The sequence below is a fragment of the Methylotuvimicrobium sp. KM1 genome, from assembly GCF_044788715.1.
GTDB lineage: Bacteria > Pseudomonadota > Gammaproteobacteria > Methylococcales > Methylomonadaceae > Methylotuvimicrobium.
Map to the genome: position 1 here is coordinate 4,093,949 of NZ_CP173170.1, position 230,686 is coordinate 4,324,634.

The 230,686-nt window shown below is 48.0% G+C and carries 236 protein-coding genes, 6 tRNA genes and 1 other RNA gene (2 of these 243 cut by a window edge); 64 read left to right on the forward strand and 179 right to left on the reverse strand.

Translation table 11 applies throughout. The features are described 5' to 3' along the window. Window positions 1-791: the 5' portion of a ParB family protein gene (locus ACINK7_RS17585; RefSeq protein WP_404357259.1), read on the reverse strand. Its footprint begins 823 nt before the window's first position; 791 of the gene's 1,614 nt are visible here — the first part of the coding sequence; it begins with the start codon at window positions 789-791; its stop codon lies off the left edge, out of view. Next, window positions 788-1,612: a ParA family protein gene (locus tag ACINK7_RS17590; protein ID WP_404357261.1), complete on the reverse strand. Its 825-nt coding sequence runs from the start codon at window positions 1,610-1,612 to the stop codon at window positions 788-790. Before ACINK7_RS17590 ends, ACINK7_RS17585 begins: the two co-directional genes overlap by 4 nt. Window positions 1,613-1,638: 26 nt before the next feature. Here ACINK7_RS17590 and ACINK7_RS17595 point away from each other — a divergent pair, with 26 nt between their 5' ends. The 3 genes from ACINK7_RS17595 to ACINK7_RS17605 are packed head-to-tail and all read left to right on the forward strand — an operon-like array spanning window position 1,639 to window position 4,964. Beyond that, a complete protein-coding gene (locus tag ACINK7_RS17595; protein WP_404357263.1) occupies window positions 1,639-2,580 on the forward strand; it encodes a hypothetical protein in 942 nt (313 codons plus the stop codon). After that, window positions 2,561-3,451: a hypothetical protein gene (locus ACINK7_RS17600; protein WP_404357265.1), complete on the forward strand. Its 891-nt coding sequence runs from the start codon at window positions 2,561-2,563 to the stop codon at window positions 3,449-3,451. Before ACINK7_RS17595 ends, ACINK7_RS17600 begins: the two co-directional genes overlap by 20 nt. Before the next feature lies 1 nt (window position 3,452). Continuing rightward, window positions 3,453-4,964, forward strand: a complete 1,512-nt coding sequence (locus tag ACINK7_RS17605; RefSeq protein WP_404357266.1) for an ATP-binding protein — start codon at window positions 3,453-3,455, stop codon at window positions 4,962-4,964. Here ACINK7_RS17605 and ACINK7_RS17610 read toward each other — a convergent pair. Genes ACINK7_RS17610 through ACINK7_RS17620 form a run of 3 tightly spaced genes read right to left on the reverse strand, consistent with a single transcriptional unit; the run spans window position 4,933 to window position 9,262 of the window. Next, complete coding sequence (locus ACINK7_RS17610; RefSeq protein ID WP_404357268.1) at window positions 4,933-5,856, reverse strand: response regulator; 924 nt, start codon at window positions 5,854-5,856, stop codon at window positions 4,933-4,935. The genes ACINK7_RS17605 and ACINK7_RS17610 overlap by 32 nt on opposite strands. Further along, window positions 5,853-7,205, reverse strand: coding sequence for a cytochrome P450 (locus ACINK7_RS17615; protein WP_404357270.1), 1,353 nt, complete (start codon window positions 7,203-7,205; stop codon window positions 5,853-5,855). The genes ACINK7_RS17610 and ACINK7_RS17615 overlap by 4 nt, the downstream gene beginning before the upstream one ends. Continuing rightward, window positions 7,202-9,262: a TonB-dependent receptor plug domain-containing protein gene (locus ACINK7_RS17620; RefSeq protein WP_404357272.1), complete on the reverse strand. Its 2,061-nt coding sequence runs from the start codon at window positions 9,260-9,262 to the stop codon at window positions 7,202-7,204. The genes ACINK7_RS17615 and ACINK7_RS17620 overlap by 4 nt, the downstream gene beginning before the upstream one ends. Before the next feature lie 1,367 nt (window positions 9,263-10,629). Here ACINK7_RS17620 and ACINK7_RS17625 point away from each other — a divergent pair. Together ACINK7_RS17625 and ACINK7_RS17630 are read left to right on the forward strand one after the other, a co-directional pair. Next, entirely contained in the window at window positions 10,630-10,944 is a 315-nt protein-coding gene (locus ACINK7_RS17625; RefSeq protein ID WP_404357274.1) for a helix-turn-helix domain-containing protein, read from the forward strand. Next, window positions 10,830-11,876, forward strand: coding sequence for a tyrosine-type recombinase/integrase (locus ACINK7_RS17630; RefSeq protein ID WP_404357276.1), 1,047 nt, complete (start codon window positions 10,830-10,832; stop codon window positions 11,874-11,876). Before ACINK7_RS17625 ends, ACINK7_RS17630 begins: the two co-directional genes overlap by 115 nt. 24 nt (window positions 11,877-11,900) lie before the next feature. On the opposite strand, the gene ACINK7_RS17635 is transcribed toward ACINK7_RS17630, so the two are convergent. From ACINK7_RS17635 to serA, 17 genes are all read right to left on the reverse strand, one after another. Next, window positions 11,901-11,976, reverse strand: a tRNA-Lys gene (locus tag ACINK7_RS17635). Window positions 11,977-12,026: 50 nt separating this feature from the next. Continuing rightward, window positions 12,027-12,704, reverse strand: a complete 678-nt coding sequence (gene queC, locus ACINK7_RS17640; RefSeq protein WP_404357278.1) for a 7-cyano-7-deazaguanine synthase QueC — start codon at window positions 12,702-12,704, stop codon at window positions 12,027-12,029. 5 nt (window positions 12,705-12,709) lie between these two features. Continuing rightward, complete coding sequence (gene queE, locus ACINK7_RS17645) at window positions 12,710-13,351, reverse strand: 7-carboxy-7-deazaguanine synthase QueE (RefSeq protein ID WP_404357280.1); 642 nt, start codon at window positions 13,349-13,351, stop codon at window positions 12,710-12,712. A gap of 2 nt (window positions 13,352-13,353) precedes the next feature. Next, window positions 13,354-14,172: a tol-pal system protein YbgF gene (gene ybgF, locus ACINK7_RS17650; protein WP_404357282.1), complete on the reverse strand. Its 819-nt coding sequence runs from the start codon at window positions 14,170-14,172 to the stop codon at window positions 13,354-13,356. Then, window positions 14,172-14,771 carry a peptidoglycan-associated lipoprotein Pal gene (pal, locus tag ACINK7_RS17655; RefSeq protein WP_404357284.1) on the reverse strand — a complete coding sequence of 200 codons (600 nt, stop codon included), beginning with the start codon at window positions 14,769-14,771 and terminating at the stop codon, window positions 14,172-14,174. Before pal ends, ybgF begins: the two co-directional genes overlap by 1 nt. Before the next feature lie 87 nt (window positions 14,772-14,858). Beyond that, window positions 14,859-16,121, reverse strand: a complete 1,263-nt coding sequence (tolB, locus tag ACINK7_RS17660; protein WP_404357285.1) for a Tol-Pal system beta propeller repeat protein TolB — start codon at window positions 16,119-16,121, stop codon at window positions 14,859-14,861. 724 nt (window positions 16,122-16,845) lie between these two features. Then, window positions 16,846-18,411: a cell envelope integrity protein TolA gene (tolA, locus tag ACINK7_RS17665; RefSeq protein ID WP_404357286.1), complete on the reverse strand. Its 1,566-nt coding sequence runs from the start codon at window positions 18,409-18,411 to the stop codon at window positions 16,846-16,848. 5 nt (window positions 18,412-18,416) lie between these two features. Next, window positions 18,417-18,845, reverse strand: coding sequence for a protein TolR (gene tolR, locus ACINK7_RS17670; RefSeq protein WP_404357288.1), 429 nt, complete (start codon window positions 18,843-18,845; stop codon window positions 18,417-18,419). After that, the gene (gene tolQ / locus ACINK7_RS17675) at window positions 18,842-19,519 is read right to left on the reverse strand and encodes a protein TolQ (protein WP_404357290.1); all 678 of its coding nucleotides are present in this window, start codon (window positions 19,517-19,519) and stop codon (window positions 18,842-18,844) included. Before tolQ ends, tolR begins: the two co-directional genes overlap by 4 nt. Next, window positions 19,509-19,913: a tol-pal system-associated acyl-CoA thioesterase gene (gene ybgC, locus ACINK7_RS17680; protein WP_404357292.1), complete on the reverse strand. Its 405-nt coding sequence runs from the start codon at window positions 19,911-19,913 to the stop codon at window positions 19,509-19,511. Before ybgC ends, tolQ begins: the two co-directional genes overlap by 11 nt. Before the next feature lie 168 nt (window positions 19,914-20,081). Further along, window positions 20,082-21,116, reverse strand: coding sequence for a Holliday junction branch migration DNA helicase RuvB (gene ruvB, locus ACINK7_RS17685; protein ID WP_404357294.1), 1,035 nt, complete (start codon window positions 21,114-21,116; stop codon window positions 20,082-20,084). After that, the gene (gene ruvA, locus ACINK7_RS17690; RefSeq protein WP_404357296.1) at window positions 21,113-21,718 is read right to left on the reverse strand and encodes a Holliday junction branch migration protein RuvA; all 606 of its coding nucleotides are present in this window, start codon (window positions 21,716-21,718) and stop codon (window positions 21,113-21,115) included. Before ruvA ends, ruvB begins: the two co-directional genes overlap by 4 nt. Beyond that, on the reverse strand, window positions 21,715-22,215 hold the full coding sequence (gene ruvC / locus ACINK7_RS17695; protein ID WP_404357298.1) for a crossover junction endodeoxyribonuclease RuvC: 501 nt from the start codon (window positions 22,213-22,215) through the stop codon (window positions 21,715-21,717). The genes ruvA and ruvC overlap by 4 nt, the downstream gene beginning before the upstream one ends. A 75-nt stretch (window positions 22,216-22,290) precedes the next feature. Next, entirely contained in the window at window positions 22,291-22,446 is a 156-nt protein-coding gene (locus ACINK7_RS17700) for a hypothetical protein (protein WP_404357300.1), read from the reverse strand. A 228-nt stretch (window positions 22,447-22,674) separates the two neighbouring features. After that, the gene (locus ACINK7_RS17705; protein WP_404357301.1) at window positions 22,675-23,427 is read right to left on the reverse strand and encodes a YebC/PmpR family DNA-binding transcriptional regulator; all 753 of its coding nucleotides are present in this window, start codon (window positions 23,425-23,427) and stop codon (window positions 22,675-22,677) included. A 53-nt stretch (window positions 23,428-23,480) separates the two neighbouring features. Beyond that, window positions 23,481-24,122 carry an HAD-IB family phosphatase gene (locus ACINK7_RS17710; protein WP_404357303.1) on the reverse strand — a complete coding sequence of 214 codons (642 nt, stop codon included), beginning with the start codon at window positions 24,120-24,122 and terminating at the stop codon, window positions 23,481-23,483. Further along, window positions 24,119-25,702, reverse strand: a complete 1,584-nt coding sequence (gene serA, locus ACINK7_RS17715; protein WP_404357305.1) for a phosphoglycerate dehydrogenase — start codon at window positions 25,700-25,702, stop codon at window positions 24,119-24,121. The genes ACINK7_RS17710 and serA overlap by 4 nt, the downstream gene beginning before the upstream one ends. Before the next feature lie 372 nt (window positions 25,703-26,074). On the opposite strand from serA, the gene ACINK7_RS17720 reads away from it, so the two are divergent. From ACINK7_RS17720 to soxX, 5 genes are all read left to right on the forward strand, one after another. Further along, entirely contained in the window at window positions 26,075-26,641 is a 567-nt protein-coding gene (locus ACINK7_RS17720; RefSeq protein ID WP_404357306.1) for a peroxiredoxin family protein, read from the forward strand. Window positions 26,642-26,680: 39 nt separating this feature from the next. Then, window positions 26,681-27,106, forward strand: coding sequence for a protoporphyrinogen oxidase HemJ (gene hemJ, locus ACINK7_RS17725; protein ID WP_404357308.1), 426 nt, complete (start codon window positions 26,681-26,683; stop codon window positions 27,104-27,106). A gap of 304 nt (window positions 27,107-27,410) precedes the next feature. Beyond that, window positions 27,411-28,202 (forward strand): hydroxymethylpyrimidine/phosphomethylpyrimidine kinase, encoded by a 792-nt coding sequence (locus ACINK7_RS17730; protein WP_404357310.1) that lies wholly within the window; start codon window positions 27,411-27,413, stop codon window positions 28,200-28,202. Further along, a complete protein-coding gene (thiE, locus tag ACINK7_RS17735) occupies window positions 28,199-28,825 on the forward strand; it encodes a thiamine phosphate synthase (protein WP_404357312.1) in 627 nt (208 codons plus the stop codon). The genes ACINK7_RS17730 and thiE overlap by 4 nt, the downstream gene beginning before the upstream one ends. Beyond that, window positions 28,822-29,184, forward strand: coding sequence for a sulfur oxidation c-type cytochrome SoxX (gene soxX / locus ACINK7_RS17740; RefSeq protein WP_404357314.1), 363 nt, complete (start codon window positions 28,822-28,824; stop codon window positions 29,182-29,184). Before thiE ends, soxX begins: the two co-directional genes overlap by 4 nt. A gap of 34 nt (window positions 29,185-29,218) precedes the next feature. Here the strand turns inward: soxX and ACINK7_RS17745 are convergent, their stop codons facing one another. The 6 genes from ACINK7_RS17745 to orn all read right to left on the reverse strand — a co-directional run bounded on the left by ACINK7_RS17745 (window position 29,219) and on the right by orn (window position 37,739). Beyond that, window positions 29,219-33,364 (reverse strand): EAL domain-containing protein, encoded by a 4,146-nt coding sequence (locus ACINK7_RS17745; protein ID WP_404357316.1) that lies wholly within the window; start codon window positions 33,362-33,364, stop codon window positions 29,219-29,221. Window positions 33,365-33,722: 358 nt separating this feature from the next. Next, window positions 33,723-34,535 (reverse strand): substrate-binding domain-containing protein, encoded by an 813-nt coding sequence (locus ACINK7_RS17750; protein WP_404357318.1) that lies wholly within the window; start codon window positions 34,533-34,535, stop codon window positions 33,723-33,725. Between the two features lie 186 nt (window positions 34,536-34,721). Beyond that, on the reverse strand, window positions 34,722-35,996 hold the full coding sequence (gene serS, locus ACINK7_RS17755; RefSeq protein ID WP_404357319.1) for a serine--tRNA ligase: 1,275 nt from the start codon (window positions 35,994-35,996) through the stop codon (window positions 34,722-34,724). A 173-nt stretch (window positions 35,997-36,169) separates the two neighbouring features. Then, complete coding sequence (locus ACINK7_RS17760; RefSeq protein ID WP_404357321.1) at window positions 36,170-36,487, reverse strand: DUF190 domain-containing protein; 318 nt, start codon at window positions 36,485-36,487, stop codon at window positions 36,170-36,172. Beyond that, window positions 36,484-37,194 (reverse strand): fluoride efflux transporter CrcB, encoded by a 711-nt coding sequence (crcB, locus tag ACINK7_RS17765; RefSeq protein WP_404357323.1) that lies wholly within the window; start codon window positions 37,192-37,194, stop codon window positions 36,484-36,486. The genes ACINK7_RS17760 and crcB overlap by 4 nt, the downstream gene beginning before the upstream one ends. Next, a complete protein-coding gene (orn, locus tag ACINK7_RS17770) occupies window positions 37,194-37,739 on the reverse strand; it encodes an oligoribonuclease (protein WP_341325763.1) in 546 nt (181 codons plus the stop codon). The genes crcB and orn overlap by 1 nt, the downstream gene beginning before the upstream one ends. A gap of 86 nt (window positions 37,740-37,825) precedes the next feature. Here orn and ACINK7_RS17775 point away from each other — a divergent pair, with 86 nt between their 5' ends. From ACINK7_RS17775 to ACINK7_RS17805, 7 genes are all read left to right on the forward strand, one after another. Beyond that, complete coding sequence (locus ACINK7_RS17775; protein ID WP_404357325.1) at window positions 37,826-39,079, forward strand: M48 family metallopeptidase; 1,254 nt, start codon at window positions 37,826-37,828, stop codon at window positions 39,077-39,079. Then, entirely contained in the window at window positions 39,076-39,960 is an 885-nt protein-coding gene (gene rsgA, locus ACINK7_RS17780) for a ribosome small subunit-dependent GTPase A (protein WP_404357327.1), read from the forward strand. Before ACINK7_RS17775 ends, rsgA begins: the two co-directional genes overlap by 4 nt. 558 nt (window positions 39,961-40,518) lie before the next feature. Further along, complete coding sequence (locus tag ACINK7_RS17785; protein WP_404357329.1) at window positions 40,519-41,118, forward strand: DUF502 domain-containing protein; 600 nt, start codon at window positions 40,519-40,521, stop codon at window positions 41,116-41,118. Between the two features lie 44 nt (window positions 41,119-41,162). After that, window positions 41,163-42,791, forward strand: a complete 1,629-nt coding sequence (locus ACINK7_RS17790) for a multicopper oxidase domain-containing protein (protein WP_404357331.1) — start codon at window positions 41,163-41,165, stop codon at window positions 42,789-42,791. After that, window positions 42,788-43,507: a multicopper oxidase domain-containing protein gene (locus ACINK7_RS17795; RefSeq protein WP_404357333.1), complete on the forward strand. Its 720-nt coding sequence runs from the start codon at window positions 42,788-42,790 to the stop codon at window positions 43,505-43,507. Before ACINK7_RS17790 ends, ACINK7_RS17795 begins: the two co-directional genes overlap by 4 nt. 520 nt (window positions 43,508-44,027) lie before the next feature. Next, window positions 44,028-44,336 carry a hypothetical protein gene (locus tag ACINK7_RS17800; protein WP_404357335.1) on the forward strand — a complete coding sequence of 103 codons (309 nt, stop codon included), beginning with the start codon at window positions 44,028-44,030 and terminating at the stop codon, window positions 44,334-44,336. 240 nt (window positions 44,337-44,576) lie between these two features. Continuing rightward, entirely contained in the window at window positions 44,577-45,548 is a 972-nt protein-coding gene (locus tag ACINK7_RS17805; protein ID WP_404357336.1) for a 2-hydroxyacid dehydrogenase, read from the forward strand. A 199-nt stretch (window positions 45,549-45,747) separates the two neighbouring features. Here the strand turns inward: ACINK7_RS17805 and ACINK7_RS17810 are convergent, their stop codons facing one another. Continuing rightward, window positions 45,748-46,731 carry a malate dehydrogenase gene (locus ACINK7_RS17810; protein ID WP_404357338.1) on the reverse strand — a complete coding sequence of 328 codons (984 nt, stop codon included), beginning with the start codon at window positions 46,729-46,731 and terminating at the stop codon, window positions 45,748-45,750. Between the two features lie 264 nt (window positions 46,732-46,995). Between ACINK7_RS17810 and ACINK7_RS17815 the strand changes: the two genes are divergently transcribed. The 4 genes from ACINK7_RS17815 to ACINK7_RS17830 all read left to right on the forward strand — a co-directional run bounded on the left by ACINK7_RS17815 (window position 46,996) and on the right by ACINK7_RS17830 (window position 52,344). Beyond that, the gene (locus tag ACINK7_RS17815) at window positions 46,996-47,853 is read left to right on the forward strand and encodes an NADP-dependent methylenetetrahydromethanopterin/methylenetetrahydrofolate dehydrogenase (protein WP_404357339.1); all 858 of its coding nucleotides are present in this window, start codon (window positions 46,996-46,998) and stop codon (window positions 47,851-47,853) included. Between the two features lie 24 nt (window positions 47,854-47,877). Further along, entirely contained in the window at window positions 47,878-49,260 is a 1,383-nt protein-coding gene (locus tag ACINK7_RS17820) for a glycerate kinase (protein WP_404357341.1), read from the forward strand. Between the two features lie 125 nt (window positions 49,261-49,385). Continuing rightward, entirely contained in the window at window positions 49,386-50,639 is a 1,254-nt protein-coding gene (gene glyA / locus ACINK7_RS17825; RefSeq protein ID WP_404357343.1) for a serine hydroxymethyltransferase, read from the forward strand. A gap of 31 nt (window positions 50,640-50,670) precedes the next feature. Next, complete coding sequence (locus ACINK7_RS17830; RefSeq protein ID WP_404357344.1) at window positions 50,671-52,344, forward strand: formate--tetrahydrofolate ligase; 1,674 nt, start codon at window positions 50,671-50,673, stop codon at window positions 52,342-52,344. An 808-nt stretch (window positions 52,345-53,152) separates the two neighbouring features. Here the strand turns inward: ACINK7_RS17830 and ACINK7_RS17835 are convergent. The 4 genes from ACINK7_RS17835 to ACINK7_RS17850 all read right to left on the reverse strand — a co-directional run bounded on the left by ACINK7_RS17835 (window position 53,153) and on the right by ACINK7_RS17850 (window position 56,263). Next, window positions 53,153-53,743, reverse strand: a complete 591-nt coding sequence (locus tag ACINK7_RS17835) for a Uma2 family endonuclease (protein ID WP_404357346.1) — start codon at window positions 53,741-53,743, stop codon at window positions 53,153-53,155. A gap of 12 nt (window positions 53,744-53,755) precedes the next feature. Further along, the gene (cpsG, locus tag ACINK7_RS17840; protein ID WP_404357348.1) at window positions 53,756-55,123 is read right to left on the reverse strand and encodes a phosphomannomutase CpsG; all 1,368 of its coding nucleotides are present in this window, start codon (window positions 55,121-55,123) and stop codon (window positions 53,756-53,758) included. Window positions 55,124-55,184: 61 nt separating this feature from the next. Further along, window positions 55,185-55,676, reverse strand: coding sequence for a hypothetical protein (locus ACINK7_RS17845; protein WP_404357350.1), 492 nt, complete (start codon window positions 55,674-55,676; stop codon window positions 55,185-55,187). After that, window positions 55,673-56,263, reverse strand: coding sequence for a hypothetical protein (locus ACINK7_RS17850; protein ID WP_404357352.1), 591 nt, complete (start codon window positions 56,261-56,263; stop codon window positions 55,673-55,675). The genes ACINK7_RS17845 and ACINK7_RS17850 overlap by 4 nt, the downstream gene beginning before the upstream one ends. Before the next feature lie 111 nt (window positions 56,264-56,374). Between ACINK7_RS17850 and ACINK7_RS17855 the strand changes: the two genes are divergently transcribed. Further along, entirely contained in the window at window positions 56,375-57,430 is a 1,056-nt protein-coding gene (locus ACINK7_RS17855) for a hypothetical protein (protein WP_404357354.1), read from the forward strand. Between the two features lie 17 nt (window positions 57,431-57,447). Here ACINK7_RS17855 and tpx read toward each other — a convergent pair whose 3' ends face one another. The 10 genes from tpx to ACINK7_RS17905 form a co-directional block, all read right to left on the reverse strand. Beyond that, window positions 57,448-57,954, reverse strand: a complete 507-nt coding sequence (gene tpx / locus ACINK7_RS17860) for a thiol peroxidase (RefSeq protein WP_404357355.1) — start codon at window positions 57,952-57,954, stop codon at window positions 57,448-57,450. Window positions 57,955-58,297: 343 nt separating this feature from the next. Then, the gene (gene hemE, locus ACINK7_RS17865; RefSeq protein ID WP_404357357.1) at window positions 58,298-59,365 is read right to left on the reverse strand and encodes a uroporphyrinogen decarboxylase; all 1,068 of its coding nucleotides are present in this window, start codon (window positions 59,363-59,365) and stop codon (window positions 58,298-58,300) included. A gap of 324 nt (window positions 59,366-59,689) precedes the next feature. Continuing rightward, window positions 59,690-61,162, reverse strand: coding sequence for an SPOR domain-containing protein (locus ACINK7_RS17870; RefSeq protein WP_404357359.1), 1,473 nt, complete (start codon window positions 61,160-61,162; stop codon window positions 59,690-59,692). Continuing rightward, on the reverse strand, window positions 61,146-62,231 hold the full coding sequence (aroB, locus tag ACINK7_RS17875; protein WP_404357361.1) for a 3-dehydroquinate synthase: 1,086 nt from the start codon (window positions 62,229-62,231) through the stop codon (window positions 61,146-61,148). The genes ACINK7_RS17870 and aroB overlap by 17 nt, the downstream gene beginning before the upstream one ends. Before the next feature lie 293 nt (window positions 62,232-62,524). Then, window positions 62,525-63,043, reverse strand: a complete 519-nt coding sequence (gene aroK, locus ACINK7_RS17880) for a shikimate kinase AroK (RefSeq protein WP_404357363.1) — start codon at window positions 63,041-63,043, stop codon at window positions 62,525-62,527. A gap of 78 nt (window positions 63,044-63,121) precedes the next feature. After that, window positions 63,122-65,395 (reverse strand): type IV pilus secretin PilQ, encoded by a 2,274-nt coding sequence (gene pilQ, locus ACINK7_RS17885; RefSeq protein ID WP_404357364.1) that lies wholly within the window; start codon window positions 65,393-65,395, stop codon window positions 63,122-63,124. Between the two features lie 40 nt (window positions 65,396-65,435). Further along, complete coding sequence (locus ACINK7_RS17890; protein ID WP_404357366.1) at window positions 65,436-66,032, reverse strand: pilus assembly protein PilP; 597 nt, start codon at window positions 66,030-66,032, stop codon at window positions 65,436-65,438. After that, window positions 66,029-66,664 carry a type 4a pilus biogenesis protein PilO gene (locus ACINK7_RS17895; RefSeq protein ID WP_404357368.1) on the reverse strand — a complete coding sequence of 212 codons (636 nt, stop codon included), beginning with the start codon at window positions 66,662-66,664 and terminating at the stop codon, window positions 66,029-66,031. Before ACINK7_RS17895 ends, ACINK7_RS17890 begins: the two co-directional genes overlap by 4 nt. Further along, window positions 66,664-67,227, reverse strand: a complete 564-nt coding sequence (locus ACINK7_RS17900; RefSeq protein ID WP_404357370.1) for a PilN domain-containing protein — start codon at window positions 67,225-67,227, stop codon at window positions 66,664-66,666. Before ACINK7_RS17900 ends, ACINK7_RS17895 begins: the two co-directional genes overlap by 1 nt. After that, on the reverse strand, window positions 67,227-68,288 hold the full coding sequence (locus tag ACINK7_RS17905) for a pilus assembly protein PilM (protein ID WP_404357372.1): 1,062 nt from the start codon (window positions 68,286-68,288) through the stop codon (window positions 67,227-67,229). The genes ACINK7_RS17900 and ACINK7_RS17905 overlap by 1 nt, the downstream gene beginning before the upstream one ends. 879 nt (window positions 68,289-69,167) lie before the next feature. Here ACINK7_RS17905 and ACINK7_RS17910 point away from each other — a divergent pair. Next, window positions 69,168-71,534 (forward strand): penicillin-binding protein 1A, encoded by a 2,367-nt coding sequence (locus tag ACINK7_RS17910; RefSeq protein ID WP_404357374.1) that lies wholly within the window; start codon window positions 69,168-69,170, stop codon window positions 71,532-71,534. Between the two features lie 428 nt (window positions 71,535-71,962). Here the strand turns inward: ACINK7_RS17910 and ACINK7_RS17915 are convergent, their stop codons facing one another. Next, window positions 71,963-72,268, reverse strand: coding sequence for a hypothetical protein (locus tag ACINK7_RS17915; RefSeq protein WP_404357376.1), 306 nt, complete (start codon window positions 72,266-72,268; stop codon window positions 71,963-71,965). A gap of 164 nt (window positions 72,269-72,432) precedes the next feature. Here ACINK7_RS17915 and ACINK7_RS17920 point away from each other — a divergent pair, with 164 nt between their 5' ends. Together ACINK7_RS17920 and ACINK7_RS17925 are read left to right on the forward strand one after the other, a co-directional pair. Continuing rightward, complete coding sequence (locus tag ACINK7_RS17920) at window positions 72,433-73,029, forward strand: Uma2 family endonuclease (RefSeq protein ID WP_404357377.1); 597 nt, start codon at window positions 72,433-72,435, stop codon at window positions 73,027-73,029. Window positions 73,030-73,456: 427 nt separating this feature from the next. Continuing rightward, window positions 73,457-74,485 (forward strand): glycosyltransferase family 4 protein, encoded by a 1,029-nt coding sequence (locus tag ACINK7_RS17925; protein ID WP_404357379.1) that lies wholly within the window; start codon window positions 73,457-73,459, stop codon window positions 74,483-74,485. Between the two features lie 491 nt (window positions 74,486-74,976). Here ACINK7_RS17925 and ACINK7_RS17930 read toward each other — a convergent pair whose 3' ends face one another. From ACINK7_RS17930 to nhaD, 43 genes are all read right to left on the reverse strand, one after another. After that, window positions 74,977-75,975: an Rpn family recombination-promoting nuclease/putative transposase gene (locus ACINK7_RS17930; RefSeq protein ID WP_404357381.1), complete on the reverse strand. Its 999-nt coding sequence runs from the start codon at window positions 75,973-75,975 to the stop codon at window positions 74,977-74,979. 193 nt (window positions 75,976-76,168) lie between these two features. After that, the gene (locus ACINK7_RS17935; protein WP_404357383.1) at window positions 76,169-77,236 is read right to left on the reverse strand and encodes a CDP-glycerol glycerophosphotransferase family protein; all 1,068 of its coding nucleotides are present in this window, start codon (window positions 77,234-77,236) and stop codon (window positions 76,169-76,171) included. A 381-nt stretch (window positions 77,237-77,617) separates the two neighbouring features. Next, on the reverse strand, window positions 77,618-77,848 hold the full coding sequence (locus ACINK7_RS17940; RefSeq protein WP_404357385.1) for an adenylyltransferase/cytidyltransferase family protein: 231 nt from the start codon (window positions 77,846-77,848) through the stop codon (window positions 77,618-77,620). 3 nt (window positions 77,849-77,851) lie between these two features. Next, entirely contained in the window at window positions 77,852-78,193 is a 342-nt protein-coding gene (locus ACINK7_RS17945) for a hypothetical protein (RefSeq protein WP_404357387.1), read from the reverse strand. A gap of 155 nt (window positions 78,194-78,348) precedes the next feature. Continuing rightward, entirely contained in the window at window positions 78,349-78,693 is a 345-nt protein-coding gene (locus ACINK7_RS17950) for a hypothetical protein (RefSeq protein ID WP_404357389.1), read from the reverse strand. Beyond that, window positions 78,686-78,976 (reverse strand): DUF6516 family protein, encoded by a 291-nt coding sequence (locus tag ACINK7_RS17955; RefSeq protein ID WP_404357391.1) that lies wholly within the window; start codon window positions 78,974-78,976, stop codon window positions 78,686-78,688. Before ACINK7_RS17955 ends, ACINK7_RS17950 begins: the two co-directional genes overlap by 8 nt. A gap of 235 nt (window positions 78,977-79,211) precedes the next feature. Continuing rightward, a complete protein-coding gene (locus tag ACINK7_RS17960) occupies window positions 79,212-81,227 on the reverse strand; it encodes an HAD family hydrolase (RefSeq protein ID WP_404357393.1) in 2,016 nt (671 codons plus the stop codon). Window positions 81,228-81,233: 6 nt separating this feature from the next. Then, entirely contained in the window at window positions 81,234-82,199 is a 966-nt protein-coding gene (locus tag ACINK7_RS17965; protein ID WP_404357394.1) for a glycosyltransferase family 2 protein, read from the reverse strand. Between the two features lie 372 nt (window positions 82,200-82,571). Continuing rightward, the gene (locus tag ACINK7_RS17970; RefSeq protein ID WP_404357396.1) at window positions 82,572-83,825 is read right to left on the reverse strand and encodes a glycosyltransferase family 4 protein; all 1,254 of its coding nucleotides are present in this window, start codon (window positions 83,823-83,825) and stop codon (window positions 82,572-82,574) included. A 10-nt stretch (window positions 83,826-83,835) separates the two neighbouring features. Continuing rightward, window positions 83,836-84,672, reverse strand: coding sequence for a class I SAM-dependent methyltransferase (locus ACINK7_RS17975; protein WP_404357398.1), 837 nt, complete (start codon window positions 84,670-84,672; stop codon window positions 83,836-83,838). 93 nt (window positions 84,673-84,765) lie between these two features. Beyond that, a complete protein-coding gene (locus ACINK7_RS17980) occupies window positions 84,766-85,788 on the reverse strand; it encodes a nucleotide-diphospho-sugar transferase (protein WP_404357400.1) in 1,023 nt (340 codons plus the stop codon). After that, a complete protein-coding gene (locus ACINK7_RS17985; protein WP_404357402.1) occupies window positions 85,785-86,129 on the reverse strand; it encodes a GDP-mannose 4,6-dehydratase in 345 nt (114 codons plus the stop codon). The genes ACINK7_RS17980 and ACINK7_RS17985 overlap by 4 nt, the downstream gene beginning before the upstream one ends. After that, window positions 86,130-86,864 carry an FkbM family methyltransferase gene (locus ACINK7_RS17990; protein WP_404357404.1) on the reverse strand — a complete coding sequence of 245 codons (735 nt, stop codon included), beginning with the start codon at window positions 86,862-86,864 and terminating at the stop codon, window positions 86,130-86,132. A gap of 70 nt (window positions 86,865-86,934) precedes the next feature. Beyond that, on the reverse strand, window positions 86,935-88,269 hold the full coding sequence (locus tag ACINK7_RS17995) for a flippase (RefSeq protein ID WP_404357406.1): 1,335 nt from the start codon (window positions 88,267-88,269) through the stop codon (window positions 86,935-86,937). A gap of 93 nt (window positions 88,270-88,362) precedes the next feature. After that, on the reverse strand, window positions 88,363-88,515 hold the full coding sequence (locus tag ACINK7_RS18000; RefSeq protein ID WP_404357408.1) for a hypothetical protein: 153 nt from the start codon (window positions 88,513-88,515) through the stop codon (window positions 88,363-88,365). 329 nt (window positions 88,516-88,844) lie between these two features. Further along, window positions 88,845-89,081, reverse strand: a complete 237-nt coding sequence (locus ACINK7_RS18005; RefSeq protein ID WP_404357410.1) for a hypothetical protein — start codon at window positions 89,079-89,081, stop codon at window positions 88,845-88,847. 55 nt (window positions 89,082-89,136) lie between these two features. Further along, window positions 89,137-89,364, reverse strand: a complete 228-nt coding sequence (locus ACINK7_RS18010) for a hypothetical protein (RefSeq protein ID WP_404357412.1) — start codon at window positions 89,362-89,364, stop codon at window positions 89,137-89,139. Then, window positions 89,354-89,572 (reverse strand): hypothetical protein, encoded by a 219-nt coding sequence (locus tag ACINK7_RS18015; protein WP_404357414.1) that lies wholly within the window; start codon window positions 89,570-89,572, stop codon window positions 89,354-89,356. Before ACINK7_RS18015 ends, ACINK7_RS18010 begins: the two co-directional genes overlap by 11 nt. A 93-nt stretch (window positions 89,573-89,665) precedes the next feature. Further along, window positions 89,666-89,803 carry a hypothetical protein gene (locus ACINK7_RS18020; protein WP_404357416.1) on the reverse strand — a complete coding sequence of 46 codons (138 nt, stop codon included), beginning with the start codon at window positions 89,801-89,803 and terminating at the stop codon, window positions 89,666-89,668. Beyond that, window positions 89,800-90,111: a hypothetical protein gene (locus ACINK7_RS18025; RefSeq protein WP_404357418.1), complete on the reverse strand. Its 312-nt coding sequence runs from the start codon at window positions 90,109-90,111 to the stop codon at window positions 89,800-89,802. Before ACINK7_RS18025 ends, ACINK7_RS18020 begins: the two co-directional genes overlap by 4 nt. 44 nt (window positions 90,112-90,155) lie before the next feature. Continuing rightward, window positions 90,156-90,773 (reverse strand): zeta toxin family protein, encoded by a 618-nt coding sequence (locus ACINK7_RS18030; RefSeq protein WP_404357420.1) that lies wholly within the window; start codon window positions 90,771-90,773, stop codon window positions 90,156-90,158. Further along, window positions 90,770-90,964, reverse strand: coding sequence for a hypothetical protein (locus tag ACINK7_RS18035; protein ID WP_404357422.1), 195 nt, complete (start codon window positions 90,962-90,964; stop codon window positions 90,770-90,772). The genes ACINK7_RS18030 and ACINK7_RS18035 overlap by 4 nt, the downstream gene beginning before the upstream one ends. 170 nt (window positions 90,965-91,134) lie before the next feature. Continuing rightward, the gene (locus ACINK7_RS18040; protein ID WP_404357424.1) at window positions 91,135-91,383 is read right to left on the reverse strand and encodes a UPF0175 family protein; all 249 of its coding nucleotides are present in this window, start codon (window positions 91,381-91,383) and stop codon (window positions 91,135-91,137) included. A 131-nt stretch (window positions 91,384-91,514) separates the two neighbouring features. Continuing rightward, window positions 91,515-91,799, reverse strand: coding sequence for a hypothetical protein (locus ACINK7_RS18045; RefSeq protein ID WP_404357426.1), 285 nt, complete (start codon window positions 91,797-91,799; stop codon window positions 91,515-91,517). Continuing rightward, window positions 91,796-92,101: a DUF4160 domain-containing protein gene (locus ACINK7_RS18050; protein ID WP_404357428.1), complete on the reverse strand. Its 306-nt coding sequence runs from the start codon at window positions 92,099-92,101 to the stop codon at window positions 91,796-91,798. The genes ACINK7_RS18045 and ACINK7_RS18050 overlap by 4 nt, the downstream gene beginning before the upstream one ends. Beyond that, entirely contained in the window at window positions 92,071-92,601 is a 531-nt protein-coding gene (locus tag ACINK7_RS18055; protein ID WP_404357430.1) for an ATP-binding cassette domain-containing protein, read from the reverse strand. The genes ACINK7_RS18050 and ACINK7_RS18055 overlap by 31 nt, the downstream gene beginning before the upstream one ends. A gap of 56 nt (window positions 92,602-92,657) precedes the next feature. After that, a complete protein-coding gene (locus ACINK7_RS18060) occupies window positions 92,658-93,068 on the reverse strand; it encodes a type II toxin-antitoxin system VapC family toxin (RefSeq protein ID WP_404357432.1) in 411 nt (136 codons plus the stop codon). Beyond that, window positions 93,068-93,337 carry a hypothetical protein gene (locus tag ACINK7_RS18065; protein WP_404357434.1) on the reverse strand — a complete coding sequence of 90 codons (270 nt, stop codon included), beginning with the start codon at window positions 93,335-93,337 and terminating at the stop codon, window positions 93,068-93,070. Before ACINK7_RS18065 ends, ACINK7_RS18060 begins: the two co-directional genes overlap by 1 nt. 153 nt (window positions 93,338-93,490) lie before the next feature. Beyond that, on the reverse strand, window positions 93,491-93,700 hold the full coding sequence (locus tag ACINK7_RS18070; protein ID WP_404357436.1) for a hypothetical protein: 210 nt from the start codon (window positions 93,698-93,700) through the stop codon (window positions 93,491-93,493). 14 nt (window positions 93,701-93,714) lie between these two features. Then, window positions 93,715-93,939 carry a hypothetical protein gene (locus ACINK7_RS18075; protein WP_404357438.1) on the reverse strand — a complete coding sequence of 75 codons (225 nt, stop codon included), beginning with the start codon at window positions 93,937-93,939 and terminating at the stop codon, window positions 93,715-93,717. Next, on the reverse strand, window positions 93,936-94,130 hold the full coding sequence (locus ACINK7_RS18080) for a hypothetical protein (RefSeq protein ID WP_404357440.1): 195 nt from the start codon (window positions 94,128-94,130) through the stop codon (window positions 93,936-93,938). Before ACINK7_RS18080 ends, ACINK7_RS18075 begins: the two co-directional genes overlap by 4 nt. A gap of 394 nt (window positions 94,131-94,524) precedes the next feature. Then, on the reverse strand, window positions 94,525-95,373 hold the full coding sequence (locus ACINK7_RS18085; protein WP_404357441.1) for an ABC transporter permease: 849 nt from the start codon (window positions 95,371-95,373) through the stop codon (window positions 94,525-94,527). Between the two features lie 512 nt (window positions 95,374-95,885). Further along, window positions 95,886-96,590 (reverse strand): class I SAM-dependent methyltransferase, encoded by a 705-nt coding sequence (locus ACINK7_RS18090; RefSeq protein ID WP_404357443.1) that lies wholly within the window; start codon window positions 96,588-96,590, stop codon window positions 95,886-95,888. Continuing rightward, on the reverse strand, window positions 96,587-97,687 hold the full coding sequence (locus ACINK7_RS18095) for a glycosyltransferase family 4 protein (RefSeq protein WP_404357445.1): 1,101 nt from the start codon (window positions 97,685-97,687) through the stop codon (window positions 96,587-96,589). Before ACINK7_RS18095 ends, ACINK7_RS18090 begins: the two co-directional genes overlap by 4 nt. Window positions 97,688-97,853: 166 nt before the next feature. Next, the gene (locus ACINK7_RS18100) at window positions 97,854-98,759 is read right to left on the reverse strand and encodes a glycosyltransferase family 2 protein (RefSeq protein ID WP_404357447.1); all 906 of its coding nucleotides are present in this window, start codon (window positions 98,757-98,759) and stop codon (window positions 97,854-97,856) included. A gap of 489 nt (window positions 98,760-99,248) precedes the next feature. Then, the gene (locus ACINK7_RS18105; RefSeq protein ID WP_404357449.1) at window positions 99,249-99,734 is read right to left on the reverse strand and encodes a hypothetical protein; all 486 of its coding nucleotides are present in this window, start codon (window positions 99,732-99,734) and stop codon (window positions 99,249-99,251) included. Beyond that, the gene (locus ACINK7_RS18110) at window positions 99,731-100,033 is read right to left on the reverse strand and encodes a nucleotidyltransferase domain-containing protein (RefSeq protein WP_404357451.1); all 303 of its coding nucleotides are present in this window, start codon (window positions 100,031-100,033) and stop codon (window positions 99,731-99,733) included. The genes ACINK7_RS18105 and ACINK7_RS18110 overlap by 4 nt, the downstream gene beginning before the upstream one ends. Before the next feature lie 373 nt (window positions 100,034-100,406). Continuing rightward, window positions 100,407-100,961 carry a Uma2 family endonuclease gene (locus ACINK7_RS18115; protein WP_404357453.1) on the reverse strand — a complete coding sequence of 185 codons (555 nt, stop codon included), beginning with the start codon at window positions 100,959-100,961 and terminating at the stop codon, window positions 100,407-100,409. Window positions 100,962-101,238: 277 nt separating this feature from the next. Then, the gene (locus ACINK7_RS18120) at window positions 101,239-103,170 is read right to left on the reverse strand and encodes a hypothetical protein (protein ID WP_404357455.1); all 1,932 of its coding nucleotides are present in this window, start codon (window positions 103,168-103,170) and stop codon (window positions 101,239-101,241) included. Between the two features lie 225 nt (window positions 103,171-103,395). After that, window positions 103,396-103,845 carry a pilin gene (locus ACINK7_RS18125; protein WP_404357457.1) on the reverse strand — a complete coding sequence of 150 codons (450 nt, stop codon included), beginning with the start codon at window positions 103,843-103,845 and terminating at the stop codon, window positions 103,396-103,398. Between the two features lie 1,091 nt (window positions 103,846-104,936). Then, window positions 104,937-105,137 carry a 50S ribosomal protein L31 gene (rpmE, locus tag ACINK7_RS18130; protein ID WP_084685514.1) on the reverse strand — a complete coding sequence of 67 codons (201 nt, stop codon included), beginning with the start codon at window positions 105,135-105,137 and terminating at the stop codon, window positions 104,937-104,939. A gap of 613 nt (window positions 105,138-105,750) precedes the next feature. Continuing rightward, the gene (locus ACINK7_RS18135; RefSeq protein WP_404357459.1) at window positions 105,751-107,085 is read right to left on the reverse strand and encodes an AmpG family muropeptide MFS transporter; all 1,335 of its coding nucleotides are present in this window, start codon (window positions 107,083-107,085) and stop codon (window positions 105,751-105,753) included. Between the two features lie 55 nt (window positions 107,086-107,140). Further along, on the reverse strand, window positions 107,141-108,478 hold the full coding sequence (nhaD, locus tag ACINK7_RS18140) for a sodium:proton antiporter NhaD (protein WP_404361474.1): 1,338 nt from the start codon (window positions 108,476-108,478) through the stop codon (window positions 107,141-107,143). A 186-nt stretch (window positions 108,479-108,664) separates the two neighbouring features. Here nhaD and ACINK7_RS18145 point away from each other — a divergent pair, with 186 nt between their 5' ends. Both ACINK7_RS18145 and ACINK7_RS18150 read left to right on the forward strand, forming a co-directional pair. After that, complete coding sequence (locus ACINK7_RS18145) at window positions 108,665-110,317, forward strand: nitrite/sulfite reductase (protein WP_404357461.1); 1,653 nt, start codon at window positions 108,665-108,667, stop codon at window positions 110,315-110,317. Continuing rightward, complete coding sequence (locus ACINK7_RS18150; RefSeq protein WP_404357463.1) at window positions 110,304-110,759, forward strand: DUF934 domain-containing protein; 456 nt, start codon at window positions 110,304-110,306, stop codon at window positions 110,757-110,759. Before ACINK7_RS18145 ends, ACINK7_RS18150 begins: the two co-directional genes overlap by 14 nt. A 571-nt stretch (window positions 110,760-111,330) precedes the next feature. Here ACINK7_RS18150 and sucD read toward each other — a convergent pair. Next, window positions 111,331-112,200, reverse strand: coding sequence for a succinate--CoA ligase subunit alpha (gene sucD / locus ACINK7_RS18155; RefSeq protein WP_404357465.1), 870 nt, complete (start codon window positions 112,198-112,200; stop codon window positions 111,331-111,333). Then, the gene (gene sucC, locus ACINK7_RS18160; protein WP_404357466.1) at window positions 112,197-113,363 is read right to left on the reverse strand and encodes an ADP-forming succinate--CoA ligase subunit beta; all 1,167 of its coding nucleotides are present in this window, start codon (window positions 113,361-113,363) and stop codon (window positions 112,197-112,199) included. The genes sucD and sucC overlap by 4 nt, the downstream gene beginning before the upstream one ends. Window positions 113,364-113,528: 165 nt before the next feature. On the opposite strand from sucC, the gene ACINK7_RS18165 reads away from it, so the two are divergent. Next, a complete protein-coding gene (locus tag ACINK7_RS18165) occupies window positions 113,529-115,160 on the forward strand; it encodes a sensor histidine kinase (RefSeq protein ID WP_404357468.1) in 1,632 nt (543 codons plus the stop codon). Next, complete coding sequence (locus ACINK7_RS18170; RefSeq protein ID WP_404357470.1) at window positions 115,157-116,494, forward strand: sigma-54-dependent transcriptional regulator; 1,338 nt, start codon at window positions 115,157-115,159, stop codon at window positions 116,492-116,494. Before ACINK7_RS18165 ends, ACINK7_RS18170 begins: the two co-directional genes overlap by 4 nt. 414 nt (window positions 116,495-116,908) lie before the next feature. Here ACINK7_RS18170 and ACINK7_RS18175 read toward each other — a convergent pair whose 3' ends face one another. The 5 genes from ACINK7_RS18175 to ACINK7_RS18195 form a co-directional block, all read right to left on the reverse strand. Further along, window positions 116,909-117,358, reverse strand: a complete 450-nt coding sequence (locus ACINK7_RS18175) for a hypothetical protein (protein ID WP_404357472.1) — start codon at window positions 117,356-117,358, stop codon at window positions 116,909-116,911. Between the two features lie 328 nt (window positions 117,359-117,686). Beyond that, window positions 117,687-118,907, reverse strand: coding sequence for a UbiH/UbiF/VisC/COQ6 family ubiquinone biosynthesis hydroxylase (locus ACINK7_RS18180; protein ID WP_404357474.1), 1,221 nt, complete (start codon window positions 118,905-118,907; stop codon window positions 117,687-117,689). Between the two features lie 5 nt (window positions 118,908-118,912). Next, window positions 118,913-120,124, reverse strand: a complete 1,212-nt coding sequence (gene ubiH, locus ACINK7_RS18185) for a 2-octaprenyl-6-methoxyphenyl hydroxylase (protein ID WP_404357476.1) — start codon at window positions 120,122-120,124, stop codon at window positions 118,913-118,915. After that, the gene (gene pepP / locus ACINK7_RS18190; protein ID WP_404357478.1) at window positions 120,124-121,434 is read right to left on the reverse strand and encodes a Xaa-Pro aminopeptidase; all 1,311 of its coding nucleotides are present in this window, start codon (window positions 121,432-121,434) and stop codon (window positions 120,124-120,126) included. The genes ubiH and pepP overlap by 1 nt, the downstream gene beginning before the upstream one ends. 21 nt (window positions 121,435-121,455) lie before the next feature. Further along, a complete protein-coding gene (locus ACINK7_RS18195) occupies window positions 121,456-121,986 on the reverse strand; it encodes a UPF0149 family protein (RefSeq protein WP_404357480.1) in 531 nt (176 codons plus the stop codon). Window positions 121,987-122,241: 255 nt separating this feature from the next. Between ACINK7_RS18195 and ACINK7_RS18200 the strand changes: the two genes are divergently transcribed. From ACINK7_RS18200 to ACINK7_RS18215, 4 genes are all read left to right on the forward strand, one after another. Further along, a complete protein-coding gene (locus ACINK7_RS18200) occupies window positions 122,242-122,469 on the forward strand; it encodes a TIGR02449 family protein (protein WP_404357482.1) in 228 nt (75 codons plus the stop codon). Beyond that, on the forward strand, window positions 122,466-122,774 hold the full coding sequence (locus tag ACINK7_RS18205) for a cell division protein ZapA (RefSeq protein WP_014149722.1): 309 nt from the start codon (window positions 122,466-122,468) through the stop codon (window positions 122,772-122,774). The genes ACINK7_RS18200 and ACINK7_RS18205 overlap by 4 nt, the downstream gene beginning before the upstream one ends. Window positions 122,775-122,786: 12 nt before the next feature. Then, window positions 122,787-122,967, forward strand: a non-coding RNA gene (gene ssrS, locus ACINK7_RS18210) — 6S RNA. 187 nt (window positions 122,968-123,154) lie between these two features. Continuing rightward, on the forward strand, window positions 123,155-123,616 hold the full coding sequence (locus tag ACINK7_RS18215) for an EVE domain-containing protein (RefSeq protein WP_404357484.1): 462 nt from the start codon (window positions 123,155-123,157) through the stop codon (window positions 123,614-123,616). A gap of 227 nt (window positions 123,617-123,843) precedes the next feature. On the opposite strand, the gene ACINK7_RS18220 is transcribed toward ACINK7_RS18215, so the two are convergent. Continuing rightward, window positions 123,844-125,073: a pyrophosphate--fructose-6-phosphate 1-phosphotransferase gene (locus ACINK7_RS18220; protein WP_404357486.1), complete on the reverse strand. Its 1,230-nt coding sequence runs from the start codon at window positions 125,071-125,073 to the stop codon at window positions 123,844-123,846. Window positions 125,074-125,412: 339 nt separating this feature from the next. On the opposite strand from ACINK7_RS18220, the gene ACINK7_RS18225 reads away from it, so the two are divergent. Beyond that, window positions 125,413-126,216, forward strand: coding sequence for a spermine synthase (locus tag ACINK7_RS18225; RefSeq protein ID WP_404357488.1), 804 nt, complete (start codon window positions 125,413-125,415; stop codon window positions 126,214-126,216). After that, window positions 126,213-128,348: a YgiQ family radical SAM protein gene (locus ACINK7_RS18230; protein ID WP_404357490.1), complete on the forward strand. Its 2,136-nt coding sequence runs from the start codon at window positions 126,213-126,215 to the stop codon at window positions 128,346-128,348. Before ACINK7_RS18225 ends, ACINK7_RS18230 begins: the two co-directional genes overlap by 4 nt. A 536-nt stretch (window positions 128,349-128,884) precedes the next feature. Here ACINK7_RS18230 and rimI read toward each other — a convergent pair. From rimI to ACINK7_RS18265, 7 genes are all read right to left on the reverse strand, one after another. After that, complete coding sequence (rimI, locus tag ACINK7_RS18235) at window positions 128,885-129,430, reverse strand: ribosomal protein S18-alanine N-acetyltransferase (RefSeq protein WP_404357492.1); 546 nt, start codon at window positions 129,428-129,430, stop codon at window positions 128,885-128,887. A gap of 2 nt (window positions 129,431-129,432) precedes the next feature. Further along, on the reverse strand, window positions 129,433-130,221 hold the full coding sequence (locus ACINK7_RS18240; RefSeq protein ID WP_404357494.1) for a uracil-DNA glycosylase family protein: 789 nt from the start codon (window positions 130,219-130,221) through the stop codon (window positions 129,433-129,435). 56 nt (window positions 130,222-130,277) lie between these two features. Further along, window positions 130,278-131,822 carry a 2-isopropylmalate synthase gene (locus ACINK7_RS18245; protein ID WP_404357496.1) on the reverse strand — a complete coding sequence of 515 codons (1,545 nt, stop codon included), beginning with the start codon at window positions 131,820-131,822 and terminating at the stop codon, window positions 130,278-130,280. Between the two features lie 419 nt (window positions 131,823-132,241). Then, window positions 132,242-132,982, reverse strand: coding sequence for a CDP-diacylglycerol--serine O-phosphatidyltransferase (gene pssA / locus ACINK7_RS18250; protein ID WP_404357497.1), 741 nt, complete (start codon window positions 132,980-132,982; stop codon window positions 132,242-132,244). A gap of 313 nt (window positions 132,983-133,295) precedes the next feature. Beyond that, window positions 133,296-134,312 carry a ketol-acid reductoisomerase gene (gene ilvC, locus ACINK7_RS18255; protein WP_341326260.1) on the reverse strand — a complete coding sequence of 339 codons (1,017 nt, stop codon included), beginning with the start codon at window positions 134,310-134,312 and terminating at the stop codon, window positions 133,296-133,298. 43 nt (window positions 134,313-134,355) lie between these two features. After that, window positions 134,356-134,847, reverse strand: coding sequence for an acetolactate synthase small subunit (ilvN, locus tag ACINK7_RS18260; RefSeq protein ID WP_404357499.1), 492 nt, complete (start codon window positions 134,845-134,847; stop codon window positions 134,356-134,358). Then, the gene (locus ACINK7_RS18265; RefSeq protein ID WP_404361475.1) at window positions 134,847-136,583 is read right to left on the reverse strand and encodes an acetolactate synthase 3 large subunit; all 1,737 of its coding nucleotides are present in this window, start codon (window positions 136,581-136,583) and stop codon (window positions 134,847-134,849) included. Before ACINK7_RS18265 ends, ilvN begins: the two co-directional genes overlap by 1 nt. A gap of 636 nt (window positions 136,584-137,219) precedes the next feature. Here ACINK7_RS18265 and ACINK7_RS18270 point away from each other — a divergent pair. Beyond that, entirely contained in the window at window positions 137,220-138,074 is an 855-nt protein-coding gene (locus ACINK7_RS18270; RefSeq protein WP_404357501.1) for an oxaloacetate decarboxylase, read from the forward strand. On the opposite strand, the gene ACINK7_RS18275 is transcribed toward ACINK7_RS18270, so the two are convergent. The 3 genes from ACINK7_RS18275 to moaD form a co-directional block, all read right to left on the reverse strand. Then, a complete protein-coding gene (locus ACINK7_RS18275) occupies window positions 138,071-138,868 on the reverse strand; it encodes a DUF2797 domain-containing protein (protein WP_404357503.1) in 798 nt (265 codons plus the stop codon). The genes ACINK7_RS18270 and ACINK7_RS18275 overlap by 4 nt on opposite strands. A 367-nt stretch (window positions 138,869-139,235) precedes the next feature. Beyond that, complete coding sequence (locus ACINK7_RS18280) at window positions 139,236-139,715, reverse strand: molybdenum cofactor biosynthesis protein MoaE (protein ID WP_404357505.1); 480 nt, start codon at window positions 139,713-139,715, stop codon at window positions 139,236-139,238. Window positions 139,716-139,721: 6 nt separating this feature from the next. After that, window positions 139,722-139,955, reverse strand: coding sequence for a molybdopterin converting factor subunit 1 (gene moaD / locus ACINK7_RS18285; RefSeq protein ID WP_404357507.1), 234 nt, complete (start codon window positions 139,953-139,955; stop codon window positions 139,722-139,724). 72 nt (window positions 139,956-140,027) lie between these two features. Here moaD and moaC point away from each other — a divergent pair, with 72 nt between their 5' ends. Together moaC and ACINK7_RS18295 are read left to right on the forward strand one after the other, a co-directional pair. Continuing rightward, window positions 140,028-140,504 (forward strand): cyclic pyranopterin monophosphate synthase MoaC, encoded by a 477-nt coding sequence (moaC, locus tag ACINK7_RS18290; RefSeq protein WP_404357508.1) that lies wholly within the window; start codon window positions 140,028-140,030, stop codon window positions 140,502-140,504. 200 nt (window positions 140,505-140,704) lie between these two features. After that, a complete protein-coding gene (locus tag ACINK7_RS18295; protein ID WP_404357510.1) occupies window positions 140,705-141,400 on the forward strand; it encodes an ABC transporter permease in 696 nt (231 codons plus the stop codon). A gap of 322 nt (window positions 141,401-141,722) precedes the next feature. Here the strand turns inward: ACINK7_RS18295 and sodB are convergent, their stop codons facing one another. Beyond that, window positions 141,723-142,304 (reverse strand): superoxide dismutase [Fe], encoded by a 582-nt coding sequence (gene sodB, locus ACINK7_RS18300; protein ID WP_404357512.1) that lies wholly within the window; start codon window positions 142,302-142,304, stop codon window positions 141,723-141,725. Between the two features lie 475 nt (window positions 142,305-142,779). Here sodB and ACINK7_RS18305 point away from each other — a divergent pair, with 475 nt between their 5' ends. The 3 genes from ACINK7_RS18305 to fdxA all read left to right on the forward strand — a co-directional run bounded on the left by ACINK7_RS18305 (window position 142,780) and on the right by fdxA (window position 144,890). After that, the gene (locus tag ACINK7_RS18305) at window positions 142,780-143,250 is read left to right on the forward strand and encodes a CYTH domain-containing protein (RefSeq protein ID WP_404357514.1); all 471 of its coding nucleotides are present in this window, start codon (window positions 142,780-142,782) and stop codon (window positions 143,248-143,250) included. Between the two features lie 60 nt (window positions 143,251-143,310). Beyond that, window positions 143,311-143,976 carry a tetratricopeptide repeat protein gene (locus ACINK7_RS18310; RefSeq protein ID WP_404357516.1) on the forward strand — a complete coding sequence of 222 codons (666 nt, stop codon included), beginning with the start codon at window positions 143,311-143,313 and terminating at the stop codon, window positions 143,974-143,976. A gap of 590 nt (window positions 143,977-144,566) precedes the next feature. Next, window positions 144,567-144,890 carry a ferredoxin FdxA gene (gene fdxA / locus ACINK7_RS18315; RefSeq protein ID WP_404357518.1) on the forward strand — a complete coding sequence of 108 codons (324 nt, stop codon included), beginning with the start codon at window positions 144,567-144,569 and terminating at the stop codon, window positions 144,888-144,890. Window positions 144,891-145,376: 486 nt separating this feature from the next. On the opposite strand, the gene rplQ is transcribed toward fdxA, so the two are convergent. From rplQ to ACINK7_RS18570, 51 genes are all read right to left on the reverse strand, one after another. After that, complete coding sequence (gene rplQ, locus ACINK7_RS18320; RefSeq protein WP_404357519.1) at window positions 145,377-145,757, reverse strand: 50S ribosomal protein L17; 381 nt, start codon at window positions 145,755-145,757, stop codon at window positions 145,377-145,379. A gap of 26 nt (window positions 145,758-145,783) precedes the next feature. Further along, window positions 145,784-146,794 (reverse strand): DNA-directed RNA polymerase subunit alpha, encoded by a 1,011-nt coding sequence (locus ACINK7_RS18325; RefSeq protein WP_014149749.1) that lies wholly within the window; start codon window positions 146,792-146,794, stop codon window positions 145,784-145,786. Between the two features lie 24 nt (window positions 146,795-146,818). Then, a complete protein-coding gene (gene rpsD, locus ACINK7_RS18330) occupies window positions 146,819-147,439 on the reverse strand; it encodes a 30S ribosomal protein S4 (RefSeq protein WP_404357521.1) in 621 nt (206 codons plus the stop codon). An 18-nt stretch (window positions 147,440-147,457) separates the two neighbouring features. Further along, a complete protein-coding gene (rpsK, locus tag ACINK7_RS18335; protein WP_014149751.1) occupies window positions 147,458-147,844 on the reverse strand; it encodes a 30S ribosomal protein S11 in 387 nt (128 codons plus the stop codon). A gap of 25 nt (window positions 147,845-147,869) precedes the next feature. After that, complete coding sequence (rpsM, locus tag ACINK7_RS18340; RefSeq protein ID WP_404357523.1) at window positions 147,870-148,226, reverse strand: 30S ribosomal protein S13; 357 nt, start codon at window positions 148,224-148,226, stop codon at window positions 147,870-147,872. 78 nt (window positions 148,227-148,304) lie between these two features. Beyond that, window positions 148,305-148,418 carry a 50S ribosomal protein L36 gene (rpmJ, locus tag ACINK7_RS18345; protein ID WP_083877706.1) on the reverse strand — a complete coding sequence of 38 codons (114 nt, stop codon included), beginning with the start codon at window positions 148,416-148,418 and terminating at the stop codon, window positions 148,305-148,307. A 30-nt stretch (window positions 148,419-148,448) separates the two neighbouring features. After that, entirely contained in the window at window positions 148,449-149,750 is a 1,302-nt protein-coding gene (secY, locus tag ACINK7_RS18350; protein ID WP_404357526.1) for a preprotein translocase subunit SecY, read from the reverse strand. Between the two features lie 21 nt (window positions 149,751-149,771). Continuing rightward, entirely contained in the window at window positions 149,772-150,206 is a 435-nt protein-coding gene (rplO, locus tag ACINK7_RS18355; protein WP_404357528.1) for a 50S ribosomal protein L15, read from the reverse strand. Continuing rightward, window positions 150,206-150,391: a 50S ribosomal protein L30 gene (gene rpmD / locus ACINK7_RS18360; protein ID WP_014149755.1), complete on the reverse strand. Its 186-nt coding sequence runs from the start codon at window positions 150,389-150,391 to the stop codon at window positions 150,206-150,208. The genes rplO and rpmD overlap by 1 nt, the downstream gene beginning before the upstream one ends. Before the next feature lie 5 nt (window positions 150,392-150,396). Next, a complete protein-coding gene (gene rpsE / locus ACINK7_RS18365) occupies window positions 150,397-150,903 on the reverse strand; it encodes a 30S ribosomal protein S5 (protein ID WP_014149756.1) in 507 nt (168 codons plus the stop codon). Window positions 150,904-150,913: 10 nt separating this feature from the next. After that, window positions 150,914-151,267: a 50S ribosomal protein L18 gene (rplR, locus tag ACINK7_RS18370; RefSeq protein WP_404357530.1), complete on the reverse strand. Its 354-nt coding sequence runs from the start codon at window positions 151,265-151,267 to the stop codon at window positions 150,914-150,916. A 9-nt stretch (window positions 151,268-151,276) separates the two neighbouring features. Further along, window positions 151,277-151,810 carry a 50S ribosomal protein L6 gene (gene rplF, locus ACINK7_RS18375; RefSeq protein ID WP_404357532.1) on the reverse strand — a complete coding sequence of 178 codons (534 nt, stop codon included), beginning with the start codon at window positions 151,808-151,810 and terminating at the stop codon, window positions 151,277-151,279. A 15-nt stretch (window positions 151,811-151,825) separates the two neighbouring features. Beyond that, window positions 151,826-152,221 (reverse strand): 30S ribosomal protein S8, encoded by a 396-nt coding sequence (gene rpsH / locus ACINK7_RS18380; RefSeq protein WP_014149759.1) that lies wholly within the window; start codon window positions 152,219-152,221, stop codon window positions 151,826-151,828. 20 nt (window positions 152,222-152,241) lie between these two features. After that, a complete protein-coding gene (rpsN, locus tag ACINK7_RS18385) occupies window positions 152,242-152,547 on the reverse strand; it encodes a 30S ribosomal protein S14 (protein ID WP_014149760.1) in 306 nt (101 codons plus the stop codon). A 14-nt stretch (window positions 152,548-152,561) separates the two neighbouring features. Beyond that, a complete protein-coding gene (gene rplE, locus ACINK7_RS18390) occupies window positions 152,562-153,101 on the reverse strand; it encodes a 50S ribosomal protein L5 (RefSeq protein ID WP_125216974.1) in 540 nt (179 codons plus the stop codon). A gap of 17 nt (window positions 153,102-153,118) precedes the next feature. After that, complete coding sequence (gene rplX, locus ACINK7_RS18395) at window positions 153,119-153,436, reverse strand: 50S ribosomal protein L24 (RefSeq protein ID WP_341326278.1); 318 nt, start codon at window positions 153,434-153,436, stop codon at window positions 153,119-153,121. 14 nt (window positions 153,437-153,450) lie between these two features. Beyond that, window positions 153,451-153,819, reverse strand: coding sequence for a 50S ribosomal protein L14 (rplN, locus tag ACINK7_RS18400; RefSeq protein ID WP_014149763.1), 369 nt, complete (start codon window positions 153,817-153,819; stop codon window positions 153,451-153,453). 39 nt (window positions 153,820-153,858) lie between these two features. Continuing rightward, window positions 153,859-154,122: a 30S ribosomal protein S17 gene (gene rpsQ, locus ACINK7_RS18405; protein WP_341326279.1), complete on the reverse strand. Its 264-nt coding sequence runs from the start codon at window positions 154,120-154,122 to the stop codon at window positions 153,859-153,861. Between the two features lie 3 nt (window positions 154,123-154,125). Further along, on the reverse strand, window positions 154,126-154,317 hold the full coding sequence (gene rpmC / locus ACINK7_RS18410; RefSeq protein ID WP_014149765.1) for a 50S ribosomal protein L29: 192 nt from the start codon (window positions 154,315-154,317) through the stop codon (window positions 154,126-154,128). Continuing rightward, window positions 154,317-154,730, reverse strand: coding sequence for a 50S ribosomal protein L16 (gene rplP / locus ACINK7_RS18415; protein ID WP_014149766.1), 414 nt, complete (start codon window positions 154,728-154,730; stop codon window positions 154,317-154,319). The genes rpmC and rplP overlap by 1 nt, the downstream gene beginning before the upstream one ends. A 16-nt stretch (window positions 154,731-154,746) precedes the next feature. Beyond that, entirely contained in the window at window positions 154,747-155,418 is a 672-nt protein-coding gene (gene rpsC / locus ACINK7_RS18420; protein WP_341326280.1) for a 30S ribosomal protein S3, read from the reverse strand. 8 nt (window positions 155,419-155,426) lie between these two features. Then, on the reverse strand, window positions 155,427-155,762 hold the full coding sequence (gene rplV, locus ACINK7_RS18425) for a 50S ribosomal protein L22 (RefSeq protein WP_404357538.1): 336 nt from the start codon (window positions 155,760-155,762) through the stop codon (window positions 155,427-155,429). 8 nt (window positions 155,763-155,770) lie between these two features. After that, the gene (rpsS, locus tag ACINK7_RS18430; RefSeq protein WP_014149769.1) at window positions 155,771-156,043 is read right to left on the reverse strand and encodes a 30S ribosomal protein S19; all 273 of its coding nucleotides are present in this window, start codon (window positions 156,041-156,043) and stop codon (window positions 155,771-155,773) included. A 12-nt stretch (window positions 156,044-156,055) separates the two neighbouring features. Beyond that, a complete protein-coding gene (gene rplB / locus ACINK7_RS18435) occupies window positions 156,056-156,883 on the reverse strand; it encodes a 50S ribosomal protein L2 (RefSeq protein ID WP_404357540.1) in 828 nt (275 codons plus the stop codon). Between the two features lie 41 nt (window positions 156,884-156,924). After that, the gene (rplW, locus tag ACINK7_RS18440; RefSeq protein ID WP_341326283.1) at window positions 156,925-157,227 is read right to left on the reverse strand and encodes a 50S ribosomal protein L23; all 303 of its coding nucleotides are present in this window, start codon (window positions 157,225-157,227) and stop codon (window positions 156,925-156,927) included. After that, complete coding sequence (gene rplD, locus ACINK7_RS18445) at window positions 157,224-157,844, reverse strand: 50S ribosomal protein L4 (protein ID WP_404357542.1); 621 nt, start codon at window positions 157,842-157,844, stop codon at window positions 157,224-157,226. Before rplD ends, rplW begins: the two co-directional genes overlap by 4 nt. Further along, window positions 157,841-158,500, reverse strand: a complete 660-nt coding sequence (gene rplC / locus ACINK7_RS18450; RefSeq protein ID WP_404357544.1) for a 50S ribosomal protein L3 — start codon at window positions 158,498-158,500, stop codon at window positions 157,841-157,843. Before rplC ends, rplD begins: the two co-directional genes overlap by 4 nt. Before the next feature lie 18 nt (window positions 158,501-158,518). Then, window positions 158,519-158,830, reverse strand: coding sequence for a 30S ribosomal protein S10 (rpsJ, locus tag ACINK7_RS18455; RefSeq protein ID WP_014149774.1), 312 nt, complete (start codon window positions 158,828-158,830; stop codon window positions 158,519-158,521). A gap of 5 nt (window positions 158,831-158,835) precedes the next feature. After that, window positions 158,836-160,026 carry an elongation factor Tu gene (gene tuf, locus ACINK7_RS18460; protein WP_404357547.1) on the reverse strand — a complete coding sequence of 397 codons (1,191 nt, stop codon included), beginning with the start codon at window positions 160,024-160,026 and terminating at the stop codon, window positions 158,836-158,838. 28 nt (window positions 160,027-160,054) lie between these two features. Further along, window positions 160,055-162,151 (reverse strand): elongation factor G, encoded by a 2,097-nt coding sequence (fusA, locus tag ACINK7_RS18465; protein WP_404357549.1) that lies wholly within the window; start codon window positions 162,149-162,151, stop codon window positions 160,055-160,057. Between the two features lie 24 nt (window positions 162,152-162,175). After that, window positions 162,176-162,646, reverse strand: coding sequence for a 30S ribosomal protein S7 (rpsG, locus tag ACINK7_RS18470; protein ID WP_014149777.1), 471 nt, complete (start codon window positions 162,644-162,646; stop codon window positions 162,176-162,178). Window positions 162,647-162,664: 18 nt separating this feature from the next. Continuing rightward, window positions 162,665-163,039: a 30S ribosomal protein S12 gene (rpsL, locus tag ACINK7_RS18475; protein WP_014149778.1), complete on the reverse strand. Its 375-nt coding sequence runs from the start codon at window positions 163,037-163,039 to the stop codon at window positions 162,665-162,667. A gap of 164 nt (window positions 163,040-163,203) precedes the next feature. Next, complete coding sequence (rpoC, locus tag ACINK7_RS18480) at window positions 163,204-167,418, reverse strand: DNA-directed RNA polymerase subunit beta' (RefSeq protein WP_404357551.1); 4,215 nt, start codon at window positions 167,416-167,418, stop codon at window positions 163,204-163,206. A 72-nt stretch (window positions 167,419-167,490) separates the two neighbouring features. Then, complete coding sequence (rpoB, locus tag ACINK7_RS18485) at window positions 167,491-171,567, reverse strand: DNA-directed RNA polymerase subunit beta (protein WP_404357553.1); 4,077 nt, start codon at window positions 171,565-171,567, stop codon at window positions 167,491-167,493. A 127-nt stretch (window positions 171,568-171,694) separates the two neighbouring features. Beyond that, entirely contained in the window at window positions 171,695-172,063 is a 369-nt protein-coding gene (rplL, locus tag ACINK7_RS18490) for a 50S ribosomal protein L7/L12 (protein ID WP_404357555.1), read from the reverse strand. A gap of 43 nt (window positions 172,064-172,106) precedes the next feature. Continuing rightward, window positions 172,107-172,601 carry a 50S ribosomal protein L10 gene (gene rplJ, locus ACINK7_RS18495; RefSeq protein WP_404357557.1) on the reverse strand — a complete coding sequence of 165 codons (495 nt, stop codon included), beginning with the start codon at window positions 172,599-172,601 and terminating at the stop codon, window positions 172,107-172,109. 189 nt (window positions 172,602-172,790) lie between these two features. Further along, the gene (gene rplA / locus ACINK7_RS18500; RefSeq protein ID WP_404357559.1) at window positions 172,791-173,486 is read right to left on the reverse strand and encodes a 50S ribosomal protein L1; all 696 of its coding nucleotides are present in this window, start codon (window positions 173,484-173,486) and stop codon (window positions 172,791-172,793) included. After that, window positions 173,486-173,917, reverse strand: a complete 432-nt coding sequence (gene rplK, locus ACINK7_RS18505) for a 50S ribosomal protein L11 (protein WP_014149784.1) — start codon at window positions 173,915-173,917, stop codon at window positions 173,486-173,488. Before rplK ends, rplA begins: the two co-directional genes overlap by 1 nt. Before the next feature lie 101 nt (window positions 173,918-174,018). After that, a complete protein-coding gene (gene nusG, locus ACINK7_RS18510) occupies window positions 174,019-174,552 on the reverse strand; it encodes a transcription termination/antitermination protein NusG (protein ID WP_341326293.1) in 534 nt (177 codons plus the stop codon). A 3-nt stretch (window positions 174,553-174,555) separates the two neighbouring features. After that, the gene (gene secE / locus ACINK7_RS18515) at window positions 174,556-174,933 is read right to left on the reverse strand and encodes a preprotein translocase subunit SecE (RefSeq protein WP_404357562.1); all 378 of its coding nucleotides are present in this window, start codon (window positions 174,931-174,933) and stop codon (window positions 174,556-174,558) included. Between the two features lie 38 nt (window positions 174,934-174,971). Continuing rightward, a tRNA-Trp gene (locus ACINK7_RS18520) sits at window positions 174,972-175,047 on the reverse strand. 38 nt (window positions 175,048-175,085) lie between these two features. After that, window positions 175,086-176,276, reverse strand: a complete 1,191-nt coding sequence (gene tuf, locus ACINK7_RS18525) for an elongation factor Tu (RefSeq protein ID WP_404357564.1) — start codon at window positions 176,274-176,276, stop codon at window positions 175,086-175,088. Between the two features lie 38 nt (window positions 176,277-176,314). Continuing rightward, a tRNA-Thr gene (locus tag ACINK7_RS18530) sits at window positions 176,315-176,390 on the reverse strand. Between the two features lie 17 nt (window positions 176,391-176,407). Next, window positions 176,408-176,481 (reverse strand) — tRNA-Gly (locus ACINK7_RS18535). A gap of 20 nt (window positions 176,482-176,501) precedes the next feature. Then, window positions 176,502-176,586, reverse strand: a tRNA-Tyr gene (locus ACINK7_RS18540). 165 nt (window positions 176,587-176,751) lie between these two features. Next, window positions 176,752-177,372 carry a 50S ribosomal protein L25/general stress protein Ctc gene (locus ACINK7_RS18545; RefSeq protein WP_404357566.1) on the reverse strand — a complete coding sequence of 207 codons (621 nt, stop codon included), beginning with the start codon at window positions 177,370-177,372 and terminating at the stop codon, window positions 176,752-176,754. Window positions 177,373-177,414: 42 nt separating this feature from the next. After that, complete coding sequence (locus tag ACINK7_RS18550) at window positions 177,415-178,368, reverse strand: ribose-phosphate diphosphokinase (protein ID WP_404357568.1); 954 nt, start codon at window positions 178,366-178,368, stop codon at window positions 177,415-177,417. Between the two features lie 40 nt (window positions 178,369-178,408). Continuing rightward, window positions 178,409-178,483 (reverse strand) — tRNA-Gln (locus ACINK7_RS18555). A 24-nt stretch (window positions 178,484-178,507) separates the two neighbouring features. Further along, on the reverse strand, window positions 178,508-179,356 hold the full coding sequence (gene ispE, locus ACINK7_RS18560) for a 4-(cytidine 5'-diphospho)-2-C-methyl-D-erythritol kinase (RefSeq protein WP_404357571.1): 849 nt from the start codon (window positions 179,354-179,356) through the stop codon (window positions 178,508-178,510). Next, the gene (gene lolB / locus ACINK7_RS18565) at window positions 179,349-179,936 is read right to left on the reverse strand and encodes a lipoprotein insertase outer membrane protein LolB (RefSeq protein ID WP_404357573.1); all 588 of its coding nucleotides are present in this window, start codon (window positions 179,934-179,936) and stop codon (window positions 179,349-179,351) included. The genes ispE and lolB overlap by 8 nt, the downstream gene beginning before the upstream one ends. Then, on the reverse strand, window positions 179,933-181,594 hold the full coding sequence (locus ACINK7_RS18570; RefSeq protein WP_404357575.1) for a tetratricopeptide repeat protein: 1,662 nt from the start codon (window positions 181,592-181,594) through the stop codon (window positions 179,933-179,935). Before ACINK7_RS18570 ends, lolB begins: the two co-directional genes overlap by 4 nt. A 630-nt stretch (window positions 181,595-182,224) precedes the next feature. On the opposite strand from ACINK7_RS18570, the gene hemA reads away from it, so the two are divergent. From hemA to ACINK7_RS18590, 4 genes are read left to right on the forward strand one after another with little or no spacing between them, the layout of a single operon-like run. Beyond that, entirely contained in the window at window positions 182,225-183,484 is a 1,260-nt protein-coding gene (hemA, locus tag ACINK7_RS18575; protein ID WP_404357576.1) for a glutamyl-tRNA reductase, read from the forward strand. Beyond that, entirely contained in the window at window positions 183,481-184,566 is a 1,086-nt protein-coding gene (gene prfA / locus ACINK7_RS18580; RefSeq protein WP_404357578.1) for a peptide chain release factor 1, read from the forward strand. The genes hemA and prfA overlap by 4 nt, the downstream gene beginning before the upstream one ends. 4 nt (window positions 184,567-184,570) lie before the next feature. Further along, window positions 184,571-185,416 carry a peptide chain release factor N(5)-glutamine methyltransferase gene (gene prmC, locus ACINK7_RS18585; RefSeq protein ID WP_404357580.1) on the forward strand — a complete coding sequence of 282 codons (846 nt, stop codon included), beginning with the start codon at window positions 184,571-184,573 and terminating at the stop codon, window positions 185,414-185,416. A gap of 41 nt (window positions 185,417-185,457) precedes the next feature. Next, window positions 185,458-185,871, forward strand: coding sequence for a M67 family metallopeptidase (locus ACINK7_RS18590; RefSeq protein ID WP_404357581.1), 414 nt, complete (start codon window positions 185,458-185,460; stop codon window positions 185,869-185,871). 116 nt (window positions 185,872-185,987) lie between these two features. Here ACINK7_RS18590 and ACINK7_RS18595 read toward each other — a convergent pair whose 3' ends face one another. The 5 genes from ACINK7_RS18595 to gatC all read right to left on the reverse strand — a co-directional run bounded on the left by ACINK7_RS18595 (window position 185,988) and on the right by gatC (window position 190,345). Further along, entirely contained in the window at window positions 185,988-186,428 is a 441-nt protein-coding gene (locus ACINK7_RS18595) for a Uma2 family endonuclease (protein WP_404357583.1), read from the reverse strand. Between the two features lie 85 nt (window positions 186,429-186,513). Further along, window positions 186,514-187,953, reverse strand: a complete 1,440-nt coding sequence (gene gatB / locus ACINK7_RS18600) for an Asp-tRNA(Asn)/Glu-tRNA(Gln) amidotransferase subunit GatB (RefSeq protein ID WP_404357585.1) — start codon at window positions 187,951-187,953, stop codon at window positions 186,514-186,516. An 18-nt stretch (window positions 187,954-187,971) separates the two neighbouring features. Then, complete coding sequence (locus tag ACINK7_RS18605) at window positions 187,972-188,577, reverse strand: Uma2 family endonuclease (protein WP_404357587.1); 606 nt, start codon at window positions 188,575-188,577, stop codon at window positions 187,972-187,974. 12 nt (window positions 188,578-188,589) lie between these two features. Beyond that, a complete protein-coding gene (gatA, locus tag ACINK7_RS18610; protein WP_404357589.1) occupies window positions 188,590-190,041 on the reverse strand; it encodes an Asp-tRNA(Asn)/Glu-tRNA(Gln) amidotransferase subunit GatA in 1,452 nt (483 codons plus the stop codon). A 16-nt stretch (window positions 190,042-190,057) separates the two neighbouring features. After that, window positions 190,058-190,345, reverse strand: a complete 288-nt coding sequence (gene gatC, locus ACINK7_RS18615) for an Asp-tRNA(Asn)/Glu-tRNA(Gln) amidotransferase subunit GatC (protein ID WP_404357591.1) — start codon at window positions 190,343-190,345, stop codon at window positions 190,058-190,060. Between the two features lie 387 nt (window positions 190,346-190,732). Between gatC and ACINK7_RS18620 the strand changes: the two genes are divergently transcribed. The 13 genes from ACINK7_RS18620 to ACINK7_RS18680 all read left to right on the forward strand — a co-directional run bounded on the left by ACINK7_RS18620 (window position 190,733) and on the right by ACINK7_RS18680 (window position 205,084). Next, window positions 190,733-191,776, forward strand: a complete 1,044-nt coding sequence (locus tag ACINK7_RS18620) for a rod shape-determining protein (protein WP_014149802.1) — start codon at window positions 190,733-190,735, stop codon at window positions 191,774-191,776. Between the two features lie 396 nt (window positions 191,777-192,172). Beyond that, a complete protein-coding gene (gene mreC, locus ACINK7_RS18625; RefSeq protein WP_404361476.1) occupies window positions 192,173-193,060 on the forward strand; it encodes a rod shape-determining protein MreC in 888 nt (295 codons plus the stop codon). Beyond that, window positions 193,047-193,535, forward strand: coding sequence for a rod shape-determining protein MreD (gene mreD, locus ACINK7_RS18630; protein ID WP_404357593.1), 489 nt, complete (start codon window positions 193,047-193,049; stop codon window positions 193,533-193,535). The genes mreC and mreD overlap by 14 nt, the downstream gene beginning before the upstream one ends. 12 nt (window positions 193,536-193,547) lie before the next feature. Beyond that, on the forward strand, window positions 193,548-195,407 hold the full coding sequence (gene mrdA / locus ACINK7_RS18635) for a penicillin-binding protein 2 (RefSeq protein ID WP_404357595.1): 1,860 nt from the start codon (window positions 193,548-193,550) through the stop codon (window positions 195,405-195,407). Further along, complete coding sequence (gene rodA / locus ACINK7_RS18640; RefSeq protein ID WP_404357596.1) at window positions 195,385-196,515, forward strand: rod shape-determining protein RodA; 1,131 nt, start codon at window positions 195,385-195,387, stop codon at window positions 196,513-196,515. The genes mrdA and rodA overlap by 23 nt, the downstream gene beginning before the upstream one ends. A 2-nt stretch (window positions 196,516-196,517) precedes the next feature. Next, window positions 196,518-197,846: a lytic murein transglycosylase B gene (gene mltB / locus ACINK7_RS18645; protein WP_404357598.1), complete on the forward strand. Its 1,329-nt coding sequence runs from the start codon at window positions 196,518-196,520 to the stop codon at window positions 197,844-197,846. Window positions 197,847-198,073: 227 nt separating this feature from the next. Further along, the gene (locus ACINK7_RS18650; protein WP_404357600.1) at window positions 198,074-199,237 is read left to right on the forward strand and encodes a D-alanyl-D-alanine carboxypeptidase family protein; all 1,164 of its coding nucleotides are present in this window, start codon (window positions 198,074-198,076) and stop codon (window positions 199,235-199,237) included. Between the two features lie 3 nt (window positions 199,238-199,240). Then, on the forward strand, window positions 199,241-200,086 hold the full coding sequence (locus ACINK7_RS18655; RefSeq protein WP_404357602.1) for a D-amino acid aminotransferase: 846 nt from the start codon (window positions 199,241-199,243) through the stop codon (window positions 200,084-200,086). Then, window positions 200,083-200,349 carry a YbeD family protein gene (locus tag ACINK7_RS18660; protein ID WP_404357604.1) on the forward strand — a complete coding sequence of 89 codons (267 nt, stop codon included), beginning with the start codon at window positions 200,083-200,085 and terminating at the stop codon, window positions 200,347-200,349. Before ACINK7_RS18655 ends, ACINK7_RS18660 begins: the two co-directional genes overlap by 4 nt. 129 nt (window positions 200,350-200,478) lie before the next feature. Continuing rightward, a complete protein-coding gene (lipB, locus tag ACINK7_RS18665; protein WP_404361477.1) occupies window positions 200,479-201,087 on the forward strand; it encodes a lipoyl(octanoyl) transferase LipB in 609 nt (202 codons plus the stop codon). Further along, window positions 201,084-202,049 carry a lipoyl synthase gene (lipA, locus tag ACINK7_RS18670; protein ID WP_404357606.1) on the forward strand — a complete coding sequence of 322 codons (966 nt, stop codon included), beginning with the start codon at window positions 201,084-201,086 and terminating at the stop codon, window positions 202,047-202,049. The genes lipB and lipA overlap by 4 nt, the downstream gene beginning before the upstream one ends. A 143-nt stretch (window positions 202,050-202,192) precedes the next feature. Then, window positions 202,193-204,469 (forward strand): Tex family protein, encoded by a 2,277-nt coding sequence (locus ACINK7_RS18675; protein WP_404357608.1) that lies wholly within the window; start codon window positions 202,193-202,195, stop codon window positions 204,467-204,469. Between the two features lie 57 nt (window positions 204,470-204,526). Next, the gene (locus ACINK7_RS18680; RefSeq protein WP_404357610.1) at window positions 204,527-205,084 is read left to right on the forward strand and encodes an exosortase system-associated protein, TIGR04073 family; all 558 of its coding nucleotides are present in this window, start codon (window positions 204,527-204,529) and stop codon (window positions 205,082-205,084) included. Between the two features lie 347 nt (window positions 205,085-205,431). On the opposite strand, the gene ACINK7_RS18685 is transcribed toward ACINK7_RS18680, so the two are convergent. The 8 genes from ACINK7_RS18685 to ectA all read right to left on the reverse strand — a co-directional run bounded on the left by ACINK7_RS18685 (window position 205,432) and on the right by ectA (window position 215,568). Beyond that, window positions 205,432-206,697 carry a hypothetical protein gene (locus tag ACINK7_RS18685; protein ID WP_404357612.1) on the reverse strand — a complete coding sequence of 422 codons (1,266 nt, stop codon included), beginning with the start codon at window positions 206,695-206,697 and terminating at the stop codon, window positions 205,432-205,434. Between the two features lie 500 nt (window positions 206,698-207,197). Continuing rightward, on the reverse strand, window positions 207,198-208,622 hold the full coding sequence (locus ACINK7_RS18690) for a sodium/proline symporter (protein ID WP_404357614.1): 1,425 nt from the start codon (window positions 208,620-208,622) through the stop codon (window positions 207,198-207,200). Window positions 208,623-209,221: 599 nt separating this feature from the next. Beyond that, entirely contained in the window at window positions 209,222-210,106 is an 885-nt protein-coding gene (locus tag ACINK7_RS18695) for a TPR end-of-group domain-containing protein (protein ID WP_404357616.1), read from the reverse strand. After that, on the reverse strand, window positions 210,099-211,058 hold the full coding sequence (gene thpD / locus ACINK7_RS18700) for an ectoine hydroxylase (RefSeq protein ID WP_404357618.1): 960 nt from the start codon (window positions 211,056-211,058) through the stop codon (window positions 210,099-210,101). The genes ACINK7_RS18695 and thpD overlap by 8 nt, the downstream gene beginning before the upstream one ends. 398 nt (window positions 211,059-211,456) lie before the next feature. After that, on the reverse strand, window positions 211,457-212,899 hold the full coding sequence (locus ACINK7_RS18705) for an aspartate kinase (RefSeq protein WP_404357620.1): 1,443 nt from the start codon (window positions 212,897-212,899) through the stop codon (window positions 211,457-211,459). A 59-nt stretch (window positions 212,900-212,958) separates the two neighbouring features. Then, the gene (locus ACINK7_RS18710; RefSeq protein ID WP_404357622.1) at window positions 212,959-213,363 is read right to left on the reverse strand and encodes an ectoine synthase; all 405 of its coding nucleotides are present in this window, start codon (window positions 213,361-213,363) and stop codon (window positions 212,959-212,961) included. 312 nt (window positions 213,364-213,675) lie between these two features. Beyond that, window positions 213,676-215,007, reverse strand: a complete 1,332-nt coding sequence (ectB, locus tag ACINK7_RS18715) for a diaminobutyrate--2-oxoglutarate transaminase (protein ID WP_404357624.1) — start codon at window positions 215,005-215,007, stop codon at window positions 213,676-213,678. Window positions 215,008-215,049: 42 nt separating this feature from the next. After that, window positions 215,050-215,568 carry a diaminobutyrate acetyltransferase gene (gene ectA, locus ACINK7_RS18720; protein ID WP_404357626.1) on the reverse strand — a complete coding sequence of 173 codons (519 nt, stop codon included), beginning with the start codon at window positions 215,566-215,568 and terminating at the stop codon, window positions 215,050-215,052. Window positions 215,569-215,818: 250 nt separating this feature from the next. Between ectA and ACINK7_RS18725 the strand changes: the two genes are divergently transcribed. Beyond that, window positions 215,819-216,361 carry a MarR family winged helix-turn-helix transcriptional regulator gene (locus ACINK7_RS18725; protein ID WP_404357628.1) on the forward strand — a complete coding sequence of 181 codons (543 nt, stop codon included), beginning with the start codon at window positions 215,819-215,821 and terminating at the stop codon, window positions 216,359-216,361. Window positions 216,362-216,690: 329 nt separating this feature from the next. Here the strand turns inward: ACINK7_RS18725 and ACINK7_RS18730 are convergent, their stop codons facing one another. The 3 genes from ACINK7_RS18730 to ACINK7_RS18740 all read right to left on the reverse strand — a co-directional run bounded on the left by ACINK7_RS18730 (window position 216,691) and on the right by ACINK7_RS18740 (window position 219,273). Further along, window positions 216,691-216,939, reverse strand: coding sequence for a hypothetical protein (locus ACINK7_RS18730; protein ID WP_404357630.1), 249 nt, complete (start codon window positions 216,937-216,939; stop codon window positions 216,691-216,693). A 184-nt stretch (window positions 216,940-217,123) separates the two neighbouring features. Next, entirely contained in the window at window positions 217,124-218,014 is an 891-nt protein-coding gene (locus ACINK7_RS18735; protein ID WP_404357632.1) for a lysylphosphatidylglycerol synthase transmembrane domain-containing protein, read from the reverse strand. 233 nt (window positions 218,015-218,247) lie between these two features. After that, on the reverse strand, window positions 218,248-219,273 hold the full coding sequence (locus ACINK7_RS18740) for a glycosyltransferase family 4 protein (RefSeq protein ID WP_404357634.1): 1,026 nt from the start codon (window positions 219,271-219,273) through the stop codon (window positions 218,248-218,250). Between ACINK7_RS18740 and ACINK7_RS18745 the strand changes: the two genes are divergently transcribed. Both ACINK7_RS18745 and ACINK7_RS18750 read left to right on the forward strand, forming a co-directional pair. Then, complete coding sequence (locus tag ACINK7_RS18745) at window positions 219,253-219,993, forward strand: CDP-alcohol phosphatidyltransferase family protein (protein ID WP_404357636.1); 741 nt, start codon at window positions 219,253-219,255, stop codon at window positions 219,991-219,993. The genes ACINK7_RS18740 and ACINK7_RS18745 overlap by 21 nt on opposite strands. After that, a complete protein-coding gene (locus ACINK7_RS18750) occupies window positions 219,983-220,765 on the forward strand; it encodes a class I SAM-dependent methyltransferase (protein WP_404357638.1) in 783 nt (260 codons plus the stop codon). The genes ACINK7_RS18745 and ACINK7_RS18750 overlap by 11 nt, the downstream gene beginning before the upstream one ends. 701 nt (window positions 220,766-221,466) lie before the next feature. Here ACINK7_RS18750 and ACINK7_RS18755 read toward each other — a convergent pair. Next, the gene (locus ACINK7_RS18755) at window positions 221,467-223,065 is read right to left on the reverse strand and encodes a SulP family inorganic anion transporter (protein WP_404357640.1); all 1,599 of its coding nucleotides are present in this window, start codon (window positions 223,063-223,065) and stop codon (window positions 221,467-221,469) included. A 159-nt stretch (window positions 223,066-223,224) separates the two neighbouring features. Between ACINK7_RS18755 and ACINK7_RS18760 the strand changes: the two genes are divergently transcribed. The 3 genes from ACINK7_RS18760 to ACINK7_RS18770 all read left to right on the forward strand — a co-directional run bounded on the left by ACINK7_RS18760 (window position 223,225) and on the right by ACINK7_RS18770 (window position 226,431). Further along, a complete protein-coding gene (locus ACINK7_RS18760; RefSeq protein ID WP_404357642.1) occupies window positions 223,225-224,145 on the forward strand; it encodes a LysR family transcriptional regulator in 921 nt (306 codons plus the stop codon). Between the two features lie 225 nt (window positions 224,146-224,370). Continuing rightward, window positions 224,371-225,171 (forward strand): class I SAM-dependent methyltransferase, encoded by an 801-nt coding sequence (locus ACINK7_RS18765; protein ID WP_404357644.1) that lies wholly within the window; start codon window positions 224,371-224,373, stop codon window positions 225,169-225,171. A gap of 195 nt (window positions 225,172-225,366) precedes the next feature. Then, window positions 225,367-226,431 (forward strand): TolB family protein, encoded by a 1,065-nt coding sequence (locus tag ACINK7_RS18770; protein WP_404357646.1) that lies wholly within the window; start codon window positions 225,367-225,369, stop codon window positions 226,429-226,431. A gap of 770 nt (window positions 226,432-227,201) precedes the next feature. Here ACINK7_RS18770 and ACINK7_RS18775 read toward each other — a convergent pair. The 5 genes from ACINK7_RS18775 to ACINK7_RS18795 all read right to left on the reverse strand — a co-directional run. After that, window positions 227,202-227,606 (reverse strand): hypothetical protein, encoded by a 405-nt coding sequence (locus ACINK7_RS18775; protein WP_404357648.1) that lies wholly within the window; start codon window positions 227,604-227,606, stop codon window positions 227,202-227,204. Window positions 227,607-228,068: 462 nt separating this feature from the next. Continuing rightward, window positions 228,069-228,407: a DUF6572 domain-containing protein gene (locus tag ACINK7_RS18780; protein WP_404357650.1), complete on the reverse strand. Its 339-nt coding sequence runs from the start codon at window positions 228,405-228,407 to the stop codon at window positions 228,069-228,071. Window positions 228,408-228,470: 63 nt separating this feature from the next. Beyond that, window positions 228,471-229,109, reverse strand: a complete 639-nt coding sequence (ycaC, locus tag ACINK7_RS18785) for an isochorismate family cysteine hydrolase YcaC (RefSeq protein ID WP_404357652.1) — start codon at window positions 229,107-229,109, stop codon at window positions 228,471-228,473. Between the two features lie 130 nt (window positions 229,110-229,239). Next, on the reverse strand, window positions 229,240-229,986 hold the full coding sequence (locus ACINK7_RS18790) for an enhanced serine sensitivity protein SseB C-terminal domain-containing protein (protein WP_404357654.1): 747 nt from the start codon (window positions 229,984-229,986) through the stop codon (window positions 229,240-229,242). A 92-nt stretch (window positions 229,987-230,078) separates the two neighbouring features. Continuing rightward, a protein-coding gene (locus ACINK7_RS18795) for a hypothetical protein (RefSeq protein ID WP_404357656.1) crosses the window boundary here: on the reverse strand, window positions 230,079-230,686 show its 3' portion. Its footprint extends 121 nt past the window's final position; 608 of the gene's 729 nt are visible here — the last part of the coding sequence; its start codon lies beyond the right edge, outside the window — the gene reads right to left on this strand; its stop codon occupies window positions 230,079-230,081.

Sequence of the window (230,686 nt, forward strand, 5' to 3'; positions counted from 1 at the left end):
AATGCCCGGCGTACCGCATCAAAATCCCAATGTTCGCCGTCATGAGCCGACATGACATCGGCAAACAACGGTGCAAAGTGATCGGTCTTGTCCTGACAGTATTGTCGATATGCCTTTTCGGTATTCTTGATTGCGTCGATGCGATTGGCGCCGAGTCCGCTGCGTAACGCAACGGGAATCGATTGATCCAACTCCAGCGCATAATCGAAACGGATCAGATGCCGCCGCGATAAGCTATAGCCTTTTTCTTTGACGCGTTTACAAAATTCACTGCGCGAAAAGGTCGTTTCGGCTTCCGCTTCCATCTGCATCTGCAACTCCCTGATCGCATAGGCCTTGTCGATCAAAGCCATGTCTCCACGTATTTCATTTTCGATGAGATGGGAACACAAGACCGAGGATTCCGATTGCCAGGGGACAAACAGGCAATGCACACGATTGAAGATTTCATCGCCCGTCTCTCGGTACAGTTCATTGAGAATAGCCAAACGGGTATTACCGCCCGACTGCACCATGTAACGGGTTTCGCCCGGACGGCGAGTCACATTGAAAGGATTGTTTAACCCGCGCTGTTCGCGGATGGATGTTTTGATTTCCTCATAGGCGGGATTACGCTCGCGCCTGGGGTTATGATCGTAGGCTTTGATTTCGTTCAATGCCAATACCAGTTGCACCGGTGTGATCGGGTCGGAAGCCGGCAGCGCTTCCTCAGAGTTGTTCGAACCGAAATGACCCTCCAGCAGCAAGCCTTGGACTTCATCTTGCGAAAGACGTTTCGGCCGTGAAGTCATGACTCTTCCTCCACGCTGACGTCCAAGTTGGGCAGATTGGGTATCAGTTCACGGGCCAACGCTTGCATCGTGTCGAAAGCGCTGGCAGTTGGGCCTTTGCGCGCTCGTTCAAACCGATGCACGGGAATTTTATGGGTCGCGGCTTCCCTATAGGCGACCGCATTCGGAACGACTGTATCGAGAATCGTGATCGCTCCTTTGCTGGGCAAAAATGAGGCCTTACGCAATTCATCGGTGATCGTGCGCGCATCGATGGTTCGGTCTTGACGGTAGATGACGCCGCGTAAAGGGCCGATCGGAGCGCCCAATCGAGCCATCGGCTCCAGACGCCGAATCATCGCAACGGTGCCTCGAACGAATTCCCGCGCCGATAAAATTTCCGGCGGAATCGGCGAGAGCATGAAATCGGCGGCAGCTACGGCCGCATCTTGTAAAGGGCCGACAGCGCCTTGCGTATCGATCAGCACGAAATCATAATGAGTATCGCATTTACTCAAGATATATTTGAGTCGCACCCGACCATCGACCGTATCCCGAATCCAATCGCGCAACTTCCCTTGCGGATCATCGGACAGTACGATGTCGAGCTGTTCGACATCGGTTTGACTGATCACCGAATCGATCGACGAGTTAACCAGCAGTTCGGTTAGCCCGTGATTTGCCCGATATTTTAGCTTATAGTAACTGGACAAAGTCGGCTGAGGGTCCGCATCGATCAGCAGCACGCGATAACCGGAATCGGCCAGGATGCCGCCTAAATTGGCGGTCAGTGTCGTCTTACCGACGCCGCCCTTGGTACTGACAATAGTGATTTTGATCATAGTTTATATTTTATAAAAAAACAATAATGAATCACACGAAGGACTCAATTTCTTTTAATGTCGAGCGCATCACCCTTCCGTTCGAGCAATGGTTGGCGATCGAAGAGCCTCTGTTTTTTTCACAAGCAGACGCTGCCATTGCGAGGCATTGGGAGATCATCGAAAGCATTGCGCCGCTATCGCCTTTTCTCCAATCGGTCGCCTTGATTCGGGTAGAGGGCGATCGGCTGTGTAAATTAAACGGCAGGCAACGCTTGCAGCTATGGAAATCGGGCGCAATCCAAAAACCCGAGACGGTCACGGCGGACATCTACGACGTCTCCCAAGCAGAATTCGACAAACTGCGCCAGCGCCTATACAACGAACGGCTAGAGTTATTACCGCCACATGAGCTGGTGATTGCGACCTATAAGGAATTAGGCCTGAACTTTAGCTCGGAACGCCTCAATCAAGGCTTCATCACGGAAGCGTTGAATATCGCGTTGCGCGGCAAGCCGCGTGCACAACAAGACAAACGGTCGGTTCGGGAAAAACAGGAAATTGACATCAAAAAGGCGATCGCCGCCTTGAAAGAGGAATTGACGGCCTTAGACAGCTTAAATTTAAAACCGGAATTGTTTTTGACCGGCGTATTGGCAGCCGCGCTAATCATGGTCGCGAACGATCCCAACACCCTTGAATTTTTTCGGCGACTGAATACACTGGAAGGTAAGGTCTCCGCCGATGGATCATTCGATCCGGTAGAAGCCTTACTGACTGTCATCGATAGCTATAAAAACAAGCGCATACCCCAGGCACGCATGCAAGTCGAGCTCTGCGGCAAAACCGTCAAGGCGGTCATGCTTTGGAACCATGGCGCCGACTCTCCCAAGTATTGGACCAAGAATACCTTGCGCGTCGCGGACTATCAGCCTCTCATCAGAGAATTGAAAAGGATCAAAGCGATTCATGAGGCCAGAGATCTATAGGCGTGTAATCGCTGCCGCCTTGATGATTTTATCGATCATCGCTTCCGTTTGCCATGCGGAATCCACCCGCACGATCATTATCTTTCCCCAAGTCAAAGCACCGACTCAACGGATTTTCGACGCCATTATCGAAGGCATCGAGCAGACGCTACCGGACAGTACACCCTTAACCGTCGATCAGCGTATGCAACCGGAGCAGCTCGATAGCGTGCTGAATTCATTCAATCCCGAACGAATCATCGTCCTGGGTCGAGCGACTGCCGACAGAATCGCCTCGAGCCCCCATCGCGACAAAATGATCGTGGCCGGCGCCTTATTCGAACCCGATGAATTCGCGGGCGTCACTCTTGCCATCGATAGCCGTAGACTGCTCCAAGAAATCAAAACCATCCTCCCTTCCCTACGACGGGTATTTGTCGTTGGCTCACCTCGGCAATTGCATATCAGGATTTACCCCGCGAGCCTACGAGGCCAACCGGCTATCGTACCTGAGCTTCATGAAGATCCATTGATCAATTCCCGCCAATTATGGCAGTTACTGGAACAAGCCGATCCGAAAACCGATGCCATCATTCTCCCCAGCCAGCTGGACCGGGATATTCTGTACGAATTGGCGCAATTGGCCTGGCAAAAAAAAATTATTCTATTGTCCACCAACCTGGCTCATTTGAATCAAGGCGTGTTGATGGTTTTTTATCCTGACAACATCGGGATGGGCCGGCAAATCGGTGATTTCACGATCCAACACCCAGGACCGGGCTTTGAAAGCCTGACCCACATCCACATCGCCTTGAATCCCACCGTCGCCAAGCACTTAGGACTCTCTTTTGCACCCCAAGTCTTGAGCCGCACCCCATTACAGGTCAAATGACGTGATCCGCTCACTCAATCTTCGCCAACGCTTCAGTCTCACGGTCCTGCTTGCGATTGCATTGGCTTCGACGGTCATGCTGCTCACTATTTACTGGGCTGTCTCGAACTATACTCGCCAATACACTATTCATTATTGGCAGGAATACACCGAGACTTTCGCCCATTCGTCGAAATTCAGCGTCACGCTCGCCTCCTCCGTCAAGGCAAACGAAATCGTCGATCATTTCAAAAAAGATCCGGTGATCGAAAAAACCGGCATTTATTTGAGCTCCGGCGAGCGCTTGGCTTCGACCGAAGGAATCACCGAATGCCCGATCACTTCGACTAAAGACCGCTTCGACGCCGATCACATCGATCATCCCTTCGTCTTAGAACTGCCCCGGACCTGGTGCTTTTATGCGCCGATTCATTATTTACCCGAGACTCATGATTTTCTCGATCCCGAGCCCAGCGAAAATACCAACAAAACCCTGATCGGTTTCGTTGAACTGGCGGTTTCGAAACGAGGAATGGAAAACGTCATCCACAAGATACTTTGGCTCAGCATCGCCAGTGTGATCGTATTCGAGCTGTTGATATTCGTCTCCGTTCAACATTTTTCGGACGTCTGGACCCGAGCCTTATTGGCACTAGCCGACATCATGAAAAAAACCGGCGAAGGGAGTCGCGGCGTCCGCACATCGCTCGAAGGTCCCACGGAGATCGTTGAACTGAAGCAGCGTCTGAATCGGATGCTGGATCAGATCGAAGCGCAGGAAGAGGAACTCGAAGACACAGTGACTACTCGCACCGCCGAATTACAAACGGCGCTGGAAAGCGCATTGTCGGCTTCGCGCTACAAATCCAAGATCATCTCGACGGTGTCGCACGAGATGAAGTCGCCGCTGCACGCTTTCATGGGCTATTCGCAGCTTGCGCTCGAAGCACTGAACGGACCGAACGGGCAAGAGGCTGAAGGATTTTTGCACAAGGGTTTAGACTGCGCCCGGAATCTCGAACATCAGATCAATCAAATCCTCGATTACGCCCGACTCGAGTCGGGTAAAGCCCAACTCGACATCGCGAAATTCAATATTCGAAACCTGGTACTGCGATGCGTCGAAAAAATTGAACCGCTTACGAAAAACAGCGGCAATCGCATCCAGATGATCGGCGAGGCGACTGAGATCGAAACCGATCAAGACAAGGTAGCGCATATCGTGATGAATCTGTTGAGCAATGCCAATAAATTCACCCAACAAGGACGCATTGAGATCGCCTGGTCGATTCACCGAGCGCAGTTGAACATCCGGGTCAACGATACCGGCTGCGGTATCGCCGAAGCCGACCGCGATAAAATCTTCGAACCTTTCTGGCAGGCGGACATGAGCCTCAGCCGCCCGGCCGGCGGCACCGGACTGGGACTGGCCATCACCAAACTGTATTGCGAATTGCTGTCGGGTGAAATCGACGTTACAAGCAACAATCCAGGAAGCATCTTTACCGTGACGCTACCGATTGCAAAAGCTTGAATTGTTCGTCGTCGCTCGGCGATAGGGCGGGAATGATCGCTTGCATGCGTTGTATGACGCGATGACTATTGACTTGATCATTTTTGGCTAGACAATGATCCAACAGCCAAAGCTGATGGCCGATCAGTTTGAATTGGTCTTCCCGGTAATGAATTTCTGTGACCAAGCGCGCCCGATGATGGACCGTTCGGCACATTTGACGCAGTTCGATCAACGAATACGGCTTGCCGAGAAACTCGCTGGCACCATTGATCAGTAGGTTCTTGTGATTTTCCAGGCCGGAAAAGGCGGTCACGATGATGACCGACTGCTCGCCGTCGACCGCCAGTATTTCGGTCAGCAAGCGGTCGCCGGAAAGCCCCGGTAACATCAAATCCAACAGAATCAGATCATGCCGTTGCTGTAGCCACAGATCAAAACCCTGTCGTCCCTCTTTCGCCATATCGATCCGATAATCATCCGCCAATGCATGAAAAGCAATATTGGCGGCATCCGGTTCGTCTTCGATGATCAACAGGGTCGGCTTGAACGCATCGAGGTCCGGCGGGGTTATGAGCATCCGTGCCAATTGGTCCAAAGGAGCGACCTTGAATCGGTATTCATTGGCCAAGATACGGGGAATTTCAGTCTCGCAGCTTTCTTGAATCAGATAGATCGGCACCGCTGGATCGGCGAATCGGCCGGAACGAACCAGGGTCGACAGCTTCCAGATATCGATGTCATGGAACGTATAATCGGCTATCAAGCCGTCGTAACGATGTTCCAACAAGGCCTCTACCAGCTCATCGGTCGATTGGCCCGGCGTCAGATCGGCGGCAATCCCGTCAATGCGGAGCTGTCTTTCGACTTGCGCCGTGAGATCACCGAAACTGGAGGCCACCAGGAGTTTCATGTTCTTTTCGCGCATTGGATCGTGATACCCTTGCGGGCCTTCAGTGTCATGTGTGGAACGAACTTCACTTGGAAATCTTGCGGCAAGGTCCATTGAAAATGCTGCAGCAATAAAGCCACCACGGTTAGGATTTCCACGCGTGCCAGGTTCAAGCCCAGACAGGTACGCATGCCGCCGCCGTAGGGCATAAAGGCGAATCGTTCCTGCGCGGAACCGCTCATGAAGCGTTCCGGGTCGAAGCGCTCGGGATCCGGCCAAAAGTCGGGATGACGATGGGTCAGATACGGCGAAAACACGAGCAGTGACCGATCATGAATGCGGACATCCCTCAGTTGCCGGTCGCCGATGACATCGCGGTAGGCGGCATAGGCCGGCGGCGCCAATCGCATCGATTCATTGATGACGCTGTCGGTATAAGGAAGCCGTTTCAAGTCTTGATAGGTCAGTTGCCCTGTGCATCCCAGAACGGACTTGACTTCGGCCGCGGCCCGTTGCTGTATCATCGGATGCTTGCCCAAATAATAGAGCGTAAAGGCGATAGCGTTGACGGTGGTATCCTGCCCGCCGAAAAACAACGTGAACAAATGATCACGCAGTTCCTGCGCATCGAAATGCGGCGCCAATTGGGCGATCAAACTGCTGTCATCGCCGGCTTGCTCGGCCTTGAGCCGTAAGTTAGTCAGGGTCCGATCGATGTCATCGAGCGCTTGATGAAATTTTCGGTTACCGGGCGTGGGCAGGCGGTTAAATACGCCGTTCAAAATGAATGCCGATATCGAGCGAGTCACGTTGTAGCGACTGACCGTATTGATCGCTTCCACGGCGCGCTGAGAATCTTCGTCGTCCAACGGTCTGCCGAACAGTATCCGGCACATGATCGATTGCACCAGCGGCAAGATCTCCCGTTCCACATGAATGTGCGGTTGTTGCCGCGTTGTCAAACGCTGTATCGTTAGCTCTGTTTCCTCGCGCAGGATCGGAAACCAGGCTTCGATTGCCCGCTTCTGAAAATAGGGCTGAAGAATCCGGCGCTGTTTTTGCCAGGTTTCACCGTAACTGTTAAAAATACCGTTGCCGAACGACGGCTTGTAGGCCTCATGAAAAAATTGCCGACTGTAGCCCCCTTTTCTTTCACCGGCGAACAGCGTCGCCAAGTCTTTCGGGTGACTGATCAGATAGACCTTCTTTCGGCCTAATGTGAATAAAGCGATGTCTCCATAGTTGGCCGTCACGCGTTCAAAAAACCGCAAGATATTCCAGGCCAGCATCGGTAACGAACCGGTCACCGGACAGCCTTTCGGTCCCGTTGCCTCACGCAGGCGGTTTTGCGGGTCGCTTGTGCGGTTCAAAAGCTTAACTCCGCTTGCCCGAGAAAGGCGATCCCTGCGATCGGGTAATCGTACGGGACCGCCTGGCTGTTGATGCTCGGATGCCGGGCTTTGACATCGAATAGGTTATCGACCTTGAAGCTGAGCGCCAGGCCGTCCATGATCTGCTCGCGGCGCAGATTGAATCCGACCAGGACATAATCGCCGACTGCATCACGATCATCACCCGCCGCCCGCTGCCGGCCGATGATCCAATCGGAACGCACATTGACATGCCAATCGTTCAAGAATCGCCAGTTGATCTGCGCAAAGATATCGTGCTGCGGTGCTCCGATGATGAAATTGTCATGGGCGCTGTTCTTCGGTTCGAGTCGCAGATAGGTGTAATTGAGATCGAACGTCAGACTTTCATTGTATCGGTATTGACCGAGCCACTCGAAGCCATAACCGACCGCTCCGGCGGAATTTTCGAAGGTGCGTAGCGCGCTACTCGTCTCGGCAATCAGATCGGCGCTGGAATACCCGAAGAGATTGATACCGGTCGAGAGGCCGTATTTCCATTTTTTGGCGAACGACAACTCCACGGTATCGATGGTTTCAGGCTTTAGGTTCGGATTACCCCGTAATTGCAGACCCTCATTGCTATAGAGTTCGATGAAAGACGGCGCCCTGAAGGCGCGCCCAACCATCAGTTTGGCCGATAATGAGGGATCGACCTGCCAAACCAGACTGGCCCGGGGATTGGCCGTCAAACCGAAATCGGAATAATGATCGAGCCTGAGCCCGGTGGTCAAGGTCCAGTCATTGGCAATGTTCCATTCATCCTGGACGAAGCCGAATACGATGTGTCGGTCCGCATCGTCGGATAACGCTTCGACCCCGAGACTGTCGGTGCTTTGCAACGGCCCGGCAGGTACGATCAGGTTATTCGGCAGGATCAAGAAATTGCGGTTTTCGGTGAGATCGTGTGCCACCGCATATTTATAGCCCGCCCCGACAGTGACTCGGTGATTCTTGAACCCGTCATAGAGTGTCTTGAAGGTCGCATCGACGGTATGAGAAAAATATTGATATGTCGAGGTCACCGGATCGAAAAAGGTTCCGCCGAAGGCTCCGGCAGGAAAATGATGATTGAGACCGGTGGCTTTGTAGAAAAAATAGTTCAGATTGAACTGCGGTTCGAAATCGCCAAACCGTTGTTTTAAATCGAGTCCCGAAGTCCAGGATTGATAGCGGATTGAACCGTCAGGATCCAACGCCAAGGTCGTGCCCACGCCATTGGCGGATTCGAAATCCTGATAACGCAGATGCAATTTGACCGTGTCCCGATAGCGCAGCGACGCACCCACATCGAGGTCATCACGCGCAACATTGATCGGCCCCGGCGCCAATGAGGCCTGCGTATTGAACAGCCGATCCATACGGGTTTGCGCATCGGCTTTAACGGTTTCTTGTTGACCCAGGGCGGTTCTGCCTTGGGCTGAAAAAGCCAGATCAAAATCACCGAACCGCTTACCCAACAATGCCCAGCCGCCATAGTTATCGAAACTGCCGGCCAACGCGCCGATTTCACCGCCACCGATTTCCCGACCGGTTTTGGTGATGATATTGATGACGCCGGCAAAGGCATCCGCGCCGTAGAGCGCCGATCCCGGGCCTCGGATGATTTCGATTCTTGAGATATTTTTGGTCAGATGCGTGTAACTGAACAGCTTACCCGAATTGACCGGATCGTTGACGGGCACGCCATCCTGCATCACTAAAACATGAGAACTCAGTGGCGAAAAAATCCCTCGAACGACATAGGCCGGGACAAAACCGTTGGCCGAAGACACATGGAATCCCGGCACGGTTTCCAGTAACTCTTCGATCGAGACCGCGCCCCTCTTTCTGATGTCGTCTGCCGTGATGACCGTGACGACCGACGGGGATTCGGCCAAGGGACGGGAATAGCCGGTCGCGATACCTACCGTTTGTTCATCGCCATAGAAATGACGAAAATCATCGAGCTCATCGGAATAAACGATATGCGGCAAGGCCAGTGAAAATGATAAGGCTGCCTTAAGCGTTGTCGTCATGATAGTAAGCTCCTAATGAAAGTTCGGAACTGATACGACTCACATAGGCCTATTCAACAGACAAACCATTCACACAAACGGCAATGACCGAGTCAACTTAGCAGTAGGCCATGGATTTGCAAAGCAATAACTGCTCAAAAACAATTGCTTTTTTTGGATTATAGCCAGTCATTTTAAAAAAGCAACTTAGTTTAGATGAAAGCGTTGGATTTTTCAGATGCCAAACCACAATATTTTTAAGACATGCGTTAACATAATTTAATGAAAACTCAACTTCTCAAAAAGTATCAACATTAACTATATCAATAAGTTAGAATGCAATAATTGCGATCTCAAATCGATTTTTTCAAGCCAATAGTTTACGAAAGATTTACTCCTTAACTATAAAAAATTAATCTTATAAATCTTATCGGGATCTTATCTGTTATTAAGTCATTGTTTTTGAATTATCCCTGGCTTATTGAGAAGTTACATCAAACCAACATAGCCAGCCACAATCATTACTGAAAATGGAAAGTCTATTTTTTGGCCTTTCTAAAATAACGTCATTTACTGTCGGTCGTATTGACATGTTGAGAAGAGCCATAAAACTTATACGCCGTCACATCCGAAACAACTTGTATTGACAATATACCTGGAATTTATGGACTTAATTGAACCCAGGTTTAAGAACTGACGAAGATGTTCTACGCTGAGCACTTGAAATATGAAGTCTCAATATTATTCGTACACCAACTCATGCCAAGTTTCTGCCTCATACACAAAAAAACCCTTGACCTAATAGTCAGGGTTTTATATGGCTTTCCATAAAAAATTAACGAATGATACGTCTCAACACTTCATGATGATTTTTGATATCCCAACATTACCATCACAGGAGAAGACGAGACTGCCGCCGAAGGAAACAAAAACATCAGCCATATTATGTGGGGATGAGAAATGTTCATGCGTTTTCTTTGCTATAAAAAGATCAAGCAACAAAAGAAATGTCAATGTCGAAGATCGACTGAGCTTACCTTCTTAAAATTAATTGATCCTTACCTCAGTGACTTTATTTTAGGTTTAGCTGCGTGTTACACAAAACGATACCTTGACCAGCAGCTTATTCGCTCTAATTGCCCTCAACAAATTCAACTCATAGAAACTCTGTTAGGGTTTTCGGTAGTTTTCTAGTGGAGAATCGTCATGATATTCCCTAAAGCCATCTCAAGTACTGCGTCGACACTCCCAATTTGTCCGGTAGGCTCGCTTGCAAAATCATCGAACCAGCTTCGGCGAACCTTCATCGTTCGAAAAATAGGTAAATCCGGGGCAAATTTGGTAGTGAAATCTAGGCCTAGTACGAAATCTCGACCAAAGTGAATGTTATGCGAACATTGGATTTAGTTGAAGCCGCTCAATTGCTCAAGATGCACCCGCAAACCGTACTTCAACGTACGCGTACTGGTGATATTCCGGGTGCCAAACCGGGAAAATGCTGGGTATTTATTGAAGAAGATTTGCTCGAATGGCTTCGTTCGCTTTACCATAGCCCGCAGCAGGATGTAGGGCAAGGAGGCAGCAAGCTATGCTCTTTAAAAGAAAGAATAGTCAGTACTGGTGGTACAAATTCACTGACCCCAACGGCAACCCAATACGCCAATCTGCTAAAACTGCCGACAGAAGAAAGGCTCAAGAATTAGCAGACAAACATAAAGCTCAGCTTTGGGACCAAATCAAATTAGGTCATAAACCCGAGTATTGCTGGGAAGATGCAGTCGTCAAATGGATCGATGAATCGCAGAAAAAATCGATTGCTGATGATATCTGCATTTTTCGAAATTTGGATCCGTTTTTACGGGGCATGCCATTGAATCAAATCACTCGGGATGAAGTGGAGAAAGTTATTTCTGGGAAGAGCAAAGATGTTTCTTCCGGGCGAGTCAATCGAATTACGGCGCTCATCAGAGCCGTTCTCAGAAAAGCTGAAAGAGAATGGGGCTGGATCGATAAAGCGCCAGCAATACGCCGCTTAAAGGTCGACGATAAACGTATCCGCTGGATTACAAAAGCGGAAGCGGAGCGTCTCTATCAAGAATTACCCCCTCACCTGGAAGCAATGGCGCGGCTCAGCTTGGCGACCGGCATGCGGGAGGCAAATGTGACCGGCTTGGAATGGAGTCAAATCGATATGCAACGGAAAGTTGCTTGGATTCACCCTGACCAAGCCAAAGCCAAAAAAGCCATTGGCGTTCCTCTTAACGTTGAGGCAATCACCGTCATTCGGCAACAAATTGGCAAACATTCAACTCACGTTTTCAGTTTTAAAGGGATCCCCGTTAAAAAAGCTGGCGGGGCTGCCTGGAAAAAAGCGTTAAAACGTGCAGGAATTGACAATTTTCGTTGGCATGATTTGCGCCACACATGGGCAAGCTGGCATGTCCAAAATGGAACCCCACTCAATATTTTGCAAGAATTGGGCGGGTGGAACACATACGAGATGGTCTTGCGCTATGCTCATTTAGCTCCTGAACATCTTGCGGGTTATGCGGCCAACATTTCGGACAATGCTGGGCACATTTTTGGGCACACAAAAATGGAAGACACAAAAAAAGCAGTTTCGAGTACTCGATAACTGCTTGATATACTTATTAAATAGTGGTGGGTCGTGTGCGATTCGAACGCACGACCATCGCATTAAAAGTGCGGTGCTCTACCAGCTGAGCTAACGACCCAACAAAGATTGACTATTATAATGATATTTCGGGTTTATGCAACTCTTTTTTTATTTATTTTGATATCGAGTCGGATCTTCAATTCCGGCCAACTCGAAACCCGCTTTGCGAAGCCTGCATGCATCGCAAACGCCGCAAGCATTACCGAATTTATCCGCGGAATAGCACGATACTGTCTGGCTGTAATCGACGCTTAATTCCGAACCGGTGCGTATGATATCCGCTTTACTCATTTCGATCAATGGGGCATGTACCAAAAAATGCCCACCTTCTACGCCAGCCTTGGTTGCCAATTCGGCAAGCGATTGAAAAGCTTTGATGAACTCGGGCCGACAATCGGGATAACCGGAATAATCGATTGCATTCACGCCGATAAAAATATCTCTTGAATTCAGGACTTCCGCCCACCCCAACGCAAACGATAAAAAAATCGTATTTCTGGCCGGCACATAAGTAACCGGTATACCTGGCTGCAACGAACTGGGTACGGCGATGTGCTCATCGGTCAAGGCAGAACCGCCAATATCATTTAACCCGATATGAATAATTTTATGATCGATAACGCCGTATTCCGCCGCTATGCGTTTGGCTGCTTGCAATTCGGCATTATGTCTTTGGCCGTAATCGAAACTCAGCGCATAACAGGCGTAACCTTGTTTTTGGGCAAGCGCTAATACAGTAATCGAGTCCAATCCGCCGGATAATAAAACGACCGCTTTTTTTTGCATGATTCTTAACGCCCTTGCGCGTCATTCCACAACAGTTTATGTAACTGAATCTGGAATCTGACCGGTAAATTATCGTTCAGTATTTTTTCGGCTAGTTCTTTTGGGTCCTGCTGCCCCATCGTTGGTGAAAATAATAATTCACAGCGCCGGTCCAAACCATATTGATCGATGATGGCCTTCGACCATTGGTAATCATGGTCATCGCCGATCACAAACTTCACCTGATCGTTGGCTTTCAGATACTCAATGTTATCGAATAGATTTCTGTGAAGCTCGCCTGAACTTGGCGTTTTCAAGTCCATCACTTTAACTATGCGATCGTCGATACTCGACACATCGAGCGCTCCGCTAGTTTCAATCGAGACCTGATAACCCAAATCGGCCAAACGACTCATTAACTCAAGACAAGCGGATTGAGCCAAAGGCTCGCCGCCGGTCACAGTAACGTATTTCGCGCGATATTGGCCGACGCGGCCGATGACTTCATCGATCGACATCCTTTCGCCGCCGCTAAAGGCATAGGCGGTATCGCAATAGACGCACCTCAACGGACATCCGGTCAAGCGAATAAAAACCGTCGGCAAGCCGACAGTATTGGACTCGCCTTGTAACGAATAAAATATCTCAGTGATTTTTAACGAGGACACGGTTACTGATTATTATTTAGCTGCTGTAATTTTTTGGCCGCTAAATGAGCGGCTGTCGTGCCGGGATAGGTTGCGGTAATACGAGTAAAATATTCACGCGCCTTGGCAATGTTATTTTGCTCTAATTCGATATAGCCGAGCTTCAGCAAGCCGTCTCTCACCTTCGGACTATTCGGATAATTCGAAATGAGCTTATTGAATGCTTCGCGCGACAAACTGACTTCGCGGCTCACCTTATAAGCCTCGCCTAACCAATATTGCGCATTATCCGAATACTCTCCCGCCGGATAATCAGTCAAAAATTGTTTAAACTCGGAAATGGCGTTACTGTAATGGCCATTTTTCAAAGTTTCATAAGCCTGCTGATAACGCTGCTTTTCGGACTCGACACTTGCCTGCCTTACCGGTTCCGGTTTTGACGGGACTAATTGCGGTTGTTGTATCACTGGCGCAACTGCAGGTGCAGATTGTGGTGTAGCAGCCGGCTCAGTCGCTGTTTCCGGAATGGATTGAGCGCCAACTCCCGCACTCTCAACAGCTTGAAGTCGCTGATCCAAATCGGAATAAATCGTATTTTGACGCTTTTTCAACTCGGTGATCGTATACGCCTGCTCTTCCACTTGCCCACGCAATTGCTGAACCTCGACTTGCAATTGTTCGACGCGGCCCAGTATTTCATAGAGCGTACTAGCGGCCGAAGGTTTGGGGGCGTTGGCAACAGCGGCTGGATAAGCGGCGTTATCGACCACCGGCGGTAACGGCATTCTTTGCGCGAATACGCTACCGCTAATTGATAACAATAATAGCAGGCGTAATTTCATTATTGACCCTGGTAAAGCAATTCGACGCGGCGATTCAGTTGATGAGCCGATTCATCATGTCCGTCAACGGACGGCTTTTCTTCGCCGTAACTAACGACTTGCAATTGGCTTTCCGATACACCTTGAACTTTCATCATTCTAGCGACCGACTTGGCTCGTTGTTCGCCCAATGCGATATTGTATTCGGATGAACCACGCTCATCGGCATGTCCCTCCAAAGTCAATCGTCTAGTTGGATGCGACAGCAAATATTGTGCGTGCGCTGCGATCACCGGAATAAAATCTTGCTGTACCTGACTGCTGTCGTACATGAAATAAATCGTGCTTTTCGACAATGGATTCGACGGGTCGTTGAATTCGGATCCTAAAAACGCGTTAGGATACTCGGCACTGCCGCTACCGTACCCACTGCCACTGCCACTGCCATAGGTCTCCGAGCCGGATATTCCCGACCCATCGCCATAACCGGATAGACTCGCATCGGCAGTACCGCCCTGCGTTCCGTCCATGAAATCGGTAGCCGTTTCGTCATCCGAACTACAGCCCGTTAATAATGCAGCCGCAATTGCCAACGCCAAGACTGATTGATTCAATTTCATTTAAGTGCTTCTCCAAAAATATAAGCCACTAATATTACAATAATTTGTTAATTTCCAACAGATTGTCCGTTGGCAACATTTGCCGGGCTAAGGCGACCAGGCCGGTTCACGCACCTCACCGCTGTTAAGTACTAATTTTTGTTGCATTCTACCATCGATGGATACGACCGATAAAACCGTTCTCCCACCCTGTTTCGTGGCATAGAGTATTTTGGTGCCGTTCGGCGAAAAACTGGGAGCATCGTCCAAAGGTCCTCCAGTCAACACGTTGATTGTTCTCGACCTCATATCCATCAACGCTATGCGATAATCGCCTTTGTTGCCATGAACCATTGCCAAACTACTACCGTCGCTTGAGAACGACGCTCCCGCATTATATGCGCCATCGAAAGTCAATCGTTTTACCTGACCGCCGCGCGCCGGCATCATATACAGTTGTGGCTTACCTCCGCGGTCGGACGTAAATACGATATGGTTGCCGTCAGGCGACCATACAGGCTCAGTATCGATCGAATAACCGGTAGACAACTTAGTCAGCGAGCGCGAGGATAAATCCAATGTAAAGATATCGGGACTACCATCCTTCGATAGCGTCAACGCCAACTTAGAACCATCCGGCGACCAGGCCGGCGCGCCGTTGATGCCGCGGAAATCGGCCACTCGGGTCCGTTTACCGGTCGCCAGCTCTTGCACATAAATCGCTGACGACTTGCTTTCAAACGATACATAAGCAAGCATCCTTCCATCGGGAGACCACGTCGGAGACATAATCGGTTCATAGGAAGCCGCTACCGCCCTAGGTCCATAACCATCGGCATCAGCCACTTCCAGATTATATTTTCTCCTTCCGTTCGGCTCTTTATTGACCGTAACATAGGCAATACGTCCGCTAAAATCGCCTTTCTTACCGATTAGCTTTTCAAAAATCAGATCGCTAATATGATGAGCCGACTTACGCAGTTCGTTACTCGGAACCGTCATCCGATAACCCAGCATTTGTTCGTTTTTATAAACATCGAACAATTGAAAATTAATATTATACCTTCCGCCTTCCGGTATGACTTGACCGACCACCAAATAGTCTTGACCCAATACCTGCCAATTACGGAAGCGCACTTCCTCCGGCCTTGTCGGCTTCGTCAACATATCCTTGCGCGGCAAAGTATTGAAATAACCGCTACGATTTAAATCGTTATCCACGACCTCGGCGATATCGACCGGAATAGCTGCCTGCCCCGCTTGTCCGCCAAACGGCACGATCGCGATCGGCATCGCTTTTTCCGAACCTTTAGTAATTTGAATGGTTAATTCAGCATGGCTAAGCGATGCATACAACGCGATGAAACTCAAAAGCGTAAAATTTCTTATCGAATAAAGCACGTTTACCTCTTAATACCTGTAATCATTTGGATGGTTGCACCCATCGCTGTTTTCAATTGTTTCAACCGTATACCTTTCGCACTTCAAATTTCGGCAGTGCCGGAGGAGTTCCCCGGGGTGCTAGGTCGATTTTTGCTCCTGCAAAATCGACATTCACGCCATCCATAGAGCTGGCATAGAGCCTATATGGACGTATTTACGGCGTCCTTTGACGGGCACCCCGGGGCCAAATTCTCATCTACGATGGGCATAGAGTTTCCTGATTAGCAAGTTTCTTCAGCTAAAGCCCAAAGATCAGCATATCCTTAGCAGGACGGGGTTCGCAAGCCATGCGCGTCAAGCTAAAACGGCCACCCCACATCACGCTCTTTCCCAAGCTCCAGCTTGGGAAAGACACCCCGGAAGCTCCCCCTTCGACAAGCTCAGGGCAAGCCTTCGACAAGGCTCTCCTGAGCTCAGCCGAAGGGCTCTGGGCAAGAGCTTCCTGAGACCGACACAACCTCCGCACATTCTCAATCAACCCCGACTCGCTCGTTCAATCTTTCTTGATTGTCGGGAAGCTAGAGCTTCCTGAACAGGTTACCCAAGCTGGAGCTTGGGTAACAGCATATTTTAGTTTTTGCGACTACGACTAGCCCCTGCTCGGACACTTGGCTTCGGCAAGCTGAAGCATCTTGCTAATCAGGTAGAGTTTTCAACATCCCGGACAAAATATGAACGTAAAGCTTCTGAACGACGCATAGAGCTCTTTGGGAAATGTTAATGGCGATGCCTTTTTAACCGCATTTTCAGCAGATCGGTCAAACGCCGGATCACCACTGCTTGACACAACCGATGCATCCATTACCGTGCCATCTGAAAGTAAATTGACCCGAATTGTACATTTTAATTGTCCTTGCGACGAAACCGGTCGAATCCAGCTTCTTTCGACTTTAGTTCTAATTTCCGCTATCGCTTTATTTTTAGCATCGCTTAATTCTTGCTGACGTTTAGCTTCGGCTTGTTTTCTAGCTTCTTCGGCTGCCGCTGCAGCCAGCTTTCTAGCCTCTTCTTCCTGTCGCAATTTTTCTGCTTGCTGTCTAGCCAATTCCGATAACCGCTCGGCCTCTCGCTTTTCTGCTTCGGCTTTTTGCCTCGCCAATTCTTCTTGTCGGCGCTTTTCGGCCGCCGCCTCTTCTGCCTTACGCTTTTCTGCTGCTACACGCTCGGCTTCGGCTTTTTGTTTAGCGGCTTCCTCAGCCTTGCGCTTCTCTGCGGCTAATTGTTCGGCCTTTAGTTTTTCCGCTGCTGCCTTTTGTTTCGCCGCTTCATCGGCCTTGCGTTTTTCGGCCGCGACACGTTCGGCTTCGGCTTTTTGCTTGGCCGCTTCTTCCGCTTTACGCTTCTCTGCGGCCACTTGTTCAGCCTTTGCCTTCTCCGCTGCCACTTTTTGTTTCGCCGCTTCATCGGCCTTGCGTTTCTCGGCCGCGACACGTTCGGCTTCGGCTTTTTGCTTGGCCGCTTCTTTCGCTTTACGCTTCTCTGCGGCCACTTGTTCAGCCTTTGCCTTCTCCGCTGCCACTTTTTGCTTGACCGCTTCCTCGGCTTTACGTTTCTCGGCCGCTACACGTTCGGCTTCGGCTTTTTGTTTGGCGGCTTCTTCTGCTTTACGCTTCTCTGCGGCCACTTGTTCGGCCTTTAGTTTGTCCGCAGCCGCTTTTTGTTTCGCCGCTTCCTCGGCTTTACGCTTCTCGGCCGCGACTCGCTCGGCTTCAGTTTTTTGCTTGGCCACTTCCTCGGCTTTGCGTTTCTCGGACGCGACACGTTCGGCTTCGGCTTTTTGTTTGGTGGCTTCTTCCGCTTTACGCTTCTCTGCGGCCACTTGTTCGGCCTTTAGTTTTTCCGCGGCCGCTTTTTGTTTGGCCGCTTCCTCGGCTTTACGTTTCTCCGCAGCTACTTGTTCGGACTTTAGTTTTTCGGCAGCCATTTTTTTTTGCTGCTCGACCAATTGCTGTTGCTTAAGCTTTTCGTCCTCTTGCCGCTGGGCTTCTTCTATTTGGCGTTGCGACTCGAGCAGTTTATTTTGTTGTGTCTTCAGTCGCTCCGCCTCAGCCTGAATCAACGATTCATCGATCACCATCGCTTCAATAATCTCGGGCGCAGGACCGGTCTCAAACACCGGAGATGTCGAATCGAAGCTCAGCATGAATACGCCAAGAAGCAGAACGTGCAGAGTCAGGGCTAGGATAAAAGGCCCGGTTAATTTACGTTTCCTAATCATACGTATTAATGCTGATATGGCTGTGTCATTAATCCTACTTTAGGGACTCCCGCATTTTTTAAGGCCGCCATTGCACTGATGACTTTGCCATAATCGACAAACTGATCACCTCGAATAAATACTTGTATTGCCGGTTTATCCCTAAGCACATCGGCAACCGTGGCCGTCATTTCATCGGCGCCCATCTCCTGGCTTTCCTGTCCAGCCATATCTACATAGAAACGCCCTTCGCGATCGATAGACACGATTACCGGCGGATCGCTCTGCTGCTCAGCAGTCTCGGTGTCTGCTTGCGGCAAATCGACTTCGACCCCGGTCTGAAGCATCGGCGCAGTCACCATGAAAATAATCAACAACACCAAAGTCACGTCGATGTAAGGAACGACATTGATCTCGGCTTTAGGCTTTCTGCGGCCTGATTGTCTGCTGCTCATTGACTGTGTGCCTGCCTTTGCAATAAAACGACAAATTCATCGATAAAGAGTTCATACCGCCCGATCAAACGATCCAAACGACTGGCAAAACGGTTGTAGGCAATTACAGCAGGAATAGCGGCAAACAAACCCATCGCAGTGGCTATCAATGCCTCGGCGATGCCCGGAGCGACTTGAGCCAAGGTTGCTTGTTGCACATTACCCAATGAACGAAATGAATTCATGATTCCCCAAACCGTACCGAACAAACCGACATACGGGCTAATCGATCCGACCGTCGCCAAAAAAGGCAAATGTTCGTCGAGTCTTTCCAGTTCGCGGTTTAACTCGATCTTCATCGCGCGCTGCGCATTCTCGACTTGAATTTCGGGATCAATACCGGCTTTTTTCCGCATCCTCGAATACTCTCGGTAACCCGCTAGAAAAATTTTTTCGATACCTTCCGGTTCGAAATCGGCATCGGTCAGTCTTTTATATAAATCGCTAAGCTCGACACCCGACCAAAACTCCTCTTCAAATTCATCCACGATATCGGTCGCTTTAGCAAGCTCCCTAGTTTTCGAAAAAATATAAGTCCAAGAAACAACTGACGCGACAACTAAGATCAACATCACCAGTTGAACAATAAAACTGGCTTCTTTAATTAAATGAAACAAGGATAAATCAGCATTCATTATGTAATGGCTCTAATAAAATGTCAGGTATGGCTTTGGGCCTCATGTTTTTGGAATCCAAGCAAGCGATACGTACCGTTCCGGTACATAACACATCACTTCCTCGGGTAATGGTTTGCTCGAATATTAGACTGGCTTTTTTAGCTAAAGTCACTATGGCGCTGACATTTATTTGCTCGTTGAAGCGCGCGGGCATTAAATAATCGATCTGAACCGAGCGTACAACAAAAATAATGCCTTGCTCGTCGATCAAGCGATCTTGCTCAAACCCCATTGATCGCAGCATTTCGGTTCGCGCCCGCTCGAAAAATTTTAAATAATTCGCATAGAAAACGACGCCTCCGGCATCGGTATCCTCGTAATAAACCCGAACGGGCCAATTGAATGTGTGCATAGAGATGGTTGTTTAGAGTCTATTTGAGGTGTAAAAGCATGAACGTGAATAGTGAATAGTGAATAGTGAATAGTGAATAGTGAATAGTGAATAGTGAATAGTGAATAGTGAAATGATGCGGCATTTCGACTACTTGTCAAGCGCCGATTTCACCTTTCACCTTTCCTCTCAAGTAAACAACTCGTCGGTCGCACCCATTTGTACCGGCGGCTGCAAGCCGAAATGCAGATAAGCGTTCTGCGTTACGACCCGCCCTCTGGGCGTACGCATGATAAAGCCTTGCTGTAATAAATACGGCTCCAGCACATCTTCGATCGTGCCTCGCTCTTCGCTGATCGCGGCCGCCAATGTATCCAGCCCTACCGGGCCGCCGGCAAAATTGTCGATCATCGTTCTAAGCAATTTTCTATCCAACGCATCAAAGCCGTTGTTATCGACTTTGAGCATCGCCAGCGCTTCACCGGCAATTTGCTCGGAAACCTTACCGTCGCCCTTGACTTCGGCAAAATCGCGCACGCGCCGCAATAATCGATTGGCAATGCGCGGAGTTCCCCTCGAGCGGCGAGCGATTTCATGAGCACCTGCCGATTCGATTACAATTTTCAGTAAATTTGCCGAACGCGTCACAATGGCTGCCAATTCCTCGACCGTGTAAAACTCGAGCCGCTGCACGATGCCGAAACGATCACGCAACGGCGATGTCAAAAGACCCGCGCGAGTCGTCGCGCCGACCAGCGTGAACGGCGGCAAATCAAGTTTGATCGACCGAGCCGCCGGACCCTCGCCGATCATGATGTCGATTTGATAATCCTCCATCGCCGGATACAGCACTTCTTCGACCATTGGACTCAAACGGTGAATTTCGTCGATGAACAAGACATCATGCGCCTCGAGGTTGGTCAATAATGCCGCAAGATCTCCGGCTTTATCGAGCACCGGCCCCGAAGTCTGACGAATATGCACATTCATTTCGGCGGCGATGATGTTGGCCAAGGTGGTTTTACCAAGTCCCGGCGGCCCGAAAATCAGAACATGATCCAATGCTTCCTGACGTCCGAGCGCGGCCCGGATAAAGATATCCATCTGCGTCCGCAGTTCTTGCTGACCGACATAATCCTGTAAACGCTTAGGCCGAATCGCTCGATCCTGGCGTTCTTCATCATTGTTACCTTCGGCACTGATCAAGCGGTCGTTTTGAATCATTTCGCTGCCCCTTGCAGAGCTAATCTGATGATGTCCTCACAACTTTTGCCCTCGGCCGGAATCGCGCGAACCATTCGCCCCGCATCTTGCGGTTTGTAACCCAACGCGCATAACGCGCTAATCGCCTCCTGAATCGGCTGCGCGGCAATCGTCGGTAATATCGTCTCGCCACTTTCGGCCGAAGCCGACGAACCGCCCAATTCGGGTAAGCGGTCGCGCATTTCGATGATCAAGCGCTCGGCGGTCTTTTTGCCGACACCGGGCATACGCACCAAAGACTGAGTATCGTTATTGTGAATACAACGATGAAATTCTTCGGCGCTTTGACCCGACAAAATCGTCAAGGCCAATTTCGGCCCGACACCGTTGACTTTGATCAAGGTTCTGAACATCAAACGATCGGATTCGGACGCAAAACCAAATAGGATATGCGCATCCTCTCTTACAACCAGATGGGTGAACAACTTGACCTCTTCACCGAGTTTGGGCAAGTTATAAAACGTCGTCATCGGCGCTTCGACTTCATAGCCGACGCCATTGACATCGATCACTAGTAACGGCGGCGCCTTACTCGCCAGTTTCCCCCTCAAATAACCGATCATCCGGGCACTCCGAGCCGAAGACGTTGCGCGGTTTGCTGGTAATGGGCATGACACAGGCAAATCCCAAGCGCATCGCCGGCATCGATCTGCATATCACCTTGAAGATTCAACAAAATTTTAACCATGTGCTGGACCTGTGCTTTTTCGGCATTACCCTTGCCAACCAGGGCCTGCTTGACCTGCCTCGCCGCATACTCATAAACCGGCAAACCAGCCGCCTGTACCGCGCAAATAGCAGCCCCCCGGGCCTGACCCAATTTAAGCGCCGAATCGGCGTTTTTATGCATGAAGACTTGTTCTATCGCCATTTGGTCGGGCCGGTAAAGCTCGACCACCTGTACCAGACCTTCGAAAATGCGTTTCAGCCGGTCCGGAAAATAATCCGAACCGACCCTGATACTGCCGCTGGCAATATATTTCGCGCCACGGGGTGAATCTTCGATCACGCCATAACCGGTGATGCGGGACCCCGGGTCTATGCCTAAAATTTTGGTCACTAAGTAATGATATCGGTTGCGTATGAACAGCAAAATAATTTTTTCATTCGAAAAATACTAAAGAGAAAACCCCTATTAGGAACGAGCATGAAATAACTTAGACAACTGTTGGAAGGGGGTTCGGTGGCTCGATTGACAGGTGTCGGCGGCAGGGCAGATTTTTGCTCCTGCAAAATCTGCATTCACGCCATCCATGGCGTTTGCAGATTTTTGCTCCTGCAAAATCTGCATTCATCCCGTCCATGGCAATCAGATTCCGCCGTCAAGCCTACAGGGACGTATTCACCCAGCACCTAAATTCCATAGCCCTTTGGCTATGATAACTATCTCGCATAATTTAGGTGCTAGGTTCACGGAGTCCTGTCAAGCGAGTCACTGAACCTCCGCAAAGCCTACTACTTGTAAAAGTTATTTTATGCATATTCCTTAGGAAAATAGACTTTATGAATCGGAAAGCGATCAATCAGCGGACATTTGCTCCATGATTTCATCGCTGATATCGGCATTCGAATAGACGTTTTGCACATCGTCCAAATCTTCGAGCCGGTCGATCAGCCGCATTAATTTTTCGGCTTCCTCGGCGTTCAACTCGGCACTGGTCGAAGGCTGCATCGTTATCTCGGAATTTTCCGGCGCAAACTCTTTTGCAATCAACGCTTCCTTGACGTCCATATAATTCTCGGGCGCCGTGATCACTTCGATAGAACCGTCGTCATTGGTCACGACATCATCGGCTCCGGCTTCGAGCGCCGCTTCAATTACCGCATCCTCATCGACCGAATCCGGAAAACTGATAATGCCGACTTTGTTGAACAAATAAGCCACCGAGCCGTCGGTACCGAGATTGCCGCCCGCCTTGCTGAAGGCATGACGCACCTCGCCGACCGTACGATTACGATTATCAGTCAAACAATCGACCATGATCGCGACACCGGCCGGTCCATAGCCTTCATAACGTACTTCCTCGTAGTTTTCAGCCTCCAGCGCTCCGGTTGCTTTTTTGATCGTATTGTCGATCGTATCGCGCTTCATATTGGCGTTCAACGCCTTGTCGATCGCGGTGCGCAAGGTCGGGTTCGAAGCCGGATCGCCACCGCCCGCCTTTGCCGCAACTGAAATTTCACGAATCATTTTGGTAAAAATTTTGCCGCGCTTGGCATCCTGCCCGGCCTTCCTATGCTTGATATTTGCCCATTTACTGTGTCCAGCCATTGTGTCTCTCTAAAACTTTTAAAAAACGGCGGATTTTAACATTTCGCCAACGGTTAAGAAATAAATCTAAGCACACCGAGCAACGACGCATCGTCAACGTAGTAATCAGCGTGCTCCCGAACTTTAGGCCTGTCGACTACACCGCCGAAACCGATAAAACACGCGCCGGCCTGCTTCGCTTCCAAGTCGGTATTGCCGTCGCCGACCATTGCCAGCGACAAGCCATTCTGTTTCAAACGGATACAGATTTCGGCTTTACCGCCGGCTCTCGCCAGAACCGAATCGCGGTCGAAATCAATATAAGCCCCGTCTTCATTAAAAAAAACGTCGACCGCATGCACATGATTCTCCGGCACATTCAAAAAAGCCGCCATCGGTAAAATAGATTGTCGAATGCCGCCGCTAACGATATAGACTTCGCGGCAGTCGGCACGCAATCTGGCAAATAACTCGGTAACGCCGTCGACGATTTCGCTCAAATATCGCTCGGCCAGCCAGTCGATCGCCGCTCGATTCGGTTTGATCAAATCCAAACGTTGTCCGTACACGGCCTCCAGCGGCACTTCTCCATTCATCGCGGCATCGGTCAATTTTGCGATAGCCTCGCCTTGCCCTAGGCGCTCGGCCAACTCGTCAATGCCTTCAATCCGACTCAAGGTGCTGTCGAAATCGAAACAAATTCGATCGAATCTCATAAAATAATCTGTGTCGCTTGGAAAACCGCCGGCACATCGCATAACTGGCCGAGTATTTCATCGGTCAAAGGCTCGGAAATGCTAATCACCGCCATGGCTCGCTCTTCTTCGTCAGCCGCACTGACCTCCATGCGCGTAATATTGATATTGGAATTGCCGAGCACAGCACTGATAGCAGAAATCACGCCCGGCTTATCCTCATGACGAGTCACAATCAGGGTGCCTTCAGGAGCGACTTCTATTTCGAAGCGATCGATTTGAACCAGGCGCGGATGCGATTCGCCAAGTAGCGTTCCAGACAAGGCAATCGATTGATCTCCGCAAAAACCGGTAACTTTGACCAACGACAAATAATCGTGTGTTTCCTCGGTTTTCGACTCGACTAAGGCGATACCTTGCCGTTTGGCGATTTTCTCGGCATTGACCCGATTAACAGGGGTCGACAACTTACCAGCCAATAAGCCGACCAAGGCCTCGACCGATACCGGACGAGCCTCGACTTCGGACGCCTTGCCCAATAAGGCAACCTCGACCCGTTCGATCGGCTTCGTCGCCAAGTTGGCCAAGACCTTGCCGAGGATATTGGCCAATCTCATAAACTGGCTGGCTTTTTTTAACTGCTCGGCAGACATTCTCGGCAAATTGAGCGCATTGACCGCCTCGCCGGTCGTTAAGTAGGTCACGGCCTGCCTCGCGATTTCGACACTGACCGCGACTTGCGCTTCACTGGTCGACGCGCCCAGATGCGGCGTAAAAACAATATTATCCAACGCCAACAACGGCGAATTGACCGGTGGTTCATGTTCGTAAACATCCAACGCCGCTCCGGTGATATCATTATTATTGAGCGCATCGTAAAGAGCGGCTTCGTCGATCAAACCGCCTCGGGCGCAGTTAATCAGCATTGCACTCTTTTTCATTCGAGCCAATTGGTTGCGCCCGATAATGTTTTTGGTTTTTTCGATCAACGGACAATGCAAGGTCAAATAATCGGCCTTTTCAATCAACTCGTCGAGATCGACCGGTTTAACGCCATAACTTTCGAAGATTTCCGGGGTAACGAACGGATCGTATGCGATGACCTGCATTCCCAATCCTAAAGCCCGTTGAGAAACGATGCGCCCAATCGTGCCGAAGCCGAGTATCGATAGCGTCTTATGCGCCACTTCGGAGCCCATTAATTTGGAACGCTCCCATTTCCCTGCGCGAATCGAACGGTCGGCAAACGGCAAATGACGACTCAGCGACAACAAATGCGCGATCGCCAGCTCGGCGGTAGTCGTCGCATTGGCATCGGGCGTATTCATAACGATGACGCCTTGTTCGGTTGCGGCGGCCAAATCGACATTATCGACGCCGATACCGGCGCGACCGACAACTTTCAAACGTGAAGCCGCTTTGAGAACTTTCTCGGTCACTTTAGTATCGCTACGAATCAACAAGGCATCGAAATCGCCGATTATTTCGCAAAGACCGTCTTCGTTAAGTCCGGTTTCGATATGAATATGAATATCGTCTCGATCATTCAAATAGTTAATGCCGGCTTCAGCCAACTTGTCGGAGATGAGTATTTTGTACATGGATGTCAATATCTTGAAATGGAGCTCAGAAAGTGCCAACAATTCCCAGTCTAAAAAATTTCGCCGTGTTTAGGGTGCGGGGTATGCCTGTCGAGGAACGCCGTAGACCCATCCATGGGGGCTTGACGGCGGCTAAACGCCAAGGATGGCGTGAATGCAGATTTTGCAGGAGCAAAAATCTGCCCCTGCCGCCGACATCCTCGCCAAGCACACCCCACACCCCTTTTTATCCTCAAATTGGGAATTGCTGAGAAAGTGCATAGCTTAACAGCTTTGCTATAATCGGTTAATCGTAATCAAGCAAAAAAAACAGTTCGAGATCGATTTCGATCGCAAGTCCTGTCAAAATCCCAACAAAACATTAAAAACCCCATGAAAACCAAAGAGTGGTTCATCGGATTGATCGTCGCCGGTTTAATCGCATCAGCCGCCTGGATCGCGCTCAACCCGGCATCGATAGCGGCCCCCGACATTACGTTCATGAGTATTACCGGAGAAAAAATCAACCTGAAGGATTGGCATGGTAAACCGGTCATCGTCACCTTCTGGGCTACCGACTGCCCTGGCTGCATCAAGGAAATTCCGCATTTGATTGAATTGTACAGGGACTATCATGAGCGCGGCTTAGAAATAATAGCGGTAGCAATGTACTATGACCCACCGAACCATGTCCTCGAAATGACCCGCGCCAAGCAACTACCTTACACGGTCGCACTCGATCTTAAGGCCGAGCACGCCAAGGCCTTCGGCGACGTGCGCCTAACCCCAACAACCTTTTTAATCAAGCCGGACGGCACGATTGCTTTGCATAAAATAGGCGCATTCGACCTAAAGGATATGAAAAATCGCATTGATTCTTTTATCCTAGATTCAGCAGTTTCCTACCTCGTTCCCAAGCTGGAGCTTGGGAACGAGAAACTTCCTGTTCTTCATGGTTAAATGCTCTCCTAATCGCACACACAACTAAAAGGTTGATTTATGCTCTGGTTAAAAGCCTTACATCTGATTTTCATGGTTACCTGGTTCGCTGGTCTGTTTTATTTACCGCGACTTTTCGTCTATCACGCGATGAGCAACGACGACATCAGCAACGAACGTTTCAAAATTATGGAACGAAAACTCTTTTTCGGCATCATGACGCCGGGCATGATGGTCACGTTTATCTTCGGCATCTGGATGCTGATCGATTATGCCTGGGCGCTTTACGGACAAAACGGCTGGCTGCATGCCAAATTGGCGTTGTTACTGCTACTGGTGATCTATCATATTTTCTGCGGCATTTGGCTATTCGACTTCAAACACGACCGTAACCGCCGCTCCCATGTTTATTACCGTTGGATGAACGAAGTGCCGGTGCTGTTTTTAGTCGGCATCGTAATACTGGCCGTCGTCAAACCGTTTTGATTCCTTCTCCGCGAAAAATGAAACTCGACATTTGCTCTGATCGCACAGCGAAAGTCAGGCTGAACCACGCGAAGTTTATTTCTATTTGCGGCAAATTTTTTTAAGCCACCCAATTAACCTAAATTCGGTAGTTTAACAATGAAGCAATTGAAGTTTATACAACATTTCAAGAGATTATTCATAGATTTTGAACAATCTTTCCGGAGAGTAGAATTGTTTTGCGAAGCCACAGCAACCCATTGAATTAACTTCTTATTCTTCATGATCTTCATGGTGAAATGCTTTTTCTAGGATTAACCCTAATATGACCACTACACGCCCTACCGTTCTTTGCTTTTCCGGCCACGACCCCAGCGGCGGGGCCGGCATACAAGCCGATATCGAAACCTTGATCAGCCACCGCTGCCATGCCGCCAGCGTCATAACGGCTTTGACCGAACAAGATACGGGTAATGTCAAAAAACTCATTCCGCAAAAACCCGGCGACATCGTTGACCAAGCCAATACTCTATTGGCTGACTTATCGATACAAGCAATCAAAATCGGCCTAATCGGGCATCATGAAACCGCCAAGGCCATTCACACGATCCTTGAGCAACATCCCAACATTCCGGTCGTTCTCGATCCGGTTCTGGCGGCCGGCGGCGGAACCGAACTAGCCGGCGAGCAATTGATAGACACTATCAACGACCTGTTATTGCCCTGCACAACCGTACTAACGCCCAATAGCGTCGAAGCGCGCAAACTGAGCGGCCGGCAAGATCTCAATGACGCCGCGTTGAGTTTATTAGATAAAGGTTGCCAATATGTATTGGTCACCGGCACGCACGAACAAAGCGACACCGTGTGCAACCGGCTGTATCATGATGGCGCGCTACTCGAGTCGTTTCATTGGGAGCGTCTCCCACACAGTTATCACGGTTCCGGCTGCACACTGGCGTCCGCGATTGCCGCAATGATCGCTCATGGACTCGCGCCATTTTCAGCGGTCAACGAAGCTCAAGACTATACCTGGAACGCTCTCGAAAATGCTTATCGGCCCGGAAAAGGCCAGCACAACCCGAATCGACTTTTTTGGATGGAAAACGACGCATGAACATGCCTAAACGCGGGCTTTACGCGATTACTCAAACCGATAACAAAACAGTTGAAACCATCATTGAAGAAGTTACCGCCGCGATACGCGGCGGCGCGGTGATGGTGCAATACCGAGACAAAAACCCTTCCGACACCTTGAAACTCGCCAAGGCGCTACTCGAAACCTGTCATGCGGCCAATGTACCCTTGATCGTCAATGACGATATCGAGCTGGCTGCAACGATCGGCGCGGACGGCGTCCATCTCGGCAAGGATGATGAAGATATTGTCTTGGCCAGACATCGGCTTGGAGTCAATGCCATCGTCGGCATTTCTTGTTACGACAGTATCGAGCGAGCCCTGGAAGCCGAAAAATTAGGCGCCAGTTACGCGGCATTCGGACGCTTTTATGCTTCCGGCACCAAACCGCTTGCCTCACCGGCAAAACTGGAAACACTGCAACTTGCCAAGCAAAAATTGACAATTCCTATCGTCGCGATCGGCGGCATCCTACCTGAGAACGGCCAATTATTGATCGATGCCGGCGCCGATTTGCTGGCCGTAGTCGGTGGCCTGTATGGCCGGGACACTGAGCAATCGGCAAAAATGTTTAACTCATTATTCGAGCGCTCAAACCCATGAACAAATCGCAGCCTTTGCTTGGTTTCGGACAATACGCTGTGCTTGTCCCCTTACTAATAACGGCCTGCGCCGCGAATACCGGCCCAATACGACAACAAGGCAAACAATTGGCTTTCGACCGAGACAAAGGCAATTGCCTTGCCTGCCATGCCATCGAAGACGGCGAATCGCCCGGCAATATCGGTCCGCCGCTAAACAACCTGAGCGCCCGCTTCAAAACTCGGCAACAATTGAAACAACAAATCCGGGATGCGAGCGTTTTCAATCCGGAAACCAGCATGCCGCCATACGGACGCAATAAAATACTGACCGACGAAGAGCTCGATCAAGTGGTCGACTATTTATGGTCGCTCGAATAACTATACTTCGCGCGATGGGCTGAGGATAAAATTCTTACTTGATCTTGTCACAAAATCTTTTGCCGACCGCGAACCGTTTAAACTCGTCTTCGGGCAACGGCTTACTGTAGTAATACCCTTGCGCATAAGCACATGGACGAGTCTTGAGAAATTCAGCCTGCCCTTCGTCCTCAACGCCTTCGGCGATGACTTCGAGCCGAAAGTTATTAGCGATATCGAGAATCGACTCGACGAGCGAAGCGTCACTCGGATCGACCAGTATATCCCTTATAAAAGTCCGGTCGATTTTGATAATATCAACGGGCAGTTTCTTCAAATAACTGAGCGATGAAAAACCGGTACCGAAATCATCCAATGCGATTTTAATGCCCTCAGACCTCAGTTTTTGCAATTGCCGAATATAATGCTCCTTGTGGCTCATCATCAAGCTTTCGGTTATTTCAACAACGAAATGATTCGCACCGACGCCACTATGGTTGATTATATCCAGCCATTTATCGACACAACTGCCGTTCACAAATTGTAACGATGAGAAATTGACCGCGATCGATAACTCAGTCTCCAATTCGCTATTCAAACCGGCAATAAAATGACAAGCCTTGGCTAATACGAACTCGCCAATCTGCCCGATAAGATTCAAGCTTTCGGCAACCGGAATAAACTCATCCGGCGAAATAAACCCTCTCACCGGATGTTGCCAACGAATTAAAGCCTCTGCGCCGCATAAACGCTGGCTTTGCAGATCAACAACTGGTTGATAATAGACAATAAAACGTTCGAATTTAACGGCGTTTTTAATATCGTTGACGATACGGTGCTGACGCTGCGCCTTCTCATGCATTTCTTGGGTAAAAAAGCGATAGGCGTTGCGGCCCTCCGCCTTGGCCGAATACATCGCATTATCGGCATTTTTAAGCAATGTTTCGGCTTCTCGTCCGTCATTCGGATAAATCGTGATGCCGACACTGGCCGTAATATTCAGCTCATGGTCATCCGCATGAATCGGCATTTGAATAGCTTCGAGTATTTTTTCGGTCGGCGCGATCATATCGGTCTCGGACTCCAAATTAGGGACCAGCACCGTAAATTCATCCCCGCCGAATCTGGCAAAGGTATCCGACTCCCTGAAAACATGCGCCATGCGTGCGGCAACTTCTTGCAGCACGCGGTCGCCTAGCGAATGCCCAAGCGCATCGTTAATATCCTTAAACCCATCAAGATCGATAAACATTAACCCGAATAGCTTTCGTTCGCGCTGCGCTTTAGTAATAGCCTGCTGCAATCGATCATAAAACAAATTACGATTAGGCAATTGGGTCAACGCATCGAAATTAGCCTGCTGATGAATCAATTGCTGAGCCCGAAGCGAGTCGCCGATATCCGAAAAAATACCGACATATTTCGAAACCCCTCCTTCCGCTTCTTTCAATGCGCTAATCGACAGCCATTCCGGGTAAATCTCGCCGCACTTGCGTTTGTTCCAAATTTCACCTTGCCAACTTCCCGATTCCTCAAGGGTATGCCAAAGATTCCGGTAAAACGACTTCGTTTGCTTACCGGAATTGAGTATTTTCGGGTCTTTTCCCAACACTTCGTTCTTACTGTAGCCTGTAATTTCAGTGAATGCCGGATTGACTGAAATAATCCGGTTATTTTCGTCGGTAATCACGATGGCCTCATTAGCGGCATCGAACACACTGGCCGATAGACGAATTTGCTGTTCGGCCAAGTATTGCGAAGTAATATCCTCGATGGTCAACACGGCCCCTGTCACTTCATTACGGGCTAATCTCCGGTAGGGATAAAGCGTGAGATCATAATGTCGCCCCTGTTTTTCTTTCTTTATCAGGACACTCTGTTGTGTCTGTATCACTTGTTGCACAGGACCGACTAGATTTTCACAACCGAATAATATTTCCAACGATTCGATTGTGAGATTACCGTTTGCCATCGAATTCAGTTGAAGAAAACGCTGACCGACCCCATTATAACGGGTGATTCGCATCCGACTATCGATCACGATCACGGCCATTTCGATGCTTTCCAGTATATTTCTCAAATCGTCGTTTAACTCTCCTAACTCCTTCGTTTTAACGGTCAATTCATCGTTCACCAAGGTTAATTCCTCGTTGATCGATTGCAACTCCTCGTTAGACGTTTCTAACTCTTCATTGGTCGACTGGAGTTCTTCGTTAGTTGCCTGCGCTTCTTCGTGCATGATTTGCCATTCGCCGACCGAGTTATCCAACGCTTCGGTCACGGTTCGCAAAGTCTCGCGAGTCGTTTGCAACTCATGCTCCAATTCGGTAATACATAGCGCCGCCTCACGATCCGGGGGGCTAATATCGGAATGCTCGGCAACGGGCTCGAATGAAATCAGCAATAAGTTATCGTTAGCCAATTGGTGATAAACCGGCACAACCGAAATCCGGTAATGATAGCTCTTGCCTTCGAAAACCAAGGTCAAAGGCGGACTCTTGACAGGCTGATTATTGGATAACGCCTGATGGCAAAATGCTCTTAGTTCGGTTTTGAAAACCGGATCGATGATCGAGAATAGATTAAAATCCGCCTTGCCTTGCCGAATTTTAATAAAATCTTCGCAGTGATTATAAAACTCGAGAACGCGACCCTCTCGCGTCGAAAGAATACTGGGCGGCACATATTTTTCAAATAGCTTATCCTGACCCACTATTCTATGGGCCGGGAAAACCGGATTGCTGCCACGGTCATTTTCCGTCACTGCGAAATCGATCGTTTTTTTGGCATTTAAATCGGGACGAATGACGAGGGTACTGTTTTTGACGAATAACTTATTGTTACGATCGAGCCGTGTAAAGGCATCGTTCAGTTTCCATAACGACTCGGCCTGCCCGAGAAACAAAATTCCGTTATTCAACAATGAATAATGAAAATTCTTGAGCACCTGCTCCTGCATCGTCTGATTTAAATAAATCAAAAGATTGCGACAGCTGATTAAATCCAGGCGAATAAACGGCGGATTCTTGATTAAATCCTGACGCGAAAAAATAACCAAATCCCGCAGGCTCCGATTAATACTAAAGCCTTGTTCCAGCGGCAAAAAATACTTTTCTCGGAATTCTCGACTTAAACCCTGTAAGGCAATTTCGTTATACTCGCCTCTCCGGGCGATTCGTATCGCATTGGCGTTAATATCGGTACCGTAAATTTGCACCCGATAGCGGGAAATTGCGGCACCGAGCTCTTCCATTAACAACATCGCAATCGAATAAGCCTCCTCGCCGGTCGCGCAACCGGGCACCCAAATACGGATTTCATCGCCCGGAGACTTAGCGTTGACAATCGTTTTGAGCGCATCTCTCAATGCCTCGAATGACTGTTCGTCTCGAAAAAAAGACGTTACGCAAACCAAGAAGCTGAAAGCCAAGCGTGACAGCTCTTCTGTGTTATCCAAACAAAACCGGACATATTCATCGAAGTCTTCGATTTGCAAAATAGCCATTCGACGATGGATTTGCCGGTTGATCGTACTGCTTTTGTAATTCACGAAATCCATTCCGGTCGTACTCAAGATGCGGTCGATCAACAAGTTGACCGCATCCGGCGCGCCTTGCGCCGGATTGTTTCCAAGATTCTTTTCGAAATTACGCGCTATCGCGGCCAACTTTCCGGCGGCCTCCGCCGGCTCAACCACCAAATCGACATCGGAACAATTGATCGAGGCCTTCGGCATACTACTGAATTTAGCCGATTCCGGGAGCTGAGCCATCGTAATGCCGCCCGCCGCTTTTACGGCTTTCAAGCCATTCGCGCCGTCGCTACCGGCTCCTGAGAAAACAAGGGCTATTGCCTTATCTTGGCATGACTCGGCAAGACTCTTAAAAAAATAATCGATTGAAGCCTTAGGAACTTGGTTAGAAGGCGGCCGGCTTAATTTGAAATGATTGTTGTCGATTGCAATATCGAAATCGTGAGGAGCGACATAAATAGTATTGGTCTGTAAACGGGCACCGTTTTTAGCTTCGTTAACCGGCAGAGTCGTTTCTTTGCGTAATAATTCGGCCAACAAGCTAGGCTGATCGGCCGAACTGTGCTGCACCACAATAAAACTCATCCCGGTATCCGGCGATAAATGCGACACGAACGGAAGCAAAGCCTCCAATCCACCCGCAGACGCGCCAATGCCAACAACAATCATGCTTGAATAATCATAGTGATAGTAATAAACCTACAAAGATTAGCATATTTAACGATTCTTTATGAGTAATCGCATAAAATGCAATCAACTACTCAAACAGTAACTATTCAGCCCCCGAAAAGTCTCCTTCCCGCGCTCTGCGCTCATCGTTACACATAAATTGTAGGGTACGCTGCGCGTACCTAAGGTCCGAAACCCTACCCAAGTCAAACCATAAGGGCTTAGGTTAAAATTGAAGGGGGCGCCATGGTACGCACAGCGTACCCTACAGAGCTCCGGCGATTGCGTGATTTGACCATCGCGCTGGAGATTGGGAACGATAGGAGGGGAATAATTACCTCAAAAAAGCTTATCCGACTCATCGCCGCACATTAACGGCATCCGGATAAAACAATTGCTGCCCCGACAGTTTGAAGCCAGCTATCAATGCTTGACCTTGCTCGCCGGTAAGGAATTCAATGTATTGCCTAGCCAGTATGTATTGAGCGGTGGAATAGCGTTTGGGATTGACGGCAATAAGATGATACGGATTGAATAACGTCGGATCATTATCGAAAACAATACCGATTTCGACTTTATCTTGGTAGGAAATGAATGTACCCCGGTCGGTCAAGGCGTAGGCTCGTTTTTGATCGGCCATTTGCAATACGGCGCCCATGCCTTGTCCGGTCGATATATACCAAGATCCTTGAGGCTCGATTTTTAACTCGCGCCAAATTTCCTTCTCTTTCAGATGCGTACCAGACTCATCGCCACGAGAAATAAATACCGACCGGTTCCGTGCTATTCTTGCAAAAGCTTCATTGACCGATCCGGAAGCGCTGACTCGAGCCGGATCGGCATTGGAACCTACGATGACAAAATCATTATGCATCACAGGCACACGATCGACTCCATAGCCTGCATTAACAAAAGCTATTTCCGCTTCGGGCGCATGCACCAACATCAAATCGACATCGCCGTTTTCACCGAGCTTCAAGGCTTTGCCGGTTCCGACCGCAATCACATGCACCTTGACGCCATACCGTTTTTCGAAAACAGGATTCAAGACCGACAACAAACCCGAATGTTCGGTGCTGGTAGTTGTAGACATCCGAAGAATCGGTTCGGCATGAAGATGGCCAGCTATCAGTAAACAACTGAGTATGAATAATAGTTTGATCATTTTCATGGCTTTTACTGAGTCAATCCAAAGAAAAAGGGGCGAATCATTCAACCCACCCCGCTTGAGGGATAAACGCCTTAGGCTTCATCAGTCGCGACGAAGGCATCGCTCCCACAAAGGATTCCGAGAGCCGCCCATTCACCATTCACTGCTAACTGCTAACTGCTAACTGCTAACTATTATTCACTAGCATTACTCAATGACATCAATGCCACCGATATAAGGCCGCAGAACTTCCGGCACATGAATTCTCCCTTGCTCGTCCTGATAATTTTCGATCACCGCAATCAATGTCCTTCCTGCAGCCAACCCGGAACCGTTCAGCGTATGAACCAATTCCGGTTTGCCGGTTTCGGGATTGCGCCAACGTGCCTGCAAGCGCCTTGCCTGAAAATCTTTGAAATTGCTGCATGAAGAAATCTCCCGATAGACGCCCTGCCCTGGCAACCATACTTCCAAGTCATAGGTTTTCGCCGATGAAAAACCGGTATCGCCGGCACACAACAACACTTTACGATACGGCAGTTTAAGTTTTTTCAGAATCGTTTCGGCATGCCCGGTCAATTCTTCATGAGCAGCCTCGGAGTCTTCAGGCTTAACGATCTGCACCAGCTCGACCTTTTCGAATTGATGCTGACGAATCATGCCTTTGACGTCTTTACCGTAAGCACCTGCTTCACTTCGAAAACACGGCGTATGACAAACGAATTTCAAGGGCATATTCTTAGCGTCAACGATTTCGTCGCGCACAATATTGGTGACCGGCACTTCGGCGGTCGGGATCAAATAATACGGCGGCTCGCTTCCGACTTTGAATAAATCCTGCTCGAATTTCGGTAACTGTCCGGTACCGCGCAAACTCTGCGCATTGACCAGAAACGGTACATAGGTTTCGGTATAGCCATGTTCGCTGACATGCGTATCGAGCATGAATTGAATAAGCGCCCGCTGCAAGCGCGCCAGCGGTCCTTGCAATACGACAAAACGCGCACTGGCAATCTTCGCGCCCAATTCGAAGTCCATGCCGCCGACTTTCGCTCCCAATTCGACATGATCCTTCGCTTCGAAATCGAATTGCGTCGGCTCGCCCCATTGGCTAATTTCGACGTTACTTTCCTCGTCGCGGCCATCCGGCACCGAATCGTCTAAGATATTCGGAATCCCTTCCATCAATTCGGTCATTTTGGACTGGATGTCGCTGAGCTCGGTTTCCGCCGCTTTCAACTGGTCGCCTAAATGTTGGACCTGATCGAGCAAGGGCTGAATATCTTCGCCATTGGCTTTGGCCTTGCCGATCGACTTCGACCGGCTGTTACGGTCGTTTTGCAGGTCCTGCGTTTTGACTTGTATCGCCTTACGCTTGGCCTCCAATTCGGAATAAAAGGCCGCATTGAATTCGAACGCACGGCGCATCAGTTGCTGTTGAACAAAATCGAGATCGGATCTAAATAAACGAGGGTCTAACATTTGGACTTTTTTTTACCTTGTAATAAAAAAAGTATTCCTAAGAGTACTAAGAACGCTTTTATAGAATAATTATACCCATCGTAGATCAAAATTCGGCACAGGAGTGCCTCCTTTGACAATGCCGAAATTTGAAGTACGAAAGGTATATCCTAGATTTCTAAAATCATGGAACATCAAGAATCTACGCTGATAGGCGCGACCGCCGGCCAGGTGACAATGTGCGGCAAATCGAACCGGGACCGCAATGCGATGATCGCATTTTCGGCTTTTTCAGGCTCGTCATAAAATTCGACGACCACCGGCAAATCCACTGACAGCGCCAACAGAGATGTCGTATGCATTTCCCGGTTCTCTCCATAACCTTCGATCGCTCGAAATACACTGACGCCTGAAATCGCTTGTTCATTGTGCAACATGTCGACGATTTCGCCCGAGCTTGCCTTGCCTTCCAATGCGTAAATACGAACGACTGTTACCGGTTTCGACTTCATAGCTTTTTCCCTATCCAATAACCCGACCAAAGCGCCAATCCGCAAAAAATCGCATTACTCAAAAAAACGCTTAGCATCCAATTCACATTGAGGTCGAGCGGATGCTCGTCTTCAATTAAATATAGAATCAAATACAAACCCGAAAAAGTCACGAACGCGCCGGCACCGATGATCATTACCGCAGCGCGGTATTCAGGCGATAGTGCAATTTTTTCGACGATTAACGAAGCCACCAAACCGATCAATAAGGCGCCAAGCGCATTGATCGTTGCCATCGCATACGGAAACGCCCAACCCATCGACCGAATCACGCCGCCCGAATAAAGCATCAATAAGCGTCCGCCGAGCAGACCGACCCAGACTGCAATCAGGCACGCAGCGATGCTAACGCCGACATTCAACGCGGCCTTGCCGAAACTACCTTGCTCGATTAAATAGACGGTTTCTAAAGAAAACGTCGAAAAGGTCGTAAACGACCCGAATAATCCGACCAGAATCGCGGCACGGTATTCGACGGTCATCGCGACGCGCTGCAGTATCAATACTTCGACTAACAGCCCCATCAAAAAGGAACCCATTACATTGACCGCCAATGTACCGTACGGAAAGCCTCGCCCCAACCATTGATAGACGCCGGTCGACACCAAAAATCGAAGCACGGAACCGCAAGCCCCGCCTACGGCGACCGCAATAACTTGATTTAACATTAATACCTGATGAAATGTTTCCGATAGTAACGGAGCTCTTCGATCGATTCGACAATGTCGTCTAAGGCGCGGTGCGCTTCTTTCTTGACGAAACCATCCTTGACCGTAGGCGCCCATCTGGCTGCAAGTTCTTTCAGGGTCGACACATCCAGATTACGATAATGAAAATAAGCTTCGAGTTTTTTCATCGAACGATACATAAAGCGCCGATCCTGGCCGATACTATTACCGCACATCGGCGATACGCCTTCGGGAACCCATAGCTTTAAAAACTCCAAGGTTTGATGTTCGGCTTCGGCTTCATCGACAGTCGATGTTTGTACACGCTCGAGCAAACCGGATTGACCATGATGCGTTTGATTCCATTCGTCCATCTTGGCCAGCACTTTTTCATCTTGATAAATCGCCAACACCGGACCTTTAGCTAGAATTTCAAGGTCTTTGTCGGTAACGATTGTGGCAATCTCGATAATCGCATCGTTATCCGGATCGAGACCGGTCATTTCGAGATCGATCCAAATCAGACGAGATGACACTTGCTCCATTTTAATTCCCTGTATGATTAAAGTTGCGCGAAATTATAGCATTGGCTACTCTGTATGCCTACTTCTCAACCTTAACGCTTTATATAATGAATACTTTTACCGTTATCTTCCTTTTTGCGCTGATTGTTTCCTATTCGATTCAATTTTGGCTGTCCATGCGGCAATCGGATTATGTTATGAAACACCGCGAGGCGGTACCCGATGCCTTCAAGGATAAAGTCTCGCTCGAAGCCCATCAGAAAGCCGCCGACTATACGATAGATAAAGGCAAGCTCGGCAAGATTGACAGCCTGATAGGCTTGGTATTTCTCTTGTTGATTACGCTGGGCGGCGGCATCGAATACGCTTTCAATCTATGGTCCGGATTCGAACTGTCGCCGATGCTTACCGGTTTGGGCGCGGTCGCAACAATCATATTATTCATGACCTTGGTGGAAGTCCCGACGCATATTTATCAAACCTTCGTAATCGAAGAAAAATACGGCTTCAATAAAAGCACACCGCAACAATTCATTAAGGATCAGTTACTGCAACTGGGTTTGATGTTGGCGATCGGACTACCGATTTTGGCCTTGATCCTTTGGGTCATGGACAGCATCGGCTCGTTATGGTGGCTTTGGGCCTGGGCCATTCTCATCAGTTTTTCACTATTGATGAGCTGGCTATTTCCGACCGTTATCGCCCCGCTGTTCAATAAATTCACACCGATGGAAGACGGATCGCTGAAACGGCGCATACAAGGCTTGCTAGCCCGTTGCGGCTTCAACAGCCAAGGTATTTTCATCATGGACGGTTCGAAACGCTCCGGACACGGTAATGCTTATTTTACAGGCCTTGGCAACAACAAACGCATTGTGTTCTTCGATACCTTAGTTAATTCTCTCGAGGAAGAAGAACTTGAAGCGGTACTGGCGCACGAACTGGGGCATTTCAAATGTAAGCATGTCATTAAAATGTTGGTCGCCAGTTCGATCATGAGTCTAATTAGCCTGGCCATTCTCGGATGGTTGATCGACAAGCCTTGGTTTTTCAGTGGCTTGGGCGTTTCAGAAGCGTCGAACGCCGCTGCCTTGCTACTTTTCACGTTGGTTTCGCCGGTTTTCACGCCATTTATGCAGCCGATCAGTGCATATTTTCAGCGTAAATTCGAATTCGAAGCCGACGACTTTGCCGCCGCGAATGCTCGCGCCGATAAGATGATCAGCGGTCTAGTTAAGCTCTACGAAGAAAATGCCAGCACGTTGACACCGGACCCGTTATATTCGGCCTTCCATTATAGTCATCCACCGGCTGCCATTCGCATCGCGCATCTGGAAACCAAGCTTGCGGCAAACGGATGAGCCCGCTTCAGGAAGGGCTCGTCATCGCGCATTTAGGTCAAGGTATTGCCGTCGAGAGCGACGGTAAAACCGTGCTTTGCCAACCGAAACGGAAGCTCGAAACCGTGACGGTCGGCGATAAAGTTTTATGGCAACTTTCGGCGCCCGATCAAGGCAGTATCGAAGAGATTCTGCCACGACGCTCCCTCCTGACGCGCCCCTCCAGGAACGACAAAGTCAGGCCGGTAGCCGCGAATATCGATACCGTTTTCGTGGTCTTCGCTCCCGAACCTTATTGCGATTTTTTGCTGATCGATCAATACTTGGCCATTTGCGAAAATCGCAATATCGATGCAGCCTTGGTCTATAACAAAACCGACCTGAATCCTCAGACCGCCTTACTCGACGAACTGGCTATCTATGAGAATCTAGGCTATTCGATTTTCCGTGTCAGTGCCACACACCGACACGGATTAGATCAGCTTAAACTCGCACTGACAGACCAAACCAGCATTCTGACCGGCCAGTCCGGCGTCGGCAAATCGTCATTGACCAATGCGCTGATTCCCGACAAGGATCTAAAAACCAATACCATCAGCGCCACCACGAAACACGGTCGGCACACAACGACCGCCGCGACGCTTTATCATCTTCCGTCCGGCGGCAATCTGATCGACAGCCCCGGCGTCGCCATTTTCGGACTCGACGGACTCTCCGAAGCGCAACTGGCTTACGGTTACCGCGAATTTCAACCATTAATCGACCACTGCCGTTTCAATAATTGCCGCCATGTCAATGACAAGGATTGCGCGGTCAGAGCAGCGGCCGAACAAGGAACCATTCCGATGTCACGCTACCAACGTTTTTTAAAGCTCCGGGATAAAATGCCTCGAGCTTCTTGACGTTTCAATCAAAACGGAAACCTCTCGGCGTTGTCCTGAATTAATTCAATATCAGTATAATATACCCCGAAGGGTTAAGACGGCCTCAGGTAGCGCTACCTAATACTGACCGGTTTCTCAAACCGAACTCAGATTACGTGGAGTCTATATCATTGATTATACCTTTCGCACTTCAAATTTCGGCAGTGCCGGAGGAGGCCTCGGGGTGCTCGGTAAAGGCTTTGCCAGCATGGAGCTGGCATAGAGCCTACACGGACGTATTTACGGCGTCCTTTGACGGGCACCTCGAGGCCGAATTTTCATCTACGATGAGTATATTAATCGGTGAACCCAAGCTCTACAGTTTAACCATAAAGCACATAAAGTATCGCATCGACTTGCCCTAAAATGTCAACCACTTTTTAGGGGAGCAAAATGATTTGCATAGGCAGAACAAGCCATTGAATTAACCTCTTATTCTTCATGACCTTCATGGTGAAATGCTTTTTCTAGAGTGAATCCATTTCTTACAAGACACACTCTACCTGCCACTATAAAAATAACGAGGAGACCATTATCATGAAAAACCTACGAACCTTTGCGGATTATGTACTGATTGGCATCATCGGCTTCGTTCCTATCGCCATTATTCTGCAAATTGTATTTTACGTTCAAAGTCTACTGATCAATTTCATATTGCTTATCCATGGCCGTTATGAAAACCCATTCGTGACCTTCACATTATTCGCTTCGGCGCTTGCGATACTCGGTTATTTCGGCTACTTACTCAAGCAGGAAAAAGCGCATTTACTGTATTACTTGGAAAAAATGATTTTACGCATTCCTTTCATCGGCACCGTTTACCGCGTCACGCAAAAACTCTTTAAATTATTTCTAACCAAGGAAGATGCACAGGTCCGCGCGGTTGTTTATGTCGAGTATCCCAAGGAAGGCATGTGGGTGCCGGCCTATGTTACAAACCGTATAGGCGACAATTATGTTTTATATGTCCCGACTTCGCCAAACCCGACCTCGGGCTTTACCGTGATCGTCCATAAATCGAAGGTAGTCAATTCGCAAATGGATATCGAGGCCGTATCGAGTTTCATCATCAGCGTCGGTGTCGACTACGCCAAGCCCGAAGAAGTTACGGCACTCACCCAAATCAGCGCGCCATAAGCCCTATCACTATGCATCGACACTTTTTTGTTTTATTTAGCCTTTTGATCGGCGCTCAACCGGCATTAGCCTGGCTGACGCCACCTGCAATGCATGAGCCTGCAGGGATAGAGCCGCCCGCGACCCTTCCGTATCGCCTCGATGAAACCGGCGGCATCGAAAAACCCTGTTCGAACGAACAGCCCGAATGGCGCGATGCGCAAAAGATCGACGGTTTAGAAATCGCCGCATCGCCCTTGTGCGAACCGGACAACCCCTACGATATCGCCGTTTCGGTCAAAGGCGCCAATAACGTCTCGATGCACACCTTGATGCAGACCCATTTCGCCCAAGATGCGTTGATCAAGGCCGACGATCTCGACGGCGACGGCGACCCGGACGTCATCCGCATCAAACTGGAAGTAACCGAACTGAACGGCCAGAGCCCCGACGGCGAATTCTTGATCAACACCTTCCCTATCGCACCGGGCATCGAACCGGGGCTTTGGGTTTACTCACCCAAGATGGTCGGCATGGGCGTCAAACATTTCAATTCGCTCGTGGCAAACCCGATTCTGCGCGCACCCTCCCCGGTGATTCGGGTCGAGCAAGGCGATAAAGTTTACATCACCTTAGAAAATACCCATTATCTGCCGCATACGATCCATCTGCACGGCGTCGATCATCCCTGGCTGAATTCCGAAGGCAAGGATAACGACGGCGTCGAGGAACACCCGGTCTTTCCGGGGCAAAACCATACTTACGAAATTCAAACCCGTCATGCCGGCACGATGATTTATCACTGCCATGTACAAACCGCGCAACATATGATGATGGGCTTGACCGGCATGATCATCGTCGAGGAAAACCGGCCTAACAATTGGCTGCAAACCTTCAATATCGGTGCCGGCCATGTGCGACACCCCTCGGTTGCGATCAAAGAAAAATTCAACCGGGAATACGACCTGGTCTATCAATCGATCGACAAGCGGCTCGCTAGCATCGTGCAGGGCGCGAACGACCCCAGACTGATCGCACAACGCATGAACCGCGAATACAACATGACCGAGTCGTTCGAAAATTATTTCTTGCTGAACGGCCGCTCGTTTCCATACACGCTTCGAGACGGCATCATCGTCGCCGAGGAAAACGAACATATCAAGCTCAATCTAGTCAATGCGCAGCGCTCGGCCGCCGCGATTCATTTCCATGGCCATAAAGCGACCATCATGGCTTATGACGGCGTCAAGGCGCCGGAAGGCTCGCAAATCACCCGCGACGTTTTCGACATTGCTCCGGCACAACGCCTCGACCTCGATCTGTACACCAAAAACGACGGGCTGCATAGTTACGGCCCGGGCTTGTGGATGTTTCACGACCATGTCGTGACCGGCACGACCACCGACGGCCTGGAACCTGGCGGCAATATGTCTATTCTAGCTTACCGGCATTTGCTCGACGCCCAAGGCATGCCGCACATGCATGACGAAATGTTCGACCAGGTTTTCACTAAAAATTATTACGAGAAGAAACTGCCGGTCTGGGGCAGCGGAAAATATGGCGACGCACTTGGCGAAGCCGGCATGCTCGCGCCGGATTATGTTCGCATCGCCGGCTTCGGTCTCGCAGTAGGTTTATTGCTCGGACTGATTATTTTTATTGTCGTTGCGCTTAACAGGAAACTCTCACAATGACCCGACAAAATTTCATTCCCCGGATTCAAAAGCTATCAAGCGCGTCGTTATGCTTGCTTTTGTTGGCGGCGGCCAGCCCTCCCAGCACGGCAATGATGAAACACGGCAATATGATGATGGATGAAACCGGCATGATCATGAATGCCAATGCCGACAATCTTCCGCGCGACTGTAAGGAAATTTCCGAGGATATCGATATCGTGATCCGCGCAGGCCATGAGCATGCGCAAAAATTTCCCGGCAAGATGTTTGCGTTCGACGGGCAAGAATGGGATGTTAAACCGTGCAGCCGAATCAACATCACCTTCATCAACGACGACCAAATCCGACATCAAATGATGATTCACGGCCTGCCCGGTTATCTATACCCGGACGGCATGGTGCATTTGGAACTGTACGGCCAAGGAGAATTACAAGCCTCGCTGATCGTTCCGTCGAGGCCTAAAACCTATCTGGTGCACTGCGAAATACCGCAGCACATGGAAAAAGGCATGAAGGCGCAATTGAAAGTGGATGGTGGAGACGGCGACCTGCCGAGCATTCCCGGCATCAGCGAACCAATCACACCGGATGTGTATCCGGTAGCATGGAGCCAAACGACCTGGATTGCCTTGATCGTTTCGCTAACCATAGGATTGGCCGCACCGATTATTGGCGGCGTTTGGTTAAACAAACGCTTACAAGCAAAAAAGCTATCTACTAAGGATAACGCTTGAATCTAGCCAATTTGAAAAGCTATGTATGCGGTAATACTCCCTTTTGATTGAAAAACCGTCTAAGAATAAAAGGCATGGGATGCATCTATCGAGAACCGCCGTGCACCCATCCATGGGGGCTTGACGGCAGCAAGCCCTGCTGCCAACATCCTCGCTAGCTACACCCCATACCTCCCTTGCGTTTCGCTAAGGTTGTCGTTACCACTTCCGGTTATCTCCTTTCAGATAACAAGTTTCAGCCCATGCCGAGCACACTAGAAACGTGGCATTTAACCCGTCTCCAACGTTTTAGCTTGTCCCAAACATATCGGCTTACTTTGTGGCCACATTCGAAACATTTATCATTCCTTTGCTGGAGCGGCGGGAACGAAGAAAAAAACCCTCTCGCACAACGTACCCATACTTTTCTCTTCAATGCTTAAACCAATTTTTTCGGTTAACGCCTAATCCGAACCAACGCCTTTGTATAAGACTCTCTTTTGTTATAATCAAACCATCGTGATGTTTTAGGTACCAAAAAATGGCTTTAGCGGAAAGTGATATTGAATTTATCAAAAGCCATCTTAGCGAATGGTTAGCTGAACAAAGCCTCGGCAAACCGCCGATGGTTTATGAAATAGAGCTGCGCGAACGGATCGTGCGGGTGGAAGAAGAGCTAAAGCATCAACGCGAACTGATGATGCATGGCTTTGAGCAAATGGATAAACGCTTTGAAGCCATGCAACAGCAGTTGGATAAGCGCTTTGAACAAGTCGATAAACGTTCGAGCAAATCGATAAACGTTTCGACGAGATGCTCAAGCGCCATGACCGCCACTTTTTATGGCTGATCGGTTTTATCGTTAGCTGCACAGGGCTTATGGTCGCTGCGATACGCTTTACTTTAGGATAACGTTGCGCTGTTTCCCCATTGTGGCTAGGATTAATTGTCTTGGATAATTTAAATGGCGTTCCTCGACAGGCATACCCCACGCCCCAAGATCGTCGAAACTGCTCAAACTGCGAAGTTATTTTATAACTAAATGCTTAATGGCTGTCAGCACTACACCAACCCTAATAGAAACAAACCGATGAACAAACCCAAAGTTTTGATTACCCGTAAATGGCCCGCCTCGGTCGAAACCAAACTCAAACAATTATACGACGTCTCGCTCAACGAAGACGATCGCCCCTTGACACCCGACGAATTGAAATCGGCCTTGCAAAACTACGACGCCGTCTGCCCCACGGTTTGCGACTCGCTACCCGCCGAGGTATTAAATGCGTCTAACAAACGCTGCAAAATTCTTGGCAATTTCGGAGTCGGCTACAACCATATCGATATCGTCGCCGCGAAAGATAATGGTCTCGTCGTTACCAATACACCGGGCGTATTGACACAGAGTACCGCCGATATCGCAATGACTTTATTGCTGATGTCTGCACGGCGCGGCGCGGAGGGCGACCGCCTCGTCCGAGCCGGCAAATGGCAAGGATGGTGTCCTACACACATGCTGAGCAGCGACGTGACCGGCGCAACGCTAGGATTGATCGGCTTCGGCCGCATCGCAATCGCAACCGCACGCAAAGCCCATCATGGCTTCGGCATGAGGATCGTCTTTTTCAATCCGAGCGCGCCAGATCCATCCGTGATCGAAGAACTCCAAGCGACCCGATGCGACACGGTCGAGGATGTCATGAGAAGCGCCGATTATATCTCGCTGCATTGCCCGGGCGGGCCCGGCACCCGACATCTGATCGACGACAAGATGATTCGCTTGATGAAACCGAGCGCTCATTTGATCAACACTGCGCGCGGCGATGTGGTCGATAGCAAGGCTTTAATCGAGGCATTACGAGATAAGAGAATTGCCGGCGCCGGTCTGGATGTCTATGAAGGCGAGCCGAATATCGACCCCGAATTTTTGACGCTTGAAAACGCCACGCTGTTGCCGCACCTAGGTAGCGCAACACTTAGTACGCGCACCGCGATGGGAGAAAAAGTGCTGGCTAATTTGGCCGCGTTTTTCGAAGGACGGGGACCTGAAGACAGGGTGGCTTAACCCGGCTGCGGCTAAAGACTGCCGATATTCAGCCCCCTCGCGGGACGGATTATTCAATCTGTTCCCAACATTTCGGTTTGCCCCGATTATCTCGGCGTCCTTATTCCCACCGCTTCAGCGTGGGAATGCATACCGGTCTTGCCTCGGCAGCCAAAGTATGGGCCCCACGGAGGACCGTGGGAATCAGAAAGCCACCGCATTAGAGCAAATGCTTAACCGCTTCGCGTTCTTCTTTCAACTCGGCTTCGGACTTGCGCATTTTTTCTCGGCTGAAATCACTAATTTCCAATCCTTGGACAATACTGATTTCTCCGTTTTTAACCTCAACCGGAAATGAATAAACCAAACCCTTTTCAATGCCGTAACTGCCGTCAGACGGAACTGCCATGCTGATCCAATTACCTTCATCGGTCCCAAACACCCAGGTGCGCATCAAATTTAACGCGGCATTGGCCGCAGAAGCCGCACTGGATCGACCAACAGCTTGAATGACCACCGCTCCGCGCTGTTGCACGGTTGGAATAAATTTGTCGACAAACCAATCCCAGTCTACCAGCGATAAAGCATCCTGCCCTTTGACTTTGGCATGATGAAGATCCGGATACTGCCCTGCCGAATGATTACCCCAAATGATAATATTTTTGATGTCGTTGGACAGTACGCCGCACTTATCGGCAAGTTGAAAAGTCGCACGCTTATGATCGAGCATCATCATCGCCGAAAAATTCTCCGGACTTAAATCAGGGGCATTACTGATTGTTATCAACGCATTGGTATTTGCCGGATTACCTGTTACTAGCACTTTAACATCACGACTGGCAACCTTACTAAGGGCTTGACCCTGCACAGAAAAAATCTGGGCATTGATTGCCAACAAGTCCTTGCGCTCCATCCCAGGCTTACGCGGACTCGCACCGATCAGAAATGCGTAATCGACATCTTTGAAAGCGACTTCAGGATCATCGGTCGTGACAATTTTATGCAGTAACGGATAGGCGCAATCGTTAAGCTCCATTACCACGCCATTCAATGCACCTAATGCTAATGCCTGAGGCGTTTCCAACAAATGAAAAATCATTGGCTGATCGGGGCCTAATAGTTCTCCGCTAGCCAAGCGAAACAATAAGGAATAACTAATCTGTCCCGCGGCACCTGTAACGGCAATTTTAACTGGCGTTTTCATTTGTTTTCCTAATTATTTATTATTGTCTGAATGCGGAGTTCAAATGGCAAGCCTTTGAAACACAGCGAAAATAGCACTCACATGATGCAATTATGCCGGCCCTACTGGCAACGTCAAACTGAATGATAACGAATAACCGCCCCCCCCTGCAAGCCTGTAGAAATCGCCCCGGAGCAATGGAGAGACAGCGTATAGTTAAATAAGGTATACTGCCTCGTTTTGTATACGCTAATCGCTATCGCCATTATCGATCTTACGTGACCCATGAAAAAACTGTTATTCCAATTCGACACTGATCCGCGCCCTTCAGCTTTCGATACGATTGTCGCTTATGACGGTGGCGCCGACCATGTCATCGGGCATGGCGGATTAACACCCGACACTATCGCACCCTTGGTCGAAGGCACGATCTTTACCCGAGCACCGAAAGACAAAAAAAATACCGCCATTTTTGTCGGCGGTAGCGATATGCTGGCTGGTCAACAATTGTTTTCGGCCGTACAAAAACATTTTTTTCCCGGTTTTCAAGTCTCGATCATGCTCGATAGCAACGGCAGCAATACTACCGCCGCGGCAGGCGTCGCGAAACTGGCGTCAAGCAGCGAACTAAAAGGCAAAAAAGCGGTTGTTTTGGCAGGCACCGGCCCGGTCGGCCAACGCGTCGCAGTCATGCTGGCTCAAGAAGGCTGCAAAGTCTCGTTAACTTCTAGGGAAATGATACGAGCGGAACACGCCTGCCAAACAATGCGTGAACGTTTCGGTGTCGAACTGACGCCTATCGAAGCCGTCGATCAAGACGCACGCGGCAGTGCAATTGAAAACGCCCAAATCGTATTTGCGGCTGGCGCGGCAGGCGTCGAATTACTCAAAGCCGAACATTGGCAAAATAATGATCGACTCGAATTATTGGCCGATGCGAATGCCACGCCCCCGATCGGCATCGGCGGCATCGATATGATGGATAAAGGCAACGAACGCCACGGCAAAATCGTATGGGGAGCCATCGGTTTCGGCGCATTCAAACTCGCTTTGCACCGTGCCTGCATCGCCAAACTGTTCGAAACTAATACGCAAGTACTGGATGCCGAACAAATTTTCGCATTCGCCAAGGAAATGGCTTAAAAGCCTCTTGCACCGCTGAAACACATGAGCCAACCCGCCACTCAACAAGCGCTCAGAAAAGAGGCCGCAGAACTATTCCAAGCCGGCATTGATGCCGCCGATCCGTACCTTGCGGTTCAACGCAGCCTATCCACAGACGGGCTTCGACTTGAAATCGCACTATCAACAAAGAACAAAACGCCGAACGACAACGCGCCGAAACGCACCGGACATTGGCCGAAGATCCATGTGATCGCGTTCGGCAAAGCCGCATGCAACATGGCAAAAGCCGCCCGAGACATTATTCCGGAATCGCTATTGGCCGGCGATGGCACCATCGTTACCAATTACGAGAATGCCGCCCAGATTCCCGGCTTTAAAGTTATCGGCGCCGGCCACCCGATTCCCGACGAAGCAGGACTGCAAGGCTCCCGACTAATTACCGACAGAATCACCAACGCTCAATCGGGCGAGTTGGCGCTAGTATTAATTAGCGGCGGCGGATCTGCTCTCCTACCTTATCCGCGCCCTCCGATAACGCTCGAAGAAAAAGCGCAAACGACTGCATCACTGCTTGCTTGCGGCGCGACAATCAACCAAGTCAATTGTGTGCGCAAGCATCTTTCCATGATCAAAGGCGGCGGACTAGCGCGCTTCGCGGCTCCGGCCGACCTGCACGCATTGATTCTTTCCGATGTACTGGGCGACGATCTAAGCGCTATCGCAAGCGGGCCGACCGTGCCGGACGAGACACGTTTCGACGACGCTGTCGCTATTTTGCGCGAGAAGGGTATTTGGGAAAGCATTCCGGATTCGGTCAAATACGTTTTACAACAAGGCACCGCCGGCAATATCCCGGAAACGCCGAAAACCGACGACGAGCTTTTCAATAACGCCGGCCACACGCTGATTGGCAGCAATACGATCAGCTTGAAAGCCGTCGTTAAAGCCGCATCACAATTGGATTACGACGTTCGAGTCTATTCGGAACATCTTAACGGCGAAGCGAAAGACGAAGCCTTCAAGCTGGCCTCTTATGCGAAATCTCTGCTCGATAGCGGCTTAAACAGACCCATCGCACTTCTGGCAGGCGGCGAAACCACGGTAACTTTAACGGGGCAAGGCCTCGGCGGCCGCAATCAAGAGATGGGACTAGCCTTTTCGTTGGCCGCCGAACGATTAGCATTGCAAGGTAATTGGGTATTTTTAAGTGGCGGCACCGACGGCCGCGACGGCCCGACCGATGCGGCCGGTGCTCTGATCGATCCGCAATCGCTTGCGCGTATGCGCGCCGCCGGAATCGACCCTGGCGCAAGACTACAAGACAATGACTCTTACCGCGCGCTTCAGGCTTCAAACGATTTACTGATAACCGGTGCGACCGGCACCAATGTCGCCGATTTACAAGTATTACTGCTCCGGCCTTAACTTCGATTATTCATTACTCTATACTCACCGAAAATCACTGACGGCATTTTGACCTTCTCCTCTCGGGATCGCCGATAAAACCGTTGTTGAAATGCAAAAAAACTATAAATTTTTAGGAGATATTAATGTTTACTAAATCGCAAACGATTGCAGGTTACGATAATGAATTGTTTCAGGCACTGGAAGAAGAGCGCCGCCGTCAGGAAGACCATATAGAACTGATCGCCTCGGAAAACTACACCAGTCCGCGCGTCATGGAGGCCCAAGGCACGCTGCTGACCAATAAATACGCGGAAGGCTATCCCGGCAAACGCTATTACGGCGGTTGCGAATATGTCGATAAGGTCGAGCAACTCGCAATCGATCGCGCCAAAGAACTATTCGGCGCCGATTATGCGAATGTACAAGCCCATTCCGGGTCGCAGGCCAACATGGCGGTATTCATGGCATTGATACAGCCGGGCGATACGATACTGGGCCTAAGCCTCGCCGACGGCGGCCATTTAACGCACGGCGCCAAACCGAATTTCTCCGGCAAAATCTACAATGCGGTGCAATACGGGCTACACCCGGATACGGGCTTGATCGATTATGATCAGGTCGAAGCCTTGGCGATCGAGCATAAACCGAAAATCATCGTCGCCGGCTTCTCGGCCTATTCGCGAATCTGGGATTGGCAGCGCTTCCGCGAGATCGCCGATAAAGTCGGCGCCTATTTACTGGTCGATATGGCTCATGTCGCCGGATTAGTCGCGGCCGGTTTATACCCGAATCCGGTGCCAATCGCTGACGTCGTCACCAGCACGACGCACAAGTCCTTGCGCGGCCCACGCGGCGGGTTGATTCTGTGTAAAAGCAACCCGGAAATCGAGAAAAAATTCGACTCTAGCATCTTTCCCGGCATTCAAGGTGGCCCGGCTATGCATATCATCGCTGCAAAAGCGGTCGCGTTCAAAGAAGCGATGGAAACCGAATTCAAGACCTACCAGCAACAAGTCATCAACAATGCCAAGGCGATGGCCGAAGTCTTCATCGATCGTGGATTCGACGTCGTTTCCGGCGGTACCGACAATCATTTGATGTTGGTTTCATTAATCCCGAAAGGCATCACCGGCAAAGCCGCCGATGCGGCGCTGGGACGTGCACATATCACGGTAAATAAAAACGCCGTGCCTAACGATCCCGAGTCGCCGTTCGTGACCAGCGGCATCCGTGTCGGCACCCCGGCCCCTACCACGCGCGGATTCAAAGAAGCGCAAATGACCGAAATCGCGCATTTGATGTGCGACGTGATGGAAAACATCGATAACGAATCGGTTATTTCAGCGGTGCGCGACAAAGTCTCCATCTTGTGCTCGCGCTTTCCGGTTTATGGCTAATAGAGGACACATTAAAAACAGGAAAACATTCATGTCAGACATAGCAATCGCCCAACAAGCCCAAATGCGGCCGATTATCGACCTGGCCGGCGAAAAATTCGGCATTCCGGCCGAGCATTTAGATCCATACGGTCACTATAAGGCCAAATTATCGCTCGAATACGTCAATAACTTGACCGACCGCGAAGACGGCAAATTGATTCTCGTCACCGCGATCAGCCCGACTCCGGCCGGCGAAGGCAAGACTACGACCACGGTAGGCTTAGGCGATGCGATCAACCGGCTCGGCAATTCGGCGATCATGTGTCTGCGCGAACCATCGCTCGGGCCTTGTTTCGGCGTCAAAGGCGGCGCGGCCGGCGGCGGCTACTCGCAAGTCGTGCCGATGGAAGACATTAATCTACATTTTACCGGCGATTTTCATGCAATCGGCGTCGCACACAATCTTTTATCGGCATTGATCGATAACCATATCAATCACGGTAACGCGCTAGACATCGATTCGCGCCGGATTCAATGGAAACGCGTCGTCGACATGAACGACCGAGCGTTGCGCAAGATCACGGTCGGCATGGGCGGCCCGGCTAACGGCTATCTGCGCGAAGACGGATACGACATCGTCGTCGCCTCCGAAATCATGGCGATTTTGTGCCTGGCGACAAGCCGCGTCGACTTAAAAGAACGCCTCGGCCGAATCGTCATCGGTTACAAGTCCGACCGAGTCACGCCGGTTTATGCGAGCGATCTCAATGCGCAAGGTGCAATGGCCGCATTATTGAAAGAAGCCATCAAGCCAAATCTTGTGCAAACGCTTGAAAACAATATCGCGATCATTCACGGCGGCCCATTCGCAAATATCGCACATGGTTGCAACACCGTCACCGCAACCAAGACCGCGTTGAAACTGGCCGATTATGTCGTGACCGAAGCCGGTTTCGGTGCCGACCTAGGCGCCGAGAAGTTTCTCGACATCAAATGCCGCATGTCCGGCCTGAAACCGTCGGCAGTCGTGTTAGTCGCGACGGTACGCGCGTTGAAATTCCACGGCGGCGTCGCGAAAGAAGAGTTAAACCAAGAAAACATCGACGCTCTGCAAAAAGGTTTCACCAACCTGGAGCGCCATCTCGACAATATCCAACGCCATTACGGCTTGCCTTGCGTAATCTGCATCAATCATTTCACCTTCGACACCGACGCCGAAATCGCGTTGCTCAAAGACAAATGCGAGGCGCTCGGCGCGAAATGCGTGGTCTCGAAACATTGGGCGCAAGGCGGCGCCGGTGCGGAAGAATTGGCACAAGAAGTGCTTGCCGTCGTCGACAACCGCGAGCCCGGCTTCACTTATGTCTATGACGAAGAGCTACCGCTGTGGGATAAGATCGAAACGATAGCGACCAAACTTTATGGCGCAATCGGCATCACCGCAAGCCCGAAAGTTAAAGCCGAAATCAAAACGCTGCAACAAAACTACGGCAAATTTCCGGTTTGCATGGCCAAAACGCAAATGTCGTTCTCGACCAACCCGAACGAGAGAGGCGCGCCTTCCGGACACACGGTCGAAATCAGCGAAGTCAGGCTTGCCAACGGTGCGGGCTTCATCGTCGCAATCGCCGGCGACATGATGACAATGCCCGGTTTGCCGAAAGTTCCGGCCGCCGAACGCATCGACATCACCGACGAAGGCGTGATTACCGGATTGTTTTAATTTGAATCGTCAGGTGTATGACGTGCCCCTCATACGCCTGCGTTCACATTCTCAAGCAAGCTTTTACCTTAGAAAAAACATTTCACCATGAAGAATAAGAAGTTAATTCAATAACTTCTTATACGTTTGTATAGAACTTGCGCTCACCCAAGAGGTTAACCCAGAAAAATATGCTGTTACCCAAGCTCCAGCTTGGGTAACCTGTTCAGGAAGCTCTAGCTTCCCGATAATCAAGAAAGATTAAGCGAGCAAGCCGGGGGTGATTGAGAATGTGCGGCGGTTGTTTCGGTCTCAGGAAGCTGGAGCTTCCGGGATGTGTTTCCCAAGCTGGAGCTTGGGAAAGAGCGGCTTAACGATATATTGACACAGCAGCGTAGCCCGGATGGAGCGCAGCGCAATCCGGGGAGTTCGGAGCCACGCCATTCCCGTATTCCGCTTCGCTGCATACGGGCTACATGCTTGTGCTATTACCCAAGCTCCAGCTCTCATCGTTATACATAAGTCAAAAATGACCCTTTTGCAACCTTAACCAATGAGACCTCGATACCATTTATTGTTACTTAACACTCTCGGCCTCGAGATCGCGATCAGGGGATCGCTCCCACAGAGCGTCCGCCGCTCTTTGTGGGAGCGACGCCTTCGTCGCGACTATCGAAGCCAATAACGCTCAAACACCAATAGCCTTTCCGGACAACACAACAATTTAGGGCTCGGTCGCTACTTTTGCACAATAGGTATTTATACTTGTGTATAAAGACGAGAGCTCCAGCTTGGGAAAGAGAGTAATACGGGGCCTCGGGAGAGCCACCTACTCGGATTTAGCCGCCAAAAATGCCAGCATCTCCTCGTTATGAACCCGCTGATAAATGACTTCGACCGGGAGCGTCAAATCGATCGCCTCGAAAGTCACATCGTCTCCCAGATAATAATGTTTCGAAACCCATCCTTCGGACCGTCTCAGCACCTCGACGTCGACATAATCCTGCTCGATCATCACATATTCTTGCAGAGTCGGTATCGAAAGATAATTAGCTAGTTTGACGGTCTTGTCGTTTCGGCGCGTCGTCTTCGACAACACTTCGACAATGATAATCGGCGTTTCGGTATAATAAGGCTCCGACTCGTCGAAATGGCAGTCGACGATCACATCGGGATAGAAAAAATTCGAATCGACCCGAACCTTCATATCCGAACCGAACGGTTCGCAGGGAAGATTTTTTAAATGACTCCTCAGCTCTGAATAAACATTGCCGGCAATGCGATCATGATTCCCGCTCGTACCAACCATCGCATAGACAGCGCCGTCGATTAGCTCATGCTTGGTTTCGGCGATTAACTCGCCTTCCAAATAATCCTCGACACTGATTACATAATCCGGCTTCTTTGCGATCATACTCATAAACATTCCTCATTATTCACGCCTTAATAGCCTCAAAATCTCCTCGGTTTTTTGCCGCATCAACGCAATATCCCCGCGCGATTCGACATTGAGCCGGACGACCGGCTCGGTGTTCGAGGATCGCAAATTGAAACGCCACTTGTCAAACTCCAGACTGATCCCATCGGTTTCATCGACGGCAAGCGCGTCGGCTTCATAAGCCGCCCTGACCCGCGCGATCGAACCGGCCGGGTCGGTTAGTTTCGAGTTGATCTCACCGGACGACGGATACGCTTCGATACGCTGCGCGACCGCTTCGGAAAGGCGGATTTTTTTGACGCACAACAACTCCGCGACCAACAGCCACGGAATCATGCCGCTATCGCAATAAGCGAAATCGCGAAAGTAATGATGCGCGCTCATCTCTCCCCCGTAAACGGCATCTTCGAGCCGCATGCGTTCCTTGATGAAGGCATGGCCGGTCTTCGACAGCACCGGAACGCCGCCCGCCGTGGTCACGACATCGACCGTATTCCAAGTCAATCGCGGGTCGTGAATGATCTTCGCGCCGGGGTTTTTCTGTAGAAAAGCCTCGGCCAACAGCCCGACAATGTAATAGCCCTCGATGAACTGCCCCTTTTCATCGAACAGAAAACAGCGATCGAAATCGCCGTCCCAAGCGATACCGATATCGGCCCCGTGTTCGATGACGGCATTCGCGGTATCGGCGCGGCACTCAGGCAAGAGCGGATTCGGAATGCCGTTCGGAAAACGACCATCCGGTTCGTGATGAATCTTGACGAACTCGATCGGCGCGCCGGCGGCTTTGAAGCGCTCTTCCAACGCATCGACCACATGCCCGGCCGCACCGTTGCCGGCATTGACGACCAACTTGATCGGCGTCAAATTCTGCAAATCGATGTATGTCATCAAATGATCGACATAGCCCGACAGTATCGAACGATGAGTCATTGAGCCTTTCTTGACGACCGACCCGAAATCATTTTGCTCGGCGAGGCCTTGGATTTCCTTCAGTCCGGTATCGCCGCTGATCGGTTTGGCATGCTCGCGCACCAATTTCATGCCGTTATAATCCATCGGATTATGGCTCGCTGTTACCTCTATCGCGCCTTGTATGTCCAGCGCCTGAGCCGCGTAATAGATCTCCTCGGTGCCGGCCATACCGATGTCGATCACATCGACTCCGGCGTCCATCAAGCCTGCGGCCAATGCGGCCTTGAGCGATTCGGAAGTCAGCCGCACGTCGCCGCCGACCGCAATCGTCTTGGCCCTCAGATATTCGCCGCAGGCGCGGCCGATTCGATAGGCGATATCTTCGTTGAGCTCGGTACCCAGTTGACCGCGTATGTCGTAAGCTTTAAAACAAGTGAGTTTTTCCATGATGATTTGATTGGCTAATTTAAAACTAAAGTGAATATTGCTAAAACGACTTACGCTATTGTTATCGACCTAGCGCGAAGTCTTCAAAAACCGAAGAAGGCGGACTATCGATAAAAATTGTTTCTTTCAATGCTTCGGTCAAGGCGACATTCAAAATGACTTCTTCATAAAGCCAGTAAAACCAACCGTCGCGATGCACGCGATAACGCCAATTGTATCGGCATTGCAGCCAATTACCGTCCGCCGGTTTTCCGAGCCGCTGCAGCGGACGATTTTGATTCGGCGTACCCAAATAAAAGGCATTGCCATCATTCGGATTCAACAATAAGCGGTCGCAAATCAAAGACTCATCAAAGAGCGAACAATCGATTTTTCTATATTCATCGCCGCCATGAAGGTCCAATAACAAACGCTGCCGCCCCATATCAATAGCTTTCGGCGAAACGACAGGATAGCGGTCCGGCATCGCGGCCCGTTCCAGAAAATCCGTCTCGCTTAGCCGGCTCTTATCCCACTGCTTGATGATGGCCTGTACAATATATGACGATTTCATTCCCCGGTTTCATCATGACCTAATTCGCAGCCTTCACTGTAGAAATATAATGACGGAAGAAAAGGCAAAATATCGATCGTCAGCGTGGTTTTTTGTTGAAAATCATCGATCGCGCTCTCGATCGTATCCACGAATTGCAATTCGAACTCATTAAGCATGTTTTGCTGACTGGTCGGGCTATCGGGAAATATCGAATCGCCGCCAAGATAGATGCCTTTGAGCGTCTCTTGTAAGGCCATCGCAGCGATCGCTTCTATTTCACGTTCAAAATCGCCGAAAATTTGCGCCCCTTCCGTTATTTTGATGCGCTCCACATCGTCTGTATCGGCATAAAGCAAAAACAGCCCTTCCACGCCTTCCCGCTCGTTTTTGCAGACACCGCCTTCCATGACTCTAACCAAACTCAACTCCCGGCCTCCTTTAACATGCGTCGGCGAAGGAACCTCTTCGGACACGTCTATCGGATCAGCTTGATAAACAGTAAACGCATCAATTTCTTCATCCACCGCATCTCGGACCGGTTCGGCCGTACATGCCGCCAAACTAGCGAACACGATCATCATGACAGCAAGTACTTTAGGATTCATCGATCACTCCGAATTAACTTATTAAATAACCATAGCTTACCCTTATGCTCAAGCTTCGCCAATTCCCGCCGATAAAATAAATTAACATTCCCGATCTTTAAGGATAGAGCGATGAAAATCGAACAATCCAATATCCAGCTAAACGCGCAACAGACATCGATTAAACAGTACTCGGTGCAAGAATCCCTGAACTTTTGGGTCGGCAATCGGCGTCCGGATAGCCTAGATTCACAAACTCAAACGGCAATCAATCCCATGCCGGCCGACCGGGTAACGCTCAGCTCTGAAGGCAAAGCTGCCGCCGAAACTCAACAAGCCGAAATAGATCCGGACAAGGCACTCGAACACGAACCGCGCTATCAAATCATTAAACGCATGATAGAGGCACTGACCGGCAAAGAAATCCGGCTTAGCCGCCTGGAAGCCTTCGAAGCGAGCCCGCCCATGGATTCTGAGACCACAAATCCCGCCAACGCGCCTAATGCCAATCGCCCAGCCGGATTCGGCTTGGAATATGAGCGCCGAGAAACTTATTACGAAGCCGAGCACAGCGCATTTTCGGCCAAGGGACTCATCAAAACGACAGACGGCAAAGAAATCGCTTTCGATCTTAATCTGGTCATGAGCCGCGAATATTACGAAGAAAATTCGCTCAGCCTACGAATGGGCGACGCCGTTATGAAAGATCCTTTGGTGATCAATTTCGACGCGGAAGCCGCAAAGTTGACCGACATGAAATTCAGTTTCGACTTGACATCGAAAGGCAGCGCCGAACAAATTTCATTCGTCGGTCACGGTAGTGGCTTTTTAGCGCTCGACCGAAATAGCGACGGCATCATCAACAACGGCAGTGAATTGTTCGGGCCCGCAACCGGTAACGGTTTCGCCGAACTGGCCACGCACGACCTGGACGGCAACCAATGGATAGATGAAAACGACGCGGTTTATGAGCGTTTGCGCATCTGGACCAAGGATACCAAAGGCAATGACAAGCTCTACACCTTAGCCGAAAAAAATATCGGCGCGATTTATCTGGGCAATACCGAAACCTCCTTCGAACTTAAAAATGCTCAAAACCGCCTCGACGGGCGGGTTTTGACATCGAGCATTTACCTTAGCGAAACCGGCCGTATCGGCACCGTTCAACAAATAGACCTAGCGGTGTAAAGGATGCGGGATTATTTTTAGTCTATTTCATGCATCGCTGCTAGCGCCGACTCATAATCGGGCTCGTCGGCCAATTCCGGCACCAGCTCGGTATAAACGACCCGATCCTGCTCGTCAATGACCACGATCGCTCTGGCTGTCAAACCGGCCAACACGCTGCCGACCAATTCCACGCCATAATCGCGCGCGAAACTCGAACGAAACGTCGATAACGGCACAATATCCCTGGCGCCTTCCGTCTGACAAAAACGCGCTTGAGCAAACGGCAAATCGGCCGAAACGACCAACACGACGCCGTTTTCCAAACTCGCCGCTTTTTGATTGAATTTTCTTGCGGACGCGGCACAAGTCGGCGTATCCAAACTGGGCACGATATTCAGGCATTTCTTCTTGCCTGAATAGCTAGCTAAAGACACTTCCGCGAGTTTTCCATTGACCAGCGTAAAATCGGGCGCCTTGGATCCGACCGCCGGAAGCTCGCCACAAGTGTTGACCGGTTTACCTTGAAATTTAATCGTAGCCATTGTTTAAGTCCTGACTTTAAAATTTACTGTGAAAGTACGCGAACCGAAGCGGGTGCGGTTGCTCGACCGGCAGGCGTCGGCGGCAGGGCAGATTTTTGCTCCTGCAAAATCTGCATTCATGCCATCCATGGCAATCAGTCGCCGCCGTCGAGCCTACATGGACGTATTCACCCAGCACCTAAATAAGCCATGATTTTGAATCATTGCCAAAGACCTATGGAATTTAGGTGCTGGGTTCACGGCGTCCTGTCGGGCGAGTGACCGTACCCAGCCATCCCTCGCACTTTCATTTGCCGGGGCGATGGCAGCTTCTTCATGATCGTTACTTGATTATAACTTCGGCTCAAAGAGCATGATAAGCCGGGCTGAACTCATGCACCGCGTCGACCATCGCTTTGACATGCTCCGGATTAATATCCGGCAAAATACCGTGACCGAGATTGAAGACATGTCCGGAACCGCGACCGTAACGCTCCAGTACGTTTTGTACTTTCGCGCGAATAACATCCGGGTTGGCATACAGGCTTACAGGATCCATATTACCCTGCAATGCCACCTTATCGCCGACCCGCGCTCTGGCTAACCCAATATCGGTTTGCCAATCCAAACCCAGGGCATCGTAACCGCTATCGACCATTGCTTCGAGCCAAAGCCCGCCGCCTTTCGTAAATAATATCGTCGGAACCCTGCGGCCGTCCGCTTCGGTTTGCAATTGCTCGCGCACCAACTTGGCATAGTGCAACGAGAATTCCAGATAATCCTCGGAAGTCAACATCCCACCCCAAGTATCGAACAGCATCACCGCCTGAGCGCCGGCCGCGATTTGCGCGTTTAAATACAAGGCCACCGATTTTGCCAGTTTCTCCAGCATACGATGAACAACACCGGGCTGTTCATACATCATCGACTTAATCTTTTGAAAGCTTTTACTGCTGCCGCCCTCAACCATGTAAGTCGCCAAGGTCCAAGGGCTACCGGAAAAACCGATCAACGGCACACGGCCTTGCAGCGAAGTTCTAATCAAACGAACCGCATCGATCACATAACGTAATTCCTGCTCGGGGTCGGGTATCGGTAATTTATCGACATCGGCAGCCGAGCGAATCGGATTACTGAATCTAGGGCCTTCGCCTTCGGCAAAACTTAGGCCTAAACCCATTGCATCGGGTATCGTCAGAATATCGGAAAACAAAATAGCCGCATCGAAAGCATATCGATCCAACGGCTGCAGCGTGACTTCGCAAGCCAGTTCTGGGTTCGTGCATAAATTCATGAAACTGCCGGCTTGCTCGCGGATTTTACGATACTCCGGCAAATAGCGCCCTGCCTGACGCATCATCCAGACCGGCGTTCTGTCGATCGGTTGTTTTAATATGGCTCTGAGGAAAGTATCGTTTTGTAATATCGTCATTATGTTTAATTTTCTTGTTTAAGGAATAAGCGCGAATCGACTTGAAACTTACTGAGGCCCCCATCCAAAGCCTAAGGATATCTCCAAAAATAACTGTAGGCATTCACACGCAGGAGAGTCTGTAGTATTTAATATGTCGAAACGCTTCCCAAGCAGGAGATTGGGAAACAGCAGAACAGCAGAATACTTATTTTTTTTCGGGTTCCCACGGTCCTCCGTGGGAACCCGTACCATGGCTACCGAGGCAAGACCGGCATGCATTCCCGCGCTGGAGCGGTGAAAACGATAGGGTCGCTGTTGATCAATTTATTTCATGCGCGTTACTTAGTTTGCGTTTTTGATATCGCTCTGTAAAACCGCGAAACGCCTGACCCAAGCCCCATTGAATTCCGATGGCAATTTTCCGGCCGCCCGTGTAGCTTCGGCATGACTGTTAAACGAGCCGTACAGCAAAATAAATTTCTCTTTACCGCCGATGCGAGTTTCAAGATACTTCAAGTCTTGCTGAAGGTGCCGATATTTGTTCAGCACATTGACAATCGACTGCCGGCTCGATAATACCATTAATTGCAAAGTGAAATGATCCGAGGATTGCTTGAATAACCAGGACCGGTCATCTTCCGAGCGATGGGAATCTATCGTCTCCTGCCGCTTTGTTTCAATCTTTTCATTTGCGACCGTCGGCACTAAAGGCTCGGCTTTCATTATACTCGGACCGGCGACCGGATTCTCAAGCTTGTTGCTTTCGGCAGAGTCAGAAACTACCTCGAGATCATTAATCTCCCTATTTTTCAAAGTGGTCTCGATTTTCCGGTCTGGTACAGCCGCTACCGGGGCCGTAACGACGTTTGTCATCTTAGGCTTTTGCTCCGCGAAATCGGTAACGATGCGGTCATTTACCGCCTGTTTGCCGGCAATTTTTTCAACCGGCAACGGAACCGACAAGGCCTGTTGCTGCGACCTCGGTAAAGATTCCGTTAAATGATGATCGGATTCAGGAATAAAGGCCTTCCAGCCGACAAAGGCGATACCTGCGATCGCAAGAAGCGCAAACAGCCCAATCGAAAACCGGACGGGTGCCCCCAACCGCTCGAAATCGGACAAACGCGGTAATTGAGCAACAATTTTACCCGGAATACCATGCGTTTCGCGGTAAACATACTCCACCATGATATCACTGACCGCATTGAACGAAATCGGCGCGTCTGGTTTCCCGGAAAGATTTTGCAAAAAATCTCGGCATTGTTTTTCCGACAGCGGCAATAGCTCGATAAAATGACAATCCTCGACAGACCGGTCCGAACGACTTTTGATATACAGTTCGTCCTGCGTTAGCGAAAAAATAACTCTTAATGCCGGGTTAGCCAAAGCATATTCCGATAAAGCATCGATCAAGCCAGGTATCAATTTGCCGGCATTATCGATCATCAAGATTAACTTGAGTTTTTTCTGCTCAAGCAATGCGATCGCATCATCCAGGGAAAAGCCTTTGCAAGCCGGTTGTTCCGTCTCCAAAAAACTGCGCAAGCGTTCTTGAATCTCCGCAAAATTCAACTGATGATCGCCGGTCATGAAACAATAATGCCCTTCGACCGGTCGTTGCTCGCGCAAGACTGCCAACAATGTTGACTTACCGATACCGGTTGGGCCGTTAACGATCAACGGACGATTAAAATTGATTATCAGATGAATCAATAACTCGAACTTTTGAGCGCGCTCGGCAGTAATTAACGATTTAATCGCCGGTTTTGCCAAGCCATACGGCCTATTCGCAGCCTGATTAGCCTTTTCGACCATATCCGTTTAGCGTCGCTACCAATAATGCTTTTTCCACACCGACCGGCAAGGTTGCCTCGCCGATGCTTTTCAACAAAATCAACCGAATATTGCCGTCGACATTTTTTTTATCCACGGACATCAATTCGATAAAACGGTTGGCATCGAGCGCTGCCGGAGGCTCGACCGGTAACCTAGCCCGCTTAAACAATCCAATAATGCGTTCAACGTCGGCATCGGTCAGCCAGCCTTTGCGTCTTGATAAATCGGCCGCCTGGCAAGTACCGATCGCAACCGCCTCGCCGTGCAAATAGCTTCCGTAGCCCATGCCGGTTTCAATTGCATGACCGAAGGTGTGGCCTAAATTCAAGGTTGCCCTGACATCGGCTTCTTTTTCATCGGCGGCAACGACTTCGGCTTTATTGCGGCACGAACGTTCGACCGCATACGCGAGCGCGTCGGCATCCCTATTGAGCAAGGATTCGATATTGTTTTCGAGCCATGCAAAAAAATCGGGATCGCGTATCAAGCCGTATTTGATCACTTCGGCGATACCGGCCGACAATTGCCTGTCGTCCAATGTCGACAAGACCGACATGTCGGCAATCACGCATTGCGGTTGATAAAACGCGCCGATCATGTTTTTGCCGAGCGGATGATTGACGCCGGTCTTACCGCCGACCGAAGAATCGACTTGCGCCAACAACGTGGTCGGGATTTGTATAAATGGAATTCCGCGTTGGTAACAAGCGGCGGCAAAACCGCCCATATCGCCGATGACGCCGCCGCCCAAGGCAATTAAACTGGCATTTCGACTGAATTTATGAGCTAACAATGAATCGAAAATCCGATTCAAATAGTCGAGCGTTTTATAGTGTTCGCCATCCGGCAAGATAACGGTTTCGACGACAAAATCCGACAAGTTATCTAGCGCCTGTTGCAAATACAAAGGCGCCACCGTTTCGTTTGTCACAATCAATACTTGTTTTGAACGAATATGCCGAGTCAATAAATCGGCTTGTTCCAGCAAACGAGAGCCTATATAAATCGGATAACTACGCTGCCCTAAATCGACTTGTAATATTTTCATTTCTTTTTGTTATACATCTAATGTTCTGTGTCGCAAAAGTGCTTTTCAATCCATAGGGTGCGCATCGTGCACCTGGATCGGGACATGCATTTGGTTCGGTACCTTGGAAAGGTGCGCGATGCGCACCCTACAGCGCTTTCACTTCAGCTTCGGTAGCATTCCCACGCTGGAGCGTTGGGAACGAGGAAAGCCAACCATTGCCATCCCTGGCCCTGGATTCCGCCCATCCCTGGCGGAATGACGCGTTATGTCCCTAAGTTGACGCCTTCACCTTTCACCTTTCCTCTTTAACCTCATAAATCCTTATAACGTTGCAATATATTTTTAACCGCAGCCTTACTCTGTAATGTGCCGCTATCGACGACATAGTCCGCACATGACAAATATAACGGCTCGCGTTCGATTAGCAACTGTTCCAATTTGGCTCTGGGGTTGTCGGTTTGCAGTAACGGGCGCTGAGTATCCCGCTTGGTTCTTTCCAAAATCCTGTCCACCGAACATTGCAAATAAACCACAAAACCGTTTTCCTTGAGACATTCCCGATTTTCTTCGCGGATAACCGCACCGCCGCCGGTTGCCAACACGATGTGAGTCAATTTCGTCAAACCTTCTAACGCTTTTTGTTCACGATCCCGGAATCCTGCCTCACCCTCGAATTCGAAGATCGTCGGTATATCGACGCCGGTCAAGTCTTCGATAATCTTGTCGCTATCGTAAAACGGCATTTTTAACGATTTGGCCAACAGCCTACCGATTGTCGTTTTGCCGGCCCCCATTAGACCGATGAGATAAATGTTCTCCGATTTAGCCATGCGGTTTCTAGTAATGTTTTCGCGCGCATAAAAAAGGGGGCATTATGCCCCCTTTTTGGCTGAAGTAGAAGCAGGGAATTAGTTGGCTCCCGACAAATTCTCGTGAACGATTTTTGGAGTAACGAAAATTAATAGCTCTGTTTTATTATCGAGAACCTCGGTGCGCGTGAATAAAAAGCCTATGCCCGGCAAATCACCGAAAAATGGAATCTTACCGATGTCTTCTCTCTGATCCCCTTCAAATACGCCGCCTAAAACGACTGTTTCGCCGTCCATAACCTGCACATTTGTTTGAATCTCACGCGTATCAATCCCAATTTGATCGCCGACTGCTCTACCTGGTGCATCTTTGGTAACTCTTAAATCCATAATGACACTACCACTTGGTGTGATTTGCGGCAATACGTTCAGCTCTAATACCGCATCAATCAATTGTGTTACCGGTCCAGTATTCGCACTACTTGTTTGATAAGGAATTTGCTCACCCAGTTTAATTGAAGCCTGACAACGATCCGTTGTCATGACTCTTGGATTAGAGAGCAATTCTGCTTTGCCTTCATCTTGTAACGCCGATATTTCGAGATTTAAAACATAGTCAGCCGTTCTAGCTAGTGTCATAGCCAATGCCCCATAAGGATTTGTTGCACTGAGGTCAACTAATAAGTCGTTAACTGCCGTCACTCCATTAATGTTACTTTCCGTTCCAGCTCCACCAACAGCAAAAGTCTTACCACTACCAACTTGGGCTGCTTTAGCTACACCAAATCGAACACCCAAGTCTCTTGCAAAATTATTCGATGCAATCACAACTCTCGATTCAATCATTACCTGTCTCACAGGGATATCGAGCTTCGCGATTAATTTTCTGATTTCCTCCAACCGACTGGCAGTCTCTCTGACAATTAGTGTATTAGTACGCCCATCAACCACCACAGTACCCCTCGGCGACATCATCGTAAACCTATCTTCGTCACTCCCTCCTGTACGACCTTGCACACCACCGGCACCTTGCATTCCTCCCATACCTTGCATACCTTGCATACCGCCGGCACCTTGCATACCGCCCATTAGGCTACCTTGAATACCCCCGCTTCCTTGACCGACACCCATACCGCATTGCCCGAAAGATCCTGCATCCATGCCGTACAACAAATTCCGAAAATTTTCCGCACGGGCATAATTGATTTTGATGTACTCTGTGCGTAGCGGCTCCAATTGCTCGACCACTTTCTCGGTTTCGCGTTGTTTCTCTTTATATTCCTTGATCTTTCCAACCGGTGCGATCAATGTGACATTGCCGGTTTGGTATTTTTCCAAACCTTTGGTCATCATAATAAAATCCAGCGCTTCGTCCCAAGGGACGTCGTCGAGTTTCAAGGTTATCCGCCCGGTTACTTCGTCGCCGGCGACAACGTTCTGTCCGGTAAACTCGGACAATAGCGTGATTACGCTACGAATTTCGATATCTTGAAAATTAAGCGACAAGCGATCGCCGGTATAACGATCCTTCTGGCTGTCTTTCAAGTCTTTTTCCGCTTGCGTCAACGGCCGAAATTCGACAGTCAACGTGCCTTCCGACTGGAACTGAGAATATTCGTAAAGCGGACTCTGTAAATCGACGGTAATTTTGGTTTCTTGACGGCTACTGACCGCATCGAAAGATCTAACCGGCGTCGCAAACTCGGATACGTCGTAACGTTTCGAAAGGCGCTCCGGTAGACGGGTATTAACAAAATAAATCTCAACCTTACCGCCGATTTCACGGGTATTCACCATTGTATTCGGCTCGCTCAACGAGACCAGGATACGCCCTTCGCCACGCGGCCCGCGCCTGAAATCCAAACCCTTAATACCTTGCTCGGGTAAAAACTGCGCCATCACTTCGCTTCTCGCTTGTTGTGCAGCCGTAGCCACGATCGATGTTTCCGAGCGAACGACCGGTGCCTCAGCCTGCGCCGCCCCAGCTAACGTGACGAATACTTTATTACCCTCTGTGCTTGTTTCATAAGGCACCGAAGAAATCAAATTAATGACGACTCGTAACCTGCCGCCGGATTCGGCGACATACACGCTATCGGCAGCATCTAAATTGATCGGGAATTTTTTCTTGGACAAACCGCTTTTAACACCGCTAAAGTCCAACGCAATTCTGGCGGGGTTGTCAGTATGAAAAACCCGAGGAGCCGGCGCCGGCCCGTCCAGTTCCAATTGCAACTGCAACCGGCCTCCCGATAATCGGGTAAAATCTAGATTTTGAATTTGTACTTCACTCGCTTGAACGGCAAACTGAAAAACGCACAGGAATATTCCCGCGAAGATTGTTTTCCAAAGAGGCTCGGTCACTCTGCTCATGTTATTGCTGCCTTGAATACTCATTGTTTAATCCCCAACATCATTCGGACAATGCCAATGAAGTTTGCTGTTCTCGCCATGTTCCCGGCTTATCGGGAACGATTTCCATCAATTCGATTTTATCCTCGTTGATACGAATAATTTTACCGTGATTCTTGCCCATGTAGTTACCTTCTCTTACCCGGTGGATAGTCCCGTCACCGGCCTTGATCAATCCCCATAGCACCATATCTTTGGTGATGGTTCCAGCCATTCTCAAGCTGTCCAGAGAATAGTTCTCCAATTGCTCCTTGCGTCGGGTAGGGTCGGGCCTTATCCCTCTTCCTGTTCCGATATCGACAAGCTCGGCTTCCGCAGCTTTTTCTATGGGCCGGAACGGATCACGTAAACCGCTCGGCTTAAAGATGAACGGTTCAATCACTTTGATCTCAGGCAACGGCTCGATCTGCGTTTTCGGCCGCGCCTTGACTTGATTGATATATTGAACCAAATCGGACTTATCATCGCTCGAGCAAGCACTCAGTAAGAATAGGCTCAACAAACTTAAGGCCGCAAATGCACCATGTTTCAAAATTCCATCGACAAGCCGACTTTGCCGTGACCCTGAATCGGTTAGCGATAAAATACTCGACTTCATCTTCTACCTCTTCTGTGCTGAGGCTTTGCCGGCGCGGGACCTTGCTCCCCCTCGTTATAGGTCTTGATCGTGGCATCCATAACCATCTTATCGGACGTCTCGCCTTTAGCTTGTTGCGAAACCGGGCTTATCTTAACGTTATGCACTGTCACGATCCTCGGCAATGAAGCCAAACCGCTAACAAATAAAGCCAATTCTTCGTAACGCCCAATAACTTGTATATTGATCGGAAGCTCCCAATAAAAGTCGCGGCGCACCGGGTCTGTAGGCTTAAACAGTCTGAATTCCAAACCGCTCGCCAAGCCGGTCTGTGAAATATCGACCAATAAATTCGCCACTTCGGAGCGGGTCGGCATTTGTTTGATAATTTCAATCAGCGAATCTTCGATCTGCTCTAACTGCGCCTTGTAGTCGGGCAGATTGATCGCTTTTTTTTGTTTCGCCTCGAAGCTGCTCTTCAAATCCCGCTCTGTCTGTTCCAATCGCTCCAACGCTTCCAATTGGTCAGCGGTATCGTAATAATAACCGCCGACCGCAACGAGCATGCAAACCATCACGATGATTACGGCTTTTACCGGTGTCGGCCAAGTCCCGGCCTCATTAAAATCCCAATTAATTTCAGACAGATTCATCAGTTTTTCTCATCTTCGGAAGCCGCGCCCAGTTGCGCGATAAGAATAAAATCGCTGAGCTGATCGACCTTGGTTTTTTGTTGAGACTGAATGATGTTCAACTTAGGACTGTGCAACCACTCGGAAGCCTCTATCGCTCGCATAAACGCCGATACACGGGCATTCGATTCGGTCTTGCCCTTAAACGTCAATTCCATATTAGACTGCGCAAAGCTTAATAGAAAAACGCCGTCAGGCGTTCTTCTTGCGACCTCATCGAAAAGACGAACAATCAAAGGTCTACTTTCCTGCAACTTTTGAATAACATCGATCTTAGTCAGTAATTCGTTTTTCTTTTCTTCAATGTTTTTTATTTCGGCAATCTTCTTATCGACCGCAGCGATTTCATTCCTTAGCATTTGGTTCCGGCTTTCCTGATACGACATTACACCGTCATAATGCATGTGAACCGCAAAAATCAACACCAGGGTCAAGACAATCGACAATAGTGCAACAGTTAAAAACTGCTGTTGCTGTTGTTTTTTAAGCTCGGCTCGCCAAGGGAGCAGGTTAATTCGGGCCATTAATCGAAACTCCTTAGCGCAAGTCCGCAGGCGATCATCATCGCTGGCGCATCGCTACTTAAACTTTGCGGTTTCACTCGATTCGATAAAGCCATATTAATAAACGGATTGGCAATAAAACAGGGAATACTCAAGTTTTGCTCGACCAGCTTATCGACACCGGGTATCGACGAGCAGCCGCCCGCCAAAATAATCGAATCGATCGTTCTGTTGGCGCTCGATGAAACAAAAAATTGGAGTGATCGCGCAATTTGCTGAACCATCGCCTTCTTAAACGGCTCCAATACGTCATTGATATAATTATCGGGAAGACCGCCGTGCCGCTTGGCAAGACCGGCTTCTTCGTAGGACAAACCGTAGCGACGTTGAATTTCATCGGTCAACTGCCTTCCGCCGAAACCTTGTTCACGCGTATAAATAGTTCTACCGTCCGCAATGACGTTCAATGTCGCCATCGTCGAACCGATATCCGAGATAGCAATAGTCTGCCCTTCGATGGAGCCGGGCAATTGATCGGCAATCAGCGCAAAGGCGTTTTCCATCGCAAACGCTTCGACATCGATGATTTTGGCTTTTAAACCCGCCTTATCCAAGGCTTCGATGCGGTCCTCGACATTTTCACGACGGGAGGCGACCAAGAGCACATCAACCATTTCGGAGTTTTTAGCGTTTTTTCCCTGAACTTCAAAATCCAGGTTGACCTCATCTAGTGCATAAGGCACATATTGATCTGCCTCGACCATGATTTGTTCGTAAACTTCTTCGTCCGAAAAATTAGCGGGCATCGTTATGATTTTGGTCATAACCGCCGAACCCGCAACCGCGACGCAGGCATGCTTAACTTTCGTTCCGGATTGTTTGATGGCTTGTTTGATAGCGTCAGAGATGACATCGACATTCGCGAAATTTTTATCGATAACGGCATCCTGCGGTAATGGAGCAACGGCATAACTTTCGACTCGATAACGAGGACCGCTTTTCGATAATTCCAATAATTTAACGGCTGCCGTGCTAATGTCGATACCGACTACAGGCACATTTTTGCGACTAAACCAGTTCATCGTAGAACCCTTGTAAAACATTGAATTGTTGTTGCATCGAATACACTGTTGCCTATCTAGTTATCGATGATGCATCATTATTAAGAGGCACATAAGTCATTAAAACGAGAGCACATCCCTGTGCCAGATTAGATCACCAATCACGCAGGCACTAATATCAATACGCCCGACCAAACTGCACAGAGATCAGTATAGTAGTGTTTTTAAATTACATAAAAAAATATTCATTCTGCTTTGATTTCGATCGCTTTTTCAAACCGAATCACATTTATCGCATAACCTACGACAAAGAATTTTCAGTATCGAAAATCAAAGATTTAGTCTCCATCCATGGTAAATATTCGGCTAACCCCTTCTTGACATGGCGTAAGCGATTGAATTATACCCACCGTAGATCAAATTTCGGCACCGGAGACCCGTCAAAGGACGCCGCGGAACATCCATGTAGGGATCAGCACCCCGAGGCCTCCTCCGGCACTGCCGAAATTTGAAGTGAGATAAGGTATACGGCATCCTGTCAAGCGAGTTACCGAACCCGCTTCAAAACTCATAGCACAAGGAAGTTATTTTTACGAAATCCTTACGCAACAGAGCGTCAACTCTTTTCGAAGGCGACAAAATAACATGATTTTCGAGCATTCATTAAAGTTTGTGTTGCTCAAAAGTCAAATCAAGTATATTTTTAGCAACAGTCAACGTCAGATTTCTTTTTATTCAACCCGTTAAGAATCAATCGAACTTGACGATATAATCAAAACCAAGGTAAATGTTCAGCCCCTTTTTGAAAAAAAGAAAACACATCGGAAACTTTTTTAAAATACAAGGAGCCAGGCAATTACATCGGTACAATTACAGTAGTGGTACAAACCGGAATACTTCGTGATAATTAAATTAGTGATCACCTTTTTTAAATGGCTCAGTGTGCTTTTTCTAATCGGCCTCATATCAGCGGCGATTTACGGCTACCTGTTATTGGAGCGCCTCTCCGAAGAGCTGCCCGATGTTAACCAATTAAAGGATGTTCATTATCAAACGCCGCTGCAAATTTATAGCAAAGACAACCTTTTAATCGCTGAATTCGGCGAAAAAAAGCGCAGCCCCATCACGATCGACCAGGCTCCAAAAGAGCTGATTCATGCATTTTTAGCGGCCGAAGACAAACATTTTTACGAACATCAAGGCGTCGATTTTGTAGGCTTATTACGTGCGGCGTTGAAACTCGCCACCACCGGTAAAAAGGAACAAGGGGGCAGCACGATCACAATGCAAGTCACACGAAATTTTTTACTGAGTCGTGAAAAAACCTACACTCGTAAACTAAAAGAAATACTTCTATCGCTCAAGATAGAAGAGACTTTCTCAAAAGACACAATTCTCGAACTGTATCTTAATAAAATCTATCTAGGCCAACGCTCCTACGGCGTTGCCGCCGCCGCCCAAACCTACTACGGTAAATCCTTAAACGAACTCACGCTGGCGGAATCCGCAATGATAGCCGGCCTACCGAAAGCGCCTTCGGCCTATAACCCTATCGTCAACCCTGCGCGAGCCATGGAAAGGCGCGACTATGTATTATACCGAATGCAACAAATCGGCTATATCGACCAACAAACGTACCAAGCCGCTCTCGTCGAAGCCAATACGGCAAGAGTGATTCATCGCGGCATCGAACTATCGGCACCTTTTATCGCCGAAATGGCCCGGCAAAAAATTCTTGAACTTTATGGACCGCAAGCATACGGGTCGGGAATGAAGGTCTACACGACGATTACTCGCCCCCTGCAAAATGCAGCCACCCGGGCTTTAAGAAACGCCTTGCATAGCTATGACGAACGCCACGGCTACCGTTTTAAATTGCCCAATGCCCCCGATCAAAAAACCGACATCAACAAACTGCCGATAATCGGCGACAGCTATCCAGCGTTGATCAAACGAATCGATAACGACAAGGCTACCGTCCAATTACGCGGAGGAAAAACCGTTGAAGTGCCATGGAACAACATGAAATGGGCGCGCAAGTTTATTTCACGAAACGCACGAGGGGCGGCACCGCAATCAATCCTTGATCTATTCAAAACCGGTGACGCCATTTTTGTTAGACAACTCAACGATAAAACCTGGGCTTTAGCGCAAATACCGGAAGCCGAGGGCGCCTTTGTCGCCATCGACACGATCGACGGAGCGATATTGGCACTGGCCGGCGGTTACGACTTCAATCACAACAAATTCAATCGAGTGACTCAGTCGAACCGGCAACCGGGATCGGGCTTTAAACCGATTATCTATACAACAGCCTTGGAAAACGGTTATACGACCGCATCGCTAATCAACGATGCACCGATCGTATTGGAAGGTTCAAGACCCGGTCATGAATGGCGTCCGGAGAATTACAATCGAAGATTTTCCGGCCCGACCAGCCTAAGAGTCGCTCTTCGAAAATCCAAAAACCTGATTTCGGTACGCTTGCTGCTTAATTTAGGTATCAAGCCTGTCGTTAAGACCGCCATGCGTTTCGGATTTCAAAAGGATCAATTGCCCAATAGCTATACGCTTGCGCTGGGCAGCGGCCAAGCCACTCCACTGCAAATGGCGCGAGCTTATGCAGTCTTCGCGAACGGCGGTTTTTTGATCGAGCCTTATTTGATCGACCGGATTGAATCCGGCGACGGCAAATTACTGTACCAGGCCAACCCTCAAGTCGCCTGTCTGGACTGCACCAGCGAATCGCCGGCATTCATCAATCAAGCACCGCGCATCATCACGCCACAAATTAGTTTTTTAATGAATTCCCTGCTACGCGATGTCGTGCAAAGAGGCACCGCCGTCAAAGCGAAGCGACTCGGACGCGCCGATCTTGCCGGAAAAACCGGCACGACCAATGATCACCGCGACGCATGGTTCAACGGCTATAGCGCTACCGTATCCGCTACGGCATGGGTGGGATTCGACAATTTCAACAGCCTGGGCTACAAAGAAACCGGAGGTGCCGCCGCCTTGCCGATGTGGATGGAATTCATGCAAACCGCTTTACGCGACAAGCCGGAAATTCCTTTGACGCCGCCGGAAGGTATTGTAAAAATGTATGTCGACACCGAAAGCGGCATGATGATGTCGGCAGAAATACCAGGCGGTATTTGGGAGTTTTTTGACACCACGCAGCAAGCACACATGCATACGAATTTCGAATTCACGGACCCCGGCGAAGCCCATTTCAGCGAAAGACATCCTATAGAAACGCTCTTCTAATCTAGAAGAACATACAAATAATCATGTGCATACCCTGCACCCTTTTTTACCCTCAAATTTGGCGAAGACTTTTCTTGCTACAACCAATCAGTTCACTGATATTCAAACGGTTCGTTGCACGGTTTCCTTGTGTCGTTTTATTTATTTTAGTCATTAACTCATGATACAGGACTGTGCGGCGAACGCTTGATTTTGTCCCGGCTTAAGCAGCAATTCCCAATTTGAAAATAAACAAGGGTGTGGAGTGTGCTTGGCGAGGATGTCGGCAACCGCTTCGGGTAGGGGATATATCGGAATTAAATCAGCAAGCTGCTGAATCGTTGTTAGAGCCCGTTCTCAGGCTTGGCTTTTTTCCGCGCCAAACCTTAATTCACCTAATGTAATACCCGACATAGCCAGGTCATTTTTCAAAGAGGGGGACTGAATACTTACGGTCGGTTTGCGCCAATTCGGCTAAATCCAGACAATATGCGCCAAGCGATAAATCGAAAAGCGCCGGGCTTCGGTTTCTTCCAGTAGAACAAAATCACTTCGCGCCGGCCATCGAGCCATTCGACGAGCTGTGGCGTGTCCAGTTCATGAAAGCGGTCGCCAAGCCGTTCTTTCAATTGCTCCTGGCGAAACGAAATAATAAGCGCTTGCGCCAAATCGTTGGGCGTTTCCTCGGCGGCAAAAAACTGCAAGGTTTGCACGGGGTAGTCGAGAATCAAGTTTCTAAAGTTTTGATCGTGCATAAGTCCAATAGCTTGAGTCAACGCTTCATTTATCGTTAACCATAGATATTAAGCGAAATGATTTCAACCGCAATCATAGCCGCTATTCAACACCCTTGCATCCGCATTCTATTCTTGATTACACTGGAGCGATCTAAAACGATCTTAAAGTATAATTCCGCTCTATGTTAGCAAAACAAAACGACATTACGATAAGTGTTGAAGAGTACTTGGCTGGCGAATTGATCGCCGAGACCAAACATGAACTTATCGACGGTCATGTCTATGCCATGGTGGGTACGAGTGACAATCACGACCGTATTGCCGGAAATATTTATACAGAATTCAGAAACCATCTAAAAAACAAACCCTGTGAACCATTCGGTTCGGACATGAAGGTCAAAGTTTCCGATAATTATTGTTATCCCGACGTCATAGTCGATTGCAGTTTTGACGAAAACCAACCCTACTTCACTGAAACTCCGACCATCATCGTCGAAGTGCTGTCAAAAATCACCCGGCGCAGAGATCGGACAATCAAACTGACCAACTATCTCGCGCTTCCCAGCCTGCAAGAATATGTCATGATCGAGCAAGACTATGTCGACATTGAAGTTCTTAGACGCAACGAACACTGGTTTGCCCGACATTACTTTCTAGGAGATGAAGTAACTTTAGAATCGATTGGCTTAACCTTGAGCGTAGAAGCGTTTTATGATCGGGTTCATAATGAAGATATGCTGGAGTTCTTGATAGCGAAACAAGCCGAACGACGTGACTGACTATTTTTCTGCTGTAGTCGCGACGAAGGCGTCGCTCCCACATAGGGCGGAGGATGCTCTGTGGGAGCGATCCCCTGATCATCCCTCACCTAGCGTTAGGTAAGGGAAGGCCGAGAGTGTTAAGTGACAATAAAGGGTATCGAGGCCTCATTGGCTAAAATTGCAAAAGAATAATTTATGACCTATGTATAACAATGAATGCTCCAGCGCGTGAATGCATACCGCCTCTCTGTTGAAGCTAAGGCATGGGCGTCCTCGGGAGGACCATGGGGACCCGAAAAAGACTTCTGTATAACGGCATGTCTTTTAAAAGCTATGTTTGCGTTGGTAGCAAAGAATGCCGGGGTAGACGAAGTCGTAACCCAACCTACCCGGTTACAAAGCAGCAGATGCATTAGAAGATGAACTAAATGAAGGGAAAAGAAAAATGCCTAAAAGCTGCAAACAACCCGCTGTCTGGTTTCTTGCCATTCAGGCTGATACGGGGACTGATCGCTTTACCGAACGATTGGCACAGGCCCTCGAAAACCAAGGCATTAGAACAGAGATCACATGGCTTCCTCATCGGGCAGAATATGCCCCTTGGACGGTTCCAGTGCCTAAACCACCGGGCTGGGCTACCATCGTGCATATCAATTCCTGGCTGCATGACAGATTCATACCTAAGCATTTACCCTTAGTCGCCACATTACATAGCTGTGTGCACGATCCGGCATTCGAACCGTATAAAAGTTTTCTGCAAAAACAGTATCATCGCTTTTGGATCAAAAGACTGGAAGCCAATGCGATCAAAAAAGCCGTTGCCGTCACCGCAGTTAGCCACTATACCGCACAACAAGCCGCTAAAGTATTCGACCGGCAAGACATTATTCCGCTATACAACTGGATCGACCTAAATAACTTTCAACCCGACCATAGAGAAACACCCAACACACCGTTTCGGCTATTGTTTGTCGGAAATCTCAGCCGCCGTAAAGGAGCCGATTTATTGCCGGCCATCATGCAGCGGCTGGGCCCGGATTTTGAGCTACATTACACAGGAACAGCACAAGAACTCGGCGCACAAGGTCAATCGTCGAACAATCTAATCCCCTTGGGGCGTCTGACGTCACAAGCGGAATTAATTTCAACCTATCAACAGTGCGATGCCTTGCTGTTTCCGACACGACTGGAGGGACTCAGTCTAAGCGCGTTAGAAGCGCAAGCCTGCGGTTTGCCAATCAACAGCAGTAACGCAACCTCGATGCCTGAAATCGTAAAAGACCGGCTAACCGGTAGACTCTGCCCGATAGATGATATCGAAGCATTTGCCGAAGCGGCCGGAGAGATGCGGAACAATCCAAAACTTTGGCGAAATATGAAAGAAGCTTCTCGCAATAACGCGGAGCTTTTCAGTGAAAATGCGGCGGTAAACCGCTATATTGAAATCTATAAAACACTATCGTTACCCACATAGCATTCAAAACACCGAATAGTTTCGTGCATGATCGTTATAATCACTTTTATTTCTAATAGCACATAGTAAAAAATTTCGCTCGCTCCCAAGCTCTTTGCTTGAGAACGCAGTTCGAAAAGCTCCAGCTTCTCGAAACCGAAAAGCAAGATCTGACGTGAAAGGTCTCCCAACGGAGTTTGGGAAACTCTGAACATAGGCGCCAAACTAAGAAAATACCACCTTATTCCGCCAGAAATTAGCGGTAACCTTCGAGTAGGTCGGATTGTGCAACATTAACCGCATCGCTCGCGATCAATACAGCTCGTTTCCCACCTAATCCTACAAGCTACGGTTTGAATAACTGCTCCAACGTATCGACAAACAAGATACGCTCCACCCATTGATCCAACTGAGCCTTATCGGCCTGATTGCTTTTCCTCGTTCCCACCGCTCCAGCGTGGGAACGAGGAAAAGCCGACTATCTTGACACCCGTTAAAAAACAAAATCGGCATTATTGCAGCAATGCATCCAAAGTATCGGCGGCAAAAATGCGCCCGGCCCACTTTTCGAGTTGTCGAGTGTCGGCTTGTTGTATGCGCTGTTCGGCCCACGCAGGCAAATCACCGTATTTCAAACGAATTTGCATGCTCAACAAGTGAGCGGCTTCTTTTCGAACGCCGCGTTTCTCGCCGCGTTTCTCGCCTATTTTTTCACCTTCCTTCATGCCTTCATTTTTCCATTGCAGGGTCCAATCGGTCATTTGTTCAGCTAACATGGCGTCTACCTCATTCAGTTCTTGATACTCAGGGATGCTGTCTTGTTTTAATTTTACGCGCAATAGGCGACTTAACCAAATGGCAAAGCTTCGACGAATGTCTTGATATTGCGGCGTTTTCAGTTGTTGGTGCAAGCGCTGAATACAGGCCCGCATGTCATCCGGCGTGCGGCAATGTTCCATGGCAATCAGATGCCCGACCAGATTGTTAGGATGCTTTTGGCTGAAGTCTTTCGGGGTGTCTTTCTCTTGCAATAAAAAATAACTCAGGCGCGGCGTGTAAGCACTTAACGCGGGTTGCACCGAATCAATCAAGCCGTCTATGGCTACCGGGCCTGTCCAGTCCGGTGAACCATTATAAATGACGATGGGCATCACCGGCGGCAGTTTGTCGCCTTTTTTCAGGGACTGGGAGCGGATGATGTCTTGATAGAGCAGGCCCATATAGGTCATCACGCGATTGGCCATAAAATAGTCGTCGCTGGATTGAAACTCCAGCAGCAAATAGAGATATAGCCAGGTGTCTTTAAATTTCAGCCGCCAGATGCTGTCATCGTGACGCTGGCGTAAGTCATCGGTAACAAAACTGGCTTTATACAGTTCCAGAGTTTTAAAGTCGATAGCGTCCAGCCAGTCGGGATGAACGAAGCCGGTGATTAAGTCTTCGACCAGGCGCGGGTGACTGAATAGCAATTTATAGCCGGTGTCGTGCTTCATTGATTTTTTAGTGTTCATGGTTTTCGCATAGGACTTCACCTGTAACATATATTGCTGATAACCCAAAAACATAAATGAGAACTGAGGAAACTAGCACCGCCAATCAGGCTTGCACGGGGTAATCGAAAATCAGGTTTTTAAAGTTTTGATCGTGCATGGTTTAGGCCTCGTTTCCACACTCCAGCGCTCGCTGTTATTCATAAACTGTAGGCTAATTTTTTTTTGAGACGAGCGCATGATACAAACGCCAACCCGCCCTATTATCGACAAAATCATGCGTAAACGCTCTCACTTCAGCACGTCTTCGCGCAAAACCGTCTTCGCCGGCATGATCAACAATGAGTCTTAATTGTTGCTCAAGCTCCTCATAGCAAAAACATTTAGCGCCCGGAGTCATTTCGTCATAATCGAAATACATCTTCCGGTCTTGCGCTAAATCCGGCGCGAAAAATACAATAGGCTTATCCAGCAACAAAAAGTCGAAAAAAATCGACGAATAATCGGTGATTAAAAAATCGCAAAGGGGCATTAATGGATAAACATCACCCAAAGGCGCGTATTCCAGTAGATTCGGATAACGATCGACAGCATATCGCCCCTGCATAAAAGGATGCAGCTTCAACACGAAAAGACAATTATGGCGGACAGCAAACGCCGACAAACGCGCCAAATCCATATCACCGGCAAAAGGATTGGCTAAATCCCGGCGAAAAGTCGGCACATATAAACCGATTCGGAAGCCTTGTGATTTAGCCTTGCGTACCGTAGCCAAAGTAGATAAATCGACATTGACATCCAATAAGGCTGCCGTGACTTTGTCCGGCTCCGGCCAACCTAATAACACATCGTTCCGGGGATAACCGCAAGCAATAAACTCCATTGTCTTGAAACACCGGCTAAAAGCGCGATCGGTAAAACCTTGCGACGTTGAAACAACAACATCGTATATCGGATAGCGACCCAGCAGTTTTTTTTGCATTTGCAACAAAAAACCGGCCCAAGCCGGCATAATCGCTAAACGCTCACGATAAAGATCCAACTCGATCCGTTTTAACGGTGCTCCATGCCAGACTTGCACCCGTCTTGCACCGCACGACAAAGGAAAAACGCCATAATCGAACCAGTCCGACATATCGACTGCCAACTTACCACAGCGCAAAACCAGGAATAAAAACCGCCAAGACGGATACATGACGGCTTTCCCGCCGCCCCCGACAATCGCATGTTGAATCGTGCGATTACCGGTCAAAAAAAACGATACGCTCGTTTGATTGAGCAAACTGCGTCGCGGCAATAAAAAAATACTTGGAATTATCAGAAAATACAGGCCCTTGGCGACCGATGACAAGAGTCAAGTTCGGGTCGCGTTTGAATAAACACGTCAATGGATAAGCGAATAGCCATGCCGATATAGCCGTTAACAATTGTCGTAAAGCAAGAAATACTTCCCGAATCACTCGCTTGTTTGGCAATAAACGTATCACGGGAACAACCCTCAGGATTTGGGAATTCGAATCTTTTCGATAATCGCCGTCGTCGATACCGAAGGTGTTCTAGGCAAATAAATGACCCGGCAAATGTCGGAAAACTCATCGAACTTAACGGCCCAATCATCACCCATCACCAAAATATCGGCTTGGTGAATTTCAATATAATGCCGCTAGAGTTCCATCGATTCCTCCAAAAACACTTCATCGACACAACGCAAAGCACGAATGATTTGCACGCGTTCATGTTGATCGTAAACCGGATAACGATTTTTTTTGGCAAAATTCATCGCATCAGTCGAAACGCCAACCGATAAACAATCGCCCAATTCACGGGCGCGCTCCAAAATGCGCAGATGGCCGACATGAAAAACGTCGAAAGTACCAAAGGTAATCACGCGCATAAACTAATCGATAATGGGTACCGACTTTACCCGCAGTTCGGCTAGTATATTCGATAACAAGTGCCAATGCTGAATGATCGCATTAAGAATTTCACAGGCTTGTTGATGATGGGATTCATATTCATGGGCAATAGTGTTGTTGACTTCGCGTAATAAAAACCACTGATCCACATCCATGATATTCAGCTTTTCTAGTTGATTAAGCAGATCTAAAAAAGGCTTATCAACATTTTCACCCTGAAAAAGAAAAAAGGCCTTGAACCCCCTGGCTCCGATCGTATCCTGCGCTTTGGAAAAGCGGTAAATCATTTGATCGGCAAAAGCCAGATGCCCCCTGCTGTTCAACTAAGCGGGTCTCGTCTTCGTTAACGCGATATCTTGCAATCCGTAAGGCGTCAATAGGCGATAGCCATATTGCGCCGTATGTTGGTCTTTAACCATTCGGCGCATTACGCTAGCGCGAATACGCCCTACGCGTGTTACGTGCGCTTGATGTGAAGTCAAGCCGCTCGCAGCATAAAATCCACATGCACTGCATCGTAAGGAAAAATCACTTTTCCGCTGTTGGCCTTGTCCAGCAGGCCGCAATGCAGCAAGGTGGTAATATCGCCGTGTACCGCCTTGACATCCCGGTCGACGCGGCGGGCCACTTCGCGAATGCTCAATTCACCAGCGCCGGTCATGGCTTTTAAGAGTTGCCAGCGTTTCAAGGTCAGTGTTTTCCAAAGCATCTCTTCGGATTCAAACCCAATGAACTGACTTTGTTTTTGGCCTGTGTCGAACACGGCCATAAACCGCGAGTTAATGGATTCTCGATTGGTGATGCCTATCGTAACTTCATTCATGATGAACTCTCCATTGGTCTACGTCTTGCCAAAAGTCCGCTAGTAGTTGTTGGGGTGTGGTGAACGTGTAGTCATATTCCTCGCCCTCGATATGTTTATGGTCGCCTTTGCCAAATTCGTTGTCGTAACGCAAGACGCACACGCCGCTGACCACGTAAGCCAGCCTGTATTTAAAAGCATGTGCGCTGCCGGCCAATGGGCTAGGTACGCGCCAAACGACCAACTCTACAAAGCTGTTGTCAGTTTGAATCAAGCGCTCTTTCAATAACAGTTCGGCTTTCATATTGGAGAGTTTGGCAATACATTGGATTGTTGTCAAATACTCCAACATTCAACGCGGTAACTTGCAAGGGCACCAAGAGGCGTAGCCATATATCGCGCCCGCAATGTTAGCCTTTAACCATTCGGCGCATTACGCTAGCGCTAATACGCCCTACGCGGGCTAATCGTTCTTGTAGAAGTATCGCAACAATGTGCTTCGTTCCTCACCAAACCCTATGGAGTTACATCTTAAGGGCTCAATATGACTTTATAGAAATAAAGAATTTATGACTATAATAAAAAAAATTGAACGCATATCTTGTTAATTTACCGGATATAGCAGCAGAACCTAAATACCAAGCGTGATTGACATCGACAAAGGCATATTTATTTGGCATTAAAGCATAACGTATCAACCTTAATATATGCTTTGTAGTCAATGGACTTGCAAGCTTTCTTGCATTTTCTAAGGAATGGTTTTGATCTATATCAACAAGAACCCAATCGATTGCTCTTATACAATCAGGCGAAGGTTTCGTAAAAAAATGTTTTGCATTAACTAATGCATAATCAGTAAGGCTATCAGTTAAATCTTCATTTTTTAACAATTGAATATATCTATAAGACGCATTTTCAATTTTTATTCTTAAATACTCAAGTTCTGAATTCGTGCGGTCATTAAAAATAGGTTCTACTTTTTCACTCTCTTGATGATAGCCTATTACTGAAGGATGATCTGCTATTGTAAAAATATTTTCAATAACACAAGCCACTCCTTGATCAAAGAGCCAATCCTGATTTTTTAGGCCGGATAAAGCCGAACGGCTATGTGAAATAAAAGGGAATACTTTACCTATTTCATGAATATCAATATGATCTGCTCTTACACCTAAATAATACCCTTTAACCTCATATTGATGTCCAAATTTCGTTAAAATTTTCCGCAACGACCTTTGACAAGTAAGACGCCATCCCGTATCAACAAGCGCCCAATCGTTGGTAAACAAAAGATCTTCTTGTACAAAATATTTTTTGGTAGCACCAATAACTTTATTTATATTCTCAAGAATAAGTTTTGAAACCTCTTCGGATTCCAAACATAACCAAAAGAAAGGGATTTTTTCAAGTTCTAACTTTTTGTCAAATTCAAAAATATTGTAATAATTTAAATGCTCTTCTATTTGCTCAGGTTGAACACTTAAGCAAGCCAATAACTCTCTAATGGTTTGATGTGGAATTAAATGCTCCAACCAATCCAGTTCATTTTTGTTAATATTTTTAAGCGAAGGTAAATGCCACGCTTGTCGAGAACCAAATAAGTAATGACAATGTGGAAAGTCATTACTTCGTAAGTTTTTAGCAATTCGATAAAGAATTTGACCATCTCTTGATACAAAAAAAAGCCGTTTAATTCCCTTTGATTTTGCATCTAGTAAAACCCAACTAACATAAGACGTTAACAATGGCGTGATAATATCACTTGACACTATATCGAACAGCTTATCTTGTTGACTATCCGAATTCATGGTAAGTCGTAACAGACGACTTGTTCCAACGAGCTTAGAATAAGAATATATGTCTTGCTTTTTTAATACCTTTAATGCGAGTTTTTCATAACCTGAAAGATGCGCATCTGTAAAATGTTCAGTCTCAATACCAAGGGAATTAGCAATTTTTACATCTGAATGGAAGTTATCACCGCAATGAATTAGCTGCCGATAAGAAATGTTTTCTAATCGGCAAACTTCTTTGAATAAGTTTCCACTATGTTTTGTTAAGCCACATTCGCCAGATACATAAACTTTATCATCATGGCGCGCAATATTAAAATCAATAAGACATTGTTTTATAAAGAAAGTAGGCAGATACATATCAGAAATAAAAATAACCCGGTAACCTTGCTGTCGAAGCTGGTCAATCTTATTTTTTATATAACAAATTGGTTTCAATGCTTTGTATTCAAAATCCATTTCCATCTGCATTGCCTCATTAATATCAAAACTCCAAGGCAAAAGAGATTTCATATACTGATATATATCATGCAATCCTATATCTTCTTTATCCGATCTGTTTATATTTCTAACTTCTCTCTCCGCTCGCTTTCTTATGCTAACAAAGTATTTAACGGTGCATTCGTCAAAACCGTAAATACTATATTTTTTTAAAAAAACATGGGCTAAATCGAAAAATAAGTCAGTAGGACATGCGTAGATTCGAGTCAAACAAGTGTCAAACACATCAAATGAATATATTTTATTTTGTTGAATATTCATTATCACTCATCGAATTGGAAAGTTTTTATTAATCAAAATCCTCCACCATTTAAATATATATTTAAAAAAGGCATGATTTTTGATTCTGCTAAATTTACTTAAATCGCTCTGGATACTTATAATACCATCTATAATTTCAGTTTTTCCTATGTGCTCAGGCTGAAAAAAAATATTCTCAGAAACCCAAATTGAAAACTCTTTGATAAACTTATCCGCTTGATCAATTCCTGAAGTTTTGCTTTGCTCATGACATCTAGCTGAGGACAAAAAAACATTAGTCATTTTTGGTTTTGAAATATTAAAAAACTTAAACCATAGGTCAACATCCATGCAATAATGAAGATTATTATTTATTCTATTAAAATTACTAAAAATATGTCTGTTCCAAAATGTTGATGGTTGATAAAAATAATTAGAACTCCATTTTAGAAAAGTAGTTATTGTAATCGGCTCTAATGGAACATTCTTATTTAGAATATATCCTTTCTTATTGATAACAAATGCCGCCCCTATCAGCCAACATGGCTGTTTGCAATCTATTAAATGAGCAACATTCTTTAGCGCATCTTTCAATAAAATATCATCAGAGCATAACCAGTTGTATATGTCGCCAGAACACTTTTCAAATCCTTTATTTATTGCATGGCTTTGACCTTTATCGCTCTCGCTTACCCAATAGGTCAGCCATGGTTCGTATTTTCTGATGATTTCAATTGATTCATCCGTACTGCCACCGTCGATGATGACATATTCCAGATTTGGATAGTTTTGTAACAATACCGAGCGTATCGTTTCTTCGATAAATTGCCCTTGATTAAACGAAGGTGTGACAATGCTGATTTTGGGCCAGGACTCTCCATTCGGCATTGTCGCGGGTAAAAGCGGATGTTCTTCAGTCCATGGCCAACCTTTTTTACCCTTAGGGGCCGACGGAAGTTGACTCAACAGGGTACCGGATGATGTTTTGCTCAAAGCTTATTAACCTTTATTTAAACTTTACCGTCCATAGACAGATATATTTTTGGTGCTTCCGAAATTTCCCGTGGCAGAAGCTACGCCACTACTTCGACATGACAAACACAATGAATAATAACAACTTTATCAACAATTTAAATCCATTCTAATGTTGCGAATAATTATCATTATCTATTACTACTAAAAGTCTTTTATAAAATCATATTTTGGAATCACGGGCATAAGAATCATTTACGCGTATTTCTAATCAACGCACATTAGGATTGAAATCCAGTTTTTCTATACGGCTGGCTACATAGATAAACTAGCAACATCAGGTAAAGCATATGACGGAGTATAAAAACCAAAATGCAGAATACATAGTTCGGTTCATCGAGATTTACTAAGACTTAACACTTGTTCGTAGACTGCTAGATATGCCTTAGCAACCACTGGATAAGAAAATTTAGCAACCGCATCGGCACAGGCCTGCTTTGACAGTGCATCTTTCCGATGCTCATCCGCCAATACCCACTGAATGCCATCAGCCAAGTCCTCGGTATCAAAAGCCTTAGCCAACCAGCCGTTTTGTTTATGCGTGACGATATCGGGCAAGCCGCAGGTGTCGAAAGCAATTACGGGCGTACTGCAAGCCAGCGACTCTACCGCCGTTGTTGGTAAATTATCTTGCCTTGAAGGCACAACCATCGCATCGGCTGCACTATAAACCACTCTAAGACTGAGATCGTCATGCAAATGCCCTAGATAATGCATCGGAAACCCAATGTCAGGCAAATTTTCAGGACGCCTCTCGCCAAAAATCAGTACTTGCAAACCCGGTATCTGCCCTTGTAAATGCTTTAAAGCTCTGAATAAGAGATCGGCGCCCTTACGCGGATCGCGCCCCCCACCCATCGCACCAAACATGATGATAGGCTCCTCTTCGGACAATCCCAAAAGCCTTCTGGCAAGCGCCCGCTCAATCGGTTGCCAAACGGCTGTATCCAAAGCATTTGGTATAACGGTAACAGGCCAGTTATGCATCAATACGCTTTGTTTCACGCACTCAGCCAGCCAACGGCTCGGCGTAACTATGTGCATAGGCCGCTTCCAAGATTTTAGTTTACGGTTCCAAACCCAACGATTGAGATCGAAGCCGGATTCGTGAAGCGGTCTGTTTTTTACAGAATAACCATCCCGATAGCGCTGATCATCGGTGTAATGCTCGGCACCGCTAAATGACCACATGTCGTGAAGCGTCCAGACGATGGGCTTCTTGATTCGACCAATGTCAGCAATTGAGAGCATTTCATTTTGAACCCAATGTAGATGCACGATGTCCGCATCGCTGGCATTGATCCGATCGACCCAGCGCGACGGCAATATTTGGGGTGAATGAATGATGGGATTGCCGGTTTTCAGGACTCGCGTCAGTTGCGCGCCCAATTGAGCGCGAACGACAGCCATCACTTTTTCCAGCTTACTGACTGGTCCATCCACCGTCCAGTCACCGGCCGATGCTTTATTCACCCACATCCGTGAGTCAATACCTGCATCCCTTAAGCAGTGATGAGTACGGTACGCTGCGCGGGCTGCACCGCCTTGGATGTCTGAGTGGTTTAGTTGGAAAACTTTCAAGATCAAAAGACCATTTTTAAAAAAACGAGAGTAGGATCTTCGTCAACGGACGAGCTACTTGCCCAGGTAGATGCCGAGTTATGTGCCAGAGAGTACGTGAACGCTTTTCCACGGCACGGGCTGCATCGAGATTCAACTGACCTGTACGAACAAATACTCGCCCATAGGCCACTGAATCTCTGGGTTCCAACCCCATGACCCGAAGGGCAAAATCCCATGAATAGCGAAAATGGAATGTCTGGGGCAGATGACAGAGAATCACTGCTGCAAAGCAGTTCGCAATCAAATATTGTCCTCCCATACGCAGGTGCTTTGCCGTGTCGGCAACCATTTGCAAAGGGTCTGGTACATGTTCAAAGACATCGGTTGCGATCATCACGTCAAATTCTCCACTCAATGCTGGCCGGTAACGAACATTTTCTGTTTTCTCTGCACGAGCAATCGCAATCGGATGTGGATGAGGCTCGATTACTTCCACTTCGGCTGTGGGCAATGCCTGTCCAATCATACGCGCCAGCCCGCCGAAACCACCTCCAAATTCAGCCACAAGCCGTGGTGATTGTCTAATAACCCAATCGACAAATCTTTGTCGGTGATAGAGACTCTGTGCATGCTGCTCGATGAACAAGCCATTCAATACCCAAACGGGATGGGAGTAATAAGCAGCTATCCGCCCATTTGTTACGAAAGGATCACAGATCAGCTCGGCCCATGACTCGTCCATTAAATTCCAAACCTGTTCTAAATCTGGATAGCCGCCGAAGCGCTCAAATACCGTTGCGAGCCATCGTTGGTCATCTTCCTTAATTAGCTTACACTCATCTGTGGCGATCCAGTGGGTTAGGTCAACCATCTGACTTTCCAAGAATAGTTAATGATAGTGCCATAATTGCCGACACGGAATTTCATGAAACTCAGCCATCGCCGAAGTTGATATTTTTTAACGTCATTCACATACCCCACGCTTTAACTTGCGATACGCGAAACTCGCTAATCGGCGCGGAAGTTTCAAGAGCGACCATGGCAAGCGAATATTCCGGCCACCAAAGGCATTATCGAAAACATAACGATCTGCTTCAATGTTTTGTAACACATCATTTGGGTGGATCAAATCGCCCAACTCGGCCGTTGACATGTTCGCTAACGGGCTGTCTACCGATGAGGTATGCGTGGATTCCGCACCAAAACCGATGTTGCTAACCAGGTTCACATTCGGTGTGGCTGTCAAACCACCGCGATACCAAACACTCGCTGTCCAAGGATAAGCCCATGAATCAATCTGACCGGCACGTACTCGCTCAAAAATTGCGCGCCAATAACGTTGCTCCACTGGATCTGGCATTTTATGCTGCCAATCCTCAGACCTTTTCCAATCAATCCAGAAGGGGAGTTCTCCCTGGTAGTGCTGCCAAGCGCGCCGCCATGTAGCCCAACCCCAGCAGTGGTTATATTTGGAGAAATAATAAGATGCTTCGCCCCGCTTGCGCCCGTTCTGGAAATTGTTGCCGGTAATCACCCAGACACGTTCGTCGTCGGTATAGCGATTGAGCAAATTGTCGCAGAAGTTAAAAAAGTCAGAGTGTGGCAAACAATCATCTTCAAGAATGATCCCCTGGTCCTCATGTTCGAAAAACCAGGTAATCGCACTACTCACTGCAGATTTGCAGCCCAGATTGTCATCCCGAAACAGGGTCATAACCTCGCATGGCCAATCGACAGCGGTGGCGATTTCGCGCACCTTTGCAACTTTTTCTGCTTCACCTTTTCGCTTTTCTCTGGCTCCATCCGCTGCAATATATAACCGAGGTGGCTTTGCTTTGCGAATGGCTTCGAATACCTGGCGCGTGGTGTCCGGTCGATTGAAAACGAGAAACAGTACAGCAGTGTTGAGGATAGCGGGTGAAACCGTTTCCTGTTCCTTTGAAGTTTCAACCGCGCTCTGCTCACTTTTTGTTTTAAACCATCTCATTGGTGATCCCACCGTCCCCAATAGTTTTCCTGTTGCGGATGCACCTCCGGGTCGCCATACACTTCACGGGGCAATGCCTGAAAAATACGTGCATTGGTACGCTTGGCCAAGCCAAGCATATTGATGGCGCCATGAACACGGGTCTTGATCTTCCGAATAGGATCATGCTGATAGTGAATTGGACTGGCGGGGCATGCGAGGTTGTAAATCTGATCCACCTCGACATATAACGGGAATGTCACATCGTGACCATAGGCGAGTAAGCGTTCACAAAGATGGCTACCAAGAAAGCCAGCACCGCCGGTGACAAGAGTGCGAGAGCAGGGGTTGTAGTTTTTCATTTATATCAACGATACCCTATTATTCTTGAAAAACACTGTATTCATACATTTTGCATATAGAGAGTAATCCTGCGCTTGCATATAGTTAGCAATAGGGCTTTCAATGATTTCATGCAAACTGCTTCCTAACACTTCTACCAAAACAATCTTTGGTCTGTATTTACCCCAGTTATTTGACTTCAACACACCCAAATCAAGGCCTTCTACATCAATAGTCAAAAAATCAATAATCTGCCCGTCGGATAGATATTCATCTAGCAAACATGTCAGCGTTTTAACAGTTACTTGTTTTGTTTTGATTATCCGATAAGGATTTGATTGAAAGTTTCTTTGCTCCGACAATTGTTTTGAAAAGCCATTTAGCGCAGGCTCGTTGAATATGTAGTAATCAAGTGTACCCATGGCTTCTGCAATACCTGTTTCAACATTAATATCGCGTGGACGTTCACGATGGAACGCATCCATACTACCGGGCATTGCATCAACATTAATACCGAACCATCCTCGTCGGTAAAACAAGTAGGTATTCGAAAATCGGTTCGGATGGTGAGCGCCAATATCGACATAGAACCCTGATTTTTGCTGCTCAAAAATTCGCTGAAGTATTTGATCCTCCCCTTCCTGTGACCAAGTTCTTTGTTGCCACGGATCCCATTGAATAAAAAAATAGATGCGACGTATCAAGAGCATTAACGAATTAGGCAACAATGATTTTAATCGTTCTATATTGGACATTTTTTAGCATTATATTTACTGATTAATAATCAGAGTATTTTGTGATAGTCGTCAACGACCTAAACAATCTTTATTGCTGGATTCTACAGATAACTTTTAAGATATTGAGCGTTTGCATTTTCATCAAAAACATTTTTCTAGTCTCAAGTTGCACTAAGTCAGCGAGCAAAGCAGCGGTTGCATAAGAAATCACAGTTGCCCAAGCCGCACCTCTCACCCCATACAACGGAATGAGAGCTGAATTAACTGCGATATTAACAACAGCACCCAATGCCGTTCTTTGCAAGCTCAGAATCTGCCTGTTTTCTGCAAGAAACCATTTACCACTAGCTACACCCAGAAAGACAAATACGGCAGCCCAAATATGAATGGAAAGTACGGTGCCAGCCTGTTCGTAAGCGCTGCCAAAAAGCAAAGTGACAATCGGTGTCGCTAGAAACGTCAATGGAATTGCTATCGCGATGGCGAGCCAAACCATCAGGTCATAGAGCTGTTGCAATTGGCGATAGTATTGCTCCTCGCTTCGTTTTTTGGCTTCCAAAATCGCAGGAAACACCGACGCCACAATCGACATCGGCACAAAATACCACACCTCGCTGATTCGCACGGCGGCACTATAAATGCCGACGGCTTCATCGCCAATCATCTGCCCCAGCATGATCTGATCGATCTTCATATAAATCATCACAGCGATGCTGGACAAAAACAGCGGCCAGCTATCGGCAAGCAACGATTTGGCCCGACTCATCCTGGCTTGTAGCAGCCTTAGACCCGGGCCTCGCAACCCCAGCACAATCAGCAGAGACAAAGCCACGATCAGCGCTTGAGCCGTCATCACCCAAGCAAACGCAATCAACGGCGCGTTATTCATGATCAGCGCCACATTGATGCCGGTAAAAATCAGGAATACGCCATTTTGTACCCAAACCGTGTATTTGGACTGAACCTGAGATTCGAACCAGTACATAGCCACATCAGACGCCTTAAATAGCATCGTGGCGCCGAGGATGGCTACAAGGGTTTTAGAAAGTTGATCATCGGCGCGCATCCAGAAGATCGCCGCAATAATAAATCCATAGGCCAACAATCCGCCAACGAACTGCAAGACCGCTGCGGTGCCCAGCGTTTCATCCCTGCATTGCGGATCACGCACCAGATTTCTGACCACGATACTTTGCAGCCCTAGCACGGAAATGGCACTGAATAGCCCCACAAAAGCCGTGGCAAAGTTCAGCAGGCCAAATTGCTCCGGGCCGAGATAACGCGCAATCCAAACGCCAACGAAGAGCCCGACACCCATGCGCAGGATTTTGTCGAAAAACAACCAGCCGATGTTTTCGACAATCTTGATTAAGTTCGGCCGATGTGCGATGCGGCGATGAATGAAATTGGGAATCAATTTCAAAATGGAATCGGGGACCGGTTTTTTCTGTTTTTCAAGCTCAACATGTACTTCAAATCAGCTTCGGTATTTTTTAGCTCAGTTGCTTTTGTCTTATTATTCAAGTAGAACTCCCACACTTTCGGCTATAAAGATCCGCTCGGCCCAGTGCTCCAGTTGTTCGGTGTCGGCTTGCTCGATTTTGAGCTGCGCCGAGGCAGGTAAATCGCCGTATTTTAAACGAATTTGTTTACTTATTCTGGTTCCCACTGCCCGCCGTGGGAACCTATACCTTGGCATCGGCGCAAAAGTCGGCATGTACTCCTAATTTATGCCCTTTCGGGTATGCAGGAGAGTGGGAACGAGGTAACTTTTCGTCAAAACGCGGCAAATAAATCGTATTTCCATACCCCGTTGCTTCAGCGCTTTAGCCGAAGTTAAACAGCGATGAATTGATCTGTGCCAATGCGTATTTCAGTTTAAGTTTTCATACCATTTCTACATTTAAGCCAAGGCATTTTCGGTAACAGCACCAATGTATCATCAACCTTTTAGAATCGATCATCCGTTGTCACAAAGATGTCGTATAGTGTGAAGCATCATGCCGCAGCCGTTGTGGTTGGAGGATAGTGCTCGATCGTATTCCGATAAAGATCGATAACTGGAAAACACAGCTCATAATCTCCCCAAATTAATTCACCGTATTCCACTCTAAAATCTGCAAACAGGTCGCGGCTAATGTCTTCGATGCCGTCCAGCATTGAGCGCTTCAGCGAACGGCAGAATTTCTTGCTGACGTTTTTGACTTTGATTAATACGTCGTCGGAGTTTGTCACGGGTCTATCGGGTTATTGGCTAACCGTTTGAAATAAATAGATGGCGAAACATTCATCACAGGCTATTTTCACCAACTTGCTCGTTGTGCTTTTTTTCTGCTTCGAGGTTTGCTAATCGGGCGAGTTCTTCTATGGGTAAATCCGGTAATCCGTTGCGCCGCCATTCAGTGTAATTAAATCGTTCTCGGGATATTGCCATTAAAAAACGTTCAGCTTCGACTAAGCCTAATGCCTGTATCAATGCATTCATCCCGTCCATACGTATTTCGGTTTCAGTTTTCATACCATTTCTCCATATATGCCAAGGCATTTTGCGGTAACAGTGCCAATGTATCATCGGCCACAGGCAAATATTTTAGTAATCGATCATCTGTTGTTACGAAGAGTTCTGCGCCGCCTGCAATGGAACAAGCCACATGCAAAGCATCGTATTTGCCTACGCCCAATGTCATTAGGTTTGTTGCTCGTGCAATGATGCTGTCATCGATCATTATCACGGTAGATGCTAGAGTTCGCCAATGGAGTATGGCGATTCGATGTTCTTGGAACGGGTTTTTTGAGCATTCAAAATCGAGAATTGAAGACTACAGAAGTTCATGTTCGTTATCCTTGATCTTTTGTTGAATCACAATTTTAGATTCCGTTTCGATTCGAATACGCGACTGAGTTTGGTCGTCATAAGGTCGATTAAAGCAACACATATCAAGATAGATTTTCATCATGTTACCTCGTGATATTGGATGCTAAGGATAGCGCCGTTCATGTAGACATTCTCTCGACTGGTTAACATCGGGTGAAAGCCGGCGCCGTTGCGGCCGATAATCCTTAAGCATTCGCCGCGTTTGACTTCAAACGATACGTCGTCCACAGCCCAGAACTCGTCTTTTCTTAGTTTGTTGGATCGATCAGGCAAGTGTAGCGAATCGCGGGCAATGTCTTCGATGCCGTAAAGCATAGACCGTTTTAGCGAACGACAGAATCTTTTGCTGATGTTTTCGACTTTGATTAATACGTCGTCGGGGTTTGGCATGAGGTTATCGTGTTATTGGCTCGGCGTTTAAAATAGACTGATCGTTACGGTGTTGTTTCCAAAACTTCGAGAATAGGTGCTATCCATTCGGGTGCCGGTTGATAAAGCTTGGTGATTTTACCTTCAGTAGCGCGTAATATCAGCGCGGCTTCCGCACCGTCGATGGAGTTATCGTACAGATACAAACGATCTACCCACGGCGCAATCACGACGCATTGGGCAATAGAGCGAAAGTAGCGATTGATGATTTTGGGGATGGGCACATCATGTCCTCCCTGCATGACCCGTCGAGCTACACGCGAGGCATTGATGGATGGGTCGGCGGTTGCGACGAAAAACACCCGGATGAAATAACCTTGTTGGTGTGCACGATATAGGAATTCGACTTTATCCGGTGCGGAAAACACTGTTTCAAAGGCCATGCTTTGGCCATTAGCTAAACAGTCTTCCCGAAGTTGGGATGCCAACTGGGCAGCTTTAAGTATCGCGTCTGGTGAATTCCAATCGCCAAATTCATCACGAGCGATAAAGTCTGGGTTAATGTATCGACATCCCGCAAACCATTCGTGGGCAAGTCCTCGTTCCGTTACCGTGGTTTTGCCTGCGCCATTGGGGCCGGCGATGGCTAATAATCGTGGCTTTTGTTCGTTTGCTGGGTTCATGGGTGCGCCGCTTGACAGGCGCTACGAACCTGATCGACGGTTTCCAACAATTGCCGACGCATCCAGATATCGGATTGTTGTTTTCTGGCCATGGCTAGATCCAGTGCTTCTTTCATCACGATCTGTAATTCCGCATCGGTGGGCTCTGTTTCCGGTGCCATTAAGTCGCGGTTTTTTGTCATGTTTGCCATAGTTTTCGGTCCTAATGTTTATTAATAGGGTAAAAATCGACTTACCTAATATATCCGGAGGGTCGTTTTCAACATGTATGATTTTTAGCATTTCACCGATTGAGATGCAGCAGGTCGCGGCTGTCAAAGCAATCAGCGGTGTCGTATTGGTGACGATTGTTTTGGCAATTTCATGCATTGTTGGTATCGCTTTCTAGTTCGTCGGTATCGAGATCGATCATGGCGATATTGTAGCTGTGCAGTTCCGCCAAAAAAGCCACGCGATCCATGTCCGCAAGTACAGCCGCCATGCCTGATGAGAGTCGTTTCATTTCGAATAATTTTACGGCCATGGCAATTTTGGCTTCACGAGCAAATTGTTCAGGTGAACATTGGATTGCATCGGGCAGATTGGGCGGCACATTAACTTGGATTTGCATGAATATTTCTCCGTAATTTGGGATTTTACGTTCTGTCATCCGTAATTTGGATTGCGCCGTTACGCCCGATAATATCTAAGCGCGTTTGACTTCGTACAATCCGGGCAAGACAAATATTATATAATGAAACATCATGCCGCAGCCGTTGTGGTTGAAGGATAGTGTTCGATCATATTCCGATAAAGATCGATAACTGGAAAACACAGCTCATAATCTCCCCAAATTAATTCACCGTATTCCACTCTAAAATCGGAAAAATGGCTCGGTTCCAAATAGGCGCGAATATCGGGGTGATGCGAGCGGACAAGAAATGATGTGAAGTCGATTTCTTGACTGGTGTTATCGTCAAAAATGAGCCGGATACGATATTCTCCAGTTTGCGTTGCGGAGATTATATTAATGGGGGTGTCTTTCATTTGAGTCTCCGAGTGATACGTTCAGAGGTAATAGACTTATGCAGCACAAAGAAGTCTATCCATTTTTGGACTATTTCTTCTGCTTTGGCGGTAACAATCTCCTGAAAAAATCGCATTTCATTAGGTTCGAGTGGTGCGCGTCCAGTAACAGCGGTATAGCTGATTTCGTGAACAACGCCATTGATCAATACGATTTCCGCTCTTGATTCGCGTCCCTGACATTTGCCGTGAACATGGATAGGTTCATGCTCGTTTGCATAAAACATCACGATTAATCCGAAATACTCGTATAGTTTTGGCATGGTTTAGTTGAAATGTTTATATTAGCCATATTGCTCATTTCAAGAATAGCTCCGTTGTCGTAGACATTCTCTCGACCGGTTAACATCTGGTAAAATCCTGCGCCGACTTCGATCAATGCGCCAACCTTGCCTTTGATCGTGATTTTGCCTTTGTCGGGCATGAAGATGCTGTTGAGCATTTTCAGCAGCGTCGATTTACCGGCACCGTTGCGACCTATTATCCCAAAGCATTCGCCGCGTTTGACTTCAAACGATATATTGTCCACCGCCCAGAATTCGTCTTTGCTTAACTTTTCGGAGGTGTTGGGCAAGTGCAGCAAATCGCGGACGATATCTTCGATACCGTATAGCATAGACCGTTTCAGCGAGCGGCAAAATTTTTTGCTGACGTTTTCGGCCTTGCCCTCGTCGCGACGAAGGCGTCGCTCCCACCATGACTTGCACAACGCGGTAAGTTGCAATCTGTAGGACGTCAATAGGCCATAGCCGTATTGCGCCACATGTTAGCCTTTAATAATTCGGCGCATTACGCTAATGCTAATGCGCCCTACGCGGGCTAATGGCTTATTGTTTGAAATATATTGACTGCCAAGTGTTTTGCCGCTTCGTTGAGGCGATTGTCATTGGTCCAAAATTCCGTGCAACCATTTTCGATAGCAGTGGCTAAGTGAAGCGCATCGGGTGTTTTTATTTTATGTTTGATTCTTAAGTTTAATGCGCTGGAAAAAACGTTGTCATCAATGGGTAACCATCGCTGGTCGGCCAGAAAAATTTCGTAATCTTCAATAAGTGTTTGATTGCCGCCAATCGAGGGCTTTACCAGGGATTCGAGACGAACCAAAGCGGATACGCATAAAGTGGCATCGGGGTTATTGGCAAGATGTTGTCGGATAAGCGCGCTGAATGGTTGAACTTCTTCCAGCAAATAAATGACACAACATGTGTCAAGATAAACTAGTCGATTCATCAGTCGTTGTTCCATTCGTCTCGAATCGCGGAAATGCGTCGTTGTATTTCTTCCGAATTGTTTTTTGGACGATGCTGAAAACGGGGAGATGCCAAAAGTCTCAAAGCGCGTGAAGCATTGCCTTTTATTTCGGCTGGTGTTATATCGCGTTCGTTTGTATCACTTTCCAGTAATGTGAGCAGAGCTCTGCCTTCTAACTTGAATGGGATCGGTTCCAAGGGGTGTATCTGTCCGGTTCGGTCGATTTCAACGTGTATGGTTTTTAGCATGGTTCTATTCCTAAATGGCAATCAACGATAGCGCCGACAACAATATTCATGTGCCCGGGCAACATCGGGTGAAATCCGGCACCGTTGCGGCCTATTATGCCTGCATGGAGTGCACAAGCTTCAGGTTTTGCATAAGCTTTTTACTCGGGTAATTTATCGCGGATAGAGCGTCAAAGATACATCATACACCACCCAGAATTTGTCTTTGCGTAACTTTTCGGAGGTGTTGGGCAGCACGTAGGATGCGTTGATGGACGGGTCGGTGGTTGCGACGAAAAACACCCGGATAAAATAACCTTGTTGGTGTGCACGATATAGGAATTCGACTTTATCCGGTGCGGAAAACACTGTTTCAAAGGCCATGCTCTGGCCATTAGCTAAACAGTCTTCCCGAAGTTGGGATGCCAACTGGGCAGCTTTAAGTATCGCGTCTGGCGAATTCCAATCGCCAAATTCATCACGGGCGATAAAGTCTGGATGATGTATTGACATCCCGTAAACCATTCGTGGGCAAGTCCTCGTTCCGTTACCGTGGTTTTGCCCGCGCCGTTGGGGCCGGCGATGACTAATAATCGCGGCTTTTGTTCGTTTGCTGAATTCATGGATGCGCCGCTTCATAGGCGCTACGAACCTGATCGACGGTTTCCAGCAATTGCCGACGCATCCAGATATCGGATTGTTGTTTTCTAGCCAGGGCTAGATCCAGTGCTTCTTTCATCACGATCTGTAATTCTGCATCGGTGGGCTCTGTTTCCGGTGCCATTAAGTCGCGGTTTTTTGTCGTGATTACCATGGTTTTCGATCCTAATGTTCATTAATTGCGTAAAAAATCGATTTGCCCAATATGTCCAGTTGGGTCGATTTCAACATTTATGGTTTTTAACCCGGATGCGGTTTGTTCCTCACTGCATCTTTGCTATCAAGATTGCCGGTCGCGGCTGTCAATGCAATCAGTGGCGCCGTCTTCGTGACTATGGTTCTGGCAGTTTCATGCATTGTTGATATCGTTTTTTAGTGCCTAGGATGCGCTGAGCGATAGCGATGCGCATAAATCGCGAAAGATGCGATGCGGTTCGTACCTCACTGCATCCTATAACTCGATGCCATAAAGCATAGACCGTTTCAGCGAGCGGCAGAATTTTTTGCTGACGTTTTCGACTTGGATTAAAACGTCATCCGACATGATTTCAAGCCCGTTCCGCAATTCTCGGCATGGTGATATGAAAAGTTCTCCAGCCTAGAAAAAATACGCCAATACTGAAAGCTATCATGTAAACCAGCAGTTCCGGTTGCATCAAGGGCTGCCCCGATAACAGGTTTTGCGCCGCGATTAAAAGCGGGCTGAAGGGGTTGGCGACATTAACGATGGTGAAAGGCTCTCTGACTGGCGGCGGATACAGAATGGGGGCCAAAAACATGCCAAAGGTCAGTACCATGCTCAGCATATTGCCCATGTCGCGTAAAACCAGGTTGATGATTGCCATGATAAAGCCCGTCCCCAAGGCCATCAGCAACACTGCAATCAATATCAAGGGAATAAAGACGCTGTGCCAGGAAGGTACAAAACCATACCAAATGAAAACTACCGTTACCGGAATCAAACGTATCATGAAATCCAGCGACGCTTGACCAATGGCCGAAAAGACCAGCGCTTCCTTGGGAAAATTGATTTTTGTGACTAAAGACCCGGCATTCACCAAACTGTTGGTGCATCCGATCAGGCAACCGGCAAATAGTTGCCAGACGGATATGCTCCATAAAGCATGAACGACATAAGGCAAGTCGGTTGGCCCCATGTCGAATACCCGGTGTTTTGATAAAAAAGTGAAAATGGCGACTGTGACGATTTGCGGTAGAACCGCCCAAACATAACCCAGCATCGATTGACGATAGCGGACCGAAAAGTCCCTAATGATCAATCGCCAGATCAATTCTCGACTAGCCATCAAGTCTGAAAACATCTCCTTCCAAATTCGGGTTTTATGCCCGTTTCGGCGAGCCCTATAGATTTTGGTGTTATTGCTTTGTATTTTCATGCTCAATGATTTAAAGGATGTATAGCTCGTAGGGTACGATTTATTTCTGACCGCATCCTAAGTGCTATTGCCGGCGCCGTTGCGGCCGATGATGCCGCCAGCGGAACGGGTTATGTAACCCATACGCATAAAGCTACTCCCTTTATACTCCAAAAATAGTCACGCTCTTTCCCAAGTTCCCGCTTGGGAAACACACCCCGGAAGCTCCAGCTTCCTGAACAGGTTACCCAAGCTGGAGCTGGAGCTGGAGCTTGGGTAACAGCCTAATTGGCGCTATTTAGGACAAACGCAAGGGCGTGGTAAACTCGGCCCCGCCGGCAAACAGAGATTTCCCATCAAAGACTTATGTGCTCCCCCTTAGAAAGACACTTCCGGGGCTGCGTTTGGTTTGATGAGCGGTTGGCCGAATATTTACGTTTTTCTTCATTTGGCTTATTGACTACGACAAGCTACTGAGTGGCTCCGATTTTTTTTGAGATAAAAGTTTCTGAAGCTTGGAAACAAGGAATAATCTAGCGAATACGACACAAGTGATAGACTTGGTATTGCCATGATAAAGGCCAGATAGTTAGAGCCAAGGCCTGAAATAAGCGCAGTGGTACCATGTAAAAAGGAGGCCGTACTATCCAGCTTCGAGACAGCACATGCAAGTCTTTCCATCGATCTGTAATCTCCAGGCCAGCCTCTTCGAGCATTTTTCGCCACTCATCAAGAGACCTAATTGTTTCCCGTACTGTTTGTTGTTGAGTACCGCGATAAATACCAAAGCGATACGTAGGAAAACCTGCGTTGGGTACCAGAATCACTAGTTTAGCATTGGGTTTTGCAACCCTCGCCATCTCCCGCAATGCCGCTGGTTGGTCTAGAAAATGCTCAAGCGACCCGAGACAGGTAACGATATCAAATGAGTGACTATCAAAAGGAAGTTGCTCAGCAATACCCAAGAAAAAAACACCCTCAGGTAAGCGACGCTGGCACGCATCTATAGCTCTTTCGGATATGTCGATACCACTTATATCCGCACCATGTTGTGCTACCGCTGCAAGCCAACTCCCAGCACCACAAGCAACATCCAGCAATCTGTCCCCTGGAGCCAAATGTAACCGCTTTATCAGTTGCAAGGCATGGCAGGAAGGGTGAGATACAGTTGATTTGATTTCGTGATAATAAATTTCGTCATAAAACTTTGCGATTTGTCGGTGTTCATCTTGGCTCATAATGAATTAGTCTTGTTGTTATGCTTTGGTGCAGCTAAATTAGCAATAGATGCAAAATATTGATTAGCTATTTGTTCCCAAGAAAAATGCTGATGGCAAAATCGTTTTGCTTTATTGCCCACCCGCTGTAACTCGGAGGGATCTTTCAAAAGTTCGCTTATCTTTTGGATATAAGCAGCGGCATTTTCCGGCTCCAACAACCAACCGTTTTGATTTTCGGTAATTGAGTCTTGCAGTCCTTCCAGATTTGAACCGAGAACGGCCAGGCCATGAGCGTTGGCTTCCAAGACTGCAATACCGAAGCCTTCCATATCGCCAGTAACTTTAATGTTTGGCTGAATAAACAAATCCGCGTTGGCAAACAACAAGCCTTTTAGTTCCTCTGTTGTAAATCCACAGCAGAAAACACTTTTTTCAAGGCCATATTCTTGAATACTTTTATCGATGATAGCCTTTTCTGGCCCATCCCCAGCAACAATGTAAATGCATTGATCCTGTATTTTGGTCATTACGTTCCGAATAAACCAACTAACGCCCTTACGCTTTACTAGCCGGCCGAGAGTAAACAAAATGGCTTTGTTTTCCGTATCTACGCCCAACAATTGGTCGAGTTTTTGTCTATCCCTGAATGGCTGCATTTCCACTTGGTGAACACCGTTTGGAATCACAGTTAATTTAGATGCCGGCAAACCTTTTAGAATAGCCGCCTCGGAAGTTGCTTGACTGACAGCAATGAGCCGATCCATATTAGGCAGGAAAAACCTAATCCAAAAAAACTGGTACACAGGATTACCATAGGTAATATCCAAACCGTGAATAATACAAATTACCGGTGTGTTCGGTCGGAACAATTTGATGAACCAACCCAAGACACCGAGAAGACCGTCTCCAAGTAAAATTACATCGCTTTCTTGAAAGCAAAATAGTACCTTGAACATGGCTAAAGGCAAAAAAAAGGGTAAGGCTTTTTTACCCTTACGATTTAAAATCGACTGTACAGGAATTATAGCGCGTAATGCCGCAAACAATGCTTGGTTATGTTTTTCCAACCCCCCCACGACAGGGGGGTAAGCTCTAGATATAAAAAGAAGTTTCACTCTGGGCAATTAAATGGTGGTTATTCAAAGCTCTTTTCCGCTATTTTCCAAACCCCGATTGGAAAATTCTGACTGCATACTCTTGCTTTCCGGCTTCGTGAAACTGGAGCTTTTCTAACTGTATTCCAAGGCAATGAGCGTAGGAACGAAAAGGTACTGGCGTGCTTCAATCTTTTTCCGCATGGCGATAATGCAACGAAGAAACCTGCTCGGACAGAATTCCAATCAAAAAAATGAACAACGAGGCCAAAAACAATACCGCACTCATATTGGTAAACCGACCGCTGGTTATGAATGTGTAAGCGTAATAAGACGCACCCGTGATAAAAACTAAGAAACTTAACGGCAGAAACAAACGCATCGGCGAAAACAGCGCACCGATTTTCATGATAATGACAAAAAACCGAATGCCGTCCCGCAATAATTTGATATGACTTCTGCCCTCGCGTTTACCGGCATGAATCGGCACATAGGCCACCGGAAAACCGGATCGGAAAAAAGCCATGGTACTGGTGGTCGGATAGGAAAAGCCGTTCGGAAGCAAATAGAGAAACCGGCGAAACTTATCGGCTTTGACCGCACGAAAGCCGGAGGTCAAATCTTCAATCCGATACCCGGTCATGACCGACGCCAACTTGTTATAAAACCCGTTCGCGAAACGCCGCAACCAAGACGCATGCGTTCTTGCATGTCTCGCACCGACTGCCATGTCGTAACCGGCATCAAGCTTAGCCAGTAAAGCGGGGATATCTTCCGGATCATGCTGACCGTCCGCATCCATGAATACCAAGATATCGCCGCCGGCGTTTCTGGCTCCGGTTTTAATCGATGCGCCATTGCCTTGGCTGTAAGGATGACTGATGACCTTGGCGCCGGCTTTGGCCGCTAATTTAGCAGTCTTATCGGTAGACCCGTCGTTGACAACGATAATCTCGGCATCGGGCAATAAGTGCTTCAATCGCCGTAATACCACTGCAATATTTTGCGCTTCGTTCTTGGCCGGTAAAACGACGCTGATAGAATTGTCCCGTTCCACCCTTCCAGCATAGGCATGCATGCTCAACTTATCCATATCAAATCACCGTTAGTATTAATCGTTTCCACGCTCCAGCGTTCATCGTTATATAGTGTTCGCACATGAAATTTCGTTTTTTTAAAACCCTCACCCCAGCCCTCTCCCAATGTGGGCGAGGGAGTATAATGCCGAAATTTGATGTGCGATAGGTATATTTAGCGCACCTTGCTCCGATATCGCGATCTGGGGATCGCTCCCACAGAGCACCCGACGCTTTGTGGGAGCGACGCCTTCGACGCGATTTCGAGGCCGAGAGCGTCAAACGACAATAATAGATGTCGAGGACTCATTGGCTAAGTAACTGTTTAAAACCTGCCTCCCGATTTTATCGGGCGAGTTACTTTAAGCAGCGTAGCCCCAAGATCATATTGGCAAAAAGCTGATTCCCCACTTTGCCGCATTATTGAGCGAACAGCCAAAACGGATCGTGAAAACAAGGGAAAATCTCAAATGTAAGGGCTGACCACGATTATTATGATCATATTTTTAAGATTCCTCACTCAATAATTCCGCAACTTGTTTATTTAAATAACCTGCAAAGTCTTTTATGAGACTTAAATTGTTATGTGCAGCGACCAATGCGGAATAAAAAATATCCGGATCGTCAATGTATTCGTGAATCATTCTGTTTCTTAGCTGGCGTAATGCGATCCATTGCTCCGCAGACGTTAACCAGCCATATTTTTCAGCTTTGTCCAGGTTAACCAGTAAAGCCTTGGGGAATTCACCCAGTGCTGTGAGCAGTGCGGGTAACAACTTATCACCTAGTGTGTCCTGAAGACGACCAAAACGACTCGAAAATGCTTCTATTTTGAGCGCATATTCAGGTGTATGCGCCAGGTTTTCTATGCTGGCCCTATTAAATGAAGAAGAAAAAACTTGTTGATCGGCATAATCCAGATGCTCAATTTCTTTTTCAATCACGCGCACTAAAAAAGCTAATCTCGCTTGTATTTCGGCTGCAATTTTCATAATAAAACGCCTTGCTCGCGGGCTATGCGGTGAATCTGTTGTTGATTCAAATTTGGCGCGTCTAATAGCAGATCGATTTTTCTTTCGTTACCTAATCGGTAGATTATTTTAGCTTCTGCTTTGATCATCTTTTCTACCGGCTGGTTTGTCGGGGACGAAAGGGTCACAAGCAAATCAATATCACCGCCTTTGGCGGCATCATCCACTCTGGAACCAAATAATCGAACCACTGCTTCAGTGCCGAAAACTTCAGTGATCGTTTCTTTGATAACCTTAATTTCGTTTTTTGTTAAACGCATAGGCTTTTGTGCTCAGTTAACGTTCATCCTAAAAAGAGCAGTTGGCGTATGTTGTGGGCCGTTCGTGCTGAGCAATGTCGAAGCATGGACGGCCCACAACATACTCACCCTTTGGGTGAATGAAAAATCCCGCTCGCCCTTCGACAGGGCTCTCCTGAGCGTAGCTGAAGGGCTCAGGACGAACGGGATTTTTCATAGCCCAACTGCTCTTTTTATGTTCATTGTTCGCATCTATGGGGAACTCCTGCGGAACGGGTTTGTAACCCGCCCCCAACGTTTCGGTTTTCCCTAAACATTTCGGCTTACTTCGGCCAAAGTCAAAATGTTTAGGACGGGGTTGCAAACCCCGTCCTGCGTCATTACCGGCTTTTCCTTATTCCCACAAATGACTCAAACTAAATGAATGCTCGGCAAACGGATCGGCGCTGACTTGATCGTCATCCTTTAAACTATGCTGCAACAGCCAATGGCCTTCTTGTAAGCGATACGTTTCGAGCGTATGCAACACCGGATCAATCAACCAACAATAAAACACACCTAGACTGGCATAAATCGGCATTTTCTCGCTGCGATCGATTTTGGCGGTTGCAGGCGATAAAACCTCGCAGACCCAATCGGGCACGATTTCAAACCAAGCCGTCTCAGGCAGTTGCGGCATGCGTTGTTTACGCCATCCTGCAAGATCCGATACCAAAACATGACCGCCGATGTGCAATTCCGGCTCGTCAAGTATCCACCAACCACCCGGACTACCCCCTCTTTGAAAAGGTCTAAACAATTCACCACCCAACGCCGAACAAGTCAAAGCATGCGTCGTCGCGGGCCTCGGCCGCACTTCCAAGCGTCCATTGATGATCTCACCGATCATATTTTCGGGCAAAGCCAGAATATCGTCATAACTGGGTAATTTAAGCGCGGGATTAGCCATGTCTGCCTAACTTTTCCAAATCACACATCAATTAGCGTCTAACTGATCGACCATCGGGAGTATAGCATAACGGCATAATTCGGCATTGGGTTGCCGCAACTCCTGGCGGGACGGGTTATTTAAACCGCCCCAATATTTCGGTTTACCTTAAACATCTCGGATTGCTTAGTCCACGGTCGAAACATTTAGAATTGGGTTGCCCTCTATCCTGCCAAAGCTGAAGCTTGGAAAAAAGATATAATACTTTCACAGTCTCAGAAGAGTGGAAACAAGTGAATTACTCGGTTTTTACTGAATCTAACTCTTCAAGCAAAATTTGCTTAATACGTTCGACTTCATAACGATAATCCGGCTTAATATCCAGAGGTAGAATGTTTGTGCCGGGTTGTGTTTGTATCAACGATTCTACTTTCTGTAAATGTTCTAAAGCTTCCTGAAAGTGCCTGTGGGAACCCAAAATTCCGACCTGCACCAAACCATGCTCTATGTTTTTTTCCATATCCAAAACCCGGTTGAATGCATCGACGGCTAGCTTCGGCTTTTTGAACTCCGCATAAACTCTGCCCTTGAGATGATACATTTGAAATCGCAGACGCGAGTTACGTTGAACGGATGGGTTGTCATTAATTAAAGTATCCAACAACTGTAATGCTTGCAATGCGCTTACACCCTTACACTCAGGACTGGACATAATTTGAATGGTAGATTGCAGCATATTAAATAATTGCGGGACGTAATCTAATTTACCGGTCTGATTCCGTATCTCGGAAAACTCACTCTCGGTCACTTCGTCGAAACGACACTTTAAGATCAACCAATGCCACTGCAAATCCAGATTATGGGGAATTTCATGTCTGGCTTGGGTCAGTAATGTCAAAGCGGCTAAGGGTTGATCCGCCTGCTCCATTTGCAATGCCGCAGTGCGTTGCGCACGGGAAGAATGCGGATTACGCTCAGCCCAAAATAACGTCAACTCCAGCGGGTTACCCCATAATTGACTGCGTTGATAAGTAAATGCGGCACAAATGGCTAAAAACAAATAACTACCGATTCGGAGCATACGCCTATCCACCCGAATCAATAAACTACCGAGCGGTAAAAACAAAAAAATAGCCGGTAAATAATTACGGTGCTCGAAGTAAAGCTCCAATCCGATTGTAGTGGACTCCAAAACATGCCCGGCCAAAAAAAACAACCAAGATAAGCTCAGTAACGGCCAACGCTTACGCATGGCAATCGCACCGAATAACATCAGCGACAATGCAACAACGCTGTACAGAGTCTTTGGAGGTGCCAACAACCCGGTGGATAACTCGATATTCTCGTTCAAAAGCCCCGGATAAAACATACGCGGTATATATATATGATATAAATACCCAATTACAATCCGGCTTTCGGTAAGCAACCTTTGCGGTAAAGTAAACGTGCGGTTATAAAAAGGATGATCAAGCGTATAGGGATTAAAAACGTAAATCAGATAAGCGAAAATAGCGAGGCTAGGTAATAAAATAAATGTAATTTGCCAGAGCTTGTTCAGCGGCGCCACTCCGCTATAGGGATGACGAAAAACGCATAACTCGACCATCGCGATCAACAACGGCAACAATATACCGTTTTCCTTGCTCAACAGCGCCAGCAAAGTACCCAAGACCACCGCGCTGGTCATATATGCATAGGCGCGACGGGATTCCTCCGCCAACAAACGCCGGCCCTTGACATAAAGCCATAAACCTAATATCGAAAAAAAAGCCGACAGCATTGCCATGCGCTGAACGACATATAGAACGGTCGAGACCATGTAGGGATGCAGCAACCATAATGCGGCGACCAGCAAAGCCGCATTATTTAGGCGGCTAGAGGGAAGATAGAAGCACAGTAATAATTGCCGGCATAACAAGTACAAAAAAATGCCGGAAAGTCCGTGCAACAATACATTAGTCCGTTTAAACGGAAAAGGATCGGTTGGCCAATCGGTTCCGTCCAACAAAAAGCTAAGAAGGCTTATCGGTCGCCCGGTCGGGCCCGCAATGCCCGAAGAAATATACTTGAGAAAGGTGTCTAGATTTCTGACGCCGTTGTATTCACCGAGCTTGTTGAGATTGGCATAGTCGTCAAATAAAAATCCACCCTTTAAGCCAGGCCAATAAACGATAGCAACTAAAATCGATAGCCCAAATAACAATAAGAAGTGGGGACTTCGGTTAGACATTGTATTTGTTTGTAATGGCCAATTTTTATAAAACCTTTCTAGACTATGTTAACTATTAGAAAACCGTGATAGATAGATATTTCTTCTATAAACTGAACTTCATAACAGCTAACATATTAATTAATGTTAAAAATCGTCGTTTATTTCATTTGTTAACCGTCCACATTCTCCAAATAAAAAAGTCCACCTTATAGGCGGACTTTTTCTTTATCTCGAAAGTGCTAATTAACGACAACTTGAAGGCAGATATTTTGCCGGTAAATTAGAACCAGTCTTACATGTCCAGATTAGACTTCCTACAGTAGTTGTAGGCGATAGCAATAATGTAGAACCATCAATTTGTGAGCTAGCTTTTCTTGGATCAGTACTACTATACGTGATAGTCACTAGTCCGTTCGCAACCGCTACTTGACTGACATAATTACCCGTAATGTCTGCGGCTGCAGGGATACCAAACGCACCACTATCAGCACCAGTTAAAGTACCACGATCGCTCCAAAACTCAGAAACTGTAGTTTTCACCCCCCCTGCTAAAACAGGACCTTCAGAAACTTGGGCTCGAATTGTGTAATCCTGATAAGCCGGCAGCGCGACCGCCGCCAAAATACCGATGATCGCGACCACGATCATCAGTTCGATCAAGGTAAAACCTTGTTGTGTTTTAAATTTTTGCATGGTAACCACCTCTGTGTTGGTAGAAAAGTTCGAATTGAATTCAGTTAAGATAATGCATGCGCCATGCCAACTTTGCAAACAAGAACCAGGGTGTTTGTATATCAATGCGTTAGGCGTGTCTCTTTTCGGTGAGCGGCGCGATTCAGTTGCTCAGATCGGAAATTCTACTCGGTACGACTTTCTAAAAACGGCGGTTTATGACAATTTTGGTCAGTCCTTTCGTTCTATCGCCGATCGGGTCGCACAAACCCGACCGTAACATTTATACCATTTTCGGAACGGGGTTTATAGCCCATACGCATCAAGCTAAGCACAGAACTCCGCCGCTAAATCGCTACAGGCCTCTTCCGGCGAATCTAAAAAGCGTAGCCCGGATGGAGCATGGCGCAATCCGGGAAGCCCGGAGCCACGCTATTCCCGTATTCCGCTACGCTGCATACGGGCTACATGCCATCTTAGCCAATGTGACTTCGATACCGTTTATCCTAAAAAGAGCAGTTGATAAGTGTTGTAGACCGTTCGTGCTGAGCCAAGTCAAAGCATGAACGGTCTACAACACTTACACCGGATTGGTGAAGCCTCAAACTACCGTTCACCCTTCGACAGGGCCCTCCTGAGCGTAGCCGAAGGGGCCCTCCTGAGCGCAGCCGAAGGGGCTCAGGGCGAACGGTAGTTTGAAGCTTCCAACTGCTCTTTTTAGGTTTATTGTCAGCCAACGCTCCCGTCTCCGACATCGCGATCAGGGGATAGCTCCCACAGCCGAGTAGGTCGGGTTAGGCGATAGCCGTAACCCGACGTGCCACCGCCCCCCTGTCGGGTTACGCTAACCCGACCTACGCCACTACCTTTGCGGCAGGGGTTTATAAGGCTATGTTTGTGTTCCGTCAAAATTGAGGCACGGAGCAGGTTATTCAACCCACCCCAAACGCTTTATGCTTACTTTGGGCATGGCTGAAACGCCGATGACGAGTTTATAAAACCCGCCCAGGGGATTATTAGCGAGCGCTACGAGAGAACGCCCGCTAAGGAATCGGAAAGGGTTGCGCTTTTTGCAATCCGGCGCCGAAGGAGTTTCGGCATCGGTTATTGGATTATTTGCCGTATTTTCTACGGAATTTGTCGACTCTTCCTGCGGTATCGACGACACGTTGTTTACCGGTATAAAAAGGGTGGCATGCTGAGCATACCTCAACTTGAAGATCCTTACCCAATACGGACCCGGTTTCGAAGGTATTGCCGCAACCACAAGTGACTGTGATTTGTTTGTATTCTGGATGAATGTCTGGTTTCATGTTTGCTTCCAAATTACCCGTTAGTGGGCCACGTACTTATTAATGAACTGCGTATGATACTGTTTATATAAGTGAATCGCAATATCAATTTTTGGTCGATTCCTTATGGTGCTTGTTTCTTTCTCCACGCCGGGCGGGGTATTTAACACATACCGAATGTTTCGATTTACGTTAAATATTTCGGTTGTAATTATTCATACTCCCCTATCGTTCTCTCGCTCCAGCGTCACCGCCATTAAGTTAAACACCACAGAAATAAATAATGCTTGCATTCAGGCTCTACTGTGCATCAAAAGCTTGCCATCCATGGCACTGGATTCCGCCAATCCCTGGCGGAATGACGCGTTATTTGCTTAAGTTGGCGCATATGGGTTGTGCCGGTCTCAGGAAGCTGGAGAGATTTTGAAAGTATTCAATATTACGAAATAACCATGAAGAATACGAAGCCACACGAAGAATTAAATTTTTGATTTTATAGTCTTTTTCTTCATTATCTTCATGCTCTTCATGGTAAATAAATTGTTTTATGATGTATTCACCGATACTTTCACAGTCTCTGGAGCGTTGGAAATCCCGTATTCCTCGTCCTGCTTAGAAAACCATCGCCAAACGGCTAACTTCGCGCGTAGCGCCTCATTAACACCAGCACCAAAACGATTGCCGGCAATCCTACCGATGCGGAATAAACGAAAAATAATTCGTAACCGTAATGTTCAACCACTATTCCGGAAAAGCCGCCTAAAAGTTTCGCGGGCAGAGTCATCAGCGAACTGAATAAGGCGTATTGAGTCGCGGTATAGGCCTTACTGGTCATACTCGATAAGTAGGCTATGAACACCGAGGTCGCAATACCTCCGCTGAGATTATCGGCACTGACGGCGCTGGCAAGCAAAACTAAGCTGGGCTCCGAGACGGCGAGCAGCACGAACAGTAAATTGGTCGCGGCAGCCATCACTGCGCCGAGCAACAAAGGCTTCATGATGCCATAGCGGGCCACCAATACGCCGCCGAGCGAGGCGCCGGCGATGGTCATGAAAAACCCGAAAATCTTGCTGATGTCGGCAATTTCTTTTTTACTGAATCCGATATCCAAATAAAACGGGTTCGCCATCACGCCCATCGTGATGTCGCTCATTTTATAAGTCGCGATCAGCACCAGTATCATCAAGCCGAATTTGCCGTTTCGCGTGAAAAACTCGACGAACGGGCTTAGCACCGCATCGGAAAACCAAGCACCCAATCGATCCGGCCAATTTCGGCGCTCCGCAACACCTAGAGCGGATTCCACTCTTCGCGCCAATTTCCGCGCCTCTTGATCTTCGTTAGGGAGCGGCTCGTCAATGATCAGCGTGGCCGCGACACCGACCAGCATGCAGGCAGCCATCATTTGATAGGCAATCGCCCAATCGAAATAATCAGCCAGATAAAACGCACCGGCCCCGGCTACCAGCAATGCAATCCGATAGCCGAGCACATACATCGCCGCCATCGCGCCTTGATATTCGACGACGACCGCTTCGATTCGATAAGCATCGATGACGATATCTTGGGTTGAGGAACAAAACGCCACCCAAACGGCGAATATCGCAATCCATTGCAATTGCGATTCGACATCGGCGCTCGCCATGCCGATCAGGCCAGCCGCAATACCCAATTGAGCCAACAACATCCAACTACGCCGCTTGCCGAACCACTTGGTCAACCACGGCAGCGGAAGCGTGTCGACCACCGGCGCCCAAAATACCTTGATGGAATATGTCACGCCGACCCAACTGAAAAAACCGATGACGGACAATTCGACGCCGACATCGCGAAGCCATGCCGACAGCGTCGAAAAAACCAATAGAAAGGGAAGACCGGCCGAAAAACCGAGAAAAACCATACCCAGCACGCGAGGCCGGGTATAGACAAGAAAGGCTTCGCGCCATCCGCTCTTGACAGCCGTCATGCCACCGACCGGCAATCAAACCACGAAGCGTCAACGCGAAGCCGAAGCGCCATGATTAGCCGTTCACTAAATAGTGAGCGAAAATACTGGCCGCATAACCGGCGGCGATCGCCGGCGTCCATTTTAGATGACTGAAGAAAGTGTACTTATGATTAGACTGCCCCATCAACGCTACACCCGCCGCCGAACCGATCGACAGCATCGACCCGCCCACACCGGCGGTCAACGTAACCAGCAACCATTGGTATAAATCCATCTCCAAGCCCATGTTCAATACCGCGAACATCACCGGAATGTTATCGACGATCGCCGACATCACACCGACCAGTATGTTGGCCGAGGTAAATCCGAGTCCATCGTACATCGCCGCCGACATCAGTTCGAGATAGCCGATATAACCTAAACCGCCTACCGCAAAAACCACGCCGAAGAAAAAGAACAGAGTATCCCATTCGGCATCGCGCACTTTATTGAAGATATCGAATTCATAATCTTCGTTGCTACGATAGAGCGTAGTGATATGAAAACCGTACAACATCAAGATCGAAAGACCGAACATCATGCCCATGAACGGCGGCAAATGCAGGAATTGTTTGAAACTAACCGCAGATACAATGGTCAACGCAAACAGCACGCAAACCGTTACCGCGCCCGGTTTCAATTCGATCGCCGCTTCGTGAACCGCTTCTGGCTGCTCGTCGGGCACCGCGAAATGCATGAAGGCGGCCGGCACTAAATAATTGACGGTTGATGGAATAAACAGCGCGAAAAAGTCGAAAAACTCGGCATAACCCGCCTGCCATACCATTAGCGTGGTGATATCGCCGAACGGACAAAACGCGCCGCCGGCATTCGCAGCAATCACCAGGTTAATTAAACCGATCGTAATGAATTTGTCGTTTTTCTTGCCGACCGCCAATACGACTGCACCGACCAACAATGCCGAAGTCAGGTTATCGGCAACCGACGACAAGAAGAATGTGATGATGCCGGTAATCCAAAACAGCTTACGATAACTGAATTGCTTTCTGACCAACCAGGAACGCAAGGCTTCGAAAACATTACGCTCGGCCATCGCGTTGATATACGTCATAGCAACCAGCAAGAACAGCATCAAGGCCGCGTATTCTTTTAGGTTATGCTCGAAGGCTTCGTGCAATTCTTCAGTTGAAACGCCTTTCGAGGACGCCAAAACCGCCGCATGCGCCCAAATAATCCCCGCCGCAAAGATGACCGGCTTGGATTTTTTCAATCCGGTAAACTCTTCGGCCATCACGAAACCGTAAGCGATGACGAAAATTAATACAGTATAGATACCTCGCTCGGTACCGGTTAGATCCAGGTTTTCAAACCCGCCTGCCAGCGCCAGCTCCGGCAAACACAAAGCCAGCATCACAAATATAAGCCGCAACAAAAGAACCCCCTGATTAGTAAATTATTGGAAAAACGAACGTTAAAATTTTTAAAGCGGGATATTATAACCGCATAATAAACTTTGTCATTTTATCCGTGTCGGTATAATATTGCCGGTTCATTTATTCGCCCCCTTACGGCGCTTTTCCAACAGCTCATCCTCACTATGTACCAATACACTCAAGACGATCAAACGCTCATTGATGAACGTGTCGCCCAATTCAGAGGCCAAACCGAACGCTTCCTGAAAGGAGAACTCGACGGCGATCAATTCCGCGCGCTTCGCTTAATGAATGGCTTGTACATTCAAACTCACGCGCCGATGCTGCGCGTAGCCGGCCCTTACGGCCTGCTGTCGTCCAGGCAATTGCGCAAATTGGCCGAAATCGCACGTAAATACGACAAGGGCTATTGTCATTTTACGACGCGCCAAAATATTCAATACAATTGGCCCAAGCTCGAGGAAGTCCCGGACATTCTCGCGGAACTGGCTGAGGTTCAAATGCATGCGATTCAAACCAGCGGCAACTGCATGCGCAATACGACGACCGACCCTTTGTCCGGCGTGTGTAAGGATGAGATCGAAGACCCGCGCCCCTATTGCGAAATCATTCGCCAATGGACTACGCTGCACCCCGAATTCGCGTTTTTGCCTCGCAAGTTCAAGATCGCTGTCAGCGGCGCCCTGCACGACCGGGCTGCGACGCAATTTCATGATATCGGCCTGCATTTGGTTAAAAACGATGCCGGCGAAGTCGGCTTTAAAGTTTTCGTCGGAGGCGGCCTAGGCCGCACGCCGGTCATCGGACAAGTCATTCGTCCGTTTCTGGAAAAAAAGTACCTATTGTCTTATCTGGAAGCCATCGTCCGTATCTATAATCTATTCGGGCGCCGCGACAATAAGTACAAAGCCAGAATCAAAATTTTGGTCAAGGAAGAAGGCCTCGAAAAGATCGCTGAATTGGTCGAGCAAGAATGGCGGTTGAACAAAGACAGTCTCGAGCTGAGCGACGAACGTATTGAATCCATTAAAGCCCAATTCGCACCGCCGGCTTACGAAACCGATGCCGGCCTTGACGGCAGTTTCAATGATCGGCTCCATGACAATCCGGCTTTTGCAACTTGGGTCCAACAGAATACGGCCGATCACCGCGTGCCCGGTTATTGTGCGGCCTTCATTTCTCTGAAAGCACCCGACGCCCCTCCCGGCGACATTACCGATACGCAATTGGACTTGGTCGCCGATTTGGCCGACCGCTTCAGTTTCGGCGAAGTCCGCAGCACTCATAGGCAAAATTTGGTTTTGACCGATGTCAAGCAGGCGGATTTGTTCACCTTATGGCAGGAGCTCGACGCCGCCAAGTTGGCCACGCCGAATATCGGCTCCGCGACCGACATCATCTGCTGCCCGGGCCTCGATTTTTGCTCTCTGGCCAACGCAGGCTCCATCGGCATTACCCGCGAAATCAATCAGGCCCTGGACGATCTTGATTACTTGCACGATCTCGGCGATATCAAGATCAACATCTCAGGCTGCATGAACGGCTGCGCGCATCAAAGCGTCGGCCATATCGGGATTCTCGGCGTCGATAAAAAAGGCGAGGAATGGTATCAGATTACGCTGGGCGGTTCGTCCGAAAACGAAGCCGCAATCGGCGATAGATTGGGCCCCTCGGTTGCCAAGGATCAAATCACGCGGGCCGTGCAAGACATTCTCGATGTTTACATCAAGCAAAGACAAGAAGACGAGTCTTTCTTACATACCGTTAAACGCGTCGGCATTACGCCATTCAAAGAGCAAGTTTATGCAAATCATTAAAGATAAAAAAATCACCGAAGACAATTGTCAATTTGTCGCCGATAATCAAGACATCCCTCAATCAGGCGATATTACCGTTTCCGTATCTCGTTGGCTGAACGATAAAGACTCTCTGACTCGGCGCGGCGGACAAACCGGTCTCAGAATTCGATCGACCGATACGCTTGAAGACATTGCCGGCGATTTAGCCGGAATGCCTTTGGTCGAATTGGACATCGCGATGTTCGGCGACGGGCGCTCGTTCAGCCAAGCTTGGTTGCTGCGCAACCGCTATCATTACCGCGGCGAAATTCGTGCTGTCGGCAATTACTTGATCGATCAGATATTTTATCTGCACAGAACCGGCGTCGACGCCTTTCAATTGGATGAAAGCAGAAAGCCGGAAGACGCGCTGGCCGCATTGAACGATTTTTCGGTGGCTTATCAGCCGTCGGTCAATTAGCCGCTTCTCAGCTCTTACCCCGTAATTATTCCCCCCTATCGTTCCCACGCTCCAGCGCTCATCGTTATACACATCTTACGCTGTTTCCCAAACTCTGTTTGGGAAACCCGTCTCGCAAGCTCTGCTTGCCGGCTTCGGGAAGCTGGAGCTTCCAAGACTTCATGCCCAAGCAGAGCTCTCATCGTTATACACATCTTTATGTGAACCACGTCATTCCGGTATGGATTGCCGGAATCCAGGCTACAGGGATGTATTGGCCTTGCCATCCCTAGCACTGGATACCCGCTTTCCGGCGGGTATGACGGGACTTGTGTATAACGATGAGCGCTCCAGCGTGGGAATGAAGACCGAGACGCTCTAGCGTCTCGTAAAGCTGGATCGACACTCAGGCATTTCCACGCAGAGCGGTTCGCTCTTTTCCAAGCTGGAGCTTGGGTAACAGCATAACAATCTCGGATCTCCCTCACCTAACGTTCGGCTTCTCCGCTTCCCGCCCGGTGATCAGCCGGGGATTTTACCCTTGGATTTGGATAAAATCGAAACATAAGGGTGCGCATCGCGCACCTTTATTCTAACCGCAGACTTTTTTCATGACTTCGCCGATCTCGGTGGGCGAACTGACCATTTCGACGCCGGCCGCTTTCATCGCGGCGATTTTGCTTGCCGCCGTACCTTTGCCGCCAGTCACGATCGCGCCGGCATGTCCCATGCGTTTGCCGGGCGGTGCGGTTTGTCCGGCGATATAACCAACCACCGGCTTTGTGACATGCGCCTTGATATATTCGGCCGCTTCCTCTTCCTCGCTACCGCCGATTTCGCCAACCATGACGATGCCGTGCGTTTGCTCATCGGCCTGAAAACGGCTGATCACGTCGATGAAATTCATTCCGTGAATCGGATCGCCGCCGATGCCGACGCAAGTGCTTTGCCCCAAGCCTTCGCGCGTCGTTTGATGCACCGCCTCGTAAGTCAATGTCCCTGATCGCGACACGATACCGATTTTGCCAGGCTGATGAATGAAACCCGGCATGATGCCGATTTTGCATTCGCCCGGCGTGATGATGCCGGGACAATTCGGGCCGATCAATACCGTATCGGAACCGGCCATCGCGGCCTTGACGCGCAGCATGTGCAATACCGGAATACCTTCGGTTATACAGACGATCACTTTGATGCCGGCATCGAAGGCTTCCAATATCGCATCGGCCGCATAGAACGGCGGCACATAAATCACCGTAGCTTCAGCCTGCGTTCTTTGCACGGCCTGTTCGACCGTATCGAACACAGGCAAATCGCAATGAGTCTCGCCGCCGCGCCCGGGCGTTACGCCGCCGACCAACTGTGTGCCGTATTCGAGCGTTTGCAACGAATGGAAAGTGCCTTGTTTACCGGTAAAGCCCTGACAAATGACTTTCGTTGCTTTGTTTACCAAAATGCTCATACACCCTCCGCCAATGCAACCACTTGTTCGGCAGCCTTTGCTAGGTCATCCGCCGCCACTAAATTCAATCCCGACTCCCGCAATAATGTACGCCCCGCTTCGGCATTCGTGCCTTCGAGCCGAACCACGACCGGAACCTTAACACTAACCTCCTTGACTGCGGCTAAAATACCTTCGGCAATCACGTCGCACTTGACGATGCCGCCGAAAATGTTGACCAGCACGGCCTTGACGTTCGGGTCGGCCAGAATCAATTTAAACGCTTCGGCGACTTTTTCGGTATTCGTGCCGCCGCCGACATCAAGGAAATTAGCCGGACTTCCGCCTTTCAATTTCACCAAGTCCATCGTCGCCATCGCAAGGCCCGCGCCGTTGACCATGCAGCCGATGCTGCCGTCCAAGGTAATGTAATTGAGCCCGAACTGCTGCGCCTTATGTTCCTTTTCGTCCTCTTGCCCCGGATCGCGCATCGCGGTAATGTCCGGATGCACAGCGACCGCGTTGTCGTCGAAATTGATCTTTGCATCGACCGCGATCAATTCGCCCGAGTCCGTCGTCACAAGCGGGTTGATTTCGATCTGACCGGCGTCTTTTTCGAGCAACAGCTTATAAATACCGGCCATGATTTTTTCGAGACTCTTGAATTGCGTAGACTCAAGTCCGAACGCAAATGCGACTTTGCGGCATTGATAAGGCTGAAGCCCGGCAGCCGGGTCGACTTGAAACGAAATGATGCGGTCCGGCGTTTTTTCCGCAACTTCTTCGATATCCATGCCGCCGGCCGCCGATGCGATAAAAATCACGCGTTCGCTGCCCCTGTCAACCAATGCGCTCAAATAAAACTCGCGATCGATTTGTCCCGCCTTTTCGACATAGAGTGTCTCGACAGGCAAGCCTTCGGCACCGGTTTGCTGCGTCACTAAGCGCGTGCCCAACAATTTACGGCTGAATTCGGTAATCTCGTCTAAACTTTTGGCGATATGGACGCCGCCTGCCTTGCCCCGCCCGCCCGCATGAACTTGCGCCTTGACGACCCAAGCCTTTCCGCCGAGTTCGCGCGCAACTTGTTCGGCATGCCCCGCCGTTTCAGCCGGACTGCCTTCCGGCACTGGAATGCCATAGAGTTTGAACAACTGTTTGGCCTGGTATTCATGGATGTTCATCGTTATTTTCCGGTGGTTATAAAATTACCTGATATCTTGCTTACATTTCGGTCTAATTCGAAAATATAGCTTTCACATTAGACCGGCAAGCAGACTCCCGTATTTATCCTGCTTTTGACTCGAAATTACTGTAGGTTTATTTTAACCAAGCCGCAATAAAACACCATGCTTAATGAACCCAAACCGGAAAACAAATCCGATATTATCTATCCTTGTCCATTTTCGATGGGATACGGCATCCCGCGCCAACAAGCCTGGCTGCTATTAAAAGTTTTCCTGACTTACCGGCTGATTCTGGCTTGCTTATTCGTGATGTTATTCTTTAGCCGACTCGGTCCCGGCACGGGAGTCCGTCACGACGAATACTTGTTTATCGCCAGTGGCAGCAGTCATTTGGCGCTGACGATCATTTCCGGCTTTTTTTTGTTGCGGCGATGGATTAGCTATACCGTTCAGGCTCAAACGCTCATTTTCACCGACATTATCATCATTACGCTGATCATGCACGCTTGCGGCGGCATTAACAGCGGCGTCGGCATCTTACTCGCCGCATCGATCGCCGCAAGCGGACTCTTAATCGGCGGGCGATGCGCGCTGCTATTCGCCGCCATTGCCAGTTTGGCCATTCTTACCGAGCAGATTTACGCGTTCCAAACCCATAGCTTCAGAGATACCGCCTATACCTATGCCGCTATGCTCGGCGCCTCATTCTTTACGATCGCAATGCTAGCCTATGCGCTCGCGCAACGAACCGAACAATCCACCGCGCAGCAAAAAACCATCAATCAGCTCGAGGAGCTCAGCAAATACATCATTCAACATTTACAATCGGGCATTATCATTTCCGATCGCAACCATCAAATACGGATGAGTAACGAAGCCGCCGCAAGGCTTACCCAATGCTCAACAATGCCCGATCGTCTACATGCTATTTCTCCATATTTAGCGGAAGCTTTCTCGTACTGGCTGAACGACCCCAGCCAGGATTTCGCCGTAATTCCCTTAACGGACGGCAGCGAGATGCAAACCCGGTTTACAGCGCTTCCGACCCGGCACGAAGCGCTCAACATGATAATTTTAGAAGATATCGCGTTTTACAATCAGCGTTTACAACAAAGTAAACTCGCCTCTCTAGGGCAATTAACCGCCAGCATCGCTCATGAAATTCGCAACCCGCTTGGTGCAATCAGCCATGCAGGACAACTGCTTGCGGAAAACATCGAATTATCGAACGAAGACCGGCGCCTAACCGAAATTATTAGAAATCATTCGACTCGCGTGAACAAAATCATCGAGGATATTTTACAATTGTCCCGGCGTAGCGCTTCGTTACGTAAAAAAATCGACTTGATTAAATGGTTAGACGACTACATTGAGCAGTTCTGTGCTGAAAACGGTTACGCACGCGATCTTTTCACCATGACGACCGAATCGGAGCAAGCGCAAGCATTGGTGGACAAAGGCCATTTAAAACAAATTCTCGACAATCTGTGCCAAAATGCCTTGAAATACGGCAGCCCCGAAAAAAAACTAATCTCCTTGGCAATCCGCCAACATGAACAAATGCTCTGTATCGAAGTAATAGACTCCGGCTCCGGCATCGACCCAAGCCACCGCAAGCATCTGTTCGAACCTTTTTTTACGACCTCGGCACAAGGAACCGGTCTGGGGCTTTATATTTCGAAGGAATTAGCCGAATTGAATCAAGCCAGGCTAAGCTATCATATTACCGACCGGAACCAAAGTTGCTTCCGGCTCTGTTTACCGAACGCCGAACAAACTTTGATTGAAATATGAAACACCCCTTGACTTTAGTCGTCGACGACGAGCCGGACATCAGAGAGCTTTTAAGCATTACGCTCAAGCGCATGAACATCAATACCTTGTGCGCGGAAAATGTCGCCTCGGCTCGCCAGTTGTTGCAACAACATCCGTTCGATCTTTGCCTGACCGATATGAAATTACCTGACGGCAACGGGCTCGAATTGGTCGAATACCTCCAAAGCACGGGCAACACGATTCCGATTGCCGTGATTACCGCACACGGGAACATGGACACTGCGATCAAGGCAATGAAAGCCGGCGCCTTCGACTTTATCTCGAAACCGGTCGATTTACCGGTGCTTCGGCAAATCGTCACGAAGGCCTTACAATTAGGCCCCGATGCCGACACCAAGGAAAGACGCACACGACATATTTTATTGGGAGAATCGGAGCCGATGCGCCAAGTCCGGTCTAAAATCGACAAATTGGCACGTAGCCAGGCGCCGGTCTATATCAGCGGCGAATCGGGGTCGGGTAAGGAATTGGTGGCGCGCTTGATTCATCAGCAAAGCCCGCGTAGCGATAAACCTTTTGTTGCCGTAAACTGCGGCGCAATTCCGCCCGAACTCATGGAAAGCGAGTTTTTCGGACATAAAAAAGGCAGCTTCAGCGGAGCAATTGCCGATAAAAAAGGTTTATTTCAAGCGGCCGAGGGCGGTACGCTGTTTCTCGATGAAGTGGCCGATTTGCCTCCCTCGCTGCAAGTCAAATTGCTCCGCGCGATTCAGGAAAAAAAAGTTCGCTCGGTCGGCGAGCAACACGAAACGCCGGTCGATGTTCGCATCCTGAGCGCCACGCATAAAGATTTGAATCAATTGGTTCAGGAAGGGGTTTTTCGGCAAGATTTATACTACCGGATCAATGTCATCGATCTCAATATTCCGCCGCTTCGCGAACGAGGCGATGATATCGCGCAACTGGCCGAACATATTCTAGCCTCGTTAAATAGTAACAACGCTTATCAAGTCCAGCTCTCGCAATCGGCGCTGACTGCATTGAAACACTATCATTTTCCGGGCAATGTTAGGGAACTCGAGAATATTCTGGAGCGCGCCGTTGCGCTCAGCGACGGCAAAACGATCGATGCGGACGATTTAAATCTACCGATTAATCCGGACACCGTCCCTGATGCGCCCATGTTCGATCCATCTAAAGCGTCGTTGGAAGATTATTTGGAAGATATCGAGCGAACCGCCATTACTATCGCACTCGAAAATAACCGATGGAATAAAACCGCAGCGGCAAAAGAGCTGGGGTTATCGTTCCGATCATTGCGTTACCGATTAAAAAAACTGGGCTTGGACTAGGCCTGTCGAAAAAATGCCCTTTTAGCCAATTCCAGAGTTCTCGCTTTTTAATCTCAATATGTCTTGGAAATTGTTGGCGATCTTAGGTTATAAAGCACCAGGCGTAGGGTGCGCATCGTGCACCTATGTCGGGACCCATACGCATCAAGCTAACACAGCTTGCCGTTGATAAATCGCTACCGACCGCTTTCGGCGAGTCTAAAAAGCGTAGTGCAATCCGGGCTACGTGCTTTAATAGCAACTTGGAAAAGAGCGGATATGGATTGGCCGTTTTTAGCTTGATGCGTATGGTTCGAAACCTCTCGTCGGTTAGGCACCATGAAAAGGTGCGCGATGCGCACCCTACGATGCCATCCATTGATGGCTAGCAAACCTCAACCGTAAAACGCCTGATCGAGGTGATGCAGCAGCCTATTAGGCCCGGTATTTATCCATTTGCAGCAAACTGTCCAAAGCCGTTTTGATTTTGGCATTGGCTTCATCGTCCAATTCACTGTTTTTATAGACTTTATCGAGCAAACCTTCTTTGACCATCGCCTCTTTTATCCAACGCTTGGCAAAGCGGTAATTGGTCGGAATGCTGGCCGTTTCGCCGGTCGCCGGATCGCGCAAACCGCTCTTGCTTGCGGGCGATTCATTTTTTTCAGGCGCTTTTGCAACAGGCTCGGGCGCTTTTTTAGCAGTTCGCGGCGCCGGTTTATTTTCGACAACTTTCACTTCAGCGGGTTTAGCGGTTTCGGCTTTCGCCGGATGCAAATCCGCTTTTGACTTAATGGCTTTCATATCGGCCATTTGATCGCCAACCACCGCATAAACTACATAAGCCACAAAAATCGTCGTTAAAATAAACAATATTTCCGCCATATCCCCTTCCTCCAGTTAATTAATTGAGTTGCCTGTTTAATTCGCCATTCGGCATGATTATTAGGCTGTTTGTTATTATCTTTTTCATCGTTTAAAAAAGCCGTGGACTTATTCGTTATTTTTCTTAACCTTGTCACCGACCACCATATAGACGACATACGCGACGAATATCGTCGTTAAAATATAAAACCCCGTTGCCATCGATTACTCCATTTTAATTTGTTATTCTATTTTCGCCGAAAAAAAGGCCTTTTTTAATAAAAAACCAAGCTTTTGACCATAACAGCGAATATACCAGAAGCTGCGCGACCGGGTAAACCGTAAATCCTTACCAACAGACCTGCCCTTTGGCCAAGCTCGGCAAGTCATCCCTTAATCCCATGGCATGACGGTTCAAATAATCTTTCAACGCCGCAGTATGATTGATACGGTTCATGCCGAACGAACGTAGTTTGGCGAACATTGGATTGCCGACCGCATAGGTTTTATTGATTAAATCCATACTCGCCATCATCATTAAGTTATCGCCTTTACGCCAGCGTTCATAATGCCTTAAATATTGAACACCGGATAACGGCCGACCCGACCGTTTAGTGCCTATGACGGCTTCGGCCAAGGCTGCGGCATCCAACAAACCGGCATTGGCGCCTTGTCCGGCCAAAGGATGCATCGCATGCGCCGCATCGCCCACTAATGCAAAATGACTGTCGGTATAGCGGTCGGCAAATTGAAATTTCAGCGGAAAGGCCGCGCGCGGGCCGATCTTGAGCATGTTACCAAAGATACCGCCCGATGCTTGCTGTAATAGCCTTAAAAACTCGTCATCGGGCAATGCTAAGTACTGTTGCGCAGTCTCGGTCGATAAGGTCCAGACAATTGAACACTGCCCATCGAAAAGGGGTAAAAAAGCCAACGGTCCTTCTTCGAGAAACCGTTGCCATGCTGTCGCTTGATGCTCGAGCTCGGTTTGCACGGTCGCGACCAAACCGTCTTGTCGATAGGGCCAACCCGTCACGCCGATACCGGCCATAGACCGCAAGGCCGATTCGCGCCCATCGGCGGCAACCACCAAAGGCGCTTCAAAACATCGTCCATCCGTCAATCTTAAGCGTCTGCCGTTTTCGATCGATTCCATGCGCTCGATTTCGGCAGGCGTGATGCATTGAACGGTCGGCAAAGCGTCCAAGACGTCCCAAAGCGCCGCGACCGTAATTCGGTTTTCGACGATATGTCCCAATTCGGAGAACACCGTATCGGCGCAATCGAAATGCAAATAGCCATCGGAGCGGCCATCCCAGACACGCATGTCCTTGTAAGGCGCGGCGCCTTTTTGAATGATGCCGCACCAAGCACCGATACCGTCCAGAATGGCCTGAGAGGCTTTGGTCAACGCCGATACGCGGTTATCCCGCAGGCTTTCGTCCCATTGCCGCTCCGGACTGCGCCTGTCCAATAACAAGGTTTCGACCCCGCCATGGCCTAGCGCACAAGCCAAGGCCGCCCCGACCATGCCGCCGCCGACCACTATCACTTCCGCTTGTATCGTCATCCGCCTTATCTCCTGTTGCCGACGCGCGGCAATCTGCCGGCCAAGCCCATCGCATGGCGAGTCAATAACGATTTACCTCCAGGCAGCGTATCGAGCAATGCCAAACCGAGATTTCTTGCCGCCGCCAATGCGATCCAATCATTCGAAAAAATCCTGACTACGTTATCGGTAAAGCTGATTATTTTATTCAGATCCTTTCGCCTGGACTGAGCATAGCTCCTTAAGAACATTGGATCGCCGATATCGCGTTTGCGTTTGGCTTGTTCGATCAGCATCTCAGCTAACTGCACGACATCGCGAAGCCCCAGATTAAAGCCTTGTCCTGCAACCGGGTGCAATTGATGCACCGCATTACCGATGATCACCGAACGCCCTTTCACCATCGTTTCGGCCTGTACCAAGGTCAGCGGGAAGGCCCGGCGCGGAGCCGCCAAACTCAATTCTCCCAGGCGATAGCCGAAACACACTTGCAATCGTTCGATGAATTCTTCGCCGGAAACCGACATCAAGCTTTCGGCGTCCCGGTGCGTATTGGTCCACACCACGGCGCATTGGCTTCCTTCGATGGGCAATAAGGCCAAGGGCCCGGAAACGGTAAAGCGTTCGAAAGCGGTATTGCGATGCGGCAATGAGCAATTTACGGTCGTCACCAACGCCGTTTGTCCGTATTCGGTCGTTTGCTGCCCAATATCGAGCAATTTCCGCACCGAGGAATTACCGCCGTCGGCGCCGATCAGTAGCTTGGCAGTCAAGGTTATTGATTCGTCACGGTATTTGAGACTCGCGCCGACATCGATATCGGTACTAGCCAAACCCGCCAATCGAGCAGGACTGAGTTTGGTAACCCCGGTCCGTTCGACCAAGTCCGCGACATGGCTTTCGATATCGCGGGCCTTGATCACATAACCCAGTGCCTTGACGCCTTCTTTTTTCGCCGACAAGCGGGTTTTTCCGAAATGCCCGCGATCGGACACATGAATATCCTCGATCGGCGCGGCCTTATCGGAAACTCCCTGCCACGCGCCGAGCGCATCAAGCATCGTCACGGTGCCGGCCGCCAATGCCAAGGCGCGATCGCCGGCCCATGAGTTTTGTAATTGCTCGCGGCTCTGCGCTTCGACCATGGCGATTTCGAGTCCCGAACCTTCAAGGGCCAAAGCCAGACAATTACCGGCCAATCCGCCGCCGATAATCAATGCATCGTATTGAGTCCTCATCAGGCCGCCTGCATCAAAGCTTCAATGGCTTCAATGCTTTTCGGCACATTTACCGTTAAAATATCGTAGCCGTCTTGCGTTACTAGCACATCGTCTTCTATTCTGATCCCGATACCCCGCCATTGTTCGTCGACTTGCTCGCAATCCTTAGGAATATAAAGACCGGGTTCTATCGTCAACACCATGCCCGGCTCCAATATCCGCCATTCGTCCTTGACCTTGTAATCGCCGACATCGTGTACGTCCATGCCGAGCCAATGCCCGATTCGGTGCATATAGAATTTTTTATAGGCTTCGTCCTTGATCAATTTCGCTACGCGTCCTTTCAGTAAACCCAATTTAACCAAGCCTTTGGTCAAGGTTTTTACCGATGCCTCATGAGCCTGATTCCAAGGATTGCCGGGCTTGATCTCGGCCAAGGCGGCCGCTTGGGCATCGAGCACCAGTTGATAAAGCAGCTTTTGGGGCTCTGAAAAACGCCCGGAAACGGGAAAGGTGCGCGTGATATCGGCCGCATAGTGATCGCATTCGGCACCCGCATCGATCAATAATAAATCGCCGTCGGCCAATTTCGACGTATTTTCGGTGTAATGCAGTACGCAAGCATTCTTACCGGCCGCGACGATCGACGGATAGGCGACCGCCCTTAGACCTTGCTGTAAAAAATGATAGATGATTTCGGATTCGATTTGATATTCGTATAAACCGGCGCGGCATTTTTGCATTGCTTTGACATGCGCATCGGCGGAAATTTCGGCCGCCTTACGCATCAATTTGATTTCGGCCTCGCTTTTGAACAAGCGCATCTCATGCAAGATATGTTCGAGCGATACCAACTCCAACGGCGCATTGACGCCGGCCCGCGATTGATTGCGCAAATGGTGCACCCATTCGAGCAGGCGGTGATCCAAATCGCTATCCCGCCCCATCGGATAATAAACCTTTTCTTTATTTTCAATGAGTCCGGGCAGTATTTCATCGATATCGTCGATCGGAAATGCATCGTCGGCGCCGTAATCGGTCGTTGCTCCGATCAAGCCGGCATGCGCACCTTCCCAAAGCGCTTTTTTCTCATCGTATTCGCGGCAAAAAAGTAAATATTGTCCTTGCTGCCGACCCGGTATGAATACCGCAAGCGCATCCGGTTCGTTAAATCCGGTCAGATAATAAAAATCGCTATCTTGACGAAACGGGTAATGCACATCCCGATTACGGGTTTGCGCCGAGGCGCTAGGTATCAATCCGATATTACCCTTGCCGATCTGTTGCATTAATCGCTTACGGCGTTTTTTAAATTCTGCTTGTTTCATTTTTCCTCAAGTACCGCTTCTTTAATGAGAGCTACCGCCAACGGAACCGGACAATTCATTACGAATTAACTGTACCGCAACTCGTAAGTATTCTTGAATTTCAGCAAAGGCTTCTTGGCCCTCTTCACTATCTTCATCGTCAGAGATGACATCCAGCTTAGTAATTTCGACAATATCCTTCACTATTTCGCCGACATCCCCAGTCCAATTTGAAGACGATTGACTAAATCCGATACCGAATAAAAAGCCTTGACACCAATCGCGCATCGCTTCAACAGCTTCGCTTAAGTTATCCTCTTCGACATCCGGCAATAGTAAATCGAAAGTATAATCGTCATCCGTCAATAACGCTCTTGTTTGTTCGAACAAATCCCCTAACAAGATATTTCCGCCAGAAGCGTAAGCCCCTTCCCCGAATAGCTCATCCAACCAGTTTGATTGACTCGCTCTTACGTCAACACACAGCATACCGGTTGCAATGCCATGCGCTTCTGCTGCCGACACCTCGGCCCCCTGTTGACGTAGCGTCTGATCGATTGTCTGATAAATCATTTTCTTGTTAAAAAGTACGGATTCCAAAAAATTAACCGGCTTATGCTAACATTGATTGACTTAATGGATAATACTGAGAGAAAGTTATTTTTAGCAAACCGTCATTTTCAGTACAATTAGCCAAGTTGCTTAATCTATTTCTTGAGTTTATTCGCACGGTAAATTCGGCTCCTTCGCCGCTACCCCATTGAAAAAGGCCGGAACATAAAACCGAAATTAACCAGGCGATGACTACACTTTATCTACTTAAATATTATGCCAAAAGCTGAAAACGACCATTCACTCGAATTAAAAGACTTGGAAGAAAAGCTTGATCTTTTGATCGAACAATACAATGCGATCAAAAATGAAAACCATTCGCTCAAAGTCAAGCAAGCGGAACTTGTCAAGCAAAAAGCCAAGTTGCTTGAAAAAACCACATTAGCCAAAACCCGAGTCGAAGCGATGATCTCCCGTTTAAAATCCATGGAGCATGGCGCATGAGCAGAACACCTTCCGCTGTCACACTTGAAATTCTCGGCAAGGAATACAAAATCGCTTGCGAACCCGAGGAACAAGACGGACTGATAGAATCCGCTCGGCAACTCGACAGAAAAATGCGCCAAATCAGAGATTCCGGCAAGGTTAGCGGTGCCGATCGCATAGCTGTCATGGCTGCCCTGAACATGGCTCACGAGCTCCATCTAGCTGAGTCCCGGAACCGCGAATTGGAATTACATTTGGCGGATAGCCTGATAAAAATGAGCAATAAAATAGAAAACGTTTTGGAAATTACAGAAACGCGTTAAAATGAAGTCCTGTATCTCCTGCAGCGTTCGAGGGTGGGCTGGGTGTTTCCTGAACCTATATTTACCCCGGGAACAAATGTTCGACCTTGGTGTGCATACCCGCTTTACGCGGGAAGCCTGATAGGTCGCCTGCGTTCCCACTTGAACCATTGGTTCAAGGACGATAGCTCATTACGGCGCAGGTGGGAGATACTGCCTCTATTGCCTTTCCTACTTCCTTTTGATTGAAAAACCGTCTAAGAATAAAAAGGCATGGGATATCCGCCGTGAACCCGTCCATGGAGCTTGACGGCAGCGTTCCCTGCTGCCGACATCCTCGCTAGCCACACCCCATACCTTCATAAAGTTAACCATTTTTTGAGTATAAAGGGAGTATATCCATGAACTACTGGTTAATGAAATCCGAACCTAACGAGTTCGGTATCGACGATTTATTCAATAGACCCCATCAAACCGAACCCTGGGACGGCGTCAGAAATTACCAAGCCAGAAACATGATGCGCGATCAAATGAAGATCGGCGATTTGGCTTTTTTCTATCATTCCAACTGCGATATCCCCGGCATCGTCGGCATCATGAAAATTAGCCGCGAAGGCTACCCCGACCATTTCGCTTTCGACCCCGACGACAAACACTTCGACCCGAAAAGCTCGCCAGAAAACCCACGCTGGTTCATGGTCGATGTTCAATTCGTAAAAAAACTATCCCGCACGATCCCGTTACAAGAACTGAAACAATACCCCGCCGAATTGGAAGACCTCGCCCTAATCAGACGCGGTAACCGCCTATCAATCATGCCGGTTTCGAAAGCGCAATGGGATTTTATATTGGGGCTTGAATGAAACGATAGTGTTTGATCTATGCTGGTATAAAAGATAGGGACTCACGCGAAGGCGCAAAGACGCGAAGAGAAAAAGAATAATGAATACGCCGCTATCACACACTGATTTATCAGCAAGGTTAATCGTGTTAATTGCAAACTCTTTTTTATTCTTTCCTTAGCGTCTTCGCGTGAGGAAGAAGATCACATAATAACCGGGCAACAACGGCCGCCCGGCCAATACAGCTTTTAATGGCTAACTTCGACTCTCGCGCCTTTGCTTTGCCCGATTCCGCCAAGCATTTGCACGAACCAAGGCGTGTCGATATCGAACGGCTTGCCGCCTTTGATGCGCGGAAATTCGATCGCGCGCAAGACGTTACCGTTATCTTCATCGTGACCGATGACGCCGGACTCGCGGCGGAATGCGCATTCAACCGCTAAATCGGCGCAGGATTTGATCAGGCGAATGTCGTCGACGTTCGAGGCCGATGCCCGTGCGAAATATCCCGATTTTTGAATCAAGGTTTTTTCGGCGCCGATCATTTCGGCGAATTGCTCACCGAACCATTTGCCCGGATTGACCGCATCGAGCTTGATGTGACCGAATGCATCGCGCGGAACTTCTTGGCCCTTGGCTTGCATTTCGGCGACGATCGCATCGACACCCGCGCCTTCCGAAACGAATATATTGACGCAATCGACTTTATCCATCACTTCGCGCAAGCGCTTGGCTTCCGCGGCCAGGTCGATTTCCATTTCCGGAACAAAAACGCCGTGAACTTCGTATGCCGCACGATCGAGACCGATTTCCGGCAGCCATTCGGAGCGATCCAACAATTTGCGGTATTCCATTGCGGTCGCGGCAGTCAACCAACCGCAATTGCGGCCCATGACTTCATGAACAATCAGCATGCGCGGATTAGCGTTATACTCGGCCACGACATTTTGGAAGTAATGCGCGCCTTGCTCCGCTGCAGTCCATGCGCCTAAAGATTGTTTAATCGGGAAAACATCGTTGTCGATCGTTTTCGGCAAGCCGATGACCGTCAATCCATAATCGTTTTTCGCGAGGAAGGCCGCCAAGTCAGCTGCCGCGGTATTGGTGTCGTCGCCGCCGATCGTATGCAGTACATCGACGCCGTCTTTGACTAATTGGTCGGCCGCTACTTTTTGAGGATCCTGACCTTCTTGAACCAAACCGCGCTTGATGCAGTCTTTGACGTTGGTCAGTTTGACCCGGCTGTTGCCGATCGGCGAACCGCCGAACTTATGCAGCAGCGCGGCATTTTCGCGGATTTTTGGTGTAACTTTATAAGAATCGCCAAGCAGCAGGCCTTTATAGCCGCTACGATAACAAATGATTTCAATCGAAGGGTCGATTTCGGTGTAACGCTCGATGAGACTGCCGATGGCTGAACTGAGGCAAGGCGCTAAACCGCCTGCGGTGAGAATTGCGACTTTTTTTGGTTTGTTCATGAGATTTAAGCTTTGTGGTTATAAAGTTTGTGATTATAAAAACATTATGCAGTGTAAACACGGAAAACACTTCTTCCGCTTTTTTAAACCCGGCTCATGCCGTTTGGGAATTTAAACGACGCAACGCTTAAGATAGAGCCTGAATCGGTTGACGATGAATTTTAGCATAATCGGATCAAATCGCTGCCGTCGATTTAAACCTCTAGTACCCGAAAATTACCACGATAAATGTGCCTAAGCGCCGATTTTTAAGACAGGCCGCTCAATTTCGGCGAAAATAGAAACCAATTCTTAACTCTATTCATTAACCAGCCTCCATCTTTCGGATTATCCGACCCAATGCGTAAATACCAGGGACAATTAGTTCACCAAAGCTTCGATGAAGAAGGCATCATCGAAATCGTCGAATCGGAAGGCGTCCGCGCCTTACATTTCGGCTCGTCTTCACGGCAAAGCAGTATGTTGCTGACCGATCCGGACCAATTGCATTCGCTGTATGCCCGCGCGATGATGGCCTGGCTGTTGTTTAAAGACCCCCCCGGCGATGTATTGATGATAGGCTTAGGCGGCGGATCTTTGGCAAAGTTTTTACTGCAACACTTCGAAGACTGTAAAATAAAGGTCGTAGAATACCGGCGCGGCGTCGTCAAGATCGCGCGTAGCCATTTCGATTTACCGCTCGATTCGCGTCTGAAAATAAAAATCGGCGACGGCGGGCACTATATTCGCCAAAAGAGTCTAACGGCATCGGAAAGCTACGATTTATTGATGATCGATGCGTTCGATCATGAAGGCATGTCCGACTCGATCGGCGGCGAAGCGTTTTTCGACGGCTGCAAGAATTTGCTGAATCCGGACGGCATGCTAGCCATCAATTTATGGGGCACCGACAAAGCGCTGTTTCAGGATGTCGCCTGGCACTTAGGCAGGGTTTTCGACTGGCGCCTATTGTTTCTGCCGGTACGCGGGAGGGGCAATGTCATCGGCTTTGCTTTTAACAACCCCATGCCCTTGCCGACTCAAAAAGAACTTCGAGGCCGCATGCAACTTCTGGAAAACAAATACCACCTGGAATTCCCCGTTTTTTTGCAAGATTTAAAGCGTAACAACCGTACTTTATTCAACCGGATTATCAAACCATGATTGCTCCCGCCATGCCTAGCGCGCCGAATCTTTTCGGCTACCGCAAATACTGGGCGCACCGTTTCGGAACGGCGCCCGAATTACCGATGACTCGCGCCGAAATGGACGAACTCGGCTGGGATTCGTGCGACGTTATTCTAGTCACCGGCGACGCCTATATCGATCATCCGAGCTTCGGCATGGCGCTGATCGGCAGACTCCTCGAAGCACACGGTTTTCGGGTCGGTATTATTTCGCAGCCGGACTGGACTAGCGCGGAAGATTTCAAACGCCTGGGCGCACCTAATCTTTTTTTCGGCGTGACCGGCGGCAACATGGATTCGATGGTCAACCGCTACACGTCGGACAAAAAAATCCGCTCTAACGATGCTTATACCGCGGGCGGCGAAGCCGGCAAACGCCCGGACCGCGCAGTCAACGTGTATTCGCACCGCTGCCGCGAAGCTTTTAAGAATGTACCGATCGTCATCGGCGGCATCGAGGCGAGCCTACGCCGAATTTCGCATTACGATTATTGGTCGGACAAGGTCAAAAAATCGGTCTTACTCGACTCGAAAGCCGACCTATTAGTCTACGGCAATGCCGAACGACAAGTCGTCGAAATTGCGCACCGGCTAGCTAACGGCGAAGCTATTGCCGATTTGCAATTCATTCGCGGCACCGCGCATTTCGTCAAACAAATTCCCGAAGGCTGGCTCGAAAAAGATTCGACCGATGTCGATATTCCGGGCCATGTCGCGCCACCCGCAAACCCTTATCAAGAAGAACCCGCCTGCGACAGCAAGCCGGCCGGCAATGTGATCCGTTTCGAGCGACGCATCGGCAACGACAAACGCGCGCAAACCGTCATTCGTCTGCCGGCCTATGAGGCCGTCAAGGATGATACGATTCTTTACGCCCATGCATCCCGAGTGATGCACGGCGAAACCAACCCGGGCAACGCACGCGCGTTGATTCAACAGCACGGCAATCGATTACTCTGGGTCAATCCGCCGCCGATCCCGCTCAGCACACAGGAAATGGATGGTGTCTTCGACCTCCCCTATTCGCGCCTGCCGCATAAACGTTACGGTGACGCGAACATTCCGGCGTTCGAGATGATTCAACACTCGGTCAATATCATGCGCGGCTGCTTCGGCGGCTGCACATTCTGTTCGATCACCGAACACGAGGGGCGCATCATACAAAGCCGCTCCGAAGATTCGATCATCCGTGAGATCGAGGCGATCCGCGACACCTCGCCGAATTTCACCGGACACATTTCCGACCTGGGCGGGCCGACCGCAAACATGTACCGACTGGCCTGCAAGGATCCGAAGATCGAAGCGGCCTGCCGCAAGCCTTCGTGCGTCTTTCCCGGCATTTGCGACAATCTGAATACCGACCATTCCCATTTAATTAAATTGTACCGGCGTGCCCGAGCGCTGCCCGGCATCAAGAAAATCTTCATCGCATCGGGATTGCGCTACGATTTGGCCGTCGAATCGCCGGAATACGTCAAGGAATTGGTCACGCACCATGTCGGAGGCTATCTTAAAATCGCACCGGAACACACCGAGCAAGGTCCGTTGTCGCTTATGATGAAGCCGGGCATCGGCACTTACGACCGATTCAAACAAATGTTCGATAAGTATTCGAAGGAAGCCGGCAAGGAGCAGTATCTGATTCCCTACTTCATCGCCGCGCATCCGGGCACGACCGATGAAGACATGCTGAATCTCGCGCTCTGGCTCAAACACAACGGCTTCAGGGCCGACCAGGTTCAGGCGTTTCTGCCGTCGCCGATGGCGATCGCGACCGCGATGTATCACTCCGGCAAGGACACGCTGCACAAGATCGGCCGCAAGGCGCCGGATATTTCGATTCCGAAAAGCGTCAAGCAACGCCGTTTGCATAAGGCTTTTTTACGCTATCACGATCCGAAAAACTGGCCGCTGCTGCGCGAGGCTTTGAAAAACATGGGCCGCGCCGATTTGATCGGCAACGGTAAAAAGCATCTGGTACCGACGTTTCAGCCGAAAGGCACCGTCGACACCGCACCCGCTAAGACGCTGCGATTTAAAACCAAGCATACCGGCTTCGGAAATAAACAACGCAAGCAACCGGGCCGGCGAGCCGCAAAGTCTCGTTAGGACTGGGACATCAAAAGTCCCCCTATTTTATGGAGGGATCGGTTACTAGATTGGCAGGTGTAAGGCGGCAGGGCAGATTTTTGCTCCTCGGCAATTGCTGAGTTACAAGGATGTAACGAATGCAGAAAATGCAGGAACATTTTTCTGCCCTCCATTGCCCCAATACATGCCATCCATGGCAATCTGATAGCCGCCGCAAAGCTTACTACTTGTAGAAGTTTTTGCGCATATTCCTAAACGTTGAACATAAAAAGAGCAGTTACCATGTGTTGTAGACCGTTCGTGCTGAGTAAAGTCGAAGCATGAAGGGTCTACAACACTTTCACCCGCCTGGTGAAGCCTCAAACTATCGTTCACCCTTCGACAAGGCTCTCCTGAGCCTAGCCGAAGGGCTCAGGGCGAACGGTAGTTTGAGGCTCTCAACTGCTCTTTTTAGGTTGAAATCTATTTCGTTCGATGCCCATCGCAGCCTCGTCTCCGAAGCAGAACTCGGTTATTCATTCAGCGAACACACGGGAACCGGCAATGAAATCCCTTCAATAAAACAACTCCAAAGCTAGCATCAATGCGTCTTCCCGCCCTTCTTGGGCGGGGTAATAATCCTTGCGGATACCGATTTCGTTAAAGCCCATTTTTTCGTATAACGCAACGGCGCCAAGATTGGAAGGACGAACTTCCAAAAAGACGGTTTCGGTTTTGTACCATCTGGCAACGTCGATCAGATGCGTCAACATTTTACGGCCGATACCTTGTCCCTGTTCTTCCGGCGCGACTGAAATATTCAAAATATGCGCTTCGCCAACCGCGACAGAAACAATGCTATAGCCCAATATTCTATCGACATCTTCACAGACCCAACAGCTGTAACCGGCTTTGAAGCAGTCTTTAAAAACGCCTTCGCTCCATGGAAAATCGTAGTTAGTATTTTCTATCGTCAAGACGGCGCTTAAGTCCTTGCCGGTCATACGCCGCATCCTTAACAAATCGTCTCTAGTGACCGAGTCCGGAAAGATTTTTGCATAGAACTCACGATCGGCATCGTAGACGACAATATCTTTAAATCGTTGTAATAACTCCCGCATGTTCAACCTTTAATCTCGTCAAATGTAGCTATGGCCAATTGTAGATCCTGCCAGGCTTTGCGCTTTTCTAGCGGCGACCTTAACAAATAAGCGGGATGATATACCACAATTAGCGGAATGCCGTCCAATGAATGTACCGTACCTCTGAGCTGGCCGATGGTCTTGTCGGTTTTCAACAACTTTTGCGCGGAAACGCGCCCGACCGCCAGAATAATTTTCGGCTTGAGCCAAGCGATTTGCCGATGCAAATAGTCGCTACATGCTTCGACTTCGGTCGTTAAAGGATCACGGTTATTCGGCGGCCTGCATTTTAGAACATTGGTAATAAAAACGTCATCGCGTTTTAAGCCGATGGCTCTTAGCATTTCGGTTAGCAATTGACCGGCCCTGCCGACAAACGGCTCGCCTTGACGATCCTCGCTTTCTCCCGGCGCTTCGCCGATGACCATCCACCCCGAACTTGCCGAACCGCTACCGAACACGGTTTGTGTCCGGCTTTCGCATAATGCGCATTGTCGGCATGCCGCCACTTCGTTTTGTAAATCCGCCCACGTTGGTTTAGCATCGGATAATATCGGCTGCGCTTCGACTTCAGGAACAAGCGGCTGTTCAGGCATAACCGGTGCGGCTGTCTTTTGAACATCACCGAGTAGAACGGATACGGTCGTTTGCGGCGCTGCTAAATCACTGGCCTCGGATTTTATTCGATAACTAGCCGGTACTTGCCGGGAAACCCAAACATCGATCCCGATCGCTTTTAGGTAATGAAGTCGAGTCTCAGTATCCAACATTGTTAGGCGTATGCTCGCGCACTTTGGAAGTGCGCGAGCGGATAGGAAAAGGAAGCTTAAACATCGCCTTTTTGCGGATGCCGACGCTGGTTAGGCGCATGCAATTTATTGACCGCATTGATATAGGCTTTTGCGGAGGCAATCACAATGTCGGTATCGGCGCCCAAGCCATTGACGATGCGCCCTGCCTTGTCGAGGCGAATCGTGACTTCGCCTTGCGAATCGGTACCATTGGTAATATTGTTGACCGAATACAATTCCAAAATGGCGTGCGTATTAACCAGGCTTTCAATCGCCTTGAGACTAGCATCGACCGCACCGCTCCCGGAGGAGCTGCCGGTCATTTCTTGATTATCGATGCGTAAAGTAACCCGCGCCGTCGGCACTTCTCCGGTTTCGGAGCAAACGCTCAATGCGATCAATTTGATGTATTCATCCTCGGCGCTGACACTGACTTCGGAAATCAGCGCCTGCAAATCCTCGTCGAAAATTTCGTGCTTTTTATCGGCCAGTTGCTTGAAACGAAAAAATGCTTCGTTCAATTCTGCTTCCGAGGTGAACTCAAAGCCGAGCTCGGTCATGCGCGTCTTGAAGGCATTGCGTCCCGAATGCTTTCCCAGCACCATGCGGTTAGCGGCCCAACCGACATCTTCGGCACGCATGATTTCATAAGTTTCACGGCTTTTCAGCACGCCGTCCTGATGAATACCAGATTCATGCGCGAAGGCATTAGCACCGACGATCGCTTTGTTCGGTTGCACCGGAAAACCGGTAATCGTCGAGATTAAGCGCGAACAAGTCATGATTTCTGTCGTATCGAGTGTCGTGTCGCACGGAAAAACATCTTGGCGCGTTCGTACCGCCATCACGACCTCTTCCAACGCAGCATTGCCGGCACGTTCACCGAGCCCGTTGATCGTACATTCGACCTGGCGTGCGCCGTTCATCACCGCCGCTAAAGAATTGGCAACCGCCAAGCCCAAATCGTTGTGACAATGCACCGAGAAAATCGCCTTATCGGAATTCGGTATTCGTTGAATCAAGTTACCGATTGTCGCGCCGAATTGATGCGGAACACTGTAACCGACCGTATCGGGTATGTTCAGTGTAGTCGCGCCGGCATCAATGACCGCCTCCAATATCCGGCACAAAAAATCTTCTTCGGAGCGCCCCGCATCCTCGGGCGAAAATTCGACGTTATCGGTATATTGCAGTGCGCGTTTCACAGCTTTAACGGCCAATTCGATCACTTGTTCCGGTTGCATCTGCAATTTCATTTGCATATGAATTGGCGAGGTTGCGATAAAGGTATGAATGCGCGAGCTTTCGGCGGCTTTCAGAGCCATACCCGCTTTATCAATGTCTTTTTCCAATGCCCGCGCCAAACCGCAAACAGTGCTGGTTTTGACCGCTTTCGCAACCGCTTCGACCGCTTCGAAATCGCCCGGACTCGCGGCAGGAAACCCCGCTTCGATCACATCGACTTTCATTCTTTCCAGCGCTTTTGCAATTCGGACTTTTTCATCACGCGTCATCGACGCCCCCGGACTCTGCTCGCCATCGCGCAAAGTCGTATCAAAAATAATTAATTTGTCTTTCATGAGAACTCCGTTCATCAAGAAATTTGATGTTAAGAAAACTGATTAGTAAGGATTGTGTATAACGGGGGAGAAATAAAGTATGTGCCCGCTAGGGCAGCAGGAAAAGAAGAGTTGGTTTGAACGGCGCCGGAAAAACAGCGCCGAAAACGGTGCTTGTTGAATTGCTGGCGGTAATATAGAAGTGGGATTTCATGAGTTGGACTATACGCGATTGTGTTTTTTGCCTCAAGAAATTTGTTAAGGATTTGGTCATAAATAACTTCCCTATTTTTGGAGGGTTCGGTTGCTCGATTGGCAGGTGTCGGCGGCAGGGAAAGCCGCCGTCAAGCCTACAAGGACGTATTCACGGCGTCCTGCCAGGCGAGTTACCGAACCCTCGATAAAGCTCATAACTCCAAGAAGTTATTTTTCGCGAAATCCTAAGCCTTTCTATGAAGTCTGCGGCGACGCATGACCAAGGTAAAAACCGGTCCGGAAATCGCATACCCTAAAGACAACAAAAACAACATGATTTGCGGCTGCGCCATCACAAATGCAACGCCCAACATCACGGCAATCGCGACGACAAACGGCACCTTACCCTTCCAATCTATCCCTTTGAAACTGAAATAACGAAAATTACTAACCATTAGTAAGCCGGTTGCGATCGTCAAAATTAAGGCCGCATATTTTAGCGTATCGATATCATAATCGTATTCGATCGAAATCCAGATAAAGCCGGCCAATATCGCGGCGGCGGCGGGACTCGGCAGGCCTTGGAAATAGCGTTTGTCGTCGGTTTCGACTTGCGCATTGAAACGTGCCAATCTCAATGCGCCGCCGGCCATGTGCACGAATGCCGCAAACAGGCCTAGCTTACCCAAGCTGGAAAACGCCCAGAGGTACATGACCAAGGCCGGAGCCGCGCCAAACGAGATCATATCGGATAAGCTATCGTATTCAACACCGAATTTGCTTTGGGTATTTGTCAAACGCGCTACGCGCCCATCGAGCCCATCCAAAATCATGGCGGCAAAAATCGCCACGGCTGCGGTTTCGTATCGCCCGCCCATTGCCGATGTAATCGCGTAAAAACCGGCAAACAACGCACCTGTCGTAAACAAATTGGGTAATAAATAAATACCGCGGCGGCGGGGCGTGGAAGATTTTTCAGGCGTCATAATTTTTCATCTACTGTTGCAACATTTGCAATAAAACAATGCCGCAGATTATACAATGAGCCGAAAAAGTACTCATGAATTAATAGCGACTTGGAAATCGGATTCGGAGACGAATCATCTGTGCCACGCAATGGCTAAACTCATACGTGGGTGCTCATCTCATTTAGAGCCAAAGTCATTAAGGGATGGACATGAATTAAATACGCTACCAGACAAAAGAGCGCGTCAGTTACTTGAAAACGCGACCCCGCGAATTCTAAAATGCGAGAGCGGCAAAAAAGCCGCTCTCGCATGACCCGGAGAAGTTATCCGATTAGTTTTTCGACTTATCGACGATTTTGTTGGCACTAATCCATGGCATCATGCTGCGAAGTTTTTCACCGACGATTTCGATCGGATGCTCGGCATTTAGGCGACGTCTTGCCGTCATTTCCGGATAACCGGTCATGCCTTCCATGATGAATCTTTTCGCGTATTCGCCTTTTTGAATGTTCTCCAACGCCTCGCGCATGGCGTAACGGCTTTCTTCGTTGATGACTTTAGGACCGGTCACGTACTCGCCGTATTCGGCGTTGTTAGAAATCGAATAGTTCATGTTCGCAATACCGCCTTCGTACATCAGATCGACGATCAATTTCAATTCGTGCAAACACTCGAAGTATGCCATTTCCGGTTCGTACCCGGCTTCAACCAGTGTCTCGAACCCGGCTTTGACTAACTCAACTGCACCACCGCACAATACGGCTTGCTCGCCGAACAAATCGGTTTCGGTTTCATCACGGAAGGTGGTTTCGATGATGCCGGAACGACCGCCGCCGATCGCCGAAGCGTAAGACAAACAAATACTCTTTGCGGTACCAGAGGCATCCTGCTGAATCGCGATTAAATCGGGAATACCGCCACCGCGGACGAATTCGGAACGCACCGTATGACCTGGAGCTTTCGGAGCAATCATAATCACATCGAGGTCGGCACGCGGTACGATTTGATTATATAAAATCGAAAAGCCGTGCGCGAATGCCAAGGCTGCCCCTTGTTTCAGATTCGGTTCGATTTCCGCTTTGTATAATTGCGCTTGGAATTCATCCGGCGTCAGGATCATCACGACATCGGCGCTCGACACTGCTTCAGGAACCGATTTAACCGTCAAGCCTGAAGCTTCGGCCTTGGCTACCGAGGGAGAACCCGCGCGCAGACCTACGACGACATCGACACCCGAGTCTTTTAAATTGTTGGCATGCGCATGACCTTGAGAACCATAGCCGATGATCGCTACTTTTTTACTTTTAATGATCGAAAGATCGGCGTCTTTATCGTAATAAACTTGCATGTGTTTTCTCGTTTTGTTTTATGAATAATGTTTGCTTTGAATTCTAGAGATGCAGCCCTTTTTCGCCCCGGCATATTCCGGTAGCGCCCGACCGGACCACTTCGATGATAGTCGTTTCATCGATTGACTTGACGAAGGCGTCCAATTTATCCGATGTTCCGGTCATTTCGATCACGAAAGTCGTCGGTGTTACATCGATTATTCGACCGCGAAATATATCGGCGATACGTTTAATTTCGGCGCGCGTAGCTTCGCTGGTTTTGACCTTAACCATCATCAATTCGCGTTCGATATGCGCCGATTCCGCCAAATCGATTAGTTTCACGACATCGACCAACTTATTGAGCTGCTTTGTGATTTGCTCGATGATATCATCATTGCCTCGCGTTACCAGAGTCATGCGCGACAGACTCGAGTCTTCGGTCGGCGCGACGGTCAACGATTCGATGTTGTAGCCGCGCGCCGAAAAAAGCCCGGCGACTCTCGATAATGCGCCGGCTTCATTTTCAATTAAAATTGAGATTATATGCCTCATTATGCCAACTCCCTGTCCGTCGGTGTACCTGGGGCAACCCGCAATTTCATATCGTGATGCCCCTTACCGGACTCTATCATTGGGTAAACGTTTTCTGTGCGGTCGGTAATGATGTCCATAAATACGGTTCTATCTTTCATCGCGAACGCCTCTTCCAGAGCGGAGCGCAAATCGGCTTTGTTTTCGACCAGCATGCCGACATGACCATAAGCCTCGGCTAGTTTAACGAAGTCGGGCAAGGTATCCATGTAAGAATGCGAATAACGGCTTTGATAAGAAAACTCCTGCCATTGCCGCACCATACCCATGTAGCGATTATTCAAATTAATGATCTTGACCGGCGTTTTATACTGCAGCGCAGTCGACAGCTCTTGTATGCACATTTGAATACTGGCTTCACCGGTCACGCAAGCGACATCCGCTTCCGGAAACGCCAATTTAACGCCGATCGCAGCCGGCAAACCGAAGCCCATCGTACCCAATCCGCCCGAATTGATCCAGCGACGAGGCTTATCGAAATGGTAGTACTGGGCTGCATACATTTGATGCTGACCGACATCCGAAGTAATGTAAGCATCGCCTTTCGTTACTTCGTAAAGCTGCTCGATAACATACTGCGGCTTGATCAACGAACTTTCGCGATCATATTCCAAACATTGCACTGAGCGCCATTTGTCGATTTGCTCCCACCATGCAGCCAAGGCTTTTTTGGATGGCTGCTTTTTGCTCTCTTTGACCTGCTCGATTATTTGCGTCAAAACGGGTTTGACTTGCCCAACGATCGGTATATCGACTTTGACGGTTTTCGATATTGATGCCGGGTCGACGTCGATATGAATAATTTTGGCGTAAGGACAAAATTCGGCTAATTTGCCGGTAACCCGGTCATCGAAACGTGCGCCGACGGCAAGAATCACATCGCTCTCATGCATGCCCATATTCGCCTCGTAGGTGCCATGCATACCCAACATTCCGATGAATTGCTTATCGGTGGCAGGATAGGCACCTAAACCCATTAGCGTATTGGTAATCGGGTAACCCAGTGTTCGAGTCAACTCGATCAATTCCCGACTTGCTTCGCCGAGGATCACTCCACCACCCGAATAAATCATCGGACGCTGAGCAGACAAGAGCAACTCGACTGCTTTCTTGATTTGGCCTTTATGCCCTTCGACGGCGGGATTGTAAGAACGCATAATGACTTTACGCGGATACTTATAAGGCACTTTGATACTAGGGTCGGTAATATCTTTCGGCACGTCGACAACCACAGGACCGGGGCGCCCGGTCGATGCGACATAAAAAGCTTTTTTAATGGTTTCAGCCAACTTGGTAACGTCTTTGACCAAAAAGTTGTGCTTGACGCACGGGCGACTAATTCCCACCATGTCGACTTCTTGAAATGCATCGCTACCGATGACCGGCGACGGCACCTGCCCTGAGATCACCACCATTGGAATTGAGTCCATATAAGCGGTCGCAATACCGGTTACCGCGTTTGTAGCTCCCGGACCGGAAGTCACTAAAACGACTCCCGTTTTTCCGGTCGCGCGCGCATAGGCATCCGCGGCATGAGTGGCGCCTTGTTCATGGCGCACCAGAATATGCTTAACGTCGTCTTGTTGAAAAATAGCGTCGTAGATATGCAGCACTGCTCCGCCAGGATAGCCGAATATATACTCCACTCCTTCGTCTTTGAGACTTTGAACCAAAATTTGTGCGCCGTTTAGCTCCACACTATTACCCTCTGCATTAACTATCAGGTGATCAATAAAACCCATTCATGACTGAATCGCTTGGTTTTATTTTAAAAAAAGGTTAGATAAACTACTGGTTTTGCACTTGTTCGTCAAGACAAATCAAGACTTTGATGACATGAGCTGCACCGCTAAACATGACACAATCAATAGGTTATAAAGCGCGTAATTCATGCATCGAATTCAACAACCCACAGCCCATCATATCGGATATCCGCCGGAAAAGCTTGGAGACCATTCCAGCAACAGCAATTCCCAATTTGGGGAGCAAACAGGGTGTGGGGTATGCTTGGCGAGGATGTGCGAGGATGTCGGCAGCAGGGGCAGATTTTTGCTCCTCGGCAATTGCTGAGTTACAAGGATGTAAGGAACGCAGAAAATGCAGGAGCATTTTTCTGCCCTGCATTGCCTAAAGAGCCTACTGTTGGTGCCTAATACACGCCATCCTTGGCGCTTAGCTGCCGTCAAGCCCCCATGGATGGGCTCACGGCGTTCCTCGACAGGGATACCCCACACCCTAAATCCAGCGAGAACGCTCAAACTGGGAATTGCTGATTCCAGCAGTACTACTGAAACCGACTTACTAAAACCTCTGTCCAAATTTGAACAACGCCAATGAACGCCGCCGAAAAATTACGCCTGTTACTCGCCCGCCCCGGAATTATCGTGATGCCGGGCTGTCATGATGCATTATCTGCGAAGCTATGTGAAAAAGCCGGTTTTAGCACGGCCTTTATGAGCGGTTTTGCGGTTTCGGCCGACCGCCTCGGCCTGCCGGATACAGGCCTGATATCTTATGCCGAATTGCTTGACCAGGGACGTAATATTTGCAATGCCGTGTCGATCCCGATCTGGGGCGATGGCGATACCGGTTTCGGAAACGCGCTCAACATCAAGAGAACCGTACAAGGTTATGCTCAAGCCGGTTTTGCCTGCATTATGCTGGAAGATCAAATCGCTCCCAAACGCTGCGGACATACCCGAGGCAAATCGGTTGTCGGACGCGACGAAGCTGCAATGCGGATACAAGCAGCCGTAGACGCCCGCAATGAAGGTGCCGACATATTGATCATGGCTCGAACCGACGCCCGAGCCACCCACGACCTAGACGAAGCGATCCGGCGCGCAAATCTATTTCACGAAATCGGTGCCGATATCAATTTTCTGGAAGCTCCGGAAAGCGAACAAGAAATGCGCCGCTATTGCGCCGAAGTACCGGGACACAAAGTTGCTAATTTGATCGAAAACGGAAAAACACCGCTATTGCCCCACGAGCAACTCGAAGCGATGGGTTATAAAATTGCCGTTTATCCATTGACACTACTCAATGCCTCGATTGTCGCGATGCAAAACGCGCTGCATGGACTCAAAACCGGCCAAAACACACCGAAAACACTGAGTTTCAAGGAATTGACCGAAACCGTCGGATTCGAAGACTACTACCGGGAAGAAAAGCGTTATCGCTTTTAGTCCGCCCAAAATTCGACCTGATAACCTGAAAATTTTCGAACATTGATGACGCCGGTATCAAATAACAAATATTGACCTTTTATCCCTTCCAAAACCCCTCCGACCTCGGCTTGCTTATCAAAATTAAAAGATTTGACCTTAACCGGATAACGTTGGACCGGATAAGCGATATCGACCGGCTCGGCATTCGGTAGATATTCGATCGCACTATCACCGAAGCGCGCGGTAATATCACTCAACTCTCCCCGACACAATGCCAAAAGCTCATCGCGCTTAGCGCATAAATCAGCCGGCGTTGTATTGTTTTTGAGCATTTGCTGCCAACTGGTTTTATCGCTGACATATCGACCAATTGCGACTTCGACCAACCCTGACACATAGCGCGAGGCCACTTTCATTATAGGCAATGCCTGTATAGCGCCTTGATCGATCCACCGTGTCGGAATTTGGGTTTGCCGTGTTATACCGACTTTGATACCGGAAGCATTGGCCAAATAAACATAATGCGGCTGAAAACAGAATGTTTCACCCCACTGCGGTTCGCGGCAGGTACCTTGATGATAGTGACATTTTTCCGGCTTTAAAATACACATATCGCATTGCGCGAGCGAAACGAAACAAGGATAACAATAACCTTGGCTAAAACTTTTTTTGGTGTCCCTTCCGCAATGAACGCAAGCAATCTTACCGGTAAAGCGCAAGGTTACCGGGCGACCAATAAACTGATTCAGATCTATGCCATCCTCGCCTAAAGCCAACCGATAACTAACCGACTCGCCTAATTCTGCTTGCATTTTCGTTAAAAAACCTAACACTAATTATTCCCCCGACCTACTCCCTTTTGATTGAAAAAACCGTCTAAGAATAAAAAGACATGGGATATGTCTATCGAGGACCGCCGTTCACCCAGCACCTAAATTATCCCAGATAGTTAACCATAGCCAATGGACTATGGAATTTAGGTGCTGGGTAAACCCGTCCATGGGTGTTTGACGGCAGCGTTCCCTGCTGCCGACATCCTCGCTAGCCACACCCCATACCTTCATAAAGTTAACCATTTTTTGAGTATAAAGGGAGTAGTATTTTCCAATAAACTAATAAGTTGCTTAAAATAGAGCTGATATGCTTCGTACGGAGCGGGTAAGTTAAACCGCGTCCTACTCAATCCGAAAACGCCGACATATCGTTTGTCGAAGAGCGCAAATAACCATCGGTGTTGTGTTCAACCCATCGTTCGCCGCCATTTTGCAGTCGCTCTTTTTTCCAGAACGGCGCTTTATTTTTCAGCGCCTCCATGATCTGACGACCCGCGTCGAAAGCATCACCTCGATGCGAAGCCCAAACCGCGACCACCACAATCGGTTCATTCGGTTTAATCTCGCCAACTCGATGCACGACCAAGGCATCCAGCAAATGCCAATCGCGTATCGCTTGCTTTACGATATCATCCAATTGCTTTTCGGTCATACCCGGATAGTGCTCTAGAACCATACCGGTTACCGAATCACCATCATTAAAATCGCGCATCGTCCCGACGAACACATTGGTCGCTCCAAACTTACCGGCCCAATGCTTCGCCGAATCTTGGTACACTACGACCTCATGCCACGGATCGAATAAATCGGCACTAATTTTGATCATATCGTCTCAGCCTCCCGTAACCGGCGGAAAAAAAGCCACTTCATCGCCGTTTTGAACCGTATGCTCAATATCGACATATTCCATGTTTACCGCGGCCAATATATTGTCCGACATCGGCCGGTTAGCATTGGCCATCGCCCAAATTTCCGCCACCGTCACTATACCGTTCACATCAACCAGATCTTCGGAGCGACCGATACTATCCTTTAAACTGGCAAAATAACGAACTTTAACTGACATAATCATTCACGCTACACTGAAAAGATAAGATAATAAAGACACATAACCATTTAATCATCTCATTTAAACTCTATGACCCAACTGACCCATTTTAACCAATCCGGCGAAGCCCACATGGTAGATGTCGGCAATAAGGATATAACCGAAAGAGTCGCTATCGCCGAGGGCTATATTGAAATGAACCCGACGACACTAGCACTCATCGAGCAAGGGACGCATAAAAAAGGCGATGTACTGGGTATTGCCAGGATCGCGGGCATCATGGCCAGCAAAAAGACTGCCGACCTTGTTCCATTATGCCATCCGTTGCCTATTTCGCACGTCGAAGTCAACCTTGAAATCGAAAATGACACAAGTCGAGTGTATTGCCGAACCACCGTCAAAACCCGAGGACAAACCGGGGTCGAAATGGAAGCTTTGACCGCTATACAAGTCTCGTTACTGACTGTTTACGACATGTGCAAAGCTGTGGACCGGGGCATGACCATTCAAGGCGTACGCCTACTCAAAAAATCCGGCGGCAAGTCAGGCGATTGGCTTCGCCCTTGATATACCCATCGTGGATCAAAATTCGGCGCCTAGGACCCGTCAAAGGACGCCGTGGATACATCCATGTAGGCTCTATTCCAGCCCCTCACCTAGCATTAGGTGAGGGACCGAGCGCCCCGGCGCTTCCTTAGGCACTGCCGAAATTTAAGGCGTGAAAGGTATAATACAACCCACTCCCGCAGTCGCCACCTCATTTTTAAATGACTTATTTTAGTGAAGCATTAGCCGCCGCATTCCGGCTCATTATACAATTCGATCACGACATATTTTTCATCGTTTGGACTTCGCTTAAAATTGCCTTTATCGCCACCGTCTCCGCAGGGATTGGCGCGATCATACTGGGAATATTGGCGACAGTTAGCGACTTTCACGGAAAACGTATTCTACAACATCTGCTAAACACCTTATCAGCAATGCCTACCGTTATGATAGGTTTGATATTGTACGGACTACTGAATCGCCGCGGACCATTAGGCGAACTCGACCTGCTCTATACACAAACAGCCGTAATAATTGGCGAAGCTTGCTTGATTTTTCCGATCATCATGAACATGGCCATGGTTGGCGTTCAATCGGCCGACCGGCGTTTAGTGAATACATTAAAAATGCTGGGCGCCGGCCCCTTCGATCAAATACTCCCGATTATCAGCGAGCTTCGTTTTATTTTATTGACCGCCATCATCACCGGCTTTGGCCGAGCCATTGGCGAGGTTGGCGCCGCGATGATGCTCGGAGGGAATATTCAAGGCGCTACCCGCACAATCACGACTGCAATTGCATTAGAAACCGGCAAAGGTGACTTCGAAATGGGATTGGCTCTTGGAATACTGCTGCTGTCGATTGCTTTTTTCATTAACCTTGCCTTGCAAATACTGCCTGCCAAACCCGGCGCATAAAAAAGCCCCAACCACTGTAACTGCAATTGGGGCCCTTTACCGTTAATAAACTTTTCTAGTCAAATTTCGGCGCCGGGGCGCTCATCCTCATCAAAGGACGACGTGAACCCCAGCACCACAACACAACTAGCAGATGTCGAATCTAATGATATACCTTTCGCACTTCAAATTTCGGTAGTGTCTAAGGAGGCACTGGGGTGTGCGGCAAAGGCTTTGCCAGCAGGGATGCTGGCATAGAGCCTACATGGACGTATTCACGGCGTCCTTTGACGGACCCCCAGCGCCGAATTTTGATCTACGAAGGGTATAGATACTGCCGCTATTACGCAGTGTAATTTGCCGACGCAAAATCCCAATTGACTAGCGCCCAAAACGCCTCCAAGTATGCTGGACGTGCATTGCGGTAATCGATGTAGTAAGCATGCTCCCATACATCGCAAGTCAATAAAGGTGTCTGACCTTCGGTCAATGGGCAGCCAGCATTACTGGTACTAATCAAGGCCAAAGAACCATCTTTATTTTTTACCAGCCATGCCCATCCCGATCCGAAGGTGGTAACCGCACACTTGGTAAAAGCCGCTTTAAATTCGTCAAACGAACCAAAAGCTCTGTTAATCGCATTTGCCAGATCGCCGGTCGGTTCGCCTCCGCCATTAGGGCTCAAGCTATTCCAATAAAAAGTGTGATTCCAGATTTGCGCCGCATTATTGAAAATACCGCCAGACGATTTAACCACAATTTCCTCGAGAGGCAATCCGTCAAATTCGGTACCGGGAACCAAATTATTGAGGTTTGTTACATAGGTTTGATGATGCTTTCCATAATGAAACTCTAAGGTCTCCTCCGAAATATGAGGCGCCAGTGCATCTTTTGCATAAGGTAATGCAGGAAGTTCGTAAGCCATGTATTTCTCCTAAATTTGAATAAAAAAAACAACCGACAATATGCCGGGCAGAAAAAGAAACCAAGTAATTTAATAAAGATTTATACTTTATCATTCACAGCTAATTAAATAAAGCACGCATGAACCGACATGCATATTTAAAGAGCATGCATTTCTAAACATTCGGCATCGACTAATGAAAACATCGGCGCCCGCGAAATCTTGTGCGGCCACCATCCCAGCGCAGAAATCTGACTAACAAAAGGTATGGTACCAAAATAGATTTTTTATTGCATAAGGGATTCGGTCATAACAGCAATGCCCAATTTGAAGATCAAAAAGGGTGTGGGGCGAGCTTGGTGAAGCAGTGCGTCCTTTGACGAACACCCCGGCGCCGAATTTTGATGTACGATGGGTATATTTTGCCATTACCGGCCAACCACAATAGACGCAACACGCTACAATAAACGTATTTTCTTATAACATTCTTCCTATTATGGCAATCGAAATAGAACACAAATTTTTATTACTTAATGACAACTGGCGAAAATTGGTCACCAAGTCCACAAAGTACAAACAAGGTTATTTAGCTTCGGAAAAGAACACTTCAATTCGCGTAAGAATCAGTGATAATGAAGCGTGGCTCAACATTAAAAGCGCCACAATAGGCAATTTTCGCCATGAATACGAATACGAAATTCCTTATCAAGATGCAGAGGAAATAATCAACAATCTATGCAGAAAACCACTAATTGAGAAAACCCGCCACTTGATACCGATAAGCCCGCATATCTGGGAAATCGATGAATTCGAAGGGGAAAACCAAGGGCTCATTGTCGCCGAGATTGAGTTACAAAATACCGATCAATCCTTCAATAAACCGGAATGGATAGGGCAAGAAGTCACTCATGATTTGCGCTATTACAACAACAATTTATCATTAAACCCATTTTCAAAATGGACTTAAATTAACTTTAAATCATAAATATCATTGTAATAGAGATTTTTTTGCCCTATTATTTGCGGCATGAAAAAGTTTATTTTTGTTGTTTTTTTACTACTCCCATGCACAGGCTTCGCTAACGAGCTTGACCGTATCGTTCACGCAATAGAAGCAGAATGGGCCACAATTTACTTTTCCGCAGAAATTCGCGATAAAGAAAACGCCTACACCCGCCTACTGAATAAAACCACAGAATTCGCCAAGCAAACCCACGACAGCCCCGAATTAATGTTTTGGCAAGCTACCATCATTGCCTCTAGAGCTGAACATCAAAACCCTATCGATGCGTTGGCCGCCATTCATAAGGCACAGGATCTACTGATAAAAACCATAAACATTAAACCCGACACACTGGACGGATCCGCACTCATTACATTAGGCTCACTTTATTATCAAGCACCCGGCTGGCCAATTGCATTCGGAGACGATAAAAAAGCCGAGCAATACCTCAAAAAAGGGCTACAAATCAACCCCCAGGGAATAGAAAGCAACTTTTACTATGGGCAATATCTCTTGAATAAAGATCAACCGGAAGAAGCAATTGAGTATTTCAAAACAGCACTAAACGGGCCGATACGCAAAGAACAAGAATTTGCCGATTCATCTCTTAAAGAAAAAATAAAACAAATAATGATCAAGACAGCCACCACCGAATCGAAATCGCGAAAAAAACAGATTGCATCTTTATAGACTACTTCGAAACGGGGCCCCAAACTCCATTGCTGCAAATTCGTATTTTACGTTTCGCAATTCAAATTTCGGCAGTGCTTAAAGGGGTGCCAGGACCTTCGCTCCTTCAACTAGCATTAAGGAAGAGCGCATCAAGCCTACATGCATATACCTTTCGCACTTCAAATTTCGGCAGTGTCTTAGGAGGCGCCGGGGTGCTCGGCAAAGGCTTTGCCAGCATGGAGCTGGCATAGAGCCTACATGGACGTATTCACGGCGTCCTTTGACGGGCACCCCGGTGCCGAATTTTGATCTCCGATAGGTATATGTTCACCTATTACCTAAATTCCATAGCCCATTAGCCATGATTAATTATCTTGGCAATTAAGATGCAACAAGGCTTATGACGCCCTCGACAGGCATATCACACACCCTTCTCCCTTAGGTCGGCGAAACCACTCAAACTGGGAAATTGCCTTTTTTAAGCACAGGATCCGCGATATTTTGTAGAATATATTTATCATCTCCAGAGATTCATTCAGAACTTGCTTTCTGATATGATTAGCCCATTTTAAATACGCAATTTTAATTAACATCAATTGGTAACCAATATGACCTTTGTAGTCACCGAGAACTGTATTAAATGTAAATATACCGACTGCGTTGACGTTTGCCCCGTCGACTGCTTCCATGAAGGCCCTAACTTTCTAGTTATCGACCCCGACGAATGTATTGATTGCACGCTCTGTGAACCCGAATGCCCAGCCGAAGCGATTTTTGCCGAAGACGAACTACCGGATGGGCAAGAAATGTTTATCGAAATCAATGCCGATCTCGCAAAGAAATGGCCCGTAATTAGTGAAGTCAAGGACCCCCTGCCTGAAGCCGACGAGTGGAACGGTAAACCGGATAAAACAAAACTATTGGAAAAATGACCCGCTAGCAAAGGACCACTACTCAGGATTTGGACATAAATAATGCCCCTATTCGTTATGTAAAGTTAGCAACGCTCGGTAAACGGATAAAACCCAAAAGGAGCAGTCGGCATGCGCTGCAGACCGCTCGCGCCGAGCTAGGTCGAAGCATGAAGCGGTTACAACTTTTTCACCGGCTTGGTAAAGCATCGAACTACCGTTCACCCTTCGACAAAGCTCTCCTGAGCGCAGCCGAAGGACTCAGGGCGAACGGAAGCTTGATACTCTCAACTGCTCATTAACCGATTTTTCGATCGAAAGGAGTTAGATAGCTAGCCATTGCCAGTCGGTTATGGAAATTAGGCGCTGGAGAGGAACCGCTCACCCCGGCGCCTTTTACAACCGAAAATTGAACTGCGAAAGACATATAACGCTCATAAAACTCAGAGCATAAAAAAAGCCGGTAGTATAACCGGCTTTTTTTATGCTCTGATATGTCAGGTAAATTTATTCAGAAGTTTCGCCAGCTATCGGACGATCAACTAACTCTACATAAGCCATAGGAGCGGAGTCGCCGGGTCTAAAGCCACATTTCATAATGCGTAAATACCCACCTTGACGATTTTTATAGCGAGGACCCAATTCATTAAACAATTTAGTTACTATAGAGCGGTCACGCAATTTAGCGAACGCCAATCTTCTCTTTGCAACGGAATCTTCTTTGGACAAAGTGATTAACGGCTCAGCATAACTTCTTAACTCTTTAGCCTTAGGCAAAGTAGTTTTAATAAGCTCATGCTTAATTAACGAACCAACCATATTGCTGAATAGCGCCTTACGGTGGCTGCTATTCATATTAAACTTTCTTCCAGACTTACGATGTCTCATTGTAATTACGACCTAAAGTTATAATTTTAAAAACTGCTTTGATTTTGATCAATCAGATTATCAGGAGGCCAATTTTCTAAGCGCATCCCTAGAGATAATCCTTTTAAAGCCAGCACATCTTTGATTTCAGTGAGAGACTTTTTACCTAAATTCGGGGTTTTAAGCAACTCAACTTCAGTTCTTTGAATCAAGTCACCTATGTAAAAAATGTTTTCCGCCTTTAAACAGTTTGCCGATCTAACAGTTAATTCTAAATCATCAACAGGTCTCAACAAAACAGGATCAATATCCGGACCTTCTTGAGGCGCTTCTTTTTCATCGACTGGAGGAGCAACCTTTTCAAAATCCACGAAAACGGATAATTGATCATGCAATATGGTTGCCGCTAGCTTTATAGTCTCTTCCGGATCAACAGTACCATTTGTCTCCAATTCAACGATTAACTTATCGAGATTAGTTCTCTGCTCTACGCGAGTACTCTCAACTTGATAAGCAACTTTTATAATCGGACTATATGAAGCATCGACCTGCAGACTACCGATGATAGGATTATCGGTTTGCTGTTTTCGCGCACTTACCGGCTCATACCCTCGCCCCCTTCTGACGCGAATCTTCATATTGAACTGCTTATCCTGGGTCAAATTTGCAATAACCAAGTCAGGATTAACAATTTCTACATCGTGAGGCAACTGAATATCTGCAGCTGTAACAACACCGACACCGCTCTTGGAAAGAGTCAATACAACATCATCTTTCGAGTGCAAAAGGACTGCTAACTTTTTTAAGTTTAAGATGATATCGATAACATCTTCTTGAACGCCCTCAATAGCGGTATATTCGTGCAGTACACCTTCAATTTCAATGTCTGTAACTGCGCAACCGGGAATAGAAGACAATAACACCCGTCTCAAAGCGTTACCAAGCGAATGTCCGAATCCACGCTCAAGAGGCTCTATTACAATCCTTGAATGATTAGCGGATTTGCTTACCACCTCAACAAGACGAGGTCTTAATAAGCCGGAAATACTATTCTGCATTTATATCCCTTAGTTTAAGGTTTATTATTTCGAGTACAACTCAACAACAAGCTGCTCATTAATATCAGAACCTAATTCGACGCGATCAGGTAAAGACTTAAAGGTACCAGCCATGTCCTTGCTATTAACATCAACCCAATTTGGGAATCCGTATTGCTCAGTGACAGTTAACGCATCGATAATTCTTTGTTGTTTTTTTGCTTTTTCCCTGATGCCGATCACATCACCAGGTTGAACCTGATAGGAAGGGATATTAACTAACGAGTCGTTGACAAGAATCGATTTGTGACTAACTAACTGACGAGCCTCAGCTCTGGTAGCAGCAAAACCCATTCGATAAACTACGTTATCAAGTCTCGATTCGAGAAGGTTTAGTAGATTTTCGCCCGTTGCACCTTTCTTTAAATCGGCAACTTTATAATAATTTCTAAATTGCTTTTCCAGTACGCCGTATATTCTTCTAATTCTTTGTTTTGCACGCAACTGCAATGCATAATCAGAACTTCTTGTACGCTTAGTACCGTGCTGTCCAGGCCGCTGGTCAAGCTTACACTTGCCATCTAACGACTTGCCTCTACTTTTTAAAAAAAGATCGGTCCCTTCTCTACGGCTTAATTTACACGTAGGGCCAAGATATCTTGCCATAACAAACTACTCCAGAACTTAAACGCGGCGTTTTTTAGGTGGACGGCAACCGTTATGAGGGATTGGCGTCACATCAATGATATTGCTGATTTTGAAACCCAAGTTACTCAATGAACGAACGGCGGATTCTCTACCAGGACCAGGACCCTTAACCATCACATCTAGGTTCTTCATTCCATATTCTAATGCGACCGAACCAGCTCTTTCGGCAGCTACTTGAGCAGCAAAAGGAGTACTTTTTCTTGAACCCCTAAAACCTGAACCACCGGACGTTGCCCAAGAGAGCGCATTACCTTTTCTATCGGTAATTGTAACGATGGTATTATTAAAGGAGGCATGCACATGCGCAATGCCATCCGCTATTTCTTTTTTTATGCGTTTACGCGCACGATTTGGACTTGCCATTTATGAACCTCTTATCGAAATATCTTTACTTTCTAATAGGCTTGCGAGGGCCCTTACGGGTTCTTGCATTCGTCCGTGTTCTCTGCCCTCTTAAAGGCAGGCCTCGACGATGTCGGATACCACGATAACAACCTAGATCCATCAATCGCTTGATGTTCATTGAAACTTCACGTCGTAAGTCGCCTTCGACGGTCATTTTTGAAATAACCTCACGAACAGAATCTAGCTGTTCTTCCGTTAATTCTTTAATTTTTCTTGACGGTGCTATACCCACTTTATCGCAAATCTGATTTGCTGTTTTGCGTCCAACACCATAAATCGCTGTCAATGCAATTTCTGCATGCTTATGATCTGGTACGTTAATCCCGGCAATACGTGCCATTTAGATACTCCCCTGAGCAATGACTCTAAAGTTAAGCGCCGAATAATAACATTTAATGATTTATGGCGCAATAGAAAATTATCCTTGGCGTTGTTTATGGCGCCCATCTTCACAGATCACCCTAACAACCCCATTTCTTTTTATGACTTTGCATTTTCTGCATATTTTTTTAACTGACGCACGAACTTTCACAATGCACTCCGTAATACTTAAACTACTTAATTATTTTTTAAGATGCGCTTTCTTCATCAAGCCTTCGTATTGCTGTGACATCATGTGAGTCTGCATCTGAGAAATAAAATCCATCACGACAACAACAATAATCAACAACGAGGTCCCGCCAAAATAAAATGGCACATTCCAGTAAACGATCAGAAACTCAGGCAACAAACATACGCCTGTGATGTAAAAAGCACCAATCAATGTAAGACGCGTCATCACTTTATCAATATAGGCACTAGTCTGCTGACCAGGTCTAATGCCAGGCAAGAACGCACCCGATTTTTTTAAATTATCCGCAGTCTCTTTCGAATTAAAAACTAAAGCGGTATAGAAAAAACAGAAAAAGATGATGGCCGCCGCATAAAACATGACATATACCGGCTGACCAGGCGACAACATAGTCGCAATATCCTTAAGCCAACTAAAGCCTTCGGCATTTCCGAACCAACCAGCTACCGTAGCCGGAAACAGAATAATACTTGAGGCAAAAATGGGAGGAATAACACCCGCCATGTTAAGCTTCAACGGAAGAAAACTACTTTGCCCGGCATACATCCTTCTACCTTGCTGTCTTTTAGGATAATTGATAATAATCCTTCGTTGACCTCTTTCAACAAAGACAACCAGCGCGGTAACAGCGATTGTTAACAAGAAAAGCAAAATAATGAACGCACTGTTCATTTCACCGGTTCTTGCAAGCTCCAAAGTGCCACCGACAGCCGAGGGCAGCCCCGAAACGATACCAGCGAAAATAATCAACGAAATACCGTTGCCTATTCCTCTTTCAGTCACTTGTTCGCCCAACCACATCAAAAATATGGTCCCCGTTACTAGCGTTATCGTAGTTATGAGAACAAAACTCATGCCGGGAGCAATAACAACAGATAAACCTCCAGCCGTTTGATTTTGAAGCGCTATTGAAATACCAACCGCTTGAAAAGTCGCCAAAACAACGGTTCCGTAACGGGTATACTGTGATATCTTACGCCTACCGGACTCACCCTCTTTTTTCATCTGCTCCATCGTTGGAACAACCACAGTCATCAATTGCATGATGATCGAAGCAGAAATGTAAGGCATGATACCAAGAGCAAATAAACTTAAACGCATTAATGCTCCACCCGAAAACATGTTAAACATATCGAGAATGGAACCGCTTTGCTGTTCAAACATAAGGGCTAACGCTTTTGGGTCGATACCAGGAACAGGGATGTGAGCCCCTACTCGATAGACGAAAAACGCCCCCAGCACGAATAGCAATCTAGACCTTAATTCTGAATAGCCACCTGCTTTTTCAGCCATTTGTGCTCTTGTTGTATTCACTTAGACCTCTACTTTGCCGCCAGCTGCTTCAATAGATGCTTTTGCGCCTGCAGTCACTTTTATACCTTTCAACGTAACAGCTTTTGAAATTTCACCCGATTGGATTACTTTAGCGGTTTTAGTGAAAACAGGAACAACACCCGTTTCGATCAGTACTTGTAAATCGATGGTTTCGGTCGGCAAATTAGCCAACTCACTCAAACGAACCTCCGCTGTCAAACGCTTGCATCTTGACGTAAAACCGACTTTCGGCAATCGTCTCTGAAGGGGCATTTGTCCACCTTCAAACCCAACCTTGTGAAATCCACCACTTCTTGCTTTTTGGCCTTTATGACCTCTTCCGCAGGTTTTTCCAAGAGTAGATCCGATACCGCGACCGACGCGCTTAGCTTTTTTTCTTGATCCTTCTGCAGGACTTATTGAATTCAAGTACATTACAATTCCTCTACCCTTAGCATGTAGGAAACTTTATTAATCATCCCACGATTTTCAGGGGTATCGGAAACCGATACCGTATGATTAATACGACGCAAACCTAAACCTTTTAAGCACGCTTGATGGCTTGCTAAACGGCCGTGTTTACTTTTTGTCATTGTTAATTGTAATTTTTTATCTGACATAACAACTATCCAATTATCTGCTCAACCGACAGGCCGCGCTTGGCTGCGATGTCTTTTGGCTCATGCATTTCAGTTAACCCGGCAATAGTCGCTCTAACAACGTTAATTGGGTTGTTAGTTCCAATGCATTTGGCCAATACGTTATGAACGCCGACCACTTCGAATACCGCGCGCATTGCTCCGCCAGCAATAATACCGGTACCATCTGACGCTGGTTGCATATAGACTTTTGCCGCCCCGGTGGACGCCGTAACAGCGTATTGCAAAGTGTCGCCTTTTAAAGCAACTTTACGCATGTTTTTTCTAGCCTGCTCTAAAGACTTTTGGATTGCAACGGGAACTTCTCTGGCTTTACTCACGCCATAACCCACACGACCTTCACCGTCGCCGACGACCGTTAAAGCAGCAAAGCCGAAAACACGACCGCCTTTCACAACTTTTGCAACACGTCGTACCGATACTAATTTTTCTTGCAAACCGTCTGTACTTGCTTGAGATGGTGCTGTAGCCATAATCAATCTCCTAAAATTTTAAACCGGCTTCACGCGCGGCATCAGCAAGCGCTTTAACACGCCCATGATATTTAAAACCTGAGCGGTCGAAAGCCACTTCAGTGATTCCAGCCGCAATGGCTTTTTGGGCTACAAACTTTCCAACTTCGGCAGCCGCCTCAACATTTCCTGTATTTTTTACAGCTGATTTGACCTCAGCCTGAACAGTCGAAGCACTTGCAAGCGTATGCGTCCCATCGGAACTAATAACCTGCGCATAAATGTGTTGCGCGGTTTTATGTATGGTTAAACGGTTCGCTCCGGAATTCTTTATTTTACTGCGCAGCTTCAGAGCGCGCTTTAAGCGTGATGCTTTCTTATCCATTACTTTACCTTACTTCTTCTTGGCTTCTTTTCTGACCACATTCTCATCAGCATATCTGACACCCTTGCCTTTATAAGGCTCTGGTGGACGATACCCTCTAATTTCTGCAGCGACCTGACCGACTTTTTGCTTATCAAAACCTTTGACAATAATTTCGGTTTGACTGGGGGTTTCGATCGTTATACCCGCCGGCACTTCATAATCAACCGGATGGGAAAAGCCAAGAGATAAGCCTAAAGTATTACCTTTAGCTTGCGCTCTATAACCAACACCGACTAAAGCCAGTTTCTTTTCAAAACCTTGGGTTACGCCAATTATCATGTTATTAATAACGGCGCGAGTGGTTCCGGCTTGTGAATTGGCAATTTTATCTGCCTTATCCCACTTAATTTCAATTTGACTATTATCGATAGCCAGACTTACTTTTTCGTGTAACGAGGCAGACAACTGACCCTTACTACCTTTTACAGTAACTTCGTTGCCTTCGAGTTTGATATCAATTCCGCTTGGAAGAGCGATAGGTACTTTTGCAATTCTTGACATGACTTGACTCCCTAATTAACAAACAGTACAAACAACTTCACCGCCATGCCCTATCGCACGTGCCGCTCTGTCAGTCATGACACCTTTCGATGTCGAAACGATAGCTATGCCCAGGCCTCCCAAAACCTTTGGAAGCTCTTCTTTCGACTTATAAATTCTAAGTCCCGGCCTGCTGATTCTTTTTACTTTTTCGATGACAGGTCGGCCTTGATAGTATTTTAATACTATGGTCATTTCACTATGACTACCTTTCGTCTCAACACTATAGTCTGTGATGTAACCTTCATCTTTTAAAACTTTTACAATGGCTACCTTCAATTTAGAAGAAGGCAGTTTTACGCTAATTTTTCCCGCAGATTGACCATTTCTAATTCTGGTCAACATATCTGCTATTGGGTCTGTCATACTCATTTCAATTCTCCAAACAGATCTTACCAACTCGCCTTAACTAAACCAGGCACATCACCACGCATGGTCGATTCTCTTAATTTATTTCGAGACAAACCGAATTTGCGATAATAGCCATGGGGACGCCCAGTGATATTACACCGGTTGCGCAAACGAGATGCGCTGGAATCCCTTGGTAGCTTTTGTAATTGAAAATGAGCCGCTTCTTTTTCTTCAAAAGTAGCGCCGGGATTGCGAATGATTTCTTTTAACTCTTTTCGCTTGGTTTCATATTTCTTTACTAATTTGTTGCGCTTTACTTCACGCGCAATCATTGATTTTTTAGCCATTAGTCGATCGCCTTTTAGTTTTTGAATGGAAAGTTAAATAGCTTCAACAAAGCTAAACCTTCTTCGTTGGTTTTTGCTGTTGTCGTAATGGTAATATCCATTCCGCGAATAGCATCAATTTTGTCATAATCAATTTCAGGAAAAATGATTTGCTCTTTGACGCCCATCGAATAATTACCACGCCCATCAAAACTCTTAGGACTCATTCCTCTAAAATCTCTAATACGAGGAATGGAAATATTAATCAAGCGATCCAAAAATTCGTACATTCTATCACTACGCAGGGTGACTTTACAGCCAATTGGCATGTCATCGCGTATTTTGAAACCGGCTATCGATTTTCTTGCCAAGGTAACAATCGCTTTTTGCCCGGCGATTTTTTCCATATCGCCGAGAGCGGATTGTAATATTTTCTTATCCGCAACCGCACCGCCCACACCCATATTTAGAGTGATTTTGGTAATCCGGGGCGCCTGCATAATGGATTTATAGCCGAATTTTTTCATTAATTCCGGCAGGATCTTCTCTTTGTATTCAGTTTCTAGTCTAGCCATGTCTAAATAATCCTCTATTAGATATCAACAACTTCATTAGTTGATTTAAAAAACCTGACTTTTCTTCCATCTTCTAGAAACTTAAAGCCGATTCGATCCGCTTTTAGGGTTTGTGGATTGTAAATCCCGATATTTGAAAGGTGGATAGGCATATCTTTATCAACGATACCGCCAGATACTCCGGCACGAGGGTTACCTTTTTGGTGTTTTTTAACACGGTTAATTCCCTCTACGATTACTTTGTTATCCTTAAACACTTTAGTTACTTTACCGCGCTTACCTTTATCTCTACCGGTCAATACAATGACTTCGTCGCCTTGTTTTATTTTTTGCATAATTTAATCCTTTTTTATAAAACTTCAGGAGCCAGAGAAATAATTTTCATGAATTTATCTCCCCTTAGTTCGCGAGTTACAGGACCAAATATGCGTGTACCGAGAGGCTGCAATTGGTTATTAAGAATGACAGCGGCATTTCCGTCGAAACGAATTACCGAACCATCAGGACGACGAACTCCTTTACGAGTTCTTACAACCAAGGCGTTGTAAACTTCGCCTTTTTTTACTCTACCACGCGGTATTGCGTCTTTAACACTGACTTTGATAATGTCGCCAATGCCAGCATAACGCCTGTGTGAACCGCCTAGCACTTTGATACACATGACCTTTTTTGCACCGCTATTATCGGCAACGTCAAGGTTAGTTTGCATCTGAATCATGATTAATTCCCAATTGTCTCGATATTAAATTCTTTGTGCTTATTTATTGTTGCTTTCAACAACTTCAACTAGCCTGAAGGTTTTGTTTTTAGACATTGGTCTACAAGATGTAATGGACACAATATCACCTTCATTGCATTGATTTTGCTCATCATGAGCCATTAATTTTGTCGAACGCTTGATATATTTGCCATACACAGGGTGCTTGACAAAGCGCTCAACCAAGACGGTAATGCTTTTGTCCATTTTATTACTAATGACACGACCGCTTAAGGTTCTTAATTTTTCAGTTTTTTCGCTCATGACTTAAGCTCTCCCTAATTCATTCAATACAGTATGTATACGAGCAATATCACGTCTGACTTGTTTGACTTGAGCGGTCTTAGTCAACTGACCTGTGCCTTTTTGCATCCTGAGATTGAATTGCTCTCTTGAGAGCTCAAGTAGCATATCGGCTAACTCTTGTTTTGATTTTTGTCGTAATTCGGTGGCTTTCATCACATTATCGTCCGAGCTATGAATGTTGTCTTAATCGGCAGTTTGGCAGATGCTAATGCAAACGCTTCTCTTGCAAGCTCTTCGGGCACACCTTGGATTTCATAAAGCATGGTGCCCGGTTTAATCTGAGCAACCCAGTATTCTACACTACCTTTACCTTTTCCCATCCTAACTTCTAAAGGTTTTTTGGTAATAGGCTTGTCTGGAAATACTCTGATCCATATTTTACCACCACGCTTTACATGACGAGTAATCGCTCTACGTGCAGCTTCGATCTGACGGGCTGTAATCCTTCCTCTTGTTGTGGCTTTTAATCCGAATTCACCGAAACTTACCGATGAGCCACGTACAGCAATACCGTTATTTCTATTCTTATGCTGCTTACGAAATTTTGTTCTTTTGGGTTGAAGCATGACTTTATCCGTTCAACTATTTTTTAGATTCTGTAACATCGGATACACCTTGTGTATCCACATCAAATACTTCGCCTTTGAAAATCCAGACTTTAATGCCAATGATTCCATAAGTGGTATTTGCCTCGGCCGTACCATAATCGATGTCGGCTCTTAGTGTGTGCAAAGGTACACGGCCTTCTCTATACCATTCGGTACGGGCAATTTCAGCACCGTTTAAACGGCCGGCAACATTAATTTTGATGCCTTCCGCGCCCAAACGCATAGTGTTGGTAACCGCACGCTTCATAGCCCTACGGTACATGATTCTTTTTTCAAGTTGCTGGGCAATGCTTTCTGCTACCAGATAAGCATCTAATTCCGGCTTTCTGATTTCTTCGACATTCATCTGCACCGGAATGCCCATCATCGCCGAAACTTCTTGTCTTAATTTATCGATGTCTTCGCCTTTTTTGCCAATCACAATCCCTGGTCTTGCAGTATGAACGGTGATATGGGCATTACTTGCTGGACGATTAATCTGAATGCGACTAACCGAAGCGTGAGCAAGCTTTTTTTTGATAAAGTCTCTAACTTTAAGATCTTGATGCAGAAAAACCGGGTAATCCTGAGAGTTTGCGTACCATCTAGAAGTCCAGTCTTTAACAATTCCAAGGCGAATACCCGTTGGATGTACTTTTTGTCCCATTTTTACCTCTACTCGTATTCTGCTACTTTAATTGTTATGTGACAGGTTCTTTTCAATATTTTATTGGCTCGACCTTTCGCTCGCGGTTTAAAACGTTTCATGGTCGGCCCTTCATTGACATAAACCGTCGTAACCTTCAATTCGTCAACATCGGCGCTTTCGTTATGCTCCGCATTGGCAATCGCCGACTCTAAAAGCTTTTTGATGACCGCTGCCGCACTTTTTGTACTAAATGACAAAATTGCTAGCGCTTTCTCTACCGGCAGACCGCGGATTTGATCACCTACCAACCTGGCTTTTTGTGCCGACATAGGTGCATTGCTTAATTTTGCTGATATTTCCATGCTACACCTTACCTTGACTTCTTATCGGCCACATGCCCTTTATAGGTGCGTGTCGGCGCAAATTCACCGAGTTTATGCCCTATCATATTCTCAGAAACAAGAACAGGGACGTGTTGACGCCCATTGTGGACAGCAATAGTTAAACCCAACATATCGGGAATAATCATTGATCTTCTTGACCATGTTTTAATCGGTTTCCTATTATTGGCTTTTACCGCATCCTCTACTTTTTTCAGAAGATGATGATCTATAAAAGGACCTTTTTTAATTGATCGTGGCACGCTATTTCCTCTCTATTTCTGCTTACGGCGTCTGACAATCATGTTGTCTGTGCGTTTATTTTTACGTGTTTTATAACCTTTGGTCGGCATACCCCATGGCGAAACAGGATGTCTGCCACCGGATGTACGCCCTTCACCACCACCATGCGGATGATCTACAGGATTCATTGCCACACCGCGAACGGTTGGCCTTACCCCGCGCCAGCGCTTTGCTCCGGCCTTGCCCAATGAAGTTAAGTTGTGCTCGGAGTTGGACACTTCTCCAACTACAGCCTTACAATCCGACATGATTTTGCGCATTTCCCCCGATCTTAGCCGGATGGTTACGTAAGCGCCTTCTCTAGCGACTAACTGGCAAGATGCACCTGCGCTTCTTGCTAATTGAGCTCCTTTACCGGGCTTTAATTCAACGCAATGTATAGTAGTACCCAATGGGATATTTCTAAGCGGCATGCAATTACCCGGCTTAACCGCAGTCGTTTCAGCGGATAAAATCTCTTGCCCTTGGGTTATGCCTTTTGGGGCGATAATATATCGACGCTCACCGTCTTTAAAGAGAATCAAAGCAATATTGGCGGTTCTGTTGGGATCGTATTCGATACGCTCAACTACAGCCGGAATATCTATTTTATTTCTTTTAAAATCAATGATCCGGTAGTGATGCTTATGACCCCCACCGACATGACGTGTGGTTATGCGCCCTTGATTATTACGTCCGCCATTTTTGCTGTTTTTATCAAGCAACTGTGCGAATGGCTTGCCTTTATGTAACTCATCGTTTTTGACACGTACAACAAACCTCGATCCAGCCGATGTAGGTTTTGATTTTACAATAGCCATGCTTTCTACCGTTTCCTATTGATCTTTTAAACTTTTAACTATTAAGCTGCCGAGAAATCTATATCGTGGCCTTCTTTTAGCTTGACATAGGCTTTTTTCCAATCGGAACGTTTGCCAAGGGTTTGACCAAACCTTTTTTTCTTGCCTTTGACATTCAGTACACGGACCGAATCGACTTTTACTTCGAACATAAGCTCGACGGCTTGCTTTATTTGATTCTTGGTTGCCTGTTTCTGAACGTTAAACACAAACTGTTTATTCGCCTCAGCTGCAACTGTGCTTTTTTCTGAAACAACAGGAGCTCTCAAGACACTTGCCAACTTACTTTTGATCAGCTCGTTCATGCCAACCTCTCCTCTATCATTTTTACCGCCGCAGGCGTCATAATGACTTTTTCCGCTGCTACCAGCGATACCGGACTCAAATTATCCGCAGAACACACTTCTAAATACGGAATATTTCTTGAAGCCAAAGCCAGATTAAAGTCGACTTCGTCGGATATGATTAAAACGCGCTTACAATCCAAACCGCTCAGCTTTGCAACCATTTCTTTCGTTTTTGGAGTCGAAGGAAGGATTTCACTACTGACAACCAAACGGTCTTGTCTTAGCAACTCGGACAAAATTGAACGCAAACCCGAACGAAACATTTTTTTATTTAGTTTTTGCTCGAATGAACGCGGTCTTGCAGCAAAGGTCACGCCACCTGTTCTCCAAAGTGGACTGCGCATTGTACCAGATCTTGCTCGCCCCGTCCCTTTTTGACGCCAAGGTTTAATCCCACCGCCACTTACATCGGAACGGGTCTTCTGTGCTTTTGTCCCGGAACGAGCGCCGGCCAAGTGCCGAGTCACCAATTGATGAACTAACGTCTCATTAAAAGCTTGCCCAAAAACTTCTTCGCCTACCGCGACTGCTGCGGCAGATTCGCTCTCGTTAATTGCAGGAATTTGTATACTCATGATTTATCCTTCTTATTCCGCATTTTTGCAGCCGGGGTAATCACAACATCGCTACCTTTTGCTCCAGGCACAGCCCCTTTGACTAAAATCAAGTTTCTCTCACTATCGACCGCATGAATAGTTAGATTATCGATTGTCGTTTTAGCGGCGCCCATATGACCGGACATTTTTTTCCCTTTAAAAACGCGACCCGGTGTTTGACACATACCATTAGAACCGGGTGCTCTATGGGACAGTGAATTACCGTGAGTCGCATCCTGCGTTCTAAAATTATGCCGTTTGACTGCACCTTGATAACCTTTACCGATGCTTGTTCCGCGAACATCAACCACCTGTCCTTGAGCAAAAATACTTGCTTGCAATTCGGAACCGGCAGAGAGATCGTCGCCTTCACCGTCATCCAGCCTGAATTCCCACAGACCTGTTCCTGCGGTTACATTCGCAGCAGCAAAATGACCAGCCATCGCTTTATTCACTCTGGATGATTTTTTTTCACCCGCGGTGACTTGTATCGCGCGATAGCCATCTTTTTCGATGCTTTTAACTTGAGTGACTCGGTTAGACTCTATCTGAAGAACTGTCACGGGCACTGACGACCCATCCTCGCAAAATACTCTGGTCATACCACATTTACGACCTATTAGACCTATTGACATCTGCCAATTCCCCTACATTTAATTCAACTTTATTTGAACGTCTACACCGGCTGCCAGATCCAATTTCATCAAGGCATCGACAGTTTTTTCGGTTGGCTCGACGATGTCGAGCAATCGTTTGTACGTTCTTAATTCATATTGATCGCGCGCGTCTTTATTGACATGCGGAGAGATCAAAATCGTAAACCGCTCTTTCTTAGTAGGCAGCGGGATAGGGCCTTTGACTTGAGCGCCCGTTCTTTTCGCTGTTTCTACGATTTCACCTGCCGATTGATCAATTAATTTATGATCAAATGATTTCAGGCGTATTCTAATTGTTTGACTCGTCATATTGTTTACTCGATGATTGATGCAACAACGCCCGCGCCAACGGTACGGCCACCTTCACGAACCGCGAAACGCAAACCTTCTTCCATCGCAATCGGAGCAATTAATTTTACTTCAACGTTGACGTTATCGCCCGGCATCACCATTTCCACGCCTTCCGGCAGATCGACCGCTCCGGTTACATCCGTTGTTCTGAAATAAAATTGTGGACGATAGCCATTAAAGAATGGTGTATGACGCCCGCCTTCGTCTTTCGATAATACGTAGATTTCCGCTTTGAAATGAGTATGCGGCTTAATGGTGCCTTTGTGCGCCAAGACTTGTCCGCGTTCGACGTCGTCTCTTTTGGTGCCTCTTAACAAAACCCCAACGTTATCGCCCGCTTGGCCTTGATCCAATAATTTACGGAACATTTCTACGCCGGTGCAGGTTGTCGTCGTAGTCGGTCTAATTCCGACAATTTCAATCTCTTGCCCGACCTTAATGATTCCACGCTCGACACGTCCGGTAACCACGGTGCCGCGCCCAGAAATCGAGAACACGTCTTCAATCGGCATCAGGAACGGCTGATCGATCGCACGCTCAGGCTCCGGAATATAGGTATCTAAGGCTTCGACCAGTTTAAGGATCGACGGCACGCCAATTTCACTAGTGTCGCCTTCCAGCGCTTTTAACGCCGAGCCGATAACTAACGGGGTGTCGTCGCCCGGAAATTCGTACATGTCCAATAATTCTCTGACTTCCATTTCCACCAATTCGATCAATTCAGCATCATCCACCATATCGGCTTTATTCAAATAAACTACGATATATGGAACACCCACTTGACGCGCTAATAAGATATGCTCACGAGTTTGCGGCATCGGACCGTCGGCCGCCGAACATACCAGGATCGCTCCATCCATTTGCGCCGCACCGGTAATCATGTTTTTGACGTAGTCAGCATGACCCGGGCAGTCTACGTGCGCATAGTGGCGCGCTTCTGATTCGTACTCCACATGAGCCGTTGCGATTGTAATGCCACGCTCGCGCTCTTCGGGGGCGTTATCAATTTGATCGTAGGCTTTGTAGACGCCGCCACGCGCATCCGCCATCACTTTTGTCAATGCCGCGGTTAATGTGGTTTTACCATGATCGACGTGACCGATGGTTCCTACGTTTACGTGTGGTTTTTTACGTTCGAATTTTTCTTTGGACATGATTCAATACCTTTATTTTCTATTCAATTTATGAAACTTTTTTTATGATTGCTTCTGCAATATTTGCAGGTGCTTCAGCGTATTTTTCAAATTGCATACTGTATGTTGCTCGCCCCTGTGTTGCAGATCGCAAATCAGTCGCATAACCGAACATCTCCGCCAACGGAACTTCACAACTGATAGTTTTACCTGCAGGAGTGTCGTCCATACCCTGAATGATTCCACGGCGCCTGTTTATATCACCTACAACATCACCCATGTAATCTTCCGGAGTCACGACTTCTACCTTCATTATTGGCTCCAGAAGGACCGGGTCGGCTTTTTTTGCACCCTCTTTAAAGCACATTGATCCAGCGATTTTAAATGCCATCTCGCTCGAATCAACATCGTGGTACGATCCATCAAACAATGATACCTTTACATCCACCACTGGAAACCCTGCCAAAACTCCATTTTCCAGTTGCTCCTGCACTCCTTTGTCAACTGCCGGTATGTATTCCCTTGGAACCACGCCACCAACAATTTCATTCACAAATTCATATCCGGAACCGGGTTCTTTCGGCTCGATTCGCAACCATACATGTCCATATTGACCTCGCCCGCCGGATTGACGAATAAATTTTCCCTCTTGCTCCACTTGCTTGCGAATAGTTTCTCTATAGGCAACTTGAGGAGCGCCGACGTTAGCATCGACGCTGAATTCCCTTTTCATTCTGTCTACAATTATCTCCAGATGTAATTCACCCATTCCGGAAATAATGGTTTGACCTGACTCCTGGTCGGTATGCACACGAAACGATGGATCTTCTTGGGCAAGCTTGCTAAGAGCAACACCCATTTTTTCTTGATCGGCTTTAGTTTTCGGCTCTACGGCAACCGATATTACCGGCTCAGGAAAATCCATTCTCTCAAGCACAATGATCGATTTCATGTCACATAAAGTATCGCCGGTAGTGACATCTTTCAGACCTATTGCCGCAGCTATATCGCCGGCATGCACTTCCTTAATTTCTTCACGGGAATTAGCATGCATTTGCACTAATCGCCCTATACGCTCTTTCTTCTTTTTTACCGAGTTATAAACAGCATCGCCGGAGTTAAGTACGCCCGAATAAACCCGGATAAAGGTTAAAGCCCCTACAAATGGATCGGTTGCAATTTTAAAAGCTAGCGCCGCAAAAGGCGCATCATTGTCCGCAGGTCGCTCTTCTTCGGTCACATCATCCGCAAGAACACCTTTAATCGGCTTAACTTCTGTAGGCGAAGGCAAATACTCGATTACAGCATCCAACATCGCCTGAACGCCTTTGTTTTTAAAGGCCGATCCGCAAAATGTAGGAACCGCAAGATTATTTAATGTGAGCTGTCGTATCCCTTTTTTAATCTCCTCTTCAGAGAGATCAACACCGTCTAGGTATTTTTCCATTAGCTCATCAGAACCTTCCACTGCCGACTCAATCATGTGATCACGCCATTCTTGACAGAGTGAAAACATATCGACCGGTATTTCACGTTCCTCGAAATTCATTCCCTTGGTTGCTTCATCCCAATAAATGGCTTTCATTTTTATCAGGTCTACAACGCCTTCGAACGAATCATCAGCACCTATCGGCAATTGCATCGGAATAGGATTACTTCCTAAACGCGCTTTAATTTGCTGAACCACCCTTAAAAAATTGGCTCCTTGCCTATCCATCTTATTGATAAACGCCAACCTCGGCACATGGTATTTATTAGCCTGTCTCCACACTGTTTCCGATTGCGGCTCAACACCCCCCACCGCGCAAAATACGGCACAAGCTCCGTCTAAAACCCTAAGGGATCGTTCAACTTCGATCGTAAAATCAACATGCCCCGGCGTATCAATAATATTTATTTGGTGCTCCGGAAACTGTTTGCTCATACCGCTCCAAAAACAGGTGGTAGCGGCCGAGGTAATGGTAATACCTCTTTCTTGCTCTTGAGCCATCCAATCCATGGTTGCCGCGCCATCATGCACCTCGCCAATTTTGTGCGAAACGCCTGTATAAAACAGTACGCGCTCGGTAGTCGTCGTCTTACCGGCATCAATATGAGCCATGATGCCTATGTTTCGATAACGACTAAGGGGAGTTTTCCGTGCCACTGTGCAAGCCTTCAGTAACTTAAATTACCAGCGGTAATGAGAAAACGCCTTGTTCGCCTCGGCCATACGATGAGTTTCCTCACGCTTTTTAGCTGCCGCGCCCCGACTTTCGAAGGCATCCAACAACTCGCCGGCCAGCTTTGAAGGCATGTTTTTTTCGTTTCTTTTACGAGCCGCATCAATCAGCCAGCGCATCGCCAAAGCCGCACGACGCGAAGGTCTAACTTCGACAGGAACCTGATAAGTTGCCCCGCCGACACGTCTTGACTTAACTTCAACACGCGGCTGCACATTCTCCAGAGCTCGAGTCAATACCTCCAACGGCTCGGCATGACCTTTACTTTCGATAACGTCCAGCGCACCGTATACAATCTTTTCGGCAACTGATTTCTTTCCGCTAGTCATGATCATATTCATGAACTTGGTTAGCATGGTGCTACCAAATCTAGGATCCGGAATGACGTCTCTTTTCGCCGCTACTCTTCTTCTTGACATTTAATTCACCAAACTTCGTTAGGCTTTAGGTCTTTTCGTTCCATACTTCGAACGACCGCACTTTCTGTTTTTGACACCCGAAGTATCAAGACTTCCGCGAACGACGTGATATCGCACACCCGGCAAATCCTTTACCCTACCGCCACGAATCAACACAACGGAATGCTCTTGCAGGTTGTGACCCTCACCACCAATATAGCTACTTACCTCCGCACCGTTAGTCAACCGTACCCGCGCGACCTTTCTTAATGCCGAGTTCGGCTTCTTGGGAGTCGTGGTATAGACTCTAGTACATACTCCGCGGCGCTGAGGACATGCCTCCAGCGCCGGAACATTGCTTTTTTCTATTCTTTTAGCACGCGGCTTACGAACCAATTGGTTGATCGTGGCCATAAATTTGTTACTCCAAAAATTCAGTTTACCCGCCAGTCAATAAAAATAACCGCCGTACATTTTTATGCACAGCGGCCATATAATGCTTATCCTGACAAATAGCGTTAGCTCATTTGAGCAGAGCATCTTAACGCTATTTTTTTACCAGGTCAAGCCGATTTAAATTATTCAGTGTTTAAGGCTTGCTTTAACGCTTCTTCTACATCACCCGCATCGACTGATGAAATATTATCACCCTCGGATGGAACCTCCATGTCTTTGGAGCGTCGCTTCCTTCTTTGTTCATGATAGGCTAACCCAGTACCTGCAGGTATTAATCGCCCGACGATCACATTTTCCTTCAACCCATGCAAACCGTCGCTCAGTCCGCGAACCGCTGCATCCGTCAACACCCGAGTCGTCTCCTGGAAGGAAGCAGCCGAGATAAATGACTCAGTTGCCAATGAAGCTTTAGTGATACCTAACAAAACAGACTCAAAACTTGCCGGTATCTTTCCTTCCGCCTCCATTTTTTCATTGACCTCACGGACATAGGCCCGCTCGACCTGATCGCCTTTCAAGAATTCCGTGTCACCGCCCGCTGTGATTTCAACTTTACGAAGCATTTGTCTAATGATTGCCTCAATATGTTTATCATTGATTTTTACACCTTGTAATCGATAAACATCTTGAATCTCTTTCACTAAATAATTCGCTAGATCTTCAATGCCACGCAATCTTAAGATATCGTGCGGCGTCAATTCACCTTCAGCGATGGTTTCACCTTTATCTACATGCTCGCCCTCGAACACTGTGATGTGTCGCCATTTCGGCACCAATGTTTCATATTGTTCACCGCTTGCATCCGTTATGATGACACGCTGCTTACCTTTGGTCTCCTTACCGAAGGATATCGTGCCGGTTGTTTCCGCTAAAATCGCCGGATCCTTGGTTTTTCTTGCTTCAAACAAGTCGGCTACACGAGGTAAACCCCCTGTGATATCGCGCGTTTTACTCGACTCCTGAGGAATCCTCGCCAATACGTCACCAACTTTAACTTCATGGCCATCCTTGATGCTAACAATTGCTCCGGTCGGCAAGAAATACTGCGCGGGAATTTCTGTTCCCGGTAAATAAATAGTTTCTCCGGCGGCATCCATTAGCTTAACCATTGGGCGCAAGTCTTTACCGGCACTACCCCTTTGCTTAGGGTCGGTAACTACCAAGGAACTTAAGCCCGTAACCTCATCTGCCTGCTTTTGAACCGTTACACCATCCATGAAGTCGAATAAGCTGACCACGCCATCGACTTCGGTAATTACCGGATGCGTATGCGGATCCCAGTTGACGATAATTTCTCCACCGTTAATTTTACTGCCGTCCTGTACTAACAACACCGCTCCATAAGGAATTTTATAGCGCTCGCGTTCACGGCCATATTCGTCGATGATGCCAATTTCACCGGACCGGGAAACCGCTACCAGATTTCCCTCCCGGTTTGTAACAGTCTTAAGGTTACTTAACTTAACTGTTCCAGCCGCTTTAACTTGAACATTACTAATTGCAGCCGATCTCGAAGCTGCACCGCCAATATGGAAAGTACGCATTGTCAACTGCGTCCCCGGCTCACCGATGGATTGCGCAGCAATGACACCGACCGCTTCTCCACTATTGACTAAATGCCCTCTAGCCAAGTCTCTGCCGTAACATGCAGCACAAACACCATGGCGATTTTCACAAGTGATAACCGAACGCACATAAACGTGATCGACGCTGTTTTCTTCAAGCACCGACACCCAGTATTCATCGAGCAAAGTTCCGTTTTTAACGATAACTTTTTCGCCAGCCGCATCCATCACGTCGCTGATGACTACACGACCCAATACACGCTCGGCCAATGGCTCGACCACATCACCGCCTTCGATAATGGGCATCATCGAGATACCTTGCGTCGTGCCGCAATCGTCGCCTGTAATAACCAAATCCTGAGCCACATCGACCAAACGCCGTGTCAAATAACCCGAGTTGGCGGTTTTCAACGCCGTGTCGGCTAGTCCTTTACGAGCGCCGTGAGTCGAAATAAAGTACTGCAGTACGTCCAGACCTTCCCTAAAGTTCGCAGTAATCGGCGTTTCGATAATCGAACCATCCGGCTTCGCCATCAAACCTCGCATACCGGCCAATTGTCTAATCTGTGCAGCCGAACCCCGAGCACCCGACTCGGCCATCATAAATATTGAGTTGAACGATTTCTGAGTAACCTTATTGCCATCGGCATCTTCGATTTCCTCAACACCCAAACCATCCATCATGACTTTCGCAACCTGATCGTTTGCATGAGACCAGATGTCAACTACCTTGTTGTATCGCTCACCGTCAGTCACCAGACCTGATGAGTATTGACTTTGTATTTCGTTAACTTCTGCATTAGCCGTATTGATGATTTCTTCTTTCTTAGCCGGTATCTCCATATCTTCGATACCGAAAGACACACCCGAGCGGGTTGCATAACGGAAACCAAGATACATCAATTGGTCGGCCATAATGACCGTTTCCTTGATACCTAAATGCCGATAGCAATAATTGATCAGCCGCGATATATTTTTCTTCGTCATATCACAATTGACTATCTCGTACGGCATACCTTCGGGAACAATTTCCCAAATCAATGCTCGACCAACCGTCGTTTCGACACGATAGGTTTTTTGTTCGGCAACCCCTCTATCAGTTTTTATTCTTTCAGTAATTCTTAATTGAATCTTGGCTTGTAAGTCGACACTTTTAAATGCCAAGGCTTTATGAACCTCATCTATTGAAACAAAGATCGAGCCATTACCTTTTGCATTGACTTTTTCTCGGCTTATAAAATAAAGCCCTAAAACCACGTCCTGAGACGGGTTGATAATCGGCTCACCGCTTGCCGGCGACAAAATATTATTGGTCGCCATCATCAACGTTCTAGCTTCAAGCTGTGCCTCTATCGACAATGGCACATGTACCGCCATTTGGTCGCCGTCAAAATCGGCATTGAAAGCGCTACAAACCAAAGGATGCAACTGTATCGCTTTACCTTCGATCAAGGTTGGCTCAAACGCTTGTATCCCCAGGCGATGCAGGGTCGGCGCCCTATTTAACAATACCGGATGTTCGCGAATGACCTCCTCGAGAATATCCCAAACTTCGGCACCTTCTCGCTCAACCATTTTTTTCGCAGCTTTAATCGTTGTCGCGAGTCCTCTTAACTGCAGTTTGCTAAAGATAAACGGTTTGAATAATTCCAAAGCCATTTTTTTAGGTAAACCGCATTGATGTAAACGTAGCGTTGGCCCAACCACAATAACCGAACGTCCAGAATAGTCGACACGCTTACCTAGCAAATTTTGTCTGAACCGGCCTTGCTTCCCTTTGATCATATCTGCTAGGGATTTAAGCGGTCTTCTATTTGTACCAGTGATAGCTCTGCCTCTACGGCCATTATCGAGCAATGCGTCGACTGACTCTTGCAGCATTCGCTTTTCGTTACGAACGATAATATCCGGCGCGTTCAAATCCAACAAACGATTTAGCCGGTTATTCCTATTGATAACGCGACGATAAAGATCGTTTAAATCCGACGTGGCAAACCGTCCGCCATCCAAAGGCACCAAAGGTCTCAACTCCGGAGGCAAAACCGGCAATACTTGCATAATCATCCATTCAGGACGATTTTTAGAGCTCAACAGTGATTCGATCACTTTTAAGCGCTTTGAAAACTTTTTAATTTTGGTTTCTGAATTAGTGCCGTTAATCTCTTCCCGTAAACGATTGATTTCGCCATTAAGATCAATTGCTTTGAGCAAGTCAAAAACGGCTTCGGCACCCATTTTCGCAACGAAATCATCGCCAAATTCCTCGACGGCATCGAGATATTCGTCATCGGTTAACAATTGCCCTTTATTAAGCGGAGTTACACCCGGATCAAGCACCACGAATGACTCGAAATACAAGACGCGCTCAATTTCACGAAGCGTCATGTCTAGCAGCAGTGCAATCCGCGATGGCAAGGACTTCAAAAACCAAATATGAGCAACCGGACTGGCTAACTCAATATGCCCCATTCTTTCTCGGCGCACTTTTGAAAGCGTGACTTCAACGCCGCATTTTTCACAGATTACGCCTCTGTGTTTCAGTCTTTTATATTTTCCGCATAAACATTCATAATCGCTCACAGGGCCAAAAATTTTGGCGCAAAACAATCCATCTCGTTCCGGCTTAAAAGTTCGATAATTAATCGTTTCGGGCTTTTTAACTTCTCCATAAGACCAAGAACGGATCATGTCAGGAGACGCCAAGCCTATGCGAATTGAATCGAAATCATCGGCGCGGCCTTGGCGCTTTAAAAAGTTCATTAAATCTTTCAAGAGCTTATCCTCTCTAAATGGTTTCCGGCACGAGGCCGGAACGGGCAATCAAATTAAGGTAAATTATCGAACTCAATCGCTTTCTAACTCAATATTGACACCGAGTGAACGTATTTCTTTGATCAAGACGTTGAACGATTCCGGCATACCAGCTTCCATCTTATGGTCGCCATCAACGATATTTTTATACATTTTGGTTCGGCCGGTTACATCATCGGATTTCACTGTCAACATTTCTTGCAAGGTATAAGCCGCCCCATAAGCCTCCAAAGCCCAGACCTCCATTTCACCGAATCGTTGTCCGCCGAATTGAGCCTTTCCACCCAGCGGCTGTTGAGTTACCAGACTATAAGGACCGGTAGAGCGCGCATGCATTTTATCATCTACCAGGTGGTTCAATTTCAACATGTACATGTAACCAACGGTAACTTCGCGTTCGAACGGTTCGCCGGTCAAACCGTCATAAAGTACAGTTTGACCATGTTCAGGATAATCTGCCAGTCTCAACATGGTTTTAATTTCGTCTTCGGTAGCGCCATCGAAAACCGGAGTCGCCATCGGCACCCCTTCTATCAAATTATGGGCTAGCTCGAGGATCTCCTTATCGGTCAAGGCATTCAAGTCTTCTTTACGACCGCTGCTATTATAGATTTTTTCTAAAAACCCTCTAATTTCAACAATTTTTGCTTGAGCCTCAAGCATTTTACCAATCTTGATACCTAAACCCTTAGATGCCCAACCCAAATGCGTCTCCAACACCTGACCTACATTCATACGGGACGGAACCCCAAGAGGATTTAACACGATATCGACCGGATTACCATCGGCTGTATAAGGCATGTCTTCGATAGGTCTAATCATAGAAATAACCCCTTTATTTCCATGTCGTCCAGCCATTTTATCGCCCGACTGTATTCTTCTCTTAACCGCGAGGTAGACCTTAACCATTTTTAGAACACCGGGAGGCAAATCATCGCCCATAGTGATCTTTTTGCGCTTGATATCAAACTTAACATCGAAATCCTTTCTCTGCTGTTCGATTTGCTCGATGACTCCTTCCAGTTGGACATTGATGTTTTCATCTTCCATTTTGATTTGCAGCCATTGAGAAGGCCTTAATTTATCCAGATATTCTTGATTTACGACAGTGCCTGAAGATAAACCATCCGGCCCGGATAAAGACTTCTTGCCGACGATTAATCTAGCGACTCGCGCATATATGTCCTTTTCAACAATTTTTAGCTGATCGTCAAGATCTTTTCTATAACGCTTGATTTGCTCTTCTTCTATTTCGAGCGCGCGCTTATCCTTCTTAACACCATCTCGCGTGAAGACTTGGACATCGATAACCGTCCCTTCAACACCGTTCGGTACTCTTAATGACGTGTCTTTTACATCGGCCGCTTTCTCACCGAAAATCGCACGTAATAGTTTTTCTTCAGGTGTTAATTGCGTTTCACCTTTCGGAGTCACTTTACCGACTAGAATATCACCGCCCTTAACCTCGGCACCGACATAAACGATCCCGGACTCATCCAATTTCGATAAGGCTTCTTCGCTTACGTTTGGAATGTCCGCGGTAATCTCTTCCGGATTATATTTAGTATCCCTCGCAACGCACGTTTTTTCTTCAATATGAATGGTCGTAAAACGATCTTCTTTAACAACCCGTTCGGAAACTAAAATTGAATCCTCAAAGTTGTATCCATTCCAAGGCATGAAAGCCACCAACATATTTTGACCCAAAGCCAATTCACCGATATCGGTCGAAGGCCCATCAGCCAATATATCGCCAGCATTGACGATGTCGCCAAGCTTAACCAATGGCTTTTGGTTAATACAGGTATTTTGGTTGGATCTCGTATACTTGGTTAGGTTATAAATATCGACTCCCGGCTCACCTGACTCGGTTTCGGCATCGTTCACCCTGACCACAATCCTAGCGGCATCGACGGCCTCAATGGTTCCGCCTCGCGTAGCTACGACAGCCACCCCAGAATCCTTTGCTACGGTTCGCTCCATACCCGTTCCTACTAGCGGCTTCTCGGCTCTTAGAGTCGGAACCGCTTGACGCTGCATATTCGAACCCATTAACGCTCGATTCGCGTCGTCGTGCTCCAGGAAAGGGATGATAGACGCTGCAACCGATACGATTTGTTTAGACGATACGTCCATATATTGCACGGTATCGGACATGGACAATGTAAATTCGTCTTTATAACGGCATGATACCAGCCCTTCTTTTAGACGACCGTCCGCATCGACCGGCACAGCAGCCTGAGCGATGACAAACTCCCCTTCTTCGATCGCCGATAGATACTCAACCTGATCGGTCAGTTTTCCATCAACCACTTTTCTATAGGGCGTTTCAAGAAAGCCATATTCGTTGGTGCGCGCATAAACGGCCAATGAGTTGATCAAACCGATATTCGGCCCCTCCGGAGTTTCGATCGGGCAAACGCGTCCGTAATGCGTGGTATGAACATCACGCACCTCGAAGCCGGCACGCTCGCGCGCCAATCCACCCGGGCCCAAAGCCGATACCCGGCGCTTATGCGTAACCTGAGAAAGCGGATTATTTTGATCCATGAACTGTGACAGCTGGCTTGAGCCGAAAAACTCTTTAACCGCCGCAGATACCGGTTTCGCGTTGATAATTTCCTGCGGCATCAGGCCTTCGGAATCGGCTAATGTCAGCCGCTCTTTAACCGCACGCTCAACCCTGACCAAGCCAACTCGGAATTGGTTTTCGATCATCTCGCCAACCGAACGGACTCTTCGGTTACCCAAATGATCGATATCATCGACATTACCGTTTCCGTTTCGGATATTGATCAATTCCTTTAATACATCAATGATATCTTCCTTGCTGAGCGTGCCCTCTCCAGTTGTTTCTTGACGACCCAGGCGGCGATTGAATTTCATACGTCCGACGGTCGACAAATCGTAACGGTCTTCGGTAAAAAACAGGTTTTGAAACAGATTCTCCGCTGATTCTTTTGTCGGCGGCTCTCCCGGTCTCATCATGCGATAAATTTCAACTAACGCTTCCAGCTGCGTGCTACTCGTGTCCAAACGCATCGCGTTCGAGATATAGGGCCCTCTATCCAGGTCGTTGACATAAATCGTGTTTAGCTCTTGTATACCGCTATCTATGATTTTATTGAGCAATTCCTCGGTAAGCTCATCATTGACATTGGCAATCAGCTCACCTGTCGATTCATCGATCAGGTTACGGCTTAGCACTTTTCCATGCAGATAGGCTTTAGGGACTTCGATTTGAGTGACGCCCGCTTCTTTTAATTGGCGTATATGTTTTGCCGTTATCCGACGCCCCTCTTCGATAAGAACCTTTCCGTCATGTTTAAAATCGAAGGCGGCAATTTCGCCTCTCAGTCGCTCCGGCACTAAATCAAACAAACAACTATCATCATTCAAGACAAAGCGATTGGTTTCAAAGAAAATATCCATCATTTCTTCGTTATTATAACCCAGCGCTCTTAATAAGATCGTTGCCGGAATTTTTCTACGTCTATCTATTCTGACATAGACACAGTCCTTGTGATCGAACTCGAAGTCAAGCCAAGAGCCGCGATAAGGGATAACTCTTGCGTTGAATAATAACTTTCCTGATGAATGCGTTTTACCTTTATCGTGATCAAAAAACACGCCCGGAGAACGGTGTAACTGAGAAACGATTACCCGCTCGGTTCCATTAATGACGAAAGTTCCGTTATCAGTCATTAACGGCAACTCCCCCATGTAGACTTCCTGCTCCCGGATATCCTTAACAACTTTCGTGCTTCCAGGTGCGTCTTTATCGTAAATGACTAAGCGCACCAACACCCTCAGTGGCGCTGCAAAAGTTGCACCCCTTTGTTGACATTCCCTGACGTCGAATGTCGGCTCTCCTAACCGGTACTTTACATATTCCAGAACCGCATACCCGGAATGACTTTCTATTGGAAAAACACTGGAAAAAGCGGCGTGCAAACCTACGTTCGACCGTTTTTCCGGTAACATACCGGATTGCAGAAAACTTGCGTAGGAATTGATTTGCGTCGCTAAAAGATAAGGCACGTCGAGTACTTCTGTACCTTTGCCAAAGTTGTTACGAATGCGTTTTTTTTCGGTAAAAGAGTAGGCCATATTGCTTCCATACCTATTTCATCAGGAATTATTTTTTGCCGCCTATAAATAAGCAGCAAAAGGCCGATGACAAAATGTCACCAGCCGTACTAAGAGGCTTAATGCCTTAAATTTTGCGTCAAAATCGTTACTTAATTTCGACTGAGGCGCCTGCGTCTTCAAGATCCTTTTTGACCGCTTCTGCTTCATCTTTGCTAACGCCTTCTTTCAAAGTAGTTGGCGCTCCTTCAACGGCGTCTTTCGCTTCTTTCAAGCCCAGACCCGTGATTCCGCGAACCGCTTTAATCGCGGCAACTTTGTTGGCTCCGGCCGCAGTCAAAATAACATCGAATTCAGTTTGTTCTTCAGCCGCTGCCGCCGTCGCTGCCGCTGGAGCAGCAGCCATGACAGCCGCCGATACGCCGAATTTTTCTTCCATCGCTGAAATCAAATCAACGATTTCCATAACCGTCATGTTAGAGACCGCTTCCAAGATATCTTCTTGTGAAATTGCCATTATGTATTCCTCTAAAATAGATGTAAAACTGGTTAAAAAAAGGTTATGCCGCTTCTTTAAGATCTTTAAGTGCAGCCAATGTCCGTGCAAGCTTACCAACCGGTGCTTTCATCACCGACATCAACATGCTAATTCCTTGATCGCGCGTCGGCAGTTTTGCCAGTCTTTCAAGTTCATTAGCATCATATGCCTGTCCACCGATAGCCACTATTTTAGTGACGAGCTTGTTATGACTTTTTGCAAACTCATGGATTAATCTTGCCGCACAACCTGGGTCTTCCATCGAAAACGCTAGCAATAACGGACCGACTAAGCCCTCTTGCATACATTCGAATTCTGTCCCGGCTATGGCTCTTTTTGCCAATGAGTTTTTCACAACCCGCAGATAAACACCCGTTTCTCTTGCATTTTTCCGTAATTCGGTCATTTCCGACACGGTCAAACCGCGATATTCCGCCGCGACGGCGGAATGGGCTTTAGCGGCGAATTCGGCAACCTCTTCGACGACAGCTTTCTTGCTATCTAAATTTAGTGCCATAATTTACCTCCGGTACATTTCTGATTTTTTGTCAGAATCAATAAAACGCATCTTTAAGTAGATGCCCCTTACGGTCCCTTTCACCATCTTTGCGGCTCCAGCTCCCGTCTACGCAGGACAATTAAGTTTTTACAACACCTGCGGTCTTTGACGGTTGCCGGCATTTCCGGCAACCCAAAGTCTTTCCCCTTAACCTGCTAGTCCGCTCTGATCGATCCACAGCCCTGGGCCCATGGTCGAAGACAGCGTAATTTTCTTCATATATACGCCTTTTGCAGCACTTGGCTTGGCTTTGCGCAAATCGGCCAATAACGCTTCCAGGTTTTGTTGAATGGCTGTCGCGTCAAAATCTACTTTACCGATTGAGCAGTGGATGATCCCCGACTTATCGGTACGATAACGAACTTGCCCTGATTTTGCATTTTTAACGGCGGTTGCAACATCGGGCGTAACCGTTCCGACTTTAGGATTTGGCATTAAGCCTCTTGGGCCTAAAATCTGTCCAAGTTGACCAACAACTCTCATTGCATCGGGAGAAGCGATCACTACGTCGAAATTCATTTCGCCTTTTTTAACCTGATCAGCTAAATCGTCCATACCAATGATGTCCGCACCCGCTTCTTTTGCCGCATCTGCATTGGCTCCTTGAGTAAATACAGCAACTCTTACCGATTTACCGGTTCCATTCGGCAATACGGTAGCACCACGAACATTTTGATCAGATTTTCTTGGATCAACGCCTAAGTTGACACTGACATCGATCGATTCGACAAACTTGCTGTTACCTAGCTCTTTCAATAAACCAACCGCTTCATCGACCGAATATTGTTTGCTTCTATCTACTTTCGACTTAATCAGTTTTGCTTTTTTAGTCAGCTTTGCCATCACACGCCCTCCACATTGAGGCCCATACTACGAGCACTCCCGGCTATAGTTTTAACTGCCGCATCCAAGCTTGCCGCATTTAAATCTTCCATTTTTGTTTTGGCGATTTCTTCAAGCTGTTCACGCGTCACTGTGCCAATTTTCACTTTATTCGGCGTACTACTGCCGCTCTTTACACCAACCGCTTTTTTCAACAAAATCGAAGCAGGCGGCGTTTTAGTAATAAAGGTAAAGCTACGATCGCTATAAACGGTAATAACAACCGGAATCGGCAAACCTTTTTCTAACTCTTGAGTTTTTGCATTAAAGGCTTTACAAAACTCCATAATGTTGACACCATGCTGACCTAATGCAGGCCCTACTGGTGGACTAGGGTTTGCTTCGCCAGCTTTTACTTGCAACTTTATGTATGCATTAATTTTTTTTGCCATTATTTACTCCAAATCGGGTGCAATCGCTTTTCAGCTCCCCTAATAAACAAAAATCCCGGACACAGTCATATCCAGGATTTTAAAAAATTTTTAACGCTTTTTTATGATTTTTCAACTTGATTGAAATCCAACTCTACCGGTGTCGACCTGCCAAAAATTAAAACCGAAATCCTAAGTTTGCTCTTTTCGTAATTAACTTCTTCTATCGTTCCATTGAAATCCTTAAAAGGACCGTCGTTTACTCTTACGACTTCACCGACTTCAAATAAAACTTTTGGTCTTGGTTTATTAACCCCTTCCTCGACTCTATTTAAAATAGACATCGCCTCTTTTTCTGTTATAGGCGCCGGCTTGTCGGATGTTCCACCAATAAACCCAAGTACTCTAGGGACATCTCTAACCATATGCCATGTTTCATCGGTCAACTCCATCTGCACGAGCACATAACCCGGAAAAAACTTCCGCTCGCTTTTACGCTGCTGCCCCATACGCATCTCGACAACTTCTTCTGTAGGCACAAGAATTTTGCCGAAATACTGCCCTAGACCTTCTCGCTTTATCCTTTCTTCTAACGCTTCTTTAACTTTGTTTTCAAAGTTTGAATAAGCATGAACAACATACCAACGAAGTGCCATTTATTATCCTCCTTGACCGGTCAATAAACGCACACCCCAGAATAAAAACATATCAAGCAACCAAAGTATCACGCCAACGATAAGAACCATTGCAAACACCATTAAAGTCGTCCGCATTGTTTCTTGACGCGTCGGCCAAACTACTTTTCTTACTTCTTGTTTCGATTCCAGCGCAAAAGTCCAAAATCCTTGACCTATCCGGGTTGTTAACATGAGCCCCATCGCAATCATCACGATAACGACTAGCGAGAGAACCCTATATAATAAGGCATATTCGGAAAAGTAGTAAAAACCCGCAAGACCTGCAATAACAAAAACAATTGAGAAAACTTGCTTAACAACATCACCTACCGATGCTGAGGATTCAACTTGTGTACTCATGATTGTTATTACGATTTATAGTTATTGTATTTTTCTGATGGCAGGCCAGGAGGGAATCGAACCCCCAACCTGCGGTTTTGGAGACCGCTGCTCTGCCAATTGAGCTACTGACCTAATTCAGAAAATATTAAAAAAGTTATTTAGCGCTTTCGTTATTCGATAATCGAAGCAACAACGCCCGCGCCAACGGTACGACCACCTTCACGAACCGCGAAACGCAAACCTTCTTCCATCGCAATCGGAGCAATTAATTTTACTTCAACGTTGACGTTATCGCCCGGCATCACCATTTCCACGCCTTCAGGAAGATCAACCGCTCCGGTTACATCCGTTGTTCTGAAATAAAATTGTGGACGATAGCCATTAAAGAATGGTGTATGACGCCCGCCTTCGTCTTTCGATAATACGTAGATTTCCGCCTTGAAATGAGTATGCGGCTTAATGGTACCTTTGTGCGCCAAGACTTGTCCGCGTTCGACGTCGTCTCTTTTGGTGCCTCTTAACAAAACCCCAACGTTATCGCCCGCTTGGCCTTGATCCAATAATTTACGGAACATTTCCACGCCGGTGCAGGTTGTCGTCGTAGTCGGTCTAATTCCGACAATTTCAATCTCTTGCCCGACCTTAATGATTCCACGCTCGACACGTCCGGTAACCACGGTGCCGCGCCCAGAAATCGAGAACACGTCTTCAATCGGCATCAGGAACGGCTGATCGATCGCACGCTCAGGCTCCGGAATATAGGTATCTAAGGCTTCGACCAGTTTAATGATCGACGGCACGCCAATTTCACTGGTATCGCCTTCCAGCGCTTTTAACGCCGAGCCGATAACTAACGGGGTATCGTCGCCCGGAAATTCGTACATGTCCAATAATTCTCTGACTTCCATTTCCACCAATTCGATCAATTCGGCATCATCCACCATATCGGCTTTATTCAAATAAACTACGATATATGGAACACCCACTTGACGCGCTAATAAGATATGCTCACGAGTTTGCGGCATCGGACCGTCGGCCGCCGAACATACCAGGATCGCTCCATCCATTTGCGCCGCACCGGTAATCATGTTTTTGACGTAGTCAGCATGACCCGGGCAGTCTACGTGCGCATAGTGGCGCGCTTCTGATTCGTACTCCACATGAGCCGTTGCGATTGTAATGCCACGCTCGCGCTCTTCGGGGGCGTTATCAATTTGATCGTAGGCTTTGTAGACGCCGCCACGCGCATCCGCCATCACTTTTGTCAATGCCGCGGTTAATGTGGTTTTACCATGATCGACGTGACCGATGGTTCCTACGTTTACGTGTGGTTTTTTACGTTCGAATTTTTCTTTGGACATTTTACTTTCCCGAAAAAGCTTTTATTGTTGCAAATATATGGAGCCCATAACCGGATTTGAACCGGTGACCTCTTCCTTACCAAGGAAGTGCTCTACCTACTGAGCTATATGGGCAGAAACCACCGATCATCTGGAGCGGGTGATGGGAATCGAACCCACGTGACCAGCTTGGAAGGCTGGAGTTCTACCATTGAACTACACCCGCAATCTTAAATTTAAACAGGATGGTGGAGGGGGGAGGATTCGAACCTCCGAAGGCAGAGCCGGCAGATTTACAGTCTGATCCCTTTGGCCACTCGGGAACCCCTCCAAAACCAGGAAGCAGGCCATTCTCACAAAACTCTATGACTTTGTCAAGAAGAACAACCTGTTTTTGCGTTTCTGCCGCCATTCAAACTGACAAAAACACAACTTATAATCTTTTTAGTCTTATATTTGCCTACATATTGGCAAACACGGGTAGAGCATTAATCGATTACTCTTCAGCATCCGAAGCTGCCTCGGCCTTATCAACCTTTGGCGGCACAATTGTGACCACTGAAACATCCGCATCATGATCGTCGCCGTGTGACAACGCTAAGAACTCAACACCTTTCGGCGCATTTAATTGAGAAACATGCAACGATTCACCAAGATTCAAATTCGTTAAATCGACTTCGATATACTCAGGGAGATCTTCTGGCAAGCAAGCCACCTCTATGTCGACTAAATTATGCATAACCACACCGCCTACTTTAGCACCAACACAGATATCTTCATTGACAAAATGAAGAGGCACTTGCGCCTTTAACTTTTCATTCGCATTTACTCGCAAAAAATCCAAATGCAACACCTTAGCTTTAGCCGGATGTCTTTGTACGGATTTTAGAATTGCTTTCTGCACCTTGCCCGCAACAACCACATCTAAGATATGCGAATAAACAGCCTCGTGAGCAAGATGCTTTACAACTTCATTGTGATCCAAAACTAACATTTCAGGATCAATTTCTCCGCCGTAAATTACCGCCGGAACTTTTCCTTGTCGACGAACCGACTTAGCAGAAGCAGTCCCCGGCTTTTCCCGAGCTTCCGCTACGAATTCAAATACGCTTGACATTTCATTCTCCAAAGCTGTGCATCTATACACTTCGCTAATTTATCAATCCACATACAACGAGCTAACCGACTCACCGACTGCGATACGTCTTATCGTTTCCGCCAGCATCTCCGCAACGCTGAGCTGCCTAATTTTACCAATCCGACTTGCTTCTAAGCCTAACGGTATCGTATCGGTTACGACCAATTCATCCAAAACCGAATCTCTCAAATTATCAATTGCTCTTCCGGAAAGAACAGCATGCGTACAGTAAGCTACAACCCTGACCGCACCATGATCCTTCAATGCTTCCGCTGCATGACATAGAGTACCGGCAGTATCGACTAGATCATCGATCATAACGCAGGTACGCCCCTCAACATCACCTATGATATGCATTATCTCGGAAACATTAGCTTTCGGACGTCTTTTATCTATTATTGCCAAATCGGCATCATCAAGCCGTTTAGCCAGAGCTCTTGCCCTAACAACCCCACCCACATCGGGCGAGACAACTATTAGATCCTTATACTTTTGCCGCCAAACATCGCCCAGCAAAATCGGCGAAGCGTAGACATTATCTACCGGTATATCAAAAAAACCCTGAATTTGATCCGCATGAAGATCAACAGTGAGCACTCTATCCGCTCCTGCCTCACCTATCATTTTGGCGACTAATTTAGCACTGATAGGAACCCTTGCGGAACGCGAACGCCTATCCTGCCTTGCATAACCATAATACGGCATAACCGCCGTTATTCGAGATGCCGATGCGCGACGAAATGCGTCGATCATCACCAGCAACTCCATTAAATTCTCATTTGTCGGAGAACAGGTCGGCTGAATGACAAACACATCCTTGCCTCTTATGTTTTCCTCAACCTCAACAGCGATCTCTCCGTCACTGAATCGACCTACCGCAGCCATACCCAGCCGCATACTAAGCTTTTTAACAATACCTTCCGACAACGCCCGATTTGCATTACCGGAAAACACCATTAAAGAGGCGTCACTCATTCAGGCACTCCCAGATTGAATTAATTCGCTATTTAGGTAATGGCTGGGCCGCCAGGATTCGAACCTGGGTATGCGGGGATCAAAACCCCGTGCCTTACCGCTTGGCGACGGCCCAATTACTTAGATATACTTACCAGTCTTAAGCATCATTCAGACTTGAGTACAACGGAGACCTGTTTATTCCCTTACACAGATAGGATTGCCACTTTCCGCTAAGCGACAAATACGCTTTTTTAGCTGCCAACTCTGTATCAAACTGAGCAAAAACGCATGCTCCTGTACCTGTCAACCTTGCCTCGGAGAATATCGACAATTCTCTCAAAGCCCTATCAACAGACGGGTAAAGCTTCCGAACAACGCCTAAACAATCGTTTTGGTGCTGCCCTGCAATAAAGTCGGCTATTTTGATTGATTTACTATCCCTTGTCAAATCTTTTGATGAAAAAATTTCCTTGGTATCGACATGACAATCCGGCTTCAGCACTACGACCCATTTTTCCGACACTTCAATCTCCTGAAACACCTCACCAACGCCTTCCGCCCAGGCACTATGGCCCAAAACAAAAATCGGCACATCCGCGCCCAGACGCAAGCCTAACTGCATCAGCCGCTCACGGGAAAGCCCTAACTGCCATAAATCATTAAGCGCTACCAACGTCGTTGCCGCATCGGAACTCCCCCCGCCTAGACCGCCTCCCATAGGCAAGTGTTTTTCAATCTCGATGACAACCCCCCCCTCATAACCGGTTTCTTCTTTTAACAACTGAGCAGCCCTAAAAGTTAGATCATCAGCCTCAGGAACCCCGGGGAGCGGTGTACGCAACGAAATCGCCGAATCATTTACCGGGCGAAACACCAACCAATCGCACAAATCAATGAATTGGAATACTGTTTGCAGCAAGTGATACCCATCTTCCCTCTGCCCCACAATTCTCAACATTAAATTCAATTTTGCGGGCGCAGGCCATCGTTTATACACCTCACTCATGCGTATTCCATTGATCTATGATTAGTTTTAATTTCACTTCCGGATTAGAAACATCGATTTTATAAGGCAACAGCCCTCGATCGGTTTTTTGCATCTTTCTATATCGTATCGTCCAGTTGTCCTGGATAAAACCATTACCAATATTTTCGAACGACTCATTCGGATCGGTCAAGCCTATCACCCAGTAACGCAATGATCTTAATGGCACAAAAAAACCCAGTTGTTCGGTTATAAATTCATCGGACCGATCATAATATCTAACCGCACCGTCGCCTCGATCGACGTCGACATAATCGTCGGCAATATTAATGCCCACCGCTCCCTGACCGAATGGCCCCGAAACTCGAATCATCTCTTCGCTATCCGCGCGCCGCCATTCTATAGCACCAGCCCACGAATCATGCCGAGCCGTTAACGACACACGCCCATCCAGACTCCATTCCCGCAATTGATACAACTCACCTCGACCAAGCTCCGAATAAGCCGCCAAATCTTTAATCGGTGAGGCCGAACATCCCGTTAAAACCGATAGAACCAATACCAGCCATCCATAGCGAGATTTTGTGTATTGGTTTCTCATTCTGCATCAAGAATGCGCTGCTGAAAATCCAAAAGATATTCATCATCCGGCGACATTTTTATCGTCTGCTCGAATAATTTCTTCGCTTCATCCCTGCGACCCAAGACCCATAAGACTTCCGCCAAATGCGCCGCAATTTCGTTTTCTTGCTGCTTGGAATAAGCCTTCTGCAAATATTCTAAAGCCTTTTCATAATTCCCCAGCTTAAATTGCAACCATCCGTAGCTATCAATAATGACCGCCTCATCCGGCTGTAATTCCAGCGCCTTTTCAAGATACACCAGCGCCTCTTCGTAACGCTCGGTTCTATCCGCCAAGGTATAGCCCAATGCGTTCAAAGCACTAACATCATCGGGATACTGGGCCAGTATCCTTCTTAAATCTTGCTCCAGCACGTCGAGGCGATCAATACGTTCCGAGACCAAAGCCCGGGTATATAACAATTCTTTTTGCTCGGGCATTTCTTCAATTGCCTTGCTTAACAAATCGAACGCCTTGATATATTGCTTTTGTTCGTTATAAAACTCCGCCTCTAACAACAGCGCTCGCATCTTTTCATCGGACGAACGCGCACGAAGCCGGCTTAATCGCTGGGACGCCTCTTCAAATTGCTTATCTTTAATCAGTAGCGATATTCCCGCAGCCGCAGCATCGAAACGTAGACTCCCCCTCGAGACCTTATCGAACCAAACCAGTGCCTCGCTATTTCTGCCATCCCGAACCGCAATTCTGCCCAGGTAAAAACTTGCCTGATCACTCCATTCGGGATAAGGAATCAAGCCCTTAAACAAGGACTCTGCCTTATCGTCTCGCTCCATCTGTAAATTAACCAACGCCAAAGAAAAACGCGATTCAAAATCCTCCGGTTCCTGATCAATGATATCCAGATACAACCTGCCAGCCTCATCATACTCGTTCAACTTAACCAGGACTTGGGCCAACAACTTCTTAATCTTCAAACTATCCTGATTTTGCTCCGATAAATCCGTGAGATAAACCCTTGCATTATCTAAATCTCCAGAAAAAGCCGCAATTTGCGCCCTAAATAACAAAGCCTTTTCCCAATCCGGTCGCAATTCAATGGCTTGATCAATTTTACGTTGCGCCAAAACATTGCTGTTTAACTGCATTGCCAACATGGCTTGAATAAAAAAAACAGTGGCTTCTTCCGGCCTTTGCTCGGCAAGATCTTCCAATACATCATATACGAAAGCGGTATTGCCTTTTTGACCCAACGCTCTAATTAACTCAACAAACGCATCTTCAAAACCCTCTGGGTCCATATCCAACAAAAAGAGAGCATGCTCGATAGCCGAAGGCTTTACTTCCTTTCTTAAGGCCGATAGCAAGGCTATTTTTCTTGCTGTTAAATTATCCGGCTCTTGTTTCAACCAAAGCACAACAGCCTCATCGCCTCGTTCGGTATCTTTAATGTAAAGAGCAATCTTCGCAGCACGCTCGGTCAACCTAACATCGTTAACCCGTTTTGCGGCCTCGAGATACCCTTCCAGAGCAACATCGTACTGTCCTCTTTGCCCGGCAATTTCAGCGGCCAGCAACATGTACATAATATCCGGCTCAATAGCGGTTATAGGCTCCGCTGATTCGACGCCTTGCTCGTCATGAGAACCTTGTGAATACTCGTCAAGCTCATCCATGGCTCGCCCTCTTTCCTGAGAGGAACCGCAACCACTAAGAAAAACAAGGGCTATTACGGCAATTAACTTATAATTCGACACACTCACATCCTTCATATTTTGCAATACAGTTTTGCAATAGATTAGCAGAAAAACATTTCAGTTCGGATAGTTGTTTTACTGCATTTGAATAAAACTTAATTATTTAATTAAAATATTAAAAAATTTGACTAAAAAAATAATTTTGGCAAACAATGGCGCGCCATAGAAAACTAACTTAGGATTTGACCATAAATAACATCTCTATTTCTTATGACAGGATCTTCAGGAGTCTGGGTCGAACAGGTTTTTTGCTCTCGCAACATGTGCTTTCACCCAGCACCTAAGCCCCATAGCCCATTGGCTTATGGCCAACTATCTTGGATAATTAAGGCGCTAGGACTGTCAAGCGAACAACCGAACCTATTAAAAACACATAGACCTGAAGTTGCTTGTCACGAAATTCTTATGACGAAACTTAAATCCGCTAAGTTCAATCGGTAATTTCGCACACGCAAATCGATACAGCAACTTTAGACGATTTCAATAGCCTAATGGCCTGACTTACCAAGCTAAAAAACCACATTCGCTCCGAACTCTAAATTTAAAACGATGACACTTCTTGCCGTAGGGATAAATTACAACACCGCCCCCGTTTCTATCCGAGAAAGGCTAGCTTACCCTGCCGAAATATTGGATTCATCACTCAAAGATCTATGGCGTTTAAAGGATATATCCGAAGCCGCTATTCTATCGACCTGCAACCGAACGGAATTTTATTGCGAATCATCCAACGAAAATAAACACATTTTAATCGACTGGGTCGCTCAAACCCGTAACATCAAGCCTAACGATTTAACCCCCTATCTTTACACCTACAACGATAACCAGTTAATTCGGCATATGTTTCGAGTTGCATGCGGCTTGGACTCCATGGTCCTCGGCGAACCGCAAATATTAGGTCAAATGAAAGCCGCTTATCAAGCCGCTAATGAAGCGGGCACCTTGGGCAAATATTTAGGTAAGCTCTTTCAGCATACTTTTTCCGCGGCAAAAAAAGTCAGAACCGATACCGCCATAGGATCGAGCCCGGTTTCAGTAGCCTTCGCCGCCGTGCAACTGGCACAACAAATCTTCGACAAATTAAGCGAGCAAACCGCGATTCTAATCGGCGCGGGCGAAACCATCGAATTGACGGCACGGCATTTGGTCCAACATGGCATCGGACGCATCATCATCGCCAATCGAACCTATGATAAAGCGCACGCCTTGGCGACGCGCTTTAACGGTTATGCCATTGCGCTATCGGAATTACCGATACACTTGGCCGAAGCCGATATCGTCGTTTCATCGACAGCAAGCTCACTGCCGATTTTAGGGAAGGGCCGAGTAGAAAGTGCCATCAAAAAACGCAAACACAAGCCAATGTTCATGGTCGACTTGGCAGTTCCGCGCGACATAGAATCAGAAGTCGAACAACTGAACGATGTCTATCTCTATACGGTCGACGACCTCAAAAACACGATCGACCAAAACATGGATAACCGGCGCAAAGCCGCCGAACAAGCGGAAGAAATCATCGATACTCAGGTCGAACATTTTCTTTCCTGGTTGCGTTCGCAAGGCGCGTTAACCACGATCAAAGACTACCGCATTCAGGCCGAGCAAATTCGCGACGACGCGTTACGCAAAACATTAAATCAATTACAAAGCGGTATTTCCGCCGAAGAAGCGCTGCAGAGACTCGCTCATACATTGACTAACAAGCTAATCCATACGCCCAGTGCGCAAATTCGGGAAGCCGGAGCCAACGAAAGACACGACTTAATAGCGGCGGCCCGCGAAATTTTCAAATTGAACAACACACAATGAAGCCATCCATAGAACACAAATTAGCCAACTTAAGCGAACGTTTCGATGAAATCACCGCCTTATTGGCCGAGCCCGAAGTACAAGCCAATCAGAATAAATTCCGCTCATTGAGCCAAGAATACGCTCAAATCAACCCGATTGTCACATGCTATAAACGCTATCTCGATACCGCCGAAAATCTAGCCGGGGCGCAAGAAATGGCAAAAGACCCGGACCCGGATCTGCGCGAAATGGCCCACGAGGAAATACTCGCCGCCGAAAAACAACAAAAGGTCATCGAGCAAGAACTGCAGATTTTATTATTGCCGAGAGACCCTAACGACAACAGAAACATTTTCCTGGAAATCCGCGCCGGGACCGGCGGCGATGAAGCCGCGATATTTTCAGGCGATCTCGCGCGCATGTATCAGCGCTATGCCGAGAAAAAAGGCTGGAAGACCGAGATTATCAATGAAAACGAAGGCGAACATGGCGGCTATAAGGAAATTATCCTGCGCGTAACCGGCCAAGATGTCTATTCGCAACTCAAATTCGAATCGGGAGCGCATCGAGTACAACGCGTCCCGGAAACCGAGTCCCAGGGGCGCATCCATACTTCGGCTTGCACCGTTGCAGTCATGCCCGAAGTCGAGGAAGTCGATGCTATCGACATTAATCCCGCAGACCTTCGTATCGATACGTATCGCTCATCCGGCGCGGGCGGTCAACATGTCAACAAAACAGACTCGGCAATCCGCATCACTCATCTTCCGAGCGGCATCGTCGTCGAATGTCAGGACGAACGCTCACAACACAAAAACCGTGCCCGAGCGATGTCGTTATTGCAATCGCGCCTATTATCGGCCGAACAGGAAAAACATCAAGCCGAGCAACAGGCGAATCGCAAACTTCAAGTCGGCAGCGGCGACCGCTCCGAGAGGATTCGCACCTACAATTACCCGCAGGGGCGCATGACCGACCACCGAATCAATCTGACGCTGTATAAACTTGACGAAATCATGGAAGGCGGACTCAATCATGTCATCGAGCCGTTAATTAACGAGCATCAAGCTGAACTATTGACACAACTGGGCGAAAATTAAACCGATGCCCACCGTTCAATCGGCATTGGCACACGCGGCCCAAAGTTTGAGTTTCGTTTCCGAATCGCCCTTGCTCGACGCCGAAATTCTGCTCTGCCTCGCGCTCGATAAAGACCGCTCTCATCTGCGCGCATGGCCGGATAAAAAGTTATTACCCGAACAAAACAGCCATTTCGAAGCGCTACTGCAAAAACGGATTTCCGGCATGCCGATCGCATACATCACCGGCAACCGCGAATTCTGGTCGCGTGATTTCGAAGTTAACCGCGACGTGCTGATCCCAAGGCCCGACACCGAACTACTAATCGAACTGGCCTTGCAACGGATACCGGAACGGCAACCTTACCGACTGATCGATTTAGGAACCGGCTCCGGTATCATAGCCATTACCCTGGCCGCCGAGCGCCCCGATAGCGAAGTCATTGCCACCGACTTCAGCACTAACGCGCTGACAATCGCCCGCCGAAATGCCCAGAGACACAATGTTCGGAACATCCAATTTTTGCAAAGCGATTGGTTTGGGGCGATAAGCGACTCGGCGCTGTTCAATCTTGTCGTCAGCAACCCGCCCTATATCGCGGATTACGACCCGCACTTAACCGAAGGCGATGTCAGATTCGAACCCATGTCCGCATTGATCGCGGACAATCATGGCTTGAGTGATATTGTGCGCATCGCGAATTCAGCTAGGCGACATTTACTCCCTCAAGGTCATTTATTGATCGAACATGGCTACAATCAACAAGATCAAGTCCAGGCTATTTTTAGCCAATTGAATTACCGTAATATTGCCACTTATCCCGATCTTTCAGGTCAGCCTCGGGTCACTTATGGACAATGGCGCTCGTAGCGATTAAATTTAAACCATCCACACGCCGACAGCGAATCACGATGCAAATTTCAGAAATTCATATTCCCAGAAAAATCACCAATCAACTGCTGCATCTCGCGCAATTGTCACCCGAAGCCGAGGTTTGCGGACTGATCGGAAGCCTTAACGGCATCCCGAACCATTGCTACCCGGTCGACAATAGCGCCGATCACCCTGAAAACCGGTTTTTATTGGATCCCAAACAGCAAATCGCTGCGATGGGACAAATGCGTAAAAACGGTGAGGAATTGTTCGCGATTTATCACTCCCACCCGACAGCTCCGGCCTTTCCTTCAAAAATCGATTTGGAAATGGCAAACTATCCTGAAGCACTCAATTTGATCATTTCGCTGAATACGAAAGGCGTACTGGAAATGCGCGGCTTCCGGATCGCCGAACAAAAGGCTGAGGAAGTCCCGTTGATTTTGGGCTAATGCTTGGTTTTGGCGCAACATAACCGCTCCTCAGCTATCGCCGCCAAAGCATAAGCCCTCATAAATATCACCGATATCGGCGACCCAATCGATCGATGAAAAAAGACGGCCTGGCCTTACTGAAACAGCTGCAAATCCCATTGCTCATCGCGCCGGTAGCATTCGACACGCTGCGTATCCTGAGCGATCAACACATACTCTTCGAGACTGGTTAATTTCCGATAGTGATGAAATTTCTCGGAGCGATCGTAACGCTCGGTTGCGTCGGAGAGTATCTCGACGATCAATTTCGGCTGAGTGTTGAAATGCTCATGAGTATCGTCAGCCGAACAGGTAACATGCAGATCGGGATAGAAAAAATTATCGTCCGTTTCGGTTTGCACCCGGACCTTCATTTCGCCTGAATGAACTCGGCAAGGCGAACCTCGCAAATGTGCATGCACATGAGCGATCAGGTTCATTGCGATCGTGTCATGCGCACGCTTAACGCCGACCATCGCATAAACTTCTCCCCCGACACACTCATGCTTGATGTCACTGAGTAATTCGCCTTGCAAATAATCCTCTATGCTTATTCCGCAAATGCCATATAAACCGCGCCTATTCCGTTGGATGGGCCGGAATTCCGCCCATCCATAAATCTTACCTTTTCAACTTAGTCTTCAAAATCTTATTGACCTCGGCCGGATTCGCCTTACCCTGCATTTCCTTCATGACTTGGCCGACAAAAAAGCCGAAGACTTTATCCTTACCGCCGAGATATTGTTCGACTTGCCCTGGATTGTCGGCGATGATTTTATCGATGATCGCCTCGATCGCGCCGGTATCGGTAATTTGCTTTAAACCTTGGCTTTCGATGATTTGATCGGCCGTTTCTTGGCCTTGCCACATCGCCTCGAAGACTTGTTTTGCGATTTTGCCCGAAATCGTGTCATCGGCGATACGTTTCAGCAAGCCCGCCAATCGCTCCGCATCGACCGGGCATTGTCCGATTTCCAAACCGGCCTTGTTCAGAGCGCCGAGCACGTCGCCGGTCACCCAATTTGTACAAATCTTCGCTACGCCACCGGATGCATCGACCAACGCTTCGTAGTAATCGGCTAATTGCCTTGACGAAGTCAGCGTAGCCGCACTCTCATCGTCCTGACCGTATTGCTCGATAAAACGCCGTTTCTTCGCATCGGGCAATTCCGGTAAAGTGGCGCGCACTTCGTGTTTGAAGGCTTCGGTAATCTCGACCGGCAATAAATCGGGGTCGGGAAAATAACGATAGTCATTCGCCTCTTCCTTGCCTCGCATCGAGCGGGTTTCATCTTTGTTCGCGTCGTAAAGCCGCGTTTCCTGAACGACCTTGCCGCCGCTTTCGATCAGGTCGATCTGACGTTCGATTTCGTGATTAATCGCTTTTTCAACGAAGCGGAACGAGTTGATGTTTTTGATCTCGGCGCGCGTGCCGAATTCCGCTTGGCCTCTCGGACGCACCGACACGTTTGCGTCGCAACGGAACGAACCTTCCTGCATGTTGCCGTCGCAGATTTCCAGATAGCGCACCAGTTCGTGCAGCTTGCGCATATAGGCGACCGCTTCCTTCGCCGAACGCATGTCGGGTTCCGAAACGATTTCCAGCAATGGCGTGCCGGCACGGTTCAAATCGATACCGGTTAGGCCGTGAAAATCCTCATGCAAGGATTTACCGGCATCTTCCTCCAAATGCGCGCGCGTCACGCCGATGCGTTTCGTCGCGCCATCTAGGTCGATATCCAGGTGTCCGTTGCCGACGATCGGCAACTCGAATTGACTGATCTGATAACCTTTCGGCAGATCCGGATAAAAATAGTTTTTGCGCGCAAAGATCGAATAAGGCGCGATTTCCGCCTCGATCGCGAGACCGAATTTAACGGCCATGCGCACGGCCTCTTGATTCAATACCGGCAGTACGCCGGGTAAGCCTAAATCGACCGCGCAAGCCTGCGTGTTCGGTTCGGCGCCGTAGGCTGTCGATGCGCCTGAAAAAATTTTGGATTTTGTCGCGAGTTGTGCATGAATTTCCAACCCGATGACGACTTCCCATTGTGAATTCATTGCTTGTTCCTTATTGATTTATTCGGCAAAAACTTCGGCCAAATCGATTTTTAGTTCGGGAAAAAGATAAGGCTGTGCCGTTTCGTCGCCTGCATAGAGAGCATGGAGCCGATAGGCTTCGCCGTCCCGGTCCAACACGAATTGCTGCACGGCGCGTTCATACGGAAACACCAACCAGTATTCGCCGACGCCGCTTTCCTGATACAGATCGTATTTGAAGCGAAGCTCCTTCTTATTATTGCCCGGAGAAAGCACTTCGATGATCCAGTCGGGCGCGCCGTCGCAGCCCTGTTCGGTCAGTTTGTTTTTATCGCAGATCACACACAAATCGGGCTGTACGACACTGAATACCTCGCGGTCGCTCAATTTCGATTTGCGGCAATCGTAAAGCTTAACGTCGAACGGCGCGGCAAAAACTTCGTAGGACTTGCTCTTGAAATAAGCACCCAAATCCAGAAATAATTTGCCGGAAATCCGCTGATGCTTGACATTCGGCGCCGGCGACATCGTAAAGATCTTGCCCTTGATCAACTCGACCGTTTGATCCAAACGCCACGTCAAATAATCGGCGTAGCTGTAACTCCCGTTCATATCCAATTGCGACAATTCGGTAACTTTGGCCATACCCAACCTCCTTTATTCGAACCCTTTCGGCACCTGCTTGTGCCAGTCAGTATTCATCTGATAACGATGGGCTACATTCAACAACCGCTCCTCGGCAAAATAATTCCCGATGATTTGCAAACCGACCGGTTTGCCATCAACGAACCCGGCCGGAATCGACATGGCCGGAAGGCCTGCCAGATTGATCGCGATCGTGTAAATATCGGACAAATACATCTGAATCGGATCGCCGGTTTTTTCGCCGAGACCGAACGCCACCGTCGGCGATACCGGACCCATCAGCACATCGACCTCGGCCAATGCGTTTTTGAAATCGTCGCTGATCAAACGCCTGACTTTTTGAGCTTTTAAATAATAGGCATCGTAATAGCCGGCCGACAAGGCATAGGTTCCGATCAAGATACGGCGCTTGACTTCCTTGCCGAACGCTTCGCCGCGCGAGCGCGTGTATAGGTCGGCCAAATCGGCCGGATTCTGACAGCGGTAGCCGAAACGGACACCGTCGAAACGCGATAGATTTGCCGAGCATTCGGCCGGTGCAATCACATAATAAGCCGGAATCGCGTGTTTCAGATTCGGCATCGAGACTTCTTTGACCTCGGCACCCAATTTGCGATATTCATTGACGGCTGTTTCGATGACTGCTGCGATTTCGCCGTTCAACCCTTCGCCGAAAAATTCTTGCGGCAGACCGATTTTCAAACCGCTTAACGGCTGATTCAGCCCGGCCGAATAATCGGGAACCGGTATATCGACGCTAGTCGAATCCTTCTCGTCGAAACCGGCCATCGCCTGCAGCATGATAGCCGCATCCTCGGCAGTACGCGTCATCGGACCTCCTTGATCGAGGCTTGAGGCATAGGCAATCATGCCATATCGGGAAACGCGCCCATAAGTCGGCTTCAAACCGGTAATACCGCAGAAAGCCGCCGGCTGACGTATCGAACCGCCGGTATCCGTACCTGTCGCGCCTGCCGTGAGTCCTGCGGCAACCGCCGCGGCCGAACCACCCGAAGAACCGCCCGGAACGCACGAAACATTCCAAGGGTTTTGGACCGAACCATAAAAGCTGGTTTCGTTCGACGAGCCCATTGCAAATTCGTCCATATTCGATTTACCGAGCATCACTGCACCGGCTGCATTGAGTTTTTCGACGACGGTTGCATTGTACGGCGAAATGAAATTATCGAGCATCTTCGAACCGCAAGACGTTTTAACGCCATCGGTGCAGAAAATATCTTTTTGCGCCACCGGTATTCCGGTTAATAAATCGGCCGTTCCTGCCGCCAACCGTTTATCCGCGGCTTCGGCTTGGGCAAGCGCCTGCTCGGCCGTCACGGTAATGTATACATTGAGTGCCGAAAACTGCCGAATCCGCTCTAAATAGTCTTGCGTCAACTCCACGCTGGAAAATTCGCCGGAACGCAAGCCTTTAGCTAGTTCGGCGATGGTTTTATTATTCATAGCCTTTCCCCATCCTTCATTCGATCACCTTAGGGACTAAATACAATCCCGCTTCGACTTGAGGTGCAATCGCTTGAAATTTTTCTCTCATATTCGTTTCGGTTGCCCGATCCGGTCTCAACCTCTGGCCTTGCTCCATCGGATGCGCCATGGGCGCAACTCCCTCGGTATTTAATTGGCTCATTTGCGTAACCAAATCGAGTATCCCCGATAAATCATGCGCATAAGTGTCGACATCTTGAATATCGACGCCCAACCTTGCTAAATGCGCGATTTTATTTACATCGTCGGTCGTTAAAGACATTTTACAACTCCATTAATCATCAATCCGAAAACATGACTGTTCACAACTCAAAATTCGAGCGCTTCATAAATTTTTGGGTAACTATACCCATCGTAGATCAAAATTCGGCACTGGGATGCCCGTCAAAGGACGCCGTAAACCCAGCACCTAAATTATCTAAGATAGTGAGTCATAGCTGATGGGCTATGGAATTTAGGTGCTGGGTAAATACGCCCCTGTAGGCGCTGCCGAAATTTGAAGTGCGTAGGGTATAATTACAGTGCGGTGACAGGCGAAAATTGAAACGGGATTTTGAATTGTGTTAAGTATAATACTTTATATCTTGCTCAATTACCCGCTTGATTGATAAAGTAATACAATTTATTCGCTCAGGATACAGGTTAATAAATGTTCAAACGAATACGCGGCCTTTTTTCCAACGATCTCTCGATAGATTTAGGAACCGCCAACACTTTGATTTACGTTCCAGGAAAAGGAATCGTATTAAACGAGCCCTCGGTTGTGGCCATCAAGGAAGACAAAATTCGCGGAGCTAAAACCATCGCGGCGGTAGGTATGGAAGCAAAAATGATGCTTGGCCGAACCCCCGGCAACATCACTGCGATTCGCCCTTTGAAAGATGGCGTGATTGCCGATTTCGCCGTAACCGAACGCATGCTACGGTATTTCATCGAAAAGGTTCACGAAAATAAACTGCTACGTCCCAGCCCTCGTATCCTGATTTGCGTCCCATGCGGCTCCACCCAAGTAGAACGCCGAGCGATTCGAGAGTCCGCCTCGATGGCCGGCGCCCGTGAAGTGTATTTAATCGAGGAACCCATGTCGGCTGCGGTCGGAGCAGGACTCCCCGTCGATGAAGCCCAAGGTTCGATGGTGCTCGATATAGGCGGAGGCACATCGGAAGTCGCCGTCATCTCATTGAACGGTATTGTCTATTCGGCATCGGTACGAATCGGAGGCGATCGTTTCGATGAGGCGATCATCAATTATGTCCGCCGTAATTACGGCACACTGATCGGCGAGGCCACAGCCGAACGAATCAAACATGAAATTGGGGCGGCTTACCCGGGTAGCGAAGTCAAAGAAATTGAAGTTAAAGGGCGCAATCTCGCCGAAGGCGTACCTCGCAGCTTTTCATTAAACAGTAATGAAATCCTAGAAGCACTTCAAGACCCTTTGTCCGGCATCGTCGGTTCTGTTAAAGTCGCACTGGAACAGACTCCGCCGGAACTCGGCGCCGATGTTGCGAACCGAGGTATCGTTCTGACCGGCGGCGGCGCGCTGCTCAAAGATATCGATCGTTTGATCGCAGAAGAAACCGGACTACCGGTTTATATCGCCGACGACCCTCTAACCTGCGTGGCTCGAGGCGGTGGAATCGTTTTGGAAATGCTGGATAAAAAAGGCCCTAGCGCATTTTCGCTAGAATAACTTCAAACTTAAAACAAATACTCGCCACGCCGATTTATTCGGCAGAATCGAAGCTTTGAATAGCTTAGGATTTGGTCGTAAATAACTTCCTTATTTTATGGAGGGTTCGGCTGCTCGATTGGCAGGCCCAACGAGTTACCGAAACCTCAACACAGCTCATAGTTACAGGGCGTTATAATCACGAAATCCTTACTAAATCAATTTCCACGGATAGAATGTCGATTCGAATGATGCACAATCGAACTATCCAAATAATATTCTGTCCGTTATGGGATACATATCGCGCGACCATGCTTGTAGCGTTTATGGCAATGCCATCGACTAAAAGAGCTCGTCAGAAACTCGCAAACATGACCACGCGAAATATCTTTACCTATACGGTTCATTTTCGAGGTAATCGTTATTAATCCTTTATTTGCCACCGGCCCTTCGATTAATACGCGACTGCTGGTGGCGATAGTGGCCTCAATCGCACTTCTGGTCGCTGAACGCAAAAGCTCGCAACTGGACAAACTTCGCAGCGTACTATCAATGATTACCTATCCGATTCAATCGATTACGGACTGGCCTCTACATCACTCAAAAGAAACCGTAGAATCGATAAAATCACTTTATAGTCTAAAAGAAGAAAATGAACGGCTAAGCCAAGAACAATTGATTTACAAATCCCAATTGCTTAAATATGAAGCCCTGGAGAAGGAAAATATCCGGTTAAGGGCATTACTGGAAAAATCCTTTAAACTGGGTGAACAGGTACTGGTGGCCGAGTTATTATCCGTCAACCTAGCACCCTTCGAACATGTCGTCGTCGTTGATAAAGGAACGCGGTTCGGCGTGCATGCTCAGCAAGCGGTTTTGGATGCATATGGCGTGGTCGGCCAAGTATACCGTGCGCTTCCGCTTAACTCCGAGATCATGCTAATTACCGATCCGGGCCATGCAATTCCAGTACAGATCAATCGCAACGGCTTACGTACGATCGCAGTCGGCAGCGGGCGAATCAATAGGCTAATATTGCCTTATTTAGCAAACAACGCCGACATCAAGGAAGGCGACCTACTGATTAGCTCAGGCTTAGGCGGTATTTTTCCGCAAGGCTATCCGGTCGCTGTCGTAGAAAAAATAATCCTCCAGCCTAACAAACCTTTCGCCGAAATATACGCAACACCTAAGGCACAATTAAATCGAAGCCGGGAATTGCTAATCGTATGGAAAAGCGAAGCACCTATTCCGCTGGAAACTCAAGAAACAGAACAAGCGGACGAAAACCATGCCGAAGAATAATGCTTTCGGCTACAGCCGTTATCTTCTCTCGATTATATTTGCCATGTGCCTGAATATAGCCGCCTGGCCTCAACCCATGGCGCAATTCAATCCCAATTGGATATTACTCGTGGTTATTTACTGGGTACTGGCCGCACCCGACCGAGTCGGCATATTTAGCGCTTGGACCATCGGTTTACTGACTGACGTATTAACCGGCAGAATGCTAGGGTTAAATGCGCTCACGAACTCGCTGGTAGCCTTCCTTTGCTTGAGGCTACACAAACGACTCAGACAATACCCGATTCTGCAACAAGGCCTATTTATCTTTTTTTGCCTACTCGTATCTCAATTTTTGATATTCTGGATCACTGATAGCCAAACTATCGCACGCGCTTCTTACACTTTTTGGTTACCCGTACTAACCGGCACCTTTTTCTGGCCCTTAGTCTTTTTTTCTTTGCGTGCAATACGACTCTACCGACGCATTCGTTGAATCGTTTGTCTCATGCCTCGCACCTACACCATAAAAAACCCGGCGGAGGAAAACCGCATTTTTACTGGACGCGCGATTGTCGCGCTGATCTTCATTCTACTTCTATCAATCGGCTTAATCGTTCGCTTGGTTTATTTACAGATTGTCGGTCACGAACATTACGCGACCCTAGCTAAAAATAACCACATTAAAATATCACCGTTACCACCGACCCGCGGCATCATCTTCGACCGAAAAGGGAGAGTGTTGGCCGATAATGTTCCAACATACAGCCTTGAATTGATACCCGAACAAATCAAAGATTTCGACGACACACTCGCTCGTTTACAAGAATTACTAGATATTCCCGAAGATAAAATCGAGCAGTACCAAAAGCTGCGCAAACGCGAAAAACGCTTTACCAGCACACCGCTATTATTGCGCATGTCCGAGGAAGAAATTGCCAAGTTCGCTGCAGTTAGACCTTATTTTCCAGGCGTCGATATTCATGCGCGCCTGGTCAGACACTATCCCTACAACATTCTAACCTCGCATGTCATCGGTTATGTTGGCCGAATCAACGAAAACGAATTAAAAAGACTCCCGGTTTCTGAATATCGCGGCACTCACCATGTCGGCAAAGTTGGGATCGAGTTAGCTTATGAGACCGAACTACACGGCAAGGCCGGCTATGCCGAAATAGAAACCAACGCGCAATCTCGAGCGATCAGCACTTTAAAAACAGTCGACCCGACTGCGGGCTCGAACCTACACCTAACCCTCGATATCGATCTACAAAAGATCGCTTATGATGCACTCGATATTTATAACGGGGCGGTCGTGGCGATCGAAATAAAAACCGGTGGCGTCTTGGTCTTTACCAGCCGCCCCGGCTTCGATCCCAATCCGTTCGTCTACGGCATCGACAGTAAATCATATAAAGAACTGCAAACTTCGGATGCCCAGCCGATGTTTAATCGGGCGCTAAGAGGACAATATCCACCCGGCTCCACGATCAAGCCTTTCATGGCCTTGGCCGGGCTTGAATATCAAGTGACCCACCCTGGCCAAAAAACTTATTGCCCCGGTTATTTTCAACTTCCTAATGTCAAACATAAATACCGGGATTGGAAAAGAGGCGGCCATGGTACGGTGGACCTGAACCTTGCAATCGTGCAGTCTTGCGACGTGTACTTTTACAGTCTGGCTTTATCGCTCGGCATCGACAATATCCACCGTTTCTTCACGAAGTTCGGCTTCGGAGAAAAATCAGGCATTGACCTAGTCGGCGAACTATCAGGCCTACAACCCTCTAAACAATGGAAGCGCAAAGCCCGTAATCAATCCTGGTATCCCGGCGAAACGGTTATTACCGGCATCGGCCAAGGCTATACCCAGGTCACGCCGCTGCAATTGGCTCGAGCTACTGCTACGCTGGCCAATAGAGGCAAGGTCGTCCATCCGCACTTAGTGGGCTCGTTTACCGACAATGGCATTCTAAAACCCGTGGAAGCCAAACCGGAAATATCCCTCGCGCTAAATCCTAGAAATATCGATGCGGTCGTCTCCGCGATGATCAATGTCGTACACAGTGCCAGGGGTACAGCAAGGGTCATCAGCCGTGGCATTGATTATCAAATTGCCGGCAAAACCGGCACGGCCCAGGTCTTTACCGTCAAACAAGAAAAGCGCTATAACGAAAATGAAATTGCTTTTAAACTGCGCGACCATGCGCTATTTATGGCATTCGCGCCAGCTCACGATCCGCAAATCGCTGTTGCCGTCATTGCCGAAAACGGCGGTCATGGCGGTTCGGTTGCAGCACCGATAGCCGGAAAAATTATACGTCAATATTTACAGGAATCCAGCGATGAAGACCGAAACGCGCAGTGAACAATTCGTACCTCACTCGCTCCTCGGCAATCTATTGAGAAAACTGCATATCGACATTCCCTTGCTGATATGTTTGCTGCTAGTTCTTAGCCTAAGCTTTCTGATTTTGTATAGTGCTAGCGGACAAGATACCGATATATTGATCCGTCAGGCCACTCGCATGCTGATTGCCTTTGTCCTGATGATCGTGCTTGCGCATATTAATCCTTATCAATTCAAACGCTATTCGACGATTCTTTACGGAATCGGCGTAACCTTGCTGGTTGCCGTACTGATCATGGGGCAAATCGGCAAAGGCGCACAGCGTTGGCTCGATTTAGGCTTCTTTCGCTTTCAACCCTCCGAAATGCTTAAGATTACCGCACCGATGATGATTGCCTGGTATTTATCGGAAAACACATTGCCTCCGAAGTGGAAGCAGATGGGAATCGCCGGCTTGTTGATCCTGATACCGACACTATTGATTGCAAAGCAACCCGATCTAGGCACCTCGATATTGGTGTTCAGCTCGGGAGCCATGGTCATCTTTTTTGCCGGATTGTCATGGCGATTCATCATCAGCATCGGCGCCATCATTGCTTCGCTGACCCCTATCATTTGGCATTTCATGCGCGATTATCAACGCGCCCGGGTTTTGACCTTTCTCGACCCGGAAGCCGACCCACTCGGGCGCGGCTATCATATCATCCAATCGAAAATAGCCATCGGCTCCGGCGGCATCTTCGGCAAGGGCTGGCAAGGCAGCACCCAGGCCCAGCTCGATTTTCTGCCTGAAAGCTCAACCGACTTCATTTTCGCTGTATTTGCCGAAGAATTCGGTCTCTCCGGTTGTCTTGTGTTAATCGCGCTCTACATTGTCATTATCAGTCGTTGCCTGTATATTTCAATTCAAGCGCAAGACAGTTACAGCCGCTTATTGGCAGGAAGCCTCAGCTTTACCTTTTTTGTCTACGTCTTTGTTAACATAGGCATGGTCATCGGTATCTTACCGGTTGTCGGCGTCCCGTTACCGCTGATCAGCTACGGCGGCACCTCGATGGTTACCTTGCTCGCAGGATTCGGCATCCTGATGTCCATCCACACCCACAAAAAATTCTTACCGACTTAACGATGAAGAAACCCTCAACAGCCACTTTAATTGTCTGCGGAGCTCTGATACTGAGCCCCTCCTTCCCTTCTTCGGTGCAAGCGGCCGCGCCAGCCTCACAGTCCGAAACATTGCCCGAGAACATGTCGGCATTCATACGCACGATGTCGGCTAAGCACGGCTTCGACAAGAGCAAGCTGAATACATTATTCCGGTCGGTCGAATTGCAACCGCGCATCATTGAGGCCATCACCCGTCCTGCCGAAGCGATGCCCTGGTACAAATACCGGAAAATATTCATGACCGAAGCGCGCATCGAAGGCGGTGTAAAATTTATGCATGATAATGCCGCAGCCTTGGCCGTTACCGAACAAAAATACGGCGTCCCGCCGGAAATCATCACGGCGATCATCGGCGTCGAGACTTCCTACGGCGCCAATAAGGGGAGCTATCGCGTGATCGATGCATTGTCGACTCTCGCATTTAATTATCCGAAACGGAGCCCGTTTTTCACCGGCGAGCTTGAAAACTTTTTATTGCTGTGCCGCGAGGAACACATTGATCCGTTACAACCAACCGGATCTTATGCCGGCGCGATGGGCATCCCACAATTTATGCCGAGTAGTTTTCGCAGCTATGCAGCCGATTTCGAAGGAGACTATCACCGCGATATCTGGAACAATCCGGCCGATGCCATTGCCAGCGTCGGCAATTATTTTTACAAACACCACTGGCAACGAGGCCAATCGGTGGCATTTCGGACGAGCGCGCAAGGAAACGCTTACCGGCAAGCACTGCAGGGCGATATCAAGCCTGACCGCACTATCTCGCAGTTAAAAGCGTTGCAAGTCAAACCTCAACAAACGCTCACTGCGGATATAAAAGCTAAATTGCTAGCCTTTGAACTCGAACAAGGACAGGAGCTTTGGCTAGGATTGGATAACTTCTATGTTATCACCCGCTACAATCACAGTCCGCTTTACGCAATGGCGGTTTATCAGCTCAGCCGCGCGATTGCTGAACACTCGGAAATACCAAAGATAAGCACCAACCTTCCGGACAACCCAACCGCAACCCCTCCCCTCCTGGAAAGCGGTCAACAGCCCGCCATCTATATCCAACTGGGCGCCTTTGGTAATGAGGCCAATGCTTTAGCTTTACGTAAAAAAATCGCCGAACACAGCCTACTGCCGCTACCAAAAATTAAACCCGTTACTCAAAACGGAACGACGCTTCACAAAGTGCAAATCGGCCCGTTAAAATCCGCCGAAGACGCCGAGCGATTAAACGCCAAACTGAATGAAATCGGCATCGATCAAACACGGTATATCGTCGAAAGCATCGGAAATTAACTACTCCCTTTTGCTTGAAAAACCGTCGAAGAATAAAAGGTATGGGATGTGTCTATCGAGGACCGCCGTAAACCCATCCATGGGGGCTTGACGGCAGCGCTCCCTGCTGCCGATATCCTCGCCAGCCACAACCCATACCTTCATAAAGTTAACCATTTTTTGAGTATATAGGGAGTAATCACTGTTACAATATGACCTTCTGTTTTTGTATGCCCACACCGCGAATAATGACCTCCTCAAAAGTTTACCTCAGCCTGATTGTTTATCTATTTTTTAGCTTATTGCAAACGGCAAACGCGGCTTCCGATAAGACCGATCCGATCATGATTCCTTCGCCGCCAAGCATCGCCGCGAGCAGTTATATTTTACTCGATGCCGATAGCGGTAAAGTGCTGGGCGAAAACAATGCCGACGTCAAGCTCCCCCCCGCCAGTCTGACCAAAATCATGGCCGTTTATGTCGTATTCACCGAGTTGAGTAAAGGCCACCTGAGTCTCGGCGAAAATGTCACGGTCAGCCAAAAGGCCTGGCGCACCCCAGGCTCGCGTATGTTCATCGAAGTCAACAAACAAGTCACGGTCCAAGAGCTGCTCAAAGGTATCATTATCCAATCGGGGAATGACGCGAGCGTCGCACTAGCTGAACATGTCGCCGGAGACGAAGCCACTTTCGCAGAAATGATGAACCAGCAAGCCGCCATTCTCGGCATGAAAAACAGCCATTTCGTCAATAGCATGGGACTGCCTGACGACGACCATTATACAACGGCACATGACTTGGCAATATTAACGCGCGCACTGATCCGGGAATTTCCGGATTATTATGCGTGGTTTTCAGAAAAAGAATACACCTACAATAAAATCACGCAACGCAACCGCAATAAACTTCTGTGGCGCGATCCAAGCGTCGACGGCGTCAAGACGGGCCATACCGAAGCGGCCGGTTTCTGTTTAGTCGCATCGGCGGTTCGCGATGGCATGCGCCTAATCTCTGTAGTCATGGGAACGAAAAGCGAACGCGCCCGTGCCAATGAAAACCAGTCTTTGCTCAATTACGGTTACCGTTTCTACGAAACTCATCGACTGTACAAAGGCAACGAAGCCTTGACTGAGACCCGCATCTGGAAAGGCACGGATAAAAACTTGGCTTTAGGTCTGGCCGAAGACCTTTATGTCACGATACCTCGCCGCCATTACGAAGACCTAAAAGCCGTCATTAATGTTGAACAAAACATCATTGCGCCGGTCAATCAAGGCGACAATTTAGGCACCGTCAGTGTGACGCTGGCCGACGAACCATTAATTGAAAAGAAACTGATCGCGCTAACTTCCGTAGAAAAAGGCAATTTAATGCGTAAACTTTACGACACTGTTCTCATGCTGGTGAAATAAAAAATGAGTGATAACCCAACAGTTTATTTAAACGGCCAGTATCTGCCGCTCGATCAAGCCAAAATCCCAGTGCTCGACCGCGGTTTCTTATTTGGCGACGGCATTTACGAAGTCATTCCAGCTTATGCCGGACACTTATTCCGCCTGCCGGAACACATCGACCGTCTCGAAGCCAGCCTGACAAGCATTCGCCTAAATAGCCTTCACAGCCGCGAGCAATGGGCCGGTATTCTAGAGCCGCTACTCGAACCGGGACAGGATCAATACATTTATTTGCAAATCACACGCGGCGTAGCGCCGAAACGTGACCATGCATTCCCCGAGCATATCGAAGCAACCGTGTTCGCCATGTGCTCACCTATCGTGCCCTTAAGCGGCCGCGACAGTGGCGTCAAAGCTATCACGCTCGACGACACCCGCTGGGCATTATGTCATATCAAGGCTATTACCTTACTAGCCAACATTTTGCTTAGACAAAAAGCGGTCGACCAAGGCTGTACCGAGGCGATATTAGTCAAAGACGGCTACGTGACAGAAGGCGCGGCCAGCAATATTTTCGCAGTCCTCGACGGTATTCTGGTTACTCCGCCGAAAGGCGAAGAAATTTTGCCCGGCATCACCCGCGATGTCATCCTGGAACTCGCTAAAACCAACGACATTCCCTATAGCGAAGATATTATTTCGCTCGAAGCCCTGAAAACCGCCGACGAAATCTGGCTTACCAGTTCGACTCGCGAAATCATTCCAGTCGTCGAACTCGACTCGCAACCAGTCTCGGACGGTAAACCGGGACCGGTTTGGCAAAAAATGCATCAACTTTATCAAGAGTTCAAGAAAGCCCAGTCATGAGTGAACAAGAAGAGATACTGAAATTCCCCTGTCGCTTTCCAATTAAAGCGATGGGCATGAACAGCATCGAATTAGATATTCATGTCGTCGAAATTATTCGGCGCCATGTCAACGACCTTCACGAAGGCGCAGTCACATCGCGCGCCAGTAAAGGCGGAAAGTACACTTCAGTAACCGTCACCATCACCGCGACCAGCAAACAACAACTGGATGCGATTTATCAAGATTTAACGGACTCGCCGCTCGTATTGATGGCTTTATAGTGACAAGCGGATAACGCTTTCGAATGAAGACTTTCCATGAAATACCGTTGACGGCAGTGATAACGAAGAATATCGGCGATAATATGTCCTATCTGAATAATCTGCATCCCATTGCATAAGAATAAAGCGATGACACTGGCGATCCGCAACCTCGGTCTTCAACCCTACGAAGGGGTTTGGCGCGACATGCAAACATTCACGCAGCAACGCGACCCCCATACTCCGGACGAACTGTGGATAGTCGAACATCCGCCGGTTTATACGCTCGGTTTGAACGGCAAACGCGAACACCTCTTGCAAGCCTGCGAGATTCCCGTCGTGCAAACCGATAGAGGCGGCCAGGTCACCTACCACGGCCCGGGACAACTGGTACTATATACATTACTGGACATCAAGCGCTTGAACCTGGGTATCCGAGCAATGGTCACAACGCTCGAGCAAGCAATCATAAAAACACTAGCCCAATACGGCATTCAAGCATCGTCGCAAGCCGATAAACCCGGCGTTTATGTCGCGGACAAAAAAATCGGCTCAATCGGGCTACGGGTAAAAAAAAACTGCAGCTATCACGGCCTGAGCTTGAATAACCACATGGATTTAAAGCCGTTCGACCTGATCAACACTTGCGGCTTCCCCGACATGCAAGTCACGCAATTAGCCGACCTCGGCATCGAAATCGAAACTAGCGAACTGGCCGTACCGGTCGCTCACGCCATCACTCAGGCAATATCACGATGACTTTACAAGCCCCCTCACGAAACACGCCGGAGTCGCATCAACGCAACTCCGTTAAACTCTCTCGAATCCCAGTCAAAGTCGAACCGGTTGCAGAACCGCTACGCAAGCCTGATTGGATACGCATTAAAGTCTCGGCGAACGACGAAATTAACCGCATCAAAAAACTATTGCGCGAAAACAATCTGCACACGGTCTGCGAAGAAGCCGCTTGCCCTAACCTCGGCGAATGTTTCAGCCACGGAACTGCGACCTTCATGATCATGGGCGACCTATGCACCCGTCGCTGCCCTTTCTGCGACGTTGCACACGGCAAACCTAAACCGCTCGATCAAAACGAACCGCTACATTTGGCGCAGACGATCAAGTCAATGAAGCTGAAGTATGTCGTGATTACCTCGGTCGACCGCGACGACTTGCGAGACGGCGGCGCCGGACATTTCGCCGATTGTATCGCCGCAATTCGACAAGAAACGCCGGCCACCAAAGTTGAAATACTGGTTCCCGATTTTCGCGGCCGCCTCGACAAGGCCGTCGACATACTGAGCAGGGAGCCTTGCGATGTATTCAATCATAACCTGGAAACAGTTCCAAGGCTTTACCGAGAAGCAAGGCCGGGCGCCGATTACCAAGGCTCGCTCGATCTGCTCAAACGTTATCACAAAGTCTGTCCGGAAACGCCGACCAAGTCCGGCATAATGCTGGGCCTCGGTGAAACGCACGACGAAGTTGTCGAGGTCATGAAAGACTTGATTACTCACGGCTGTTCAATGTTGACACTGGGCCAATACCTACCGCCCAGCAAGGATCACCTGCCGGTCAAGCGCTATTGGACGCCCGAGGAGTTCGACGAACTGGCCGAAACGGCTTACGCACTCGGCTTCAAACAAGTCGCAAGCGCTCCGCTGGTCCGCTCCTCTTATCACGCCGACTTGCAAGCCAAAGCAGTGGTATCGACAGATTAAAAATAAAACCCATCGACCGAAAGTTGTCGATGGGCTTCACTCTGTTCAACCAATCCTACGCTAAGGTAAAAAATACGTTCGTTGGAAACTAACCGAATCTTAACCAATCCATTCTCTTTTTACGATTCACTATTCACCAAAATATGGACATCACTCAACGCATTGCCGAAGAATTAGCCGTCAACCCGAAACAAGTCAACGCCGCGATTTCGTTATTAGACGAAGGCGCGACCGTACCTTTCATCTCACGTTACCGCAAGGAGGTCACCGGCGGCCTCGACGACACGCAACTGCGTAACTTAGAAGAACGCCTGATTTATTTACGCGAATTGAACGACCGGCGCAACACCATTCTCGAAAGCATCAAATCACAAGGCAAACTGACACCTGATCTGGAAAAGTCCATCCTAGATGCCGACACCAAGACACTACTCGAAGACCTTTATTTGCCGTATAAACCGAAACGCCGCACCAAGGCGCAAATCGCGCGCGAAGCTGGCTTAGAACCCTTGGCCGATGCGATACTAGACGACCGCAGCCTCATCCCTAACGAAGCCGCGCTTAGCTATATCGATCAAGATAAAGGCATTCCCGATACCGTCGCTGCACTGGACGGCGCACGCCAAATCATCATGGAACGCATTTCCGAAGACGCCGAACTACTCACCGAATTGCGCGAACGCATCTGGCAAAAAGGCATCATTCACTCGGCCGTCGTAACCGGCAAAGAGCAGGAAGCCGCTAAGTTCAAGGACTACTTCGATTATCATGAAGCCATCAACAAGATTCCATCGCACCGCGCGCTCGCCTTGTTTCGAGGCCGCAACGAAGACTTACTCAGCATCAGCCTGAAACCAGCTCTGGAAGACCAGGACGAACATCGTTTATGCGAACAATTCGTCGCGAAACGCTTGAATATCACCGACACCAACAGACCGGCCGATGCCTGGCTCGCAGAGACCGCGCGCTTCGCTTGGAAAATCAAATTATTCACACGCATCGATCTGGACTTAAAACTGCGTCTTCGCGAAGCCGCAGAACTTGAAGCGATCAGGGTATTCGCAAACAACTTGCGGGACTTGTTACTTACCGCACCGGCCGGCCCGAAGGCGACGATGGGCCTCGATCCGGGCATCCGAACCGGCGTCAAGGTCGCGATCGTCGACCCAACCGGAAAACTGCTCGCAACCGAAACAATCTATCCACTTCAACCGCGCAATCAATGGGATCAGTCTATCGACACATTAGCTCGACTGATCGCACAACATCGAGTCGATTTAGTCAGCATCGGCAACGGCACCGGCTCGCGCGAGACCGATCAACTGGTCGGCGATCTGATCAAGCGCCATCCGGAACTGAAAGTCACCAAACTGACTGTTTCGGAAGCCGGCGCATCGGTTTATTCGGCATCGGAACTGGCCGCAAAGGAATTTCCCGATCTCGACGTCTCGCTCAGAGGCGCGGTCTCGATTGCGCGACGCCTGCAAGACCCGCTCGCCGAACTGGTCAAGATCGATCCGAAATCGATCGGCGTCGGCCAATATCAGCACGATGTCAACCAAGCGCAACTGGCTCGCATGCTCGACACTGTCGTCGAGGATTGTGTGAACGCGGTCGGCGTCGACGTCAATACCGCATCGGTCGCATTACTCAAGCAGGTATCCGGCTTATCGGCCAGCGTGAGCGAAAACATTGTCGCGTTCCGCGATCAAAACGGGCCGTTCAAAAACCGCAAGCAATTGAAGAAAGTTCCGCGCCTTGGAGATAAAGCCTTCGAACAGGCGGCGGGTTTCTTACGCGTAATGAACGGCGACAATCCGCTCGACGCTTCCGCCGTGCATCCCGAAGCCTATCCTGTCGTCGAAGCGATTATTGGCGACACCGGCAAATCGGTCCGCGACTTAATCGGCCAAAGTGCTTATCTTCGTTCACTGAACCCGGCCAACTACACCGACGAAACCTTCGGCCTGCCGACCGTAACCGATATTTTGCAAGAACTCGAAAAACCGGGACGCGACCCGCGCCCCGAATTCAAGAGCGTGCAATACAAGGAAGGTGTCGAAAAAATCACCGACCTCAAACCCGGAATGATGCTCGAGGGTGTCGTGACTAATGTCGCGAACTTCGGCGCTTTTGTCGATATCGGCGTACACCAGGACGGTCTGGTGCATATTTCGCATTTGGCCGATGTCTTCGTCAAAGACCCACGCGATGTGGTCAAAACAGGCGACATGGTCAAGGTTAAAGTATTAGAAATCGATGTGCCGAGACAACGCATTTCGCTAACCATGAAAAAGGAAGAATCCAACGCGGAAATAAAGCCGACACCTTCGCCCCGCAAACCTGCCAAACAACCCCGGCAAGCACCGAGGCCTCAGGGCGCGATGGCCGACGCATTAGCCAAAGCGTTGAAAAAATAAACTTTAAATCCTCTGCTATACTGAACCGAAAAATTAAATCAACCGGCAGGATTTGCTATGACATCATCTAATCGCACCATGATCCCAGTGCTACTGGTCAGTTTTTTGACCGCCTTCGCGCCCGAGTCTCAGGCTCAAAACACCCATCCCCGTGTTTGCGGCAGCTATGGCGAAATAGTCGGCCATAAAGCGCTTAATGCTTTCGGTAACCTGGGTGGCTCGGTACTTGAATTACCGAAGAATGTCATCAATACATCGAATCAAAGCAACGTTTTTTACGGCTTCACCGGAGGCCTTTTTAAAGGCATCGTCAACATGGCAGGCCGGATAGGCGTCGGCGTCGCCGACTTGGTAACGATTCCGCTTCCGACCAAACCCATCGCATATCCTCTCTATGTTTGGGATGATTTTGACATCGACACGACCTATGGCGAAGCTTACCGTCTCTACCAATGCACACCGAAACCGAAACCCATCGTCCAAACCCCGGAACCGGAGCCCGTCATTGAGCCCGAACCGGCGGTATACACTCCGCAGCCAATGGAGACACCGAAAGTCTATCACGACACCACACGTAAAATAGACCAGTTATTCAAAGAAGAAATGCATAAATAACGAAACCAGGAGGAACCGAGCATTAGGTGTTCCGCCGACTGTTCTCACGATCTCGGTCTTTGAATACTAGAGTATATGCACACAAAAAGCATCGGGACTCTTATAAAACCAATATATCGTGTCCGCCGATAACCCTCTTTGCTTAGCCAAATTGCACTCATCCGAACGTGTACAGCACTTTCATTTTCCGGGCTGATTAATAAATTTTCACGACCTACTATGAAAGTGCGGACCGAACTCTTCATAAAATAGAAAAGATATTTATGACCACACCCTAAGCACTGCCGAAATTTGAAGTGCGATGGTTACATATTCTTAGAGCGCTGTATACGTAACAGAACTGAAGTCTAAGCCGGAAATTCTTCCGACAAAGGCTTTAGTTTTACAGACGTAGACGATTGAATATTAAGCAATTCTTCTTCAACACCAGCGGCATGTGTCAATTCCGCGACATTTTGTTTAGTGAAAAAGCCGTCAAAATCGCCAAATCGCTGCACATATTCAATGATTAACGACGAATGTTCCGAAGCACTTGAAAATATCTGCTTAATACCTTCTTCTCTCGAACCGATAACATCCAACAAAAACTTTTTTCCCTGACGAGAAATCTCACTCACCACATAGTCGATATTTTCCATGCCGTTATATTCGCCGTCATTAACACCGATCGCTAAATGATGCAGGCGAGGCCCGTAATTACGGACAAAAGTTTCGGTCGGCGACGGTAGCTTTTCCAAGTGATTGACAAAATATGGCGTGTTGTTAGCCGTAAACACTTTTGCGGGACTATGGACCTCATCCGCAAAATGCACGCTTTTAGTCACATTGGTTGAAGAATTTTGGTCTTTGATATCGTATGAACCCCAATAAAAATAACTCGACAGCGATAGCCATTCGAGAATCGCGGTTTCGCGATTCTGGCTATAAATACGTGTTGCCAAGTGATCGATGGGATTCAATAATTTGTCGATACCGAGCTCTTCCTGCAGTTCTTTGGCTTGTCGGTAAGCCGTTTGTACATCGTCTCGAATCTGGGAAAGCCCTAATGAATACACCCTGATCTGGTTTTCCGGTCGCTCCATATAAGCGACAATATTATGGCTATAGGGAGAAGGCTTACTGATCGCCAAATTACCCGGCAGCTCCAATCGACGAATCTCATCTTGCGAAAAAAAACGAAATTCACGCTCTTGTTGCAAACGCGTCACCTCGCTCATGTTTTCCACTCGAAGAATTTCACCCATATAACGACTGTTCGGCTTACTCGCACCAATTGGGTAGACTTCATTCAAGCTTCGAAAAATACCCATAGTCGACGGGTCTTTAACTTCTCTAATCAGCAGGTCGGGCGAATTCATATCGATACGCAAAATATGCGTCCAATGGGATTCGCTTTCCAGCGTCACGAGATAATGATAAGGCGTCATTAAGCAAAGTTCGCCGACATATCGAATAGAATGACCAGGATCCACAGTGATCATTAGCGCGTCAATCTGCCCTATCATGCCGGTCAAACCGACACGATCCCGTTCGGTCAAAAGCTCGCGTAGATAATGTTCGAAAAAATCGGAATTCTCTTTGTCACCGTGGCGTGGGAAAGAAAGTGATTTCATGGTATGTCTTCCTGAAATTTGTTCTTGCATCAGGCCGTTACCGGCCCATTAAACAAATTTATTAAGCACAAGATATACCATATTGCGAAAACACCTATTTTTCTTCAATATCAATTACGTACAAAAAAATCCTCTGAAACTAACGATTTGTTTATGCGTCAAGATTGTGCATTAGGATTTGGTCATAAATAACTTCCCTATTTTTAATGCAAGGTAAGCAGGTTCGGTAACTCGATTGTCAGGTGTCGGCGGCAAGGAAAGCCGCCGCCAAGCCTACATGGACGTATTCACCCAGCACCTAAATTCCATAACCCATTGGCTATGGTTAACTATCTTGGATAATTTAGGTGCTGGGTTCACGGCGTCCTGTCAAGCGAGTTACCGAACCCGCTACAAAACCCATAGCTCCAGAAAGTTATTTTTCAAGAAATCCTTAAAAGACTTTTCCGCTTCATCCTAAATTCGGTAGTTCAACCATAAGGTACATGAAGATATTTGCACTAAGAAACGTTCGCCTTATGTTTATTCCATAAATGCCGGAATAACTCGGCTAAACAAAGAATAATCAATCCCGTAACGATCCCGATCAAACCTTCGTAAGCTTTCTCGTGCAAATCCAGATAACGCCATAATATGGCGGCCGCCAAACCGCTCGCGACTGCCGCAAGACTCGCGAATTGAGTGGGCCGCATTCCCACGCATAGCACCAACAGCAAAGGCGCAAAGGCGCTTGCCAATCCGGACCATGCCATGATTACCAAGCTGAAAACACTATGATTATTTGCTAAGGCACCGAGTAAAGCCAAGAATGTCACGACAACGGTTACGCCTTTGATCAAATACTGGTTTTCGATTTGATGCGGCAAGATATCATGAGTCAACGCCGCCGAACAGCTTAACACTACCGAATCGGCAGTGGACATAGTGGCTGCGAATAAACCCGCTAAAATCAAACCGACCAGGGCTGGAGACAACAACTCCATAGCCATCGTCGGCAACGCCAACTCGGCATCGAAAGCCTCCGTATCGACCAGATAAATGCGGGAAAGTAGCCCTACGCCGGTAGCCGCCAAGTAAAACGCAATATACCAAAGGTAATACCACAAACGTGCTTTGTTCATACTGGCGGTATCGTCAAGCGTCATGAAGCGCACCATGATATGGGGCTGACCGATGACCGACAATCCGGCAAAGAGCCAACTGATTGCGAATAATAAACCGCCGGCAATACCTGGTAAGGCCAAAGACTTGGGGAACCAGTCTAAAAAACCGTCAATTGCTTGCATTTGCATTAGGGTCGATTCGATCCCACCCAACGCCTGAGTGGCTGTCATCAATAACACACTCATTGCAACGATCATCACTATCGATTGCGCAGCATCCGTCCAAATAGAAGCTCGGATACCTCCCGCGAAACAATACAAGGTAACTAATATGCTACCCATAACCGCTCCTGCCCATGACGGCCATCCGAAAAGCACATGCAATGCCTTGCTACCGGCGACCAGTTGTGCGCTGGCGTAGGCCAATAGAAAAACCAACGAAATCACACCGATAACCCGTTGCAGCGCCGGCTGATTCCCCCCTCCGCTCCAGACGCTAAGCACACCGGCGTAACTGACTTCACCGGTGGTTGTGGCCGCTGCCTTAAGTCGTTTATGCACCAATAGCGATGCTAAAAAATCTCCGGCAATCCATCCTATCATCAACCAAATGGCAGCGAGTCCGGTGGCATAGGTATAACCGATAACGCCGATGAACATATAGCCACTGTTATTCGTAGCCACCGCCGATAAACCAACCAGCCAAGGCTTGACATTGCCGCTGGCCAGGTAATAATCTTGCTTGGTGCCACGGCTTTGCCAATAGGACGCCAAGCCAATCAGCGTAAACAGCAGTAAAAAAAAACTAAACGAGAGAACCATTAATACTCCTATCTGGCCGAAAAACTCTAATTTTCAGGAGGTGCAGGGTATTCGGCAAAGGAGTAGGAGAGCACTGCTGAACAGACACTCCTCGCACCGTCACCAAACTTGAACGATTTTTTAGCATGAATCTAAAAAGAGCAGTCGGCAGGTGTTGTAGAACGTTCGTACTGAGCCAAGTCGAAGCATGAAGCGATCAGGGTGAACGGTAATTTGAAGCACTCAACTGCTCTTTTTACTCCCTTTTGATTGAAAAACCGACTAAGAATAAAAGGTACGGGATGTGTCTATCGAGGACCGCCGTGAACCCATCCATGGGGGGCTTGACGGCAGCAATCGAGCGCCAGGGATGGCGTGAATGCAGATTTTGCATTTACGCTACGGATGGCGTGTATTAGGGCAATGCAGGAGCAATTGCCGAGGAGCAAAAATCTGCCCTGCTACCGACATCCTCGCTAGCCACACCCCATACCTTCACAAAGTTAGCTAATTTTTGAGTATAAAGGGAGTAGATTGAAGGGATTAATCCCGTATAGGTAATTTCACCATGGTCTGTTACGAACACCATTAGACTTGTGTTAAGCAAAGGAAGACAAGAGTTAATGAGTGTTATCTTCGCCGGGCAACAACCCGATAAACGGCTCAAAGTCTTTTAACGCCTGCAACGCAGGGTCATCGGCAAACTTATCGCGATAATCCTCAGTGCGTTGCAGCGCCTCGGATAAACAGTGAACGGCCTCTTCATATTGATTCAATGCGGTATACGCACAAGCCAATTGGTAAAAAGCATGGCCGTTTTCAGGGTCGATTTTCAACGCTTGCTGACATAGATTGACAGCCCACTGCGGCTCCCCCATATCGAGTACCGCATCAGCCTTATAAGTTAATGCTTCGCAATCCTCGGGACGCAATTTTAAAATTTGATCGTAGATGGCGATTTTATTGGCCAAGCTGCTTGCTTGGCCTGCCCTGAGCCACAGTGATTGCACATCTTGCGTCCGCTCGATATCCTCGCCGATTTTCTCAATCAATTGTGCTTCTTTGTTAAGTTGTTGCTCGACAATTGCCAAACGCTCTTCGTATTCATGGACCAGTTTCGATACTTTCTTATCCGCCATGGACTGTACACGCTCTTTGATATCTCTGAGCGAGGTCCAACCCAGCAGCACCAAAATAGTACTGGCACCGGCAATCAAGTAGAAAAAATAAGTGACGGTATTGGTGGCGTAAGTGACGCCTCTATCGACCGAGCTGAGCTCTCTATCCACAATTTGCTGAATCAGCTCATTCCTCTGCGCTGCCATGTCCATACGCAACTGCTTAAGTTCATCCAGCATATAGCGCTCGATGAACGGACTATATAAAGGCTTATCCAAAGACTCAATCGCATCTAAGCGCTCTTGAACCTCTGATTCATCGTCGACGGCCTCGCCCATCACGGAACAAGGCGCCAGCACGATCAACACCATTAACATTCTAAGCATAAATCGACTGGTCGGCAGCAGCGATAAAAGGCCGCGGCTCGATAGCACGTATAGCCTTGCGACTGCAAAGATATTCAGGACGAGGCGATAAACCGCAAAACGGCCATGTGACTCGATTACTGATCGCGTTATAGACGAAAAAGACATTGGAGCGAGGCCACGGGGTGATATTACTATTCGAACCATGCATGACATTGCTGTCGAAAATTAAGACACTGCCAGGTTTTCCGATAGCCGATACAATGCCACCATCGGCAACCAAACTAGCCAAGCATTCATCGCTGGGTATCCCGTACTCCTGCTTTTTCAACGAGACCGAATAATGATTCTCCGGCGTTTCTTCTTCGCAAACGACAAATTTTTTATGCGATCCGGGAATCAACATTAAAGCCCCGTTACGCTGGTCGTTTTCAGTCAGAATAATGGACATGCTGAGCGCACGCATTCTGGGCATGCCGTCTTCCACATGCCAGGTTTCAAAGTCGGAATGCCAATTAAATTCCTTACCACGAAAACCCGGTTTATAGTTTAAGCGCGACTGATGAATGTAAACCCGATCATTCAAAAGATGCTGGGCCAACCCCGCTAAACGATTATCGGCAGCTAAACTTTTAAAGACCGGACTGATTTCATGAATTTTAAAGAGTGAACGGATTTCGTCGCTGGATAATTCAGTTATCGCTTCCGCTGAGGCTTTTATCTCTTTATCGTCATTCAAACGATTGAGTTCTTGCCTGAAACAATCGACTTCCCGCTCATTAAAAACATTATCAAGAATAAGAAAACCCTGTCGTTCATAACGAGCTTGCAAGTCCTCGGTAATAAGGCTTGGGTTAGCGGTTTGAGCATAAACCACAGGGTCTACGCGTTGAATTATTTTCGGTTTATCACCGTTACGAGATTGATAAACATCTTCGCTTTGTTCGGACTGTTCGGCTTTCTCGGTAATCATTGAACATTTAACCCATATTGATTAAAGACTTCACGACAACAGATACCCCCGGTCATCGGTCATTCCCAACTTACGCAGGGCTTACCCGTACATCTTAAGTTTATTGAAAAAAGACGGTTAAACCATTCATTGCTCGACTGACTTGCCATGAATGGCTTAACCATGGACGAAAGTTGACTTGCGACTCGCCTTAATCCGCTACCGCTCTAGCTGTCAACTCATAAGCACCTTAAGCATTCGGTCATAAATAACTTCCCTATTTTTGGAGGGTTCGGCTGCTCGATTGACAGGACGCCGTGAACCCACACCTCATACCTTCATAAAATTAGCCCTTTTTTGAGTACAAAAGGAGTAATGTATCGTTTTGGCCAAACTGAAGAAGGCGTTCAGCAGCACCATCATGACGCGAGGCATATTGCAATGCCGTGATCATGAACCTCCACCAGATGACTATGCAAACTTTTGATCGCGTCAGTGTAGGCATCTTCATCGATCACAAACTGCATATCGACTTGACGCATTGACTGGTGCATCGCCAACACGCTGATCTGCTTCTCGGCTAGTGCCGAGACAGTTTTGGCCAAAATACCCGGGATTTTCATATCACTGCCGATGGCGGAAACAATCGAAACTTTTTGCTGATTGATTTCGGCATCCGGATAGATCTCTTGCAAGGCATCGCGGATGCGGCGGATTTTTTTCAGACTGGCAGATAAGTAATGGGTAATGGTGTTAGCATTAATGTCTTTGGAAACAATATGCGCTCTGAAGCGGTGAATCAGCGCCAGGATTTCCCGGTCGTAATTGTGAATCTCGCCGGCCATGTTTTGATCGAATACTTCGAAAGCATAGACACCTTTACATCCGGCGATAATCTCTACGCAAGGCTTACTGCTGACATAGTCGCCGGTGATCAGTGTCCCGGCATGATCCGGTTCAAAGGTGTTTCTGACGCGTAGTGCTATCTCGTTCTGACGCAAGCCTTTTGCCGCCTTGGGATGAATCGCCTCCATGCCCAGGTTCGCTAGTTGGTCGGCCACATCGTAATTGGTACGGCCAATCGGCACGGCCTTATCTTCACCTACCAGACGCGGATCAGCGCTGCTGAGATGAAACTCCTTATGAATGATGGCTTCATCCGCCTTAGTCAGCACCGCAATCCGGCTGAAAGTCATTTCACTGTAGCCCCGGTCAAACGTTGACATCAGGCCGTCAATACTGTGCGCATAGCCCGTGGCGATTGGTAGCTGCCGGCTCAGATCGATCTCAGCAAAGGCTTTTTTAATGCGCTCGTCGAGCGTCATGTGTTTATCGGTCCGCCAACCGGTCAGATCCACAAAGACAGCGTTAATACCGTCTTGTTGCAGCAACTGGACAGTGTTCCACGCACTGTGCGCCTCACCGATACTAGCCAGCATTTCCCGAACGGTAGAAAGATGTGCATCCAGTGAAAAATGACCATGCTGACAAAGACGCTGCAAATCGGCCAGACAGCGTTCCGTGTCATCAAGCCGTTCGCCAATGAACGCGTCGGCTTTTTTGATGGCTTCAGCAGTGTCAAAAATGTTGGCATTGATTGCAAACATTTCTTGCTTAAGTGTTACCAACGAAGCCTGCCAGCCGGCATCGTTCAGACTGTTGGCAAACTGACCATAAATTCCGGCATGACCGTTTTTTTTGTGCTCCAGCAACATATCGGTGATGCCACCGTAGGCGGAGACCACAAAAATACGCTGATACAGATCCTCACGATGGACAGGCTTGAGAATGATATTGTCGCGCACTGCGACATAATCACTCATGGATGTGCCGCCGATTTTTTCAACGGTGTGAAACGTCATAACGTCCTCTCTTACTTCGGGCATGCCGAGGGCCTCTACCGCCCTGCCATGATTGAAAATTAGTCACTGACTGTTTCGGCTTCCAGTTCATAGGCACCTTCTGCGTTGTGTACTTCCTTGCCGTTTAGAGGCGGATTAAAAACACAAGCCAATTTCAGTTCCTTGAAGGCACGCAGAATATGCCGATCGTGTTGATCCAGGTTATAGAGCGTGCCTGGGGTGATAGAATACTTCTTGCCATCGTCCAGCGTTTCCACTTCGCCTTCACCACTGATGCAATACACCGACTCTAGGTGATTCTGGTAATGCATGCGAAAATCGGCACCGGCGAAAATGGTGGTGATATGAAAGGAATAGCCCATACCGTCATCCTTCAGTAGCATTCGGGTGCTTTCCCAGTTGCCGTCAGGTGAAACGATGCGTCTGTTAGTCTGCTGTGCGTCTTGTAACTGTCTTACGATCATTTTAGTTCTCTTCAGTAGATTCTCGAATAGGCTGGTTGGCTCAGCGGGCTTTAGGATTTCGTGAAAAATAACGTCCTGGAGCCATGCGTTTTGTAGCGGGTTCAGTAACTCGCTTGACAGGACGCCGTGAACCCAGCACCTAAATTATCCAAGATAGTTAACCATAGCCAATGGGTTATGGAAATTAGGTGCTGGGTGAATGCGTCCGTGTAGTCTTGACGGCGGATTTCCCTGCCGCCGACACCTGTCAATCGAGTTACCGAACCTGCTTACCGTGCATTAAAAATAGGGAAGTTATTTATGGCCGAATCCTTAGTGACCCGCTCTGCTAACCTCTTTACTGACTGAGTAGTCGCCTTCAAAAAAGTCTTTTCCTTCTGGGATTGTGTCTGCTTTATCACAGACCTCTTTAATGGCTTGCTCCAGAATGTCGATGCCTTTTTCCAGCTCCTCATCTGTAATGATCAGCGGGCACAAGAACTTCACGACATGATCGTCCGCGCCACTGGTTTCAATAATCAGACCTTTCTGAAAACATCTGCGGGTAATCTGACCGGCCAAATCACCGCTGACACAGTTAATACCCCGGAACATACCTCGCCCATGCGAGTTGAAGTTACCCTCGCCATACTTGGCGACAATAACATCTACACGATCGGCAATGTAACGACCTTTGCGCTGGACATCTTTGGCAAAGCTGTCGTCTTTCCAGAAGTGATCAATAGCCGCCTTGGCAGTGACAAAAGCATGATTGTTACCTCGGAAGGTACCATTGTGCTCACCCGGCGACCATTGATCGATTTCAGGTTTCATTAACACGATAGCTAACGGCAAACCATAACCGCTCAGCGATTTCGACAAGGTCACAATATCAGGATAAATTCCGGCTTCTTCAAAGCTGAAGAAAGTGCCGGTGCGACCGCAACCGGCCTGGATATCATCAATAATCAGCAACACATCATGCCGTTTGCAGATTTCCGACAGGCTTTTTAACCAAGTCATTGAGGCGGCGTTGATACCGCCTTCGCCCTGAACCGTTTCAACGATGACGGCAGCCGGCTTATCGACGCCACTGCTGGAATCCGACAGCATTTTGTCGAGCAAATTGGTGGTATCGAAATCATCACCCAGATAGCCGTCATAGGGAATACGGGTTGAGCCATGCAAGGCGATGCCGGCACCGCCACGGTGAGTAGAATTTCCGGTAACCGACAGTGATCCCAGCGTCTGGCCATGCCAACCATTAGTGAACGAAATAATGTTTTCACGACCGGTTTTTTTGCGGGCGATCTTCAGTGCTGCTTCAACCGCGTTGGTGCCGGTGGGGCCGGTAAACATCACTATGTAGTCCAAGTTCCGAGGCTTAAGGATGTACTCATTAAAGCTTTCCAAAAACTCACCTTTGGCGCGGGTATGCAAGTCCAAGCCCTGCGTGATGCCATCATTCTGGATATACTCAAGCAACTTTTCCTTAAATACCGGGTGATTGTGGCCGTAATTTAGGGAACCTGCACCAGCGAGAAAGTCCAGATATTCATTGCCTTCATGGTCATAGATTTTTGCGCCTTGGGCACGATCAAACACGCGTGGAAAAGCGCGAGCATACGAACGCACTTCTGATTCAATTTCTTCAAAGATTTTCATTCTAATTCTCTCCTGAGCAAGATGGGATAATAGTGTAGTGAATTAAGCCTGAACCGCTTTGAACGGCCCAACCTTCACCAGCATTTCGGTTTCATGTTGATCTGCAAAATGGCGTGTCTTATCAAACATCACAGCACTGCCAATTTGGGTGTCCAGTTTTTTTGCCAGCCCTTCAAACAGGGCCCATGAGGCCTTATTATTCGGGGTAATGGTCGTCTCGATTCGGTTAATATCCTGATTGGCCGACCGCGCCAGTATGGCTAAGAGCATCCGCGTGGCAAGCCCTTGGCCCCGGGCTTTTTCGCCGACAGCCACCTGCCAGACAAACAAGGTATTCGGACGTTGCGGAATACGATAACCCGAGACAAAACCAACCAACTCATCGCCAATTTTGGCCGCCACCGCCGTTTCAGAAAAATGGCTGCTCTGCAGCAAATTGCAGTACATCGAATTGGGATCTAGGGGCGGACACTCGCTAATCAGTCGATGCACCTGCGCTCCGACTTCGGCAGTAGGCTGACTAAGTGTAATGATCGGCAAGGCAGTTTTATCAGACAACATATAAATAACTCTATTATTTAGATTTCTGTGCAATTAACTCGGCTTTAACTAAATAAGCCGGTCTTGAATGTGATTTTTATTAGCCATTAGCACGAATATCCTGGCTTCATTGGAAAACATAATATATAGTACACTAAATATTTTAAATGTCCAGGCCGCGTACTTTTGCCTAAGATTAATTAGATGTCATATAAATTACAGCAATGGCTTTGTAACGCGACGGAATCTTTATTAGCTAGATTGGTGATCAATGATGCAAAACCCGCAACCACACACACCCCATTCGCTGGATACGCTCGATTTAAATCCGGTTGAAAAGGAGCATTTGCTGAATCAAATTGAAGAAGTGCTGGTCGCATTACGCAGAGTCATACGAGCCACCGACTTACACTCAAAATATCTGGCAAAAACCACCAGCCTGACCGCGCCGCAGATTCTTTTATTGCAAACGCTGCGCGCCAAAGGTCAATTGACCATTGGGGAGCTAGCTCAGGACATGAGTCTCAGCCAGGCGACTGTGACAACAATTCTGGATCGCCTGGAAAAACGCCAACTGGTGTTCCGGCAGCGCTCCCAGACAGACAAGCGAAAAGTCCATGCCTACATGACTGAGGCGGCCACGGAAATGCTAATAAATGCCCCTATCCCTTTGCAGGATCGCTTTACACGAGAATTCAGTAAACTACAGGAATGGGAACAGTTGATGATTATTGCATCACTGCAGCGTGTTGCTCAGATGATGGACGCGCAAGACATCCCTGTTACTAAAGAAGCGTTTGATTTTCCGGTTTAAGCTCTAATGATTCAGCTCAGCTGCAACCCGCATCACGCTCTTTCCCAAGCTCCAGTTTGGGAAAGACAACCCGGAAGCGCAGCCGAAGGGCTCAGGGCAAGAGCTTCCAGAGACCGACATAACCTCCGCACATTCTCAATCAACCCCAACTCGCTCGTTCAGTTCAATCTTTTTTGATTGCCGGGAAGCTAGAGCTTCCTGAACAGGTTACCCAAGCTGGAGCTTGGGTAACAGCATAAAGGTATATTTAGCCTAGCTGCCCCCGAACATCAATAAACTTACTTATTGATGTTCTTTACTGTGAAAGTTCGCCGTTTTGCATTCCTTATCTAATTTTCGATATAAAAAAAACCAATGTCGGTTCCGAAGAGGGGGCGGTTGCTCGACCGGCAGGCGTCGGCGGCAAGGACAGCCGCCGTCGAGCCTACACGGACGTATTCACGGCGTCCTGTCGGGCGAGTGACCGCACCCTCCGTCACCAGCGAACTTTCATTTGCCGGGGCGATGGCTAGGCCTTCATGAACGTTACTGTGAAAGTTCGTGGATTTAGACTCATTATCTAATTTTTCGATATACAAATCTCCGTTCCGGCAATTCCGGTTCCGGAGAGGGTGCGGTTGCTCGACCGGCAGGCGTCGGCGGCAGGGAGCCGCCGTCGAGCCTACATGGACGTATTCACGGCGTCCTGTCGGGCGAGAGACCGCACCCTCCATCACCAGAGAACTTTCATTTGCCGGGGCGATGACTAGGCCTTCATGAACGTTACTTTTTCAACAAGAAAAACAAGCCCAGGAGCGTCGTCAACGAGTAGCTGAAACCGAAGATGATCGATATCGCCGCACTCTCCTCTGCCGGTAAACCGGCAAACGATAAAACATATACGGCAAACATTTCTCTCGTCCCCCAATCCGAAATAGAAATAGGCAATAAAGTTAACCCGGCGAAAATCAGCGGTAATAAGGTAAACAGTGTAAACGGCAGCTTCGGGGCGCCCAAACCGAAAGCCGCCAATAAAAAGCCAAGCATCAACAATAATTGAATCAACGACGATAACTCATAATGCGACTGCCCGAGACTCATGACTTCACAGATTTTATTACGATCCATCAGGGCTCGAGTTTTCGTAGATAACACGACTCTAAACAGAACAACACCAGAAATCGATAAGATCGCCAGACTTTGCAGCAACGTCGCAGCCGGAATCATTTCGGCAAATAGCGGCCAATTCAACGGCAAGGTCAGTAGCAGTATAAACACTAAAGCAACCAATCCCGACAAGCGGTCAAGTACTTGGCTACCGATCAGCGATTGATTATCCCCATAATCTTGAAGGACTTTGAACCGAGCTACTTCGGAAAAAATCAACGGCGGCCCGATTTGGCCGCTTAACGCACCAATCCATATTGCTTTCAAATAATCCGCATAAGCAGCCTCAACATTCAATTGTTGAGCAATGAGCCGCCATCGGTAAGCCATCAACATCAGCACGGCAATATGACAAACCACCAAGAGCAATCCAAACGCAGGATTAAAACCACGCAAAGTCTGCCAGAGTAAATCGCTATCGGTTTTATTCAGAATAATCACCAACAAACCGATAGCAACAAACCATCGAAAAATTACTGTTAGCCACTGTTTTGATTTATGCATCATATCCACCCACTATATTGAAGGAACAGCGTTTATCTTCAGCGATCAATGGACTGTAAGCTGTTTAGCTCAGCCTATCTAACTATCTTGAAGATACGCTCATCAACCCGGAACTGCATTACATCCCTGAAATTTTACCGTTGCCGAAAAGTAACAATCCGCCCTCCCAACACCTAGGAACGCGCCCTTTTATAATCACGACTCAAATTGAATGATCATGTTTTTCTCACCGATTATCATTGACTCGACAAACAAAACGCTTCTTTACATAAACGTTCAAAAATCGTGAAGCATTGCCCCCACGACCGACCTTCAAAACATTGTTGCTCCCGAAATCTGTGCCGTAACGCCGACTCGCTAATCAACCTTGCTAAATGAACTCGCAGCGCATCAACATCGCCGGCGACAAACAAAAAGCCGTTGACTCCATGTCGAACAATTTGCCCGGCTGCTCCAGTCTCGGAACAAACGATCGGCAGACGCATCGCCGCCGCCTCGGCCAGCGCGATGCCATAGGATTCGTAATGGCTCGCCGAGACAAAAACATCCGAAACGCGCATCAATTCCGCGACCTGCTCCGAAGTCAGAACACCTTCGTAATGAATCCGATCATGTAGATTCAATTCGCCGAAAGACTGCCAAAAACGTTGCGTAAATTCCGTATTAACGCTATCGCTGCCGCAGAAATGCCATTGCCACGACCACTCGGTCAATCCCGCCAGCGCTTGAAGAATATCGAGATGGCCTTTTTCCGGCAATAAATTGGCGACGCTTAGTATGCGAACGATTGAATCATTAGCTTTTATAGGCAGTAATTCGGGTTTGAATGCTTCGTCTATGCCCGGCTCGCATAAGCCGACCCATTTGTTTGGAAACCGTCTTTGAATCTCGTCGAAAACCGCTTGCCCGGTCGCAATGACAAAGCGCATCGACTCGATCGTTCGGCATTCAATCTCGCGCCAAACGGCCCGATCGCGCGCCGCCGCCAACGGGTTCATAGACGGCAAATAATGACATAAAAGACAACAGGGACTGTTCTGCAGACTTTCAGCCATGCCCGCCAACTCTCGCCAGAATAGACTATCCCAAATCAACAACTCGAAATTTTCCTGCCACTCTGCCAGTCGTTCGCGATCGATAGCCGAGACAGTGACCGAATGCAACGGAAAACGGCACAGGCGTACTTGATGTAGTATATTCCGGTTATAGAGATTGCCCCCCGAGGTTTCACCAAGGGGCGGATGCAACAACGCTATCTTCATCGCAACACTCCGAATGAATTCGACACCATGATAACGGAACCCTTGATACAAGCTAAATTGATTCGTTGGAGCAACCTGCATTCGACAGTCTTGTTAGCGGCCAGCACCGCAATGCTGCTGTTCTCATGGCCTATTGAACTACTGCTAGGCTCTGCGGCGTTTTCATTTGCCTGGTTCATTGTTCGCGGCCCAGGCAATTGGACATCAATAGGTCAATTCGGCCCGGCCAATGCCGTGACCTTGTTCCGCTTGCTGCTGATCTTTAGCTTGACAGCTTTCGCCGACCGGCCCGACTTGATAATTCTCCTGGCATTACTGATTCTATGCCTCGACGGCATCGACGGCTGGTTGGCCCGTAAATTCAATTGCACATCGGAATTCGGCGAATATTTCGATAAAGAAACCGATGCTTTTTTCATGCTGGTGTTGTGCTGGCTGATCGTGCTCGATCAACGCTTGAGTTTGTGGATACTCATACCAGGATTGATGCGCTATGTATTCGTGTGCTTTTTAATGCTCGCAAAGCCGCCAGCCTACAAAGAACAACAAACAACCACAGGCAAAGTTGTTTTCGTCGTCACGATGCTGGTTTTAATCGCCTGTTTTACTGACTATCCAGCGATCTACCACCCTTTGGCACTCGCAATCACGTTGCTGCTCTGCTATTCGTTTATCGCCTCGATCCGCTTGATTTACCGCCCCGCCTGCAATGATAAATAAGCTTAAAACCCGACAAGCGGCCGATTCGGCCGATATTCGCGCTTTTTTCGACCGCATCGCCGGCAGTTACAGCGAAGCGCACGGTCGCGCCGACCGCCTTTTAGCTTACCGTCTTTCAATCATCCGGTCATTGCTCGGCAAACAACGCGGCGCATTGCTCGAAATCGGCTGCGGCACCGGCCTGCATTTATTCGAATTGGCCGGCCTATATGAACAAGCCATCGGCACCGATCTTTCGCCGAATATGATCTCGGAGGCCGACGCGTTGCGTAAACAGCATCCGAATCGTAAAACCATTCGGTTCACGGTCGACCCGGCAGAACAATTAAAGACTATCGAATCCGGGCAAATCGATACCGTACTGTGCGTCGGCGCCTTGGAACACATGCCGGACAAACCGAGAGTGCTTAGGCAAATCGCGCGCGTCTTGAAACCCGGCGGCGAATTCATCTGCCTAACCCCGAACGGCGCTTATTGCTGGTACACAGCGATTGCCCGCAGATTTCGCTGGGACACCCGCCACTTGAGCAGCGACTGCTTTGTGACGCGTCAAGAGCTTTGCGGGTTACTAAACGACGCGGGACTGGCTCCGGAAACGATAGGCTATTGGACCTTCATCCCAAAAGGTGACATGCCTTCGCCTATTTATTGGCTGCTGTCCGGTTTGAATATTATTGGTGAAAGGCTGAAAATACAGGCATTGCGCGGCGGAATATACCTAAAAGCAGTTTTTAAGGAGGGGCAAAGCAAGGATGCCTACAAGGCTGAATAATTCATGATGACGTGAAGTAGCTCAATGCAAAGCGGATAATGGATATGCTGTTACCCAAGCTCCAGCTCTCGCCGTTATACACAAGTACCGGTAAAGGTGCTAAACAGAGTTCGTCGTATACCTGGAAACGGTGCTGTTTGATAAATCTGCGGATATTGAACATCAGTGGCTTCGAAATCGCGACGAAGGCGTCGCTCCCACAAGGGGGCGGATGCTCTGTGGGAGCGATCCCCAGATCGCGATTTCGAAGTCGGGAACGTTGGGCGACAAAAAGTGGTATCGAAGCCTCATTAGCTAAGATTGCAAAACAGTAATTTTTGACTTATGTATAACGATGAGAGCTCCAGCTTGGGTAACCCGTTCAGGAAGCTCTAGCTTCCCGACAATCAAGAAAAATTGAACAAGCGAGTCGGGGTTGATTGAGAGTGTGCGGAGATTGTATCGGTCTCAGGAAGCTGGAGCTTGGGAAAGAGCGTGATGTGGGTTGGCCGTTTTTAGCTTGACGCGCATGGCTTGCGAACCCCTTCTTGCTAAGGATATGTTGGTCTTTGGGCTTTAACTGAAGAAACTTGCTAATCAGGTAACTTAATGACAGTAGGAGGTGAGGTAGAACAATTCAAGGCGGATAATGTTCCTGTATTTTCCGCCTTCACTCCTCCTGTGCCGCTTAGCAATTGCCGAAGAACTAAATCAGCCTCCCACTAAACTCTCAGTGCGCGCCGAACGGACAATGGATGCTTAGCGACGGCCTGATGCTGATGTAAGCCGACTATTTCGCAGGTACCGCCTGATCTTTGATACTCGGCGCGAAAATAATAGATAAATTCCAATACCGTGCTATCGATCAAATTGGCTTCACTCAAATCGAAAATCACTTGCTTGGCTTTAGGTAAAGTGCCGGCCATGCTTTTTAGCGCAAGAAAGTTTGAAAACACAGCGGCGCCGTGGACCTGTACATGAAAAATGCCCGGTTCTTGCTCATCAATACGATAGGCGACCTGAAAAATCTGAGCAGGTTTTAGACCACGCAAGCCATGCAGCGCCAGCTCACAGACAATACCGATCAATACTCCCAGCAATAGATCCGTCAGTAAAATACTGATTAGAGTTATGATAAACACCACAAAATGGCCAAAACCAATACTTAAAGTTTTAGCAAACTCCATCGGAGAGGCGAGCCTAAATCCCGTATAAACCAACAATGCCGCTAATGATGCTAACGGAATCTCTTGTATCAGATTGGCGCCTAAGCTGATAAATAGCAGCAGGAATACACCATGAAAAAAGTTCGACCAGCTGCTTTGCGCGCCATAACTGATGTTTGACGAACTCCGCACGATTTCCGCAATCATCGGCAACCCGCCAACCAGGCCACAGAGCGTATTACCCATGCCGATGGCCATCAAATCGCGGTTCAAATCGGAACAACCATGTTTGGGATCTAACTTGTCCACCGCCGCAGCGCTCAACAAGGTTTCTAAACTGCCGATAAGGGTGATGTTAAAAACGCAGAACCAAAATTTAGCCGTGCCGATCAGAGCAAAGTCCGGCAAATACAGCGCATCCATCGGATTGCTTGGAAGATTGAGCAAAAAAGTAGGACCAATTAAAAACTCGCTCTGTGTCAAAAACTGCGTTACTACAGAATGATAGCGGTGCACATGATCTAAATTGAAGTAATGCGTCAACAGCAAACCGGAAAACAAAACCCAAAGCGGTGCCGGTAACATACGACTGAATTTAAAAGGAAGACGAGGCCAAAAGATCATGACGGCTAAGCCGATCAAGCCAATCATCGCAATCGGGACATTCATATTGATCACTGCCCTCGGCAAAGCCATCGCTTGATGCACAATAGAGCCTGCCTCCGCCGGAACCCCAAGCAAAACATAACTTTGTTTAACCAGAATAATGATGCCGATGGCAGCCAGCATCCCGTGTACTACCGAGGAAGGAAAAAAGGCACTGAGTTTACCTGCGCGCAATGCGCCCAGGGCAATTTGGATCAAGCCCGATAACACGATCGCCGCCAACGTATAGGCAACGCCGGCGGCAGTATTGCCCGCACCTAAGGTATGCACGGAATCCAACACCACTACGATTAAACCGGCCGCCGGACCGTTGATCGTGAGCTGGCTACCACTCACACGAGACACCAAGAGCCCACCGATGATAGCGGTAATCAGGCCGCTCATCGGAGGAAAACCCGAGGCCATCGCGATACCTAAACATAGCGGCAAGGCAATCAGAGAGACAAAAAAACCAGAACGAAGGTCTTTATAGACAAGTGCTTGAGTCATGAGGGTTATGAAAAATAATAGGTTTATGATAACTGCCCAATAGACTATCCTTTCGGACCACTTTAATCTAATATATTATTTCTGTATTTTCGTTATATTTTATATATCGATACCGATAATACTGCCCCTTTCTCTCCTATGTTGCTCAATTGAAAACTCATGGCCATCTTGAACTATCACCACCTTCGTTATTTTTGGGTCATCGCCAATGAAAACAACTTGACCCGTGCAGCAGAAAAACTGCACATCTCACAATCCGCATTAAGTATCCAGCTGCGTAAGCTCGAAGAAAGCTTAGGGCAAAAATTATTTGAACGCGAAGGCCGGCAGTTGATCTTGACCGAAGCCGGCCACATTGCCTTGGATTATGCTCAAGCCATTTTCCGCGCCGGTGATGAGCTGTTAAGCGTCATGCAGCGCCGCGAAGCTGGAAGCCGGCTTTTATTACGTGTCGGCGCAGTTTCCACCCTATCGCGCAACTTTCAGTTGGACTTGATTAAACCGCTGCTGGCTTTGGAAGATATTGAGTTGGTGCTGCATTCCGGCAGCCTTAACGCCTTGATGCAGCAAATGCAGGAACATACCCTGGACTTGATCTTATCTAATCGTCCAGCTCCCGATGCCCTGGATCGAAACTGGCAATGTCATTTGCTCGATGAACAGCCAGCCAGCCTAGTCTGTCAAGCGCGGACGACCCCGGTCAACTTTCGTTTTCCGGAAGATTTACACCATGCCGGATTATTCGTGCCCAGCATGGAAAGCGAAATTCGCACCGCTTTCGATTTTTTGCTCAACCAGGCCGGCGTTCGGCCCAAAATCATCGCGGAAGTAGATGACATGGCCATGCTCAGACTCCTGGCGCGTGAATCCGGAACATTAACACTGGTGCCGCCCGTGGTGGTACGTGACGAATTGCTGAGCGGCCATTTAGTCGAATGCGTGCAGATCGCGGAAGTCAAGGAACGTTTTTATGCAATCACCCCTGAACGTCACTTTCCAAATCCGCTACTGAAAACCCTATTTCAGAATTTTACGCCTTCCAATCAAGGGAAATCAGAACAAAAAAAGGGGTCAGGTTGAATTAATAATTCAACCTGACCCCTTTTTTTGTTCTAAATCAAGTGAGAATGCTCAAACTGGGAATTGCTGGATATTGACCATGCACTTTGATCATTGGCAAATTTTCCTATAATATCCAGCTTTGTTTAACAACAGCGTTAATGATGTCGATCCTTGTCGCACGCCATTCAGCCAGTATTGGCGAGTTTCGCATTAGCGCTCGAACTCAAACTAAGGAAAAAGACCATGTCCGGCTATGTTGATGAAGTTGTCATTCCGTATGATCGCGACCTTGGACCGGTCCTATTCGAGCATTACGGCGCCGATACCGCAAGACGCGTCGCCGAACAAGCACCGATGAACGTGCTGGAAATCGCCGCCGGCACCGGCATCGTGACCCGTCACTTGCGCAACTTATTGGCGAAAGAAGCTCGCTTGACCGCAGTCGACATCAGCGATTCAATGATGGACGTGGCTAGGCAAAAGTTTCATCCGGGTGAACAGGTCACCTTCCAAAACGCCGACGCCACCACACTGCCGTTCGATGACGAAGCCTTCGATGCCGTCGTCTGTCAATTCGGCATCATGTTTTTCGACCGGAACAAAGGGTTTCGGGAGGTTTACCGCACCTTGAAACCGGGCGGCCGTTATTTATTCCGCGTTTGGGACTCCGAACGCTACAACCCGTTCGCCAGTTTAAGCTTCGAAGTTCTTAAACGATACTTTCCCTCGGACACCCCGCAGTTTTTATTCGATCCGGTGTCCTGCCACCAAATCGACCCTCTCAAAGAACAATTGATTCAGATCGGCTTCGACCCTGTGGTCATTTCCGTGCAACGCCATGAATACGATATTCTCGATGTGACGGCGTTCGCGCGTGCCTTGGTGTACACGCCGGTGATCTTCGAAATCAGAGATAAGGGCGGCGTCGACCCTGAGGACATCGTGACGGAATTGGCCGAGGCCTTCAAAAAAGAGTTTGGTTCAAGCCCGATGCGCTATCCGATGCAAGCGATTCTGTTCGAGACGGAAAAGCCTAAGGTTTGATAACCTTGACCCTAAATTCGGCAGTTTAAGCATGAAGCCCATAAAGTTTTAATAGCTTATCCTAAGCCTTTTAGGGAAACAAAAATGAACTGGATAGGCAAAATAAGCCATTGAATTAACCTCTTATTCTTCTTGATTTTCATGGTGAACTGCTTTTTCTAGTTTAATACTTACCCAAATACCGTTGTGCACACTATGAAAACAAAAACCTTTACCCCCAAGTCCTGTTTAGCAACGCTGACACTTCTTTTGACGCAAAACCTGTCTTATGCGATGCCAGGCATGGACATGCCTGCCGGCGAAAACGCAAAGCCGCACCCGTTAGCGCAAAGCATCGGCGAGCCGATCAACTCCTCGGCTTCGGAATTTGAACTAACCTACAGCGCAGATGGCAAAACGGTCGTTTTCGTTTCGACTCGACCCGGTGTCATCGAATCACAAGGCAATCCCTACAGCTTCGACATCTGGATGTCTCACAACGTGAATGGCGTTTGGCAAACCCCGATTCATCTGGGACCAAGCGTCGACCCAACCGTGGGGCCGAACATCAATACCTCCGCCTGGGAGCTGGAGCCGAGTCTCTCCGATGACGGCAACGCTCTTTATTTCACCCGCTACGAACCGGGCAATCTGTCGACCGGCGATCTCTACGTGGCGCAGAAAATCGATGGTGTCTGGCAACCGGCCAGAAATTGGAATGATGTGCCTGAACTGCCTAACCTCAACACGCCGACCGGCGAAGAACATTGCCCGATCATCGTATCGGACAGCCTGATTTACTTCAGCTACCAACAACCCGGAGTCACACAAGACAGCGACATCTGGAAAGTCGAAAAGAAAAACGGCGTTTGGCAGAAACCCGAAAGCCTAGGACCGAGGATCAACTCCCCTTACCGAGACCATCTACATTGGACGGGACTATCGAAGGACGGCAAAAGCCTGATCATCACCAGCACGCGTCCCGACATGGGTTCGCGTGGTGGACACGACGAATGGATTTCCTATCAAAATCCCCAGGGCGAATGGCAAGAGCCCTTGAACCTGGGCGACACCATCAATACCGCAGGCGAAGACATGTGTTGGGCCTTCACGCCGGATGGCAAGAAATTTTTCGGCGGTTGGGGGCCGCAAGGCTCCTATGATATGAATGTGATGAGGGTCAACAAAGACGACGTGCCGTTGCTCAAGAACTTCGATCCGATCGGCCCGCCGCCCAACTTACTAGCCAAAAACAAAGCAAAAGCCGCCAAAACTGATTAAATGTCCCGTTGTTCCGTTAACCATTAAGCGTCCCGGCCTAAAACAGGCCACTAGGTAATGCGCCTCTGTACTCGAAGGCGACGACTGATTGCCAAGGATGGCATTAACCCAGCACCTAAATTATCTAAGATATACTCATCGTAGATGAAAATTCGGCCTCGGGCACTGCCGAAATTTGAAGTGCGAAAGGTATAGTTAACCATAGACAATGGATTATGGAATTTAGGTGTTAGGTTCATTACATCCATGTAACTCAGCAACTGCCGACGCCTGCCAATCGAACAACTGAACCTAGCACGAAATAGGGAAGTTAGGATTCGGTCATAAATAACTTCCCTATTTTTAATGCACGGTAAGCAGGTTCGGTAACTCGATTGACAGGTGTCGGCGGCAGGGCAGATTTTTGCTCCTCGGCAATTGCTCCTGCATCGCCTAAAGCACCTACTGTTGGTGCCCTAATACACGCCATCCATGGCGTAATGCAAAATCTGCATTCATGCCATCCATGGCAATCAGTCGCCGCCGTCAAGCCTACAAGGACGTATTCACCCAGCATCTAAATTCCATAGTCCGTTGGCTATGGTTAACTATCTTGGATAATTTAGGTGCTGGGTTCACGGCGCCCTGACAAGCGAGTTACCGAACCCGCTACAAAACTCATAGCTCAAGGAAGTTATTTTTCACGAAATCCTTATTTACGAACAAATCCTTAGGATTTTTAAACGCTTCCGGAAGCAAATGAGACTTGCAACTATTACCTCGCACAAAGCCTATTTTTTCTTATAAAAATTAGAAGTATAGCAAGCCATCAGCGCGCCTCTAACCATCGTGGCATCATCTTTTTTATACAGCTGACTCTCTTTATCGCTCATCGAAAACATGAGCCTTTTGGTTTCATCGGAAATATCCCTATTGCCGAAAACAGAATCGGCAACACAATTACAATACGACTTAGCCTGCTCGATAGGGCGCGCAAGCCCTTCCTTTTGTATACAACTATCAAGAAAAGTCGATTTTACCTGAGACATACCGCTATCCTCACCGCCGCCACCGCACGCCGACAAAGCGACCACCCAAACAGCCATGATAACTGATTTACTTTTACTCATTTCATTCCTTAATTGCTTAGGCCCAAAAGTTTCAATATTAACAGCCCAGCCCTGATTGACTAACAAAAATCAAAATTCGGAAGAAAAAAGGGGTCGGGTTCTGATGTATCCCCACAATACGATCGTTCCCATGCTCTGCGTCACTGCCATTAAGTTAAGGGAAACCAGTCATTCCGCCATGGACTGGCGGAATCCAGTGCCTTGGATGGCAAGCTTTTGAGGCACATTAGAGCCTGAATGCAAGCATTACTTATCTCTGTGACGGCTTAACTTAATGGCAGTGATGCTCTGCGTGGGAATACCGCTTTAGACGCTCTGCGTCGACTGCGGCGGGCAATCGGATTAAGAAACTGCAGAGAATGTATCGTTGTTCTTGTCGGGATTATCGACCTTTGGAGACGCAGAGCGTCCCGGGATGCATTCCCACGCAGAGCGTAGGAACGATGAAAAAATCAATATATCTATCAATTTTCAGCCATAGCAAATTGTTTTATTTGGCTCTTTCGTGGGGATACCTCAGGGTCGGGTTTAATTATTAATTAAACCCGACCCCTTTTCGCAATACTCGAATGAAAAACCTACATTTGATATTACCTCTTCGCACAAAGCTAAAAACTTCTTTCCTTCCTCGTCTGGTTCGTATTTACATACCACTTCAAGTTTTAGTTCTTTTCCTTTTGCTTTGGGATATGAATTGTAAATCTCACCGCTTTCCATAAATGAAAGATAAGTATTCAATTTATCCTGAATCTTGATCAAGTGCTCACTGCTCCCCCATTCAAGATGGTCCGTAACGGTCAAAGTAACCGAATTGCCGTCTGGAGAGGAACTGATGATGTCAATTACTTGAGCGTCCTCGATGCTCATTTTAAATCTAACGTCAAAGCTGAGGCACTGTCGTAGCCCGTTGCCTCCAGCGCCTTATTCGGCTTATTGTTTCGATGCGTTCTGCCCAGCCATGTAACTGGTGATGAGGCAACGATACGATGGCAAGTGATTCGAAAACAGAGCACCAAGCCCCTCGACGTCGTTTCGCCAGTCGCGGTGTAGTTCGCAAGCCGCCCCGAACCAAGTCATAAGCTGGCATCCAGCCGCTTCCATTCGCGCCCATGCGGCGTCCCGCGTGGTCTTGTTGAATGTTCCTGACGCATCGGTGACAATGAAAACCTCAAAACCTTCCTCGCGAGCAGACAACGCTGGAAATGCCACACAGACCTCAGTCACAATTCCTGCAATGATCAACTGCTTCTTCCCTGTGTCCTTGATCGCCTTCACGAAGTCATCGTTGTCCCAAGCATTAATTTGGCCGGGGCGTGCGATGTATGGGGCGTCGGGGAACAGTTCTTTTAGTTCCGGAACCAAAGGGCCGTTCGGACCGTCCTCGAAACTGGTCGTCAAGATTGTAGGGAGGTCGAAATACTTGGCAGCGTCCGCCAGCGCAAGGACGTTGTTCTTGAAATCGTCCGGTGAGAAATCTTGAACGAGATTTGTTAGGCCGGATTGGTGATCGACGAGCAAAACAGCCGCTTCTTCCTTGTTCAGGCGGTTATATTGGAATTCAGTCTTCATGGTGTTTCCTTTGGTTATGGGTTGATGTTGATTGTTTTCTTTGCCGAACGCCTAGTTCAGCCGAGGAGGCGCGATAGCGCCGACGTCGACTGGAGCGGCGCGATAGCGGCGCCGCCCGTGGAAGCGGTTGTTAGCGTGCGGTTTTCCGCACATAGAACGGCTTAACTGATTTCGTGACTTCGGCCCCCACACCCTTCCCATCATCAACGAAAATATCGATATATTGATCTTTGACCAAGTAGCCTCGGCTTGCCGTTGCCAGGTCTTTACGAATTGCGTCAATCACGGAGGGAAGCGATGCGCTGGTTCGTAGGACTAGCGCAAGATGCGGTACCTCGCCTTCTTTCACATAGTGAACTTGTCCTAGGTAAGCTTCGGCTACTTCTGAGTTTCGTTCAAGATTACGGGTCATGGCTTCGATCAATCCGGCTGGAATTTTCGGCGGGGCACCGACCAGTACCGTTGTGCCTTTGGAAAGTGATGCTTGTTTCGACCTAAAAACCGATTCTTTCAACCATCTGATTTCTTCTGGAACAAATACCTTTACATGATCTGTTCCTACATTAAGGGCCCAATGGATATCTGGATTCATCATTTCGACGATGACGTGTCCCAGTATCGCGGTGAATCCGATTTCACGTTTTGCCCAAGCGCCTAAGCGCTCTCTGTTATCGAACAGCATCAGATAAGACTTACCTTCGGACTCCACAATGACGGGTGAAATCGTTTCATTTTCGCCGGCACGTCTACGACGATCTTGCGATGGAGCGTCATGAGTCGGTATGTATATCTCGGAGTTCAGAAACAGATCGTAGTATGCCGATTGCTTCTCTGGATTCTTTGTTGCTGCCTCAAAGGCTGCATCGAGTTCTGTCATGTTGTCGGTTCCGCTCCCACAGGCCATTACCGGGATCAAGAAAAGCACAAATGCGGCTAAGAGTTTGTCCACTTTGTTGCCACGCTAACGCCTCAATAATGGGCCGGTGCAAGCGAAGCTTGCGGAGGTCCAGCCGTAGGCGACATTGATTGATTTGTTAAGCCTTTCTGGTACCAAGACCCCGCTTTATCTAAGTCATGAATACCCATGATAGGACCATACATTACATCATTAATATTTGAGGATGCATCGAGATCATAGACACCATAGCCGATCGCTTTGTTGATGAGCTTTAGCGCTCTCTCCTGCATTTTCAGAAAGATACTGGGAATTTCAATTAACTTGGGAACCACCCCAAAATTTAACTCATTTATTCTTGCCAAAGAAACAACAGCGATTCCATTGTAATGTGCTGAATATACGAACCTCAAACCAGAATCGGGATAGTTTATATCTTCATTAGTTAGAACAATAAAGAATGCATCGGGCCTACCCATACTTTTCCCGATTTGCATACCCAGTGATGCCAAGTATCCTGCATTATATTGATCTTTTCCTGGAATTAGCATTTCATCGCCTTTACCTATAGCGGTAGTGACAAGAACACCAATGTTATGCTGTGACTCTAATGATTTCTTTAATGCTGTAAGAAATGTTGTCGGCACACCTGATACGGGCATAATGACAATTTTCTGATTAG

Bases quoted from the DNA above. Each gene is read 5' to 3' on its own strand.
- ACINK7_RS18760 (WP_404357642.1), top strand. From the start codon at position 223,225: ATGGCCATCTTGAACTATCACCACCTTCGTTATTTTTGGGTCATCGCC.
- ACINK7_RS17850 (WP_404357352.1), bottom strand. From the start codon at position 56,263: ATGAATCCTAAAGTACTTGCTGTCATGATGATCGTGTTCGCTAGTTTG.
- ybgF (WP_404357282.1), bottom strand. From the start codon at position 14,172: ATGAAATTACGCCTGCTATTATTGTTATCAATTAGCGGTAGCGTATTC.
- ACINK7_RS18745 (WP_404357636.1), top strand. From the start codon at position 219,253: ATGCAACAACGCTATCTTCATCGCAACACTCCGAATGAATTCGACACC.
- ACINK7_RS18570 (WP_404357575.1), bottom strand. From the start codon at position 181,594: ATGGATGAGCTTGACGAGTATTCACAAGGTTCTCATGACGAGCAAGGC.
- ACINK7_RS18605 (WP_404357587.1), bottom strand. From the start codon at position 188,577: ATGGCCAAAGTTACCGAATTGTCGCAATTGGATATGAACGGGAGTTAC.
- ACINK7_RS18125 (WP_404357457.1), bottom strand. From the start codon at position 103,845: ATGCAAAAATTTAAAACACAACAAGGTTTTACCTTGATCGAACTGATG.
- ACINK7_RS17915 (WP_404357376.1), bottom strand. From the start codon at position 72,268: ATGCACGATCAAAACTTTAGAAACTTGATTCTCGACTACCCCGTGCAA.
- gatA (WP_404357589.1), bottom strand. From the start codon at position 190,041: ATGAATAATAAAACCATCGCCGAACTAGCTAAAGGCTTGCGTTCCGGC.
- tolQ (WP_404357290.1), bottom strand. From the start codon at position 19,519: ATGAATGCTGATTTATCCTTGTTTCATTTAATTAAAGAAGCCAGTTTT.
- gatB (WP_404357585.1), bottom strand. From the start codon at position 187,953: ATGAATTCACAATGGGAAGTCGTCATCGGGTTGGAAATTCATGCACAA.
- pepP (WP_404357478.1), bottom strand. From the start codon at position 121,434: ATGAAACAAGCAGAATTTAAAAAACGCCGTAAGCGATTAATGCAACAG.
- ACINK7_RS18310 (WP_404357516.1), top strand. From the start codon at position 143,311: ATGAAAAAGTTTATTTTTGTTGTTTTTTTACTACTCCCATGCACAGGC.
- ACINK7_RS18120 (WP_404357455.1), bottom strand. From the start codon at position 103,170: ATGTCTAACCGAAGTCCCCACTTCTTATTGTTATTTGGGCTATCGATT.
- serS (WP_404357319.1), bottom strand. From the start codon at position 35,996: ATGTTAGACCCTCGTTTATTTAGATCCGATCTCGATTTTGTTCAACAG.
- ACINK7_RS18655 (WP_404357602.1), top strand. From the start codon at position 199,241: ATGAGTGATAACCCAACAGTTTATTTAAACGGCCAGTATCTGCCGCTC.
- ACINK7_RS18325 (WP_014149749.1), bottom strand. From the start codon at position 146,794: ATGCAGAATAGTATTTCCGGCTTATTAAGACCTCGTCTTGTTGAGGTG.
- ACINK7_RS18230 (WP_404357490.1), top strand. From the start codon at position 126,213: ATGATTGCTCCCGCCATGCCTAGCGCGCCGAATCTTTTCGGCTACCGC.
- ACINK7_RS18025 (WP_404357418.1), bottom strand. From the start codon at position 90,111: ATGCCAAACCCCGACGACGTATTAATCAAAGTCGAAAACATCAGCAAA.
- rplV (WP_404357538.1), bottom strand. From the start codon at position 155,762: ATGGAAATATCAGCAAAATTAAGCAATGCACCTATGTCGGCACAAAAA.
- mltB (WP_404357598.1), top strand. From the start codon at position 196,518: ATGAAGAAACCCTCAACAGCCACTTTAATTGTCTGCGGAGCTCTGATA.
- rimI (WP_404357492.1), bottom strand. From the start codon at position 129,430: ATGCGGGAGTTATTACAACGATTTAAAGATATTGTCGTCTACGATGCC.
- ACINK7_RS17720 (WP_404357306.1), top strand. From the start codon at position 26,075: ATGAAAACCAAAGAGTGGTTCATCGGATTGATCGTCGCCGGTTTAATC.
- ilvN (WP_404357499.1), bottom strand. From the start codon at position 134,847: ATGAGGCATATAATCTCAATTTTAATTGAAAATGAAGCCGGCGCATTA.
- ACINK7_RS17940 (WP_404357385.1), bottom strand. From the start codon at position 77,848: ATGCGCGTGATTACCTTTGGTACTTTCGACGTTTTTCATGTCGGCCAT.
- ACINK7_RS17625 (WP_404357274.1), top strand. From the start codon at position 10,630: ATGCGAACATTGGATTTAGTTGAAGCCGCTCAATTGCTCAAGATGCAC.
- ACINK7_RS18765 (WP_404357644.1), top strand. From the start codon at position 224,371: ATGTCCGGCTATGTTGATGAAGTTGTCATTCCGTATGATCGCGACCTT.
- moaD (WP_404357507.1), bottom strand. From the start codon at position 139,955: ATGTCAGTTAAAGTTCGTTATTTTGCCAGTTTAAAGGATAGTATCGGT.
- queC (WP_404357278.1), bottom strand. From the start codon at position 12,704: ATGCAAAAAAAAGCGGTCGTTTTATTATCCGGCGGATTGGACTCGATT.
- rplR (WP_404357530.1), bottom strand. From the start codon at position 151,267: ATGGATAAGAAAGCATCACGCTTAAAGCGCGCTCTGAAGCTGCGCAGT.
- ACINK7_RS18090 (WP_404357443.1), bottom strand. From the start codon at position 96,590: ATGAGCCAAGATGAACACCGACAAATCGCAAAGTTTTATGACGAAATT.
- ACINK7_RS18725 (WP_404357628.1), top strand. From the start codon at position 215,819: ATGATGCAAAACCCGCAACCACACACACCCCATTCGCTGGATACGCTC.
- ACINK7_RS17920 (WP_404357377.1), top strand. From the start codon at position 72,433: ATGTTAGCAAAACAAAACGACATTACGATAAGTGTTGAAGAGTACTTG.
- ACINK7_RS18740 (WP_404357634.1), bottom strand. From the start codon at position 219,273: ATGAAGATAGCGTTGTTGCATCCGCCCCTTGGTGAAACCTCGGGGGGC.
- ruvB (WP_404357294.1), bottom strand. From the start codon at position 21,116: ATGATTCAAAACGACCGCTTGATCAGTGCCGAAGGTAACAATGATGAA.
- ycaC (WP_404357652.1), bottom strand. From the start codon at position 229,109: ATGAAGACTGAATTCCAATATAACCGCCTGAACAAGGAAGAAGCGGCT.
- rpsL (WP_014149778.1), bottom strand. From the start codon at position 163,039: ATGGCCACGATCAACCAATTGGTTCGTAAGCCGCGTGCTAAAAGAATA.
- ispE (WP_404357571.1), bottom strand. From the start codon at position 179,356: ATGAGTGAGGTGTATAAACGATGGCCTGCGCCCGCAAAATTGAATTTA.
- ACINK7_RS18175 (WP_404357472.1), bottom strand. From the start codon at position 117,358: ATGGCGGAAATATTGTTTATTTTAACGACGATTTTTGTGGCTTATGTA.
- ACINK7_RS18685 (WP_404357612.1), bottom strand. From the start codon at position 206,697: ATGAAATCACTTTCTTTCCCACGCCACGGTGACAAAGAGAATTCCGAT.
- ACINK7_RS18275 (WP_404357503.1), bottom strand. From the start codon at position 138,868: ATGCAAGCAGAATTAGGCGAGTCGGTTAGTTATCGGTTGGCTTTAGGC.
- ACINK7_RS17775 (WP_404357325.1), top strand. From the start codon at position 37,826: ATGAATACTTTTACCGTTATCTTCCTTTTTGCGCTGATTGTTTCCTAT.
- ACINK7_RS18225 (WP_404357488.1), top strand. From the start codon at position 125,413: ATGCGTAAATACCAGGGACAATTAGTTCACCAAAGCTTCGATGAAGAA.
- rplF (WP_404357532.1), bottom strand. From the start codon at position 151,810: ATGTCAAGAATTGCAAAAGTACCTATCGCTCTTCCAAGCGGAATTGAT.
- ACINK7_RS18080 (WP_404357440.1), bottom strand. From the start codon at position 94,130: ATGGTAATCACGACAAAAAACCGCGACTTAATGGCACCGGAAACAGAG.
- rpsG (WP_014149777.1), bottom strand. From the start codon at position 162,646: ATGTCAAGAAGAAGAGTAGCGGCGAAAAGAGACGTCATTCCGGATCCT.
- ACINK7_RS17805 (WP_404357336.1), top strand. From the start codon at position 44,577: ATGAACAAACCCAAAGTTTTGATTACCCGTAAATGGCCCGCCTCGGTC.
- tuf (WP_404357547.1), bottom strand. From the start codon at position 160,026: ATGTCCAAAGAAAAATTCGAACGTAAAAAACCACACGTAAACGTAGGA.
- mrdA (WP_404357595.1), top strand. From the start codon at position 193,548: ATGCCTCGCACCTACACCATAAAAAACCCGGCGGAGGAAAACCGCATT.
- ACINK7_RS17890 (WP_404357366.1), bottom strand. From the start codon at position 66,032: ATGAAGTCGAGTATTTTATCGCTAACCGATTCAGGGTCACGGCAAAGT.
- pilQ (WP_404357364.1), bottom strand. From the start codon at position 65,395: ATGAGCAGAGTGACCGAGCCTCTTTGGAAAACAATCTTCGCGGGAATA.
- ACINK7_RS17785 (WP_404357329.1), top strand. From the start codon at position 40,519: ATGAAAAACCTACGAACCTTTGCGGATTATGTACTGATTGGCATCATC.
- serA (WP_404357305.1), bottom strand. From the start codon at position 25,702: ATGTACAAAATACTCATCTCCGACAAGTTGGCTGAAGCCGGCATTAAC.
- ACINK7_RS18215 (WP_404357484.1), top strand. From the start codon at position 123,155: ATGAACTACTGGTTAATGAAATCCGAACCTAACGAGTTCGGTATCGAC.
- ACINK7_RS18245 (WP_404357496.1), bottom strand. From the start codon at position 131,822: ATGAAAGACAAATTAATTATTTTTGATACGACTTTGCGCGATGGCGAG.
- ACINK7_RS18780 (WP_404357650.1), bottom strand. From the start codon at position 228,407: ATGAGCATCGAGGACGCTCAAGTAATTGACATCATCAGTTCCTCTCCA.
- ACINK7_RS17975 (WP_404357398.1), bottom strand. From the start codon at position 84,672: ATGGTTGACCTAACCCACTGGATCGCCACAGATGAGTGTAAGCTAATT.
- ACINK7_RS17990 (WP_404357404.1), bottom strand. From the start codon at position 86,864: ATGTCCAATATAGAACGATTAAAATCATTGTTGCCTAATTCGTTAATG.
- ACINK7_RS18105 (WP_404357449.1), bottom strand. From the start codon at position 99,734: ATGAAAATTGCAGCCGAAATACAAGCGAGATTAGCTTTTTTAGTGCGC.
- rpmE (WP_084685514.1), bottom strand. From the start codon at position 105,137: ATGAAACCAGACATTCATCCAGAATACAAACAAATCACAGTCACTTGT.
- ACINK7_RS17620 (WP_404357272.1), bottom strand. From the start codon at position 9,262: ATGACGACAACGCTTAAGGCAGCCTTATCATTTTCACTGGCCTTGCCG.
- ACINK7_RS18280 (WP_404357505.1), bottom strand. From the start codon at position 139,715: ATGATCAAAATTAGTGCCGATTTATTCGATCCGTGGCATGAGGTCGTA.
- ACINK7_RS18695 (WP_404357616.1), bottom strand. From the start codon at position 210,106: ATGCTTAGAATGTTAATGGTGTTGATCGTGCTGGCGCCTTGTTCCGTG.
- rplD (WP_404357542.1), bottom strand. From the start codon at position 157,844: ATGAGTATACAAATTCCTGCAATTAACGAGAGCGAATCTGCCGCAGCA.
- nhaD (WP_404361474.1), bottom strand. From the start codon at position 108,478: ATGCTGGCTTTGTGTTTGCCGGAGCTGGCGCTGGCAGGCGGGTTTGAA.
- ACINK7_RS17700 (WP_404357300.1), bottom strand. From the start codon at position 22,446: ATGCAGATTTTGCAGGAGCAAAAATCTGCAAACGCCATGGATGGCGTG.
- ACINK7_RS18680 (WP_404357610.1), top strand. From the start codon at position 204,527: ATGACATCATCTAATCGCACCATGATCCCAGTGCTACTGGTCAGTTTT.
- cpsG (WP_404357348.1), bottom strand. From the start codon at position 55,123: ATGGAAAAACTCACTTGTTTTAAAGCTTACGACATACGCGGTCAACTG.
- ACINK7_RS18050 (WP_404357428.1), bottom strand. From the start codon at position 92,101: ATGCCAAAACTATACGAGTATTTCGGATTAATCGTGATGTTTTATGCA.
- ACINK7_RS17630 (WP_404357276.1), top strand. From the start codon at position 10,830: ATGCTCTTTAAAAGAAAGAATAGTCAGTACTGGTGGTACAAATTCACT.
- ACINK7_RS17730 (WP_404357310.1), top strand. From the start codon at position 27,411: ATGACCACTACACGCCCTACCGTTCTTTGCTTTTCCGGCCACGACCCC.
- ACINK7_RS18100 (WP_404357447.1), bottom strand. From the start codon at position 98,759: ATGGATAAGTTGAGCATGCATGCCTATGCTGGAAGGGTGGAACGGGAC.
- ACINK7_RS18085 (WP_404357441.1), bottom strand. From the start codon at position 95,373: ATGAAAATACAAAGCAATAACACCAAAATCTATAGGGCTCGCCGAAAC.
- ACINK7_RS17900 (WP_404357370.1), bottom strand. From the start codon at position 67,227: ATGGCCCGAATTAACCTGCTCCCTTGGCGAGCCGAGCTTAAAAAACAA.
- rplW (WP_341326283.1), bottom strand. From the start codon at position 157,227: ATGAACGAGCTGATCAAAAGTAAGTTGGCAAGTGTCTTGAGAGCTCCT.
- rpoB (WP_404357553.1), bottom strand. From the start codon at position 171,567: ATGGCCTACTCTTTTACCGAAAAAAAACGCATTCGTAACAACTTTGGC.
- ACINK7_RS17960 (WP_404357393.1), bottom strand. From the start codon at position 81,227: ATGAATATTCAACAAAATAAAATATATTCATTTGATGTGTTTGACACT.
- secE (WP_404357562.1), bottom strand. From the start codon at position 174,933: ATGAGTACACAAGTTGAATCCTCAGCATCGGTAGGTGATGTTGTTAAG.
- ACINK7_RS17595 (WP_404357263.1), top strand. From the start codon at position 1,639: ATGAATCACACGAAGGACTCAATTTCTTTTAATGTCGAGCGCATCACC.
- hemA (WP_404357576.1), top strand. From the start codon at position 182,225: ATGACACTTCTTGCCGTAGGGATAAATTACAACACCGCCCCCGTTTCT.
- ACINK7_RS18240 (WP_404357494.1), bottom strand. From the start codon at position 130,221: ATGTTGGATACTGAGACTCGACTTCATTACCTAAAAGCGATCGGGATC.
- thpD (WP_404357618.1), bottom strand. From the start codon at position 211,058: ATGATTACCGAGAAAGCCGAACAGTCCGAACAAAGCGAAGATGTTTAT.
- rpsN (WP_014149760.1), bottom strand. From the start codon at position 152,547: ATGGCTAAAAAATCAATGATTGCGCGTGAAGTAAAGCGCAACAAATTA.
- moaC (WP_404357508.1), top strand. From the start codon at position 140,028: ATGACCCAACTGACCCATTTTAACCAATCCGGCGAAGCCCACATGGTA.
- ACINK7_RS18295 (WP_404357510.1), top strand. From the start codon at position 140,705: ATGACTTATTTTAGTGAAGCATTAGCCGCCGCATTCCGGCTCATTATA.
- ACINK7_RS18010 (WP_404357412.1), bottom strand. From the start codon at position 89,364: ATGAAAACTGAAACCGAAATACGTATGGACGGGATGAATGCATTGATA.
- gatC (WP_404357591.1), bottom strand. From the start codon at position 190,345: ATGTCTTTAACGACCGACGATGTAAATAAAATCGCGCATTTAGCAAGG.
- lolB (WP_404357573.1), bottom strand. From the start codon at position 179,936: ATGAGAAACCAATACACAAAATCTCGCTATGGATGGCTGGTATTGGTT.
- ACINK7_RS18145 (WP_404357461.1), top strand. From the start codon at position 108,665: ATGTACCAATACACTCAAGACGATCAAACGCTCATTGATGAACGTGTC.
- ACINK7_RS17835 (WP_404357346.1), bottom strand. From the start codon at position 53,743: ATGAGTATGATCGCAAAGAAGCCGGATTATGTAATCAGTGTCGAGGAT.
- ACINK7_RS18620 (WP_014149802.1), top strand. From the start codon at position 190,733: ATGTTCAAACGAATACGCGGCCTTTTTTCCAACGATCTCTCGATAGAT.
- ACINK7_RS18165 (WP_404357468.1), top strand. From the start codon at position 113,529: ATGCTTAATGAACCCAAACCGGAAAACAAATCCGATATTATCTATCCT.
- tolA (WP_404357286.1), bottom strand. From the start codon at position 18,411: ATGATTAGGAAACGTAAATTAACCGGGCCTTTTATCCTAGCCCTGACT.
- tpx (WP_404357355.1), bottom strand. From the start codon at position 57,954: ATGGCTACGATTAAATTTCAAGGTAAACCGGTCAACACTTGTGGCGAG.
- ACINK7_RS17855 (WP_404357354.1), top strand. From the start codon at position 56,375: ATGAAAATCGAACAATCCAATATCCAGCTAAACGCGCAACAGACATCG.
- prmC (WP_404357580.1), top strand. From the start codon at position 184,571: ATGCCCACCGTTCAATCGGCATTGGCACACGCGGCCCAAAGTTTGAGT.
- ACINK7_RS17800 (WP_404357335.1), top strand. From the start codon at position 44,028: ATGGCTTTAGCGGAAAGTGATATTGAATTTATCAAAAGCCATCTTAGC.
- ACINK7_RS17925 (WP_404357379.1), top strand. From the start codon at position 73,457: ATGCCTAAAAGCTGCAAACAACCCGCTGTCTGGTTTCTTGCCATTCAG.
- ACINK7_RS18035 (WP_404357422.1), bottom strand. From the start codon at position 90,964: ATGGCAAACATGACAAAAAACCGCGACTTAATGGCACCGGAAACAGAG.
- ACINK7_RS17830 (WP_404357344.1), top strand. From the start codon at position 50,671: ATGTCAGACATAGCAATCGCCCAACAAGCCCAAATGCGGCCGATTATC.
- ACINK7_RS18135 (WP_404357459.1), bottom strand. From the start codon at position 107,085: ATGACGGCTGTCAAGAGCGGATGGCGCGAAGCCTTTCTTGTCTATACC.
- prfA (WP_404357578.1), top strand. From the start codon at position 183,481: ATGAAGCCATCCATAGAACACAAATTAGCCAACTTAAGCGAACGTTTC.
- ACINK7_RS18675 (WP_404357608.1), top strand. From the start codon at position 202,193: ATGGACATCACTCAACGCATTGCCGAAGAATTAGCCGTCAACCCGAAA.
- ACINK7_RS18075 (WP_404357438.1), bottom strand. From the start codon at position 93,939: ATGAATTCAGCAAACGAACAAAAGCCGCGATTATTAGTCATCGCCGGC.
- rpmC (WP_014149765.1), bottom strand. From the start codon at position 154,317: ATGAAAGCCACCGAATTACGACAAAAATCAAAACAAGAGTTAGCCGAT.
- ACINK7_RS18550 (WP_404357568.1), bottom strand. From the start codon at position 178,368: ATGAGTGACGCCTCTTTAATGGTGTTTTCCGGTAATGCAAATCGGGCG.
- rpsH (WP_014149759.1), bottom strand. From the start codon at position 152,221: ATGAGTATGACAGACCCAATAGCAGATATGTTGACCAGAATTAGAAAT.
- ACINK7_RS18750 (WP_404357638.1), top strand. From the start codon at position 219,983: ATGATAAATAAGCTTAAAACCCGACAAGCGGCCGATTCGGCCGATATT.
- orn (WP_341325763.1), bottom strand. From the start codon at position 37,739: ATGGAGCAAGTGTCATCTCGTCTGATTTGGATCGATCTCGAAATGACC.
- ACINK7_RS18045 (WP_404357426.1), bottom strand. From the start codon at position 91,799: ATGAAAGACACCCCCATTAATATAATCTCCGCAACGCAAACTGGAGAA.
- ACINK7_RS17705 (WP_404357301.1), bottom strand. From the start codon at position 23,427: ATGGCTGGACACAGTAAATGGGCAAATATCAAGCATAGGAAGGCCGGG.
- rpsJ (WP_014149774.1), bottom strand. From the start codon at position 158,830: ATGACGAGTCAAACAATTAGAATACGCCTGAAATCATTTGATCATAAA.
- ectB (WP_404357624.1), bottom strand. From the start codon at position 215,007: ATGAAAATCTTTGAAGAAATTGAATCAGAAGTGCGTTCGTATGCTCGC.
- secY (WP_404357526.1), bottom strand. From the start codon at position 149,750: ATGGCTGAAAAAGCAGGTGGCTATTCAGAATTAAGGTCTAGATTGCTA.
- rplC (WP_404357544.1), bottom strand. From the start codon at position 158,500: ATGTCAATAGGTCTAATAGGTCGTAAATGTGGTATGACCAGAGTATTT.
- rplX (WP_341326278.1), bottom strand. From the start codon at position 153,436: ATGCAAAAAATAAAACAAGGCGACGAAGTCATTGTATTGACCGGTAGA.
- ACINK7_RS18015 (WP_404357414.1), bottom strand. From the start codon at position 89,572: ATGATCGATGACAGCATCATTGCACGAGCAACAAACCTAATGACATTG.
- rpsM (WP_404357523.1), bottom strand. From the start codon at position 148,226: ATGGCACGTATTGCCGGGATTAACGTACCAGATCATAAGCATGCAGAA.
- rpsK (WP_014149751.1), bottom strand. From the start codon at position 147,844: ATGGCAAGTCCAAATCGTGCGCGTAAACGCATAAAAAAAGAAATAGCG.
- crcB (WP_404357323.1), bottom strand. From the start codon at position 37,194: ATGTTAAATCAAGTTATTGCGGTCGCCGTAGGCGGGGCTTGCGGTTCC.
- ACINK7_RS17950 (WP_404357389.1), bottom strand. From the start codon at position 78,693: ATGAATGAAGTTACGATAGGCATCACCAATCGAGAATCCATTAACTCG.
- ACINK7_RS18020 (WP_404357416.1), bottom strand. From the start codon at position 89,803: ATGATGAAAATCTATCTTGATATGTGTTGCTTTAATCGACCTTATGAC.
- ACINK7_RS17810 (WP_404357338.1), bottom strand. From the start codon at position 46,731: ATGAAAACGCCAGTTAAAATTGCCGTTACAGGTGCCGCGGGACAGATT.
- ybgC (WP_404357292.1), bottom strand. From the start codon at position 19,913: ATGCACACATTCAATTGGCCCGTTCGGGTTTATTACGAGGATACCGAT.
- ACINK7_RS18170 (WP_404357470.1), top strand. From the start codon at position 115,157: ATGAAACACCCCTTGACTTTAGTCGTCGACGACGAGCCGGACATCAGA.
- ACINK7_RS17795 (WP_404357333.1), top strand. From the start codon at position 42,788: ATGACCCGACAAAATTTCATTCCCCGGATTCAAAAGCTATCAAGCGCG.
- ACINK7_RS18065 (WP_404357434.1), bottom strand. From the start codon at position 93,337: ATGCTAAAAACCATACACGTTGAAATCGACCGAACCGGACAGATACAC.
- rplQ (WP_404357519.1), bottom strand. From the start codon at position 145,757: ATGAGACATCGTAAGTCTGGAAGAAAGTTTAATATGAATAGCAGCCAC.
- pssA (WP_404357497.1), bottom strand. From the start codon at position 132,982: ATGACGCCTGAAAAATCTTCCACGCCCCGCCGCCGCGGTATTTATTTA.
- ACINK7_RS18040 (WP_404357424.1), bottom strand. From the start codon at position 91,383: ATGCAAATCCAAGTTAATGTGCCGCCCAATCTGCCCGATGCAATCCAA.
- ruvA (WP_404357296.1), bottom strand. From the start codon at position 21,718: ATGATCGGTTATTTGAGGGGGAAACTGGCGAGTAAGGCGCCGCCGTTA.
- ACINK7_RS18770 (WP_404357646.1), top strand. From the start codon at position 225,367: ATGAAAACAAAAACCTTTACCCCCAAGTCCTGTTTAGCAACGCTGACA.
- rplB (WP_404357540.1), bottom strand. From the start codon at position 156,883: ATGGCTATTGTAAAATCAAAACCTACATCGGCTGGATCGAGGTTTGTT.
- ACINK7_RS17710 (WP_404357303.1), bottom strand. From the start codon at position 24,122: ATGAGATTCGATCGAATTTGTTTCGATTTCGACAGCACCTTGAGTCGG.
- rpsE (WP_014149756.1), bottom strand. From the start codon at position 150,903: ATGGCTACAGCACCATCTCAAGCAAGTACAGACGGTTTGCAAGAAAAA.
- mreD (WP_404357593.1), top strand. From the start codon at position 193,047: ATGCCGAAGAATAATGCTTTCGGCTACAGCCGTTATCTTCTCTCGATT.
- ACINK7_RS18735 (WP_404357632.1), bottom strand. From the start codon at position 218,014: ATGATGCATAAATCAAAACAGTGGCTAACAGTAATTTTTCGATGGTTT.
- soxX (WP_404357314.1), top strand. From the start codon at position 28,822: ATGAACAAATCGCAGCCTTTGCTTGGTTTCGGACAATACGCTGTGCTT.
- ACINK7_RS18690 (WP_404357614.1), bottom strand. From the start codon at position 208,622: ATGGTTCTCTCGTTTAGTTTTTTTTTACTGCTGTTTACGCTGATTGGC.
- hemE (WP_404357357.1), bottom strand. From the start codon at position 59,365: ATGACGATATTACAAAACGATACTTTCCTCAGAGCCATATTAAAACAA.
- ACINK7_RS18200 (WP_404357482.1), top strand. From the start codon at position 122,242: ATGCCAAAAGCTGAAAACGACCATTCACTCGAATTAAAAGACTTGGAA.
- ACINK7_RS18755 (WP_404357640.1), bottom strand. From the start codon at position 223,065: ATGACTCAAGCACTTGTCTATAAAGACCTTCGTTCTGGTTTTTTTGTC.
- rpmD (WP_014149755.1), bottom strand. From the start codon at position 150,391: ATGTCAGATAAAAAATTACAATTAACAATGACAAAAAGTAAACACGGC.
- ACINK7_RS18150 (WP_404357463.1), top strand. From the start codon at position 110,304: ATGCAAATCATTAAAGATAAAAAAATCACCGAAGACAATTGTCAATTT.
- ACINK7_RS18070 (WP_404357436.1), bottom strand. From the start codon at position 93,700: ATGGCCTTTGAAACAGTGTTTTCCGCACCGGATAAAGTCGAATTCCTA.
- lipB (WP_404361477.1), top strand. From the start codon at position 200,479: ATGACACTGGCGATCCGCAACCTCGGTCTTCAACCCTACGAAGGGGTT.
- rplN (WP_014149763.1), bottom strand. From the start codon at position 153,819: ATGATTCAGATGCAAACTAACCTTGACGTTGCCGATAATAGCGGTGCA.
- ACINK7_RS17980 (WP_404357400.1), bottom strand. From the start codon at position 85,788: ATGAGATGGTTTAAAACAAAAAGTGAGCAGAGCGCGGTTGAAACTTCA.
- rpsD (WP_404357521.1), bottom strand. From the start codon at position 147,439: ATGGCAAGATATCTTGGCCCTACGTGTAAATTAAGCCGTAGAGAAGGG.
- ACINK7_RS17610 (WP_404357268.1), bottom strand. From the start codon at position 5,856: ATGAAACTCCTGGTGGCCTCCAGTTTCGGTGATCTCACGGCGCAAGTC.
- ACINK7_RS18060 (WP_404357432.1), bottom strand. From the start codon at position 93,068: ATGAATCGACTAGTTTATCTTGACACATGTTGTGTCATTTATTTGCTG.
- rplJ (WP_404357557.1), bottom strand. From the start codon at position 172,601: ATGGCACTAAATTTAGATAGCAAGAAAGCTGTCGTCGAAGAGGTTGCC.
- lipA (WP_404357606.1), top strand. From the start codon at position 201,084: ATGACTTTACAAGCCCCCTCACGAAACACGCCGGAGTCGCATCAACGC.
- aroK (WP_404357363.1), bottom strand. From the start codon at position 63,043: ATGGCTAAATCGGAGAACATTTATCTCATCGGTCTAATGGGGGCCGGC.
- ACINK7_RS18115 (WP_404357453.1), bottom strand. From the start codon at position 100,961: ATGGCTAATCCCGCGCTTAAATTACCCAGTTATGACGATATTCTGGCT.
- rplA (WP_404357559.1), bottom strand. From the start codon at position 173,486: ATGGCAAAGCTGACTAAAAAAGCAAAACTGATTAAGTCGAAAGTAGAT.
- ACINK7_RS17870 (WP_404357359.1), bottom strand. From the start codon at position 61,162: ATGGTCGAAAAGGCTAATCAGGCTGCGAATAGGCCGTATGGCTTGGCA.
- ACINK7_RS17760 (WP_404357321.1), bottom strand. From the start codon at position 36,487: ATGAAGTCGAAACCGGTAACAGTCGTTCGTATTTACGCATTGGAAGGC.
- ACINK7_RS17985 (WP_404357402.1), bottom strand. From the start codon at position 86,129: ATGAAAAACTACAACCCCTGCTCTCGCACTCTTGTCACCGGCGGTGCT.
- rplO (WP_404357528.1), bottom strand. From the start codon at position 150,206: ATGTACTTGAATTCAATAAGTCCTGCAGAAGGATCAAGAAAAAAAGCT.
- rodA (WP_404357596.1), top strand. From the start codon at position 195,385: ATGAAGACCGAAACGCGCAGTGAACAATTCGTACCTCACTCGCTCCTC.
- ACINK7_RS18305 (WP_404357514.1), top strand. From the start codon at position 142,780: ATGGCAATCGAAATAGAACACAAATTTTTATTACTTAATGACAACTGG.
- rplK (WP_014149784.1), bottom strand. From the start codon at position 173,917: ATGGCAAAAAAAATTAATGCATACATAAAGTTGCAAGTAAAAGCTGGC.
- tolR (WP_404357288.1), bottom strand. From the start codon at position 18,845: ATGAGCAGCAGACAATCAGGCCGCAGAAAGCCTAAAGCCGAGATCAAT.
- pal (WP_404357284.1), bottom strand. From the start codon at position 14,771: ATGAAATTGAATCAATCAGTCTTGGCGTTGGCAATTGCGGCTGCATTA.
- rplE (WP_125216974.1), bottom strand. From the start codon at position 153,101: ATGGCTAGACTAGAAACTGAATACAAAGAGAAGATCCTGCCGGAATTA.
- ilvC (WP_341326260.1), bottom strand. From the start codon at position 134,312: ATGCAAGTTTATTACGATAAAGACGCCGATCTTTCGATCATTAAAAGT.
- tuf (WP_404357564.1), bottom strand. From the start codon at position 176,276: ATGTCCAAAGAAAAATTCGAACGTAAAAAACCACACGTAAACGTAGGA.
- ACINK7_RS18220 (WP_404357486.1), bottom strand. From the start codon at position 125,073: ATGAACAAACCAAAAAAAGTCGCAATTCTCACCGCAGGCGGTTTAGCG.
- ACINK7_RS18205 (WP_014149722.1), top strand. From the start codon at position 122,466: ATGAGCAGAACACCTTCCGCTGTCACACTTGAAATTCTCGGCAAGGAA.
- rsgA (WP_404357327.1), top strand. From the start codon at position 39,076: ATGAGCCCGCTTCAGGAAGGGCTCGTCATCGCGCATTTAGGTCAAGGT.
- ACINK7_RS17930 (WP_404357381.1), bottom strand. From the start codon at position 75,975: ATGAACACTAAAAAATCAATGAAGCACGACACCGGCTATAAATTGCTA.
- ACINK7_RS17895 (WP_404357368.1), bottom strand. From the start codon at position 66,664: ATGAATCTGTCTGAAATTAATTGGGATTTTAATGAGGCCGGGACTTGG.
- nusG (WP_341326293.1), bottom strand. From the start codon at position 174,552: ATGGCACTTCGTTGGTATGTTGTTCATGCTTATTCAAACTTTGAAAAC.
- ACINK7_RS18270 (WP_404357501.1), top strand. From the start codon at position 137,220: ATGAACGCCGCCGAAAAATTACGCCTGTTACTCGCCCGCCCCGGAATT.
- fdxA (WP_404357518.1), top strand. From the start codon at position 144,567: ATGACCTTTGTAGTCACCGAGAACTGTATTAAATGTAAATATACCGAC.
- ACINK7_RS17750 (WP_404357318.1), bottom strand. From the start codon at position 34,535: ATGAAAATGATCAAACTATTATTCATACTCAGTTGTTTACTGATAGCT.
- ACINK7_RS18650 (WP_404357600.1), top strand. From the start codon at position 198,074: ATGACCTCCTCAAAAGTTTACCTCAGCCTGATTGTTTATCTATTTTTT.
- sodB (WP_404357512.1), bottom strand. From the start codon at position 142,304: ATGGCTTACGAACTTCCTGCATTACCTTATGCAAAAGATGCACTGGCG.
- hemJ (WP_404357308.1), top strand. From the start codon at position 26,681: ATGCTCTGGTTAAAAGCCTTACATCTGATTTTCATGGTTACCTGGTTC.
- ACINK7_RS17820 (WP_404357341.1), top strand. From the start codon at position 47,878: ATGAGCCAACCCGCCACTCAACAAGCGCTCAGAAAAGAGGCCGCAGAA.
- rpsQ (WP_341326279.1), bottom strand. From the start codon at position 154,122: ATGAGCGAAAAAACTGAAAAATTAAGAACCTTAAGCGGTCGTGTCATT.
- ACINK7_RS17600 (WP_404357265.1), top strand. From the start codon at position 2,561: ATGAGGCCAGAGATCTATAGGCGTGTAATCGCTGCCGCCTTGATGATT.
- ACINK7_RS18110 (WP_404357451.1), bottom strand. From the start codon at position 100,033: ATGCGTTTAACAAAAAACGAAATTAAGGTTATCAAAGAAACGATCACT.
- rplL (WP_404357555.1), bottom strand. From the start codon at position 172,063: ATGGCAATTTCACAAGAAGATATCTTGGAAGCGGTCTCTAACATGACG.
- aroB (WP_404357361.1), bottom strand. From the start codon at position 62,231: ATGAAAATATTACAAGTCGATTTAGGGCAGCGTAGTTATCCGATTTAT.
- glyA (WP_404357343.1), top strand. From the start codon at position 49,386: ATGTTTACTAAATCGCAAACGATTGCAGGTTACGATAATGAATTGTTT.
- ACINK7_RS17590 (WP_404357261.1), bottom strand. From the start codon at position 1,612: ATGATCAAAATCACTATTGTCAGTACCAAGGGCGGCGTCGGTAAGACG.
- sucD (WP_404357465.1), bottom strand. From the start codon at position 112,200: ATGAGCATTTTGGTAAACAAAGCAACGAAAGTCATTTGTCAGGGCTTT.
- ACINK7_RS17955 (WP_404357391.1), bottom strand. From the start codon at position 78,976: ATGAAAGCCGAACTGTTATTGAAAGAGCGCTTGATTCAAACTGACAAC.
- rplP (WP_014149766.1), bottom strand. From the start codon at position 154,730: ATGCTTCAACCCAAAAGAACAAAATTTCGTAAGCAGCATAAGAATAGA.
- ACINK7_RS18030 (WP_404357420.1), bottom strand. From the start codon at position 90,773: ATGAACCCAGCAAACGAACAAAAGCCACGATTATTAGCCATCGCCGGC.
- sucC (WP_404357466.1), bottom strand. From the start codon at position 113,363: ATGAACATCCATGAATACCAGGCCAAACAGTTGTTCAAACTCTATGGC.
- ACINK7_RS18660 (WP_404357604.1), top strand. From the start codon at position 200,083: ATGAGTGAACAAGAAGAGATACTGAAATTCCCCTGTCGCTTTCCAATT.
- thiE (WP_404357312.1), top strand. From the start codon at position 28,199: ATGAACATGCCTAAACGCGGGCTTTACGCGATTACTCAAACCGATAAC.
- ACINK7_RS18195 (WP_404357480.1), bottom strand. From the start codon at position 121,986: ATGATTTATCAGACAATCGATCAGACGCTACGTCAACAGGGGGCCGAG.
- ACINK7_RS18590 (WP_404357581.1), top strand. From the start codon at position 185,458: ATGCAAATTTCAGAAATTCATATTCCCAGAAAAATCACCAATCAACTG.
- ACINK7_RS18180 (WP_404357474.1), bottom strand. From the start codon at position 118,907: ATGACGATACAAGCGGAAGTGATAGTGGTCGGCGGCGGCATGGTCGGG.
- ACINK7_RS18705 (WP_404357620.1), bottom strand. From the start codon at position 212,899: ATGACGTTTCACACCGTTGAAAAAATCGGCGGCACATCCATGAGTGAT.
- ACINK7_RS18710 (WP_404357622.1), bottom strand. From the start codon at position 213,363: ATGATCGTAAGACAGTTACAAGACGCACAGCAGACTAACAGACGCATC.
- ACINK7_RS18545 (WP_404357566.1), bottom strand. From the start codon at position 177,372: ATGTCAAGCGTATTTGAATTCGTAGCGGAAGCTCGGGAAAAGCCGGGG.
- ubiH (WP_404357476.1), bottom strand. From the start codon at position 120,124: ATGAGGACTCAATACGATGCATTGATTATCGGCGGCGGATTGGCCGGT.
- ACINK7_RS17815 (WP_404357339.1), top strand. From the start codon at position 46,996: ATGAAAAAACTGTTATTCCAATTCGACACTGATCCGCGCCCTTCAGCT.
- ACINK7_RS17905 (WP_404357372.1), bottom strand. From the start codon at position 68,288: ATGAACTGGTTTAGTCGCAAAAATGTGCCTGTAGTCGGTATCGACATT.
- ACINK7_RS17845 (WP_404357350.1), bottom strand. From the start codon at position 55,676: ATGAAATCGTCATATATTGTACAGGCCATCATCAAGCAGTGGGATAAG.
- ACINK7_RS17745 (WP_404357316.1), bottom strand. From the start codon at position 33,364: ATGATTGTTGTTGGCATTGGCGCGTCTGCGGGTGGATTGGAGGCTTTG.
- rpsC (WP_341326280.1), bottom strand. From the start codon at position 155,418: ATGGGACAAAAAGTACATCCAACGGGTATTCGCCTTGGAATTGTTAAA.
- ectA (WP_404357626.1), bottom strand. From the start codon at position 215,568: ATGTTGTCTGATAAAACTGCCTTGCCGATCATTACACTTAGTCAGCCT.
- ACINK7_RS18790 (WP_404357654.1), bottom strand. From the start codon at position 229,986: ATGACAGAACTCGATGCAGCCTTTGAGGCAGCAACAAAGAATCCAGAG.